219 protein-coding genes, 1 tRNA gene and 1 riboswitch (2 of these 221 running past the window's edge) are annotated in these 222,603 nt (G+C 66.9%); of the genes, 104 read left to right on the plus strand and 116 right to left on the minus strand.

Annotated elements, in window-relative coordinates; all coding sequences use genetic code 11:
• The 13 genes from DFR24_RS17790 to DFR24_RS17850 form a co-directional block, all read right to left on the minus strand.
• Positions 1-390: the 5' portion of a queuosine precursor transporter gene (locus DFR24_RS17790; RefSeq protein WP_133882764.1), read on the minus strand. 336 nt of this gene lie to the left of the window's left edge; only the first 390 of its 726 coding nucleotides appear in the window; its start codon is at positions 388-390; its stop codon lies off the left edge, out of view.
• Positions 391-435: 45 nt separating this feature from the next.
• Positions 436-936, minus strand: coding sequence for a TPM domain-containing protein (locus DFR24_RS17795; RefSeq protein WP_133882765.1), 501 nt, complete (start codon positions 934-936; stop codon positions 436-438).
• Between the two features lie 5 nt (positions 937-941).
• Positions 942-1,796, minus strand: coding sequence for a TPM domain-containing protein (locus DFR24_RS17800; RefSeq protein WP_133882766.1), 855 nt, complete (start codon positions 1,794-1,796; stop codon positions 942-944).
• Positions 1,797-1,829: 33 nt separating this feature from the next.
• Positions 1,830-2,420, minus strand: a complete 591-nt coding sequence (locus DFR24_RS17805) for a LemA family protein (RefSeq protein WP_133882767.1) — start codon at positions 2,418-2,420, stop codon at positions 1,830-1,832.
• Positions 2,421-2,572: 152 nt separating this feature from the next.
• Positions 2,573-3,214 (minus strand): NADPH-dependent F420 reductase, encoded by a 642-nt coding sequence (locus DFR24_RS17810; RefSeq protein ID WP_133882768.1) that lies wholly within the window; start codon positions 3,212-3,214, stop codon positions 2,573-2,575.
• Between the two features lie 106 nt (positions 3,215-3,320).
• Positions 3,321-4,505 carry a phosphoglycerate kinase gene (locus tag DFR24_RS17815; protein WP_133882769.1) on the minus strand — a complete coding sequence of 395 codons (1,185 nt, stop codon included), beginning with the start codon at positions 4,503-4,505 and terminating at the stop codon, positions 3,321-3,323.
• A gap of 58 nt (positions 4,506-4,563) precedes the next feature.
• Positions 4,564-6,048, minus strand: a complete 1,485-nt coding sequence (locus DFR24_RS17820) for a TIGR04222 domain-containing membrane protein (RefSeq protein WP_133882770.1) — start codon at positions 6,046-6,048, stop codon at positions 4,564-4,566.
• A 219-nt stretch (positions 6,049-6,267) separates the two neighbouring features.
• Positions 6,268-7,272 (minus strand): type I glyceraldehyde-3-phosphate dehydrogenase, encoded by a 1,005-nt coding sequence (gene gap, locus DFR24_RS17825; RefSeq protein ID WP_133882771.1) that lies wholly within the window; start codon positions 7,270-7,272, stop codon positions 6,268-6,270.
• 76 nt (positions 7,273-7,348) lie between these two features.
• Positions 7,349-9,346: a transketolase gene (gene tkt, locus DFR24_RS17830; RefSeq protein WP_133882772.1), complete on the minus strand. Its 1,998-nt coding sequence runs from the start codon at positions 9,344-9,346 to the stop codon at positions 7,349-7,351.
• A 103-nt stretch (positions 9,347-9,449) separates the two neighbouring features.
• Complete coding sequence (gene rpoZ, locus DFR24_RS17835; protein WP_133882773.1) at positions 9,450-9,713, minus strand: DNA-directed RNA polymerase subunit omega; 264 nt, start codon at positions 9,711-9,713, stop codon at positions 9,450-9,452.
• A gap of 169 nt (positions 9,714-9,882) precedes the next feature.
• Positions 9,883-10,515: a guanylate kinase gene (gene gmk, locus DFR24_RS17840; RefSeq protein WP_133882774.1), complete on the minus strand. Its 633-nt coding sequence runs from the start codon at positions 10,513-10,515 to the stop codon at positions 9,883-9,885.
• A gap of 131 nt (positions 10,516-10,646) precedes the next feature.
• On the minus strand, positions 10,647-11,570 hold the full coding sequence (locus DFR24_RS17845) for a LysR family transcriptional regulator (RefSeq protein WP_162851298.1): 924 nt from the start codon (positions 11,568-11,570) through the stop codon (positions 10,647-10,649).
• A complete protein-coding gene (locus tag DFR24_RS17850) occupies positions 11,567-12,511 on the minus strand; it encodes a LysR family transcriptional regulator (RefSeq protein ID WP_162851299.1) in 945 nt (314 codons plus the stop codon). Before DFR24_RS17850 ends, DFR24_RS17845 begins: the two co-directional genes overlap by 4 nt.
• Positions 12,512-12,619: 108 nt before the next feature.
• Between DFR24_RS17850 and DFR24_RS17855 the strand changes: the two genes are divergently transcribed.
• Entirely contained in the window at positions 12,620-13,156 is a 537-nt protein-coding gene (locus tag DFR24_RS17855; protein WP_133882777.1) for a cytochrome C, read from the plus strand.
• A 150-nt stretch (positions 13,157-13,306) separates the two neighbouring features.
• On the opposite strand, the gene nthA is transcribed toward DFR24_RS17855, so the two are convergent.
• A complete protein-coding gene (gene nthA / locus DFR24_RS17860; protein ID WP_133882778.1) occupies positions 13,307-13,918 on the minus strand; it encodes a nitrile hydratase subunit alpha in 612 nt (203 codons plus the stop codon).
• Positions 13,919-13,965: 47 nt separating this feature from the next.
• The gene (nthB, locus tag DFR24_RS17865; protein ID WP_133882779.1) at positions 13,966-14,583 is read right to left on the minus strand and encodes a nitrile hydratase subunit beta; all 618 of its coding nucleotides are present in this window, start codon (positions 14,581-14,583) and stop codon (positions 13,966-13,968) included.
• Between the two features lie 194 nt (positions 14,584-14,777).
• A riboswitch (cobalamin riboswitch) is annotated at positions 14,778-14,969 on the plus strand.
• An 81-nt stretch (positions 14,970-15,050) separates the two neighbouring features.
• Between nthB and DFR24_RS17870 the strand changes: the two genes are divergently transcribed.
• On the plus strand, positions 15,051-16,994 hold the full coding sequence (locus DFR24_RS17870) for a TonB-dependent receptor plug domain-containing protein (protein WP_162851300.1): 1,944 nt from the start codon (positions 15,051-15,053) through the stop codon (positions 16,992-16,994).
• A complete protein-coding gene (locus tag DFR24_RS17875) occupies positions 16,991-18,172 on the plus strand; it encodes an NHL repeat-containing protein (RefSeq protein ID WP_133882781.1) in 1,182 nt (393 codons plus the stop codon). The genes DFR24_RS17870 and DFR24_RS17875 overlap by 4 nt, the downstream gene beginning before the upstream one ends.
• A gap of 787 nt (positions 18,173-18,959) precedes the next feature.
• On the opposite strand, the gene DFR24_RS17880 is transcribed toward DFR24_RS17875, so the two are convergent.
• Entirely contained in the window at positions 18,960-19,826 is an 867-nt protein-coding gene (locus DFR24_RS17880; protein ID WP_133882782.1) for a YicC/YloC family endoribonuclease, read from the minus strand.
• A gap of 162 nt (positions 19,827-19,988) precedes the next feature.
• Complete coding sequence (locus tag DFR24_RS17885) at positions 19,989-20,510, minus strand: hypothetical protein (RefSeq protein WP_210772378.1); 522 nt, start codon at positions 20,508-20,510, stop codon at positions 19,989-19,991.
• Between the two features lie 149 nt (positions 20,511-20,659).
• On the opposite strand from DFR24_RS17885, the gene DFR24_RS17890 reads away from it, so the two are divergent.
• The 4 genes from DFR24_RS17890 (at position 20,660) to fghA (ending at position 25,065) form a co-directional block, all read left to right on the plus strand.
• Complete coding sequence (locus DFR24_RS17890) at positions 20,660-21,460, plus strand: glutaminyl-peptide cyclotransferase (protein WP_162851301.1); 801 nt, start codon at positions 20,660-20,662, stop codon at positions 21,458-21,460.
• A 102-nt stretch (positions 21,461-21,562) separates the two neighbouring features.
• Positions 21,563-22,750: an acyl-CoA dehydrogenase family protein gene (locus DFR24_RS17895; RefSeq protein WP_133882785.1), complete on the plus strand. Its 1,188-nt coding sequence runs from the start codon at positions 21,563-21,565 to the stop codon at positions 22,748-22,750.
• Positions 22,751-22,871: 121 nt separating this feature from the next.
• A complete protein-coding gene (locus DFR24_RS17900; RefSeq protein WP_133882786.1) occupies positions 22,872-24,149 on the plus strand; it encodes an MFS transporter in 1,278 nt (425 codons plus the stop codon).
• A gap of 73 nt (positions 24,150-24,222) precedes the next feature.
• Complete coding sequence (fghA, locus tag DFR24_RS17905) at positions 24,223-25,065, plus strand: S-formylglutathione hydrolase (protein ID WP_133882787.1); 843 nt, start codon at positions 24,223-24,225, stop codon at positions 25,063-25,065.
• A 63-nt stretch (positions 25,066-25,128) separates the two neighbouring features.
• Here the strand turns inward: fghA and DFR24_RS17910 are convergent, their stop codons facing one another.
• A complete protein-coding gene (locus DFR24_RS17910; RefSeq protein WP_162851302.1) occupies positions 25,129-25,833 on the minus strand; it encodes a DJ-1/PfpI family protein in 705 nt (234 codons plus the stop codon).
• Between the two features lie 139 nt (positions 25,834-25,972).
• Between DFR24_RS17910 and DFR24_RS17915 the strand changes: the two genes are divergently transcribed.
• Positions 25,973-27,013, plus strand: a complete 1,041-nt coding sequence (locus tag DFR24_RS17915; protein ID WP_133882789.1) for a GlxA family transcriptional regulator — start codon at positions 25,973-25,975, stop codon at positions 27,011-27,013.
• Positions 27,014-27,080: 67 nt separating this feature from the next.
• On the opposite strand, the gene DFR24_RS17920 is transcribed toward DFR24_RS17915, so the two are convergent.
• From DFR24_RS17920 to DFR24_RS17930, 3 genes are all read right to left on the minus strand, one after another.
• Positions 27,081-27,494: a RidA family protein gene (locus tag DFR24_RS17920; RefSeq protein WP_133882790.1), complete on the minus strand. Its 414-nt coding sequence runs from the start codon at positions 27,492-27,494 to the stop codon at positions 27,081-27,083.
• Between the two features lie 38 nt (positions 27,495-27,532).
• On the minus strand, positions 27,533-28,279 hold the full coding sequence (locus DFR24_RS17925) for an SDR family oxidoreductase (RefSeq protein ID WP_133882791.1): 747 nt from the start codon (positions 28,277-28,279) through the stop codon (positions 27,533-27,535).
• Positions 28,280-28,585: 306 nt separating this feature from the next.
• The gene (locus DFR24_RS17930) at positions 28,586-30,775 is read right to left on the minus strand and encodes a TonB-dependent receptor family protein (protein WP_133882792.1); all 2,190 of its coding nucleotides are present in this window, start codon (positions 30,773-30,775) and stop codon (positions 28,586-28,588) included.
• A gap of 158 nt (positions 30,776-30,933) precedes the next feature.
• Here DFR24_RS17930 and hemE point away from each other — a divergent pair, with 158 nt between their 5' ends.
• The 4 genes from hemE to DFR24_RS17950 all read left to right on the plus strand — a co-directional run bounded on the left by hemE (position 30,934) and on the right by DFR24_RS17950 (position 35,268).
• A complete protein-coding gene (gene hemE / locus DFR24_RS17935) occupies positions 30,934-32,001 on the plus strand; it encodes a uroporphyrinogen decarboxylase (RefSeq protein WP_133882793.1) in 1,068 nt (355 codons plus the stop codon).
• Positions 32,002-32,021: 20 nt separating this feature from the next.
• Entirely contained in the window at positions 32,022-32,957 is a 936-nt protein-coding gene (locus tag DFR24_RS17940; protein WP_133882794.1) for an acyltransferase, read from the plus strand.
• A gap of 144 nt (positions 32,958-33,101) precedes the next feature.
• Positions 33,102-34,403 carry an MFS transporter gene (locus DFR24_RS17945; RefSeq protein WP_133882795.1) on the plus strand — a complete coding sequence of 434 codons (1,302 nt, stop codon included), beginning with the start codon at positions 33,102-33,104 and terminating at the stop codon, positions 34,401-34,403.
• Between the two features lie 154 nt (positions 34,404-34,557).
• Positions 34,558-35,268 carry an antibiotic biosynthesis monooxygenase family protein gene (locus DFR24_RS17950; protein ID WP_133882796.1) on the plus strand — a complete coding sequence of 237 codons (711 nt, stop codon included), beginning with the start codon at positions 34,558-34,560 and terminating at the stop codon, positions 35,266-35,268.
• A 90-nt stretch (positions 35,269-35,358) separates the two neighbouring features.
• On the opposite strand, the gene DFR24_RS17955 is transcribed toward DFR24_RS17950, so the two are convergent.
• The 4 genes from DFR24_RS17955 to DFR24_RS17970 all read right to left on the minus strand — a co-directional run bounded on the left by DFR24_RS17955 (position 35,359) and on the right by DFR24_RS17970 (position 38,837).
• A complete protein-coding gene (locus tag DFR24_RS17955; RefSeq protein ID WP_133882797.1) occupies positions 35,359-36,216 on the minus strand; it encodes an alpha/beta fold hydrolase in 858 nt (285 codons plus the stop codon).
• A 183-nt stretch (positions 36,217-36,399) separates the two neighbouring features.
• A complete protein-coding gene (locus DFR24_RS17960; RefSeq protein ID WP_133882798.1) occupies positions 36,400-36,825 on the minus strand; it encodes a PaaI family thioesterase in 426 nt (141 codons plus the stop codon).
• Positions 36,816-37,556 (minus strand): sulfite exporter TauE/SafE family protein, encoded by a 741-nt coding sequence (locus tag DFR24_RS17965; protein WP_246051703.1) that lies wholly within the window; start codon positions 37,554-37,556, stop codon positions 36,816-36,818. The genes DFR24_RS17960 and DFR24_RS17965 overlap by 10 nt, the downstream gene beginning before the upstream one ends.
• Positions 37,557-37,652: 96 nt before the next feature.
• Positions 37,653-38,837, minus strand: a complete 1,185-nt coding sequence (locus DFR24_RS17970) for a magnesium transporter (protein ID WP_133882799.1) — start codon at positions 38,835-38,837, stop codon at positions 37,653-37,655.
• Positions 38,838-39,078: 241 nt separating this feature from the next.
• Here DFR24_RS17970 and DFR24_RS17975 point away from each other — a divergent pair, with 241 nt between their 5' ends.
• A complete protein-coding gene (locus DFR24_RS17975) occupies positions 39,079-39,681 on the plus strand; it encodes a glutathione S-transferase family protein (RefSeq protein WP_133882800.1) in 603 nt (200 codons plus the stop codon).
• 67 nt (positions 39,682-39,748) lie between these two features.
• On the opposite strand, the gene DFR24_RS17980 is transcribed toward DFR24_RS17975, so the two are convergent.
• A complete protein-coding gene (locus DFR24_RS17980; RefSeq protein ID WP_133882801.1) occupies positions 39,749-40,174 on the minus strand; it encodes an MAPEG family protein in 426 nt (141 codons plus the stop codon).
• 92 nt (positions 40,175-40,266) lie between these two features.
• Entirely contained in the window at positions 40,267-41,298 is a 1,032-nt protein-coding gene (locus DFR24_RS17985) for an LLM class flavin-dependent oxidoreductase (protein WP_133882802.1), read from the minus strand.
• Positions 41,299-41,484: 186 nt separating this feature from the next.
• Between DFR24_RS17985 and DFR24_RS17990 the strand changes: the two genes are divergently transcribed.
• Positions 41,485-42,084 (plus strand): hypothetical protein, encoded by a 600-nt coding sequence (locus tag DFR24_RS17990; RefSeq protein WP_133882803.1) that lies wholly within the window; start codon positions 41,485-41,487, stop codon positions 42,082-42,084.
• A gap of 35 nt (positions 42,085-42,119) precedes the next feature.
• On the opposite strand, the gene DFR24_RS17995 is transcribed toward DFR24_RS17990, so the two are convergent.
• A complete protein-coding gene (locus DFR24_RS17995; RefSeq protein ID WP_133882804.1) occupies positions 42,120-42,398 on the minus strand; it encodes a hypothetical protein in 279 nt (92 codons plus the stop codon).
• A gap of 99 nt (positions 42,399-42,497) precedes the next feature.
• On the opposite strand from DFR24_RS17995, the gene DFR24_RS18000 reads away from it, so the two are divergent.
• The gene (locus DFR24_RS18000) at positions 42,498-43,244 is read left to right on the plus strand and encodes a DUF2238 domain-containing protein (RefSeq protein WP_133882805.1); all 747 of its coding nucleotides are present in this window, start codon (positions 42,498-42,500) and stop codon (positions 43,242-43,244) included.
• A gap of 89 nt (positions 43,245-43,333) precedes the next feature.
• On the opposite strand, the gene DFR24_RS18005 is transcribed toward DFR24_RS18000, so the two are convergent.
• Positions 43,334-43,900 carry a DUF2058 domain-containing protein gene (locus tag DFR24_RS18005; RefSeq protein ID WP_133882806.1) on the minus strand — a complete coding sequence of 189 codons (567 nt, stop codon included), beginning with the start codon at positions 43,898-43,900 and terminating at the stop codon, positions 43,334-43,336.
• A gap of 150 nt (positions 43,901-44,050) precedes the next feature.
• On the opposite strand from DFR24_RS18005, the gene DFR24_RS24740 reads away from it, so the two are divergent.
• The gene (locus DFR24_RS24740; protein WP_133882807.1) at positions 44,051-44,713 is read left to right on the plus strand and encodes a DUF6491 family protein; all 663 of its coding nucleotides are present in this window, start codon (positions 44,051-44,053) and stop codon (positions 44,711-44,713) included.
• A 35-nt stretch (positions 44,714-44,748) separates the two neighbouring features.
• Positions 44,749-45,585, plus strand: coding sequence for an N-acetylmuramoyl-L-alanine amidase-like domain-containing protein (locus tag DFR24_RS18015; RefSeq protein WP_133882808.1), 837 nt, complete (start codon positions 44,749-44,751; stop codon positions 45,583-45,585).
• Here DFR24_RS18015 and DFR24_RS18020 read toward each other — a convergent pair.
• Together DFR24_RS18020 and msrB are read right to left on the minus strand one after the other, a co-directional pair.
• On the minus strand, positions 45,527-45,931 hold the full coding sequence (locus DFR24_RS18020; protein WP_210772381.1) for a hypothetical protein: 405 nt from the start codon (positions 45,929-45,931) through the stop codon (positions 45,527-45,529). The genes DFR24_RS18015 and DFR24_RS18020 overlap by 59 nt on opposite strands.
• A gap of 246 nt (positions 45,932-46,177) precedes the next feature.
• Entirely contained in the window at positions 46,178-46,609 is a 432-nt protein-coding gene (gene msrB / locus DFR24_RS18025; RefSeq protein WP_133882809.1) for a peptide-methionine (R)-S-oxide reductase MsrB, read from the minus strand.
• A gap of 247 nt (positions 46,610-46,856) precedes the next feature.
• On the opposite strand from msrB, the gene DFR24_RS18030 reads away from it, so the two are divergent.
• Together DFR24_RS18030 and DFR24_RS18035 are read left to right on the plus strand one after the other, a co-directional pair.
• Positions 46,857-48,077, plus strand: a complete 1,221-nt coding sequence (locus tag DFR24_RS18030; protein ID WP_210772382.1) for an MFS transporter — start codon at positions 46,857-46,859, stop codon at positions 48,075-48,077.
• A gap of 115 nt (positions 48,078-48,192) precedes the next feature.
• Entirely contained in the window at positions 48,193-49,005 is an 813-nt protein-coding gene (locus tag DFR24_RS18035; RefSeq protein WP_133882810.1) for a hypothetical protein, read from the plus strand.
• Positions 49,006-49,089: 84 nt separating this feature from the next.
• Here the strand turns inward: DFR24_RS18035 and DFR24_RS18040 are convergent, their stop codons facing one another.
• From DFR24_RS18040 to DFR24_RS18050, 3 genes are all read right to left on the minus strand, one after another.
• Positions 49,090-49,482: a hypothetical protein gene (locus DFR24_RS18040; RefSeq protein WP_133882811.1), complete on the minus strand. Its 393-nt coding sequence runs from the start codon at positions 49,480-49,482 to the stop codon at positions 49,090-49,092.
• 67 nt (positions 49,483-49,549) lie between these two features.
• Positions 49,550-50,446 (minus strand): M12 family metallopeptidase, encoded by an 897-nt coding sequence (locus tag DFR24_RS18045; RefSeq protein WP_162851303.1) that lies wholly within the window; start codon positions 50,444-50,446, stop codon positions 49,550-49,552.
• Between the two features lie 281 nt (positions 50,447-50,727).
• Entirely contained in the window at positions 50,728-51,672 is a 945-nt protein-coding gene (locus DFR24_RS18050; RefSeq protein WP_133882813.1) for a DMT family transporter, read from the minus strand.
• Positions 51,673-51,851: 179 nt separating this feature from the next.
• Between DFR24_RS18050 and DFR24_RS18055 the strand changes: the two genes are divergently transcribed.
• Positions 51,852-52,463, plus strand: a complete 612-nt coding sequence (locus DFR24_RS18055; RefSeq protein WP_133882814.1) for a C40 family peptidase — start codon at positions 51,852-51,854, stop codon at positions 52,461-52,463.
• A gap of 16 nt (positions 52,464-52,479) precedes the next feature.
• Here the strand turns inward: DFR24_RS18055 and DFR24_RS18060 are convergent, their stop codons facing one another.
• Positions 52,480-52,929 (minus strand): HIT family protein, encoded by a 450-nt coding sequence (locus DFR24_RS18060; RefSeq protein ID WP_133882815.1) that lies wholly within the window; start codon positions 52,927-52,929, stop codon positions 52,480-52,482.
• A gap of 131 nt (positions 52,930-53,060) precedes the next feature.
• Here DFR24_RS18060 and DFR24_RS18065 point away from each other — a divergent pair, with 131 nt between their 5' ends.
• Positions 53,061-54,329 (plus strand): YIP1 family protein, encoded by a 1,269-nt coding sequence (locus tag DFR24_RS18065; protein WP_133882816.1) that lies wholly within the window; start codon positions 53,061-53,063, stop codon positions 54,327-54,329.
• A gap of 66 nt (positions 54,330-54,395) precedes the next feature.
• Here DFR24_RS18065 and DFR24_RS18070 read toward each other — a convergent pair whose 3' ends face one another.
• Positions 54,396-55,328: an oxidoreductase gene (locus DFR24_RS18070; RefSeq protein ID WP_133882817.1), complete on the minus strand. Its 933-nt coding sequence runs from the start codon at positions 55,326-55,328 to the stop codon at positions 54,396-54,398.
• A 139-nt stretch (positions 55,329-55,467) separates the two neighbouring features.
• On the opposite strand from DFR24_RS18070, the gene DFR24_RS18075 reads away from it, so the two are divergent.
• Complete coding sequence (locus tag DFR24_RS18075; protein ID WP_133882818.1) at positions 55,468-56,352, plus strand: SMP-30/gluconolactonase/LRE family protein; 885 nt, start codon at positions 55,468-55,470, stop codon at positions 56,350-56,352.
• An 82-nt stretch (positions 56,353-56,434) separates the two neighbouring features.
• Here the strand turns inward: DFR24_RS18075 and DFR24_RS18080 are convergent, their stop codons facing one another.
• The 5 genes from DFR24_RS18080 to DFR24_RS18100 form a co-directional block, all read right to left on the minus strand.
• Positions 56,435-57,361, minus strand: coding sequence for an NTF2 fold immunity protein (locus DFR24_RS18080; protein WP_162851304.1), 927 nt, complete (start codon positions 57,359-57,361; stop codon positions 56,435-56,437).
• Between the two features lie 14 nt (positions 57,362-57,375).
• Positions 57,376-57,963 carry an LON peptidase substrate-binding domain-containing protein gene (locus DFR24_RS18085; protein ID WP_133882820.1) on the minus strand — a complete coding sequence of 196 codons (588 nt, stop codon included), beginning with the start codon at positions 57,961-57,963 and terminating at the stop codon, positions 57,376-57,378.
• Between the two features lie 22 nt (positions 57,964-57,985).
• Positions 57,986-58,666, minus strand: coding sequence for a glutathione S-transferase family protein (locus tag DFR24_RS18090; protein WP_133882821.1), 681 nt, complete (start codon positions 58,664-58,666; stop codon positions 57,986-57,988).
• A gap of 72 nt (positions 58,667-58,738) precedes the next feature.
• Entirely contained in the window at positions 58,739-59,584 is an 846-nt protein-coding gene (locus DFR24_RS18095) for a peroxiredoxin family protein (RefSeq protein WP_133882822.1), read from the minus strand.
• Positions 59,585-59,609: 25 nt separating this feature from the next.
• Positions 59,610-60,191 carry a TetR/AcrR family transcriptional regulator gene (locus tag DFR24_RS18100; protein ID WP_133882823.1) on the minus strand — a complete coding sequence of 194 codons (582 nt, stop codon included), beginning with the start codon at positions 60,189-60,191 and terminating at the stop codon, positions 59,610-59,612.
• Between the two features lie 131 nt (positions 60,192-60,322).
• On the opposite strand from DFR24_RS18100, the gene DFR24_RS18105 reads away from it, so the two are divergent.
• On the plus strand, positions 60,323-61,012 hold the full coding sequence (locus DFR24_RS18105; RefSeq protein ID WP_133882824.1) for a glutathione S-transferase N-terminal domain-containing protein: 690 nt from the start codon (positions 60,323-60,325) through the stop codon (positions 61,010-61,012).
• A 10-nt stretch (positions 61,013-61,022) separates the two neighbouring features.
• Here DFR24_RS18105 and DFR24_RS18110 read toward each other — a convergent pair whose 3' ends face one another.
• Entirely contained in the window at positions 61,023-61,904 is an 882-nt protein-coding gene (locus DFR24_RS18110) for a DMT family transporter (RefSeq protein ID WP_133882825.1), read from the minus strand.
• 152 nt (positions 61,905-62,056) lie between these two features.
• Between DFR24_RS18110 and DFR24_RS18115 the strand changes: the two genes are divergently transcribed.
• Positions 62,057-62,260 carry a DUF4169 family protein gene (locus DFR24_RS18115; RefSeq protein ID WP_133882826.1) on the plus strand — a complete coding sequence of 68 codons (204 nt, stop codon included), beginning with the start codon at positions 62,057-62,059 and terminating at the stop codon, positions 62,258-62,260.
• Positions 62,261-62,295: 35 nt separating this feature from the next.
• Here the strand turns inward: DFR24_RS18115 and DFR24_RS18120 are convergent, their stop codons facing one another.
• Entirely contained in the window at positions 62,296-63,645 is a 1,350-nt protein-coding gene (locus DFR24_RS18120; protein ID WP_133882827.1) for an ABC1 kinase family protein, read from the minus strand.
• Here DFR24_RS18120 and DFR24_RS18125 point away from each other — a divergent pair.
• The gene (locus DFR24_RS18125; protein ID WP_133882828.1) at positions 63,637-64,173 is read left to right on the plus strand and encodes a DUF6918 family protein; all 537 of its coding nucleotides are present in this window, start codon (positions 63,637-63,639) and stop codon (positions 64,171-64,173) included. The two genes, DFR24_RS18120 and DFR24_RS18125, sit on opposite strands and share 9 nt — an antisense overlap.
• Positions 64,174-64,177: 4 nt before the next feature.
• On the opposite strand, the gene DFR24_RS18130 is transcribed toward DFR24_RS18125, so the two are convergent.
• Positions 64,178-65,029 (minus strand): YjbF family lipoprotein, encoded by an 852-nt coding sequence (locus DFR24_RS18130; protein WP_162851305.1) that lies wholly within the window; start codon positions 65,027-65,029, stop codon positions 64,178-64,180.
• On the opposite strand from DFR24_RS18130, the gene DFR24_RS24500 reads away from it, so the two are divergent.
• From DFR24_RS24500 to DFR24_RS18160, 7 genes are all read left to right on the plus strand, one after another.
• On the plus strand, positions 65,028-65,405 hold the full coding sequence (locus DFR24_RS24500) for a hypothetical protein (protein WP_162851306.1): 378 nt from the start codon (positions 65,028-65,030) through the stop codon (positions 65,403-65,405). The genes DFR24_RS18130 and DFR24_RS24500 overlap by 2 nt on opposite strands.
• Before the next feature lie 64 nt (positions 65,406-65,469).
• Entirely contained in the window at positions 65,470-67,632 is a 2,163-nt protein-coding gene (locus DFR24_RS18135) for a YjbH domain-containing protein (protein ID WP_133882830.1), read from the plus strand.
• Between the two features lie 123 nt (positions 67,633-67,755).
• The gene (acnA, locus tag DFR24_RS18140) at positions 67,756-70,413 is read left to right on the plus strand and encodes an aconitate hydratase AcnA (protein WP_133882831.1); all 2,658 of its coding nucleotides are present in this window, start codon (positions 67,756-67,758) and stop codon (positions 70,411-70,413) included.
• A 66-nt stretch (positions 70,414-70,479) separates the two neighbouring features.
• A complete protein-coding gene (locus DFR24_RS25380) occupies positions 70,480-71,085 on the plus strand; it encodes a cold shock and DUF1294 domain-containing protein (RefSeq protein WP_133882832.1) in 606 nt (201 codons plus the stop codon).
• 130 nt (positions 71,086-71,215) lie between these two features.
• Positions 71,216-71,557, plus strand: a complete 342-nt coding sequence (locus tag DFR24_RS18150; protein ID WP_133882833.1) for a zinc ribbon domain-containing protein YjdM — start codon at positions 71,216-71,218, stop codon at positions 71,555-71,557.
• Between the two features lie 130 nt (positions 71,558-71,687).
• Positions 71,688-72,026 carry a hypothetical protein gene (locus tag DFR24_RS18155; RefSeq protein ID WP_133882834.1) on the plus strand — a complete coding sequence of 113 codons (339 nt, stop codon included), beginning with the start codon at positions 71,688-71,690 and terminating at the stop codon, positions 72,024-72,026.
• Between the two features lie 143 nt (positions 72,027-72,169).
• Positions 72,170-72,721, plus strand: coding sequence for a peroxiredoxin (locus DFR24_RS18160; protein WP_162851307.1), 552 nt, complete (start codon positions 72,170-72,172; stop codon positions 72,719-72,721).
• 39 nt (positions 72,722-72,760) lie between these two features.
• On the opposite strand, the gene DFR24_RS18165 is transcribed toward DFR24_RS18160, so the two are convergent.
• The 3 genes from DFR24_RS18165 to DFR24_RS18175 form a co-directional block, all read right to left on the minus strand.
• Entirely contained in the window at positions 72,761-73,390 is a 630-nt protein-coding gene (locus DFR24_RS18165) for a glutathione S-transferase family protein (protein WP_133882835.1), read from the minus strand.
• 130 nt (positions 73,391-73,520) lie between these two features.
• Complete coding sequence (locus DFR24_RS18170) at positions 73,521-74,093, minus strand: hypothetical protein (protein ID WP_210772384.1); 573 nt, start codon at positions 74,091-74,093, stop codon at positions 73,521-73,523.
• 120 nt (positions 74,094-74,213) lie between these two features.
• Positions 74,214-75,515: an acyl-CoA dehydrogenase family protein gene (locus tag DFR24_RS18175; protein ID WP_133882836.1), complete on the minus strand. Its 1,302-nt coding sequence runs from the start codon at positions 75,513-75,515 to the stop codon at positions 74,214-74,216.
• A 224-nt stretch (positions 75,516-75,739) separates the two neighbouring features.
• Here DFR24_RS18175 and DFR24_RS18180 point away from each other — a divergent pair, with 224 nt between their 5' ends.
• The 3 genes from DFR24_RS18180 to DFR24_RS18190 all read left to right on the plus strand — a co-directional run bounded on the left by DFR24_RS18180 (position 75,740) and on the right by DFR24_RS18190 (position 77,491).
• Positions 75,740-76,186, plus strand: a complete 447-nt coding sequence (locus tag DFR24_RS18180; RefSeq protein WP_162851308.1) for a nuclear transport factor 2 family protein — start codon at positions 75,740-75,742, stop codon at positions 76,184-76,186.
• A gap of 39 nt (positions 76,187-76,225) precedes the next feature.
• Entirely contained in the window at positions 76,226-77,113 is an 888-nt protein-coding gene (locus DFR24_RS18185) for a pirin family protein (protein WP_210772385.1), read from the plus strand.
• Between the two features lie 189 nt (positions 77,114-77,302).
• Positions 77,303-77,491, plus strand: coding sequence for a hypothetical protein (locus DFR24_RS18190; protein WP_133882838.1), 189 nt, complete (start codon positions 77,303-77,305; stop codon positions 77,489-77,491).
• Positions 77,492-77,662: 171 nt separating this feature from the next.
• Here the strand turns inward: DFR24_RS18190 and DFR24_RS18195 are convergent, their stop codons facing one another.
• Together DFR24_RS18195 and DFR24_RS18200 are read right to left on the minus strand one after the other, a co-directional pair.
• A complete protein-coding gene (locus DFR24_RS18195) occupies positions 77,663-78,595 on the minus strand; it encodes a hypothetical protein (RefSeq protein ID WP_133882839.1) in 933 nt (310 codons plus the stop codon).
• Positions 78,589-79,971 carry a glycosyltransferase family 2 protein gene (locus tag DFR24_RS18200; protein WP_210772386.1) on the minus strand — a complete coding sequence of 461 codons (1,383 nt, stop codon included), beginning with the start codon at positions 79,969-79,971 and terminating at the stop codon, positions 78,589-78,591. The genes DFR24_RS18195 and DFR24_RS18200 overlap by 7 nt, the downstream gene beginning before the upstream one ends.
• A gap of 248 nt (positions 79,972-80,219) precedes the next feature.
• Here DFR24_RS18200 and DFR24_RS18205 point away from each other — a divergent pair, with 248 nt between their 5' ends.
• Entirely contained in the window at positions 80,220-80,957 is a 738-nt protein-coding gene (locus DFR24_RS18205) for a hypothetical protein (protein WP_133882840.1), read from the plus strand.
• An 84-nt stretch (positions 80,958-81,041) separates the two neighbouring features.
• Here DFR24_RS18205 and DFR24_RS18210 read toward each other — a convergent pair whose 3' ends face one another.
• Both DFR24_RS18210 and DFR24_RS18215 read right to left on the minus strand, forming a co-directional pair.
• Positions 81,042-81,926 (minus strand): haloalkane dehalogenase, encoded by an 885-nt coding sequence (locus DFR24_RS18210; protein WP_210772387.1) that lies wholly within the window; start codon positions 81,924-81,926, stop codon positions 81,042-81,044.
• A 140-nt stretch (positions 81,927-82,066) separates the two neighbouring features.
• On the minus strand, positions 82,067-82,822 hold the full coding sequence (locus DFR24_RS18215) for a GntR family transcriptional regulator (protein ID WP_162851309.1): 756 nt from the start codon (positions 82,820-82,822) through the stop codon (positions 82,067-82,069).
• A 159-nt stretch (positions 82,823-82,981) separates the two neighbouring features.
• Here DFR24_RS18215 and DFR24_RS18220 point away from each other — a divergent pair, with 159 nt between their 5' ends.
• A complete protein-coding gene (locus DFR24_RS18220; RefSeq protein WP_162851310.1) occupies positions 82,982-83,761 on the plus strand; it encodes an SDR family NAD(P)-dependent oxidoreductase in 780 nt (259 codons plus the stop codon).
• A 39-nt stretch (positions 83,762-83,800) separates the two neighbouring features.
• On the opposite strand, the gene DFR24_RS18225 is transcribed toward DFR24_RS18220, so the two are convergent.
• On the minus strand, positions 83,801-84,727 hold the full coding sequence (locus DFR24_RS18225) for a sterol desaturase family protein (protein WP_133882844.1): 927 nt from the start codon (positions 84,725-84,727) through the stop codon (positions 83,801-83,803).
• A 182-nt stretch (positions 84,728-84,909) separates the two neighbouring features.
• Here DFR24_RS18225 and DFR24_RS18230 point away from each other — a divergent pair, with 182 nt between their 5' ends.
• On the plus strand, positions 84,910-85,983 hold the full coding sequence (locus DFR24_RS18230) for an AraC family transcriptional regulator (protein WP_133882845.1): 1,074 nt from the start codon (positions 84,910-84,912) through the stop codon (positions 85,981-85,983).
• 79 nt (positions 85,984-86,062) lie between these two features.
• On the opposite strand, the gene DFR24_RS18235 is transcribed toward DFR24_RS18230, so the two are convergent.
• The 3 genes from DFR24_RS18235 to DFR24_RS18245 form a co-directional block, all read right to left on the minus strand.
• Positions 86,063-86,950: a pirin family protein gene (locus DFR24_RS18235; RefSeq protein ID WP_133882846.1), complete on the minus strand. Its 888-nt coding sequence runs from the start codon at positions 86,948-86,950 to the stop codon at positions 86,063-86,065.
• Between the two features lie 133 nt (positions 86,951-87,083).
• Entirely contained in the window at positions 87,084-87,464 is a 381-nt protein-coding gene (locus DFR24_RS18240; protein WP_133882847.1) for a DoxX family protein, read from the minus strand.
• A gap of 31 nt (positions 87,465-87,495) precedes the next feature.
• On the minus strand, positions 87,496-88,107 hold the full coding sequence (locus tag DFR24_RS18245; RefSeq protein WP_133882848.1) for an FMN-dependent NADH-azoreductase: 612 nt from the start codon (positions 88,105-88,107) through the stop codon (positions 87,496-87,498).
• Between the two features lie 101 nt (positions 88,108-88,208).
• Here DFR24_RS18245 and DFR24_RS18250 point away from each other — a divergent pair, with 101 nt between their 5' ends.
• Positions 88,209-89,159 (plus strand): LysR family transcriptional regulator, encoded by a 951-nt coding sequence (locus tag DFR24_RS18250; RefSeq protein WP_133882849.1) that lies wholly within the window; start codon positions 88,209-88,211, stop codon positions 89,157-89,159.
• Complete coding sequence (locus DFR24_RS18255) at positions 89,156-89,650, plus strand: CinA family protein (protein WP_133882850.1); 495 nt, start codon at positions 89,156-89,158, stop codon at positions 89,648-89,650. Before DFR24_RS18250 ends, DFR24_RS18255 begins: the two co-directional genes overlap by 4 nt.
• 74 nt (positions 89,651-89,724) lie before the next feature.
• Here the strand turns inward: DFR24_RS18255 and purL are convergent, their stop codons facing one another.
• The 3 genes from purL to DFR24_RS18270 form a co-directional block, all read right to left on the minus strand.
• Positions 89,725-93,567: a phosphoribosylformylglycinamidine synthase gene (gene purL / locus DFR24_RS18260; RefSeq protein WP_133882851.1), complete on the minus strand. Its 3,843-nt coding sequence runs from the start codon at positions 93,565-93,567 to the stop codon at positions 89,725-89,727.
• Between the two features lie 170 nt (positions 93,568-93,737).
• Positions 93,738-94,508 carry an MBL fold metallo-hydrolase gene (locus tag DFR24_RS18265; protein WP_210772388.1) on the minus strand — a complete coding sequence of 257 codons (771 nt, stop codon included), beginning with the start codon at positions 94,506-94,508 and terminating at the stop codon, positions 93,738-93,740.
• 18 nt (positions 94,509-94,526) lie between these two features.
• The gene (locus tag DFR24_RS18270; protein WP_133882852.1) at positions 94,527-94,856 is read right to left on the minus strand and encodes a DUF1820 family protein; all 330 of its coding nucleotides are present in this window, start codon (positions 94,854-94,856) and stop codon (positions 94,527-94,529) included.
• A gap of 134 nt (positions 94,857-94,990) precedes the next feature.
• Here DFR24_RS18270 and DFR24_RS18275 point away from each other — a divergent pair, with 134 nt between their 5' ends.
• The 6 genes from DFR24_RS18275 (at position 94,991) to DFR24_RS18300 (ending at position 102,537) form a co-directional block, all read left to right on the plus strand.
• The gene (locus DFR24_RS18275) at positions 94,991-96,022 is read left to right on the plus strand and encodes a GGDEF domain-containing protein (RefSeq protein WP_133882853.1); all 1,032 of its coding nucleotides are present in this window, start codon (positions 94,991-94,993) and stop codon (positions 96,020-96,022) included.
• 9 nt (positions 96,023-96,031) lie between these two features.
• On the plus strand, positions 96,032-96,454 hold the full coding sequence (locus tag DFR24_RS18280) for an HIT domain-containing protein (RefSeq protein ID WP_133882854.1): 423 nt from the start codon (positions 96,032-96,034) through the stop codon (positions 96,452-96,454).
• Positions 96,455-96,545: 91 nt separating this feature from the next.
• Positions 96,546-99,014 (plus strand): hypothetical protein, encoded by a 2,469-nt coding sequence (locus DFR24_RS18285; protein WP_133882855.1) that lies wholly within the window; start codon positions 96,546-96,548, stop codon positions 99,012-99,014.
• A 16-nt stretch (positions 99,015-99,030) separates the two neighbouring features.
• Positions 99,031-100,776 carry a hypothetical protein gene (locus DFR24_RS18290; RefSeq protein WP_133882856.1) on the plus strand — a complete coding sequence of 582 codons (1,746 nt, stop codon included), beginning with the start codon at positions 99,031-99,033 and terminating at the stop codon, positions 100,774-100,776.
• Positions 100,777-100,823: 47 nt separating this feature from the next.
• Positions 100,824-101,636, plus strand: a complete 813-nt coding sequence (locus tag DFR24_RS18295; protein WP_133882857.1) for a hypothetical protein — start codon at positions 100,824-100,826, stop codon at positions 101,634-101,636.
• Positions 101,629-102,537 (plus strand): hypothetical protein, encoded by a 909-nt coding sequence (locus DFR24_RS18300; RefSeq protein WP_133882858.1) that lies wholly within the window; start codon positions 101,629-101,631, stop codon positions 102,535-102,537. The genes DFR24_RS18295 and DFR24_RS18300 overlap by 8 nt, the downstream gene beginning before the upstream one ends.
• Positions 102,538-102,616: 79 nt before the next feature.
• Here DFR24_RS18300 and DFR24_RS18305 read toward each other — a convergent pair whose 3' ends face one another.
• The 4 genes from DFR24_RS18305 to DFR24_RS18315 all read right to left on the minus strand — a co-directional run bounded on the left by DFR24_RS18305 (position 102,617) and on the right by DFR24_RS18315 (position 107,338).
• Positions 102,617-104,464: an AMP-dependent synthetase/ligase gene (locus DFR24_RS18305; RefSeq protein ID WP_133882859.1), complete on the minus strand. Its 1,848-nt coding sequence runs from the start codon at positions 104,462-104,464 to the stop codon at positions 102,617-102,619.
• An 11-nt stretch (positions 104,465-104,475) separates the two neighbouring features.
• Complete coding sequence (locus DFR24_RS18310) at positions 104,476-106,263, minus strand: M61 family metallopeptidase (protein WP_133882860.1); 1,788 nt, start codon at positions 106,261-106,263, stop codon at positions 104,476-104,478.
• Between the two features lie 230 nt (positions 106,264-106,493).
• Complete coding sequence (locus DFR24_RS24505; RefSeq protein WP_162851311.1) at positions 106,494-106,631, minus strand: hypothetical protein; 138 nt, start codon at positions 106,629-106,631, stop codon at positions 106,494-106,496.
• Between the two features lie 143 nt (positions 106,632-106,774).
• The gene (locus tag DFR24_RS18315) at positions 106,775-107,338 is read right to left on the minus strand and encodes a thioredoxin family protein (protein ID WP_133882861.1); all 564 of its coding nucleotides are present in this window, start codon (positions 107,336-107,338) and stop codon (positions 106,775-106,777) included.
• Positions 107,339-107,454: 116 nt separating this feature from the next.
• Between DFR24_RS18315 and DFR24_RS18320 the strand changes: the two genes are divergently transcribed.
• Both DFR24_RS18320 and DFR24_RS18325 read left to right on the plus strand, forming a co-directional pair.
• On the plus strand, positions 107,455-108,345 hold the full coding sequence (locus DFR24_RS18320) for an alpha/beta fold hydrolase (RefSeq protein ID WP_133882862.1): 891 nt from the start codon (positions 107,455-107,457) through the stop codon (positions 108,343-108,345).
• 99 nt (positions 108,346-108,444) lie between these two features.
• On the plus strand, positions 108,445-109,080 hold the full coding sequence (locus DFR24_RS18325) for an outer membrane lipoprotein (RefSeq protein ID WP_133882863.1): 636 nt from the start codon (positions 108,445-108,447) through the stop codon (positions 109,078-109,080).
• 30 nt (positions 109,081-109,110) lie between these two features.
• Here the strand turns inward: DFR24_RS18325 and DFR24_RS18330 are convergent, their stop codons facing one another.
• A complete protein-coding gene (locus DFR24_RS18330) occupies positions 109,111-109,740 on the minus strand; it encodes a hypothetical protein (RefSeq protein WP_133882864.1) in 630 nt (209 codons plus the stop codon).
• A gap of 151 nt (positions 109,741-109,891) precedes the next feature.
• Positions 109,892-109,965: transfer RNA gene (locus DFR24_RS18335), tRNA-Gly, on the minus strand.
• A 78-nt stretch (positions 109,966-110,043) separates the two neighbouring features.
• Here DFR24_RS18335 and DFR24_RS18340 point away from each other — a divergent pair.
• The 12 genes from DFR24_RS18340 (at position 110,044) to DFR24_RS18395 (ending at position 119,865) form a co-directional block, all read left to right on the plus strand.
• On the plus strand, positions 110,044-110,961 hold the full coding sequence (locus DFR24_RS18340) for a LysR family transcriptional regulator (RefSeq protein ID WP_366518946.1): 918 nt from the start codon (positions 110,044-110,046) through the stop codon (positions 110,959-110,961).
• A gap of 108 nt (positions 110,962-111,069) precedes the next feature.
• A complete protein-coding gene (gtdA, locus tag DFR24_RS18345) occupies positions 111,070-112,116 on the plus strand; it encodes a gentisate 1,2-dioxygenase (protein ID WP_133882865.1) in 1,047 nt (348 codons plus the stop codon).
• A gap of 26 nt (positions 112,117-112,142) precedes the next feature.
• Entirely contained in the window at positions 112,143-112,847 is a 705-nt protein-coding gene (locus tag DFR24_RS18350) for a fumarylacetoacetate hydrolase family protein (RefSeq protein WP_246051705.1), read from the plus strand.
• A gap of 109 nt (positions 112,848-112,956) precedes the next feature.
• Positions 112,957-114,219, plus strand: coding sequence for an aromatic ring-hydroxylating dioxygenase subunit alpha (locus DFR24_RS18355; protein WP_133882867.1), 1,263 nt, complete (start codon positions 112,957-112,959; stop codon positions 114,217-114,219).
• 1 nt (position 114,220) lies between these two features.
• The gene (locus tag DFR24_RS18360; RefSeq protein WP_133882868.1) at positions 114,221-114,703 is read left to right on the plus strand and encodes an aromatic-ring-hydroxylating dioxygenase subunit beta; all 483 of its coding nucleotides are present in this window, start codon (positions 114,221-114,223) and stop codon (positions 114,701-114,703) included.
• Positions 114,704-114,705: 2 nt separating this feature from the next.
• Positions 114,706-115,353 carry a maleylacetoacetate isomerase gene (gene maiA, locus DFR24_RS18365; RefSeq protein ID WP_133882869.1) on the plus strand — a complete coding sequence of 216 codons (648 nt, stop codon included), beginning with the start codon at positions 114,706-114,708 and terminating at the stop codon, positions 115,351-115,353.
• A gap of 123 nt (positions 115,354-115,476) precedes the next feature.
• Positions 115,477-115,677 carry a sulfur carrier protein ThiS gene (gene thiS / locus DFR24_RS18370; RefSeq protein ID WP_133882870.1) on the plus strand — a complete coding sequence of 67 codons (201 nt, stop codon included), beginning with the start codon at positions 115,477-115,479 and terminating at the stop codon, positions 115,675-115,677.
• Positions 115,678-115,696: 19 nt separating this feature from the next.
• Entirely contained in the window at positions 115,697-116,488 is a 792-nt protein-coding gene (locus DFR24_RS18375) for a thiazole synthase (RefSeq protein ID WP_133882871.1), read from the plus strand.
• A 99-nt stretch (positions 116,489-116,587) separates the two neighbouring features.
• Complete coding sequence (gene trmB / locus DFR24_RS18380; protein ID WP_133882872.1) at positions 116,588-117,298, plus strand: tRNA (guanosine(46)-N7)-methyltransferase TrmB; 711 nt, start codon at positions 116,588-116,590, stop codon at positions 117,296-117,298.
• A gap of 207 nt (positions 117,299-117,505) precedes the next feature.
• On the plus strand, positions 117,506-118,396 hold the full coding sequence (locus DFR24_RS18385) for a phosphoribulokinase (RefSeq protein WP_133882873.1): 891 nt from the start codon (positions 117,506-117,508) through the stop codon (positions 118,394-118,396).
• Between the two features lie 22 nt (positions 118,397-118,418).
• Entirely contained in the window at positions 118,419-119,447 is a 1,029-nt protein-coding gene (locus tag DFR24_RS18390) for an NADP(H)-dependent aldo-keto reductase (RefSeq protein WP_133882874.1), read from the plus strand.
• A 112-nt stretch (positions 119,448-119,559) separates the two neighbouring features.
• Positions 119,560-119,865 carry a DUF6763 family protein gene (locus tag DFR24_RS18395; protein ID WP_133882875.1) on the plus strand — a complete coding sequence of 102 codons (306 nt, stop codon included), beginning with the start codon at positions 119,560-119,562 and terminating at the stop codon, positions 119,863-119,865.
• A gap of 85 nt (positions 119,866-119,950) precedes the next feature.
• On the opposite strand, the gene DFR24_RS18400 is transcribed toward DFR24_RS18395, so the two are convergent.
• Together DFR24_RS18400 and DFR24_RS18405 are read right to left on the minus strand one after the other, a co-directional pair.
• Positions 119,951-121,315: an AmpG family muropeptide MFS transporter gene (locus DFR24_RS18400; protein ID WP_133882876.1), complete on the minus strand. Its 1,365-nt coding sequence runs from the start codon at positions 121,313-121,315 to the stop codon at positions 119,951-119,953.
• Positions 121,305-122,081: an exodeoxyribonuclease III gene (locus DFR24_RS18405; RefSeq protein ID WP_133882877.1), complete on the minus strand. Its 777-nt coding sequence runs from the start codon at positions 122,079-122,081 to the stop codon at positions 121,305-121,307. Before DFR24_RS18405 ends, DFR24_RS18400 begins: the two co-directional genes overlap by 11 nt.
• Before the next feature lie 242 nt (positions 122,082-122,323).
• Here DFR24_RS18405 and pyrE point away from each other — a divergent pair, with 242 nt between their 5' ends.
• Both pyrE and DFR24_RS18415 read left to right on the plus strand, forming a co-directional pair.
• Positions 122,324-122,971, plus strand: a complete 648-nt coding sequence (pyrE, locus tag DFR24_RS18410; protein ID WP_133882878.1) for an orotate phosphoribosyltransferase — start codon at positions 122,324-122,326, stop codon at positions 122,969-122,971.
• Between the two features lie 33 nt (positions 122,972-123,004).
• Positions 123,005-124,081, plus strand: a complete 1,077-nt coding sequence (locus DFR24_RS18415; protein ID WP_133882879.1) for a hypothetical protein — start codon at positions 123,005-123,007, stop codon at positions 124,079-124,081.
• A gap of 13 nt (positions 124,082-124,094) precedes the next feature.
• Here DFR24_RS18415 and argB read toward each other — a convergent pair whose 3' ends face one another.
• Positions 124,095-124,958: an acetylglutamate kinase gene (gene argB, locus DFR24_RS18420; protein WP_133882880.1), complete on the minus strand. Its 864-nt coding sequence runs from the start codon at positions 124,956-124,958 to the stop codon at positions 124,095-124,097.
• A 386-nt stretch (positions 124,959-125,344) separates the two neighbouring features.
• Here argB and DFR24_RS18425 point away from each other — a divergent pair, with 386 nt between their 5' ends.
• The 4 genes from DFR24_RS18425 to DFR24_RS18440 all read left to right on the plus strand — a co-directional run bounded on the left by DFR24_RS18425 (position 125,345) and on the right by DFR24_RS18440 (position 129,229).
• On the plus strand, positions 125,345-126,829 hold the full coding sequence (locus DFR24_RS18425) for a flavin monoamine oxidase family protein (RefSeq protein ID WP_133882881.1): 1,485 nt from the start codon (positions 125,345-125,347) through the stop codon (positions 126,827-126,829).
• 94 nt (positions 126,830-126,923) lie between these two features.
• Positions 126,924-127,718 carry a glutathione S-transferase family protein gene (locus tag DFR24_RS18430; protein ID WP_133882882.1) on the plus strand — a complete coding sequence of 265 codons (795 nt, stop codon included), beginning with the start codon at positions 126,924-126,926 and terminating at the stop codon, positions 127,716-127,718.
• A 178-nt stretch (positions 127,719-127,896) separates the two neighbouring features.
• A complete protein-coding gene (locus tag DFR24_RS18435) occupies positions 127,897-128,535 on the plus strand; it encodes a glutathione S-transferase family protein (RefSeq protein ID WP_133882883.1) in 639 nt (212 codons plus the stop codon).
• A 10-nt stretch (positions 128,536-128,545) separates the two neighbouring features.
• The gene (locus DFR24_RS18440) at positions 128,546-129,229 is read left to right on the plus strand and encodes an SDR family oxidoreductase (RefSeq protein ID WP_133882884.1); all 684 of its coding nucleotides are present in this window, start codon (positions 128,546-128,548) and stop codon (positions 129,227-129,229) included.
• 66 nt (positions 129,230-129,295) lie between these two features.
• Here the strand turns inward: DFR24_RS18440 and DFR24_RS18445 are convergent, their stop codons facing one another.
• Positions 129,296-131,764, minus strand: a complete 2,469-nt coding sequence (locus DFR24_RS18445) for an ABC transporter permease (RefSeq protein ID WP_133882885.1) — start codon at positions 131,762-131,764, stop codon at positions 129,296-129,298.
• A 57-nt stretch (positions 131,765-131,821) separates the two neighbouring features.
• Positions 131,822-132,502: an ABC transporter ATP-binding protein gene (locus tag DFR24_RS18450; protein ID WP_133882886.1), complete on the minus strand. Its 681-nt coding sequence runs from the start codon at positions 132,500-132,502 to the stop codon at positions 131,822-131,824.
• On the opposite strand from DFR24_RS18450, the gene DFR24_RS18455 reads away from it, so the two are divergent.
• From DFR24_RS18455 to DFR24_RS18480, 6 genes are all read left to right on the plus strand, one after another.
• Positions 132,501-133,136, plus strand: coding sequence for an arylesterase (locus DFR24_RS18455; RefSeq protein ID WP_133882887.1), 636 nt, complete (start codon positions 132,501-132,503; stop codon positions 133,134-133,136). The two genes, DFR24_RS18450 and DFR24_RS18455, sit on opposite strands and share 2 nt — an antisense overlap.
• A 152-nt stretch (positions 133,137-133,288) precedes the next feature.
• Positions 133,289-134,569 (plus strand): NAD(P)/FAD-dependent oxidoreductase, encoded by a 1,281-nt coding sequence (locus DFR24_RS18460; protein WP_133882888.1) that lies wholly within the window; start codon positions 133,289-133,291, stop codon positions 134,567-134,569.
• Between the two features lie 98 nt (positions 134,570-134,667).
• Positions 134,668-135,414 (plus strand): DUF1365 domain-containing protein, encoded by a 747-nt coding sequence (locus DFR24_RS18465; protein ID WP_281280205.1) that lies wholly within the window; start codon positions 134,668-134,670, stop codon positions 135,412-135,414.
• Complete coding sequence (locus tag DFR24_RS18470) at positions 135,414-136,706, plus strand: SAM-dependent methyltransferase (RefSeq protein WP_246051707.1); 1,293 nt, start codon at positions 135,414-135,416, stop codon at positions 136,704-136,706. The genes DFR24_RS18465 and DFR24_RS18470 overlap by 1 nt, the downstream gene beginning before the upstream one ends.
• A gap of 222 nt (positions 136,707-136,928) precedes the next feature.
• Positions 136,929-137,282 (plus strand): DUF1475 family protein, encoded by a 354-nt coding sequence (locus tag DFR24_RS18475; protein WP_133882890.1) that lies wholly within the window; start codon positions 136,929-136,931, stop codon positions 137,280-137,282.
• Positions 137,279-137,806: a DUF2062 domain-containing protein gene (locus tag DFR24_RS18480; protein WP_133882891.1), complete on the plus strand. Its 528-nt coding sequence runs from the start codon at positions 137,279-137,281 to the stop codon at positions 137,804-137,806. Before DFR24_RS18475 ends, DFR24_RS18480 begins: the two co-directional genes overlap by 4 nt.
• On the opposite strand, the gene DFR24_RS18485 is transcribed toward DFR24_RS18480, so the two are convergent.
• Positions 137,789-138,175, minus strand: a complete 387-nt coding sequence (locus DFR24_RS18485; protein ID WP_133882892.1) for a phosphopantetheine adenylyltransferase — start codon at positions 138,173-138,175, stop codon at positions 137,789-137,791. The genes DFR24_RS18480 and DFR24_RS18485 overlap by 18 nt on opposite strands.
• A 47-nt stretch (positions 138,176-138,222) precedes the next feature.
• Positions 138,223-138,537 (minus strand): DUF2834 domain-containing protein, encoded by a 315-nt coding sequence (locus DFR24_RS18490; RefSeq protein ID WP_133882893.1) that lies wholly within the window; start codon positions 138,535-138,537, stop codon positions 138,223-138,225.
• Between the two features lie 111 nt (positions 138,538-138,648).
• Here DFR24_RS18490 and DFR24_RS18495 point away from each other — a divergent pair, with 111 nt between their 5' ends.
• Positions 138,649-139,467 (plus strand): helix-turn-helix domain-containing protein, encoded by an 819-nt coding sequence (locus tag DFR24_RS18495; RefSeq protein WP_133882894.1) that lies wholly within the window; start codon positions 138,649-138,651, stop codon positions 139,465-139,467.
• A 22-nt stretch (positions 139,468-139,489) separates the two neighbouring features.
• On the opposite strand, the gene DFR24_RS18500 is transcribed toward DFR24_RS18495, so the two are convergent.
• Genes DFR24_RS18500 through DFR24_RS18510 form a run of 3 tightly spaced genes read right to left on the minus strand, consistent with a single transcriptional unit; the run spans position 139,490 to position 141,756 of the window.
• On the minus strand, positions 139,490-140,407 hold the full coding sequence (locus tag DFR24_RS18500) for a M14 family zinc carboxypeptidase (protein ID WP_246051708.1): 918 nt from the start codon (positions 140,405-140,407) through the stop codon (positions 139,490-139,492).
• Positions 140,408-140,414: 7 nt separating this feature from the next.
• Positions 140,415-141,068, minus strand: coding sequence for a thiol:disulfide interchange protein DsbA/DsbL (locus DFR24_RS18505; protein WP_246051709.1), 654 nt, complete (start codon positions 141,066-141,068; stop codon positions 140,415-140,417).
• Positions 141,069-141,099: 31 nt separating this feature from the next.
• On the minus strand, positions 141,100-141,756 hold the full coding sequence (locus DFR24_RS18510; RefSeq protein WP_133882896.1) for a c-type cytochrome: 657 nt from the start codon (positions 141,754-141,756) through the stop codon (positions 141,100-141,102).
• Positions 141,757-141,914: 158 nt separating this feature from the next.
• Here DFR24_RS18510 and yihA point away from each other — a divergent pair, with 158 nt between their 5' ends.
• Complete coding sequence (yihA, locus tag DFR24_RS18515; RefSeq protein WP_407075126.1) at positions 141,915-142,526, plus strand: ribosome biogenesis GTP-binding protein YihA/YsxC; 612 nt, start codon at positions 141,915-141,917, stop codon at positions 142,524-142,526.
• Positions 142,527-143,317: 791 nt separating this feature from the next.
• Here yihA and polA read toward each other — a convergent pair.
• The 4 genes from polA to lptM are packed head-to-tail and all read right to left on the minus strand — an operon-like array spanning position 143,318 to position 148,281.
• On the minus strand, positions 143,318-146,068 hold the full coding sequence (gene polA / locus DFR24_RS18520; protein ID WP_133882898.1) for a DNA polymerase I: 2,751 nt from the start codon (positions 146,066-146,068) through the stop codon (positions 143,318-143,320).
• Between the two features lie 22 nt (positions 146,069-146,090).
• A complete protein-coding gene (locus tag DFR24_RS18525) occupies positions 146,091-146,738 on the minus strand; it encodes a LysE family translocator (RefSeq protein ID WP_210772390.1) in 648 nt (215 codons plus the stop codon).
• A gap of 17 nt (positions 146,739-146,755) precedes the next feature.
• On the minus strand, positions 146,756-147,991 hold the full coding sequence (gene lysA / locus DFR24_RS18530) for a diaminopimelate decarboxylase (RefSeq protein ID WP_133883127.1): 1,236 nt from the start codon (positions 147,989-147,991) through the stop codon (positions 146,756-146,758).
• Positions 147,992-148,005: 14 nt separating this feature from the next.
• Positions 148,006-148,281, minus strand: a complete 276-nt coding sequence (gene lptM, locus DFR24_RS18535) for an LPS translocon maturation chaperone LptM (RefSeq protein WP_133882899.1) — start codon at positions 148,279-148,281, stop codon at positions 148,006-148,008.
• Between the two features lie 85 nt (positions 148,282-148,366).
• Here lptM and DFR24_RS18540 point away from each other — a divergent pair, with 85 nt between their 5' ends.
• Entirely contained in the window at positions 148,367-149,044 is a 678-nt protein-coding gene (locus DFR24_RS18540) for an alpha/beta hydrolase (protein ID WP_133882900.1), read from the plus strand.
• Between the two features lie 74 nt (positions 149,045-149,118).
• Here the strand turns inward: DFR24_RS18540 and DFR24_RS18545 are convergent, their stop codons facing one another.
• The gene (locus DFR24_RS18545; protein WP_133882901.1) at positions 149,119-149,820 is read right to left on the minus strand and encodes a GntR family transcriptional regulator; all 702 of its coding nucleotides are present in this window, start codon (positions 149,818-149,820) and stop codon (positions 149,119-149,121) included.
• Positions 149,821-149,939: 119 nt separating this feature from the next.
• Here DFR24_RS18545 and atzF point away from each other — a divergent pair, with 119 nt between their 5' ends.
• The 5 genes from atzF (at position 149,940) to DFR24_RS18570 (ending at position 155,387) form a co-directional block, all read left to right on the plus strand.
• Positions 149,940-151,742, plus strand: a complete 1,803-nt coding sequence (atzF, locus tag DFR24_RS18550) for an allophanate hydrolase (protein WP_133882902.1) — start codon at positions 149,940-149,942, stop codon at positions 151,740-151,742.
• A 136-nt stretch (positions 151,743-151,878) separates the two neighbouring features.
• A complete protein-coding gene (locus tag DFR24_RS18555) occupies positions 151,879-152,544 on the plus strand; it encodes a cysteine hydrolase family protein (RefSeq protein ID WP_133882903.1) in 666 nt (221 codons plus the stop codon).
• A 77-nt stretch (positions 152,545-152,621) separates the two neighbouring features.
• The gene (locus DFR24_RS18560) at positions 152,622-154,232 is read left to right on the plus strand and encodes a regulator (protein ID WP_133882904.1); all 1,611 of its coding nucleotides are present in this window, start codon (positions 152,622-152,624) and stop codon (positions 154,230-154,232) included.
• 46 nt (positions 154,233-154,278) lie between these two features.
• A complete protein-coding gene (gene biuH, locus DFR24_RS18565) occupies positions 154,279-154,962 on the plus strand; it encodes a biuret amidohydrolase (RefSeq protein ID WP_133882905.1) in 684 nt (227 codons plus the stop codon).
• An 80-nt stretch (positions 154,963-155,042) separates the two neighbouring features.
• Positions 155,043-155,387: a cupin domain-containing protein gene (locus DFR24_RS18570; RefSeq protein ID WP_210772391.1), complete on the plus strand. Its 345-nt coding sequence runs from the start codon at positions 155,043-155,045 to the stop codon at positions 155,385-155,387.
• Between the two features lie 78 nt (positions 155,388-155,465).
• On the opposite strand, the gene DFR24_RS18575 is transcribed toward DFR24_RS18570, so the two are convergent.
• The 4 genes from DFR24_RS18575 to rph all read right to left on the minus strand — a co-directional run bounded on the left by DFR24_RS18575 (position 155,466) and on the right by rph (position 158,262).
• Positions 155,466-155,654, minus strand: coding sequence for a CPXCG motif-containing cysteine-rich protein (locus tag DFR24_RS18575; RefSeq protein ID WP_133882906.1), 189 nt, complete (start codon positions 155,652-155,654; stop codon positions 155,466-155,468).
• 14 nt (positions 155,655-155,668) lie between these two features.
• Positions 155,669-156,838: a radical SAM family heme chaperone HemW gene (gene hemW / locus DFR24_RS18580; RefSeq protein WP_133882907.1), complete on the minus strand. Its 1,170-nt coding sequence runs from the start codon at positions 156,836-156,838 to the stop codon at positions 155,669-155,671.
• Between the two features lie 55 nt (positions 156,839-156,893).
• The gene (gene rdgB, locus DFR24_RS18585) at positions 156,894-157,487 is read right to left on the minus strand and encodes an RdgB/HAM1 family non-canonical purine NTP pyrophosphatase (RefSeq protein ID WP_133883129.1); all 594 of its coding nucleotides are present in this window, start codon (positions 157,485-157,487) and stop codon (positions 156,894-156,896) included.
• Between the two features lie 61 nt (positions 157,488-157,548).
• Positions 157,549-158,262: a ribonuclease PH gene (rph, locus tag DFR24_RS18590; protein ID WP_133882908.1), complete on the minus strand. Its 714-nt coding sequence runs from the start codon at positions 158,260-158,262 to the stop codon at positions 157,549-157,551.
• 123 nt (positions 158,263-158,385) lie between these two features.
• Between rph and DFR24_RS18595 the strand changes: the two genes are divergently transcribed.
• From DFR24_RS18595 to DFR24_RS18615, 5 genes are all read left to right on the plus strand, one after another.
• Positions 158,386-158,799, plus strand: coding sequence for a SufE family protein (locus DFR24_RS18595; RefSeq protein WP_133882909.1), 414 nt, complete (start codon positions 158,386-158,388; stop codon positions 158,797-158,799).
• 182 nt (positions 158,800-158,981) lie between these two features.
• Positions 158,982-159,944 carry an SPFH domain-containing protein gene (locus DFR24_RS18600; protein WP_133882910.1) on the plus strand — a complete coding sequence of 321 codons (963 nt, stop codon included), beginning with the start codon at positions 158,982-158,984 and terminating at the stop codon, positions 159,942-159,944.
• 1 nt (position 159,945) lies between these two features.
• Positions 159,946-160,386: an NfeD family protein gene (locus tag DFR24_RS18605; RefSeq protein ID WP_133882911.1), complete on the plus strand. Its 441-nt coding sequence runs from the start codon at positions 159,946-159,948 to the stop codon at positions 160,384-160,386.
• Complete coding sequence (gene trhA, locus DFR24_RS18610) at positions 160,376-161,104, plus strand: PAQR family membrane homeostasis protein TrhA (RefSeq protein ID WP_246051713.1); 729 nt, start codon at positions 160,376-160,378, stop codon at positions 161,102-161,104. Before DFR24_RS18605 ends, trhA begins: the two co-directional genes overlap by 11 nt.
• 19 nt (positions 161,105-161,123) lie before the next feature.
• Complete coding sequence (locus tag DFR24_RS18615; RefSeq protein WP_133882913.1) at positions 161,124-161,999, plus strand: PPK2 family polyphosphate kinase; 876 nt, start codon at positions 161,124-161,126, stop codon at positions 161,997-161,999.
• Positions 162,000-162,081: 82 nt separating this feature from the next.
• Here the strand turns inward: DFR24_RS18615 and DFR24_RS18620 are convergent, their stop codons facing one another.
• From DFR24_RS18620 to hslV, 5 genes are all read right to left on the minus strand, one after another.
• Complete coding sequence (locus DFR24_RS18620) at positions 162,082-162,834, minus strand: esterase/lipase family protein (protein WP_133883130.1); 753 nt, start codon at positions 162,832-162,834, stop codon at positions 162,082-162,084.
• 5 nt (positions 162,835-162,839) lie between these two features.
• The gene (locus tag DFR24_RS18625; protein WP_133882914.1) at positions 162,840-163,496 is read right to left on the minus strand and encodes a protein-methionine-sulfoxide reductase heme-binding subunit MsrQ; all 657 of its coding nucleotides are present in this window, start codon (positions 163,494-163,496) and stop codon (positions 162,840-162,842) included.
• Positions 163,496-164,494 carry a protein-methionine-sulfoxide reductase catalytic subunit MsrP gene (gene msrP, locus DFR24_RS18630; RefSeq protein WP_133882915.1) on the minus strand — a complete coding sequence of 333 codons (999 nt, stop codon included), beginning with the start codon at positions 164,492-164,494 and terminating at the stop codon, positions 163,496-163,498. The genes DFR24_RS18625 and msrP overlap by 1 nt, the downstream gene beginning before the upstream one ends.
• Before the next feature lie 238 nt (positions 164,495-164,732).
• Complete coding sequence (hslU, locus tag DFR24_RS18635) at positions 164,733-166,088, minus strand: ATP-dependent protease ATPase subunit HslU (protein WP_133882916.1); 1,356 nt, start codon at positions 166,086-166,088, stop codon at positions 164,733-164,735.
• Positions 166,089-166,101: 13 nt separating this feature from the next.
• Entirely contained in the window at positions 166,102-166,644 is a 543-nt protein-coding gene (gene hslV / locus DFR24_RS18640) for an ATP-dependent protease subunit HslV (RefSeq protein WP_133882917.1), read from the minus strand.
• A gap of 216 nt (positions 166,645-166,860) precedes the next feature.
• On the opposite strand from hslV, the gene DFR24_RS18645 reads away from it, so the two are divergent.
• From DFR24_RS18645 to DFR24_RS18700, 12 genes are all read left to right on the plus strand, one after another.
• Positions 166,861-168,219 carry an adenylate/guanylate cyclase domain-containing protein gene (locus tag DFR24_RS18645; RefSeq protein ID WP_162851312.1) on the plus strand — a complete coding sequence of 453 codons (1,359 nt, stop codon included), beginning with the start codon at positions 166,861-166,863 and terminating at the stop codon, positions 168,217-168,219.
• A 162-nt stretch (positions 168,220-168,381) separates the two neighbouring features.
• Positions 168,382-169,548 (plus strand): acyl-CoA dehydrogenase family protein, encoded by a 1,167-nt coding sequence (locus tag DFR24_RS18650; RefSeq protein ID WP_133882919.1) that lies wholly within the window; start codon positions 168,382-168,384, stop codon positions 169,546-169,548.
• A gap of 157 nt (positions 169,549-169,705) precedes the next feature.
• Positions 169,706-170,794, plus strand: a complete 1,089-nt coding sequence (locus DFR24_RS18655) for a CaiB/BaiF CoA transferase family protein (RefSeq protein ID WP_133882920.1) — start codon at positions 169,706-169,708, stop codon at positions 170,792-170,794.
• A 109-nt stretch (positions 170,795-170,903) separates the two neighbouring features.
• On the plus strand, positions 170,904-171,803 hold the full coding sequence (locus DFR24_RS18660; RefSeq protein WP_133882921.1) for an alpha/beta hydrolase: 900 nt from the start codon (positions 170,904-170,906) through the stop codon (positions 171,801-171,803).
• 309 nt (positions 171,804-172,112) lie between these two features.
• Complete coding sequence (locus tag DFR24_RS18665) at positions 172,113-172,397, plus strand: c-type cytochrome (RefSeq protein ID WP_133882922.1); 285 nt, start codon at positions 172,113-172,115, stop codon at positions 172,395-172,397.
• A complete protein-coding gene (locus DFR24_RS18670) occupies positions 172,394-173,674 on the plus strand; it encodes an NAD(P)/FAD-dependent oxidoreductase (protein WP_210772393.1) in 1,281 nt (426 codons plus the stop codon). The genes DFR24_RS18665 and DFR24_RS18670 overlap by 4 nt, the downstream gene beginning before the upstream one ends.
• Positions 173,643-174,368, plus strand: a complete 726-nt coding sequence (locus tag DFR24_RS18675) for a MotA/TolQ/ExbB proton channel family protein (protein WP_133882923.1) — start codon at positions 173,643-173,645, stop codon at positions 174,366-174,368. Before DFR24_RS18670 ends, DFR24_RS18675 begins: the two co-directional genes overlap by 32 nt.
• Positions 174,365-174,967: an ABC transporter G family protein gene (locus DFR24_RS18680; RefSeq protein WP_133882924.1), complete on the plus strand. Its 603-nt coding sequence runs from the start codon at positions 174,365-174,367 to the stop codon at positions 174,965-174,967. Before DFR24_RS18675 ends, DFR24_RS18680 begins: the two co-directional genes overlap by 4 nt.
• Entirely contained in the window at positions 174,964-175,485 is a 522-nt protein-coding gene (locus DFR24_RS18685; RefSeq protein ID WP_133882925.1) for a hypothetical protein, read from the plus strand. Before DFR24_RS18680 ends, DFR24_RS18685 begins: the two co-directional genes overlap by 4 nt.
• An 8-nt stretch (positions 175,486-175,493) precedes the next feature.
• Positions 175,494-176,198: a hypothetical protein gene (locus tag DFR24_RS18690; protein WP_133882926.1), complete on the plus strand. Its 705-nt coding sequence runs from the start codon at positions 175,494-175,496 to the stop codon at positions 176,196-176,198.
• A gap of 209 nt (positions 176,199-176,407) precedes the next feature.
• On the plus strand, positions 176,408-177,325 hold the full coding sequence (locus DFR24_RS18695) for a glycosyltransferase family 2 protein (RefSeq protein ID WP_133882927.1): 918 nt from the start codon (positions 176,408-176,410) through the stop codon (positions 177,323-177,325).
• Entirely contained in the window at positions 177,322-178,116 is a 795-nt protein-coding gene (locus tag DFR24_RS18700) for a hypothetical protein (RefSeq protein ID WP_133882928.1), read from the plus strand. The genes DFR24_RS18695 and DFR24_RS18700 overlap by 4 nt, the downstream gene beginning before the upstream one ends.
• On the opposite strand, the gene DFR24_RS18705 is transcribed toward DFR24_RS18700, so the two are convergent.
• The 19 genes from DFR24_RS18705 to DFR24_RS18795 form a co-directional block, all read right to left on the minus strand.
• A complete protein-coding gene (locus DFR24_RS18705; RefSeq protein ID WP_133882929.1) occupies positions 178,107-179,162 on the minus strand; it encodes a glycosyltransferase in 1,056 nt (351 codons plus the stop codon). The genes DFR24_RS18700 and DFR24_RS18705 overlap by 10 nt on opposite strands.
• Positions 179,159-180,430 (minus strand): glycosyltransferase family 4 protein, encoded by a 1,272-nt coding sequence (locus tag DFR24_RS18710; RefSeq protein ID WP_133882930.1) that lies wholly within the window; start codon positions 180,428-180,430, stop codon positions 179,159-179,161. The genes DFR24_RS18705 and DFR24_RS18710 overlap by 4 nt, the downstream gene beginning before the upstream one ends.
• Positions 180,427-181,416, minus strand: a complete 990-nt coding sequence (locus DFR24_RS24510; RefSeq protein ID WP_162851313.1) for a glycosyltransferase — start codon at positions 181,414-181,416, stop codon at positions 180,427-180,429. Before DFR24_RS24510 ends, DFR24_RS18710 begins: the two co-directional genes overlap by 4 nt.
• Complete coding sequence (locus DFR24_RS18720) at positions 181,416-182,444, minus strand: glycosyltransferase family 2 protein (protein ID WP_133882931.1); 1,029 nt, start codon at positions 182,442-182,444, stop codon at positions 181,416-181,418. Before DFR24_RS18720 ends, DFR24_RS24510 begins: the two co-directional genes overlap by 1 nt.
• Before the next feature lie 220 nt (positions 182,445-182,664).
• Positions 182,665-184,041, minus strand: coding sequence for an ATP-binding protein (locus tag DFR24_RS18725; protein WP_133882932.1), 1,377 nt, complete (start codon positions 184,039-184,041; stop codon positions 182,665-182,667).
• On the minus strand, positions 184,038-184,682 hold the full coding sequence (locus DFR24_RS18730; RefSeq protein WP_133882933.1) for a response regulator transcription factor: 645 nt from the start codon (positions 184,680-184,682) through the stop codon (positions 184,038-184,040). Before DFR24_RS18730 ends, DFR24_RS18725 begins: the two co-directional genes overlap by 4 nt.
• 184 nt (positions 184,683-184,866) lie before the next feature.
• A complete protein-coding gene (gene pedF, locus DFR24_RS18735) occupies positions 184,867-185,304 on the minus strand; it encodes a cytochrome c-550 PedF (protein WP_133882934.1) in 438 nt (145 codons plus the stop codon).
• Positions 185,305-185,339: 35 nt separating this feature from the next.
• Complete coding sequence (locus DFR24_RS18740; protein ID WP_133882935.1) at positions 185,340-185,807, minus strand: c-type cytochrome; 468 nt, start codon at positions 185,805-185,807, stop codon at positions 185,340-185,342.
• A complete protein-coding gene (locus tag DFR24_RS18745) occupies positions 185,804-186,442 on the minus strand; it encodes a pentapeptide repeat-containing protein (protein WP_246051715.1) in 639 nt (212 codons plus the stop codon). The genes DFR24_RS18740 and DFR24_RS18745 overlap by 4 nt, the downstream gene beginning before the upstream one ends.
• A gap of 70 nt (positions 186,443-186,512) precedes the next feature.
• On the minus strand, positions 186,513-188,396 hold the full coding sequence (locus DFR24_RS18750; RefSeq protein WP_210772394.1) for a methanol/ethanol family PQQ-dependent dehydrogenase: 1,884 nt from the start codon (positions 188,394-188,396) through the stop codon (positions 186,513-186,515).
• Positions 188,397-188,922: 526 nt separating this feature from the next.
• Complete coding sequence (locus DFR24_RS18755) at positions 188,923-191,190, minus strand: BACON domain-containing protein (RefSeq protein ID WP_133882936.1); 2,268 nt, start codon at positions 191,188-191,190, stop codon at positions 188,923-188,925.
• A gap of 434 nt (positions 191,191-191,624) precedes the next feature.
• Entirely contained in the window at positions 191,625-192,164 is a 540-nt protein-coding gene (locus DFR24_RS18760; RefSeq protein ID WP_133882937.1) for a hypothetical protein, read from the minus strand.
• 143 nt (positions 192,165-192,307) lie between these two features.
• Positions 192,308-194,059, minus strand: coding sequence for a pyrroloquinoline quinone-dependent dehydrogenase (locus tag DFR24_RS18765; RefSeq protein WP_133882938.1), 1,752 nt, complete (start codon positions 194,057-194,059; stop codon positions 192,308-192,310).
• 185 nt (positions 194,060-194,244) lie between these two features.
• Positions 194,245-195,189, minus strand: a complete 945-nt coding sequence (locus DFR24_RS18770; protein WP_133882939.1) for a quinoprotein relay system zinc metallohydrolase 1 — start codon at positions 195,187-195,189, stop codon at positions 194,245-194,247.
• Positions 195,189-196,007: a quinoprotein dehydrogenase-associated SoxYZ-like carrier gene (locus DFR24_RS18775; RefSeq protein ID WP_133882940.1), complete on the minus strand. Its 819-nt coding sequence runs from the start codon at positions 196,005-196,007 to the stop codon at positions 195,189-195,191. The genes DFR24_RS18770 and DFR24_RS18775 overlap by 1 nt, the downstream gene beginning before the upstream one ends.
• A 10-nt stretch (positions 196,008-196,017) precedes the next feature.
• Positions 196,018-196,938, minus strand: coding sequence for a substrate-binding periplasmic protein (locus tag DFR24_RS18780; protein WP_133882941.1), 921 nt, complete (start codon positions 196,936-196,938; stop codon positions 196,018-196,020).
• Positions 196,925-197,347, minus strand: a complete 423-nt coding sequence (pedF, locus tag DFR24_RS18785) for a cytochrome c-550 PedF (RefSeq protein WP_133882942.1) — start codon at positions 197,345-197,347, stop codon at positions 196,925-196,927. Before pedF (DFR24_RS18785) ends, DFR24_RS18780 begins: the two co-directional genes overlap by 14 nt.
• A 70-nt stretch (positions 197,348-197,417) precedes the next feature.
• Positions 197,418-199,211 carry a PQQ-dependent methanol/ethanol family dehydrogenase gene (locus DFR24_RS18790; protein ID WP_133882943.1) on the minus strand — a complete coding sequence of 598 codons (1,794 nt, stop codon included), beginning with the start codon at positions 199,209-199,211 and terminating at the stop codon, positions 197,418-197,420.
• A 457-nt stretch (positions 199,212-199,668) separates the two neighbouring features.
• Entirely contained in the window at positions 199,669-199,965 is a 297-nt protein-coding gene (locus DFR24_RS18795; RefSeq protein ID WP_133882944.1) for a putative quinol monooxygenase, read from the minus strand.
• A gap of 235 nt (positions 199,966-200,200) precedes the next feature.
• Here DFR24_RS18795 and DFR24_RS18800 point away from each other — a divergent pair, with 235 nt between their 5' ends.
• On the plus strand, positions 200,201-201,382 hold the full coding sequence (locus tag DFR24_RS18800; RefSeq protein WP_133882945.1) for a cytochrome D1 domain-containing protein: 1,182 nt from the start codon (positions 200,201-200,203) through the stop codon (positions 201,380-201,382).
• 90 nt (positions 201,383-201,472) lie between these two features.
• Here DFR24_RS18800 and pqqB read toward each other — a convergent pair whose 3' ends face one another.
• Complete coding sequence (gene pqqB / locus DFR24_RS18805) at positions 201,473-202,399, minus strand: pyrroloquinoline quinone biosynthesis protein PqqB (protein ID WP_133883135.1); 927 nt, start codon at positions 202,397-202,399, stop codon at positions 201,473-201,475.
• Positions 202,400-202,592: 193 nt separating this feature from the next.
• Here pqqB and DFR24_RS18810 point away from each other — a divergent pair, with 193 nt between their 5' ends.
• The gene (locus DFR24_RS18810) at positions 202,593-203,738 is read left to right on the plus strand and encodes an MFS transporter (RefSeq protein WP_133882946.1); all 1,146 of its coding nucleotides are present in this window, start codon (positions 202,593-202,595) and stop codon (positions 203,736-203,738) included.
• Positions 203,739-203,808: 70 nt separating this feature from the next.
• On the opposite strand, the gene DFR24_RS18815 is transcribed toward DFR24_RS18810, so the two are convergent.
• Positions 203,809-206,115: a TonB-dependent receptor gene (locus DFR24_RS18815; RefSeq protein ID WP_133882947.1), complete on the minus strand. Its 2,307-nt coding sequence runs from the start codon at positions 206,113-206,115 to the stop codon at positions 203,809-203,811.
• Positions 206,116-206,455: 340 nt separating this feature from the next.
• On the opposite strand from DFR24_RS18815, the gene DFR24_RS18820 reads away from it, so the two are divergent.
• Complete coding sequence (locus tag DFR24_RS18820) at positions 206,456-206,803, plus strand: HU family DNA-binding protein (protein ID WP_133882948.1); 348 nt, start codon at positions 206,456-206,458, stop codon at positions 206,801-206,803.
• A 239-nt stretch (positions 206,804-207,042) separates the two neighbouring features.
• Positions 207,043-207,891: an HpcH/HpaI aldolase/citrate lyase family protein gene (locus DFR24_RS18825; protein ID WP_133883136.1), complete on the plus strand. Its 849-nt coding sequence runs from the start codon at positions 207,043-207,045 to the stop codon at positions 207,889-207,891.
• 48 nt (positions 207,892-207,939) lie between these two features.
• On the opposite strand, the gene DFR24_RS18830 is transcribed toward DFR24_RS18825, so the two are convergent.
• The 4 genes from DFR24_RS18830 to icmF all read right to left on the minus strand — a co-directional run bounded on the left by DFR24_RS18830 (position 207,940) and on the right by icmF (position 215,118).
• Positions 207,940-208,668: a response regulator transcription factor gene (locus DFR24_RS18830; RefSeq protein WP_133882949.1), complete on the minus strand. Its 729-nt coding sequence runs from the start codon at positions 208,666-208,668 to the stop codon at positions 207,940-207,942.
• Between the two features lie 36 nt (positions 208,669-208,704).
• Positions 208,705-210,918, minus strand: a complete 2,214-nt coding sequence (locus DFR24_RS18835; protein ID WP_133882950.1) for a response regulator — start codon at positions 210,916-210,918, stop codon at positions 208,705-208,707.
• 187 nt (positions 210,919-211,105) lie between these two features.
• Positions 211,106-211,417: a hypothetical protein gene (locus DFR24_RS18840; protein ID WP_133882951.1), complete on the minus strand. Its 312-nt coding sequence runs from the start codon at positions 211,415-211,417 to the stop codon at positions 211,106-211,108.
• Between the two features lie 434 nt (positions 211,418-211,851).
• Positions 211,852-215,118 (minus strand): fused isobutyryl-CoA mutase/GTPase IcmF, encoded by a 3,267-nt coding sequence (gene icmF, locus DFR24_RS18845; protein ID WP_133882952.1) that lies wholly within the window; start codon positions 215,116-215,118, stop codon positions 211,852-211,854.
• A 216-nt stretch (positions 215,119-215,334) separates the two neighbouring features.
• Between icmF and DFR24_RS18850 the strand changes: the two genes are divergently transcribed.
• Positions 215,335-216,381, plus strand: coding sequence for an AraC family transcriptional regulator (locus DFR24_RS18850; RefSeq protein ID WP_133882953.1), 1,047 nt, complete (start codon positions 215,335-215,337; stop codon positions 216,379-216,381).
• A 90-nt stretch (positions 216,382-216,471) separates the two neighbouring features.
• Here the strand turns inward: DFR24_RS18850 and DFR24_RS18855 are convergent, their stop codons facing one another.
• Entirely contained in the window at positions 216,472-217,989 is a 1,518-nt protein-coding gene (locus DFR24_RS18855; protein ID WP_133882954.1) for an acetyl-CoA acetyltransferase, read from the minus strand.
• Between the two features lie 166 nt (positions 217,990-218,155).
• Complete coding sequence (locus DFR24_RS18860; RefSeq protein ID WP_133882955.1) at positions 218,156-218,545, minus strand: hypothetical protein; 390 nt, start codon at positions 218,543-218,545, stop codon at positions 218,156-218,158.
• A 99-nt stretch (positions 218,546-218,644) separates the two neighbouring features.
• Here DFR24_RS18860 and DFR24_RS18865 point away from each other — a divergent pair, with 99 nt between their 5' ends.
• Together DFR24_RS18865 and DFR24_RS18870 are read left to right on the plus strand one after the other, a co-directional pair.
• Positions 218,645-219,637 carry a GlxA family transcriptional regulator gene (locus DFR24_RS18865; RefSeq protein WP_133882956.1) on the plus strand — a complete coding sequence of 331 codons (993 nt, stop codon included), beginning with the start codon at positions 218,645-218,647 and terminating at the stop codon, positions 219,635-219,637.
• Positions 219,638-219,673: 36 nt separating this feature from the next.
• The gene (locus DFR24_RS18870) at positions 219,674-221,152 is read left to right on the plus strand and encodes a flavin-containing monooxygenase (RefSeq protein ID WP_133882957.1); all 1,479 of its coding nucleotides are present in this window, start codon (positions 219,674-219,676) and stop codon (positions 221,150-221,152) included.
• 69 nt (positions 221,153-221,221) lie between these two features.
• Here DFR24_RS18870 and DFR24_RS18875 read toward each other — a convergent pair whose 3' ends face one another.
• Positions 221,222-222,603 carry the 3' portion of a DUF3336 domain-containing protein gene (locus DFR24_RS18875; RefSeq protein ID WP_133882958.1) on the minus strand. Its footprint extends 94 nt past the window's final position, so only the last 1,382 of its 1,476 coding nucleotides appear in the window; its start codon lies off the right edge, out of view; its stop codon occupies positions 221,222-221,224.

Here is a 222,603-nt window from a genome sequence, read left to right on the forward strand (position 1 = left end):
GTCGCCGACCGCGTAGGCCAGCATGCTCGCGGCCACGATCCGCCAGGTGTTGCCGAAGATCACCTCGAGCGCCGGCTGCAGCGTGGCGTTCCAGGGCTCTGCGGGACTCGGCGTGATGTTGACGACGATGTAGGCCATCAGCGTGGCGAACAGCATCGCGGCAAAGCCGGCCCAGATGGCGCGCCGGGCGCGCGCGTAGCCATACACCTCGGTCAGCACGTCCCCGAAGATGTAGCCGATCGGGAAGAACAGGTTGCCGGCGCCGAAGCTGAATTCGCCGAACCACGGCAGGTGCACTTCGCAGACCTTGCCCGGTCCGATCAGGTTGGAACACAGCAGTACCGTGACGAGACCGGCGACGAAGAAGTCGTAATAGCGGAATCGCTGCATGGCACTCGCCTTTGGGAAGTGCCCAAGTATGCCGTTGCCGCCCGCTCAGAGCAGCGCCGGCGCGTCCGGCAGTTCGTTCCCGGCGTCGGCGACACGAGGCTCCGGCGGGTAGCGTCCGAGGACGTCGGCGACCGCCCGGATGCCCGCCACCGCGCCGTCGCGAAAGTGGGATCTGCGGAAGTGCGCTTCCATCGCATGGCAGCAGGCTTCCCATTCCGACGGCGGCACGCGGCTGTTGCCGACGCCGCGGTCGGCCACGATCTCGACATCGCGATCGGCCAGCAGCACGTAGATCAGCACGCCGTTGTTGTGGGCGGTGTCCCACACGCGCAGTTTCGAGAAAGCCTCGATCGCGCACTCGCGCGGGCTCATGCCGGCCGACAGCTCCGCGAACGACAAGGCGGTGTCGACGGCGAAGCGGATCTCGCCCGTATGCCGCGACTCGCACTCGCGGATCGCGCTCTCGATCTGTTGCATCACCAGGCCCGGAAACGCGCGGCGGCGCGCCAGGCTGCCGGTGGTGAGATGCCGCCACCATCGCTTCATCGACGTCACCATCGTCCGGACGCGCCGCCGCCGCTGAACCCGCCACCGCCCCCGGAAAATCCGCCACCGGATGAGAATCCGCCGCCGGATCTGCCGCTGTAGCCCCCGATCGACGAGCCGCCCCGTCCGTCGATGACCAGTACCACGACGAACAGGATCGCCATCGCGACCAGGCCCACCATCCAGCCGAACAGCAGGCCGCCGACGAGCAAGGCCCCCGCCGCCGCGACGCAGGCGCCCAGCAGCCGGCCCAGGAACGTCCGCAGCAGCTGGCCGATCACCAGCAGGCCGAAGAAGAGCCCCGAGCCCAGGCTGGTTCCGTCCTGCGACGTGCGCTGATCGTGCGCCCGCGGTGCGGGCAGCGGCTCGCCGCGGATCAGTCCCAGGATCTGGTCGACGCCGGTCGCGATGCCACCGGAGAAATCCTGCTGGCGAAACGCGGGCGCGATCGTCTCCTCGATGATGCGCCTGGCCAGCGCATCCGGAATCGCGCCTTCCAGACCCTTGCCGACCTCGATGCGCATCGTGCGATCGTTCATCGCGATCAGCAGCAGCACGCCGTCGTCGACCTTCGCGCGACCCAGCTTCCAGGTGTCGACGACGCGGATCGCGTACTGCTCGATCGTCTCGGGCTGCGTCGTGGGGACGATCAGCACCGCCACCTGGCTGCCTTTTTCCTGCTCGAACGCCTGCAGCCGTGACGACAATTGCGCGGAAGCGGACGTGTCGAGAAGGCCCGTCAGGTCCGTGACCGCAGCGCGAAGCTCGGGCACGGCGACGTCGGCCGACGACACCGCCGCGAAGCACAGCGCGAACAAGCCCAGCGCGATGCGGCCGATCGTCGCTGATATCCCCGTCATCCGATCGCGCCCATGCAGCGAAGCGCCGTCGCGCTAGCTGCCGAAATCCACCGTCGGCGGCGCGCTGATCGCCTTCTCGTTCTCGACGGTGAAGTTGGGTTTCACTTCATGTCCGAACATCTTCGCCGTCAGATTGGTCGGGAACGAGCGCACCGTGACGTTGTAGGCCTGGATCGACTCGATGAAGCGGTTGCGCGCAACGGTGATGCGGTTCTCCGTGCCTTCGAGCTGCGCCTGCAGGTCGCGAAACAAGGTGTCGGACCGCAACTGCGGATAGTTTTCGGTAACCACGAGCAGGCGCGACAGCGCCGACGACAACTCGCCCTGGGCTTCGCCGAATTTCTTCATCGCCGCCGCATCGTTGACCATCTCCGGCGAGACGTTGATCGAGCCGACTTTCGATCGCGCCTCGGTCACGCCGATCAGGATGTCCTTCTCCTGCTGCGCGAATCCCTTCACCGTGTTGACCAGGTTGGGCACCAGATCGGCGCGGCGCTGGTACTGGTTGAGCACTTCGGCCCACGCGGACTTGGTGGCCTCGTCCTTGGCCTGCAGGTCGTTGTAACCGCAGCCGCTGAGCAGGACCACGAACAGGGAGACGACGAGGAGGTGCAAGGATTTCATCGACAGGCTCCAGCGAATGAGACGAGTGCAATCGATTGTGAGGCCTGCGGCGATCGAAGCAAGCTCCGCATCACCCCGTATCCCGGGTGAAACCCGGGATCCTGCTCCGTCGATCAGGAGTAGCCCCGGGTTTCACCCGGCCCACGGGGGCGTCACTCGCGCAGCAGCTTGAACGCGTGACGGGTCTTCTGTTCCCGCAACGCGGGAATGCACCACAGCATGCACAGCGGCTCGATCGCGCGCGCCGCCTCGACCATGCCCATGTCCGCGGCTTCCCACCCGAACTGCACGAGCAGCGTGCTGACGGTCTTCTTCGCCTCGGCGTCGTTGCCGCAGATGAACATCGTCGGCGGGGCACCGGCCAGTTGCGGGTTGACCATCATTCCCTGCCCGACCGAGTTGAACGCCTTCACGAAGCGCACGACGGAGAACTCCTTCTGCAGGCGCTCCATCAGTGAATCCTCGAGCGACGTGAAGAAGCGCAGCACGCCGTTGACCGGCGGCTGGTCGGAGATCGGATTGCAGGCATCGATGACGATCTTGCCGACGAGGCTGGTGGTGCCGGCCAGGCGCAGCGCACGCGCCGCCACCGAACCCTTCACGGCCAGCACGACGACGTCGCCGAAGTTCGCCGCGTCGGAAAAGCTGCCGGCGCTGCTGCGCGCGTTGGCCTTGAGCCAGTCGCGCAGCTTGCCCGGGTCGCGTGTGCCGATCAGCACGTCGTGGCCGTGCTTCAGAAAACCGGCCGCGAGCGTCCTCGCGACTTCGCCGGAACCCAGCACTCCGATTCTCATGTGCACCCCCTAAAAGGAAAGGGGAGCCGAGGCTCGCCTTTCACCATACCGTAGCCCGGGTGCAACCCGGGGTTTTCGTTCGACGTCGCGGGAGAAGCCCCGGGCTTCAGCCCTTTGCGCGTGCGACGAGCGCCGCGACGGCCGGCAGCTCCTTGCCTTCGAGGAATTCGAGGAACGCGCCGCCCGCCGTGGAGATGTAGCCCACGTCCTTCTCGATGCCGAATTTCGCGATCGCGGCCACGGTGTCGCCGCCGCCGGCGATCGACATCGCGCTGGATTTCGCGATCGCTTCGGACAGCAGCTTCGTGCCGTTGGCGAACGCCTCGAACTCGAACACGCCGAGCGGACCGTTCCAGACGATCGTACCGGCTTTCTCCATCGCGGCCGCCAGCGTCTTGGCGGTCTGCGGACCGACGTCGAGGATCAGATCGTCCGACGCCACGTCCTTGGCGTCCTTCACGGTCGCCGTCGCGGTCGCGGAGAATTCCTTCGCGGTGACGACGTCGGTCGGGATCGGCACCGAGGCGCCGCGCTTGGCCATCTTGTCGATGATGCGCCTGGCCTCGTTGACCAGATCCGGCTCGGCCAGCGACTTGCCGATCGGCAGGCCCATCGCGAGCAGGAAGGTGTTGGCGATGCCACCGCCGACGACGAGCTGGTCGACCTTGTCGGCCAGCGAATCCAGGATCGTCAGCTTGGTCGAGACCTTCGAGCCGCCGACGATGGCGACCAGCGGCCGCGCCGGCGCGTGCAGGGCCTTGCCCAGCGCCTCGAGTTCTGCGGCGACCAGCGGGCCCGCGCAGGCCACCGGCGCCTTCAGCGCCAGCGCATGCGTCGTCGCCTCGGCGCGATGCGAGGTTCCGAACGCATCGTTGGCGTAGACGTCGCAGAGCTTCGCCATCTTGGTCGCGAGCTCGTCGCTGTTCTTCTTCTCGCCCTTGTTGCAGCGGCAGTTCTCGAGCAGCACGACCTGGCCGGGCTTCACCGTGAAACCGCCGTCGACCCAGTTCTGGATCAGCTCGACGTTCTGGCCGAGCAGCTCGCTCATGCGCGCGGCGATCGGCGCCAGCGAGTCGGCAGGCTTGAGTTCGCCCTCGGTGGGGCGCCCCAGGTGCGAGGTCACCATCACCGCGGCGCCCTTCTTCAGCGCGAGCTGGATGCCCGGGATCGAGGCGCGGATGCGCGTGTCGTCGGTGACCTTGCCGGCATCGTCCTGCGGCACGTTGAGGTCGGCGCGGATGAAGACGCGCTTGTTCGAAAGATCGAGATCGGCGAGGCGAAGGAAATTCATGAGGGAAGGTCGGTCATCGGCAGCGGGAGACAGACCCGCATTTTGGCACCGGATCGCCTCAGTCGCCGCCTCCACCGCCGCCGCAGCCCCCGCACCCGCTGCTGCCGCCGCTATCGCCCCCGCTGTCACCGCCGCTGCTGTCGCTACCGCTGCTGCCGCTGTCCGAATACGAGCCGCCGCCGGAATCCGTGCTGCCGCTGTCGCGCTGCGGGAGGCGCGCCTCGTGATACGCGGCGTAGGCGGTGCCGGCCATCGCGGCAGTTCCGAGCAGGGCCACCGCGATCGCCATGTCCTGCGTCCGCGGCGCACGTGCCGCCGAGGCATGCAGCAGGCGGGTCTCGCGCACGACCTTGTCGCCGGCGCGCGTGACGCGCCATCCCTTGCGCAGGTAGTAGACGCCGACGAACAGGATCACGATCGACATCAATACGAGAAATCCGACCGGCCGGTCGCGGGCCAGGCCCACGCCGATCTTGGCCACGCCGAGCGCGAATACGATGAACGACGGCAGCGCCGCACGACGGGCCTGGCTGCGCATCGCCTCGTCGTCGAGCATCAGGCCGCGCCTGATCAGGTTCTGCCGCAGCGGGCTCAGCACGCCTTCCACGGTGCGCGCCGCGCGCTCGGGATCGGGTGTCGTGCGCAGGTGCTGCGCGATCGCGTCCAGCGGAGCAGGCAGTCCGGGCACCGGATCACTGATCTGCAGGGTGCGGCTCGACGGCTCCCACTGCGCCGCGCCGCGGGCCATCAGCACCGCGATCGCGGCATCCATGACGCGGCGTGGGCCGCCGGCGAGATAGGCGACGTCGTACGGCGAGAGCGACGCGGCATTCGTGCCGTGGGCATCACCGGGGCTTCGGCTCAGCCATCGGCCGCCGAAGAGTGCGACGCCGAACAGGAACGCATAGAGCTTCAGGAACGCAGGACCGTTCCAGTCGAGCGGCTCGGCCGACAGCGCGAAGGCGTCCGGCATTCCGGCGAGCAGCACGAGCACTCCGATCAGCGATGCCGCGGCCGCCATCCGCAGCGGCGACAGATGCGGACGGCGCAGCACGATCACCCGCTCGGTATCGACGGCGCGGAACCTCGGCGCCGCATCGAACCGGCGGACCGTACCCGGCCAGAACGCCTCCGGCGGCGGACCGAAACATTGCTGGTAGCTGGCCATCGTCTGCGCGTACTGCTCGCGGAACATCCGGTCCTGGCTCGTGTTGCGACCGCCGGGCTCGTGATGCAGCGGCGTGCCCAGGACCTGCGGGCAGAAGCGTTCCCAGTAGTCGCGCGTGTACTGCAGGTGCAGGTGCCAGACCTCGTCGACTTCCGCGCTCGGCGACACCGGGTGACCGCTGCAGGCGGCCAGAAAGCAGAAGCGGCGGTATTCCTCGACGGCGCGCTCGGCGTAGTCACGCGTCCAGCGAAATTTGCGGACCAGGATCGAGGCGAGATCGAGCTGCCCCTGCTCACTGCCGAGGTGATCCTGGATGCGCGCCCAGCAGCGGGCGTGGGCTTCGCAGACGTCGGGGGAAAGGGAGGCGACGTGCATGGCAGATCTCCGGCGGGCTGCGTCGATTCTGCCGAGGTCGCGCCGTGGCCGCTCGGGCGATCCGTGAACTGCGTCATGCCTCCATCGCCCGGGGCGGTCGTTCGAACACGGAGCGAAACCCCGGGTTTCACCCGGGCTACGCGGGGCGATGTCCGATGGGGCCCGCGCCAACGAAAAACCCCTCCGCGAAGGGAGGGGCTTTTCGACGCTAGGCGGCGATTACTTCGCCGCGATCACGCGCACCATTTCCAGGCACTTGTTGGAGTAACCCCACTCGTTGTCGTACCAGGCCACGAGCTTCACGAACGTGGAGTCGAGCTGGATGCCGGCGTCGGCATCGAAGATCGAGGTGCGCGCATCACCGCGGAAATCGGTGGCGACGACCTTGTCCTCGGTGTAGCCGAGCACGCCCTTGAGCGCGCCTTCGGACTGCGCCTTCATCTCCGCGCAGATCTCCTTGTACGTGGCCGGCTTCTCGAGGTCGGCGGTGAGATCCACCACCGAGACGTCCGAGGTCGGCACGCGGAACGACATGCCGGTGAGCTTCTTGTTGAGCTCGGGGATCACGACACCGACGGCCTTGGCCGCACCGGTCGACGACGGGATGATGTTCTCGAGGATGCCGCGACCGCCGCGCCAGTCCTTGTTGCTCGGACCATCGACCGTCTTCTGCGTCGCCGTCGTGGCGTGCACCGTCGTCATCAGGCCGCGCTTGATGCCCCACTTGTCGTGCAGCACCTTGGCCAGCGGCGCCAGGCAGTTGGTCGTGCACGAGGCGTTGGAGACGATGGCCTGTCCGGCGTAGGACTTGTGGTTCACGCCGTAGACGAACATCGGGGTGTCGTCCTTCGAAGGCGCCGACAGCAGGACCTTCTTGGCGCCCGCGGCGAGATGCTTCTCGGCGGTGGCCTTGTCGAGGAACAGGCCGGTCGATTCGATGACGATGTCGGCGCCGACGTCCGCCCACTTCAGGTTCGCCGGATCGCGCTCCTGCGTCAGGCGGATCTTCTTGCCGTTGACGATCAGCGTATTGCCGTCGACCGACACTTCGCCCTTGAAGCGGCCGTGCACGGAGTCGTAGCTCAGCATGTAGACCAGGTAATCCGGCTCGAGCAGATCATTGATACCGACGATCTCGATGTCGGAACCGAAGTTCTGCACGGCAGCGCGCAACACGTTGCGCCCGATGCGGCCGAAACCATTGATGCCAACCTTGACTGCCATTTATCGATCCTCGTGACGGACTACGGTCCTGTGACGGGACGCATCGTGCGTCCCCGGTATGAATTGATGCGCGGCTTCAGGCGAGCAGCTTCTCGACGTTGGCCACCACGCCTTCGACCGTCAGGCCGAAGTGCTTGAACAGCGCCGGCGCCGGTGCCGATTCGCCGAAGGTGTCGACGCCCATCGCGATGCCGGCGTCGCCGACGAAGCCGCGCCAGTACATCGTGATGCCGGCTTCCACCGAGACGCGCGCCTTGATCGCCGCCGGCAGCACCGACTCGCGATACGCGGCGTCCTGCTTCAGGAAGCGTTCGGCGCAGGGGATCGACACGACGCGCACGGCCTTGCCGGCGGCGTTGAGCTTCTTGGCGGCGTCGACCGCGAGGCTGACTTCCGAACCGGTCGCGATGAGGATGGCCTGCGGCGACGACGCCGGCTCGAGCAGCACGTAGCCACCCTTCAGCGCATCGACGGCGTGGTTGGCGGCACGCGGCTGCGGCGGCAGGTTCTGGCGCGACAGCGCGAACGCCGACGGGCCGTTGCGGCGCTCGATCGCGGCGCGCCAAGCGATCGCTGTCTCGAAGGCGTCCGCCGGGCGCCAGGTCTCCATGTTCGGAATCAGGCGCAGGCTGGAGACGTGCTCTACCGCCTGGTGCGTCGGGCCGTCTTCGCCCAGCCCGATCGAGTCGTGCGTGAACACGAAGATCGTGCCGATCTTCATCAGCGCGGCCATGCGCAGCGCGTTGCGCGCGTAGTCCGAGAACACCAGGAACGTGCCGCCGTACGGAATGATGCCGCCGTGCAGCACCATGCCGTTCATCGCGGCCGACATGCCGAACTCGCGCACGCCGTAGAAGAAATAATTGCCGGTCGGGTTGCCCGCGCGCGAAGGCGTGGCGCCCTTCCACAACGTGCAGTTCGACTCGGAAAGATCCGCCGATCCGCCGATCAGTTCCGGCAGCTTGGGCGCGATGGCCTCGAGCGCGTTCTGCGAGGACTTGCGCGTGGCCACCGGCTTGTCGCCGGCGGCGAGCTGCGCGATCGCCGCGTCGACGTTCTGCGCCCAGTCGGCCGGCAGTTCGCCCGCGATGCGACGCTTGAGTTCAGCGCCTTCCACCGGGAACGCGGCGACGTAGCGGTCCAGCAACTGCTTCCATGCCGTGCTGCGCTCGGAACCCTTCGACGAGGCGTCCCAACCGGCGCGGATCTCGGCTGGAATCTCGAACGGCGCGTGCGGCCAGTTGAGCTGCGTGCGTGCCAGCGCGATCTCGGCATCGCCCAGCGGCGAGCCATGGCTGGATTCCTTGCCCTGCTTGTTCGGCGAGCCGAAGCCGATCACCGTCTTGCAGCAGATCAGCGTGGGCTTGCTGACCGAACGTGAGGCGGTTTCCAGCGCGATCTTGATCTCGTGCGGATCGTGGCCGTTGACGTTGCGCACCACTTCCCAGCCATAGGCCTCGAAGCGCGCGGGCGTGTCGTCGTGGAACCAGTCGTGCACCTCGCCGTCGATCGAGATGTTGTTGTCGTCGTACAGCACCGTGAGCTTGCCCAGGCCCAGCACGCCGGCCAGCGAGCAGGCCTCGTGCGAGATGCCTTCCATCAGGCAGCCGTCGCCGACGAAGACGAAGGTGCGGTGGTCGACCACGTTGTAGCCGTCGCGGTTGAAGCGCGCCGCGAGGACGCGCTCGGCGATGGCCATGCCCACCGCGTTGGCCAGGCCTTGGCCCAGCGGGCCGGTGGTGGTCTCGACGCCGGCGGTGACGAAGTTCTCCGGATGTCCCGGGGTCTTCGACTTGAGCTGGCGGAAGTTCTTCAGCTCCTCGATCGGCAGGTCGTAGCCGGTCAGATGGAGCAGTGCGTACAGCAGCATCGAACCGTGGCCGTTCGAGACGACGAAGCGGTCGCGGTTGAACCACTTGGGGTCTTTCGGATCGTGCTGGAGGAAGTCGTTCCACAGCACTTCGGCGATATCCGCCATGCCCATCGGCATGCCCGGATGCCCGGAGTTCGCCTTCTGAACTCCATCCATGGCGAGGGCGCGGATGGCGTTGGCGAGGTCGAGGCGGGTCGTCATCTTCAGGTCGGCAGGCGTCTACAACATGAGGGGGCCGGCCGCTCGCACTCGCGATGGGCGGGCGCAGAAAACGCAGAAGCCCGGATTTTCCGGGCTTCTGGTGTTACAGATCGTAGCTGGGGTCCAGCGGCTCGAGATCCACCTTCGGCTGCTGGATGGCGGGCAGATCCTGCTCGGCCAGCACTTCCTTGCCGACGAAGCCGTCCGCGATCTCGCGCAGCGACAGAACGGTGGACTTGTGGTTGCCCCAGGGCAGCTTGGCGTCCGCACCGCGAGCCAGCTGGCGTGCGCGCTTGGCGGCCACCAGGGTCAGCTCGAACTGGTTCGGGATCTTTTCCAGGCAATCTTCAACGGTCACACGCGCCATGAGTTGCTCGCATCTGCCAACAAAAAAGGGCGCGAAGTGTAGCCGACCGGGGGGTCCCGAAGCCAGCAGGACGTGGACCGGGGCTGGCCGTCCCGCCCCGGTAGCCCGGGTGAAACCCGGGGTTGCGCCCGGTTTGCGAGGGGAACCCCGGGTTTCACCCGGGCTACGGTCAGACCAGCAGCGCGTCGATCAGCCCGGCGTGACGGCTGGCCTGGCTCCCGCGAGCCAGCCTGGGCGCCAGGAACAGGGCGGTGAGCTCTTCGAGCGCCCGCTCGAAATCCTCGTTCACGATCAGGAAGTCGTACTCGGCGTAGTGCGACATCTCGGCCTTGGCCGCCGCCATCCGCTTCTGGATGGTGGCGTCGTCGTCCTGCCCGCGCCCGCGCAGCCGGCGCTCCAGCTCTTCCGACGATGGCGGCAGAATGAAGACCGATCGCGCCTCGGGAAGCAGTTTTCGCACCTGTTGCGCGCCCTGCCAGTCGATGTCGAGCATCAGGTCCACGCCGCGCGCCAGCAGTTCCTCGGTCTTGTCGCGACCGGTGCCGTAGCGGCGGCCGAAGACGTGGGCGTGCTCGAGCAGTTCGGCACGCCCGATCATGTCCAGGAAGCGGGCCTCGTCGACGAAGTGGTAGTGCACCCCGTCCTCCTCGCCCGGCCGCGGCGCGCGCGTGGTGTACGAAACCGAGATCGCGGCCTCCTGCCCCCGCTCCGACAGCCGCGCCAGCACCGCGCGCGTCAGGCTGGTCTTGCCACCGCCCGAGGGCGCCGAAACGATGAAGAGGTTGCCGCGGGGGGGATTCATGCGCGGCAGTTTAGGCAAGCCCGGGGGTCTCGGCATTCCCTCTCGAAAGTCCGCCACTCGGTCGGGTCGTAGCCCGGACGAAGTCCGGGGCTGCGCTCGGTTTGCGACGGGAACCCCGGACTTCGTCCGGGCTACGGTTTCGAACGACGCGGCCGCCGCGCCGGCTCGAACTTTTCCAGCAGGAACTCGACGAACGCACGCAGCTTGGGCATGCCGTAGCGGTTGGGCAGGTAGACCGCGTACAGCGCCGCGTCGACGACCGGGTGCCAGCCCGGCAGCAGGCGCACCAGCCGGCCTTCGCGAAAATCATCGTGAACCAGGTGCCGCGACAGCAGCGCAATGCCGAGGCCCCCGAGCGCCAAGGTGCGCAGCGGCTCGGCGTGGTTGATACGGATGCTGCCGCGGATCGGCACTTCCACGCGCACACCGTCCTTCTCGAACACCGACGCGGCCATCAGCCCGGGCGGCGTGAACTGCAGGCAGTCGTGCTCCAGCAGATCCATCGGTTCCTTCGGCGCGCCGCGCCGCTCGATGTACGACGGCGCCGCGCAGGCCGCGATGCGCATGTCGGCGAGCTTGCGGGCGACGACATTGGGCTGCGGCGCATCGGTGACCCGCAATGCGAGGTCGAAGCCTTCCTCGGCCAGATCCACGAACCGGTTCGAGGCCGTGACATCGAGCTCGATCAGCGGATAGCGGCGGCGAAACTCCGGCAGCCACGGCACGACCAGTCCCGCGATCAGCCCCGGCGGTGCGCTGACGCGCAGGCGCCCGCGCGGCGCGGATTGCATCTCCATCACGGTCTGCCGTGCGTGCTCGACCTCCTCGATCACGCGCTGGCAATGACGCAGGTACGCTGCGCCGGCCTCGGTGAGCTTCAGGCTGCGCGTACCGCGCTCGAGCAGACGCGCGCCCAGTTCGCGCTCGAGCTGCGAGACATGCTTGCTGGTCACCGAGGTGTTCACATCCATCGCACGCGCCGCGGCGGCGAAGCTGCCGGCCTCGACCACGCGCGCGAACGTCACCATCTGGCCGATCAGGTGCTCGCGCTTCACGCCGCGGTCTCCGTGCCATGCAGGCGCAGCGCGCGATCCCAGTACGCCTCTTCTTCGCCGAAGCGCTCCACCAGGAACTCGACGAACAATCGCACCTTGCGCGAATCGCGCCGGTGCGTCGGCCATACGGCGAAGACCGACGCGCCGCGATAGCTGTCCCATTCGCGGAATAGCTGCACCAGGCGCCCGTGCCCGACGTCGCCACCGACCATGTAGCTCGGCAGCTGCGCGATGCCCAGGCCATGCACGGCCATCTTGTGCAACGGCTCCATCACGTTGGAACGAAACGCCCCGCTCACCTTGGTCCGCACCGTGCGGCCCGCGCTACCGTGGAAGGTCCAGGTGGTCGGATCGTCCTCCAGCGAAAACAGCAGGCACTCGTGGCCCGCGAGCTGCTCGGGATGCACCGGCACACCGTGCTTGCGCAGGTACTCGGGCGCCGCGACCACGCAGATGCGCAGCGGCGCCAGCGCACGCGACAGCAGATCGGGCGAAGGCTGGCGCGTGACGCGCAGCGCCATGTCGTAGCCCTCTTCGGAAAAATCGATGACGCGGTTGCTCAGGTCGAACTCGAGCTCGAGCTGCGGATGACGGCGCCGGAATTCCGCGAGCGCGGGCGCGATGTGCATCGCCACCATCGACGGCGGCGCGCTGACCCGCAGCGAGCCGCGCAGCTCGGTCTCGACCTGGGCGATGGACTGCTCGGCGGCTTCGAGTTCGACGATCAGGCGCGCGCAGTGCTCGTAGAACGCCTCGCCCGCCTCGGTGAGCGACAGCTTGCGTGTGCTGCGGTTGAGCAGCCGCGCGCCGAGGCTCTTCTCGAGCTTGGCCACGTGCTTGCTCGCCACCGACGTCGTGACGCCCAGCCGCTTGGCCGCCGCCGCGAAGCTATTGGCTTCGACGACGCGCGCGAAGGTCACCATGTGAACGGGATCGTCCAAGAAGCTGCGCGCTCGTTGCCGGAACGGAAGCAATCTTATTCCTTTGCCTGCGCTGTTCTCACGCGGCCCCGGACCTAGAGTGAATCCATCGTCACTCGGGGGTTCACCATGAAACTGCATCGCGCTCTTGCCATCACCTTGCTCGCCGTCGCGCCGGCGTCCTGCGGTCTCGCCTACGGCGCGGGCAGCGCCAAGAACATCCAGGCCGCGCCGGTCGTCGCCGGCAGCATCCCTGTCGCAAAAGCCGAGGTGGATCGCGGCCGCTACCTGGTCCGCATCGGCGGCTGCAACGATTGCCACACGGCGGGCTATGCCGCCAAGGCCGGCCACGTGCCGGAGCAGGAATGGCTGCTCGGCGACAGCACCGCCCACGAAGGGCCCTGGGGCACGAGCTTCCCGACCAACCTGCGCCTGACGATGCTGCGCTACAACGATCAGGACTGGCTCAAGCACGCACGCTCGTTCGCGGCGCGCCCGCCGATGCCCTGGTTCACGATGCACGAGATGACCGACCAGGACCTGCTCGCCATCCTGCGCTTCGTGCAGTGGCTCGGTCCGAAGGGCGAGCCGGCGCCGCCGGCGCTGCCGCCGGGCGAAAGCTGGATCGGGCCGGTGGTGCGCTATTCGGTGTCGAACGCGCCTTGAGCGATTCGGGAAACGTTCTTCGTCCGCCGGCAGGAGACATCCCGGGTTTCACCCGGGCTACGGGGCCGGAGACGTAGTCCGGGTGAAGTCCGGGATTCCCCTCGAATACGCAACGCAACCCCGGACTTCGTCCGGGCTACGGTTCTACGGTCAGGCGGTGGCTGGTACCTGCGGCAGCGCAACGCCGATCAGCACGTTCTTCGAGATCAGCGACGCGAGCTTTTCTTCGCTCCAGCCCTCGGTACCGGCCGGTCGCACCGGCAGCACCAGGAAGCGCGTCTCGGCCGTGGTGTCGACGACGCGAATCTCGACCGACTCCGGAAGATCCAGCCCCATCTCGCGCAACAGGCTGCGCGATTCGCGCACGACGCGCGAGCGGTACTCGAAGCTCTTGTACCAGTCGGGCGGCAGACCCAGGATCGGCCACGCCGTGCACGAGCACAGCGTGCAGACGATGACGTGATGCAAAGTCGGCGTGTCCACCAGCGCCGCCATGTATTCACCCTGGGGGCCGTGATAGCCCAGTTCCGCGCAGGCCGACGTGGCGTCCTTGAGCAGGCGCTCGCGGAACGCCGGATCGGTCCAGGCCTTGGCGACGACGTGCGCGCCGTTCTGCGGCTTCCAGTCGTTCTCCGCGACATGCGCGAAGTTCTCGATGTAGTCCTTGGGAATCAGGTTCTTCTCGTCCAGCGCGGCGCGCAACGCCTTGGCGCGCGCGGCCCTGGATGCCAGCGGGACCTGCGGTTCGTGGTGATCACTCATGACTGTCTCCGGAATAAGGTTCGGGATGGCGCGGGTCGGGTCGGGGCTCAGACCTTTTCCAGGTAGCTTTCCCAGAGATCGACGACGACGGTGGAATTCTCGGCCGCGTCGCTCCACAAATCCTTGGCGTCGAACTTCACGTGATACGTCGGCTCGTGCTTGGCCTCGATGCCGTGACCCGCCGCGCTCGCGTACGGGAATCGCGGCGCCTGGTGCAGCACCACGCCGCGCTTGCCGCGCACGTACTTGGGCATGCGGCTGTGGCCACGGAAATGATCCTTGCGCACCTGCACGGTCTCGCCCGGCGCGAACGAGATCGATGGCTCGCGAGCCGGTTCGCCCGGCGTGACCGGTCGCGCCAGCGGGAAGCGTCCGCCCGCACGCCGCTCCAGCTCCTCGTGCGTGACGTATCCCTTCTCGACGAACAGCGCGGCCACACCGGTGACGATGCGCTCGTAATACGTGGAGGTCAGATAGTGACGCGGCTCCATGCGCTCGATGGCGTGGCGCAACTCGTCGATCGTGAAGGCATTGAGGTCGGCCGCCCCGACGAAGATCAGCGCATAGCCGATCGGCTCCCAGTCTTCGTGGAATACCGGCTCGTTGGATTCGAGCTCCACCGCGCCGAAGCCGTTGACACCACCCAGATCATGTACGCCGTCCATCGCCTCTCTCCTGTGCCTGCGCGGACGGGAAGGTCGCCGCGCAACGGGCCGGTTCCGAACACCGTCACCCTTCCCCAAGCCTAAACACCCGGAGTGCGGATGCCATGCGGGTGATCCCCTACAGGGGAGGTCTCTGCGCGCCTGCGTTCTGTTCAACGTCGCCAGCGCACGCTCCCCCGCCGCGATCGAACGAGCCTACAATCGCGAACGTAGGTGTCCTTCGGCGATCCGCCGGGGGATGAAACGGGAAGCCGGTGCAATTCCGGCGCTGCCCCCGCAACGGTAACTGGTGTGGTTTCGCACACGGCCACTGTCGATCCAATCGACGGGAAGGCGCGAAACCCGATGCCAGGAGTCCGGAGACCGGCCTGCAAAGGAGTTGTGTGCCGTGGTCGCGGAGGGCGAACCAGCGGGTGGCCAAAGCCACGCCGACCACGGTTGTCCGTCGATTTTCACAGGGATCTTCCGTGCCGGTTCACGTCTCGCGGCGTTCCGCGACCCTCCTCGGCTTCGTGTTCGCCGGCGCGGTCGCGTCGCCCGCCCTCGTGCGCGGCGAGGACACGGCGCCCGTGCAACAGCAGGAACCGGTTCTCGACACGATCGTCGTCGAAGGCGTTCGCGCCAAGGTCGAGGGCGCCGGCGTTGTGCTCACGGTGCCGGTCGATCCGCTCGAGGCCACCGACCTCGCCGATCTGCTGTCCACACTGCCCGGTGTGCAGGTCCGATCCTCCGGCGGCCTGGGCAGCTACAGCGAGGCCAGCCTGCGCGGCAGCAGCGGGCGACAGGTGCGGATCCTGCTCGACGGGCTCCCGCTGGATGTCGGCGGCGGAGAAGCGACATCGCTGTCGCTGGTCAATCCGCTGCTGCTCGAGGAAGTGAAGGTCTACCAGGGACGCGTGCCGGTGAGCCTGGGCAGCGGCCTGGCCGGCAGCATCGATCTGCGCACGCGCCGCCAGCTCGCCGAACCGCTGGTGGGCACGCTGGGACTCGGCACGCTGGGCGAGCGGCAGGCGAGCGCGGGCGCGCAGTTGAGCGAGGACGTGCAACTGCTCGGCGGCTACCAGCATGCCGACAACGACTTTCGCTACGCGAATGCCTTCAAGCCTTTCGATCCGGACGATCCGGAACGCAAGGACAAGGAGAAACGTCGCAACGCCGGCACCGAGCAGACCTACGGCCTGTTGCGGTATCACGGCCCGCTGGTGTTCACGCTGCACGGCGTCGACGACGAACAGGAACTGCCGACGCGCCTGAACCGCGACACCACCCGCACCGAACTGCGCACGCGCTCGCTCGGCGCCTCGGTGACGACTCCCGCGGAATCCGCGTGGCAGGCGTCGCTGAGCCATCGCTATACCGCCGAGCGCTACCGCGATCCGGACAGCGAACTGGGCCTCGGTGGCGCGCAGGACACGCGCCAGCAATCGCGCGCCACGCGATTGGCCGTCGGCCACGACGTGGGTCCGGCGTTCGATCAGCTCCGGATCGAGCACCAGGAATTCCGCACGCGTGACGCCATCGGCGATACATCCGGACCTTCGGCACGACGCCTGTCGATCGGCAACGGCATCGAGACCGGATGGGGCTCGCTGTGGCGCTTCGACGCGAGCCTCAACGCGGCGTGGTCGAATGACGAATCCCAGACGCAGGAAGACAAGTACTGGCAGGTGGAACCCGCGCTGGGCCTGACCCGTGCCGTCGGCGTCTGCATCGCCGCCGCCAACGTCGGCCATCGCAAGCGCCTGCCGACCTTCTTCGAACGCTACGGCGACCGCGGCCTGTTCAGAGGCAATCCGACGCTGGATCCGGAACGCTCCGCCTACGCCGACGCCGGCGCCCGCTGTGCGATGGAGAGCTGGGTGCGGCACGCGCAGCTCACGGTGTTCGGCCAGGACCTGCGCGACGCCATCAGCCCCACGTTCACGGCACAGGGCGTCGGCCGTTCGATCAATACCGACAAGGCCGAGATCTTCGGCGTCGAGATGGCGGTGGGCGGCGGCGCAGAGGCCTGGTCCTGGGACCTCTCGGGCACCTGGCAACACACCGAAGATCGAAGCGACACCCGGGCGACGCGCGGCAACGCGCTACCCGGCCGTTTCGAGAACCAGCTCAATGCGCGCCTCGAACGCCGTCTCGCGGGACTGACGTTCTTCTATGCCTTCCGCTTCGAGTCGGGCCAGTACTACGACAGCGCCCAGCTGCTTCGGGCCGACGTCATGCGCCGTCACGACGTCGGCGTGCGCGGCGCCCTCCGCCGTCTGGGCTGGAGCCTGCAGTGGCTCAACGTCGGCGACGACAACTTCGAACAGTTCAACGGCTTTCCGACACCGGGCGAACGCGTCCGGTTTTCTCTCACGTGGCCGGAGACGCGCCGGCCCGCATCGATCCCTGACTCAAGGAGCACTCCATGAAAAAACTGATCCCACTGGCCATCCTCGCCCTGACGCTGTCCGCTTGCGGCGGCGGCGGTAATGGCGGCGGCGATTCCGGACCGCTGAGCGCCGACGTGGCCGTCATCGCTGCGCGCGCACCGGACTACTCGTCCGGCGCGATTTCGCTGGTGAACACGGATGCTCCCTACGCGGGGCAGAACAATCTCAACGCATCGACGTCCGACATCTCGGTTCGCAGCGGCGGCGACCACTACTTCCGCCTCGAGAAGTTCGACACCAACCAGATCTCGCGCTACGAGGCCGCGACGCCCGGCGCCGCGACGTGGACCTACTCCACGCAGGACGCAACCGACACCGGCGACAGCAATCCCTACGATCTGATCATCGCCAGTCCGACCAAGGCCTATCTGCTGCGCTACGGCTCCGCGAAGATGTGGATCGTCAATCCGTCCGCGACGACCGAAGCCGCCTTCAAGACCGGCGAGATCGACCTGTCGGGCTATGACACGTTCGACGGCATTCCTGAAATGGCGGGCGGCATCATCCGCGGCGGCCGCCTGTACGTGGTGATGCAGCGTCTCGAGAACTTCAGCGCCACCAAGACCGGCTATGTCGCCGTGTTCGACGTGGCCACCGACGCCGAGATCACGACCGGCGCCGCCGGCGCCGCGCTCAAGGGCGTGGAATTGACGGTTCGCAACCCCGCCAATATCGCAGCCACGCCGGACGGCGACCTGCTGGTGTTCGCCACCGGCGCCTACAACTCCACGACCTTCGCGCCGCTCTACGACGGCGGCATCGAGCGCATCGACAGCACCACGTTCGCCAAGACGCTGATCCTGGACGACGGCACGCCCGCGGCGCATCCCTATGGCCAGATCACCAATATGGCGATCGTCGACAACGGCCGCGGCTACTTCATCGGCAGCACCGGTTTTGCGGGCAACCAGACGGTGTACCGCTTCAACCCGGGCGCCGCCTCGACGCCGGTCGCCGTCACCGGTCTCACGGCCGGCCTGTACGGCGCGCTTGCCGTCTCGCCCAGCGGACAGCTCTTCGTCGGCCTCGACAACAGCGCGGCACCGGGCGTGGCCATCGCCGGCTTCTCGGGCGGCACGGAGACGATCATCACGCCCCGTGTCGACACGGTGCTGACGCCGATCAACATCGACTTCGTCGTCGTCGACGCGCAGTAAGCGGGACACAGAAAACGGAAAAGCCCGCGAGCGACCCGGCTCGCGGGTCCTGTCCGTCGCCCGAGACCGCCCAACGCCCGCTCATCCCGAATCGCGCCACCGCAGCCTCATCGCGGTGGCGCTATTCGTGGGTCGCATCGCCCTCGCCGGCGAATGCAGGCGAGCCACCGCTGCACATCGTCGTCATCGAACGGCCCGCTACCATGCGAGTCGACGGGGTCAGAATCGACGGACGATCAGTGACGCGTCTTCTTTTCCATTCCTGTTGTCGTTCGTCTCGGCCGTCATGCTCGGCGCGGCAGCGCGCGCCGACGGCGCAGTGTCATCCGTGGCGATCGATGTTCCGCCTGATTTTCTGCTGCGGACGGGCCGGCGCAACGGAAGCGTGCCGCTACCGAACCAAGTACAGACGTCCGGCTATTTCGATCAAGCGGCGCGAACGGATAAATCTTGCCCCCGATCGCCTCGCTGCGCTATATGCGTTACTCGTCGCTCACACGGTGTTCGACACGTCCTTGAGCGTCCTCTCGGGTGCATCGGAGGCGGATGCACCGGGATAGAAATCACCGCGAATCGAATGCAGACCGAGATTCCTTGCGAGATTCCGTCAGAACGGGAAGCTCTAAAAAGCGAGATCGTGAAATCCGTCGAAGCGCTTCGGCCTGAGGAGAGACATTGAGGCGACTGCGAGCGGCCGTGCGGGTCAGGCGGCGGGGGCCCAACACCGAAATGTCCGTTAAAGCGGCTTTTGACATTGCCCAATACGCCACGAGACCGCCGTGATGCCCTACTCTATATTCTGAACCTGCTCCCTCATCTGCTCGATCGTCACCTTCATCTCCACCGAGCAGCGTGTCAGCTCCGCGTCCTGCGATTTCGATGACAGCGTGTTGGCTTCGCGGTTGAGTTCCTGCATCAGGAAGTCGAGACGCCGGCCCACGGCCTCGTCGCGCTTGAACGAGCCGCGCACTTCGACCAGGTGCGAGAGCAGGCGTGACATCTCTTCCTCGACGTCGAGACGCTGCAGCGCGATGACCATTTCCTGCTCGAGCCTTGCGGGATCGAGTTCGACGTTGAGCTCACGGGCACGGGCACGCAGACGCTCGATGCCCTGGCCACGCACTTCGGCGTAACGGGCCCGCACGATCGCCACGAGCTGCTCGATGGCGTCGCAACGCTCGACCAGGAAGGTCTCCAGCCGGCCGCCTTCACGGGCGCGACTCTCGTTGAACTCGCGCACGCACTGGTCGAACAGCTTGCGGGCGGCTTCGAGCAGGACCGAGAAGTCCGCCGACTGCTCGCGCAGCACGCCGGGGAACGACAGCAGACGCAGCGGATCGGCGCCCTGCAGCGGGCCCCATTCCTTGGCAACCGCCTCGAGCGCCTGTCGCAGGTCGCGCACGCGGTCCAGGTCCGGCTCGATCTGGCTGCCGCTGGCGGACTCGCGCGAGTAGCGCAGCGCCGCCTCGATCTTGCCGCGGGCGATGCGGGCGGCGGCAAGCTGGCGCAGCTCGCCGTCGAGCGCACGGAAATCCTCCGGCGCCTTGATGCTGAAATCGAAATACCGATGGTTGACCGAGCGCAGTTCCCAGCTCAGGCGGCCCCAGGGGCCCTGCGTCTCGACGCGGGCATAGCCCGTCATGCTGCGAATCATGTGATCTCTGTCTGGACTATCGAATCGAAGGTTGGCGCAGCATGGCGCCTCCCGCCATCAAGCAACAGAAAGGGCGGCACGAGGCCGCCCTTTTGACTGCTGACACGCCGGGCGATGGCCCGACGGGACCGGCGTACCCTGCCGGTCCTCGCATCAGGCCGCTCAGGTCGAGCTGGAGCCCGACTCGGACGAGGCCGGTGCCGGATCCGCCGCGGGCGTCATGGCTTCGGCAACCGCAGCCGGAAGCGGCAGCGAGTCGACGACCTTCTTCGCCGCAGCCTTGGCACGCTTCACCAGGCTCTTGGCGGTGGTCGCCACCTGGGTCTGCGCCTTGGCCACCGACTTCTTGGCCTTGGCGACGGACTTCTTGGCGGAGGTCTTGGCCTTCGACTGGGCGGCGCCGACCGACTTCTTCGCCTTGGCAACCGAACTCTTGGCAGACTTCTTCGCCTTGGCGACGGAGCCCTTTGCGGACTTCTTCACCTTGGCTACGGATTTCTTCGCCTTGCTCACGGTCTTCTTGACCGCGGCCTTGGCCTTGGCCTTCACCGCACGAGCCGGCTTCTTCGCTGCAACCTTCTTCCCCGACTTCTTCGCTGCGGACTTCTTCGCCGCAGGCTTCTTGGCAGCGACCTTCTTGGTCGCAGCCTTCTTGCCTGCTTTCTTTTTCGCTTTGGATTTCACCGCCATTTCCCTAGCCTCCACTGAAAATGCCACACCTGCCCCATAGAAATTTCGTCGAAGAAAACATGCTCTTCGCGCTTCTGGACTTTAGGCGCTTACGTATAAAAGTCAATCAGCGTCACGCGATGTTTCGCGCGTTGCAGGTCGCCATGCTCAGCGTCGCGTGCACGTCGTGGACGTCCGCGCACGCGCAGAATCCCGCTGCACCTGAGCCGTGCGAGCGTCAGTGGCAACTGCTCGCCACGCACACGCACGATCCTCAGCATTTCACGCAAGGCCTGGTGATCTTCGAAGGACGGATGTTCGAGAGCGTGGGGCAGTACGGGCGTTCCGGCGTGCACGAGGTGAACCTTGCCGACGGCCGCGTGCTCCGATCGCAGGCCCTGCCCGCCAACGTTTTTGGCGAGGGCCTCGCGAAGATCGGCGACCGGCTGGTCCAGTTGAGCTGGCGCGAGAACACGGCGTACTTCTACGACCTGTCGCTCCAGCCCAAGGGGACGCTGCCCTATCCCGGCGAAGGCTGGGGCCTGACCACCCTCGCCACGCCGGCGGGCGAGCGCCTGATCCTCAGCGACGGTTCGCCCTGGCTGCGCGTGCTGCACCCGACGACCCTCGCCGAAGAACGGCGCGTGAGGGTCCAGGTCCGCGGGCAGCCGCTGAAACTGCTGAACGAACTCGAGAACGTCCGCGGAGAAGTGCTGGCCAACATCTGGCACTCGGACGAAGTGGCAGTGATCGATCCTTCGAGCGGCGCCGTCACCGGCTGGTTCGACTTCCACGCGCTGCGTCAGCGGCTCACGTGGCCACCGCCGCTGCATCCCACGGAGACCGACCTCAACGGCCTGGCCTGGGACGAGCGCCGCTCGCGCCTGCTGGTCACCGGCAAGTACTGGCCGCAGTTGTTCGAGGTGCAGATCGGCGGCTGCGTGGCGCCGTCCGCTCCCCAGTAATAGATCGTTCCGTTCGACCCGAAGGACGCCCGGTCACTGCAACGTCGTGGGCGATGTTTGCCGCTATATTCGACTCCTGCGTTCATAGCCGAGGCCCACGTAATGATTCTTTCCCACGAGCACAAGGAGCTGTACCGGACCGTCAAGAAGTTCGTGCAGGACGAAATCAATCCGCACGTCGCGGAATGGGAGCGCGACGGCATCTGGCCCGCGCACAAAGTGCTCAAGAAGATGGGCGGGCTGGGCCTGCTGGGCATCAACAAGCCGGAAAGCGTCGGCGGTCAGGGCCTCGACTACAGCTTCCAGATGATCCTGGCGCAGGCCCTGGGCAATTGCCTGTGCGGCGGCGTGCCGATGGGCATCGGGGTGGTCACCGACATGGCGACGCCCGCGCTGGCCCGCTTCGGCTCGCCGGCGCTGCAGGCCGAATACCTCGCCCCCGTCGTCGCCGGCGACATGTGCTGCTCGATCGCGGTGTCGGAGGCCGGCGCCGGGTCCGACGTGGCCAGCATCAAGACCAGCGCGCGCAAGGAAGGCGGCGACTACGTCATCAACGGCTCGAAGATGTGGATCACCAACGGCACGCAGTCCGACTGGGCCTGCATGCTGGTGAACACCGGCGAGGGCAAGGTCCACGCCAACAAGAGCCTGATCGTGGTGCCGCTGGACGCCAAGGGCATCGATCGCAAGACCAAGCTCGACAAGCTGGGCATGCGCTGCTCCGACACCGCGATGATCTTCCTCGACGAGGTGCGCGTCCCGCAGCGCAACCTGATCGGCAAGGAAGGCATGGGCTTCACCTACCAGATGATCCAGTTCCAGGAAGAGCGCCTGTTCGGCGCCGCCAACAGCATCGACGGGCTGTTCAACATCATCGACGAGACCGTGGAGTACACGCGCCAGCGCCAGGCCTTCGGCCAGAGCGTGCTCGACAACCAGTCGGTGCATTTCCGGCTGGCCGAACTTCGCGCCGAGGTGGAGTGCCTGCGCGCCCTGACCTACCAGGCCTGCGAGGAATACGTGGCCGGCCGTGACGCGACGATGCTGGCGTCCATCGCCAAGCTCAAGGCCGGGCGCGTGGCGCGCGAGGTCACCGACGGCTGCCTGCAGTACTGGGGCGGCCAGGGCTACATGTGGGAGACCAACGTCGCCCGCGCCTATCGCGACACGCGGCTGGTGTCGATCGGCGGCGGCGCGGACGAGATCATGCTCGGCATCATCTGCAAGCTGATGGGCACGCTGCCGAGCAAGCGCAAGCACGAGGCGAACAAGGCGGCGCGCGAGGCCTGATTCGAGACACGCTGCAACAACCGTAGCCCGGACGAAGTCCGGGATCTCGCCCTCCCATTGAGCGCAACCCCGGACTTCGTCCGGGTTACGGGGACGGGCACCGCTCTAAAATCGACGTCCCATGCTGGGTCTCGTCGCCTCCGCCTTCTCGGTCTTCCTCGCCGCCGCGCTGCTGCTCGCCGGCCAGATGCTGCTGTCCACGAACCTGAGCCTGCGCATGTCGGCCGAAGGGTTCGCCGCGAGCACGATCAGCCTGGTGATGCTGCACAACTCGTTCGGCTTCATGCTCGGATCGGTGTTCGGCCCGCGCCTGATCCGCCGCGTCGGCCACATCCGCGCGTTCTCGGCCTTCGCGGCCGTGCTGTGTTGCGCGACGCTCGGTCAGGGCTCGGAAGTGAATCCCTACCTGTGGGCGGTGCTGCGGGCCGCGCAGGGTTTTTCGAGCGCGCTGCTGATGGTCGTGCTCGAGAGCTGGATCAATGCCCATGCGCGGCCGGAGACGCGCAGCCGCTTCCTGGGCCTGTATATGGTCAATTACTACGTGGCCGGCGCGATCGGGCAATGGATGGTGGCGCTCAACGAGCCCACCGATTTTCGCGCGTTCAGCCTGGCCGCCGGGCTGGCCGTGGCCTCGATGATCCCGCTGTGCCTGACGCGCCAGCCGGCGCCGGCCACGCATACCGCCGAGCGACTGCCGGTTCGTGCCCTGTTCGCGGCTTCGCATATCAGCGTGTTCGGCGCGCTGATGTCCGGTTTCACGATGGCGTCGTTCTACCAGCTGTCGCCGATCTACGTGCAGCACCTGTTCAACGACACGCATACGACGGCGACGTATCTGGCCTGCGCGGTGCTTGGGATGATGCTGTTCCAGGTGCCGGTGGGGCGCATGTCCGACCATTTCGACCGGCGTCGCGTGATCATCGGGCTGGCTGTGGCGATCAGCGTGAGCGCTGCGCTGGTGGCCCTGCTCGGGCGCTACTCCACGCCGCTGCTGTACCTCTTCACGATGCTGTTCACCGGCACGGCCGCCTGCCTGTACCCAGCCTGCCTGGCGCGCCTGAACGATCGCACCGGCGGCCGCCAGCACGTGGCGTCCAACGCGAGCCTGCTGCTGTGCCACGGCATCGGGCAGTGCATCGGCCCCTTGAGCACGTCGTCGCTGATCGCGCTGATCGGTCCGTCCGGGCTGTACGTGGGCATCGCCGCCGCGATGCTCGTCTACGCCATCTATGCGGCCTGGCGCGTGCGCGAGTTCGACACCGAGGTGGTCGACCAGAAACCCTTCGTCGTCGTGACGGCGGAGAGCACGCCCACGATCACCCAACCCGATCCGCCGCAGCCGGAATCCTCGCCCACGGCAGCCTCGACACCACCTGCGGATCGCCCGCCGGGTTCCTGAACTTGTTGGCGCGGCCTGACGCCGTTACTTTCGCGCCTTTCGCGGACCCCGCGACCCTTGGAGCGATTCGACGATGAGCCTCACCTTGCGCAGCGAGAACGCCTGCTTCGGCGGCCGCATGAGCTTCCACGCCCATGCTTCCCGCGAAACCGGCACCGAGATGCGCTTCGCGGTCTTCACGCCCTCGCAAGCGGGCCCCAACCGGAAGGTGCCCGCGCTGTACTACCTGGCCGGCCTGACCTGCACCGAGGAGACGTTCGTCATCAAGGCCGGCGCGCAGCGCCTGGCGGCCGAACTCGGCCTGATGCTGGTGGCCTGCGACACCAGCCCGCGCGGACTGAATCTGCCGGGCGACTCGGACGCGTGGGACTTCGGCGTCGGCGCCGGCTTCTATCTCGACGCCACGCAGGCGCCGTGGGCGACGAACTACCGCATGGGCAGCTACGTGAACCTCGAACTGCCGGCGCTGATCGAGGCGAACTTTCCGGCCGCCACCGATCGTCGCGGCATCTTCGGCCACTCGATGGGCGGCCACGGGGCGCTGGTGACAGCGCTGCGCAACCCCGATCGCTGGCGCTCGGTCTCGGCGTTCGCACCGATCAGCAACCCGGTGGCGGTGCCCTGGGGCGAGAAAGCCTTCGGCAATTACCTGGGCACGGATCGGACCTCGTGGGAGGCTTACGACGCCAGCGTGCTGATGCGGGCCAAGGCGCATCCCTGCGAGGTGCTCGTCGATCAGGGACTGGCCGATCAGTTCCTCGAAAAACAGCTTCAGCCAGAAGCGCTCGAAGCCGCCGCCAAGGCCTCGGGCCAGAAACTGAAGCTGCGCCGCCACGAGGGATACGACCACTCGTACTGGTTCATCCAGAGCTTCGTTGCGGATCATCTGCGGCATCACGCGGCGTTGCTGGGCTGAGGCTGCTTCCAGTTCGGGCGCTCCGTCTCCCCGCGACAGCAGGGAGAGGGAACAAGGCCAGACTCAGGCCGGAACCGCCGCATCACGCTTCGACTGCGCCAGCCGCTGCGCCGCCTGATCCACCACCGACTCGGAGAACTCGGCGGCCATGAACTGGCGCGCCGTCGACAAGGTCGCCGCGTCCGCGAGTTCGGGGCGCCCCGTACCGTGGGGAGGCTCCGGCGCGTACTCGACGATCAACTCGATCAGGCGCCCCGATGCTTCGCCGCCCCACTTGCCCACCATGTGGAGGGCGAAATCCATTCCCGCCGTGACGCCGCCGCCGGTGGCGCGGTTGCGATCGATCACGACGCGGTCGTCCGCCGGCGTCGCGCCGAACTTCGCCAGCCACTCGCGCGGGTACCAGTGGCATGCCGAGCGGTAGCCCTTCAACAGGCCAGCGGCGCCCAGCAGCAGGGACCCGGTGCACACACTGGTCACCCAGCTCGCGTTCTGGCCCAGGCGGGCGATCGCGTCGAGCAGCGCCCGGTCGGACAGGGCGTCGAGCGTGGGCTTGGCGCCGCCCGGAACGAACACCACGTCCGGATTCGGCGAGGCGTCGGCGTAGGAGTGCGATGCGTTGAAGGACAGGCCCGTGTCCGTGTCGACCGGGCCCCTCTCGGCGGCGATGAATTCGAACTGCACGCCGGGAACGAACTGCCAGATCGTGATCGGGTTGATCAGATCGGCCGAGGTGAACTTCGGGTAGAGAAAGCAGGCGATTTTCATGGAGGTCTCCTGGGTGGGGACTGAAGTCTGGAGAGCCGGCAACGGGGCGGATGGACGAAGTTCCGTCGATTCAGGACGCCTGCCACCCGTCTGGTTTCGGCTTCTGTAGGCTGGACCGATCGTTTTTCCAGGACCCGCCATGACGCACCGCCCACCGTTGACGATCGGCTTCTTCATCACGCCCGCGTTCACGTTGCTGGATCTGAGCGGCGCGCTGGAACCGTTCCATCTCGCCAACTGGCTGGGCGGCGAGCGCTACCGGATTCGCGTGCTCTCGACGTCCGGCGGCCTGGTGAAAAGCTCCGAAGGCGTCACGGTCGGCACCGAGCCCATGGAGATCGACGGGCTCGACACCTTGTTCGTGATCGGCGGTGAGGGCACGGTGCTGCGCGCCGTGGAGCCCGAGCACACCGCCATCGTCCGCGCCGCCTACGACAGCGGTATCCGGCGCGTTGCGAGCGTGTGCGTGGGCGCATTCATTCTCGCCGCATCCGGCGTGCTGGACGGGCGGCGCGCGACCACGCACTGGATGTATGCGCCCGAACTGCAGCGGCGTCATCCGCAGGTGCAGGTCGACGGCGATCGCATCTTCACGCACGACGATCGTATCTGGACGTCCGCCGGCATCACCGCCGGCATCGATCTGGCGCTGAGCCTGATCGAGGAAGACCTCGGCAAGACCGCGGCGCGGACGGTGGCGCGCCAGCTCGTCGTCTATCACCGCCGCGCAGGCGGCCAGATGCAGTTCTCCTCGCTGCTGAGGCTCGATCCCGACTCCGACCGCATGCGTCGCGTGCTGTCGTTCATGCGCGAGAACCTCGAACACTCGCTGCCGCTCGAACGGCTTGCCGACATCGCCAACCTGAGCGTGCGGCAGTTCGGGCGCTCGTTCTTCAAGGCCATCGGCACGACGCCGGCCAAGCTGGTCGAGCGGCTGCGCGTCGAGGCGGCGAAACCGCGGATCGAGGAAGGGCGCGAATCGCTCGATGCGATCGCGCGTTCCGTCGGATTCGCCGACACGGATCGCATGCGGCACGCCTTCCTGCGCGTGCTCGGACAGACGCCGCGCGCGCTGCGCAAGGAAGGGTCGGGCGGGAAGCGCGATGGCCCCCAGGTTCCGCGGTCGACGTCCGCTGCCCGCGAAGGCGATCAGGCGCGCTCGGAGTCGCGCTTGAATTGAACGCGTAGCCCGGGTGAAACCCGGGGCTTTTCTCGCTATCGGAGTGGAATCCCGAGTTTCACCCGGGCTACGTCTTCAACGCCGCCACACTGCGGATCTCGACCTTCAGCTCCGGCAACGCGAGCGCCTGGATGCCGATGATCGTCCACGTCGGAAACGGTTCCTGGAAATAGCGTTCCTTGGCGGGCATGAACGCAGCCAGGTGCTTCTCGAGATCGACGTGATAGCTGACGACCTCGACCAGGTCCGCCATCGTCAGGCCTTCGAGCCGCAGCAGTTCCTGCGCGCGTTGCAACGCCAGCTCGGACTGTTCCGCGACGGATTCCGGAACGCTGCCATCGGGCCGAAAACCGACGACGCCGGCGATGAAGAGCAGACCCCCGGCGCGCACCGCCGGCGAGTAGCCATATTTCTCGAACGCCGCGTGATCGGACTTCCACAGGGGATTGTCCTGCGGGATCTGGACGACGACTTTGGACATGGGTGACCTCCGGTTGTGAACGTCAGAGCGGCATCCGCTCAGAGCTGCGAGATCCCGCCGTCGACCACCAGTTCAGCGCCGACGACGTAGCGGGATTCGTCGCTGGCCAGGAACAGCGCCGCGGCGGCGATCTCCTCGGGCTCTCCCATGCGGCCGATCGGAACCAGCGTGGCGGCCCCGGCCTGCTGCTGCTTGACCTCGTCGGGACCCAGCCCCATCCGGGCCATGATCGGCGTGCGGATGAAGCCGGGCGACACGGCGTTGACGCGGATGCGGCGAGGCAGGAGTTCCTGCGACCACGTCCGCGCCAGCGAACGCACGGCAGCCTTCGACGCGGCCGTGAGCGACAGCCCGATCCTCCCGGTCTGGTTGAGGAAGCTGGTGTTCAGAACCACCGAGCTGCCTTCGCGCAGCAGCGGCGAGATCGCCTGCATCGAAAAGAACAGGCCCTTCACGTTGCTGTCCATCAGCTCGTCGTACAGCGCCTCGTCCGTCGTCTCGAGCGGTGAGGGCAAGGCGCGGCCTGCGTTCCCGAAGAAGATGTCGAGCGCGCCGAAGCGCGCCTTCACGAGCCGGCTCATCTCCTTCATGTCGGCCGCAGAACGAACCTCGGCCTCGATGATCAACGCGTCCGGACCGAGCGCCGTCCTGACCTCATCGAATCTGGATGTGTCGCGCCCCGTCACCGCGACCTTGGCGCCTTCCCGCACAAACAGGCTTGCGGTCGCAAGGCCGATGCCGCTGGTTCCGCCCGTGATCAATGCCGTCTTGCCTGCCAGTCTCATCGTGTCCTCGGATCGTGATTCGATGCGAGGCAGTCTGCGTCTGCGGTCTGCGCAGGAAGGGACAAAACGACGGCGAAAAGCGTCGTCTGCGCGTCGGCGGATGGGTGATGCGTTTTGGAGAGAGGGCGAAGCGGAGGTCGACGCTCAGCTGAAAAACCGTCCGATCAAATTGCCGGGATGCGGGGTCGACGTCGGAAACAGTGCTCGATGATTCGCGCTGTTCGCGGTCCTGGAAAAAAGCCGGCCCCTCACCTCGGCCGTCTCCCCATGCAAACCGCGCATGGGGAGAGGTGGCAAGACGGACCTTCAGTAGTTCCAGTCCAGACGAATGCCGGCCAGGAAACTGCGCTCCGGCCCTGGCTCGTAGAAGCGGCTGTTGCCGTCATTGACGATCACCGAGCCGACGTATTCCTCGTCGAACAGGTTGTCCACGCGCACGAAGGTGCGCAGACGGCCCCAAGGCCGTGCGAAGACGTAGCCGCCGTCGAGTCCGACCAGCGCATACGACGGCGCCGACGCCACGTTCGTGTCGTTGACCGGCACCGAGTCGATGTAGCGCGCATCCACACCCGCATGCCAGCCGGTGCGCGCGCCCCAGACGATGGATCCGGTGACGGCGGATTCCGGCACGCCCGGGATGTCGTTGCCGCGCTCGACCGGCGCGTTCGGCGTCGCGCAGGGCGCGGCCAGGCAGGTCAGGTAGGTCTCGCGCACGCTGGCGTCGAGCAGCGTCCAGGCGGCGGCGAGCGTCCAGTTCTCGATGGGCTTGCTCTCGATGCCCAGCTCTATGCCCTGGCGGCGCGTACGGCCGGCGTTCTGGAACGTCGAGCGGCCGTTGATGTTGGTGGCCACGACGATCTCGTCGCGCGTCAGCGTGCGGAACACCGCGAGATTCACGCGCAGCGTGTGCCCCATGCGCCACTTCGCACCGAGCTCGGCGTTGTTCGTTCGTGCGGGGTCCAGGTCGAAGTTCAGGCCCGACTCGCCGTCCGGCCGGTACGCGAGTTCCGCGAACGTCGGCGTCTCGAAGCCGCGCGCCCATGCGCCGTAGAGATGCAGGTCCGGCCGGGCGCGATACAGCAGGCCGGCGGCCGGCGTGGTCTTGGAGTAGTGGGTCTTGCCGCTGTCGTCGCCGTTGGTGCCGACGATGAACTTGTCGTCCGAGTCGAAGCTGATCCGGCTGTGGCGCACGCCGGTCATCAGCGACCAGCGCTCGGCCAGCTCGACCGTGGCCTGCGCGTACTGGTCGAAGTTGTCGATGTCGTTGACTTCATCGCGCTTGGCCGCGCCCTTCACGCCGAGTTCCTGCGTGTCGCCGGTGCCGGTGAAGTTCAGGAAGCCGCGACGGTCCTGCGACAGCAGGTCGTAGTTCATGCCGGCGACCAGGGTCAGCGGGCGCGGACCGAGCAGGCCGCGCCAGGACCAGCGCAGGTCGGTGCCGCCGTAGTCCGAATCCAGATCCACGACGCCGCCCGAGTTCAGCGGATTGCCCTGCGTGGCGGCGGGCAGCGCCAGGAACTGCTCGACCTTGCGGCTACCACCGTAGGCCAGCAGCCGCACGGTATGCGCGCCGAGCGCGTGCTCGTAGATCGCCCCCAGCTGCGTCTGCTCGGCGCTCTTGCGCGTGTTGAACTGCTCGGCCACCGAGGTCGCCTGCTCCGGATCGTCCCGGAACTGGTCGCGCGTCAGGCCCAGCGGATCCTGCGTGTCCGGCGAATCGAAGTAATTGCCGACCAGCGTGAGCTTGCCGTTGGTGCCGATGGCGAAGTTGACCTTGCCGTTGAGCGACTCGCGTTCGGCCTCGCTGTGGTCGCGATAGCCGTCGGTCTCGAAATGCGTGTAGTCGAACGTGTAGTCCGCCCCGCCGCTGCGACCGCTGGCGCCCGCGTTGGCGCGCCAGGTGCCGAAGCTGCCGGCCGCGAAGCCGCCGCTGATGCGCGAGGGTTCGGCGCCGTCGGCCGTGAACATCTGGATCACGCCGCCGGAGGAATTGCCGTACAGCGTCGAGAACGGCCCACGCAGCACTTCGACGCGATCGGCCGTCGCGAGGTTGAAGTGCGAGACCTGTCCCTGGCCATCCGGCTGCGTCGCCGGGATGCCGTCGAGGTACAGGCGCAGACCACGGATGCCGAACGAGGCGCGCGAGCCGAAGCCGCGGATCGAGATCTGGGTGTCCTGCGCGTAGTTCTGGCGATCACGCGCCAGCAGCCCCGGCACGCCGGCCAGGCCCTCCGACAGGTTCACGCCCAGCGTGTCCTCGCTGAAGGACTCGCCGCCGATGACGTCGATCGACGCCGGCACTTCGAAGGCGGGTCGGGCCACGCGCGTGGCCGTCACGGTGACGGTGTCGGTCGGACCGACCGGCTGGAGAGCCTCCGTTGCAGCCTCCGGGGCCTGCGCCCAGGCCGCCGGCAGGAACAGGATCACGCCGCCTGCCGCGAGCCAACGATCCACCCGAACGCCGTCCCTGCGGACGCGCTGCCAGTCCTTATGCATCTCCTCACTCCCGAATTCGAATATTTGGACCGGCGATACACCGGGCCATGGGCCCTGGAGATCCGCAACAAAGGTCTGTTCCTTGCGATGGCCACGCGAAGCGGCGCCCGCGCTCGCTAAACTGACGCCTGAACGAGCTCCCGTCCATACGGAAAATCATGAAAACGCTGCGTAATGATCGATTCCTGCGTGCACTGCGCCGCGAACCTGTGGACCGCACGCCGGTCTGGATGATGCGGCAGGCCGGGCGCTATCTGCCCGAATATCGCGCGAGCCGCGCCAAGGCGGGCGACTTCATGTCGCTGTGCCGCAATCCGGAGCTGTGCTGCGAGGTGACCTTGCAGCCGCTGGACCGCTACCCGCTGGATACCGCGATCCTGTTCTCCGACATCCTGACCATCCCGGACGCGATGGGGCTGGGCCTGCGCTTCGTCGAAGGCGAAGGCCCCCTGTTCGACCGGCCGATCCGCACCCTCGATGCGATCCGCCGGCTCGCGGCGCCCGATCCCGAAGGCGAGCTGCGCTACGTGATGGACGCCGTGCGCACGATCCGCGGCGCGCTGGGCGACCGCATGCCGCTGATCGGTTTCGCTGGCAGCCCCTGGACCTTGGCCACCTACATGGTCGAGGGCCGCGGCGGCCACGACTTCGCCGTCATCAAGAAGATGATGTTCGACGAGGCCGAGGCCTTCGACGGCCTGCTGTCGACCTTGGTGGAGTCGGTCTCGACGTATCTGGCCGCGCAACATGCCGCCGGCGCCGACGCGCTGATGATCTTCGACACCTGGGGTGGCGTGCTGACGCCCGAGAGCTACCAGCGCTTCTCGCTGAACCCGATGAAGCGCATCGTCGAGCGGCTGGCCAAGACCGCGCCCGGCGTGCCGGTGATCCTGTTCACGAAGAACGGCGGCCAGCACCTGGAGAAGATGGCCGACACCGGCTGCGCGGCACTGGGCGTGGACTGGACGACGTCGCTGGCCGATGCGCGCCGGCGCGTCGGCGGTCGCGTGGCGCTGCAGGGCAACCTCGACCCGATCACGCTCTTCGCCAAGCCCGAGCGCATCCGCGAGGAAACCGCCCGCGTACTGGCCGACTACGGTCATGGACCGGGACACATCTTCAATCTGGGACACGGCATCCTGCCGCAGACCTCGCCGGATCATGCCGGCGCGATGATCGAGGCCCTGCACCAGTTGTCGCCCGCCTATCACCAACGGAAAGACTGAACCACGCAAATTCGCGGCAAATGATTTCCGTACTGCTCCCTGCATGGCTGGTAGGCGCGCTGACATTCGCAACCATGTCGGTCGTGCTGCTGTTCTGGGGCGGTATGGTGCTGATGCCGCTGGTGCTGCTGAGGGCGTTGCTGCCGTTCGGATTCGTCCAGAACGCACTCTCTCCGCTGATCGTCGAGGTCGCCAGCCAGTGGGTCGCCTCGAACCAGCTCGTCTATCGCGTCATGCACGCGCCGGCCTGGCATCTGGACTACCGCGCCCAGCTCGACCCACAGAAGAGCTACCTGCTGATCTGCAACCACCAGTCCTGGGCCGACATCCAGATCCTGTTCGACCTGTTCTACGGCCGCACGCATTTCCCGCGCTTCTTCCTGAAGAAGGAACTGATCTGGATTCCCATCGTCGGCCTTGCCTGCTGGGCGCTGGACATGCCGTTCATGAAGCGTCATTCGAAGGAGGCCATCGCGGCCAACCCGGCGCTGCGCGGCGAAGATCTTCGAACGACGCAGCGCTTCTGCGAGAAGTACCGGCGGCGCCCGATCACGGTCGTGAATTTCCTCGAGGGCACGCGCTTCTCGGAATCCAAGCGCGCATCCAGCGCCTCGCCTTACCGTCATCTGCTCAAGCCCAAATCGGCGGGGCTGTCGTTCACGCTCAATGCGATGGGCGAGCAGTTTGCCGGCATCATCGACGTGACGCTGGCCTACCAGCCGGCGACCAAGGGCCTGGTGTGGAGCTGGCTGTGCGGCGAGCAGAGCCACATGGCCATTCATGTCGACACGCTGCCGATTCCGCCGGAGCTGATCCACGGTGATTACGAGGGCGACGAGGAATTCCGCGCGCGCTTCCAGACCTGGATCAACGGCATCTGGTCGCGCAAGGATGCGCGGCTGGAGCGGATGCTCAGTAGCGCGGGCCGGGCCGAGGCGACGCCGCGCTTGACCTGACCGTAGCCCGGACGAAGTCCGGGGTCATGGCGCATCCGGGAGAGGCCATCCCGGACTTCGTCCGGGCTATGCGGCAAGCCCTCCTTCAGTCGCGCAACCCGTATCTGTCATCCTTTCGCCAGAACGAACAGGGAGACGGGCAGCATGCTGGGCTTCACGCGCTATCAATGGACAGTGCTGTTCGCGGCGTGGCTCGGCTGGGGCTTCGACATCTTCGACGGCCTGCTCTTCAACTACGTCGCACCCAACTGTGTTCCCACCTTGCTGAACCTGCCGCTGGGTTCGCCCGAGGCCAAGCAGGCCACCTTGTACTGGACCGGCGTGATGTCGTCCGTGCTGCTGCTCGGATGGGCCGCGGGCGGCGTGATCTTCGGCTGGATCTGTGATCGCATCGGGCGCACGAAGACACTGCTGCTGACGATGCTGCTGTACGCGCTGGGCACGGCGGCCTGCGCCTTCGTCACCGACATCTGGATGCTGCTGGCCTTCCGCATCGTCGCGGCGCTGGGCATCGGCGGCGAATGGGCGGCAGGTGCGGCGATGGTGGCCGAGACGGTGCCCGAGGAGAAACGGGTCGAGGCCGGTGCGCTGCTCTATACGGCCGCGCCGTTCGGACTGTTCCTGGCCACGTTCGTGGATCACCAGGTGGCCGGCGTCTGGTTCAAGGCGCAGCCCGAGGAATCCTGGCGCTACGTCTTCCTGTTCGGCCTGGTGCCGGCGGGTGTCGCGTTCATCGTGCGGCTGTTCGTCAAGGAACCCGAGCGCTGGGCCAAGCAGGCCGAGACCGCGGCCAAGCCGCGCCTGTCCGAACTGTTCACGCCACAGATGATGGCGTACACGCGCTCCGGCTTCCTGATGGCGCTGATCGCGCTGATCACCTGGTGGAGCAGCAACGCGTTCATCCCGGTCGTCGCCTCGGGCCTTGCGAGAGCCAACGCCGAAGCGCTGGGCCTGGCCGGTCCGGCCACGCTGGCGATGGTGCAGGACTGGAAGATGCTCGCCACGCTGTGCTTCAACTTCGGCGGCCTGATCGGCACCCTGCTGACGATCCCGGCGAGCAAGTACCTCGGGCGCCGCAAGATGTTCGCGATCTACTGGATCGCCTCGGCCGTCTCGATGTTCCTGACCTTCGGCATCGACTGGCCGGGCCAGATCCGGCTGTACTTCTATTTCCTGGTGGGCTTGTCGGTGTTCGGCGTTTTCGGCAGCTTCACGTACTACCTGCCCGAACTCTTCCCGACGCGGCTGCGCGGAACCGGAGCGGGCTTCTGCTACAACGTCGGCCGCGTGTTCGCAGCCATCGGCCCGTTCATGGTCGGATATGTCGCCACGCAGGGCACCAACTCCGCGGTCAGCGTGCTCTTCTACGTGGGCTTCGTGCCCATCATCGGCCTGCTGATGATGCCGTGGGTCATCGAGACGCGAGGGCGCGCGCTGCAGGACTGACGTTGCACTCCGAGCAGACGCGCCTCACCCCCGGCCCCTCTCCCTGTGGGAGAGGGGAGCACAGCCGCCGCGGCATGCGGCGTCGCCATACATGCGGCGCCCGCGTGGCGCGACCTAGAATCGGGACGGCACTCCCGCAATCGAGGTTCACGTCGTGTCCGATCCGCAATCCGCGCGCAGCCCATTCACCGTGATGGAGGCAGGGTTCCGGATCATCCCCGGCAAGGAAGGGGCGTTCTTCGAACGCCAGGGCGCGACGGTTCCGGTGGCGATGCAGCAGCCGGGCTTCGTGGCCGTCTACGGCGGACCGATCCACGCATCCACCTGGCTCTACTTCGGCGTGCGCTTCGCCAGCGCTGCCGACATGGAGGCCTGGCAACACCACGAATACCACCGCGAAGTGCAGCGGATGGCCTACGAGAACTGGTGGACGGCGGTCTACATCCGCAAGTGGCAGCGCATCGACGACAGCACGCCGGCATCCGACCGCTACATGTGCGAGACGCGCGTCCAGCGCGCCGCGCCGCTCGACGCAACGCAACTGGCCGCGCTGCACGCGAGCCTCGGCGCCGTGCAGGAATTCGGTGCGCGCCGGTTCGAGACCTTAACCGGCGACCATGAACCGCATCCCTGGCACCTCGTCGGGCCGCTGGAGATCGCGCCCTCCGACGGCACCGTGCTGTACTCGCTGATCACGCACTGGCCGTCGGTGGCGCACGCGCGAAGGTGGATGGATTCCGCCGCCTACGCCGGGCTCGCGGAGTTTGGGCGGCTCGACAGCGAAGTCTTCGCAGCCATGCCCGAACCGGGCCAGCGCCACGGGCTGCGCGAGGATCGCCTGCAGCGGCAGTGGATGCTGACGTAGCCCGGACGAAGTCCGGGAGCGTTTTCATGCACCCGGGGATTCGTTCCGCTTGATGGCGGAATCCCGGACTTCGTCCGGGCTACGCGTGGTTCACGCCGCGCGGCCCAACTCCACCGGCGCGCTGTGCGCGATGAACCCGGCGATGCGCGCGACCGTCGCGCTGTCGGTGAGCACACGCCAATGACCCAGGCCGTGCGTCTGGATCAGGCGCACGTCCGGCACGTGACTGACGAAGCGCTGTGCGTGGTGGAAATCGACGAACGCATCGTCGCGATCGTGCACCACGAGCACCGGGATCTCGACGCGAGCCGCCAGGCTCGCAACGTCGAGCACCTCCGGGGCAAGGCCGGTGTGATCCTCCATCGCACGCAGCACGCGTTGCGTCGCACGCGGACCCAGGCCGGCCATCTCGGCGGCGCTGCGCACGACCGCCTCGAAACTCGAAGGCCCGGAGATCAGCACGGCGCGTTCCACCGGCAGGTCCTGCGCCAGCGCGTAGGCGGTAGCGCCGGCCCCCATCGAGTGGCCGATGACGGTCTCGAGCTGTCCGGCCTCTGCCGTGATCTCGGCGGCGACGTCGATCAGCGATTCCGCGAACAAACCCGGATGCGCCACATGACCGGGCGAGCCGCCGTGACCCGGCGCATCGAGCGCGATCAGCGTGCGGCCGCTACGCACCACGGCTTCGGCGATGTAGCGAAACTGGGTCGCCCGTCCTTCCCAGCCATGCAGGGCCAGCACGATCGGGCCGCGATCGCCCCAGCGCAGGCCCGACAGCCCGGAGCGGAACGTCACGCGCTGTGCGACCTCGGCGGCCGGACGCTCCCAGTCGCGGATCGACAGCCGCCGCGGGTGAATCAGGCGATCGACGACCGGCGCCGCGACGAGCCCCGGCGCGATCTCGCCCAGGACCCGGGTGGCGGTGCGAAAGAGCGTGTGCGAATCCATGCTGATCTCCGGTGGAAAAACGTCGCTTGAGCGACGCGATCAGTCTGGACTTGCGGGCGCGATTGATAAGCCGGGGCCAGGGAATTCGATTGCTTCCAAAATGGAAGCAAAGGCGTAGCCCGGACGAAGTCCGGGGTCGCGCACCTATGCGGGCCAAACCCCGGACTTCGTCCGGGCTACGGCTTATTTCGGCGTCGGCAGCGCATAGCTGCCGGTGGCATGCGCAACCAGCGCCGGATCGTCGCCGCAGCGCAGCTTGACCTCCATCACGGCGATCTTGCGGCCGAGCTTGAGCAGCGTGGCCTCGGCGTGCACGTCGGCCGCCAGGCCCTTGTTGACGAAGTTGAGATTCAGGTTCGACGTCACCGCCATCAGCTGCGGACCGGTGTGCGACAGCACCAGCGCGTACATCGCCAGATCCGCGGTCGTGAACAGGGCCGGTCCGGAGATGACGTTGCCCGGCCGCAGCATCCAGTTGCGGAACGGCATGTGCGCACGCAGATAGCCGTGCTGCAGCTCGTCGATGGCGAAGAACGGCGTGTCCGCCTTGAAGCCCGCCGTGATCAGCCGGATCACCTCGGGCGCCTGCATCACCAGTTTCAGATCCATCCGAATCCCCGTGCCGCGTCGAAGAGCAGCTTGATCGAGAGTATGCCGAGGATGGCCTTGAACAGGCCGGCGAAGCGCTCCTCGCTGATCCGCCCGTTGAGGTGCTTGCCGGTCCATGTGCCGGCGACGACGGCCACACACAGCGGCACCAGCAGAGCCGGACGCGCCAGCGCGCTGTAGCCGACGAAGCCGTACGCGATCACGCGCATGCCATGTCCGATCACCTGGGTGAAGGCCAGCGTGGCGATGGTGGTCTCCTTTCTCCACTCCGGCCGCAGGAACAGCCGCCCGACGAAGAGCCCGGTGGCGCCCACGAACATGCCGATGCTGCCGTTGAGCAGGCCGGCCAGGACGAACGAGGGCCGCGGCGGCAGCGGAGCAGCGCCGTCGCGCGTGGGCACCAGCGACGCCAGGATCAGGCCCGCGAGGATCAATCGCACGACATCGGAATTCACATCCTCGGCGAATGGCGCGAGCAGGAACGTCGCCGGGACGAGCGCCAGCGCGAACCACGCGGCGCCGTGCCATTCCACGTGCCGGACGTAGGCGATCGTGCGCGAGCTGTTGGAGACGAATTGCACTGCCGCGAACAGCGGCACGGCTTCCACCGGCGTCAGGCCCAGCGCGAAGAACACGCCGATCAGGATCGTTCCACCGCCCATGCCGGCCAGACCCGACAGTGCGGAAGTGAGAAAGGCGAAGACGGTGAGCGTCAGGGCGAGTGGGTCCACCGGCGGATTATCGCCGGAGCGCGCCGTCCTCCGTAGCCCGGACGAAGTCCGGGCCTCTTGCTCGCCGACGAGGCGAAACCCCGGACCGCGTCCGGGCTACAACACCAAGGTCGTGGCCAGGAACAGCATCAGGCCCATGCCCGCGATGTCCGTTCCCGTCGTCAGGAAAATGCTCGACGCCGTCGCCGGGTCGGCGCCGAAGCGGCGCAGCGTGATCGGCACCAGCACGCCGAACATGCCGGACATCATGCAGCTGCCGACCATGGCCAGGACGATCACCAGGCCCAGCAGCATCGCGTCCGCGTTGCCGCCGCGACTCGCGGTCCACCACATCGCCAGACCGGCGACGACGCCGGTGAACAGCCCGTTCATCGCACCCAGCATGACCTCCTTGCGCACCAGTCCCGCCACCGGGAATTTCTCGATGTCGCCAAGCGTGATGCCGCGCAGCGTGATCGCCAGCGCCTGGCAGCCGGTATTGCCGCTCTGGCCGGCGAGGATCGGCAGGAACGCGGCCAGCGCGACGATCTGCGAGATCGTGCCTTCGAACATGCTCACGACGAAGCCGGCCAGGAAGGCCGTCAGCAGGTTCACCTGGAGCCAGGGATGCCGCATCCGGAAAGCGCTCCAGAAGGTCGTCGCGAGCCGCTCCTCCTTGTCGACACCGACCATCTGACCCGACTGTGCGCTGATTTCCATGGCCTGGCGTTCGAACAGGCGCCAGCCGCGGATGACGCCGACGACGTGCTGCTCGCTGTCCACGACCGGGTAGACCGGATAGTGACGATGCAGCGCCGCCTTGATCGCGTCCGTCACTTCCATGTCGACCGGGATCGCGAACGGATCCGGCAGCATCACCTCGGCCAGCGTCTCTTCCGGCTCGGCGAGCAACAGATCGCGAAAGACGATCATGCCGATCAGCCGGTCGTCGACGCCGGTGACGTACAGGTAGGTGATCTGCTGCGGCGTCGCATGCGCGCGCAGGAACGCGACGGCGTCGGCCACCGTGGTCGCCGCCGGCAGCAACGCCAGCGCGGGCTCCATCATTTCGTGGACGGTACCTTCGACTTCCTCCGCCATCTCTTCCGCCGCCTGGCGGCGCAGTTCGGGCGGCAGGTGCGTCTGGATGCGATCGGCCAGATCCTGCGGCAGATCCGCCAGCACCTCGCCGACGCGTTCGGGTGTCTCGCGGCTCAACAACTGCGCGGCATCGAGTGGAACACGGCCGCGAACGGCGCGTACCAGCCGCGCAAGATCGGCCTGATCGGATGACTCACTCATCTGGAATTCCGGTGGGGCATACGAAGACAACCCCGATCATGTTCGCCAAGGGTCGAAGGTGACAAGCGATATCGGCCGCGCATTCGCGCCGGCGCTGCGTGCCGCCGTGCTGCGACCAGGGCGCTCGACGCCGGGTTTGCCGGCCTGCAGCGACCAGAAAGAGTCCGACGGCTTCTCGTGCGGCGACTCGCACGGAACGCGGGCGTCGAGGCACACTTTGTTCCGACGACGGGGGATCGCCATGAAACTGTTCGCGATGACGGGTTCCGGGAACTGCTGGAAGGCCGCGACGTTGATGGAGCAGCTCGGCATCGCGTTCGAGTGGATCGAAGTCGACGTGGTCGGCGGCGCCACCCGCACGCCGGCGTTTCTCGCACGCAATCCGAACGGCAAAGTCCCGCTGCTGGAAATCCGGCCGGGGCAGTACCTCGCGGAATCCAACGCGATGCTGTGCTACCTCGCGGAAGGATCGCCGCTGCTTCCGAAGGAGCGCTACGCGCGTGCCAAGGTGCTCGAGTGGATGTTCTTCGAGCAGTACTCGCACGAGCCGTACATCGCCACCGTGCGCTACTGGGTGAAGTTCCTCGGCAAGCGCGACGAATGGAAGGAGAAGATCGCAACAGCGATGGAGCGCGGCCACGCCGCATTCGGCGTCATGGAACGCCAGCTGCAGCATCAGCCGTTTCTTGCCGGCGACGCCTACTCCGTCGCGGACATCGCGCTGTTCGCCTACACGCACGTCGCCGACGAAGGTGGCTACGAGCTGACGAAGTATCCGGGCGTGCGCGACTGGCTGGCACGCGTCGCCGCGCGGCCCGGGTTCAGGGCCATGCGCGAAGGCTGAGCGGAATCCCGGACTTCGTCCGGGCTACGACGGCCCTGGTAGCCCGGACGAAGTCCGGGACCCAACGTCAGAACACTCGCATTGCCGCCCGGGCCGTCAACGCGAACAGCACCAGCGACGACAGCGCGAACAAAGCGAAGCGCGGCAGGATCTGGTTGACCAGCGCCTGCCAGAGACTGTGCACCACGCGCAGGCCGACATAGGTCCAGGCCAGCGCCAGGCTCACCTGCGAGGTATCGCCGAGCACCGCCAGGCTGATCGCGACCGCGTAGAAGAGCTGCGGCTGCTCCAGCAGATGGTTGTAGTTGTCGGCCTTCCACCGGACCTGCGGCGGCAATGTCGCCATCTGTTCGCCGCGCGGCGCATTGCCGTCGAGCACCATCTTCGAAGCCTTGATCGCCGGAATGCGCGTGACATACATCCACGCCCACATCACGGCGCCCCAGATCACCAGGGCGATCACGGGCGCAAGCAGCGGGAACTGGGGATTCATGGCGGGCTCCGGGCCGGGAAGGTGCCGCATTCTGCGCCGCGAAGTGGCGGCGGATCGAGGGCCGGGACCCCGCCCCGGACGCCGCGCGCGAACTAGTGCAACTGGAACGCCGGCATCACGTGCTGACTGAACAGTTCCACCGAGTGCGTCACCTGCTCCACCGTCAGATCGCCGAACGCGAACCACGACACCAGGTAGCTCATCGTCGTGCGCTCGGCCTCGGCGAGCACGAAGCGCAACACGGTCTCCGGCGAGCCGGCGATGCCGTTCCCCACCGCCTCGACCTCGTCCCAGGTCTCCGGGTACAGCGCGGCGATCGGCGGAAAGGCGATGCGCACCGAGGTGCCGCTGTCACGCCACAGCCGGTCGAAGCTGTCGACCCACTTCGCATACGCGCGTCGCGCCAGGGCCTTGGCCTCGGCGTCGGTATCGGCCACGACGACGTGGCGACTGACGCCAATCAGCGGCAGGCGCTCGATCGGCTTGCCCAGCTTCGCCCATTCCGCACGGTAACGCTCGGCGATGTGACGCGCGCCCTCATCGAGCGCCAGCGTGACGATGTTGACGTCGTTGGCCGCGGCCCAGGCCGTGGTGTCGGGCGACAGCACGCCGTACCAGAGCTCCGGATGCGGCTGCTGCAGCGGCTTGAGCGTGATCGGCACCTGATCGAACTGATAGTGCCGGCCCTGGTACGTGAGGCGGTCCTCGCGGAAACCCTTCATCAGGATCTCGAAGGCCTCCACGTACATCTCCTGCGCCTTGGACAGATCCACGCCGAACAGCTTGAGCTCGTGCGGCGACACGCCGCGCCCGACCCCCAGCATGAGCCGGCCATTGCTCATGTGATCGAGCATGCAGATCTCTTCGAGCAGCCGCAGCGGGTGATACATCGGCAGCATGTAAACCAGCGGCCCGATGCGCATGCGCCGAGTCCGTTGCGCGACGGCCGACAGCAACACGCTCGGCGACGGCGCGTAACCCAGCGGCGTGCCGTGATGCTCGGCCACGTGATAGCCGTGGATGCCACAGCGGTCGTACACCTCGGCCAGGCGCAGACGCGCCTCGAGGTGCTCGCCCAGCGGCAGGCCACTGGCATCCACGTGGTCGAAGGCCCCGAATTTCATCGCGCGCTTCTCCCTTCATTCCGTCATCGATCGGGAGCGAGCATGCGCCACCGCGTACCTGCCGCGGATCCGGCTGGAACCGGATTGACGGCGGCACGGCGGCGTGACGCGTGCCGCACATGAACGCCACGAACCGACCGGCCGCGGCTAGACTTGCGAAAGGCCTTGATGGGAGAGGGTGAAGGCATGAAACGACGGGTGATCCTGATCGCGTGTGCGATGGCGCTGAGTTCCTGCGCCCAGATCACGGTGAATCATTACCTGCCCTCCGGCGCGGGCGAGTTGCGCAACCGCTCGCTGTGCACCCTGGGTCTGCGCGACGAACTCGAGGTTCCGCTGGGGCCCAGCATCAAGGTGCGGGTCTGGGGCGGGGATCCGGATACCACGTCGCTCTCGGCACGCGTGCAGTTCCTGGTGCCCGAAGGCCAGACGATGCGCCTGACGTCCAACCGCTTCCTGCTCTTCACCAAGGCGGCGGCGGAACCTGCCGAGCTCTTCACGACCGGCATCACGACGGCCTGCCCCGCCGGTGTCGCGTCCTGTCGCACACGGCTGGCGCCTACCGACTGGCTCGAGGGCGGCCTGATGCCGGCCGCCAATGTGCTGGTGGCGCCCGAGCCCAAGACCTACCGGATGGACGTGGCCGTCCCGGTCCCGCCGGGCGAGACGTACACCCTCAAGCTGCCCGATGTGGAACTGACCGGCCGCGTCGTGCCGGGCCCGACGGTGCGCTTCGACAAGACCGCTGCCACGGCCGCCACCAATCTGGGCGTCTGCCAGGGCTGAGGACACGGACCCGATCGCGGGTCCGGTCCATCCCGTCAGCGCGCGGTTTCCTTGTTGCGCTGCTCGGCGTCGGTCATCAGGCGCTCGTACTCCGCACCGGCGACACTCAGGCAGTCCTGCTTCGCGGCTGCCGGCAACGATTGGCACTCCCGCTCCGCAGCTGCCCGCGCAGCCGCCACCTTGCGCTCCTGAGCACGCAGGCCCGGGTCGGGCATCGGCTCGGGTGACGAGCGATCGCAGGCCGACACCAGCCAGGCCGCCGCGACGAGCCATCCAAGGCCGGCGATCGAGGCAAGACGAGGGGATGGCGCCATGAGCAACTCCTGGAAATAGCGGGAGAAGGTCGCGGGAACAAGTTGCGTGCCCGGGTCGCCGATCCAGATGCCTCCGGCGCCGCCGCGCGTTATCGTGGAATGGCCCGACTCGCCGGAAAACCCGCCTTGAACTACCCGCATCTGCGCTATCTCGCGATTCTCGGGGTCGTCTTCGGCGTCTTCTGGCTGGCCCTGGCGATCCATCCGTCCGATCGCCACGACTGGGCGCTGGAGAACGCGCTGGTGCTGGCCTTCGTCATCGGCCTGGCCGCGGGTTATCGGCAGTTCACGTTCTCGCGAATTTCCTACACGCTGATCTTCGCGTTCCTGTGTCTGCACACGATCGGCGCGCACTACACCTATGCCGAAGTGCCTTACGACGCCGCGTGGAAGGCGCTCACCGGCTCGACGTTCAACGAGATGATGGGCTGGGAGCGCAATCACTTCGACCGTCTCGTGCACTTCAGTTACGGCCTGCTGTTCGCCTATCCGCTGCGCGAGGTGTTTCTGCGCGTCGCGCAGGCGCGCGGCTTCTGGGGCTACTTCCTGCCGCTGGATTTCACGCTGGCGACGTCGGCCCTGTTCGAGCTGTTCGAATGGGCGGCCGCCACGATCTTCGGGGGCGATCTGGGCGTGGCCTACCTGGGCACGCAGGGCGACGTCTGGGACGCGCACAAGGACATGCTGCTGGCCGGCATCGGCGCGACGGTGGCGATGACGATCACGGCGCTGATCAACTCACGCCTGCAGCGCGACTTCGCCCGCGAGTGGAGCGACAGCTTGCGCGTGAAGCAGGCGCAGCCACTGGGCGAGGACGAGATCGAGCGGATGCTCAATCAGCCTTAGTCATCGTAGCCCGGACGAAGTCCGGGAATGCCGCTCGCCGGTGAAGGGAAATCCCGGACTTCGTCCGGGCTACGGTCCGGCGGTTCGCGTCACCACATCAGGTCGTCGGGAATCTTGTGATCGCGGTACGGATCGTCTTCGTCGGCCGGCGCTGATGCGCTCGACTCCGGAGCCGCCGTCACCTTGAGCCCGGCGTGCGGATCGCGCTCGACGATCTTCGCGGCGATGTCGGCCGGCACGATCTCGTAGCGGCCGTCGCAGCGCACGATCACCAGCGTCCCGGCGATCAGCTTTTCGCGCATCGGACGGTCCACCGGCAGACGGCGAACGCGCTTGTTGTCGACGAAATTGTAGAGCTCGTCGCTCTCGGTGATCTTGGGCACGCGGTGCTGCTCGATGAGCTGCTTGACCTGGGCGCGGCGCGCCTTCTGGTCCTGCTTGTCCTGCAGCTTGCGATTGAGCTCGGCATCGCGCGCGGCCTTCTCGGCGGCCGCCTTCTGCTGCGCGATGACCCTCGGATCGGGCCCGGTCGGCGCCTTCTTGGTCTGCTCGCGGCGCTGATGGCGCTGCTCGCGGGTGAGCTGCTGTTGCTGCTGCGCCTTCTTCGGATCGAGCAGGCCGGCCTGCAGAAGCTGGTCGCGAAGGGAGAGACTCATGGCGGGGGGACGGGTGTTGGCCGGGCGGGTGCCCATGCTCCGCACTCGCGTCCGACCGCGCAAGCCCGGTCGGCAGGTGCGGAACATGCGACACCGCGAGACAATGACGAGGTCGCTGCACGCGACGACCGTCCTCCTGGAGCTTTGACGATGACCCGATTCCGTCCGACCCGCCGGCACAGCCTGGCCCTGGCGCTGGCTTTGACCGTGCTCGCCGCGGCGCCGCCCGCGAGTGCCGATGCCGATTCGCGACTGCGGGTGTTCGGTTACACGCGCATGGCACCGGTCGACACGGTGCCCGACAGCATCATCGACGACTGGAAGTATCTGGACGACCGCAACGCGATGGTGTTCCGCGGCGGTCAGGCCTACCTCCTCGTGCTGACCAGCGCCTGCCCCGCGCTGCAGTCCGCCGGCGTCATCGGATTCAACGCGGCGCTCAGCGGGCTGGTGGCGACCAAGACGCTGATGGTCGGCAGCGGCAGTTCCGCGTCGCAGTGCGGTGTCGATCAGATCGTGCAGCTGCAGCGCTCCGGCGTGTTCCCGGTTCCTGCTCCGACTCCGCCGCCGCGTGCCCCTGCGCGTGCGCCGGCCCCGGCGAAGCCGCGCGCGGCGGCTCCTGCGCCAGCACCGGCTCCGGCTCCGGCTCCCGCTCCCGCTGAAGAAGCAGCACCGGTACCCACGCCGCCTCCGCCGCCGGCACCCGCCGCGCCTGCCGCGGAAGAACCGGAGGTCAAGTCCACGACGCCGCCGCCGTCGCGCCCTCGCATCGATCCGCCGATCGCCACACCTCCGGGCGCAACGCCGCTGTAACGGGCACGCGGGTCCGCACGTCGGCGGAGCAGGCGATGCGATTCGGGCAACGCCTCGCGACCGGCTGGCTGCTGGCGACCGGCGCCGCCTTTTCGTCGGGCGCGCAGGCGTCGACGCCCGTCGGTGATCGCGTTGCATTCGCTGCCGCGCAACTCGCCGGGGAGCGCATTCCCTACGTCACCGGCAATCTCGGCGGACCGCACGGACCCGAGGAGGCCGGCCTGCCCGCCGTCGGACTGGACTGCATGACCTTCGTCGAGGCGGCGCTGATGCGCGCCCAGCAGATCCATTCCGCCGACCTGCAGCAGCGCTGGCTGCAGCAGACGCGCTACGACGGCAACGCGCCGTCCTACTGCACGCGGGCGCACTACCTGAGCGACTGGGCGAGCCGCAATGCGAAGCAGGGATGGATCGTCGACGTCACGCGGGACATCGCAACGGCGGGCGCAGCGCCGCTGCAGCAGCACCGCTGGAAGCGCACGTGGATGAGTACGCACGGCCTCGATCCCGCCGGGTGCACCGATGCGGGCGATGCGCCCGAACCCGCGGCCTACATCGCTCCGGCCGACTACGAGCGCATCGAAGCGCAGGTGGAACCGGGCGACATCCTGACGTTCGTTGCGCGCGATGCAGGCCTGGACAGCGTGCACGTCGCCATCGCACAACCGGGAGGAGGCCTGGCGATGGCGTCCTCGATTTCCGGTGGCACCGTGCTCAAGCGGAGCTGGGTCGGCTACGCACGCGAGCGCAAGAAATTCCTCGGACTGCGTGTGTTCCGCGTGCGCGAGCTGCCGCCCGATGCGGGCGGCAACCTCAGCGCTCGTCCTTTGCCGTCGGCGCCGGCTGGTGCGGGCGCAGCGCACGCGCCATGAAACCCAGTCCGAACGCGAGCATGCCCAGGATCAGCAGCGTGTCCCACAGGCTGGTGCGCACGAAGTAGATGCTCAGGTTCATCAGGATGCCGGCCACGACGATGGCCAGTCCCGTGAGGGTGAGCAGCCAGCCGACGAACGCACGGCCACCGAATGCGAGCAGGCCCACGCCGAACAGGAATGGCAGCAGCGACAGTCCGAACGCGTTGTAGCCGAACAGGTACCAGCCGCCGGTGGTCACCTGCACGCGCTGCGTCAGCAGATAGAAGCCCACGGCGGCGAGCACGAACCCGATCACGAATTCGCCGAGCCCGCCGGGCGTGCCGCCTACGTTCTTCACTTCCATCTTTGGGTCCCCGGGGAGTGTCTAAGTTCTGTGCGGATGGGCGGCGCGCTTAGCAGGATTTTCACCGCAAAGGCGCAAAGGGAAAAGAAAGGACGCAAAGGAGAACGGGGTGGGCCACGCCCAGCCGGCAAACGGCGCCACCGTTGCGGGTCGCCATTTCAATTTTGTTTTGTTTTTCTCTGCGTCCTTTATCTTTTCCTTTGCGACCTTTGCGATAAACGCTTTTATCGAACCCAGCAGATCGAACTACTCCCGCAGTGCCGGCAAAGCTTCGCCCTCGGGCACGAACGTCAGCGCCTCGCCGTTGTTGCAGTAGCGCAGCCCGGTCGGTCGCGGTCCGTCTTCGAACACGTGCCCCTGGTGTCCGCCGCAGCGCGCGCAGTGGTACTCGGTGCGCGGGTAGCCGATGTGGTGGTCGGTCTTGGTCTCCAGGCGTCCGGGAATCGGATCCCAGAAGCTCGGCCAGCCGGTGCCGCTTTCGAACTTGGTGCCGGATTCGAACAGCGGCAGGAAACAGCCCGCGCAGACGAAGGTCCCGGCGCGCTTCTCGCGGTTGAACGGATGGGTGCCGCAGACTTCGGTGCCTTCCGAGCGCAGCACGCGGAACTGCGCGGGCGTGAGCAGCTTGCGCCACTCCTCGTTGGTCTTGTCGAGTCGCGTGAAGGTCGGCGTCGTCATCTTCGGGATCTCCGTTTGCCATGCCCCGGGGGCGTGGAAGGGAAGCAAGCGTAGCGGTGCATCCCGCAAGCTGCCACGCTTTGCGCATCCCGTGAGTGACTCGGTTTCAATTTCGAAGACTGGATCCGTGAAGAAAATCTCCAACGCAGAGGCGCAAAGGACGCAAAGTGAAACTGTTTCGCTGTCTCGTCTTTGCGATCTTGGCGCCTTTGCGTTGAACGCTTTTCGAACTTAAGACGCCAACCGCATGACTTCGCATACCCAATCGTCCCGCGCCGCGTGGGTACTGATGCTTTGCGCCGCCGGCATCCTGTTCATCACCACCGGTGCGCGCCAGACGCTCGGCCTGTTCGTGATGCCGCTCAAGGACAGCACCGGGATGTCGATCGCCTCGATCAGCTTCGCGCTGGCGATCGGGCAGTTCGTCTGGGGCGCGGTGCAGCCGGTATTCGGCGCCATCGCCGACAGCCACGGCTCGCGGCCGGTGATCGCCGGCGGCCTCGTGCTGCTGGCCGCCGGCATGGCGCTGGCCTCGCTGGCGGACACGCAGTGGATGCTGATGCTGTCGCTGGGCGTGATCTCCGCAGCCGGCGCCGGCGCGGCGGGCTTCTCGATCCTGATCGGCGCGACCAGCGCCAACCTGCCGCCGGAACGCCGTTCGTTCGCGGCCGGGTTCATCAACGCGGGTTCCTCGCTCGGACAATTCGCGTACGCACCGATCACCCAGGCGCTGATCTCGGCATTCGGCTGGGCCTCGGCGATGCTGGCGCTGGCGCTCAGTGCACTGGCGGGCTTGCCGCTGATCAGCAAGCTCGGCAAGGGCGTGGCCTCCGCGGCCACCGATCACGCCTCTTCGATGGGCCTGCGCGCGCAGCTTCGGCATGCGCTGCGCGACCGCAGCTACCTGCTGATCCATGCGAGCTACTTCACCTGCGGCGTGCACATCGCCTTCCTGGTGACGCACCTGCCGGGCGAGGTCGCGCTGTGCGGATTGCCGGCCGGCGTGTCGGCCACCGCCATCGCGCTGATCGGCCTGTTCAACGTGGCCGGCAGTCTCGGTGCGGGCTGGCTGGGTTCGCGCGTGCGCATGCGCAGCATCCTGTTCTGGATGTACGCGGGCCGCGCGATCGCCATCGCGATCTACCTGGTGTCACCACGCACGCCGCTGACGTTCTACGTCTTCGCCGCGGCGCTGGGCGTGAGCTGGCTGGCGACGACACCGCCGACCGCGGGCCTCGTCGGCAAGCTGTTCGGCACGCGCTACCTCGCCACGCTGTTCGGCCTGACCCTGCTGTCGCACCAGACCGGCGCGTTCTTCGGCGCCTGGCTGGGCGGCGTCACCATTTCGCGCTTCGGCGACTACGGCTGGATGTGGATCGCCGACATGGTGCTGGCGGCCTTTGCAGCCCTGCTGTGCCTGCCCATCCGCGAGGCTCGGGTGCTGCGGCCGGCCGCCGCCGCGGCCTGATGGCTCGGAGTTTGCAGCCGGAACCCTGCGGCATCGGGGAGCAACGCGGCTCCTGAAGGTCGGTCCGGGAATCGGGCTCGCCCCGGCGCTGCGCGAATTCGCTCCGGAGCCCCGCATGAATGCATCCCGTCACCGTCTCTCGCTGATTGCCGTCGCCGTCCTGACTCTCGGCGCGCCGGTCGTCGACGCCCGCGCCAGTTCGCTCGCCGCGCTGCTGGATCAGGTCCCCGCGCCGCCACTCGACGTCGGTACCGCGATGAGCTGGATCGAAGGCGGCAAGGTCGTCTCCCCGCAATACACCCAGCTCAAGCAATCCATCGACGCGGAGCGCGCGGCCATCGCCGCGCTCAATGGCGGCACGGCGCCCGCCCCGGGCGTCGCACCAGCTTCGACCGCCGGAGAGCCGGCCGAGGTGCAGACTGCACTGAAGGCGTACAGCGACTACCTCGAAGCCAATTCCGGCAAGCAGGATCCGGCGTCGGCCGTCGGCAAGCGCGCGCGCTGGCTGCACGCGGCGATGCGCGACAGCCTCACCGCCCTGCTCAAGGCCGTGAAGCCCTGCCCGTTTCCCTGTTCGGACCCGGCGGCCGTGACGCAGAACCAGCCGCTCGAGCCCAAGCGCAACGAACTGGCGCAGCAGGACCTGCGGCAATGGAACACGCTGTTTCTCGACTGGCAGGCCAAGCGCCGCGCGATCGTTGCCGATGGGCAGGCGCGGATCGCCGCGACCGGTGACGGCGCCAAGGCCACGACACCAGCCGGCCGCGCCGGCCTTGCGAGCTATCGCGCCGCGATGCTGCGCGAAGTCGAGGTCACGCTGTCGGTCACGGAACTCGCGCTCAAGCGCGTCAACGCCATCGAGACCGGCGATGTCGATGCGGTCAGCGGATCGACGTACGTTCCCAAGGGCGCGGCGAAGAAATCGTAGGCGGGTTCGGGGAAACGCTGCGCAGGCCTCTGCGTTCGTCCCGAGGGGCTCACCACGCTTTCTGGTGGTGAGGTGTACGGCCCGTCAAAGATTCTTCAGCAACAGTTCCCGGATCACGCCGTCGCTGTGCATGCCGTCGGTACGCAGCGCGTAGGCGCAGGTCATTTCGAGCACGCCGTCCGCGAACGTCAGGCTCATGCCGGACTTGTCGACGACGTTCTTCAGACGAACCAGACGAATGCCGTCCCTGACGGCCTCCTTGCCCATCTCGTCCATGCAGATCATGCGCAACGCCATGTTGAGGCGATGACAGGACAGGTTGTCCAGGTAGTTCAGCGCTTCCCCGTCGTTTCCGAAACTGTCCCAGTCCACTTCGTAGGGAATCGGCTTGCCGCATATCTCCTGTATCTCGAGGACACGCGCCGGAAGCGTCGTGTCCTGAAGCTCCTTGATCTTGCGTCGTTCGTTCAGGCCCATCGGTGTTGCTCCTTGCGTGATGTCGGAGAGTCGGTCGGACGACCGCGTCGCTCAGCGGATCAGTGACTCACTGCGCCCCTGCCGGATAGAAGTGCTTGAGCGTTGCGATGTCACCCGGCATGAGCCCGTCGAGTCCGCCCATCCGCTGTGATGGCAAAGGCTTCTTCGTCTTCTTGTCGATGGCCACCAGCGTCGGCTTGCTCTCGTCTTTCCCCGTCTGATTGGGAAAGTAGTGCATGGTCGAACCCAAGTCGTAACCGCCAAACGGAGAGCACTGCGTGAACGGGCCGCAGGCCGTAGGGACCGGATCGGTCTTCAACGGAATCCGGATCCGGTAATCGCAGTACCGCTTGATGTTGTTCCAGATCACCGTGACATAGGTGTTGCGGTCATCTCTTTGATGTTCGTGGCCCAGGCCAGCGGCGTGACCCATCTCGTGGAGGATCACGCCCTTCGCTGTCGCGGCACCGAATCTCGACAGTCTTATCGCCAATGGAACGTTCACGTTCAGATCCTGCTTGCCATTCGGTGAGTCCCTGCCAGTGCGGCTCTTGTTGATGTCGCTGGTCTTCGTGAAGACCACGAGACTCGCGTCCTGATCCGTGGCCGGCCTCCAAGTGACGTGCCCTTTCAGGACCGTGTTCCACTCCGCGATCGCACTCAGCACGATCTCCTGGTCCGGGTCAGGAGGTACCACTTCGAATTCGTTGAGGGCGACGAGGGTCTGCCCCTTCGGATCAACGCGAGCGTCCGCACCTTTCCAGCCGAATCGTTTGAGCTGGAATTTCTGGATCGCGTCCCGTGTTTTCTGGCCGGCGACTCCGTCGACTTTCAACAGCGGTGAGGGACCGGCCTGCGCAGCGGGAACCTTGTTGAGCAGCTTCTGGATGGTGCGCACGTCGCCATCCAGGTTCCCGGTGGCGGTCGCATTCCCGCGCGAACCGACCCAGGAGGAAATCGACACGGCTGCGTTTGCAGGCCGGAACCCCGTTCCCCACTCGAAGGGGATGATCCCCTTGGGCCATACACGGCTCTTGTCGCTGACGAAGTTGCCCACCCGACATCCTCCGCATCAAGCCTGCAAAGCAGGATATCGAGGATCGGATTTCGCGACTGTCTACTGAGTCACACTCGCGGGACCGTTGTTTTTGCCGCGCGCAGGCGAGGAGTTATTGGGACGCTGCCGCCCCTTTCGTCGTCCGCACGCACTCCGGGCGACAAGAAAATCCCGGACCTCGGGTGACCTCAGGGCGTGATCGCCGGCAGGCGTCGCGTCGACAGCAAGTAGATGCCGACCAGCACCAGCCCGGTGCCGACCCCCTGCATCGCGGTCAGCGGCTCGCCCAGGATCCACCAGGCCAGGAACAGCGTGGAGATCGGCCCGATCATGCCGGCCTGCGCGGCATTGCCGGCGCCCGCACGCGCCACGCCGAACATCGTCAGGAACACCGGCAGCGCGGTGCACAGCGAGGCGTTGATCGCCGACAGGGTCCACACCTCGGCACTCTGCCGGATCAGCGACAGCGGCTCGCGCAGCAGCAGGTACTGCCCGATGCTCAGGATCGACGACATGCTCATCGCCAGCGCCACCAGCCGCAGCGTGCCCACGCGCTGGATCAGCTCGCCCGAGTACAGCAGGTAGATCGCGTACAGCACGGCGGCGGCGAGCACGAAGCCGGCCCCGAGCACGACGTTGGCGCCGCCCAGCGAGACGTCGTGCGAGAACACCAGCACGATGCCGGCGTAGGCGAATCCCATCGACAGCCATTGCCTCCCGGTGACGCCGCGCTTGAACACGAAGACGCCCAGCAGCAGCACGAAACTCGGCGTCAGGAACAGGATCAGGCGCTCGAGCCCGGCGGTGATGTATTGCAGGCCGATGAAGTCGAGCATGCTCGAGCCGTAGTACCCGATCACGCCCAGCATCCCCACGCGCATCAGGTCGCGTCGCGACAGCCGCGGCGAGCGCGCACTGGTCCACAGCGCCACCAGCAGGAACACCGGCGTGGCCAGCAGCATGCGCAGCGCGAGCAGGGTCACCGCGTCGATGCCTTCGCGGTAGAGCAGCTTGGCGACGACGGCCTTGGCCGAGAAGAAGATCGCGCCGGCCGAGGCCAGGAGGATGCCGCTGAGGTAGTGCTCGTGCGGCGGATGGGTCGGCGCCGGGGCCGAGGCGGGAGCAGAAGACATGGCCGAATTATCGGGCACACGCGCACGACCCGTGTCAGCCCTCAGATCGCGACCGACCAGCGCGGCAACGAACACGGTCGAACGGCAGGGCAAAACCTTCAGTTCCGCGGATCGCGGCCGACGGTCATTCCACGGCTCAACGACGGCAGGGCGCGGACCAACATGCGTCCCACAAAGCGATGACCGACGCCAACGACGCCGGATCGAACCAGGGGACCACCGTCATGAGGACTTTCCATTCCATCCGCCGAGGAATGCTGGGGGTCCTGCTGTTGACCGGTACCGCCTTCACCCCCGCCCAGGCCATGTTGCAGGGCCCCGACCTGCGGTTGTCCGAACGCCTCGCGCTGTCCCCGCAGCAGGACGTCGCCGCCGCGCCGTCGGCCGCGAGCCTCTCTCTGAAGTTCTCCGACGACATCGGCAACAGCCTGATCCGCGAAGTGGTGCTGGTCAGCGGCGAAGCCCTGGTCGGCACCGACTACGTCTACGGCGCCGACAGCGAGGATGCCGTCGACTGCTCGTCGCTGGTCCAGCGCATGTACCGCAGCGTCGGCATCGAAATGCCGCGCACGACGCGCGAAATGATTCACCTCGGCAGCAAGGTGGACACGCGGGACCTCGTCGCCGGCGACCTGCTGTTCTATCGCTGGGGCCGCAGCGGCCTGCACGTCGCGGTGTACCTGCCGGGCGGTCGCATCCTGCACGCGTCGAGCCAGCAGGGCGAAGTCGTTGTCAGCCGGCTGAACTCGGCCTGGCAGCGCCGCATGGTCGGCGCACGCCGGGTGATCTGAGGGTCCACGGGACTTCTCAGTCCCGCAGCGCCTCGGCGATGGCGCGCGAATCTTCCTCGATGCGACGCCGCACGTCCGGCCGCTCGCGCGGCGGACCCGCCAGCGTTGCCAGATGCCAGATCATGCGGGCGACCGTCGCATAGCGATCACCGCGATAGCGCGGGATCACATGAATGTGGACGTGCGGCACGCTCTGGCTCGCGTCCTTTCCGTCGTTGACCAGAAAATGCTGGGCCGCACTTCCCAGTGCGCGACGTTGCGCACGACCGATGCGCACCGCGGTCTCCCACAGATGCGCATGGCCCGGCGCATCGAGCTCCTCCAGCGTGGCGACCGACTGCCTGGGCACCACCAGCACGTGTCCCCGCGCGATCGGATGGATGTCCATGAACGCGACGCACATCGCGTCCTGGTAGACGAAGCTCGCCGGAATCTGACCGGCGATGAGGCGATCGAAGAGAGTCATGTACGAATCCTGCCACGCACGACATGATCCAGTTCACGTCCGGGGCGTCGACGTGCGCAGTGCCGACACATCGACGCCTTAGACTCTCCGACGTGCCATCTGGCGCCCCTTGAACCACCACGGACACTCCCATGGCCAACCTCCTCGATCGCGCCCGGAACATCCTGCTCACGCCCAAGACCGAGTGGCCGCTGATCGCCAGCGAGACCGACACCGTCAGCGGCCTGTACACGCGCTACATCCTGATTCTCGCCGCGCTGCCGGTGATCGCGAGCTTCGTGAAGATGAGCCTGATCGGCACCGGCGTGCCGATCTTCGGCGTCAGCATTCGCGTCGGCATCGGCCTGGGGCTGGTGCAGGCCGTCGTCACCTACGGGCTGTCGCTGCTGTCGGTCTATGTGCTGGCCCTGATCATCGATGCGCTCGCACCGACCTTCGGCGGACAGAAGAATCCGGTGCAGGCGCTCAAGACCGCGGCCTATGCCAACACGGCGGGATGGGTCGCCGGCATCGCCGTCGTGGTGCCCTGGGTCGGCGGACTGATCGCGCTGGCCGGCTCGATCTACGCCGCCTACCTGCTCTATCTGGGTTTGCCGCACACGATGCGCACGCCGACGGACAAGGCGGGCGGCTACACGGCGGTCGTGTTCCTGATCGCCTTCGTGCTGGGCATCGTGATCGCCTCCATCGCCGGCGCCATCGGCGGCGCGGCGAGCATGGGCGCGCTTTCGCACGGCAGCGGCGTGGAGATCAGCACCGACAACGGCACGGTCACCATCGACGAGGGCTCGCTCGGGAAGTTCGAGCAGATGGCCAAGAACATGGAGGCCGCCGGCCAGAAGATGGAAGACGCCGCCAAGACCGGCGACACGAGCGCGCAACAGGCCGCACTCGGCGAAGCCCTGGGCACGATGCTGGGCGGCACCGACGGCAAGACGGTGGAGGCCCTCAAGCCCGAGCAGATCAAGCCCTTCGTGCCCGACGAACTCGGCGGCCTGCCGCGCACGAGCTACAACGTGGAGCGCAACACGGTGATGGGTCTGCAGATCGCCAACGGCAAGGGCAGCTATCGCGATGCCGCGGGCGAGCGTTCACTCGATCTGGAGATCACCGACACCGGCGGCATGAAGGGCCTGGCGCTGTTCGCCGGCTGGGCGCTGGTGCAGACGGAAAAGGAGTCGGACCAGGGCTACGAACGCGTCTACGACGACGGCGGCATGCGCGCGCACGAGCAGTGGGACACGTCCAGCCGCAGCGGCACGTTCGACCTGATCGTGGCGGATCGATTCCTGGTGAAACTGCAGGGGCGCGGCGTCGAGATGGACGACATCAAGAAGGCCGCGAAGTCGCTCGATCTGTCCGACCTCGCCGCGTTGAAGAACGAGGGCACCAAACCGTAACCGTAGCCCGGGCGAAGCCCGGGGTTGCGCTCGATATGCGAGGGGGAACCCCGGGTTTCACCCGGGCTACAGGTATTTCACGCTGGTGAGTTTCTCGGAGACCGTCCAGAGCTGCGCCGCGGTCTGCACATCGCGCGCGGCCTTGCGGCAACCGACCTTCACCGGGTATCCGCCGATCTGCTGGAAGCCGCCCGGCCCGTAGTAGTCCCCGGTGCCGACGTCCGGTGCGGTGGCCGCGTAGAGCGTCGGTAGCGCGCCCATCGCAGCACTCTGGCCGAACAGGCTGTTGCCGATCTTCATCAGCGCGCTGCCGAACGACGATTTCGCCTGTTGCGGACCGACGAACTGCAGGTTCGTCGACGAATATCCCGGGTGCGCCGCGGCCACGACCACATTCGCGGCGCTGGCCTGCAACCGGCGCACCAGCTCGAACGTGAACAGCAGGTTCGCCAGCTTGCTCTTCCCGTAGGCGTCCCACTTGTTGTAGCGGGCGCGCTCGAAATTGGGATCCTCCAGATTCATGCCGCGCGTCCAGCGATGCGCGAGGCTCGCCAGATTCACGATGCGGGAATCCTTCGTCGCCACCAACTTCTCCAGCAGCAAGCCGGTCAGCGCGAAGTGACCGAAGTGGTTGGTGCCGATCTGCATCTCGAAGCCGTCCGCAGTCTTCTGGAACGGCACGGCCATCACGCCGGCGTTGTTGATCAGCAGATCCAGCCGCGAATGGCGGGACGCGAATTCGCTCGCGAAGCGCCGTACCGATGCGAGATCCGCGAGGTCCAGCGCCATCAGCTCGGCATCCGCATTCGGCCGGCGGCGCTTCACCTGCGCCAGTGCGTCGGCGGCCTTCGCCGGATTGCGGCAGGCCATGACGACCTTCGCACCCGCGCCGGCCAGAGCCACTGCCGTCTCCAGCCCCAGCCCGCTGCTGGCGCCGGTCACGACCGCGACGCGGCCCACCTGCGAGGGGATCTGCCGCGTATCCCAGTTCGTCGCCATCGTCTGAATCTCCTCGCTCGTGGTGCGGGCTCGCCCGCATGGCAGCCCTGCCGATATTCCGGCCGAATGCGAGCGGACACGATAGCGCCGCAGCGACAGGTCGCACGGCGCAGGCGCACATCCATCACCGGGGAATGACATGTCCATCGACGTGGTCGCGGAAGGATTCAGCTATCTCGAATGCCCGCGCTGGCATGAAGGCCGTCTCTGGCTCTCGGATTTCTACCAGCACCAAGTGGTGGCGATCGCGAGCGATGGGACGCGCGAGGTGATGGCGCGCGTGCCGCAGCAGCCGTCGGGCCTCGGCTTCCTGCCCGACGGGCGCGCGCTGATCGTCTCCATGCGCGACCGCAAGGTCCTGCGCCGCGAGCACTCGGGCGAACTCGTGCTGCACGCCGACCTGATGCATCTCGCGCCCTGGCATCTCAACGACATGATCGTTGATGCGAAGGGCCGGGCCTACGTCGGCAACTTCGGCTGGGATCTGATGAGCGGCGCCCCGGCGCAAACGACCTGCCTGATCCGCGTCGATCCGGATGGCCGCGCGAGCGTCGCCGCGGACGACCTGATGTTCCCCAACGGCACCGGCATCACCGCCGACGGCAGGACGATGATCATCTCGGAATCCTTCGCCGGCCGGCTCACCGCGTTCGACATCGCGGCCGACGGCACGCTGTCGGGCCGCCGCGTCTGGGCACGCCTGGGCGACGTGCCGACCGAATTCCACGGCGACATCCCGGACACCGTCTCGGTGCCGGACGGCCTGTGCCTGGACGCCGAGGGCGCGGTCTGGGTGGCCGACGCGATCCGCCACTGCGTCGTGCGCGTGGCCGAGGGTGGCCGCGAACTGGATCGCGTGTCGACCGGCGACATGGGCGTCTACGCCTGCATGCTCGGTGGCACCGACGGCTGCACGCTGTACATGTGCGCCGCGCCCTCGTTCGTGGAGAGCGAACGCAAGGACACGCAGGATGCCAAGGTGCTGTCGACGCGCGTGAAGGTGCCTCACGCCGGCCTGCCCTGAGCAGCCTGCAGCGTAGCCCGGACGAAGTCCGGGGTTGCGCTCCGTATGCGAGGGGAATCCCGGACTTCGTCCGGGCTACGGGCTATTTCCCGTTCGTGAGGACCGTCGTCCCCTTCGCCACGCGCACGACCTGCCCGGTCTGGTGCTCGACGACGAGGATCAGACCCTCGCCCAGCTTCCGATCCAGCCCCTGCCCCAGCACGATCCAGCGATCCCGGCGACGGAACGCGCGATACGGGGCTTCGCGATCCACCTCTTCCTGCCCGTAGGCATCGGCCCACACCTGCCTGGCCAGCGCGATCGCGTCGCGCCCTTTCAGGATCTGAACTTTCGGCTCGAGATCGGCGCGCGTCTCGGTCGCCGGAATCGCATCGAGATAGGTCGCGACCCAGGGCTCCCATTCGCTCTCCGCGATGGGAGCCGGCTTGGTGCGATCGACCATGTCCTCGGCCTTCTTCAGATGCAGGTCGTACGGCGGCGGATAACTCTTCGGCATCGGAACGGCGCGATCGCCGAGCAACCCGTTCAGCGTTTCGCGCACGCGCTTGGCGACGTCGATCGGCGTCGGCGGATTCGCCGGCCGCGTGTAGAGGATGTTCTGCTTGCCGTCCATGACGACGAGCCAGGGCGTGCGCGTGACGACATATTCTTTGGCCACCGCGTCGCCCTTCAGCAGCAGCGGAAAGCTCAGGCCGCGATCGCGCATCGTCTGCACCGGATCGCCGTCCTCCTTGATGTTGATGGTCCACACGTTGACGCCACGATCGCGGTAGTCGACCCAGATGTCCTGCACGTAGGGCTGCAGCGCACGGCTGAACGGGCACCACGACGGCCAGAACATCAGCACCGTCGGACGTCCCTTGGCATCGGCTGGATAGTTGACGACTTTGCCTTCGGGCGTCTTCAGCGACCACGCCGGTGCGACACGGATCGGGCCCGGCTCATCGGCGGCGCGGGCGCCCATCGCGCTCAGGGCCAGCCACAGCACGAGCACGCAGCGCAGAACCATTCCCGGAGTTGTCCTCATCGGGCCGGCAACTTCAGCACCGCGTCCTGCACCTGCTCGAGCAAGGTCCAGGCATTGCGCTCCTGGAGCAGGTGCAGTTTCTGGTCGCGCGACAACGGCAGGATCTCGGCGAGCCGGTAGGCCACCCATTCGGCGTCGTCGAGTCGCGCCGGCTGCTCGAAATGCTGCGCACCGATCTTGGCGATGATCTCGCCGACCATCGCGCTGAGCATGCTCAGCGAGGGCGGCAGCTTCTTGACCTCCCGCTCCTCTTCCACGATCACTTCCGCGCGGATCAGGCCGTCGGGCTGCACGTGCTGGTCGAGGACGCGGAACACGCGCTCGCCGCGCGTGACCAGGCTGAACAGCCCCGCGGCGGGAACATCCCATTCGACGATGCGCGCGGTGCAGCCCAGCGGTGCGGCGACGGCAGGCTCGCCGACCTCGGCACCGTTCAGGATCTGGCAGACGCCGAACACCGCGTCATCCCGGATGCAGGCCTTGGTCATGTCCACGTATCGCACCTCGAAGATGCGCAGCGGCAGGCGACCGCCCGGGAAGAGCACGGTGTTCAGCGGGAAGATCGGGATCTCGAGCGTCTGCATCACGACGCCGAGTGTCGCGCGATCAGTCCTTCTTGTCTCCCGTCACCAGGATCGACTGGGCCATCTTCTTGGTGTCGTCGGCGCCGCCGCCGCTGAGCACGAGCGGCTCGGGGACGACGATGCCGCGCTTGACGGCCGGGCGCTCGGCAATGGCCTTGAGCCAGCGCTGCACGCCGGGCAGGCCTTCGACCTCGACACCCGCCCACTCATGCAGCGAGACCCAGGACCAGTTGGCGATGTCGGCGATCGAGTAGTCGCCCGCCAGATACTCGTTGTCCTTGAGCCGGCTCTCGAGCACCGTGTACAGGCGGCGCGTCTCGGTCTGGTAGCGGTTGATCGCGAACGGGATCTTCTCGGGCGCGTAGCGGTAGAAGACATTCGCCTGGCCCTGCATCGGGCCGATGCCGCCCATCTGGAACATCAGCCACTGGATCACCTGCGAGCGGCCCTTCACGTCGGAGGGCATCAGCTTCCCGAACTTCTCGGCCAGGTAGATCATGATCGCGCCCGATTCGAACACGGCGAAGCCGTCATCGACGATCGCCGGAATGCGGCCGTTCGGATTGATCTTCAGGAATTCCGGCGTCTTCTGGTCCTGCTTGGACAGCGAGATCGCGTGCAGCTTGTACGGCACGCCCATTTCCTCGAGCGTGATGGAAGCCTTCCAGCCATTGGGCGTGGCCGAGGTGTACAGATCGATCATGGTTCTCTCCGGTTGTCGTTATTCGTTGCAGAAAATGGAGGCGCCGCGAAGAGCGCCCGGTTCAATAGGGTTCTATGCGGCCGCCACGGGCTGGCGATCGAGCACGGCCAGGAACTCCGACGGCTCGGGGCGCACGCGATAGTTCTCGCTCAGGTCGCAATAGATCAGGCGCCCGCCCGCCGCGGTGATGAACACCGTCGGACGCGGAACATCCGAGTCGTAGCCGAGTACCTGCATGCCGGCGGGCAGGCCGTTCTTCTCGAGCACGCCGAGCGTCGCGGCGGCCGCGTTGTCGACGTCGGTCATGAAGCGCATCGGCGCATCGACCTTGGATGCCAGCGCGGCCGTGTGCGACTGCGGCTGCGGGCTGATGAGGATCACCTCGACACCGCGCGCGGCGAGTTCGCGGTACTGCGCGGCCACTTCCTTGATCTGCGCCACGCACAGCGGGCACCAGTTGCCGCGGTAGAACATCCACAGCGCCGGCTTCGCGGTGAGTTGCGTGCTGCTGATGCGCTTGCCGTCTTCCGTCAGTTCGAACGCCGGCAGCATCACACCCGTGCTCAGCACGACTTTCTCGGCAGGCGCGAAGCGCGAGTACCAGAAAATGTAGAGCAGGCTACCGGCGATGCCGACACCGGCCGCGACGAGCGCCGGTGCGGACAGCAGCGCACTGCCCAGGTAGATCGCAATGCCCGTGCCGATCACGCCCGCGACCAGGATCAGGGGCATGTTGGCGGACGTCCGCGCGATCGGCAGCGTGTAGGCACGCACGAAGAACAGGACCGGCCCGGCGCAGGCGATGGCCGTGCCGAGCCACGGCGAAGCGAGCCCGGCGTGCGCGATCTGCACCCCGGAGAACACCAGGCCCACCACGCCCATCGTGATGAAGGCCGAGACATAGATCGATTTGAGCATCGTGATTTCTCCCGTTCGTGCCGATTCAGTCGAGCGCGCGCAGCGCCACGCGCACGATGTCGTCCAGCGCTGCCTTGCCGGGCTTCCACTTGGCCGCGACGTTGATGCCCGACAGCGTGTTCACCAGGAAGCGGGCCGTCGCGCGCGGCTTCTCCTGCGACGTCACGCTTCCGTTCTTCTGCCCGTTGGCGACGGCGTTGGCGAGCGCGCCTTCGAGCGAGTCGAGCACCTCGCGCGCCGCCTTGCGGATCTCGGGGTCCTGCGCGCCGATCTCGCACAGGCAGTTGTTCACGAAGCAGCCGCGCTGGCCTTCCTCGCTCAGTGCGTGCTGAACCACGTTGCGGAACGTCTGCTCGATCTGGGCGCGACCCGGATCGGGTCGGCGCAGCGGCTCGATCAGCGCCGCCATCGGCGATTCGTCGTATCGCTTCAAGGCGGCGAGCAGCAGGTCGCGCTTGTTGCCAAAGGTTTCGTAGAAGCTGCTCTTGCTCAGATCGGTGGCGTCGAGCAGGTCATTGAGCGAGGCCGCTCCATAGCCTCGCCGCCAGAACAGGTGCATCGCCCCATCCAGCGCTTCCTGCTCGTCGAATGCCCGCGTCCTTGCCATCGCATTTCATTCCGGACTGATCGGTCCAGAATCTTCCTGCGTCGGCGGCATGTCAACCAAGGGCGAATCCCCTGGGCGCTTCCGCCGCCGCGGTCCCTTAGGCTTGGCCCCTGCACTTACCGGGACGCGACATGATCGATCTGCATTACTGGCCCACGCCGAACGGCTGGAAGATCTCGATCATGCTCGAGGAATGCGGCCTGCCGTACCGGATGATCCCGGTGAACATCGCGCGAGGCGAGCAGTTCGAACCGGCGTTCCTCGCCATCAGTCCCAACAACCGCATGCCGGCGATCGTCGATCACGCGCCCGTGGGCGGCGGCGAGGCGCTGAGCGTCTTCGAGAGCGGCGCGATCCTGATCTATCTCGCCGACAAGGCGGGCCGATTCCTGTCGAAGGAAGCGCGGCAGCGCACGCAGACGCTCGAATGGCTGATGTGGCAGATGGGCGGGCTGGGCCCGATGCTCGGGCAGAACGGACACTTTCTGCTGTATGCGCCGGAGAAAGTGCCGTATGCGATGGAGCGCTATGCGCGCGAGGCGCGACGGCTGTACGGCGTGCTCGACACCCGGCTCGGCGTGACCGGCGCCTTCATCGCCGGCGGATACTCGATCGCCGACATGGCCTGCTTTCCGTGGATCCGCACGCACAAGGCGCAGGGCATCGCGCTGGCGGATTTTCCGAACCTGCAGCGCTGGTACGAGACGATGAAGTCGCGCGACGCCGTGCGGCGAGGCGTGGACCTGGGCAAGGATCTGCAGGTCAGGAGCTTCGACGCACAGGCGCACCGCAACCTGTTCGGGAATCAGCCCGAAAGCTGAGGCGTCGACGTCAGGCCCGCTGTCCCAGCCACACGCCGATCGCCGCCAGACCAAATCCCACGCCGTCGAACAGCGTGAACGTCGCCCCGAGGAACACGGCCGTCAGCACCGCCGTCACCGGCGGCACCAGGAAGAACACGCTCGCGACGCGTCCCGCCGCGCCCCGTTGCAACAACCACAGGTACAGCAGGAGCCCGGCGCAGGAGTTCACGAGAATCACCCAGGCGATGCCCCCGACGGAGCGCGGCGACAGGTGCAGGTCGAAACCTTCGAGCAGCCACGCGGCAGGCAGCACCACCGCCGCTGCGGCGACGACCTGCGCAATCAGCGCCACCCGCGAATCGAGCTCTCCGGCGTGGCGCTTCTGGTACAGCGTCCCCAGGCTCAGCGACAGCAGCGCGAGCATCACGAACAGATAGCCCAGCCGCGTCGCGGGCGCGCGCAGATCCGGCACCACCACCAGCAGCACGCCGGCCAGACCCAGCAACAGGCCGAGCATCGCGCCGCGGTTCATGCGCTCGCCCAGCAGCAGGCGTGCACCGAGCGCGGTCGTCAGCGGCATCAGCCCCGCGATCAGTCCCGCCGCCGCGGGCGGCACGCCGGCACGAAGGCCGGCGTAAGTGAATCCGAAGAATCCGGATTGCAGCAGCACACCGCCGATCGCGGCGTGCATCAGCGCAGCGGGTCTCGCACGCGGCAGGTGCAGGAACGCCACCCACAAGCCGATGATCGCGGCGGTGCCGACAAAGCGCAGGACGGCCAGCGTGAATGCGCCCGAGCCGTGCAGCGCAAACGCCGCCGCGACATAGCCGGTACTCCAGAGCAGCACGAAGCCCAGGCCCCCGAAGAAATCGGCGGACGACGCGGCGGCAACGGGACGGGAGGCAGTCATCGGACTCGACGAGCGTGAACGGCGCGCAGTGTACGAGGCTTGCCGCCGGATCCGGTCGGCCGTAGCCGCCGTAGCCCGGACGAAGTCCGGGAGCTTCTTCTCGATCCCGAACCGGGACCCCGGACTACGTCCGGGCTACGATGCTTTCCGCCATGGCCCAGATCATCAACCTCAACAAGGCGCGCAAGAAGAAGGCGCGCGAAGCCGCTTCCGCGCAAGCCGACGTGAATCGCGTGAAGTTCGGCCGCACCAAGGAGCAGAAGGCGCTCGAGGCCGCGCAGGCCGAGGAAGCGCAGCGCAAACTCGATCAGTTGCGACGTGAGCCGGGCGAGCCTGCCGGTCCGGTCGAGGACTGAGCGGCGGATCCGAAGGGCGCGCGTACGGACCTTCGTTACAGCACGTCCATCAGCAACGGCCGCGCGTTGAGTTCGGCGCGCAAGGTCGCCAGCATGATGAAGACGCCGGACAGGCGGCGGTGCAGGAACACGATTTCCCGCGGCGGCACGCGGAAGTATTTCGAGAACGCGTTCTTTGCGGCGAGCTGGCCCGCGCGCATCGGCAGATCGCTCTCGTACCACTTGTACTCGCCGCGCTCGTTGAGCAGATGCGCGGGCACGCGGCCCGGGTCGTCGCCGGCAAACGGTTCGGTGATCATCTCGCACATGTCGCAGAACGCTTCGAGCACGTTGCGCGGAAAATCGGCACTCATCAGGCCGATGCCGCAGCCGCCCTTGATGATCTGCTCGCGATCCCGCTGCACGCCGCCGCGCACGATGCTCGCGTAGTTGTCGACGAAGCCGCGGCCGAACACGCGCGTGGCGCCGAAATCGAGCAGCACGATGCGATCGTTGCCGTCCTCTTCCGGACGGATGCGGTAATTGCCGAAGTGCGGATCGGTCTGGACCATGTTCCAGCGGAACAGCTCGGATACGAACACGTCGACGAAAGCCTTTCCCAGCGCGCTGCGACGCTCCAGCGACAGCGCCTGCACCTTCGCATCCTTGACGTGATACCCGTGCTCGTAGGTGGTCGTCAGCACCTGGTCGCTGCTGTATTCGGTGAGCACGCGAGGCACGACGAAGCGCGGATCGTCGGCCAGCTTGCGTGCGAACGTCTCGGTGAAGTTGCGCTCGGCCGCGTAATCCACTTCGCGGTGCAGCATCTCGCGCAGCTCGGCGAAGATCGGATTGAGGTCCAGGCCCTTGGGCGCCATGCGCGTCATCGCGATCAGGCGCGAGAGCGTCTTGATGTCGCTCTCGATGGCATCGGCCACGCCCGGATACTGGATCTTCACGACCAGCTCGAGACCGTCACGCTTGCGACGCGCCCGATGCGCCTGGCCCAGCGAAGCCGCGGCCAGCGGATGCTCGTCGACGTCGAGTTCCGCCAGGCGCGCACGGCCCAGCGCACGCTCGAGCACCGGCCCGACGACCTTCCAGTGCACCGCCGGCGTGTCGTCCTGGAGCTGCGACAGCACCGTCACCGCTTCCTCGGGCAGGAAATACTGGCCGTAGAGCGAGAGCATCTGCCCCGCCTTCATGACGCTGCCTTTCAGCTGCCCCAGCTCGTCCCGAAGGATTTCCGCCTGGCGCTTGTAGAAATCGCGATCCGACTGCGTGCGCGAGATCTCGCCACGGAACAGGTTGGCGATCGAATGCGCGACGATCTTGGTACCGGCGCCGAAGCCGAGCTTGGTCAGCGCGATGTTGCGCTCGAGCGAACCCGTCTTCAGGTGCGCCATGCCCGGCTTGCTGCCATCCTTTTTGTCTCGATCCACTCGCTGACCTTCCCCATGAAAACCCTGGCGCAGACGCTGCTGGCCGACGACGATCGCCGCGATGCGCTGATCGCGAACTGCGTGGCGCTGATCGAGCAGCAGGTCGCCGCCCGCGGACCGATCCGGCGCCTGGCGCTGTCGGCCGGTATCGGCCTGCTCAACGCGGTCAAGCCCGGCGCGCTTCAACGCGCCGTGAGCGCGCTGTTGCCTGATTTCGCCGACGCGCTCGACCCCTTGTACCGGCAGTTCCAGCAGTCGCAATCGACAGATTTTAGCCGGTTCATCGACGAGCACTCGGCCGTCGCCACGCATGCGCTGATCGGAGTGACCGACCGCAGGATGCAAGCGAGCGGCAATGCAGCCGTGAGGGCGGCCTATGCCCGTCTGCGCAGCACCGCGGAGAACGAGGTTCGCGCAGCACTGCCCGGGTTGGGCCGGATCCTGGACCAGCGCCTGAAGTCCGATGCGCTGGGTCCGCGTCGACGCGGCTGAACGATCAGGCCGGGCGCTTGAGGATTTCCAGCAGCAAGGGCGGCTGGTCGGGTGTCAGGTGCTGGACGCTGCGCCAGGCCATGCGCGTCCGGGGGTCCAGCCACCACTGGTTGACCGCCTTCCAGCGCCACTCCGGGACGTCGATCTCTTCGCGATAGCGGATCGTGTCGATGGCTTCGCCCAGGATCTCGATCCGCTCTTCGCCATCCGCGGCGAACAGGGACGACATTTTTACGGCAGGCGCCTGGCCCGGTTCGATGCGGACGATGCGTTCCAGCGACGTCGCAGAAAGAGCGGCCCGGGCCGGGTCGGTGAGATCCCACAGATCCTCGCCGCGAAAGCTCGTTCCGGCGAAATCGCTGTGCAGGCCCGTGGTCCGGACGACCCGTCCCCGCAAAGTGACGATGTGCACCCGATTGCCGGATATCCAGACCAGCTCCTCTCCGAGCACGTCCGCCAGCACCAGAATTCCGCGGGGACCCTCCAGGCCTCCCCGGCCGAGGCCAAGCTGTGCATAGGGAAGGGCGGTGACCTCATCGCGGGTGCGCGGATATCCCTTGCCCTTGCCTTTCCCGACCAGGGCCAGGGTGTCCGACATGAGGCCCACCGACCCCATGTTGGTGCAGCCGGCGAGCGCGAAACCCGTTCCGGCGAGCAGGATGTGCCGACGAAGCGTATCGGGCAGCGGGTGCCGGTCGGCTCCGGCCGGGACACCCCCCGGGCGCCTCCCGGCGATGCGGCATATCCCGCCAGGATCGGGCCCGACATTTGCTGCTGAACCCCTTATCGGGTTTCGCAGATCGCGATCTGGTTTATCATCGGCCTTCATCGGTAAAGCGTACACGGAGAATGTCATGACCTGCCGTCGCGTCCTCGCATTCGCCCTTGCCCTCGCGTGGGGAGGGGCTGCCTTCGCCGCCCAAGGCGACATGAGACAGCCGAATCCGGGCGCTGTCGGCCGCGACTTGCCGCCGAACCCAGGTACCGGCCGCAGCTTCCAGGTGAATCCCGCCGCTACCGACTCCGAAACCCTGAATACGATTCGGGTGGGTTCGACGGCAAGATCGAAGCGCATCGCGAGCGTTGCCGGTACCGACACGCCGTGGATCGCGCCCTGGATCGTGGGAGCTGGCGCCATCGCCGGCACCGCCATCGCGCTCTACAACAACGGCGACGGCGGCAACAACTCCACGTCGACTTCCACCAGCACCGCGACGGCGACCGCACCCTAAATAGTATTCGCAGGAAACAGATCGGCCGGCTTTTTGCCGGCCGATCTGTTTCCACGGCTCGCTCATGCGCCCTACCGCCCACCGTCGCAACATCCGTACGGCGCGGGCCGCGGCGCTGGTCGCCTCCCTGGTGACGCCGTACGCCAGCGCGGCCGAGTACGCCGACTGGTCGAGCAACGATTTCGGCGGGATCGGCCTGATACAGACGCCGACCGCACGCTTCGCACCGGATGGCGAATTTCGCGTCGGCGTCTCCACCGCCGACCCGTACAACCAGATCCTGTTCGGGATGCAGCTGCTGCCCTGGCTGGAGGCGGGCTTTCGTTACGCCGAGGTGAAGAACCGGCTGTACGGTCCGGAATCGTTCAGCGGTGACCAGTCGTACAAGGATCGCAGCATCGATCTGAAGCTGCGGCTGCGCGAAGAAAGCCCGATGCTTCCCGCGTTCGCCTTCGGCGTCCTCGACATCGGCGGAACGGGCCTGTTCGCCAGCGAATACCTGGTGGCCAGCAAGCAGGTCGCGGGACTCGACTGGACGCTGGGCCTGGCCTGGGGCCGCATGGGTGCACGCGGCGGCATCCGCAATCCGTTCGCCGTTGCGTCCGACAAGTTCGAGGATCGTCCGGCGACCGAGGCGCGCGGCGACGTCGGCCTCGAGCGCATGTTTGGCGGGCACGACGTCGGCCTGTTCGGCGGCGTGCAGTGGCAGACCCCTTTGCCGCACCTGAGCCTCAAGCTCGAGTACGACGGCAACGACTACAAGTCCGAGGCGCTCGACAACAATCTCGACGCCGACAGTCCGGTCAACGTCGCGCTGAATTACCGGCTCGGCCGCAACGCCGATGTCAGCGCAGGGCTGGAGCGCGGCAATACGTTCATGGCGCGCTTCGTCATGTACACGAACTTCCACCGCGACCGCGGGCCCGACAAGGTCCTGGATCCACCTTCCACTCCGCTGATCACGCTGCAGCCCGAGCAGGAGGCAGCGCTCGCTCCCTCGACGGCGGTCGATGCCGACTTCTTCGAGCGGGTGAAACGGGAACTCGCGCGCCAGAAGATCCAGCTGGTGGCGATGGATTCGCACGATCTGCTGGCCGACATCCAGGTGTGGTTCACGCAGGACCTGAGCGACGACGAGCCGCGCGTGATCGGCCGCATCGGCCAGACGCTGGCGATGATGGCGCCGCCGCAGTACTACACGTTCACGCTCTCGCATCTGGTGGCGGGCGCAGAGAGCTATCGCGTCCGCCTTCAGCGCGATGCCATCGACGCCGCCATCGATTTCGACGCGCGGCCCGCCACGCTTCGGCACAACTGGCAGCGGATGCCGACGCGCACGCAGGTCCCCGCCGACGTGGCGTTCAAGGCGCCCAGCCCGTACCCGAGCTTCGACTGGTACACCGGGCCGGCGCTGCGCCAGCACATCGGCGGACCCGATGACTTCTACTTCGGCCAGCTCTGGTGGCGCCTGGGCGGCAGGCTGGCGCTGTCACCCCGCTGGTCGCTCTCGGGCCAGGTGGGCGCCGACATCTACAACAACTTCGACGGCCTGAAGCAGACCTCTGACAGCCGCCTGCCGAAGGTTCGCAGCGACATCGTCCGTTACCTGAAGGAGGGCGAGAACAATCTCGTCCGGCTGGAGACCAACTATGTCTGGTCGCCGCGTCCTTCCTGGTATGCGCGACTTTCGGGTGGCATCTTCGAGGAGATGTACGGCGGCATCGCCGGCGAAGTGCTCTACCGCCGGCCCGAAGCACGGTGGGCCGTGGGACTGGACGTGAACCGCGTCCGGCAGCGCGATTTCGACCAGCGCTTCAGCTTCCGGGACTACGAGGTCACCACCGGCCACCTGACGGGCTACTTCCAGTTGCCGTTCTATGGCATGTCCGCACAGCTCAGCGCCGGCCGCTATCTGGCGGGCGACAAGGGCGGAACCCTGGAGCTGTCGCGCCGCTTCGCCAGCGGCGTCAGCGCCGGCTTGTTCGCCACCAAGACGGACGTGTCCTCGGAAGACTTCGGCGAAGGCAGTTTCGACAAGGGCTTTTTCGTGATCGTGCCGTTCGACCTGTTCTTCGCCCGGTCCTCCAGCAACCGCACCGTGCCGCTCGTGTTCCGGCCGCTGACGCGCGACGGCGGACAGCGTGTCCGCGACGGCGTGGGCCTGTTCGGCCTGACCGAATCCGGCCGCCTCGATCCGGACGCCGACTGGTCGAACGCCCTGCGCTGACCGCAAAAGCGGCGCGCGGACGGAAAACCCGGGGTCGGTCGCCGCTATAATTGCCGCCCCGCGCAACGCGGCGCGGCCCCCAATTTGGTTTTTCAGCCAGCCCCGCTCCCAGGAGTTCCAGCCATGTCGGACAGCTTCAAGTCCAAAGCCAGCCTCAAGGTCGGTTCCAAGACCTATTCGTACTTCAACCTCAAGGCGCTCGAGCCGAAGTACAACATCTCGCGCCTTCCCTACTCGATCAAGGTGTTGCTGGAGAACGTCCTGCGTCACGAGGACGGCCTGAACACCACCAAGGCGGACATCGAAGCGCTGGCCGGTGCGGACTTCAAGAACCTGCCCGCCAAGGACATCAACTTCACGCCGGCGCGCGTGATCCTGCAGGACTTCACCGGCGTGCCCTGCGTGGTCGACCTCGCGGCGATGCGCGACGCCATCAAGAAGCTCGGCGGCGACGCGTCCAAGGTCAACCCGCTGTGCCCGGTGGAACTGGTCATCGACCACTCGGTGATGATCGACCACTACGGCTCCAAGGACGCCCTGGATCTCAACGCCAAGGTCGAGTTCCAGCGCAACCAGGAGCGCTACACCTTCCTGCGCTGGGGCCAGGAAGCACTGAAGAACTTCAAGGCCGTGCCGCCCGATACCGGCATCGTCCACCAGGTCAACATCGAGTACCTGGCGCGCGTCGTCTTCGAGAAGGACGGCCTGCTGTATCCGGACAGCTGCTTTGGCACCGACAGCCACACGACGATGGTCAACGGCATCGGCGTGCTGGGCTGGGGCGTCGGCGGCATCGAGGCCGAGGCCGCGATGCTCGGCCAGCCGTCTTCGATGCTGATTCCCGAAGTCATCGGCGTGCGCGTCACCGGCAAGCTGGCCGAAGGCGCCACCGCCACCGACCTCGTGCTGACCGCCACCGAGATGCTGCGCAAGCGCGGCGTCGTCGAGAAGTTCGTCGAATTCTTCGGCCCCGGCCTCGCCAACCTGTCCGCGTCGGATCGCAACACGATCGCCAACATGGGCCCGGAATACGGCGCCACCTGCGGCATCTTCCCGATCGACAGCGAAACGCTGAACTACATGCGCCTCACGGGCCGCACCGACGAGCAGATCGCCGTCGTCGAGGCCTACGCCAAGGCGCAGGGCATGTGGTGGACGCCGGACGCGCCGGAAGCCGAGTACACCGACGTGCTGTCGCTGGACCTGGGCAGCATCAAGCCCAGCCTCGCCGGCCCGAAGCGCCCGCAGGACCGCGTGCTGCTGTCCGACGTGAAGGCCAACTTCCGCAAGGCCTTCGAGTCCGAGCAGAAGGCGCGTCCGTCGAAGGGCCCCGCCACCGTCACCGACAACGGCCAGACCTTCGAGCTCAAGGACGGCGCGGTGATGATCGCGGCGATCACGTCCTGCACGAACACGTCCAACCCGAGCGTACTGATCGGCGCCGGCCTGCTCGCTCGCAAGGCGCGCGCGCTGGGCCTGAAGTCCAAGCCCTGGGTGAAGACTTCGCTGGCGCCGGGATCGCTCGCCGTCACCGCGTACCTGAAGAAGGCCGGACTGATCGAGGACCTCGAGCATCTGGGCTTCTACGTCACCGCCTACGGCTGCACGACCTGCATCGGCAACTCCGGCCCACTCAACGAGCCGCTGGGCAAGGCCATTGGCGACAACACGCTGAGCGTCAGCGCCGTGCTGTCGGGCAACCGCAATTTCGAGGGCCGCGTCCACCAGGACGTGCGCATGAACTACCTCGCCTCGCCGCCGCTGGTCGTCGCCTACGCGATCGCCGGCAACACCGACATCGACCTCACCACCGAGCCGCTGGGGCAGGGCAAGGACGGCAAGGACGTGTTCCTCAAGGACGTCTGGCCGACCAACAAGGAAATCTCCGACGCCGTCACCGCTTCGGTCACCGCCGACCTGTTCCAGGCCAGCTACGCCGACGTGCTCAAGGGCGATGCGCGCTGGCAGTCGATCAAGGTCACGAAGTCGGAAACCTACCCCTGGGATTCCAAGTCCACGTACATCGCCAACCCGCCGTACTTCGAAGGCATGACGATGACGCCGCCGGGCATCCAGCAGATCAAGGGCGCGCGTGCGCTCGCAGTGCTGGGCGACTCGATCACGACCGACCACATCAGCCCTGCCGGCGACATCAAGAAGGACGGCCCTGCCGGCAAGTACCTGATGGAGCACGGTGTCGCGCGCGCGGACTTCAACAGCTTCGGCTCACGCCGCGGCAACCACGAGATCATGATGCGCGGCACGTTCGCCAACACGCGCATCAAGAACGCGATGACGCCGGGTGTCGAAGGTGGCGTGTCGAAGCACTTCAACGGCGCAGCCGGTCCGGTCGAGCCGATCTACGACGTGGCGATGAAGTACGTCGCCGCCGGCATTCCGCAGATCGTGCTCGCGGGCAAGGAATACGGCACCGGTTCGTCGCGTGACTGGGCGGCCAAGGGCACGATCCTGCTCGGCGTGAAGGCCGTGATCAGCGAGAGCTTCGAGCGCATCCACCGCGCCAACCTGGTCGGCATGGGCGTGCTGCCGCTGAACTTCGTCGACGGCCAGAGCGCGGCTTCGCTGGGTCTGGATGGCACCGAGGTGTTCGACTTCGACGGCCTCACCGATGGCGCCAGGGAAGTCTCGGTGACGGCGAAGAAGGCGGATGGCAAGGCCGTGAGCTTCAAGGCCAAGGTGCGCATCAACACGCCGGTGGAGTGGAGCTACTACAAGCACGGCGGCGTACTGCAGTACATGCTGCGACAGATGGCGGCCTAAGGTCGGAACGTGATGTGAGAGGGCCGCAACGCGGCCCTCTCACCTTGAGCGGCCACGCGGCCCTTCATGCGCTATCAGGGCACCGTCGCGGAGTGGAATGCCGCAAAGGGGTTCGGGTTCATCACCCGGAAGGGCGACGGCGAACGCGTGTTCGTCCACGTCAGCGCGTGTCCCCGATCCCGGGCTCCGCAGCTCGGTACGGTCTGGAACTTCGAGATCGCCCGCGACAACCGCGGCCGTCCGCATGCGGTTCGCCTCGAGCCCAAACATGCGGTCGCACGGGAGGCGAGAATCACCACCGGTCCTCTGGGCACGAAGTGGCGCTGCATGGTCAGCGGTTTCTTCTTCGCGTCGGTCGCGGCGGCCTGCGCGACCGGGACATCATCCTGGTTCGTACTCGTCGCCTATCTCGGCTTGAGCATGATCAGCTTCTTCGCGTACGGCTGGGACAAGATGCTGGCCACGCGCAAGAAATGGCGGACCGCCGAGAACACCCTGCACGTTCTCGATCTGATCGGCGGCTGGCCAGGCGGATATGTCGGTCAAAGCCATTTCCGCCACAAGTGGCAGAAGGGTTCATTCGTCGCCACGTTCTGGATCACGGTGGCCATCAACGTTTCCGCCTTCGGCTGGTCACTCCACTCCGGCGCAGCACTGCTGGACATTCTCTAGCCCGCACCCCGGCCGAAGTCCGGCCTGGTCGTCTCGAAGCCGGACCGGACGAACCCTGCAGCCCAGCGCTTCCTGCAACGACATCCAGTCCCGGGCGCACATCCCGGATCGACCAAGGAATTTGAACGTAATGACACCCCTGCCTCCCTGCCCGAAGTGCGCCTCCGAATTCACCTACGAGGACGGCAATCTCCACATCTGTCCCGAATGCAGCCACGAGTGGACGCCACAGGCGCAGGCCGACAGCCCGCTCCTCTCACGCGTCGTGAAGGACGCGTACGGCAACGTGCTCGCCGACGGCGATACCGTCACCGTCATCAAGGATCTGAAGGTCAAGGGTTCGTCCTCGGTGGTCAAGGTTGGGACGCGCGTGAAGAACATCCGGCTCGCCGACGGCGATCACGACATCGATTGCAAGGTCGACGGCTTCGGCGCCATGGGCCTGAAGTCGGAGTTCGTCAAGAAGGCCTGAGGGGCGCGGTCGCCGGGATTCGCGCGCACCCACGCCTGGAGAGCTTCTGAGTCCCGCGACGCGGTCGCGCGTCGCGGGACTCTGGCCCTGCCGCGACCGTCACACGGAAGTCGCGGCGGGCGGCGCCTTAGTGACGATCGCGATGCTTGCGATGACCCTTGTGCTTGCCGTTGTCGTGGTGATGATCGTGGTGATGATCGTGGTCATCACCGCGATCACGACGCCGGTCGCCATCGTCGTCGTGATCGGACCCGATGGCCGCGCCGGCCGCGCCGCCCAGGGCACCGCCGATGACGGCGCCTTGGGTACCTCCCATGTGCGAGCCGACACCCGCGCCCGCACCGCCGCCGATCGCGCCGCCCAGGACGGCACCGTTATCCGCGGCGAACGCAGCGGCTGGCAACGAGATCGCCAAAGCGAATATGAATTTGCGCATGTTGTTCCCCCTCTCACCGTCACGGAGTCGTGACGCGGTTGTGATGCGTACTACAGCACCGGGGAATGAAGGCGCACTGAACCGCTGGCCATCAGCCTGCCGCACGTTCGAATCCATCGCGCGCAGGGGCGCGTATCGTTCACGAACCCATCGATCCGACGTCATCCGCCAAACCCATGACCATGCTCCGACTTCGCAACACCCTCGCCGGCCTGCTGCTGGCCGTCACCCTGCCGGTTCTGGCCGCTCTCGAAGTCGGCGCCACCGCCCCCGAGTTCACCGCGCAGGCGACGCTGGGCGGGAAGGAGTTCCAGTTCTCGCTCGCCGAAGCACTGAAGAAGGGACCGGTCGTCCTGTATTTCTACCCTGCGGCGTTCACGAAGGGCTGCACGATCGAGGCGCACAAATTTGCGGAAGCGACCGAACAGTTCAACGCGCTCGGCGCGACGGTGATCGGCGTGTCGAAGGACGATATCGAGACCCTGCACAAGTTCTCGATCAGCGAATGCCGCAGCAAGTTCGCGGTGGCCGCGGATCCCGGACTGAAGATCGCGAAGTCCTACGACGCGAAGGTTCCGGTCCTCGCCTACGCCGATCGCACGTCGTTCGTCATCGTGCCAGGTGGAAAGATCCAGTACGTGTACTCGGCGATGAATCCCGACATGCACGTCGCCAACACGCTTGCTGCGGTGCAGGCCTGGAAGGCGGCGCACGGCACCCGGCCCTGATCCCGCAGTAACCGATGGTTTGATTCCCCCGCGCGATCGCTACTTCCTGGGCGGCGGCTGCGCGAGTGCATCGTCGATGTCCCGCGCGCGCACGGCGGCGGGCCGATCCTTGAGTCCGTTCCAGTACGTCTCGAACGCAGGTCGCTTGTCGATGCTGCCGAACTGCAAGCCCCATCCGATCTGCGATCCCACGTAGACGTCGGCTGCGCTGAAACGATCCTCGACCAGATAGCGTTTGCCGGTGACGGCTCCCTCCAGCGCATTCATCGCGTCGCCGAACGAACCATAGCCCGCCATCCGCTGACGATCCTCCGGGACTTCGAATCCCAGGCTGCGATTCGTCACCGCCTGCTCGAGCGGGCCTGAGGCGAAGAACAGCCAGCGGAAGTACGGCCCCCAGGCCTGCGTGCTCACGGGCGCAAGGCCGGCCGCGGGAAAAGCGGTGGCCAGGTAAGCGCAGATCGCCGCGCATTCGGTGACGACCGTGTCACCGTGAACGATCGTCGGCACCTTGCCCATCGGGTTGATCGTGCGGTACGAGGGCGCCTTCATCTCCGGACCGAACGCGAGCAGCGTGGTCTGGTAAGGCGCTCCGGTTTCCTCGAGCATCCAGCGCACGATACGTCCGCGCGACGACGGGTGGGTATAGAAGCGAAGCGCGTCGGCCATGGGATTTCCTCCGTGTGTCGAGGGTGGCAGTTTCGCAGGCTTCCTGCGCCAGAGAAGACGCGCGATCGCGGACACGAAAAAGGCGGGCTCTCGCCCGCCTCTTTCTTACATCACGAGCCCTGATCGTTGCTCAGCGATGATTGCGACCACGATCCCTGTCGTTGTTGCGACGATCGTTCTGATGGCGCCAGCTGTTGTCGCGATTGTCCCGGCGACCGTCGTGCCGATCGTGACGGTCGTTGTCGCGACGGTCCCAGTGCACCGGCCGCTCATAGCGGCGGTTGTCGTGGCGGTGGTCATGCCGGTCGTAACGATCACGGCGATTGTCGCGACGATCGTAGCGATGGTCGTGGCCATTCCACGTGTCGTAGTGATTGACCACCACGCGCTGCGGCGGGTTGTAGTAGTGACGATGGTCGTAGCCGCGGTCCCAGCGATTGTCGTGACCACGGTAGTCGCGATAGTCGTTGCGGCTGCGACCGCGATTGCGGTCGTTGTCGTCGACGGCGATGTAGGCACCGGCGCCAGCACCGATCACGGCGCCCATCACCGCGCCGTCCTGGCCGCCCATGCCATTGCCCACGACCGCGCCGACGACACCACCCAGCACACTGCCCAGCGCCGCGTCGCCGCGATCGCTCGCGAAAGTCGGTGCCGCCACACTGGCCAACAAGGCACCCGTCAGCATCAGTATCTTTTTCATGTCAGCACCTCTCGATTGATTTGGTCCCAGGGTTCCAAATCTACGGAGCTGCGTTGAACCGGATCTGAACCGAATTCATATCGCGACGCACCATTTCCGTTCAGCTTTCTCCGTTCAGGTTCAACGCCATAGATAGTCGGGGCTGCCGGGGCGCAAATGTGAGAACTCGTTCTCGGCTTCTTCCCTCGACAGCACGTCGCCGCTGCCCCCGGTGCGTGCAGGATCCGTCGCCGCGTGCTTGGCCACTTCCATGCGACCGATCTGGTTGCGATGCACTTCATCGGGCCCGTCGGCGAGTCGCAGCAGGCGCGCCGTCGCGTAGGCCGCGGTCAGGAAATGGTCGTTGCTGGTGCCGCCACCGCCGAAGGCCTGCATCGCCCAGTCGACGATGCGGCAGGCGGTGAGCGGCGCCGCGACCTTGATCATCGCGATCTCCGCACGCGCGGCCTTGTTGCCGGCCTTGTCCATCATCGCGGCCGCCTTGAGCGTCAGCAGGCGCGTCTGCTCGATCGCGATGCGCGCTTCGGCGATCCGCTCCAGCGTCACCGTCTGCTGCGCCAGCGTGCGGCCGAACGCAGTGCGGAATTCCGCACGCCGGCACATGCGCTCGAGCACGCGCTCGCACATGCCGATCAGTCGCATGCAGTGATGGATGCGTCCCGGCCCGAGGCGCCCCTGCGCGATCTCGAAGCCGCGGCCTTCGCCGAGCAGCACATTGGTCACCGGCACACGCACGTTCTCGAACACCACTTCCGACGCGCGATCCGGCACCCCGTAGAAACCGAACACCGGAAGCGGACGCAGCACGCGCACTCCGGGCGTTTCGAGCGGCACCAGGATCATCGATTGCTGCCGATGCCGCTCCGGCGAATCGGGATCCGTCTTGCCCATGAAGATGAGGATCTTGCAGCGTGGATCGGTCGCCCCGGTGGTGTACCACTTGCGTCCGTTGATCACGTAGTCGCTGCCTTCGCGACGGACCACGCTGCCGATGTTGGTGGCGTCGGACGACGCGACTTCCGGCTCCGTCATTGCGAACGACGAGCGGATCTTTCCGTCGAGCAAGGGACGCAGCCACTGCTCCTGCTGCGTCGGCGTCCCGTACTTGGCCAGAACTTCCATGTTGCCGACGTCCGGCGCGCTGCAGTTGAAGACTTCCGGCGCCATCAGCGACCGTCCGGTGATCTCGCACAAGGTCGCGTAGTCCAGATTGTTCAGCCCGCTCTCGTGCGTGAAGAACAGGTTCCACAGGCCGGCCTTGCGCGCGATGGGCTTGAGCTCTTCGACCACGGCCTGCACACCCCAGGGACCGGCGATCTCGGACTCGCGGTAGAAGCGCCGCTCGTTCGGATAGATGTGCTCCGCCATGAAATCTTCGAGACGGCGCTGGAGTTCTACGACGCGGGGGCTGGGCTCGAACATGTTCGGTGCTCTCGGCTGAACGAAGGGGGAGAGGCGCGTGCGAAAGTGTCGCGACTCGGACACGCCATCCTACGGCTGCCGCTGCCATTCAAGAACTGATCGTTGTGCATCCATCACCATGAGCCGATTTCATGGTGAAGATTCCGCGACGAGCGGCACTCGGCATCGCCACGATCAACGACCATACTCGCGGCACCGCCCGTCAACTTCCGGAGCATGCAAGCATGGCCGACGACGCCCGCTGGACCGCTCGCAGCGAACACGAGCGCCTGCTGCTCGACGTGGTTCGCCGCTACGAACACACCTACAACACCGACGTCGAGAAACTGGTGCTCGACGTGTATGCGCACGACGTCGATCTCTACATGACCGGCGGCGAGATCCACGGCAAGGACCCATTCATGGCGGTGGAGAAGGCGATCCTCGCGGCGGCACCCAAGCGGCGCATGCGCGTCGACAGGGCGCACGTCTGCGGCGAACAGACCGTGGTCATCGAAGCCGTGATCCTCGACGATGCACGGCCCGATTTCTTCTCGCCGTTCTGCGCCATCTTCACGATCCGCGATGGCAGGATCGTCGAGGACCACAGCTATCTCGACCCCTCGCAGTGGCCCGGCATCGCTGCTGCTGCGCCGTTCGCGAGCCCCGGCGGCCTCGGCGCGCCGCGCTGATCCTTACGCCTGTCAACCCTAATTCACGACCCCATCGACATGAGCCAGGCCGTCCCGCAACGCATCGAGTCCAGCACCACCACCCTCGGCGAGGGCATGCGCATCCGCCGCGCGATCCCGACGCGCGAACGCCGCATGGTCGGGCCCTGGTGCTTCCTGGATCATTTCGGTCCGGTCGACGTCTCGCAGGGAAACGGCATGCGCGTCGGTCCGCATCCGCACATCGGCCTGCAGACCGTCACCTGGCTATACGAGGGCGAGATCTTTCATCGCGACAGCCTCGGCAGCCAGCAGCCGATCGTGCCCGGGCAGTTGAACCTGATGACCAGCGGTCGCGGCATCTCGCATTCCGAGGAATCACCGCAGCCGCGTCCCGCGGGAATGCACGGCCTGCAGTTCTGGATCGCGCTGCCCGACGAGGCACGTCACATTGCGCCCGCGTTCGATCACTACCCGAGCCTGCCGCGCGTACAGCACGGCGGGCTGTGCTGCACCGTGCTCGTCGGCCAGGCGCTGGGCGTCACATCCCCCGCCCGCATGCACTGGCCGATCATGGGGCTGGACATCGAGATCGCCGGCGCCGTCGACACGCAGCTACCGCTCGATACCGCGTTCGAGCACGCGGCCCTGGTCACGCAGGGCAGCGTCGAGATCGACGGCGAGATCATGGAGCCCGGCACCCTGCTGTATCTGGGCGATTCGCGCGCGCACTGCCGCCTGCGCACGCAGGGCGCGGCGCGGCTCGCGCTCATCGGCGGAAAGGCGTTCGAGCAGCCGGTGCTGATGTGGTGGAACTTCGTTGCACGCAACAAGGCCGAGCTGACGGCGGCATGTCGCGAGTGGAACGAAGGACACGAGAAGTTCGGCGCCGTGACCGGTTACGACGGCGCGTCGCTCGTCGCGCCGATGCCGCCCTGGGACGCCTGATCGCGGCGAAAGCTTGAGCTTCGCCGGCACACTCCCAGAACAAGCTCCGGATCCCGGCCTGGAGAGGCTGCCGATGCTGGAACGGGATGCGCACGCGCTGCTGGACGCAGCATCGCGGGTCAAGGTCATCGAGGCCTACGGCATGACGTCGGAGCGTGACGCCGACGCAACGACACAGCGGACCACCTGGTGAAACTGCGCCTGATGCGCTTCGTCGACGAGGGCCGCGCGCAGCTGTGGCTGACCAATCCCGGCCGCTACTGGGCGTTCAACGGCGGCTACATGGCGTTCCTGAAGGAAGAGCCCTACCGTGCTGCCAGCGCCTCGGGCGGCAAGGGCCGCAATCCGGAACTCGAACAGCTGCGCTGTATCTTCTGACGCTGCGCATGCGCACGTTCTGGTAGAGCTTCGGAATCTCGATCGCGAGTTTTCTCTTGTCGCTCCTGTCGATCTACTTCGCGGTTCGGTGTGGCGGAGCGTTGCTGGCACGGTGACAGCAGACGTCATCGAGCAGCCCGGACGAAGTCCGGAGGCTTCTTCTTCCACACATCACCAGGATCCGATGAAGCTCAGCGTGGCGGCGCAGTAGCGGTAGCCGTCGTCGGCGGCATCGCCCGCCAACCCGCCCGTGTTCGAGCACTGGGCTTGCGCCTCGAGGCCATAGTGGTCCGTGAACCAGCCCCGCAGGCCGATTTCGGCGCCGTAGAGGTTCTCGCTGCCGTTGCCGTCGATGCGCTGCCGGCCGCCGCTGGCCCGCAGCGCGAGCTGCCAGCGCTGATCTGCCAGAGGTACCACGTAGCGCAGCCACAGTTCCGCCTCCTCGAGTCGCCGCGGGCTGAAGTACCCCACGCCGGGCGCGTCGGCATCCACGCGCTTTGCTCGCAGCTGCGCGCCGAAACCCGCCCAGGCCTCCGACGCGTAATCCAGCCGGAAAACGCGCCCGAGCCGCTCGTTCCCGTCGTCGAACGACTGGCCGAAGGCGGACACGATCAGCGTCAGCAGCCCCCAGAACCGGTAGTCGCCCGACAGCCCATAGGTGTCCACGTGGTTCTCGTCGCGCACCGCGCGCACCGTGTCCACCAGTTCGCGGTCCGCGAACGCCTCGAAATACCACGTCGCATCCGGCTTCCAGATCGCGCTCACGCCGCCGAGTACCGGCGACCAGTCGGACCCGATCAGCGGATTCAATCGCAGCTTGACGCGCGTGCGTTCGGTGGTTGGCGCCTCGAAATCCAGGCGCAGCGCCTTGAACGATTCGCTGCCGTCGTCCGACTCGAGGTGGCGCCAGCCGAGCCAGGCCGCGCCGCTGCTGTCGGCGGCGACCTGTGGTAGTGCGCGCTGGTAGCCCGCGTAGAACCACTGCTGCGACTGGTGGTCGGTGTCGTCGCTCGCGTGCGCCTCACCGAGCACGCGGTAGTCGTACGCGCCGGCGGTAGCGGGAAGGCAGAGCACCGCGAGCGCCGACAGGCGCCCGATCACCACGACTTGCGCCGGTTGAACAGCTCCGATGCGTAACCGACCAGGCTCGCCGGCGACAGGATCAGCTGATAGAGCAGCGTGAAGAAGACCACGCCGAGTAGGTTGCGTCGCACGCGCAGTCCGTAGCGCCGGAATATGGCGCGTTGCTTGAGGAACATCAGGGCATTGACGAAGGCGGCGAGTGGGATGAGCAGGAGCGTGAGCACGCCGACGATCAGGTAGGACTGGAACACCAGCGCCGCTATCACGCCCGGAACAAACACGAACAGGTACGCGAGGTCCAGGAACGGGAACGCGAGATTGAGATAGACGAACGGCAGGTTCATGCGCGGGTTGGCGAGGATGCGCGGATACCGCTTGAACGCTTCGATAACGCCGCGCGACCAGCGCTTGCGCTGGCGGTAGTAGGCGCCGTACGTCTCGGGCACGTTGGTGAACACGAAGGCGTTCTCGGCGTAGCCGACCCGATAGCCATCCTCCAGCATCGCCCATGTCAGGACAATATCCTCGCCGACCGTCTCCTGCCATCCGCCCTGCGCCAGCAGCGCTTCCTTGCGGTAGATCGAGAATGCACCCTGAGCCACGAGCGTACCCTGGAACAGCGACTGGATGCGCTTGACCACCGCGATGCCGAGGAAATAGTCCCATTCCTGGAGCCGCGTGATGAAGTTCACGCGCGAGTTGCGGACCAGCACGGTGCCGGCCGTCGCGGCCGTGTTCGGCGGGCTCTGGAGCTGGTTGACCACAAGGTTCGCCAGCGCATCACGAAACAGCGTGGTGTCCGCGTCGACGGTCAGCACCAGGTCGTGCGCGGCCCGCGCCAGGCCGGCATTCAGGGCGCGGGCCTTGCCGCCGTTCTGCGGCATTCCGATCAGCTCGACGGCGAAGTGTTCCGGGTAGTCCCGAGCCTCGACATAGCGCTGAACGCGCGCGCGGGTGGCGTCCGTCGAGCCGTCGTCGATGACGAGAATGTGTACCGCGCTGTCGTATTTCTGGCGCGCCAGCGAGGCGAGCGTGTCCTCGATGCAGGCTTCCTCGTTGTACGCCGCGACCAGCACGGTTATCGGCGGGAGCACCGCCACCGCGGCGAACACCGGGCGTCGATCCAGCAGCAGGCCAGCCAGCAGGAAGGAGTTGGCAAGCCCCGGCAGCAGGGCCACGCCCGTCACCAGGACCCAGGCCAGCGGCCGGCCCATGATTGCCGCGATACCCGCGATCCACGGCAACGCGATCCAGACGCTCAGGGAGAACCAGGCGAAACCGAAAACGAGCGCGAGGACCAGCTTCCACCGGACCGGCACATAAATCGCCCGGTCGCGGGTGGAGCGGCGGGTGGCGGACGCCGGAGCGGCTCCGACGGCATCGATCAGACTGGTCAAGGAAGCGGGGTTCCGGGGTTGCGGGGCGCGCGTACCGGGCAATTACCGTACCGCTCGCCCGGAGACGGTTTTCCGACACGCATGGCCTCCTGTCCCGGACGTCCGGTGGTAATCGGCGAGGCCGCCATCCCCGGTTCGGCAACCGTCCGCGGGTGCCTGCAGGACGCTCGCGAAGGCCCCCGGCGGACGGCGACGCCCACGTGGCACGGTTCGCGCTGCGACAATCGCCTACGAAACGGGAGATTCCGATGCGTTGTTCCCTGCAGACCTTGATGCTGCTCGCGGGCCTCGTGTCCGGGCCTTGCGCCGCGGCCACGCCTCTGACCGAGCTGTACAAGAGCACACCCGCGCCCCCGAAGGATCCGGCGACGGCGCTGGCCTGGGTCAAGGACGGGAAGGTCGTGGCGCCCGAGATCGTGACGCTCGAATCCAATCTGCAGGCCGCACAGGCGACGGCGTTGGCCGAGGCCACCAAAGCCGCTGCCGGCGCCCCAGCGGCGACGCCGGATACGGCCGCCGTCAGCACGGCCGCGGCCGGCTATCGCGCCTACGTCGCTGCCAACGAAGGAGCGAATGCGCCAGAGGCGGTCCTGGGCGGCCGCGTGAAATGGCTGGCCAGCCGATTCAGCGGACTGAAGAAGCGCGTCGCCGGCACCGACCGCGCGACCGAAGTGCGTGAGCAGGAGCTGGCAGCGTATCGCTCGCTGTTCGCCGACTGGCAGACACAGCGCACGCCGATCGTCAGCAAGGCGCAGGCGGAGCTCGCCGCCGCCGGCGAACCGACCGCGATTGCTTCACCGGAGAGCCGCGCCGCGGTGCAGCGCTACCGGGCCGCGATGATCAACGAGGTGGAAGTGTTGCTCGGCCTGACGCGCTTCTCGGTCGAACGTGCAGCGGGACTCGAATCGGCTGACGCGTCGACGGTCGAGAGCGGCAACACCTTGTGGGACCTGATGACGGACACGCGCAAGCGGCCGCGATCGTGAGTGCCCCGTAGCCCGGACGCAGTCCGGGGTTGTCGCTGATCGATGAAGCGGAATCCCGGACTGCGTCCGGGCTACGGGGCGTGCTCAATGCACGACGCGGGCGATCCACTCCGCGATGCCGCGCCCGATGACGTCCGGCGCGTCCTCCTGCAGGTAGTGCAGGCCCGGGCCGATGTCGACGCTCTCCAGCATCGGCAAGGTTTCGCGGTAGCGCGCGGCATCCGCCGGCGTCACCAGGATGCCCGGCGTGCCCCAGAACAGCAGCTTCGGCACCTTCGAGCCACGCAGCCAGTCCATGTACGCCTGCGCAGCGGCGACCACGTCCGCGGGCTGCCCTTCGATGGGCAGGTCGCGCGGAAAGCTCAGCATCGGCTTGCGCGAGGCACGCTCGCCGAACGGCGCGCGGTAGTGCGCCATCTCGGCTTCGGTCAGGCCGCGCGCGACGGCGCCCGGCAAGACCTTTTCGATGAACACGTTCTGGTCGAGCACCAGTTCCTCGCCCGCACCGGGCGTGCGGAAGGCCTGGAACAAGGGACGAATGCCTTCGGGCCAGTCGTTCCAGGATTTCACCGGCGAGATGAATTCCATCATCGCGATGCCCTTCACGCGTTCGGCATGGCGGCGCGCCCAGTTCAGTCCGAGCGCCGAACCCCAGTCGTGGATGACCAGCGTCACATCACCGAGTCCCATCTTCTCGATGAAGGCGTCGACGTAGCGCACCTGATCCTCGAAGCGATACGCCAGATCCGGCTTGTCCGACTTGCCGAAGCCGACGAGGTCCGGCGCGATGCAGCGCGAATTCGCGGCGACGTGCGGAATGATGTTGCGCCACAGATACGAGGACGTCGGATTGCCGTGCAGGAACAGCACCGGCGATGCGTCCTTCGGGCCCGACTCGATGTAATGCATCTTCGAGCCGAGCACGTCGACGTAGTGGGGCGGGAAATCGTAGCGATCGCTGAGAGGCATGCGGGGCTCCATTGCGGACATCGGGAGGTGTGCCCGGCTGGGACCGCAGTCGGGCAATTTGCGATGCCGACGTTTTACTGGGTTTCTTCGGCGCCGAGCAGTAGGGCAATCGCCTGTCGCCGCGCGGAACGGGACCCCGGCTATTCCGCCGCGAACGCGTCGTCCGGCAGGTTCTTCACCTGCAGGCGGCTGCGCCGAAGATGACTGACGACGATGCGATAGGCCTCGCGGCTGTTGCCGGTGCGCATCGCGTCGTACAGCACGCGGTAATCGGCGAACTGGCGCTCGCGATCGGCCGTCGAAAGATAGGGGTAGACCTGCATGCGCAGGATCTGCGTGGGCACCGCAGGGTGGATGCGGGCAAGTTCACGATTGCCCGCAACGTCGAAGATCGCCTCGTAGAACGCGTTGCGATCGATCGACAGCAGCACGCGATCGCCGATCGGTCCGTGCTCGCTGAGCTTCTCGTACGCCGCTTTCAGACGGGCACGGTTCTCCGGCTTCTTCATGTGCATGGCCGCCAGCCGCGCCGCCAGGCCCACGACCGCCTGCAGCGCCTGCAGCATGTCGACGACCTCGCGGCGCGTCATCAGGCGGATGTAGGCGCCCCGATGCCGGCTCAACTCGACGATGCCCTCCGCCGACAGGCGCTTGAGCGCCTCGCGCACCGGGCCGCGACTGACCCGGTGATCACGCGTCATGTCCGCCTCGATCAGCCGCTGTCCCGGCACGAAGCGCCCCAGCAGGATGCCGTGCTTGACCGCGTCCACGACCTGGTCCGGTGAACTCGGGCCATGGCTTTCCGTCTCCGCGGGAATCTCCATCTCGGGCTCAGCCGCGCGCACGAGCGGCGCGGCCTTGCGTTTGGCAGCGCGGCTGGTCGCAGTGGCATTCATCAGCGGCTTCTCCCTTGTCCCGACGTCCCCGACCATCCCCGGCGACCGCCCCGGGTCCCGTTGTTCGTCAGGCAATATTGTCCTACGCTCCGCCGACTTTCCATCCCGGATGGCACCTCATGGGCTTTCGGGAAACAACCAGAATCTGGAGGCGGGACCATGGGTCGAGTGTCAGGCAAGGTGGTGCTGGTGACCGGCGCAGGCGATGGAATCGGCAAGGCTACGGCCAAGCTGTTCGCCAAGGAAGGCGCGAAGGTCTTCTGCGTGTCGCGCACGGCGTCGAAGCTCGAGACGGTGGTCAAGGACATCAAGGGCGCTGGCGGCGACGCGGCGTTCTTCGCCGCGGACCTGTCCAAGTTCGAGGGTGCCGAGGGCGCTTTCAAGGCGGCGATCGCCGCCTACGGCCGTATCGACATCCTGGTCAACGCCGCGGGCGTCGGCTACAGCTGGGAAGAGAAGAGCCCTGGCTCGATGGCCGAGACGGCCACCTGCGAGCCGGAGAAGTGGCGCGAGGTGATGGGCATCAACCTCGACTCGCTGTTCTACGTCTGCCGCCTCGTGGTGCCGCAGATGCAGAAGCAGCAGAGCGGCGCGATCGTCAACGTGGCCTCGATCTACGGAATGATCGGCGTGCCCAACGCGCATGCGTACACGGCATCCAAGGGCGCGATCATCAACTACACGCGCTCGCTGGCCGTCACCTACATCAAGGACAACATCCGTTCGAACTGCCTGTGCCCGGGCTTCATCGACACCGGCATGGTCGCGTCGGTGACACCGCTGTTCAAGGATCCGGCGATCGGCAAGCAGATTTCGCCGTCCGCGCGTCCGGGTACCGCCGAGGAGATGGCGTACTCCTGCCTGTTCCTCGGCTGTGACGAGTCCAGCTATTGCAACGGCACGATCCTGGTGGCCGACGGCGGCAGCATCTCGCAGTAGTCGTTCACGTAGCCCGGACGAAGTCCGGGAAGCCGTCACTCAGCTAAGCAGCGCATCCCGCTCTTTCGCTCCGCGAAATTCAACGTCCGGGCTACGGTTCGGGCGCTGCCATTCCGGCGGCGCCCACAGGTGCTTGAGGCGCATCGCCAGCGGACCGCGCGTGAACACGTCGCGCCACATGTCGGCGAACTCGTGGAAATTGAGCACCAGGAAGTTCGCGCTGTGCGGCTGGCGCGTGGCGATGCCGTACTCGACCTTCTCCTGCTCTTCCTCGTACGTGCCGAACCAGCGATCGAACAGGATCAGCACGCCGCCGTAGTTCTTGTCGATGTACTGCGCGTTGCGGCCGTGATGCACGCGATGGTTCGACGGCGTGTCGAACACATACTCGATCCAGCGCGGCAGCTTGCCCACGCTCTCCGTGTGCACGAAGTACTGGTAGCAGAGGTCCACCGCGTACAGGAAGAACACCACCGGAGGCGGCACGCCCAGGAAGATCAGCGGGCAGAAGAACAGCCACCAGCCGGTGATCGAGTACAGCAGGCTCTGGCGCATCGCCGTCGTGAAGTTCATGCGCTCGCTGCTGTGGTGCACGACGTGCGCCGACCAGAACCAGCGCACGCGGTGGCTGGTGCGGTGGAACCAGTAGTAGCAGAACTCCACGCCGATGAAGATCGGCAGCACGGTCCACGCATTCACCGGCACGTCGAACAGCCGGTGCTGGTAGATCCACAGCGTCGCCACGCCGGTGATCAGCAGGTGCGCGCCCAGTTCGAACACCTGGTAGCTGCCGCCAAGCGACAGGTTGGCCAGGATGTCGCGCCACTCGAACTGCGCGCGCTTGCCGCGGCCGCGCATGACCTGCCACTCGATGGCGAACGCGATCAGGAAGACCGGCGACATGCCGATCAGCAGCACCTGCTTCCAGTCCACGTCCGGACCCAGCATCTGCACCAGGGTTTCCATTGCGCGCTCCTCGTCGTTCTTCGATGGCGCATGGTCGCGTCGCGGGCCGCGTCGGGGCTTGACCCTGGCCGCCTTGTTTTTGACATTTCTCGCCATCATCTGAGGGCGCCGTCGCCTGCACCCCGAGACCGGGTCATCGGGCATCCTGATGCAACGGCAGCGAACGGGGGGTGGGGATCGGCATGAGGGGAAGGCGGACACAGGCGACAGGCGATGCATCGGCGCCGCAGCCGCGTGCGGTCCGCGCCAACGCGGCACGCGGTGTCGTTCCCGCCAGCTATGTCCGCCTGCTCTACGAATATCTCGAAAACCGGAACATCGACGCGGTGAAGCTGCTCGGAGAAACGGCGCCCGAACCGACCGGGCCCGCGCCGGGCCGCTACCCGGTGGAGCGATGGCGCCGTCACCTGGAAAAAGCTGCCGCGCACCTGCAGGACGACGATCTGGGCCTGCACCTCGGCCGCACCGTGACGCCGCGACATTTCGGTGTCATGGGCTACGTGCTGCTGGCCTGCGGCACGCTCGGCGCGGCGCTCACGCGGCTGCACCGGTACCAGCGGCTGGTCTACGACGTCAGCCCGATGCGCTTCGAGACGCACGGCAATTCGGTGACGCTCGAATGGGGAACGGAGAACGGACGGCCGGGCCGTCTCGTCGATGAGACGGCGATCACGGCGCTGGTGCAGTTCGCGCGCGATGTCACCGGCGCCGTCGACACGACCATCGACGAGGTCCACTTCGTCAACGAACCGCCGGCCAACCCGGCGTCCTACCGCCGCTATTTCGGCGGCCAGGTGCGGTGGGAGCAGGACGCCACGCGCGTGAGCCTGCCGCTATCGCTGCTCGCGCGTCCGCTGCGCCAGCCCGACGCGGCGCTGCTGGGCCTGCTCGAACAGCAGGCCGAAACGCTGCTCGCCGATCTGCCCGAAGCCGGCGATCTCGAACAGGCGGTACGTCGCGCGGTCGGCTCGACGGTTCGCGAAGGCGAGGTCACGCTCGAGCGCATCGCCAGCGCGCTGCACCTGTCGCCGCGCACGCTGCATCGCCGGCTCGATGCGCTCGAACTGGGCTTTCGCGAACTGCGCGACGACACCCGGCGGCGCCTGGCGGAGCAGCATCTCGCGGATCCCGGAATGGGCATCGCCGAGGTCGCGCTACTGCTCGGTTACTCCGAACAGAGCGCGTTCACCCGCGCGTTCAAGCGATGGACGGGATCGACGCCGCGCGCGTTCCGTCAGGAACAACACACGACGTAGCCCGGACGAAGTCCGGGAACGCCGCGCTTTACGGAGCGGGAACCCGGACTTCGTCCGGGCTACGGTTCAGCTGGACACCTCAGGCCGCGACCTTCGCGAAATCGCCGCGCTGATAATCCTGGATCGCCTGCTCGATCTCTTCACGCGTGTTCATCACGAACGGTCCGTACTGCACGATCGGCTCGTTCAACGGCCGCCCGGCGACGAGGATGACGCGCGTCTCCTCCGCACCGGCCGCGATCACCATGCGATCACCGGCCGACAGCACGCCGGCTGCCTGTCGCGGCAGCGCGCGTGCGGAGTCGCCGTCGCCGATGATGGCCGCGCCCTCGTAGCTGTACACGAAGGCCGTGTGGCCCGTCGGCAGCGCGTGTTCGAAGCGCGCGCCGGCCGGCAGGTGCAGATCGAGATACAGCGGATCGGTGCTCAGCGGACGTTCCGCCGAATTGATCGGCCCACTCGTGCTCGTCTCGCCCGCCTTCACCGTGCCCGCGATCACCTTCACGTGGCCGCCGCCCGGCAGCGCGACCACCGGAATCTCGCCGGCCGGGATGTCGCGATACCACGCCGCCTTCATCTTTTCCTTCGCCGGCAGGTTGAGCCAGAGCTGGAACCCGCGCATTCGGCCGCTCTCCTGCAACGGCATCTCGGAATGGATCACGCCGCGCCCGGCCGTCATCCACTGCACGCCGCCCGGTCCGAGATCACCGACGTTGCCGAGGTGATCCTTGTGCTGCATGCGGCCGTCGAGCATGTACGTGACGGTCTCGAACCCGCGATGCGGATGCGGCGGGAACCCGGCGATGTAGTCGTCCGCGTTGTCGGTGCCGAACTCGTCGAGCATCAGGAACGGATCGAGGTAGAGCCCGCGCTGGCTGCCGATGCTGCGGCGCAGCTTCACGCCGGCGCCGTCGGACGTCTCCACGGAGCGGATGACCTGGGCGAGGGTTCGCGTGTTCGTGTTCATGGTGTTCTCCACGTTGGGGTCGAGTTCCCGGATTGCGAGAGCCGTTGCCCGGGTGCAACCCGGGGCTTTCACTCTGACAAGCCTTCTCCAAATCGGACCGCAAAAACTTCCCGGGTTGCACCCGGGCTACGAATCAGGCGCGTCGATCCAGGCTGTACGCACCGGCACCCTGGGCCACCAGCAGCAGGAAGCCGCCGGCGATCGAGACGTTCTTCAGGAACATCGTCATCTGGATCGCGTCGTCCGGCTTGAAGTGGAACAGCGCGGCCGAGACCAGGCTGAAGCCGGCCAGCAGGAAGGCGAAGAGCCGCGTCTTCCAGCCGACGATGATCGCCAGCGCGCCGAGCACTTCGAGCGCGATCACGATGGGCAGCAGCGCACCGGGCACGCCTTGCGAGGCCATGTAGCCCGCCGTCCCTTCATAGGCGCCGATCTTCTGCAGACCGGCGAGCAGGAACAGCGAGGCAAGCAGGACGCGGCCAACGGGTGCGGCGAGGATCTGGATCTGGTTCATGGAAAATCTCCTGGGTGGATGAGGGTGAGGGTTACGCGGCGAGCCGCGCGATGGAATCGTTGGCCTGCTCGATCGCACGCGCCTTGAGGTCGGCGCTGATCGCCAGGCCCTCGGCGTACACGAACTCCACGTCTTCGATGCCGATGAAGCGCAGGAAGTCGCGGACGTAGCTCGTCTGCGTGTCCAGCGGCGTACCGGCCAACAAGCCGCCGCGCGCTGCCAGCACGTACACCTTCTTGCCGGTGATCAGGCCGACCGGGCCATCGGCGGTGTAGCGGAACGTCACGCCGGCGCGGGCCACGTGATCGAAATAGGCCTTGAGCTGTGAAGGCACGCCGAAGTTGTAGAGCGGCAGGCCGAGGACGATCACGTCGGCCGCGCGCAGCTCGTCGATCAGCGTGTCGGAGTAGTCGACCACGGCCTGCTGCTCGGGCGTACGGGCTTCCGGCGCGGCCAGGAAGGCGCCGAAGCGGCGCGCATCGAGATGCGGCACCGGGTCGCCGGCCACGTCGCGGGTGACGACGCGCACGTCGCCATGGCTCGCCCGGAAGCTGTTCACGAAGCGCTCGGACAGCAGGCTGGACTGACCCTTGCCGGAATAGAGGCTGGCATTGATCTGCAGGAGGTTGAGCGGCTTGTTCATGTGGTTTCTTCCGTCGTGGTGAGGGTGTGCGCCCATTAAATGGTTTCCAGATTGGATAAAAAAGAACATTATTTAGGCCATACCTATCTATTGATTAGATGATGAGCACGCCCCGGATCAGCATCGAGCAGTGGCGGGCCCTCACCGGCGTCGTCGAGGCCGGCGGCTACGCGCAGGCCGCCGAGGCCCTGAACAAGAGCCAATCGGCCATCACCTATGCCGTGCAGAAGATCGAATCGCAGCTCGGCGTGAAGGCCTTCGAGGTGCAGGGCCGCAAGGCCGTGCTGACGCCCACGGGCACGCTGCTGTATCGCCGTGCGCGCGCCCTGCTCGACGAGGCCGCGAGCCTGGAGCGGGCGGCCGGTTCCCTGTCCGCCGGATGGGAAGCGCAGATCCGCCTTGCGGTGGAGATCCTCTTTCCGACCCAGCTGCTGCTGACCACGCTCGACCAGTTCGGCGAGGAGAGCCCGCACACGCGCATCGAGCTGATCGAGTCGGTGCTCGGCGGCACCGCCGAGTGCCTGCTCAAGGGCGAGGCCGACATCGCCATCGCGCCGCAGGTCCCGACTGGTTTTCTCGGCGAACCGCTGATGCAGAGCCGTCTGCGCCTGGTCGCGGCGCCGGGCCATCCGTTGCACAAGCTCGGCCGGCCCGTCGGCCAGAGCGACCTGCGTGCGCACCGCCACATCGTCGTGCGCGATTCCGGCAGCCAGCGTGCCGCCACGCCGCTGAGCCTGGAGGCGAAGCAACGCTGGACCGTGAGCCACATGGCCACCTCGATCTCGGCGGTGCGCGCCGGCTACGGATTCGCCTGGCTTCCCGAGGACAAGATCCGCGACGAGATCCTGTCGGGCGCCATCGCGCCGCTCGACCTGGGCGTCGCGCAGGATCGCGTGGCCACGCTGTACCTGATCTATGCCGATCGCGACTACGCGGGACCGGGAATCCTGCGGCTGGTCGAGCTGCTGCGCGAGAATGTGGCAAAAGCCTGCGCTGCACGCGGCGCATCGGCAACCGCCTCCTCCCCGATCACTCCAGAGAGTTCCAGATGAACGACATCTTCGAAATGGGCAAGCGCGCCGGCGAGCTGCTCAAGGCACGCGGCGAGAAAATCGTCATCGCCGAGACCTCCGCCGGCGGCCTCGTCAGCGCCAGCCTGCTCGCCGTTCCCGGCGCGTCGGCGTACTACGTCGGCGGCGCCATCACGTACTCGTTCGACTCGATCAAGTCGCTCGTGCAGCTGGACATGAAGGAGCTGCGCAAGCAGGGCGTGCGTTCCAGTTCCGAGCCCTACGCGGAGATCCTGTGCCGCGCGATGCTGGCCAAGCACGAGGGCGTGACCTGGGGCCTCTCGGAAACCGGCGCCGCGGGTCCGCCGAATCCGTATGGCGATCCTTCGGGCCACACCTGCATGGCGATCACCGGGCCGGTGAATCTCGTGCGCACGCTGCGCACCGGCAACGAGGATCGCGTCGAGAACATGTGGGCGTTCGCGAAGGCGACGTTGGCGTTGCTCGTCGAGGCCCTGGAAACCGCACCGTAGGGTGCGCTCCGCGCACGAACGCGCGCCCCCGGATGCATGCGAAGACGTGCGCGGAGCGCACCCTACGCCGGCGTCTAGGCCATCCAGCTCCGCGCGTTCTCGAACATCCGGAACCACGGCGTGCGCTGCGCGGCGCCGCCGGAGGCGGCATCCGGCCACCAGGACCCGGTGACGCCGTGGATCGTGCGCTCGGGATGCGGCATCAGGATCGTCACGCGACCGTCCTCGTTGCAGATCGACGTCAGGCCCGACGGCGAGCCGTTCGGATTCGCCGGATAGCGCGCCGCGACTTCGCCCTGGTTGTCGATGAAGCGCATCGCGACCTGGCCGTTGTCCTTCAGCGCGGCCAGATTCGCATCGGTGCGGAATTCCGCGCGACCTTCGCCGTGCGCCACCGCGATGGGCATGCGCGAACCGGCCATGCCGGCGAACAGGATCGACTTCGAATCGAGCACTTCGACCATCGTCCAGCGCGCCTCGAACTGCTCGGAGCGGTTGCGGCGGAACATCGGCCAGCGCGACGCACCGGGCACCAGCTCCTGCAGCGCCGCGAACATCTGGCAGCCGTTGCAGACGCCGAGCGCGAACTTCGACGTGTCCGCGAGGAAGGTCTGGAACTCGTCGCGACCGCGCGGGTTGAACAGGATGGTCTTGGCCCAGCCCTGCCCGGCGCCGAGCACGTCGCCGTACGAGAAGCCGCCGCAGGCGACCAGCCCCTGGAACGTGGACAGCGACACGCGGCCTTCGAGGATGTCGGACATGTGCACGTCCACCGCCTCGAATCCTGCGGCGTGGAAGGCGTAGGCCATCTCGTACTGGCCGTTGACGCCCTGCTCGCGCAGCACCGCCACGCGCGGACGACGCGTCACGGCCGGCACCGCGAGCGGCTGCGGATCGAAACTCAATGACACGCTCAAACCGGTATCGCTGAAGCGGCCCGTCGACTCGAATTCCTCGTCGACGCAATCCGGGTTGTCGCGCAGGCGCGCCATGCGATAGCTGGTCTCGAACCAGGCCTTGAACAAGGTGCTGCGCGCCTCGTCCAGCAACGGGGCTTTCTTCTTGCCGGGCAGCCCTTCGATGACGATGCGATCGTCGTCGCTCGGCGCGCCCACGCGCAGCGCGTTCAGACCCAGGGCCTGCGCGTCGTCGAGCAGCCGCTGCGTATCGCCGGCGCGCACCTGCAGCACCAGGCCCAACTCCTCGGCAAACCAGCCCGCCGCATCGAGGCCGGCCGCACGCAGGCCGCAATGACCGGCGAACGCCATCTCGCACAGCGTCGCCAGCAAGCCGCCGTCGGAACGGTCGTGGCAGGCAAGCACGCGGCCTTCGCCGTTCCAGCGCTGCACGAGTTCGAACGCGGCCTTGAGCTTCGCCGGATCGTCGAGATCCGGCGGCGTCTCGCCGAGCTGCGAGTACACCTGCGTCAGGATCGATCCGCCGAGGCGGTTCTTGCCGGCGCCGAGGTCGATCAGCACGAGGGCTGTCTCGCCCGCGTCCAGACGCAGCTGCGGCGTCAGCGACGCGCGCACGTCGAGCACCGGCGCGAATGCAGTGACGATCAGCGACAGCGGCGCGATCTGCGTGTGCGCGCCCTCGGCGTCGCTCCACACCGACTTCATCGACAGCGAGTCCTTGCCCACCGGGATCGCGATGCCCAGCGCAGGGCACAGTTCGGCGCCGACCGCGCGCACGGTGTCGAACAGCCGCGCGTCCTCGTCACCCTGGCCGCAGGCGGCCATCCAGTTGGCCGACAGGCGCACGTCGGACAGGCTGCCGATGCGCGCCGACAGGATGTTCGTGATCGCTTCGCCGACGGCCATGCGGCCCGACGCGGGCGCATCGAGCAGCGCGAGCACCGGGCGTTCGCCCATGCTCATCGCCTCGCCGGTGGTGGATTCGAAACCGCTCGCCGTGACGGCGCAGTCGGCCACCGGCACCTGCCAGGGCCCGACCATCTGGTCGCGCACCGTCAGGCCACCGACGGTGCGATCACCGATCGTGATCAAAAACTGCTTGGAGGCGACCGACGGATGCTGCAGCACGCGGCGCGCGGCGTCCTCGAAGTTCTCGGGCATCGCGAACGGCACCGCAGCGGCGGCGGCGCGCTGCGTGTCGCGGCGCATGCGCGGCGGCTTGCCGAGCAGCACCGGCATCGGCATGTCCACCGGGCAGCTGCCGTCAGCGTCCTCGACGATGAGCTGGCGCTCCGCGGTGGCGGTGCCGACCACGGCCATCGGGCAGCGTTCGCGCGCGCAGAAACCCTGCAGCACGGCGACGCCCTCGGGACGCACCGCCAGGACGTAACGCTCCTGCGATTCGTTGCACCAGATTTCCATCGGTGACAGCGCGGGATCGGCGCTGAGCACGCTGCGCAGGCGGAAGTGGCCGCCGCGATCGTCCGCGTGCACCAGTTCCGGCAAGGCATTGGAGATGCCACCGGCACCGACGTCGTGCACCGACAGGATCGGGTTCTTGTCGCCCAGCGCCCAGCAGGCATCGACGACTTCCTGGCAACGGCGCTCCAGCTCCGGGTTGGCGCGCTGCACCGACGCGTAGTCGAGCGCCTCGCTCGATGCGCCGGTGGCCATCGAGCTGGCGGCGCCGCCGCCCAGGCCGATCAGCATCGCCGGGCCGCCGAGCACGATCAGCTGCGCGCCGTCGACGACCTTCATCTTGTCGACGTGCTGGCGGCGGATGTTGCCGTAGCCGCCGGCGATCATGATCGGCTTATGGAAGCCGCGATTGCGGCCGTCGGCGGCGATGGCCTCGAAGCTGCGGAAGTAGCCGGCGAGGTTGGGACGTCCGAATTCGTTGTTGTACGCGGCGGCGCCGATGGGCGCCTCCAGCATGATGTTCAGCGCGCTGGCCATGCGCGGCGGGCGCGGCAGATCGCTCTCCCAGGGCTGCGCAAAACCCGGGATGCGCAGGTTGGCCACCGTGAAGCCGCAGAGGCCTGCCTTGGGCTTGCCGCCGCGGCCGGTCGCCGCCTCGTCGCGGATCTCGCCACCGGCGCCGGTGGCGGCGCCCGGATGCGGCGAGATGCCGGTGGGATGGTTGTGCGTCTCCACCTTCATCAGGATGTCGACCGCCTCGTCGTGCGTGCGCCAGACGTGGTCGCTCTCGGCGAACCAGCGCATCGCGTCGTGGCCTTCGATCACCGCCGCGTTGTCGTGGTACGCGCTCAGCACGCCCTGCGGCGAGGCCTTGGTCGACTCCTTGATCATCTGGAACAGCGACAGCGGCTGCGCCGCGCCGTCCACCGTGAATTCGGCGTTGAAGATCTTGTGGCGGCAGTGCTCGGAATTGACCTGCGCGAACATCATCAGCTCGGCGTCGCTCGGGTCCTGCTTGGACGCCAGCGCGTGCTGCACGAGGTAATCGATCTCCTCGCCCGACAGCGCGAGGCCCCAGTCGCGGTTGGCCACCACCAGCGCCTCGCGGCCACCGGCCAGGACCGGGACCCGCCGCAACGGACGAACCGCCTGCGTGTCGAACACGTGCGCCAGCTGCGCGGCATCGGTCAGCACCGATTCCATCATCGGGTCGTGCAGGTCGGCGTAGGCCTCGGGCGGCAAGGTCTCGACGCCCTGAGGCACGACGACGCGCGCCAGCTCCACGCGATGGACGGCCTCCAGGCCGCAGACGCGCGCGATGTCGGTGGCCTTGCTACTCCACGGCGACACCGTTCCCAGGCGCGGCACGACGAACAGCCGGCCAGCGCCGTCCGGTAGCGCGGCCGGGCCATCGCCCAGCAGGCGCCGCAGCGCGGCCGGGTCGGCATCGCCCTGGACGAGGAAGAAATCCTGCACCAGCAGGCCCGTAAGGCCGGGCGCCTTGGGCGCCAGACGCTCGAGCAGACGTGCGATGCGGAACGCGGAAAGTCGCGCGGCCGAGGGAACGACGTGGACGGTCATGGCGACGCGTGAGGTGGGCGACGCGGGAGGGAGCGCAATTTTACCGGGAAGGGTCGGGCGCGAGGGCATCGACCGGAATAAAAGTTCGCGCCGCGCCCCCCTAGCCCGGGTGAAACCCGGGGCTGCGCTCCGTATGCGAGGGGAACCCCGGGCTCAGCCCGGGCTAGGGGTCACGCCACTTCCCGCCACCCCGAGCTGCGATCCTGCTCCGCGCACACGCACCAGGCCGGATCCTCGTCCAGGGCCTCGCAGATGGCGGCGCGCGCCAGTTCCGGCGTGTTGTTCTTCTCCGAGAGGTGGGTCAGCACCAGCGTGCGCAGGCGCGAGCGGTCCATTCCCCGCAGCAGGCCGGCCGCCTGCGCGTTGGACAGATGCCCCCAGTCGCCACCCACCCGCCGCTTCAGGCTCTCCGGGTACGGGCCGGCCGCCAGCATCGCCACGTCGTGGTTGCATTCCAGCAGCAGCGCCTCGCAGGCATCCAGGCTGCGCGCGACGTGCGGCGTGATGCGGCCCAGGTCCGAGACGATGCCCAGGCGCCGGCCGCCGTAGGCAAACGCGAACTGGCAGGGCTCGCGCGCATCGTGAGGCACCGGGAACGGCTGGACCTGGATCTCGCCGAGCGCGAAGGCGTCGTGCGGCGACACCCGGAACAGCGTGCAGCCGTCCCAGTCGCTGCGGGCGGCCGCGGTGCCGTGGGTCAGGTAGACGGGAATGCCGTAGGCCCGCGCGAGCCGCGCGACGCCGCCGATGTGGTCGGTGTGTTCGTGCGTGACCAGGATGGCGTTCAGGCTGGCCGGATCGAACCCGATGCTCTTGGCGCGCGCATCGATCTCGCGCACCGGGAAACCGCAGTCCACCAGCAGACGGGTCGAGCCGCCCTCCACCACCGTGGCGTTGCCGCGGCTTCCGCTGCCGAGCAGGGCGAAGCGGAACAGGCTCACCGGTCGATCGTGTCCCTTTCAGTTCTTGGTGTCGGTTCCGCCCATCATCATCGGGAACGACAGCACCTTGTCGCTGCCGGTGCTGATGCGCGCCGGGCCGGCCTTGGCCACTTCATCGATGCGGATCACGGAATGCAGCGGGATGTAGAAGCGCTCCACGCCTTCGAACTCGGTCTTGAGCTTCTCTTCCGAGGTGTCCACGACCACCATCGACTTCTCGCCGAACACCAGCTTTTCGACTTCCACGAAGCCCGGCATGCCGCCGTGGCTCACGCCCCTGGCATAGATCTCGTACACCTTCCCGTGGTTGTGGAAGCTGACGCGGTACAGGTGCGGTTTGCTGGGCATGGGGTGGAGGGTGCTCCGGGTTTCGCGACGGTCGGCAATTATCGAAGCCCGCCGGTACCGCAAGCAAACCGGTTGAACGGCATCGATGCCAGCGGCTCGCCGGACGGCTGCGATCCGCAGGCTAAACTGGCCCCATGGAGCCTCCGATCCAGATCGAATCCGAAGGACGCAAGGACTCATCGCGCCCGTCGGCCGTCGAAGAAATGGGCCTGTCGCCGCAGCGCGGCGACGAAGGTCTCGAACGGTTGATGCAGTTGCTCGCCCGCATCGGCGGCACGTCGATGGCGGCGCTATGGGTCGTCGACAGGGAGCGCTCGTTCTTCGCCGCAGCGCACGGCTTCGCGACGCGCGACGTGCCGCGCCTGTCCGCTCTGGGCGAGCAGGCGCTCCGACAGGACGACATCCTGGTGGTGCCCGATGCCGCCCAGGATCCGCGCTTCGCGTCGGACCCGATGGTCACCGGGACACCGCGCGTGCGCTTCTTCGCGAGCATCGCGGTGCGCGGGCGTGACCGCGAGCGCATCGGGGTCTTGTGCCTGATGGATGCGGAGCCGCGCACGCGCGAAGACCTTGCCCGCGCCGCACTGCAGGACCTGCGCGCCATCGTCGAGGACCGCCTGCGACTGCGCTCGGACGCGCTGCACGATCCGCAGACGGGGACGCTCATTCGTCGCCATTTCGATGAACTGGGCGACCGCGAATGGCGCAGGGCGATGCGCGCGCTGGTTCCGATCAGCGTGATCGTGGCCGAACTCGATCACCTGCACGGGTTCACGGGCCGCGAGGGCGCGGCGGCGCTGGATCGCGGCCTGCGTGCAGCCGCCCTGGCGATCCAGTATTCGCTGCACCGGCCCGGCGATTGCGTGGGCCGCTTCGACGACACCCGCTTCGCGATGCTGCTGCCCGGCACCGGCCAGACCGGGGCGGTCGAGACGGCGGAACGCGTGCGCAGTGCCGTCGAAGCGCTGTATTTCCCGCTCGACGATGCCGGCGGCAAGCTGCTGACCCTGAGCGCCGGCGTCTGCACGGTGCGCAGCGATTCGCTTTCACGCACCGATCCGATGTCCAGCATCGAACTCGCGACCACCGCGCTTCGCCGTTCCCAGGCCGCGGGCGGCAATCGCTGGACGCTCGCCGGCTCCGCCGCCGATCCCGTGCTGTCCTGAACCCCGACAATGGATTTCGAACTGCATCCGCGCCTGGCCGCCGACACGTTCGTGCTCGGACAGTGGCCGCTGTGCACGCTGCTGCTGATGAACGACGCGCAATACCCCTGGTGCATCCTGGTGCCGCGCCGCGCCGGCCTGCGCGAGATCCACGACCTGCCCGACGCCGACCAGCAGCAGTTGCTGCGTGAATCCTCGGCACTGGGACGCGCACTGATGCAGGCCTTCGGCGGGTTCAAGCTCAACGTCGCGGCACTGGGCAACGTGGTAGCGCAGCTGCACGTGCATCACATCGTGCGCTTCGACGGCGATCCGGCCTGGCCGGCGCCGGTCTGGGGCAAGCACCCGGCGCGTCCTTACACCGACGCCGAACGTCGAACATTCGTCGAGCGCCTGGCGGCGCATGTGACCGACGCGCAACTCGCGCTCTGATCCACCGGCCCTCGCCTGCCTGTGGGCGCAGGTCTAGACTGCCTCACACCAACCGCGCCGTCCGAAGCGCGGTGATTTACGGGGAGGCCCCATGTTCCGCAGAACACTTGCGATCGGCACGCTCGTCATCGGCGTGCCCGCGCTCCTCAGCTTCCTCGTCAACGCCCAGCCGCCACCCGAGGGCATCCCGGCCGACGTCGAACAGCCGTCCGCCAAGTCTCCCGCGCCGCTGACCGCCGACGGCGCCTACTCCACCGAGCATTACTGGCCCGAAGCCGGCAAGTATCCGGTGCCCGACGAGCCCTACTCGCTCACGCTGCGCTCGGTGTCCCTCGAAGACCTGGCCGCCCGCAACATCCTGCCGCTGGGCATCTACAAGGGCACGCCGGAACTCAACGCGCGTCGCGACTGGTTCAACGCACATTTCTACGACACGCTCGCCGCGAAGAAGGTGTGGTCCGACGGCGCGCAGCACTACACCAGCGAGTGGCAGGCGCCGGTGACCTGGAAATACGCCGGCATCCCGCAGGCCGCGCCTCCGCCCTGTGACAAGCCGCAGCCCACCGGCTACGACGCCGAGTCCTGCCGCTACGTGAACTCGCTGTTCAAGGACGTGGCCGACAAGGACAAGCAGAAGCAGTACCGCGAACAGGCGCGCCGCGGCCGCGACGTCTGGTTCAAGGGCACGTTCGGCAACCAGGACGAGATCTACCTGCACTTCGCGCGCACCACGCCCAACGGCATCAAGGACATCTGGTACCCGTGGCTGGACACGCGCGAGCGCGCCACGCGCTTCACCAAGTACGGCCTGATCAACGATCCCGATTGCAGCGCCGGCGACGAGTCCACGTTCTGGTGGGACCGCTGTCCGGACCCGCATTCGAGCGGCGTGCTCGGCTATCGCAAGTACTACGCGGATCCGACCAAGGATACGGCCGGCAAGGTCGTGTTCGATCCCAAGACCGCGCCGTACCGCGACGACGAACTGCAGAAGAACCTGCGCTTCGTCGTGGGACATCCTTGCGTGCAGTGCCACGTGGGCTTCGATCCCACGCATCCGCCGAAGGATCCGAACGAGCCGGAGTGGGACAACCTCTCCGCGACGATCGGCAACCAGCACATCAAGCAGCCCGAGATGTTCTTCCAGGGCACGCCCAAGGACGCGCTGGCGCGCATCGCGCTCGAGGCAGGACGTCACGGCACCATCGACACCAGCCTGGTCGCCAACGACTTCCAGAACAATCCGGGCACGCAGAACAACATCATGGACTTCCATAACCGGATCGTCCGCGAGCAGTTGATGAAGGACCCGGTCACCGGCGAGCTGAAGAAGGGCCTGACGCAGAACGTACTCAAGGGCGGTGAAGACAGCGTCGGCGATCACCTCGCGCTGATCCGCGTCTACGTCAACATCGGCATGTGCACCGAGGAATGCTGGACGCCGAACTTCCCGACGCCGGGCAGCTTGTTCGGCGAGTCGTCGCACCAGCGCCCGTTCCGCATCACGCAGTGCGCCAAGGACTGCGACGCCTGGAACTACGCCGACGCCAAGATGCCGGACCTCGCGGCCTTCCTCGTCACCGGCGGGCCGACCTACCTGCTCAAGGCCAACGACGTCGATGCCTCGCCCGGCGGGCGCTACATCGACCTGGGCAAGGTGCCGACCGGCCGCAAGATCTTCGCGCGCGAGTGCGCGACCTGCCACAGCTCGAAGGTCGCCCCCGCCGCCACGCGCGCCGACAAGGCGGCACTGGAACGCTTCTACGAAGGTCACGTCTTCGGCGCCGAGGAGTACTGGCAGTACGAGTTCGCCGAGAGCGAGCGAAACTCCGAGGAGTTCAAGGCGCGGCATCTGGCCAACGGGCGGCCCAAGCAGTTCGCCGAGAAAGGCATCTACGGCCAGGACTGGCTCGGCAACGACGAGCCCACCGCGTTCAACATCGTCGGCACCAACAGCTGCCGCGCGCTGCACGACAACCACAACGCCGGCCACATCTGGGAAGAGTTCTCGTCGGAGGACTACAAGATGCGTCCGTCGCCGGGCAGCGTGCCGGTCACGATCGCACGCATGGTCCCGGGCCTGGGCGGCGTGAAGATCGGTGAGCGCAAGATCGAGGGCGGCCCCGGCTACCTGCGCAACATCTCGCTGCTGTCGCTGTGGGCGCACGCGCCGTTCCTGCACAACAACGCGATCGGCGAGCTGACGTATCTGGCGGACAACAAGACCATCGACTACACCGTGAAGGGCCGCATCGCGCAGTTCGAGAACGCCTTCGACGAACTGATGCGATCGGACAACCAGACCGTCACCGGTCATCGCCCGGAAAAGATCACGCGCGTGTCGCAGGACTTCAAGCTCGCTGCGCGCGAGGACGGCCAGGGCTTCATCAAGCTGCCGGTGTCCAAGGGCACGCCGCTGGGTTATTTCACGAGCCTGAATCCGCATCGCCCGCTGACGATGAAGTGCGACGATCTGGTGGAGAACAAGGGACATCAGTTCGGCGTGTCGCTGTCGGCCGAGGACAAGCTCGCTCTGCGGGAATTCCTGAAACTGATGTGAGCCGCGCGTCCGCAACGTGAAACGCCTTGCGGCCGTCGTCGTCGTCCTGCTGCTCGCGCTGGCCGGCGCGGGCGCGTGGCTGTGGTTCAGCGCCGAAGGTTCCACAGCGCCCGACATCAGCGACCTGACGAAGCACTCCGGCTCCGCGCTGGGCCCGGTTTCCGCCAAGGCCATTCCGCAGGACGACCTGCCGCCGGCCGGCACGCGCAGCCTGTTCGACCATGTCCTGGCGCAGAACGACGGCCTGCCATTCCCGTTCGAGAAGCTCGTCGGCGTGATCCAGCGACAGGCGCCTGAAGGCAGCCAGCCGCTGGCCGTGATGATTCCGCTGGGCCGCTCGCTGCTCAAGGCGAGCGCCGACTTCCACAAGCCGCGTGTCGTGTTCGCTGCCGATTACCACGCGGACAACAGCGACGCGAACCTGGGCCTGGCACCGCGCGGCCAGTTGTTCCTCGGCTTCACCGAGGCGGCCAACGAGATCGAAGTCGTCAGCTACAACGAACTGGCCGGGCGTTTCGAATTCCAGCTCGTGCAGAACTACTGCGAAGGCTGCGTGCCGCGCATCGTCTACGCGCGCCGCGCCATCTGCCAGACCTGCCACCAGGGCGGTTCGCCGATCTTCTCGGTGCGGCCGTGGCAGGAGACCAACGGCCAGCCCGAGATCGCCAATCGCATCGTCGCCGCACGCGGCGCCGATCCCTACCTCGCCGTGCAACCGGCACAGCCGCTGTCCTCGCCCGAGCGCATCGACGAACTCACCGACGTCGGCAACTTCATCAACGCAACGCAGCGCTCCTGGCTCGACGGCTGCGGCGCGGAAGGCGTGGAGTGCCGGCGCCTGATGCTGCGACTGGCGCTGCGTTTCCTCGACGATCCGGCTGCGTTCGATCCCGGGCAGCCGGATGCGACGCGCCTGCGCGAACTGCAGGCGCAGGCCTGGCCCGCAGGTGGCATCCCGGTGCCGAACAACGACCTGAACAATCGCGACCCGCTGAACGAGAAGCTCGCGTGGCGCGACCGCATCGGCCAGATGTTTTCGAAGAAGACCGGTGCGGCGGCGAAGAACAACGAGGATCTCGATGCGTTCGAAAAGCTGCCCAAGCTGCCGGCGAATCTCGATCCGCTGACGTCGCGCACGCCCAAGCAGGTGTTGAGCGCGCAGGATCTCGATGGCGTGTTCGGCCTGGCGCAATTCTTCACCGCTTCCGATCGTCGCACCTTGCTCGCGGCAGGCGGCTTCGTCTGGACCGCGACGCTCGACGCCGTGGACCGGCTGCCCGCGGAAGTGTTCGCAGCGCAACCGTTCTCGCGCGTGAAGACGCTGCAGGCGCTGATGGCGCCGGGCGTGATCCTCGACGTGCGCAAGGATGCGAAGGCGCGCGTGCAGCCCGGCTACTGCTGCCTCGCGACCACCGAGATGTCGCCGCCGGTCGCCATCGGCGTTCCACCGCTGCAGATCAGCGACGGCTCGGTGCTGCATCACTTCGAACAGCATTGCTTCGCCTGCCATCGCGGCAATCCGGCGAAGCGTCTGAACTTCATGGGCGGCGCCAGCGAGGCCGAGGTGCTGGAGTCGATCAAGGCGACCGCCGCGATTCGCGACGCGCTGGACTGGGATCGCTATCGCAACACCGACAAGGCGAACAAGCTGATGCCGCCGGCGGATTCGGTGCAGCGCGCGGCAGTCGAAGCCGAGCTGGCGCAGAATTCGAAGCTGCTGGAACAGATGCGCGAAGTGGTGCCGGGCATGTTCGACTTCTGATGGCGACAGAACGTTTCAACGCAGAGGCGCAAAGGACGCAGAGAAAAATGAAAAGCGCACGACGGCCCGACCTGGTTTCCTTCGCGTCCTTTGCGCCTCTGCGCTGGATGCTGTTCGTCGTCGCCTGCACCGCGGCCATCGGCAACGCCAGGGCCGAGCCGGCGTTCGCGCGCCTCTACAAGCAGCAGTACGGCTATCCGCCCTCCTGCAACGCCTGCCACAAGGACGGCGGCGGCACACCGCGCAACGACTACGGTGACCAGTTCAAGAAAGCCGGCGAGAACCTTGCTGCCTTCGACAAGATCGCCGCGCTGGACGGCGATGGTGACGGCTTCTCCAACAGCGAGGAGGCGAGCGCAAAATCCAATCCCGGCTCGAAGAACTCGACGCCGCAGGCCAAGGGCGACTGGCTCGACACCGCGAGCCTGATCCCGCGCGAGGTGCAGGCCCTGTTCCCCGGCGTGCGCGCGTACCTTCCGAAGGATGCGCTGCTCACCGACGCCGACATCGCACGCGCCAAGGCGCTGGGCGCAGAGCTCGGCAAACAGGACGAGAACACCATCTACATCCCGCTGCAGGATCAGCGGCCGGCCGGCACCGCGCTGATCTTCCCGGCCGAGTTCAACAAGAAGGCGTTCTTCCTGCTGCTCGCCACCGATCGACAGCTCAAGGTGATCGCCGTGCAGCCGCTGAACACCGCGCATGTGCCCGATGCGGCGAAGAGCGCCGTGTACGCGAGTTTCAAAGGCGTGTCGCTCGACCAGTTGCCGGTGGCCAAGGGCAGCGGGATCGACGCCGCGATCACCACGGCGGTGAAAAAGGCCGGCACCTTGATGTTCGTGAGGTTGAAGAATGCGTAGCGCGATAGCGGGCGCGCTGGTCGCGCTGTGGATCGGGTTGGCGCTGCCCGCGGCGGCACAACAAGGTCCCGCCGCCGGGGAACTTCACAGCGATGCCGACGCCCACGGCGCGACAGCGCCCGCCGGATTGAGCGACGCGAACGCGTCGCTCGAATCCGGCGAGTTGGCGCCCTCTTCCGATTCCGCGAACGCGGGATCGGAAGAGGGCGACCAACAGAATTTCGACTTCTTCAGCGATGCGCCGGTGCAGAGCGCCGAGGTGATCGAACTGCCGCCGGAGAAATCACGCTGGCTGACGATCGGCGGGCCGATCGCGCTGCTGGCGCTGTTCTTCGGGATGCTGGTGCAGATCTGGTGGCTGGTGCCGTTCGATTCGCACAGCATCGATCTGAACCTGCGCAACCTGCCGCCCGCGGCCAAGCGCGGCATCGCGATGGCGGTCGGCATGTTCGGTGTGGCCTTCTGCTTCGGCGCTGCCGAGATCTGGTACCAGCTGCGGATCCACGGATCAGCTGAGGCTTACTTCGCGCAGATGTCGCTGGGCAAGCTGATCGCGTTCACGCACGCGCACCTGTTCGGGTTCACGACGAGCTTCTTCATCGTCGGCATTCCGTTCTCGCTGCAGTTCAACCAGATCAAGACCTACCAGTGGGTGTTCCCGGCCGGTCTGGCCGCGTCACTGACCGACGTGATGTCGTGGTGGGGCATCAAGTTCGTGTCGCCGAACTTCGAGTGGGTCTCGATGTTCTGCGGGATCATCTTCTCGTCGACGTATCTGTGGATGCTGGTCGGCCTGCTGCGCGTGCTGCTGTTTCCGGACGTGATCTGGGCGTCGGACAAGGACCGGGCGGAACGGATCGCGGCGCGCAAGGCGCTGAAGCATCGCGAAGGGGATTACTGAACGTAGCCCGGACGAAGTCCGGGGGCTTTTCGCGTTCGATCGAGCGGGATCCCGGACTTCGTCCGGACTACGGGTTGAATTACAACCCTGCGTTGTTCGAGCAATCGGTCGCCGGTACGGCGTAGTGGCCCGCGTAGAGCCGCTCGACGTCTTCGGCATGCGCCCGTGCGATCTCGCAGCGGCGCAGCTTCTGCGTCGACGTCATCTGGCCGTTGTTCGGCGTCCAGTGCTCGAAGATCAGCGCGACCTTGACGATCCAGTGATTGCGCGGCGCGTTCTGCAGCACTTCCTGGCAGCGCTGCAGCAGCACGCTTTCGATGGCGTCGCGCGCGGCGGACGAGTAGTCGCCATCGTTGATTCCGATCTCGGCGCGCAGCATCGCCAGCGGGCCGGGCTGCGGCACGATCAGCGCGGTGAGGAACGGACGCGCCTCGCCGACCACCATCACCTGCTCGACCAGCGGCAGCTCGCGCAGCCGGCTCTCGATATCGGCGGGCGAGGCCTTCTCGCCGGTCGCCGTGACGACCAGTTCCTTGAACCGGCCGACCAGATAGATGCGGTCGGTATCGAGCCGGCTGACTTTATCGCCGGTGCGTAGCCAACCCGAGGGATCGAGCACCTGCTGCGTGCCGGGCTCGTCCTTCCAGTAGCCGAGCATCACGGACGGGCCGCGCACGCACAGCTCACCGTTGGCCTCGATACGCGTCTCGACGCCCTGAAGCGGCGCACCGACGCTGGCCGGATCGAGGTCATCGACGCGATTCACGCTGACCACCGGACCCGCCTCGGTCAGGCCATAGCCCTGCAGCAGCGGAATGCCCAGCGCACTGAACACGCGTCCGATCTGCGGCGACAGCGCCGCGCTACCGGAGATCGCCAGGCGTACGCGTCCGCCGAGGCGCGCACGCAGGGCGTCACCTGCACGACGCGCCAGCACCGTCGGCAGCAACCGCGCCTTGATGCGGCTGGCGTCCTTGCGGCTCGCCGCCCAACCGGCCTCGACCGCAATGCGGAACAAGGTGCGGCGCGTCGCCGAACCCATTTCGAGTTCGTGCATGACCACGCCGTGGATGCGTTCGAACAGGCGCGGAGGTCCGATCAGCACGGTGGGACGCTGCGAGGCCAGATCCTCGGCACCGGATCCGGCGCCGCGACCGAAGACCAGGCTGGCGCCGGCGACGACGCCAGCGTAGATCCAGGCCACGCGCCCGAACAGGTGTGCGAGCGGCAGGTTCGAGAACAGCAGGTCGTCGGTGCGGTACTGCACCGCGTCCTGCACGGCGAACGCGTTGGCGATCAGCGCGTCGTGCGACAGCATCACGCCCTTGGGCCGGCCGGTCGCGCCGGAGGTGTAGACGATGGTCGCCAGACTCTCGCCGCTCGCCGGGTTGTCCGGCAGCGCGGTACCGCGGCGCAGGAACGGAGCGAGCGGTCGCACGCGGCGATCGGCGTGTTCCGATTTGTCACGCAACGAGACGACCATCTGCAGGTCCGGCAGCTTCGCGCGGCCGGCGACCACGTTCCACACCTCGAGGTCGCGTGCGACCAGGATGCGGGCACCGCTGTCTTCGAGCAGCGCCGCGGTGCCCGCGGCGGTCTCGTCGGCGAACAGGCCCACGGTCACCAGGCCCAGGCTGTGCGCCGCCCAGTCGAGCGCGAGCCAGTCGGCGCCATTGGGAATCTGCAGCGCGATGCGATCACCGGCCTTGAAGCCCGCTTCGCGTAGACCCGATGCAAAGCCCTGCGCGGATGCCGCAAGCTCGGCCCAGCTCAGGCTGCGCCAGCTTTGCGTCTGCGAATCGAAGCGTCGGCAGGCCTCCGCGTTCGGCGTCGCGCGCAGGCGCTCCCCGTAGAGATCGGCGAGCGTGCGCATCGAGGCGCGGTCGAGTGCCTGCGGAACAGCTTGGAGAAGACTGGCGGTGGTCATCAAGAAAGGGTTCAGACGCCGATCCAGCGCTTGCGTCGTTCGGCAGCTTCGCTGCCGGCATCGGCGAGCGTGAAGGTCCAGGTGTCGAGCGGCGCCGCCCGAGGGACGAGCGTGGTGCTGAACAGTTCGTCACCCCGGAAATAGTGGACCGGCACGGCGACGCCTGGCGTCAGCGCCTCGAGCCGGCGGCTCCATTGCGGGCCGGTCAGGCGCAGGCCATCGAGCGCGATCAACTGGTCGCCCGCCGAAAGACCCGCCGCCAGCCCGGGGCTGTCGTCGAGCACGGCCGAGATCGTGGTATCGCCCGGCCGCATGCGCAGGCCGACCCAGGGCACCGTGCCCTTCGCGTGCGTGCGGCCGCCGTCGTCGATGGCCGATGTGCAGGCGCGCAGTTCCGCCTTGACTCCGAAATCGGCAAGGAGCGCTTCCAGCGGCAGTTCCTCGGTGGAGCGCAGCAACTGGTCGAACAGCGGCCGCAGATCGAGCCCCGATACTTCCGACGCAACCTTCTCCAGCCCGCCCTCGGGCACGCCGCGATCTTCACGTCCGTAGCGCGTCCACAAGGTCCGCATCACGTCGTCGAGCGTCGCCGCGGAATCGCGCCGCAGGCGCAGATCCACGCACAGCGCCGCCAGCGCACCTTTGACGTAGTAGTTCGTGCTGGCGTTGAGGCTGTTCTCGTCCGGCTGGTAGTACTTGATCCAGGTCTCGAAGCTCGCGTCGGCCAGCGTGTGGCGGCTGCGCGCGGGCGAACGCTGCAGGCGCGTGGCCTGCTCGGCGAGCGCATCCAGGTAGGTCGGTGCGTCGATGACGCCGGCGCGCAACACGAACAGGTCGTCGTAGTAGGACGTGACGCCTTCGTAGTGCCAGAGGTCGCGCGTGTAGGCCTCGCGCGCCAGATCGGACTGCTGGAACGACAGCGCGGTGATGCGCTTGACGTTCCACAGATGGAAATACTCGTGGCTGCACAGGCCCAGGAATCCACGGTATTCCTTGCTCTGCGCGGGTTGTCCCGGCCGCGGGAAATCGGCCCGCGACGAGATCAGCGCCGTGCTGGCGCGGTGTTCGAGCCCGCCGTATCCCGCAGCGACCACGTTGGTCAGGAACAGGTAGCGATCCAGCGCCGGTTCATCACCGAACATCGTGCGCTGGATCGTGCAGATCTTCGACAGGTCCGCGGTGACGCGCGCGAAGTCGGCTTCGATACGGCCCGAGATCACCAGCGTGTGCGGCACACCGCCCGCCTGGAATTCGAAGCTGCGGAACGTGCCCAGTTCGAACGGATGATCGATCAGCGCCTCGTAGTCGTCGGCCGCGTACAGACCGAATCCCCGATCATCCACTTCGACCGCCGGCATCGCGGTCGCCACTTTCCAGTCACGGAACGCGGCGCCGCGCGGCGGCTCGATCACCACCTCGAAACGGCCTTCGCGGAATCCGTCCGGGCAATAGAAGAGCGAACTGCCGTTGAAGAAGCCGCGTCGTGTGTCGAGAAAGGCCTTGCGCACGGATTCGTCGAAGGCGTTGACCGTGTACTCCAGCCGCAGCGCTCCGGTGCCGGCCGGCACCGTGAACGTGGACTTGTCGAGGCGCTCGATGGCCACGCTCTGGCCGTCGCGCCAGGCCTGAACATCGAAGACGTGCTTGGCGAGGTCGCGCACGAGGTAGCTCCCGCGAATCCAGGCGGGAAGCCGGAACGTCAGGACGTGGGTCGCGGTGCCGGGAAGATCGCAACGGACGACGTAGCGATGCGTCGCAGGATCCGGCAGCGAAACGGTGTAACGAGGGTCGGCGCTCACAAGGCAGTCAGTCTAAGCCGGCCGCCCCGACTTTTCTATTGCACTGCACCATTTACGGCGTCGATCCGCATCGGCTGCCCGCTCGTTGCCTGGCCCGGCTGCCAGCGCCGATCGCGTCCGCGACCGCTGCCGAGTCCGGTTCGTGCGGGAGGGCGGCCCCGGGGAAGACTGACAACCCGGGTCAGATTGCGACGAAGTCGGAGCACACTTTGCGTCATCCGACGTGCCGATCAGGGCACAAGAACCTCGCCGACAGCGAGCGTCTTGTCCGGCGCAGCGGACTCGAAGGAGGCCGGATTCTCGGGCACCAGGGTCATGATGGCGCCCAGAAGCAGAAGCGTGATCAATGCTGCTCGCAGGAGTTGCATGGGAGGAAGCTCGACGGGCATTACCGGGCGGGGAGGAAAGCAAGACGTGCCCTCGGAGTGCGAGGACCGTGCCACCCGCCCCCAGAGCCGCGAGAACCTCGATCAAGCGGTCCGCGTTGCCGCGGAATGGAATGGCTTGGCCGTCAGCGCGGCGCGGACCACTTGATGTTGCAGCCCATGCTGGGCTTCTGGTCGTCGAGCGGCGCAGCACCCGCCCGCAACGCGTCCAGAGCGGCACGCAGATCCGCGCCGGTCAGCGGCCGCCCGTTGCCCGGGGTCGAATCGTCGAGACGCCCGCGGTAGACCAGCTTCGACTCCGCGTCGAACAGGAAGAAGTCCGGCGTGCAGGCAGCGTCGTAGGCGCGGGCCACCGACTGCGTGGCGTCGTACAGGTAGGGAAAGGGATAACCCTGCTCGCGGGCGACCTCGGTCATGCGTTCCGGCGCATCGGCCGGGTACGCGCGCACGTCGTTCGACGAGATCGCCACGACGCCGACACCTCGCGACTGGGCCGCCTGGGCCACGCGAACCAGCTCGGCGTTGACGTGCAGAACGTACGGACAGTGATTGCAGATGAACATCACCAGGGTCCCCGTGCGCCCACGTACGTCCGCCAACGCCAGGGTGGAACCCGAGACGACGTCGGGCAGGCCGAAATCGGGTGCGACGGTGCCGAGCGGCAGCATGGTGGACGGGGTCAAGGACATGGACGGACGTTTCCGGAGAAGGCGGTGACATGGAATGGACAGGCGCCAGAGCGCAGAACATTCTTGCACTCCACGTGCGCCCGGAACGTCCCGGCGCCTTCAACGCACAATGAGCGATGAAACCCGACGATTGGCGCCGACGCGGGCATTGGTTCGATCACCGCGGCCATGCGATTTTCTACATCGACGAGCAGCGGGGCCCCGGTCCCACGCTGGTGCTGATCCATGGCTTTCCCACCTCGAGCTGGGATTTCGCCGACATCTGGCCGCTGATCGCACCGCGCTTCGGCCGCATCATCGCCGCCGACATGATCGGTTTCGGCTTCTCCGCGAAGCCGCCGGACTACGACTACGATCTCGTCGATCAGGCCGCGCTGCACGAAAACCTGCTCGTGCGGCTCGGTGTGAAGGAAGCCCATTTGCTGGTTCACGACTACGGCGTGAGCGTGGCGCAGGAACTGCTCGCGCGGCATCTCGAACGCAAGGAGCCGCGCCAGCTCGAATTGCGTTCGGTCACGTTCCTCAACGGCGGCCTGTTTCCCGAAACCCACCGCGCGCGCCTGGTTCAGAAGCTCCTGCTGGGCCGCTTCGGCCCGCTGATCTCGAAGCTCAACAACGAGCAACGCTTCAACCGCAGCGTGGCCGCGGTCTTCGGACCGGACACGCAGCCTTCGCCAGAACACGCGCGCGGGTTCTGGCGGCTGGCGATGCAGAACAACGGACATCGCATCGCACACCGCCTGATCCGTTACATCCTCGACCGCCGCCGCAACCGCGAGCGCTGGGTGAACGCGCTGCAGGAGACCCCCGTACCGCTGCGCGTCATCAATGGACCGCTGGACCCGGTATCGGGGGCGCACATGGTCGCCCGCTACCGGGAGCTGGTCCCCAATCCGGACACCGTGAGCCTGCCCGGCATCGGCCATTACCCCCAGGTCGAGGCGCCGGCTGCCGTCGCGCAACCCTTCCTGGCCTTTGTCGAGCGTGTGGACGCCCGGGCAAAATGACTCAGCAGGGGTTCAGTCGATGCCCCCAGAATCCGCTCACAGATGCTTTGCCCGCGACGCTCTCGCGACGCGTTCACCGTTCCATAAGGGAGTAACACCATGTTTCGCACATCGTTGATTGCCGCAAGCTTTGCGTTCGCGCTGGCTTTGACTGGCTGCGCGCCGCCGTCCGAAGACCCGGCAGCCGAAGAAGCGGCAGCCGCTCAGGAAGCCGCCGACCTCGCCGTCGAGAAGGCCGCTGAAGAAGAGAAGGCCGCCAAGGAAGCCGCAGAGGCGAAAACAGCTGCGCTGGAAGCCGCGCGTCAGGTCGCCGACGAGCGTGCTGCTGCTGCGGCCAAGAAGCCGCGTCCGCGTCCGACCGAGCAAGCCGCTGCGCCGACGCCGGCTCCTGCGCCGGTCATCTGCAACGAGTGCGGCACGGTGTCATCGGTCGAGGCGGTCAAGGAAAAGGGCTCGGGTAGCGGCGCTGGCGCCGTGCTCGGTGCCATCGCCGGCGGCGTCATCGGTCACCAGTTCGGCGGCGGTCGCGGCAAGGACGTCGCCACGGCCGGCGGCGCGGTGCTGGGTGGTGTTGCGGGTCACCAGGCCGAGAAAAGCATCCGGGCCTCGACCTATTACCGCATCGGCGTGAACATGGAGAACGGCAGCTACCAGACCGTCAATGTTCCGGATCCGGCCGGCATCACCGCGGGCACCAAGGTGCGTGTGGTCGGCGGCAACATCCAGCTGCGCTGATCATCGCCCGGCACGCCGGACCCGACGGGTTCAGCGTGCCTTCGGTGGCTTGATTCCACGCCGGTCCCGGCGCTGTCCGGGACCGGCGTTTTCGTTGAGCAGCGTCTGCAGCCGCTGCAGGCCGTCACGCAGTCCCAAGGACGGCCGCCTCGCGGGCGCTTCGATCTTCAGGCGTGATACGCGCAATTGCGGCAGACGTTTGGTCTTCGCCTTGGGCGCCTTGCGATGCTTGCCTCCGGCGACCAGTCCCACGCCCAGTCCCATCAGGCGCTCCCAACGCGTGCCGTCGACCGGATCATCGATGGCCACACGCGCGGCCTGACGAAGCCGCTCCCATCGCGTCTGCGGCTTGCGCACCTCGCGCGCCGCACGGACCACGGCTGCGGTCCGCTCGATGGGATCACGCACACCGCGGATCATCGGACCGACGATCGACAGGCGCAGTCGCGACGATGGAGCCGGCGGCGGCGTAGCCTTCTTGCCGCTCAGCAAGCGGACCAGTCGACGCGGCGACAGCAGCGCGGGCGGTTTCACCGCAACGGGCTGAGGCGCGAGGCGACGCAGCAAGGGCACCCGTGCCACCAGACGCATCGGCAGAACCCGCGCGGCGCCGGGCCGTGCACCCGCATCCTGATTGCGCCCCGATTTCGCCTTGAACATTCGCGCCTTCGACGGTCGGCCCCTTCGACGCGGAAGAGGAAAACTGGAGCGGGTGATGGGAATCGACCGATCCGCCAACGTCGGATCGGCGTGAGCGCAGCGAACTTCCCACGCTCGCGGGTGAGATTCCCGAAACCACGCTTGCGGAAATTGGAGCGGGTGATGGGAATCGAACCCACGCTATCAGCTTGGGAAGCTGAAGTTCTACCATTGAACTACACCCGCACGGGTGCAAGGGTACCCTCCCGCGCCACGCGGGTGAAGGCCGCGACGCGGCATTTCTCGCCGCGGCACACTGCGCAGGTGACGGATCTCGACGACATCGACCTCAACCTGCTGCGGATCTTCCACCAGCTCATGATCGAGCGGCGGGTGTCCGCCGTCGCCGAATCCCTGGGCATGTCGCAGCCCGCCGTCAGCGGTGCGCTCAAGCGCCTGCGCGAGGTGCTCAAGGACGACCTGTTCCTGCGTACCGCGCGCGGCATGCAGCCCACGCCGCTGGCCGAGCAGCTCGCCGAACCGGTGGCGTCGGCGATCGACACCTTGCGCAACGCCATCGCGCGTCCCGGACCGTTCGATCCGATGACGGCGCGGCGCAATTTCATGCTCAGCCTCACCGACATCGGCGAGATCTACTTCCTGCCGCCGCTGCTGGCGCGGCTCGACGAGCGCGCTCCCGGCATCGACCTGAGCACCGCGCGCAACAGCATCCGCGACCTCAAGGACGAGATGGAGAGCGGGCGCGTGGACGCCGCGATCGGGCTGCTGCCGCAACTGCAGGGCCGCTTCTTCCGCCAGCGCCTGTTCCGCCAGCCGTACGTGCTGGCGATGCGCCGCGGCCATCCGCTCGCGCGGAAGAAGAAAATCACGACGACGGACTTCAGCGCCGCGGAACACGTCGTCGTGCTGGCGTCGGGGACCGGCCACGGCGAGGTGGATCGCACGCTGGAACGAAAGCGCATCGCACGGCGCGTGCGTCTCACCGTTCCGCACTTCGTCGGCGTCGGCCACATCCTGGAGGCCAGCGACCTGGTGGCGACGCTGCCCGAACGCATGGCCCAGCGCATCGCCAAGCCGTTCGGGCTGCACTATCTGCCGCACCCGGTGAAGCTGCCGGAGGCTTCGATCGACCTGTTCTGGCACGCGCGCATGCAGCGTGATCCGGGACACCAGTGGTTTCGCCGGCAGATCGTCGAGCTGTTCACGGACCGTCGCGAATGACACCGACCTTTATCCGATTTACCGAATTCACTTATCCGCGTTATCGCGTTCCCCGATTGCGCGTCGGCGCGTAAGGTGTCCGGGTCCGCTCCACCGCCGCGACACGCCATGCCAGCCGACGCCTCCGATCATCCCCAAGCCGAAGCGCGCCGCGCGTTCTACCGGCGCATCGATCCGGCCAACCTGACACCGCTGTGGGAAGTGCTCAGCGCGCTGGTCCCGCAGACGCCGCGCACGGCGGCGCAGCCGGCGCTCTGGCGCTACACGGACGTGCGCCCGGAGCTGATGGAAGCCGGCCGCCTGATCACCGCTCACGAGGCCGAGCGCCGCGTGCTGATCCTGGAGAACCCCGGCCTGCGCGGCCAGTCGCGCATCACGCAGAGCCTGTACGCGGGCCTGCAGCTGATCCTGCCGGGCGAAGTCGCCCCCGCACACCGCCACACGCAGTCCGCGCTGCGCCTGGTGCTGGACGGCGAAGGCGCCTACACCGCGGTCGACGGCGAACGCACGACGATGCGGCGCGGCGACTTCATCATCACGCCGGCCTGGACCTTCCACGATCACGGCAACGAGGGCGACCAGCCGGTGATCTGGCTCGATGGACTCGACATTCCGATCGTCGATTTCCTCGGCGCCGGATTCCAGGAGAAGGGCGGCGCCGACGTCCAGGCCGTCACGCGTGCAGAGGGCGACGCGCTGGCGCGTTACGCCAGCAACATGGTGCCGATGGATTTCCATCCGCGGCCGTCGGACCCGACGCGCGTTTTCGTCTATCCGTATGCGCAGACGCAACGTGCGCTCGACGGCATCGCCGCCAGCCCGATCGATCCGCACCACGGCTGGAAACTTCGCTACGTGAACCCGGCCACCGGCGCCTCGCCGATGCCGACGATCGGCGCGTTCGCGCAGAAGTTGCCGGCCGGCTTCGAGACGCGCGCGCTCAGGAGCACGGACTCGACGATCCACGTGTGCCTCGAAGGCGACGGTATGGCGCGCGTTGGTGAACAGGAATTTCGTTTCTCGCAGAACGACGTGTTCGTCGTGCCGTCATGGCATCCGCTGCACCTGCAGGCGCAGCGCGACTGCCTGCTGTTCAGTTATTCCGATCGACCCGTGCAGCAGGCGCTGGGCCTGTGGCGCGAACACAAAGACTGATTCCCCTCGACTGTCCGGAGACCTTCGTGTCCGACCCGAAGTACGCCGTTGCCCTTGCACCCGTCCACTCGCTGGCCATCGCCGGTTCGGGCGAACGCTTTCCCGTGAACCGCATCTTCTGCGTGGGCCGCAACTACGCGGCGCATGCCCGCGAGATGGGCCAGGACGAGCGCGAGCCGCCGTTCTTCTTCATGAAGCCGGCGAACGCGGCGGTGGACGCCAGCGCCGCGGTCACGATTCCGTATCCCTCGATGACGTCGAATTTTCATCACGAGGTCGAGCTGGTCGTCGCCATCGGCACGGGCGGAGCGAACGTTTCGATGGAGCACGCCGAAAGTCTCGTGTTCGGTTACGCGGTGGGCCTGGACATGACGCGCCGCGACCTGCAGTTCGCGGCCCGCGACAAGGGCCGCCCGTGGGAATTCGGAAAGTCCTTCGATGCATCGGCGCCCATCGGCGCGATCACGCCGATCGCAAAGTCGGGTGCGCTCAAGGGCGGCGCCATTTCGCTGGCCGTCAACCAGGTATCGAAGCAGTCGTCCGATCTGAGCCTGATGATCTGGAGCGTCGCCGAGAGCATCGCCTATCTGTCGAAGTACGAGGCGCTGCAGCCGGGCGACGTGATCATGACCGGCACGCCGGAGGGCGTAGGCGCCGTGAAGGCGGGCGACGTGATGCACGCGCGGATCGCCGGGCTGGAAGAGATCACGGTGAGGGTCGCGGGCGGCTGAACGAACACGCTCCCTCTCCCCGCTGCTGCGGGGGAGAGGGAGCAAAGCAGTCGCGGGAGCGCGCGCGAAGCGAAGGCAAGCGCCCCGAGAACACACGGAGGCAGAACACATGAACGACGCAGGCATTGCACTGCAACCCGAGTCGATCTGGAAGAGCGAAGGCACCCATCAGGTTCCGTTCGCCGCCTACACCGACGCCGAGATCTACCAGCAGGAACTGCGCAAGCTGTTTTACGCGAACCACTGGTGCTACCTGGGCCTGGAAGTCGAGATCCCGAACGTCGGCGACTTCCGGCGCACCGTCGTCGGCGAACGCTCGGTGATCATGGTGCGCAACAAGGACGGCGGCGTCAGCGCCTTCGAGAACGTGTGCGCGCATCGCGGTGCACAGTTCTGCCGCGAGCGCGGCGGCAACGCGAAGGGCTTCCACTGCCCGTACCACCACTGGAACTATGACCTCGAGGGCAACCTGCGCGGCCTTCCGTTCCGCCAGGGCATCCGCCAGGAAGAACAGCTCCACGGCGGCATGCCGGAAGATTTCTCGCTGAAGGACAACGGCCTGACCAAACTCAGGGTCGCCACGCGCGGCGGCGTCGTGTTCGGGTCGTTCGATCACGACATCGAATCGTTCGAGGACTTCCTCGGCCCCACCGTGCTGTCGTACTTCGACCGCATCTTCAATGGACGCAAGCTGACCCTGCTCGGCTACAACCGCCAGCGGATTCCGGGCAACTGGAAGCTGATGCAGGAGAACATCAAGGATCCGTATCACCCGGGCCTGCTGCACACCTGGTTCGTGAATTTCGGACTTTGGCGTGCGGACAACAAGACGCGGCTGCTGATGGATGCGCACAAGCGTCATGCGGTGATGGTGGGCGTGCGCAGCGTCGCCAAGCCGACGGCGGACGTCACCAAGGGCGTGGCGAGCTACAAGGAGAGCATGCAGCTGCACGACATGCGCCAGCTCGACATCGTCCCGGAGCCCTGGTGGAACGGGCCGACGGTGACGATGCTCACGCTGTTCCCGAGCCTGATCATCCAGCAGCAGGTGAACTCGCTGTCGACACGCCACATCCAGCCGCGCGGCGCCGGCGTGTTCGATTTCGTCTGGACGCATTTCGGCTTCGAGGACGACACCGCGGAGATGACGGAACGACGGCTGATCCAGGCCAATTTGTTCGGGCCCTCGGGCTACGTGTCGGCGGACGACGGCGAGGTCATCGAGTTCTCGCAGATGGGTTTCGACGAGAAGCCCTGGCACCGCGCGGTCATCGAGATGGGCGGACGCGACACGAACGAAGCGGAGACGGTGGCTTCCGAGACGCTGATCCGCGGGATGTACGCGTACTGGCGCAAGGTCATGGGGATCTGACATGGCGAACATCACGCCGTCCGACTTCCTGGACCTGGCCGCGCTGTACGCCGAGTACGCGGCCGCGGTCGATGCCGGCGACTGGGAGCGCTGGGTCGATCTGTTCGCCGACGACTGCCGCTACATCGTCCAGCCACGCGAGAACCACGAGCGCAATCTTCCGCTGGCGACGCTGCGGCTGATCAGCAAGGGCATGCTCAAGGATCGCGCCTACGGCATCCGCGAAACGCTGTTCCACGATCCCTACTACCAGCGCCACGTCGTCGGCATCCCGCGCGTGCTGTCGATCGACGCGAGCGGCACGATCACGGCCGAGACGAACTACACGGTGTTCCGCACCAAGCTCGGCGAGCTGTCGACGGTGTTCAACGTCGGCCGCTATCTCGACACCGTCGTGCGTACGCCGGACGGCCTGCGGTTCGCGTCCCGGCACTGCATCTACGACAGCGAAATGATTCCGAACGCGATCATCCACCCGATCTGACCATGCGCCTGCACCAGTTCTTCATGAGCTCGGCCTCGTACCGCGTCCGCATCGCGCTCAACATCAAGGGCCAGCCGTACGAGAGCCTGCCGGTGAACCTGCGCAGCGCCGAGCAGCTCGCGCCGGAATTCTCGGCGCTCAATCCCGCGCAACTCGTCCCGGTGCTGGAGCACGAGGGAGAGTCGCTGTCGCAGTCACTCGCCATCATCGAGTACCTCGACGAGCGCTTCCCGAATCCGCCGCTGCTGCCCCGGACTTCCGCCGCCGATCGCGCGTACGTGCGCCAGCTCGCGCTGACGATTGCCTGCGACATCCATCCGCTGAACAACCTGCGCGTGCTGAAATACCTGCGCGATCCATTCGGCCAGGGCGACGCGGCCCGGGATGCGTGGGCACGCCACTGGATCGAGCTGGGCTTCGCCGCGATCGAGGCCCGGCTGGCGGCTTCGCCCCGGCGTGGCCGGTTCTGTTTCGGCGACAGCCCGACCTTGGCCGACGTCTGCCTCATGCCGCAGATCGCCAACGCGCTGCGCGTGAAGACCGACCTTTCGCCGTATCCGGCGATCCGCGCCATCGAGCAGAACTGCGCGGCGCTGGAGCCTTTCCGGCGGGCGCATCCGATGGCGCAGCCCGAGGCTAACCCTCCGTAGCCCGGGGCTCCCCTCGCATACGGAGCGCAACCCCGGGCTTCGCCCGGGCTACGGGGCTGCGCTTTGGGCGATGTGGCTTCGCGGATTAGACTGCGCGCCCAACCGCCCGTACGCGACCCTTCCATGCAACTGCTCGTCAACGGTGCAGCGCTCGATCTGCCCGACGGCGCCAGCGTCTCGACGTTGATCGAGCGCATGCAGCTCGCCGGCAAGCGCCTCGCGGTCGAGATCAATGGCGAGATCGTCACGCGTTCGGCGCATGCCGACACGCAGCTGCGCGAGGCCGATCGCGTCGAAATCGTGCAGGCCATCGGCGGCGGCTAGCACTACACAGGATCAGGACATGTCGACACCGAAGACCGATGCGCTCGTTATCGCGGGCAAGGCCTATGACTCCCGCCTGCTCGTGGGAACGGGCAAGTACAAGGACATGGAACAGACGCGCGCGGCCATCGAGGCCAGCGGCGCGCAGATCGTGACCGTCGCGATCCGTCGCACGAACATCGGCCAGAACGCCGGCGAGCCCAACCTGCTCGACGTCATCCCGCCGAGTCGCTACACGATCCTGCCGAACACCGCCGGCTGCTACACGGCCGAGGACGCGGTGCGCACCTGCCGCCTGGCGCGCGAACTGCTCGATGGCCACAAGCTGGTGAAGCTCGAAGTGCTCGGCGATGCCAAGACGCTGTATCCCGATGTCACCGCGACGCTCGAGGCCGCAAAGACGCTGGTGAAGGATGGCTTCGACGTCATGGTCTATTGCACCGACGATCCGATCCTGTGCAAGCGGCTCGAGGAGATCGGTTGCGTGTCGGTGATGCCGCTGGCCGCACCCATCGGCTCGGGGCTGGGTATCCAGAACCGCTACAACATCCTGACGATCGTCGAGAACGCCAAGGTGCCGATCATCGTCGACGCCGGCGTCGGCACGGCGAGCGACGCGGCCATCGCGATGGAACTGGGCTGCGACGGCGTGCTGATGAACACCGCGATCGCCGAGGCGAAGAATCCCGTGCTGATGGCCAGCGCCATGCGGCACGCGATCATCGGCGGACGCGAGGCCTTTCGCGCCGGCCGCATGCCGCGACGCCGATTCGCATCGGCGTCTTCGCCGGTGGACGGACTGGTCGGCTGACGACACCGTCGCCCGGGCGAAACCCGGGAGATTTTCGTTCGCCCCGGGAAGACATCCCGGGTTTCACCCGGGCTACGACATCGCCTGCTCCTTGCACCCATGACCCACCCGCCTCCACCCGATCTCGCTCCGCATCTGCGCCGCATCCGCAGCTTCGTGCGCCGCGAAGGACGCATGACCGACGGCCAGAAGGAAGCGCTGGAGCGACTCTCGCTGCGCTACTCGCTGGACCCGCTCGAAGGTCCGATCGATTTCGCCGCCGCATTCGGACGTACCGCATCGCTGAGCTTCGAGATCGGCTTCGGCGCTGGTGATGCGCTGCTGGCGCGTGCCGAAGCCAGGCCGGACTGGAACCATGTGGGCGTCGAAGTGCATCGTCCGGGCGTTGGCCGCGCGCTGATCCTGGCGGAGCAGCGAAACCTTTCGAACCTGCGCGTCATGACGCGCGACGCCGTGGACATCCTGCGCACGCAGGTGGCCGTCGGCGTGCTCGATGAGGTCGTCATCGAATTTCCGGACCCGTGGCACAAGACCCGCCACAACAAGCGGCGTCTGGTGCAGCCTGAGTTCGCGCAGTTGCTGGCGGAACGCATCAGGCCGGGCGGGCAATTGCTGCTCGCCACCGATTGGGCGCCGTACGCGCATCAGATGCGCGAAGTGCTCGATGCCGAACCTGCCTTCGAGAACCTTTCGACCGACGGCGGCTTCGTTCCACGAGCAGCCCTGCGGCCGCTGACGCGTTTCGAGGCACGCGGCACGCGGCTGGGGCACGACGTCTTCGATCTGGCCTATCGGCGGCGTCCGGGCTGATCGCGGTCCCTGATCGAGACAGGCCTCACGCAACGATTCTCCTGAGGATGATCTGCGCAGGGCCTGTCCCCACCCTGCAGGAGGGGCATCGCCCCCGATTGCCAGCCCCGAGCGTGAGCAGAGTTCCCTAACACCCCGACTGGCACCCATCGACGCGCTTCCTGCGGGCGTGGTAAATGACGTGTCCGCGTCTTCAGAAGTCAGCCCTTGTCCGCCCGCCATCCCATTCTCGGTATCACGGGTTCGTCCGGTGCCGGCACCAGTTCGGCGGTGCGGGTATTCGAGCACCTCTTCGAAGCGCTCGGCCTCAAGGCCACGATGATCGAGGGCGACGCGTTCCACGCCGTCGACCGCGACGGCAACAAGAAGGCGATCGAACGCGCGCGCATCCGTGGTGAGAACTTCTCGCTGTTCGGGCCGGCCGGCAATCATCTCGACCGCCTGCAGGGGCTGCTGCGCGAGTACGGCGAAAAGGGAACCGGGACGACGCGCCACTACCTGCACTCGGACGAAGAAGCCAGCGAGTGGAACCAGCCGGTCGGCACCTTCACGCCCTGGGCGCCCATCCCTCCGGATACCGACGTGCTGTTCTACGAAGGGCTGCACGGCGGATATGTCGGTGAGGACGCCGACATCGCCAGCCACATGGATCTGCTGATCGGCGTGGTCCCGGTGATCAACCTCGAATGGATCCAGAAGCTGCAGCGGGATACCGCGGTGCGCGGACATCAGCCCGAGGCGGTCACGGAGACGATCCTGCGCCGCATGCCCGATTACGTCACGCACATCGTCCCGCAGTTCTCGCGCACGGATGTGAACTTCCAGCGCGTGCCGCTGGTCGACACTTCGAATCCGTTCACGGTACGCCAGATCCCGTCGGCCGAAGAGAGCCTGATCGTCATCCACTTCAACGAGAAGACGCGCCTGCGAGCGAGCCTCGACGGACTTTCACGCGCCATCAAGGGCGCCTTCAAGTCCAACGAGCAGACCCTCGTCGTGCCGGGCACCGCGATGGCGCGCAGCATGGAGCTGATCCTCGCGCCCGCCATCGAAACGCTTTCCCACAATCATCGCCGCCTGCTGGCCCAGGCGAGCTGAATCCCGGACGCATCTCACGCACATGGAATACCGAAAGCTCAGCCACACCGAACTCAATGTCAGCCTGATCTGCCTGGGCACGATGACCTGGGGCGAACAGAACACCGAAGTCCAGGCGCACGAGCAGATGGATTACGCGCTGGCGCAGGGCATCAATTTCTTCGATGTGGCCGAGATGTATCCGGTGCCGCCCAAGCCCGACACGCAGGGCCGTACCGAGCAATACATCGGGACGTGGTTCAAGAAGACCGGCAAGCGCAAGGACATCGTGCTGGCGACCAAGGTCACGGGTCCAGGCTTCGCGTATCTGCGCGGCGGCAGCAAGCTCGACCGCAAGTCGGTGCTGTCCGCCTGCGACGACAATCTCAAGCGCCTGCAGACCGACTACATCGATCTGTACCAGGTGCACTGGCCGCAGCGGCCGACCAATTATTTCGGCAAGCTCGGCTACGAGCACACCAACACGCCCGCCGTGCCGATCGAGGAGACGCTCGGCGCGCTCGATGAACTGGTCAAGCAGGGCAAGGTGCGTCACGTCGGCGTGTCCAACGAAACGCCCTGGGGCCTGCATCAGTACCTGAGCGCTTCGCGCGAGAAGAAGCTGACGCGCATCGCCTCGATCCAGAATCCCTACAGCCTGCTCAACCGCAGTTTCGAGATCGGCCTCGCTGAATTCGCGCATCGCGAGAACATCGCGCTGCTCGCGTATTCGCCGATGGCGTTCGGCGTGCTCAGCGGCAAGTATCTCGACGGCAAGCGGCCGGCCGATGGTCGCGTGACGCTGTTCGCACGGTTCTCGCGCTACAGCAATCCGCAGGCCGATGGCGCAGCGGCGGAGTACGTGGCGCTGGCGAAGAAGAACAGTCTGGATCCCGCGCAGATGGCGCTCGCGTTCGTGAATTCGCGACCGTTCTTGACCAGCACGATCATCGGCGCCACGACGATGGAACAGCTGCGCAGCAACATCGCGTCCGAGAAAATCCGGCTATCGGCGGACGTGCTCGCCGAGATCGAGAAGATCCATCAGCGCTTCACGATTCCCTGCCCCTGAAGACGTCCCGCACGGTCTGACCGGCGGCCTTGAAGGCCACGGACGAGGGGCGTAGAACAAAGCCATCGTCACGGAGAATTTTTCACTGCTCGCAACAGTGAGGAGGCAGGCCATGGCTGAATGGTTGCGCGAGATGTCGGTCGGCGAGTGGTACGAAGCCGGCGCTCATCCGTTCGAGATCATCGGCGTGGATGCACGCGCCGGCGTCGTGCTCGTCCAGCATTTCGACGGCTCTCTCGAGGAGTTCGACTTCGACTCCTGGCTCGAACTCAGTGCAAGACCCTGCGCCGCACCTGAAGACCTGTCGGGGGCCTTCGATCTCGAAAGGGACGACGTCTACGACGACGAGCGTCCGCACAACGGACACGCCGCGAATCCGCTGGACGATCTGAACGCGCGGCTGCTCGACGACTACTGAGGCTCGCTCGGCGCCGCCCGCGCAGCCCGGGTGAAACCCGGGATTGCCCCCGCAGATCGAACGGCGACCCCGGGTTTCACCCGGGCTACGACGGCGCGCGGCTCAACCGTCTATCCAGCCAGATGATCAGCAACAGCGCCGGAATCCCCAGCGCCGACGTGTAGAAGAAAAAGCCCGGCCAGCCCAAGGCCTCCGACACATAACCCGATGCCCCGCCCAGCAGCTTTCCGGGCAGCGTGAACAACGACGAGAACAGCGCGTACTGCGTGGCGGTGTACGCGGTATTCGTCAGGCCCGACAGGTAGGCGATGAAGGCCGAGCCGGCGAATCCGGACGCGAGGTTGTCGCCGCTGATCACCAGCGCAAGACCGGTGACGTCGGGCGAGCCGTGCACAGCCAGCGCGGCGAAACCCAGGTTCGAGAGGATCACCAGCACGCCTCCGATCATCAGCGAGCGCGACGAGCCGAAGCGCGCCACCGACAGGCCGCCCAGGAAGGCACCGACGATCGACAGGATCACGCCGTAGAACTTGGCGATCACGGCGACCTGCTTGAGCGTGTAGCCGAGCGACAGGTAGAACGGGTTGGCCATCGATCCCATCGTGATGTCGGTCAACCGGAACAGGCCGACGAAGCACAGGATGCCCAGCCCCAGCTGCAAGCCGTTGCGCTGGAAGAAATCCATGAACGGGCAGACCACCGCGCCGACGAACCACGCGCCGGCGTTGCGCAGCCGCTCGGGCCAGTGCCCCTTGCGCTCGATCCATGCGAGCACGCGCGCCTCCGCCTGCGGCGTTCCGCGCACGCGCGCTTCGGGCTCGGGCACCATCACGGTGGTCAGCACACCGACCAGCGCCAGGCCCGCCATCGCCAGATACGCCACGCGCCAGCCGTACTCGGCGGCGAGGTACAGGCAGCCCGCGCCAGCGACGATCAGCGCGATGCGATAGCCGAGCTGGTAGGCCGCGGCCATCGCGCCCTGGCGCTCGACTTCGGTGGCCTCGATGCGCCAGGCGTCGATGGCGATGTCCTGCGTCGCCGAGGAGAACGCCACCAGCAGCGCGCACCAGACCATCGTGGCGAGCTGCGTCGAAGGATCGTGCACGGCCAGCCCCGCCAGGCCCGTGGCCATGCCCAGCTGCGCCACCAGCATCCACGAGCGGCGACGGCCGAGCAGGCCGTGCAGCAGCGGCAGCCGCAGACGGTCCACCACCGGCGCCCAGAAGAACTTGATCGAATACGTGATGCCGACCCAGGACAGCAGGCCGATCGTGCCGCGCTGGATACCCGCCTGCGCCAGCCACGCGGAGAGCGTGGAGAACACCAGCAGGAACGGCAGGCCGGCGGAGAAGCCGAGAAACAGCATCGCCGCGACGCGCGGGTGCGCGTAGATCGACAGCGCGCCGCCCCAGCCCGGCGCCTCGCCAGGCCCGGTGCGCTCAGCCGGCATAGTCGACGATCAGCGGCGCGTGGTCGGAGAAGCGCGATTCCTTCCAGACCTTGGCCGCCTTGATCTTCTTGGCCATGCCCGGCGTCGTGAGCTGGTAGTCGATGCGCCAGCCCACGTTCTTGTTCCAGGCATCGCCGCGATTCGACCACCAAGTGTACAGCTCGCCCTCGCCCTCGGGTTCGAGCTTGCGATGCGCATCGGTCCAGCCCTGCTCGCCGAGGACACGCGTCATCCAGGCGCGCTCATGCGGCAGGAAGCCCGAGTTCTTCTGGTTGGATTTCCAGTTCTTCAGGTCGCGCTCGGTGTGCGCGATGTTCCAGTCGGCACAGACCACGTAGTCGCGTCCGTTCTTTGCCCACGACTGGAGTACCGCCAGGAAGAACTCCAGGAAGCGGTCCTTCGAGGCCTGCCGCTCCGGGCCGGCTGAACCGGACGGCAGGTACAGCGAGACCACGGACAGGTTGCCGAAACGGAATTCCAGGTAGCGCCCCTCGTCGTCGAACTCGGGCACGCCCAGCGAATCGAGCACGGCGTCCGGTTCCTGCTTCGAATAGATCGCGACGCCCGCGTAGCCCTTCTTCTTGGCGCTGTTGAAGCGCGCCGTCCAGCCTTTGGGAAAGAAATCCGGCAGCTTCTCGATGTCGGCGAGCTGCGCCTTGGTCTCCTGGATGCAGAGGACGTCGGCCTTCTGCTTGGGCAGCCACTCGAAGAGCCCCTTGGAGGCGGCGGAGCGGATGCCGTTGGTGTTGAGCGTGATGATGCGCATGGGTCGGTCGGAAAGATCTCGCGGAATGCAGGACAAATTCACCGCAAAGGAGAAAAGAGAGAACGCAAAGTTTTGTTGGAGTGTTCCTCTGCGACCTTTCTTTTCCCTTTGCGCCTTTGCGGTGAAAGCTTCCGGCAACGGCGGGCGGGCGAAGAAGCGGGGCACCCCACCGAAACCCTCGTTCCGGCTGGTCCGCGCCCGGGGCATGTTCCACAATCCCGGCACCAAAAGCGACCACGCCCATGCACTCCCATCAACGCGATTTCATCGAGCTGGCCCTGGCCCACGAGGTCCTGCGATTCGGCAGCTTCACGCTCAAGTCCGGCCGGGTCAGCCCCTACTTCTTCAATCTCGGACGGATCAGCTCGGGCGCCGCGATGCTACGGCTGTCGCGCGCGTATGCGGCCGCCCTTCAGGCCAGCGGCCTTTCGTTCGACATGCTGTTCGGGCCGGCCTACAAGGGCATTCCGCTGGTCGCCACCGTGGCCTGTGCGATGGCGGATGCCGCGACCGGGCGCGACCTGCCTTACGCGTACAACCGCAAGGAAGCCAAGGACCATGGCGAGGGCGGCCTGCTGGTCGGCGCCGAGCCGCGTGGCAGGGTCGTGATCGTGGACGACGTGCTGACGGCCGGCACGGCCCTTCGCGAGGCCATCGGCCTGCTGCGGAATGCAGGCGCGAACCCGGTCGCGGCGCTGGTCGCCCTCGATCGCCAGGAAGTCGGCCCCTCCGGCCGTTCCGCGGTCGCCGATCTCGAACACGAGAGCGGCGTGCGCGTGATTCCGCTGGTTACCGTGCGTGACGTCATGGCGTACCTGGAAACCGACCCTGCCCGCTCCGGCACGCTCGCGGACATGCGCGACTACCAGTCGCGCTACGGCGTACACTGATTTCCGTTACGGCCGCGTGACCAACGGAAGCACATGACAGCAGATCGCACGGCATTCGCAGGCGTGTGGCTGCTGCTGGCGGTCGCCGTCCTGACGCCGCTGGATGCTCAGGCGCAGGCCAAGCGACTGGTCTGCTGGACGGACGACATGGGGCGCAAGGCCTGTGGCGATTCGCTGCCTCCCAAATACGCCGACAAGCCGCGCAACATCATCGATCCCTCCGGTCGCACGGTGAAAGTCGTGCCCGGTGCGCCGACGCCCGAACAGCGCGTCGCGATGGAAGCCAAGGCACGACAGGATGCGGTGGCCCAACGCGCGGCGGAGCAGCAGTCGGCCTATGACCGCGCCTTGCTCGCCACCTACGCCACGCCGCAAGAACTCGCCTCGTTGCGCGACGATCGCCTGGCCAGCATCGACACCAGCATCGAACTGTCGGAAGCGTCGGTGCGGCGCGACATGGTTTCCGTTGCCGAGCTTCGCGCACGGCTTCCGGCTGCCACCTCGAAGGAAAAACCGGAGCCGCGACTGCTCAAGCAGGTCACCGAATTCGAGGAATCCCTGGCCGACACGCAGCATTCGCTGGCAGCGCTGCGCAAGAACCGTGAGACGCTCTGCAACAACTTCACGCGCGACATCCGACGGTTCCAGGAACTCAAGAACGGAGCAGTGACGTTCACCAGCCCGTGTCCTGTCGCCGGCAGCCTGTCGTCGGATGCCGCGGCCGCCACCGACATCACCGGCGTGCGGGCGTTCTTCGATCACCACGCGGAACTGGAAAACGATTTCGACCCGGCCTTCCTCGACAACTACGCCGAGAACGCCGTCATCAGGATCCCGAGGCTCGACGCGAGCGGCAAGCCGGTGATCGAGGAGCGCAAGATCGCGGACTACCGCGCGGAGCTGATCAAGGCCTTGCCGGCGGCCAAGCAGAAGCTCGAGACGCACCAGTATTCGGACATCAGAATCGAGCCGGGAAAAGACGGCCGCGCCACCGTCAGCGGCAAGCGCACGTCGACGCTGTCGAAGACCAGCGAGCCCTTCTACGTGGTCGTGAGGTCATCCGGCTCCGGCTGGAAGATCGTCGAAGCCGGATCGCAGCCGGCGCCCTGAGCGGGCGCGTGTTTCAGCCGCGGATCAGCGTGCCGACGCCGGCATCCGTGAACAGCTCCAGCAGCACCGCGTGGTCCACGCGACCGTCGATGATCACCGCGTTGCGCACCCCGCTGTTCACCGCGTCGAGCGCGTAGCGCACCTTGGGCACCATGCCGCCGGAGATCGTGCCGTCGGCGATCAGCGCTTCCACCTCATTGACCGAAAGGCCGGTGAGCACCTTGCCCGCCTTGTCCAGCACGCCGGCGATGTTGGTCAGGAACATGACCTTCTCGGCCTGCAGCACCGAGGCCAGCTTGCCGGCCGCGACGTCGGCATTGATGTTGAACGCCTCGCCTTTCTCGCCCACGCCGATCGGCGCGATCACCGGGATGAACCCGCCGGTTTCGAGATGCGTGACCACGCGCGGATCGATCTTCTCGATCTCGCCGACCTGCCCGATGTCCTCGCCCTTCACCGTGAGCTTGCGCGCCCGGATCATCGAGCCGTCCTTGCCGGTGAGGCCCACGGCACGGCCGCCCTGCTGGTTGATCGCGGCCACCACGGCCTTGTTGACGAGGCCGCCGAGCATCATCTCGACGACGTCCATCGTCTCGTCGTCGGTGACGCGCATGCCTTCGACGAAGCGCGATTCCTTGCCCAGCTTCTCCAGGTGCGCGCCGATCTGCGGGCCGCCGCCGTGCACGACGACCGGGTTCATGCCGACCAGCTTCATCAGCACGATGTCGCGCGCGAACGACGCGATCATCGTGTCGTCCTTCATCGCGTTGCCGCCGTACTTGACCACGATCGTCTTGCCCGCGAAGCGGCGGATATAGGGCAGCGCTTCGGTCAGGACGTGGGCGATGTCGTGGGCGTTGGCGAGATCGAGCGGCATGGGAAGAGTCGTATCGAGGGCAGCGGTGCGAATTGTAGGGATTCGGGGATGCGCGCGTCCGGGTTGGGGCCGTAAAAAAACGTTTTCACCGCAAAGGCGCAAAGGGAAAAGAAAGGGCGCAAAGGAAATCTGTAGAACCTGCGTTCACAGCCTGCTCCCCTACGCCGCTTCACCGCATGGGAGGGCACGGGTGAGGATCGTCCGCATACGGTAAATGGGTAGCGGCGCTTCCCTCTTCATTTCTTTGCGACCTTTCTTTTCCCTTTGCGCCTTTGCGGTGAAAGCCTTTCCCTTTCGGGCAGCGGTCCCCGAATGAACGGCCCCTTTCTCCCACCGCCCAGCCCCTTCGCTTACCCTCCATAGAACCGTCTCAAGCTCGCCGCCACATGGATGCTCCCGACCTGACGCGCCGCCGCGTCCTTGCCGGTCTGCCGGCCTCGCTCGCCGCCGGGGCCGTGCTCGCACGACCGCCGCGGTCGCTGGAGGAGCCGAAACCCGTCGACGTGGTCATCGTCGGCGCTGGCATCGCCGGCCTCGTCGCGGCCCGGTTGCTGGTCAAGGCCGGCAAGTCGGTGATGGTCTGCGAGGCGCGCGACCGCGTCGGCGGCCGTACCTGGAGCCACGAGATCGCGCCCGGCGCCTACGCCGAACTCGGCGCCGCCTGGGTGGGCCCGACGCAGGATCGCGTGCTGGCGCTGATCCAGGAACTGGGGCTGACGCTGTTCGACCAGTACACCGACGGTGAATCGGTCTACGTGTCGCGCGGGGATCGCAAGACCTTCCGCGAGAAGCCCCCGTTCGGCGCCGCGCCGCCCGATCCGCTGCTGCTGCCCGACCTCGCCATCGTCTCGACCTGGATCGATCGCATCGCCAAGGAGATTCCGGTCGGCGCGCCGTGGAAGGCCGAGGACGCGCAGGCGCTGGACCGGCAAACAGCGGAGACCTGGCTGCGCGGGCGCACGCTCAACCTGCTCGGCGAAACCGCGAAGAATTTCTCGGCGGCGTTCGAGGCCCTGTTCGGCGCCGAATCCCGCGAGATGTCGGCGCTGTTCATGCTGCACTACGTCGCCTGCGCCGGAACCGAAGGCGTGCCTGGCACGTTCGAGCGCCTGCTCAACACGCGCGCCGGTGCGCAGGAACGCAAGATCGTCGAGGGCTCGCAATCCATCTGCACGCGCATCGCGGCCGAACTGGGACCCGAGCGTGTGCGGCTCTCCACGCCGATCCGGCTGATCGCGCAGAACGGCGAAGGGGCGAACGTCATCGGCAACGCCTTCGTCGTACGCGGCAAGCGCGTCATCGTCGCCGTGCCGCCGCCGCTGGCCGGTCGCATCACCTACGAACCCGCGCTGCCGGTCGAGCGCGACCAGTACACGCAGCGCCTGGGCATGGGCTGGCTGATCAAGTGCGAAGCGGTCTACGACACGCCGTTCTGGCGCGCACAAGGTCTCAACGGCTCGGCCGTGATCAACGACGGCCCGGCGCGTAGCATCTTCGACGTGTCGCCGCCGGACGGCAGTCGCGGAGCCTTGCTCGGTTTCGTCGGCGGCGACGCGGCGCGCGAATTCTCCGGGGCGCCCGAGTCGCTGAAGCGCGCCGTGATCGAGAATTTCGTGTCCTGCTTCGGCGAAAAAGCGCGCGAGGTGCGCGAGTGGCACGTGGCCGACTGGGGCCGCGAGGAATGGACGCGGGGTTGTCCGACAGCGATCGCACCGCCGGGCCTGCTGACGGCCTACGGCCCGGCGCTCACGGCGCCGGTGGACCGCATCCACTGGGCCGGCACCGAGACCGGCGGCTACTGGACCGGCTACATGGATGGCGCGGTGCGTTCGGCGGAGCGCACGGTGCGGGAGATCCTCGCGGCGTCCTGACAGCGCGGACGATCGCGCCGATCGGATGGGAGGTCGCCTATCCGTGCCGGTGCACTCGCGTCATCATCCACGGCCGCCCCTCGCCGATCCCGCAATGTCCGAACTCCGCATCTTTTCCTATCTCCCGAATCCGCGGATCTGGAAGGCCACGATCGCCGCGCGCCTGTGCGGCGTGAAGGTCGAGGTCCGCGGCGCACCCGCGAACGAACTCGCCGACTGGTTGTGGGACTTTGACGCGCACCCGATGACCGACCAGGACAAGGCTGCGGCGGCGGATCTCGCGCACGGCGCGAAGACCGGCTTCACGACGCAGTTGTTCAAGACCGAGGAATTCCTCGAGGCCCATCCGTTCGGCACCGTGCCGGCGGCGTTCAGCCCCGATGGCCGGGTCGGCATCTATGAATCCAACAGCATCATGCGCACGGTGGCGCGCCTGGGCGCCGACAACGCGCCGCTGTACGGCGACGACGCGTACAGCGCATCGCGCATCGACAGCTACCTCGACGCCAGCCTCGTGTTCGCCCGCGACGCGCAGTTCTACATCCTCGCGCTGCGCGCCGGCTCGCTGCCGCGCGACATCTACATCCGCGCCAAGCAGGCGTTCGAATCGTGGATGAGCGGAACCGAGCGCGCGCTGATGACCACCGGCGACTACATCGTCGCGGACGGGCTGAGCCTTGCCGACATCTGCTTCGTAGCCGAATTCGCGCTGTTCCACAACGAGCGCCTGCACACCGACCTGCTGCTGGCCAACGAGTTCGAGCCCATCCTCAACGCGGCTGTCGCGGAAACCTGGCCGCGAGCGCTGGATCATTTCCAGCGTCTGTGCCGACACCGTGCGTTCGCGCCGGATGTCGAGCCATTCCTGAAGCTGCTGCCCAACAAGTAGCCCGGGTGACACCCGGGGATCCTCCCCGCAAACCGGCAAAAACCCCGGCTCTTTCGCTTCGCGAAATTCAACACCCGGGCTACGGGATGGGGCGGCCACCCGTCTTGCCACCGGGCATCGATCGGAGAAGTATCCGGAGCAGCGCGGCACCCGATCGCGCCTCGATGGAGAAGATCGCATGAAGCTCTACAACTGGCAGTTCGCGCCCAATTGCCGACGGGTCCGCATGTTCGTCATCGAGAAAGGCCTGAACCTTCCGGCGATCGAGGAAGTCATCGGCAGCGGACTGCGGCTGCTGCCGCAATACATCGAGAAATGGCCGCACGCGGTGGTGCCGATGCTCGAACTCGACGATGGCACGCGCATCGCCGAAGCCGCCGCGATCTGCCGCTACTTCGAGGACGAGCATCCGGAGCCGCGCCTGATGGGACGCACCAGCGTGGAGAAAGGCGTCATCGAGATGTGGGAGCGCCGCGGCTACGACGAACTGCTCGTCGGCACCGGCGAGGTCTTCCGCAACTCGCATCCCGAATTCGTCGACCGTGGACTCGCCGGCACCAAGGATCCCGTGCCGCAGATTCCGGGACTCATCGAACGCGGCAAGGGCCGGGTCCGTCGCCACTACGCCAAGCTCGAAGACCAGCTGCGCGACAACCGTTACGTCGCCGGCAAGGCCTTCTCGTTCGCCGACATCACGACGCTGTGCGCGATGGACTTCGCCATCGCCGTGGACATGCCCATTCCGAAAACCTCGCCAGCCACGCAGCGCTGGTACGAGGAAATCAGTTCGCGCCCCAGCGCCAAGCAGAGTCTTTGAGAATCCTCGAATGAACCCGACCTCGCTCGCGGGAAAGCGCATCCTGCTCACGCAGGCTCAGGATTTCATGGGCCCCACGCTGGTGCCCCTGCTCACCGAAATGGGCGCCACCGTGATCACCGACGATCGCGTGCTGACCGATCCCGGACTGCCGGCCGAGCTGGTGCGCAGCGCCGGTCACGTGGACGTGCTGATCGCACACTTGGGCGTGCCTGCGGCAACGTCCACCGCGCAAGAAGGGACCGAGGAGGAATGGCGCATCGCGTTTGCCGCGATGGTCGACCCGTTGCCGCGTCTGGCGCGTGCCGTGCTGCCGCAGATGATCGCGCGACGCGCCGGCAAGATCCTGCTGATGGGCAGCGCCTCGGCACTGCGCGGCATGAAGCGCGCCTCGATCTACAGCGCGGCACGCGGCGCGCAGCTCGCGTGGGCGCAAGCCGTCGGCGTGGAGATGGCGCCGCACAACGTCCAGGTCAACGCCATCGCGCAGAACCTCGTCGACAATCCCACGTACTTCCCGGCCGAAGTGCAGGCGCATCCGAAGTTCAAGGAGCGCATCAAGTGGGAGATGCCGCTCGGGCGTCTGGTGTCGGCACAGGAAGACGCGCATTTCGCCGCCTATCTATGCAGCGAGGCGGCGAACTGTTTCGTCGGGCAGGTGTTCCCGGTGTGTGGAGGCTGGGTTCCGCGCTGACCGTAGCCCGGACGAAGTCCGGGGTTGCGCTTGGATTGACGGGTACGGCCCCGGACTTCGTCCGGGCTACGTTGTTGCAGCCAGCACCCGCGTCGGCGACGTCCGCATCGTGCGCCGCAACGACAACCATCCGAGCAGGCTCACCAGTCCGGCGCCCCCCAGGGCTCCGGCCGCCCACAACGGCAGGCTGAAGACGTACGGCAACTCGAAGACGAAGCGCGCGAGCGCCCAGCCGATCGCCTGCGCCGATGCCGCCGCGACCAGGCCGGCGATCAGCCCCAGCGCGCCGTACTCGGCAAGCAGTCCGAGGCTCAACGTGCGATCGCTCGCGCCCAGGGTCCTGAGCAGCGCGGTTTCGCGCACGCGCTCGGCGCGCGTGCCTTCGATCGCAGCGAGCAGTACCGCGAGGCCCGCGGCGAGCGTGAACAGGAAGATGAATTCCACGGCGCGCACGACGCGATCCAGGATGCTGCGGACCTGCGCCATCGCGGCGTCGAGATCCAGCGCGGTGACGTTCGGGAACTGCGTGATCAGCTCGCGCAGCAGCGGCCGCTTTTCCGGTGGCAGGTGGAAGCTGGTGAGCCACTGCGCCTCGCTGCCGTCGATCAGACCCGGCGGCACGACGAGAAAGAAGTTGGGACGGAAACTGTCCCAGCTCACCTTGCGCACGTTGTAGATCTTCAGCTCGACCTCGCGATCGGCGATCTGCAGCTTGAGCGTGTCGCCGATCTTCAGCTTCAGGCGCTCGACGGCGTAATCGTCCACCGACAGCCAAGGCTCGTTGCGCGTCGACGGATCCCACCACTGGCCTTCGACGAGCTGGTTGTCGTCACCGAAACGATCGGTCCACGAGATGTTGAACTCGCGATTGATCCAGCGGCGCGTCTCCTCGTCGTCGAAGCTGTCGGCCGTCACCGGCTCGCCGCGCAGCTCGGTCATGCGCGCGCGCGTCATCGGCCACAGGCGCAGGTCGGGATATCCGTGCTGCGCGAAGAAGGCCTTCATCGGCTCGACCTGCGGCGTCTGGATGTTGATCAGGAACTGGTTGGGCGCATCGTCGGGAAGACGTTTCTCCCAGGCACTCAGCAGGTCTCCGCGCACGATGCCGACCAGCAGCAGCGCCAACAACGACAGGCCCAGCGCCACCGCCTGCGCCACGCTCGCCATGCGGCGTCGCGCGATGTTCGCCAGGCCAAAGCGCAGCGCCGTTCCTCCGCGGCTGCGCAGGCCGGCCAGCAGGCGAACCAGCACGAAGGCCATCGTGCCCAACACCAGGGCCGCGACGGCCGCGCCGACGATGACGTAGCCCGCGAGCTTGATGTCGCCGGCGTGCCAGGCCACGAGCGCGGCCGAGGCCAGCGCCGCGACGATGCCGGCGATGCGACTGCCGGTGCGATCGTCCGCGCGCTGCAGCACGCGGATCGGCGGCGTGCTGCGCGCCGCCAGGAAACTCGGCGCCGCGAAGCCGAACACCAGCAGCAACGCGAGGCCCAGGCTCCACAGCGCGGCCAACGGCCGCGGGTCCGGCAAGGGGTTGCGCATCATGCCGGTGGCCGCCGCGGCGACGACGCCCTGCGCGGCGAAACCGATCAGCAGTCCGACGGTGCCGGCGCCGAGCGCGAGCAGCAGCAGGCGCGACAGCGCGCGGCGTGCGACCTGCCGCGACGTCGCGCCGAGCGCCTTGAGGATCGCCGCCTCGTCGCGCAGCCGCTGGCCGTGCTGATGCGCCGACGCACCGATGGCCGCACCTGCCAGCAGCATCGCCGACAGCACGGCGATATCGAGGAACTGGCGCGCACGCGCCAGCGAGTTGCCGATCTCGCGGCGTCCGTCCTGCGGCGTCTGCAGGCGCACGCCCTCCGGCAGTTCGAGCTCGCGCAGCGCTTCGATGCGATCGGGCGCACCGGCGAACATCTCGGTGTACTGCACACGCGACCCGGCCGTGACCAGCCCGGTCTCGGCGAGCTGGTCGACCGAGATCATCAGCCGCGGCGCGAGGTCCGAGAATCCACCGCCGCGATCCGGCTCGTACGCCAGGATGCGGCTGACCTTCACGCTCGACTTGCCGATCTGGATCGGCGTGCCGATCGACAGCTGCAGGTCCTGCCACAGCCGCAGGTCCACCCAGGCTTCGCCCAGGCCAGGGCCGCGCGGCTCCGCACGTTCCTCACCGAATGGCTCTCCGGCGCTGCGCAAGGCGCCGCGCAGCGGGTAGTTCGCATCGACCGCCTTGACCGCGGCCAGCGACGAGTTGTCGCCGACGAAGGCCACGCTCGGAAACTGCACGAGGTGCGCGCGACGCAATTCCAGCTTGCCGATGGCCTGCTCGAGTTTCTCCGGCAACGGATCGCGCGACCGGATCGCCGCATCGGCGCCGAAGGCTTCGCCGGACTGGTCTTCGAGCGCACGCGATACGCGATCACTGAACAGGCCCACGGCGCTGCTCGCGGCCACCGCGATGACGACCGAGGCGGCGAGGATCAGCAGTTCGGGTGTGCGCAGCCAGCGGCGCAGCAGGGCCTGGATCGAGGTCATCGGGCGGATCGTGTCGGTGGCGGCAGAGGTCGGGACGCAGTGCGGGACAGACGGGGCTCAGCCATCCAGCCGGCCGTCGCGAAGCGTGAGCTTGCGACCGCAGCGTTGCGCCAGCCCCTCGTCGTGCGTGACCAGCACCAGCGTCGTACCGCGCGAGCGATTCAGCGAGAACAGCAGGTCGATGATCTCGGCGCCGGTGGTGCTGTCGAGGTTGCCGGTGGGTTCGTCGGCGAACAGGATCGACGGGCCGGCCGCGAACGCGCGTGCGATGGCCACGCGCTGCTGCTCGCCGCCGGAGAGCTGATGCGGCAGGTGCGTGGCGCGCGCCGTCAGGCCGACCTGTTCGAGGGCTTCGCGTGCACGCTGTGCGGCGTCCGCATGACCGGCAAGGTCCGCTCCCAGGCGCGCGTTCTCCAGCGCCGTGAAGCCGGCCAGCAGCTGGAACGACTGGAACACGAACCCGACACGCCCGGCCCGCAGGCGCGCGCGGCCGTCCTCGTCGAGCGGACCCAGGTCCGCGCCGGCGAGTTCGATGCGGCCTCGCGTCGGGCGATCCAGCCCCGCCAGCAAGGACAGCAACGTGGTCTTGCCGGAGCCGCTGCGGCCGACGATGGCAACCGATTCCCCTTGTGCGATCTGGAGTTCGACCCCATCCAGGATCTTCAGATGCTTTTCGCCGCTGCTAATCTCGTGCGCGACCTCGTGGGCGCGAACGGCCCACTGCTCGATGCCTGCCATGTCCTTCCGATTCGTCCTGATGCTGTGGTGCCTGCTGGGCCTGCTTCCCGCAACGGCCGGCGCCGCGACGGTGGCGACGCCGCCGACGGCACCGGTGATGCTGGTGCTGGGCGACAGTATTTCCGCTGGCTACGGCCTCGATGCCGGCCAGGGCTGGGTCTTTTTATTGGACCAGAAGCTGAAGTCTCAAGGCTTGGCGTACAAGGTCGTGAATGCGTCGGTCAGCGGCGAGACCACGGCCGGGGGCCTGGCGCGCCTGCCGGGCCTGCTGACGCGCCACAAGCCGAAGATCGTGCTGGTGGAACTGGGCGGCAACGACGGCCTGCGCGCGCTGCCCGTCAAGGCGCTACGCAGCAATCTCGAGCAGATGGTGGATCTGTCGCGCAAGGCCGGCGCCACGCCGGTGATGTTCGAGATGCGGATTCCCGAGAACTACGGCCCGGCATACACCCAGGCCTTCGTCCGCACGTTCACCGGCGTGTCGGAGGAACGCAAGGTGCCGATGGTGCCGTTCCTGCTGATGCGCTTCGCGTCCGATCCCAAGTTCTTCCAGGACGACGGGATTCATCCGTCCGCCGCCGCGCAGCCGCAGATTCTCGACGCGGCCTGGCCGACGCTCCAGCCGCTGTTGTAGCCCGGGTGAAACCCGGGATGCCGCCTCGATGCGGACGGCGCCCCGGGTTTCACCCGGGCTACGGTTCGGCGCGAGATCACCCTATTCTGGGTGCCGGGCATCCGTCCGGCCGGCCGTGACGTAATCGGCCTCGTCCCCACGCGTTGGATCCCATGCAAATCGCCGTCATCGGCGCCGGCATCTCCGGCCTCATCGCCGCCTGGCGACTTTCGCAACGCCACGACGTCACCTTGTTCGAGCAGGACGCGCGCGTCGGCGGCCACACCAACACGATCGAGGTGCCGCTGCCCGGTGGCGGAACGCAGGCCGTGGATACCGGGTGGATCGTCTACAACGGCGTGAACTACCCCAACCTCACCGCGCTGTTCGGCGAGCTGGGCGTGAAGACGCGACCCACGAGCATGTCCTTCGGTGTGTCGCTGGGCGGCGGCCGCTACGAATACATGGGCAGCGACGCGATCTGGACGGTGTTCGCGCAGCCTTCGAACCTGTTCCGCTGGTCGCACATCCGGATGCTGCTCGACATCCTGAAGCTCAACGCGATGTGCAACGCACTACTCAAGTCGGGCGAGCTGCCAGAAGGTTCACTCGGCGAGTTCCTGGCGAAGTCCGGGCTGTCGAAAGAACTGGCCAGCCGCTACCTGCTGCCGATGGCCGGGCTGATCTGGAGCTGCTCGCCGCGCAAGGCCATGGAGTACCCGGCCGCCGACTTCATGCGCTTCTTCGATTCGCATTCGCTGTTCACCGCCACCCAGCAGCCGGTGTGGCGCACGGTGATCGGCGGCTCGCACCAGTACCTGAAGCCGCTGATGGCGGGTTTCCGCGGCCGCACGCGACTGGGCACGCCGGTGGAATCGATCCACCGCGACGGCGACGGCGTACGCCTGCGCACGGCGGGCGGCGCCGAAGAGCGCTTCGACAGCGTGATCTGCGCCACGCACTCCGACCAGGCGCTGGCGCTGCTGGCCGATGCCGACGCGGTCGAACGCAGCGTGCTCGGCGGCATCCCGTACAACAGCAGCCGCTGCGTGCTGCACACCGACGAGAGCTTCCTGCCCAAGCGCCGCGCCGCCTGGGCCTCGTGGAACTACCTCAACGACGTCGACGAGGTGCACGACCGTCCGATCTCGGGCAGCTACTGGATGAACAAGCTGCAGGGCATCGCGGGTCCGGTGAACTACATCGTCACGCTCAACCCGGTGCGCGAGATCCCGCGCGACCGCGTCCTGTACGACACGCTCTACCATCATCCGCACTACGGCCCGGATAGCGTCATGACCCACGAGCGGCTGCGCGAGATCCAGAACCGCCGCGGCGTCTGGTTCGCCGGCGCGTGGACGCAGTACGGCTTCCACGAGGACGGGCTGAAGTCCGGGCTGCGCGTGGTGCGCAGCATCGATCCGCAATGCCTGCCGGGCTGGGCGGTGTTGTGAAGCCGGGAGCTGGGAATCGGGAATCGCGAATCGGGAAAGACGGGAGCGATTCCTGCCCGCCGGCCTCTCGCGATCCGCTTCCATCGAGCCCCGCCGTCCTGTACGTCGCCCGCGTGTCGCACCGTCGTCGCGTCGCACCGTTCTACCGGTTCGTCTACCGGGTGTTCTATTTCCTGTTCGACATCGATCGCATCGACGAAGCGGCACGAAGCACCCGCCTGCTGTCGCGCAACCGTTTCAACCTGCTGTCCTTCCACGATCGCGACCACGGCGACGGCAGCCCGGGTGGGCTTCGCGCCTGGGCCGAAGGCCTGCTGACAGCCCGCGGCATCGACCTCGCCGGCGGGCGCATCCGCCTGCTGTGCATGCCGCGCCTGCTGGGCTTCGCGTTCAACCCGATCAGCCTGTGGTACTGCCAGCACGCCGACGGCAGCCTGCGGGCGGTCATCGCCGAGGTGCGCAACACCTTCGGCGAGAAGCATTGCTACGTGCTGGCATCCGGCGGCTCGCCGCTGACGTATGAAGAGGCGTGGGACAAGGAAAAGTGCTTCCACGTCTCGCCGTTCTTCGATCTCGTCGGGCAGTACCGGTTCGTCCTGAGCGAACCCGGTGAGCGCCTGCGAGTGGCCATCCACGAGGCCCGCGAGGGTCAGCCGATCCTCAATGCGACCTTGGCGGCCGAGCGGCGGACAACGAGCGACGGTGCCATCCTTGGACAGGTGCTGCGCATGCCCTTCATGACCTTGAAGGTCGTCGCCGGCATTCACTGGGAAGCCTTGAAAATCTGGTTGCGCGGGGCGCGGTTCCACGGCAAGCCGGAACCGCCGCGACACGGAGCGAGCTGATGAGCGAGAACGGTAACGAGGATCGACGCGACGGCGACGAGTTCGGCCGCGTCATGGGCCGCGACGGCTTCTCGCCGGACCTGCCGGGCGTGCTGTCGTCGAAGGGCGATCTGCGCGGCCTGTCGTGGAGCCTGCGCCTGATGATCTACATGCTCAGCGGCATGCAGAAGGGCTCGCTGGACGTGTACCTGCCCAATGGTTCGACGCGCCATTTCGAAGGCCCGCAGCCGGGACCGCACGGCGTCTGGCGGATCAAGAGCAGCGAGCGCCTGATGCGTCACGTGCTCGCCTCGGGCGAAGTCGGCATCGGCGATTCGTATCTCGACGACTCCTGGGATTCGCCGGACCTGACGCGCCTGCTGATGACGCTGTATCTCAACGAGCCCTACTACAAGGGGCCGTTCGAGAAGAACTGGCTGGGCAAGCTGTACGGCTACTGGCAGCACCGCCGCAAGGCCAACACCAAGCGCACCGCGCGTCGCAACATCGAGCACCACTACGACCTCGGCAACGAGTTCTACAAGATGTGGCTCGACGAGACGATGGCGTATTCGAGCGCGATGTACATCGAGCCGACGCAGACCTTGCAGGACGCGCAGGTCAACAAGTTCAAGCTGATGTTCGAGCGCCTGGCGCTCAAGCCGGAGCACACCGTGCTCGAGATCGGATCGGGCTGGGGTGGCTTCGCGATCTTTGCTGCGAAGCACGCGGGCTGCCGCGTCCACTCGATCACGCTGTCGCAGGAACAACTGGTCGAAGCACGCCTGCGCGCCGAGCGTGCGGGCGTGTCCGACAAGGTCACGTTCGAGTTGCGCGACTATCGCGACATCCAGGGCCAGTTCGATCGCGTGGTCTCGATCGAGATGTACGAGGCGGTCGGAGAGGAATGGTGGCCGACGTACTTCTCGGCGATATCGCGTGCGCTCAAGCCCGGCGGTCTGGCCGCGATCCAGGGCATCACGATCGATCCCGCGATCTTCGACCACTACCGGGGCAAACGCGATTTCATCCAGAAATACATCTTCCCGGGCGGCATGCTGTGCCCGCCGAACCGCTTCGAGGAACTGTCGCGTGACGCGGGCCTGAAGCCGGTCGATCCGTTGTTCTACGCGATCGACTACGCCGATACGCTGGCGCAGTGGCATCGCAACGTGCTGGCCGTGCGCGATCCGATCGTCGAGCAGTTCGACGAACGCTTCCTGCGCATGTGGCGCTACTACCTCAGCTACTGCGAGTGCGGCTTTCGCGTCGGCAGCATCGACCTGATGCAGATCACGCTGCAGAAGCCTTGAGAGCTTGGTCGCCGTAGCCCGGACGAAGTCCGGGACACCCCGTCGAATCGATGAATCCCGGACTTCGTCCGGGCTACGGTTGAGCACCATCGCCGCTTCGAAGCTACCGCCCTCGCCGTTGCGGAATCCCGGCTCGCATTCGCCGGCGTCCGGCCATCCGATCGCCTGCGTATCATCGAAACCTCTCCCGTCCACCGCACCCACCGCCTGGAAACGCACACGATGAAAGCCGGACTCACGCTGTTCTCGCTCGCCGCACTGGCCGCCCTGATCGGCGTGTCGATCTGGGCCACCGGTCACATCGCGATCATGGCGTCGATTCGCGACGTCATGGAGCAACCCGGAGCCGGCAACAATCCTTGGCTCATCGCGACGTTGTTCGACGCCTATTTCGGTTTCCTGTGGTTCTGGCTGTGGGTCGCCTACAAGGAGACGTCGTGGCTGGCGCGCGGACTGTGGCTGCTGGTGATCCTGCTGCTCGGCAACATGGCGATGGCGGCATACATGCTGATCCAGATCGCGAAGCTGCGATCCGGCGCGACGGTGCAGGACCTGCTGCTGCGTCGCGCCGCATGAGCGGGCCCGCGCCGACACCCGTGACGCAGCAGAGTTGGTGGCGACGCCGCGTGCTCGCGCCGCTGATGGCGCAGCTGCGCCAGGGCACGTCGCCGAAGATGATCGCGGTCACCGTGGCGGCCGGCTGCGTGCTCAGCCTGTTCCCGATCCTGGGCAGCACGACGATTCTCTGCGGCATCGTCGCGGCGGCGTTCGGACTCAACCAGCCGCTGATCCAGACGGTGAACTACCTGCTGTACCCGGCGCAGATCGCGCTGCTTTTCCCGCTCTATCGGGCCGGCGAGTGGCTGTTCCAGCAGCCGCCGGTGCCCTTGTTCTCGCTGACCGAACTCACCGCGCGCTTCTGGAACAGCCCTGGCCAGTTCTTCATCGATTACGGGCTGGTCGCGGTCTACGGCATCGTGGCCTGGGCGCTGATCGCGCTGCCGACGTTCGCGCTGCTGGTCGTGCTGCTGCACGCGCCGATCCGCACGCTCGCCGCGCGCATGCGGCGCGCCGAGCCCGCGTCAGCCGTGCACGAATAGACGCAGCAGCAGCGCCACGCCGAGCATCGCGCTGAGCACCACGTCGATGCGCACGATCCGCCGGATCGACGGAACCGCAACGCCGTCCTTCGCCAGCGCAACGAAGGACAGCATGCTGAACAGCGCCACGCCGCCGGCACCGACGCGCCATGCCGGCAGGAACGCAGCCGCGAGAAACGCGACGCCGAGGATCCCGAACAGCACGGCGCGGTGACGCAGCAACAGCAAGGTCACCGCATCGTGCGCGTTCACGCCATACAGCCCGTGCAGGCGTTGCGCCGACAGCACGCCGACGGCCGGAAGCAGGTGCACGACCCCTGACGACGCGAGCGCGAATGCCAGGAACAGCTCTGTCGGATGGGCATTCATCGGCGGGCTCCGCGTTGGCTTCGGGATTGGCGTGAAAGAGCCGGATCTCAGGCGTAGATCGTCCGCGACTCGCGCGCCGACAGCGCTCCCACCAGCAGGTACAGCAGCGGTCCGAACGATCCGAACGTCAGCGTCAGCAGCAGGTAGGGCCACACGGTCCGGCCGGTGCGACGCGCGTCGACCCCCATCCAGACCATCGCCAGCAGGCAGACGATCACCAGGTCCGCCAGCACCTGCCAGCCGGCGCTGGAGGGGAAGTGGAAGGAAAGAATTCCCCAGTAGCCGTGTTGGATCAGGGCCAGGGTCGTCAGCCCGCCGAAGCCCAGCAGGATGGCGATCAGCAACAGGATTCTTGGATTCATGGCGTCGCTCCGCTCGTCGTGGAAGTAGCGGCAGGCTCGTCCTCGCCGGGTCACGCCGCAATTACGCCAGACGTAATGGAAACACCGGCGGGGCGTGTTCACAATCGATCCATGAGCACACAGACCGATTCCGCGACGGGGCCCGAGCCATTCGGCCGATTGCTGCGTGACTGCCGCCGCGGACGGCGGCTCTCGCAACTCGATCTGGCCCTGAACGCCGAAGTCTCGCAGCGTCACCTGAGCTTCCTGGAATCCGGCCGCGCCAAGCCCAGCCGCGAGATGGTGGTGCAGCTCGCCGAGGCACTCGACCTGCCGCTGGAAACGCGCAACCGACTGCTCGCCGCGGCGGGATTCGCCGGACTCTACCCGCGGCGACGGCTCGATGCCGAAGCGATGGCCCCGGTGCGCATGGCGCTCGAGCGCATGCTCGCCGTGCACGAACCCTTTCCCGCCATGGTCGTGGATCGTGCGTGGAATCTGGTGATGTACAACCGCGGCCTTCCGAAGTTGTTCGAGGTGCTCGGCGGCATGGAAGCGATGGCGGCCCGTGTCGGCGGCTCGAACATGCTGCGCGTCACCTTGCACCCGGAAGGGCTGCGGCCCTACATCGCGAATTTCGACGAGATCGCGGCGCATCTGCTGACGCGCAGCGCGCACGAGGCGCTGGAATTTCCAGCGCTGGACGAGATCCTGAAGGAAGTGCTGCGTTATCCGGGATTGCCGAGCCGCGGGCGCAATGTCGACTGGAGTACGCCGATGCTGCCGGTGTTGCCGACGCGGCTGTCGGTGGGCGGCGTCGAGCTGAGCCTGATCACGACCTTGACCAGCTTCGGCACGCCGCAGGACATCACGACGGACGAACTGCGGATTGAGAACCTGTTTCCGGCGGATGCGGCGAGCGAAGCCTTGTTGAGGAAGCTGCTGGCGTAACGCGCCCCGTGCTGTCGGGCGACTAGCGCTGCACCCAGTGCGAGTCGCCCAGTCGCTGATACAGCGGCGGCTCCCCACGCGGAAGATTCCGCTCCAGCCATCCCAGCATGTCCGCCCAGATGCGCTGCGACTGCGCGTTGGTGGGCATGTCCGTGGCGTTGGGCAGCTCGAGCGTGATCGTCGGTACGCGCAGGACCATGCCGGCGTAGTTGCCCAGCGAACCCGGGTAGACCCCCAGCGGCTGCAGCCTCAGGTATCCGAAGCGCTGCGGCGGGTCGAGCGGGCCGTCGTAATCGAGCACGCCCCAGGGCGCGTGGATGGACACGATCGCGTCCGGCCGGAACTCGCCGATCTGGTCCATCAGCCAGCGCGTCTCGAATTCCGACGCCGCGGCCGAACCGGGGAAGCGCCGCGGGTCGTAGCGGGTGACCTTGCGCCAGCGATCCAGCGCCTTGGCGTCCCAGTCGGGCGTGGCGAAGTTGCGATTGAGGTCGACGCCGCGCCCGTTGGTCCGGGTGGATGCGGGCAACAGCAGGCCGTCCGGGTTCGAGGAGGGGATGACGCGCCAGTGGAACGGCTGCAGCCGCTCGGTCTGCAGCTTCTTCATCCACTGGAAGGCGATCGCCACCGACGTCAGCTCGTCGCCGTGGATGCCGCCGATCAGCAGCACGCGGAACGGCGTACGTCGGCTGCTGCCGGGCACGAAATCGCGATACATCATCGGCATGCCGTTGTACGTGGCACCCTCGCCGATGATCAGGCCGGCGTCGAGACAGCCCTGGACGCCCACATCCTTGAGCCGCTCGCCGATGCGTTCGCAGGCGCGCTCGACCGAGGCCAGCGGCGCCTGCGGCGCAGCCGCGCCCGCCGCTGCAGCAACAAAAATGAAAAGCCCGGCCAGGAGCCGGGCATTCAGCAGTCTCGATGAAAGTCGGGTCACGCGAAGATCAGTTCTTGCGCTCCGAACGCACCTTTTCGACGAGGAAGTCGATCACCTTCAGCATGTCGGCGAACGTCCCGCCTGCCATCTGGGCCGTCACCTGGTACTTGCCGCCCACGACCACCGTCGGGACGCTGAAGATCATGTAGTCCTTGGCCAGCGTGTCCGCGCGGCGCACGCGGCTGTCGACGGCGAAGCCGGTGAATGTGCTCTTGAAGACGTCCGGAAGCACGCCGACCTGCGAGTTGAAGAAATTACCGATCGAATCCGGCGTCATCAGCGGCAGGTGCTGCTCGTGGATGGCATCGAACAGGGGCTTGTGGATCTTCTCCGTGACGCCGAGCGCTTCAGCCGTGTAGTAGGCCTTCTGGTGCACGACGCCTTCGGGGCGGCCCAAGCTGGAGGGGATACGGATGAAATCCACATCCGCCGGCTTCTTCTTCACCCAGGCCGCGATATCGGGGTCGAAGTGGAAGCAGTGCTGGCAGCCGTACCAGAAGAACTCCTCGACAGTGATCCGCTTCGGGTCGACCGGCTTGGCGACCGTCTTGACCTCCTTGAACTGCTTGCCTTCTTCGTACTGCGCGCCTTTTTCCTGGGCCGTGCAGGCGAAGCTCAACAGAGACAGTGCGGCGACGAGCGCCCGCAGCGAACCGCGCATGGAGAGTTCCTGTGACGAGTGGGGGACAGCGTTACTGGAGACCGTTGACGTACGACGCCAGGGCTGCGATTTCCGCATCCGTCAGCTTGCCGGCGACTTCAGCCATGATCAGACCATTGGCGCCCGCTTTGCGTTCCCCTTTCCGGTACGCGTTGAGCTGCGCGGCCGTGTAGTCGGCGTGCTGGCCGCCGATGCGCGGGTAGGACGCCGCCGGGTTGCCCGAGCCCTTGGGGCCATGGCAGGACGAGCAGGCCGGGATGCCGCGCTCGGCATTGCCCGCCCGGTACAGCTTCTCGGCGACCGGAATCGCATCCTTGCTGGCCACGCCCGGCGACATTTCCTGCGCGGCGAAGAACACCGCGAGGTCCTGCATGTCCTGGTCGGACAGCGCGGCCACCTGGCCGGCCATGATCGGGTTGTTGCGCGACCCGTCCTTGAAATGCTTGAGCTGCGCGTAGAGGTAAGGCGCGCCCTGCCCGGCCAGCTTGGGCCAGGCCGGCATGGCGCTCTTGCCTCCCGGACCATGGCAGGCAGCGCACACCGCGGCCTTGGTTTCCCCGGCCTTGGCGTCGCCCTTGGTGAAGGCGCTGGCGGCAGGAGCCGCATCGGCGGCGAAAACAGAGGCGGAAAGCCCAAAAGCACAGGCCCCAACCAGACCACGAATCAGGCCACGAACGACGATCGACATGTTAATGCTGGCTCCCGAAGACGATGTGCAGGCGCGCCGGGCTGGCAGGGGTTGCGCGCAAGCGTTTATGGTGGCGCGGATTTTACACGGCGCACAGTCCCTTGCTGAACCCCACGGCCACTCCCCGGCCCAATCCCTTCGCGCACGCCCAGTTCGTGATGTCCTGCGCCAGCCTCGACCAGTGTCCGACCGACGCCCTGTCGGAGCTGGCGTTCGCTGGCCGTTCCAATTCGGGCAAATCCAGCGCGCTCAACGCGATATGCAACCAGAAGGCCCTCGCCCGCGTCAGCAAGACGCCGGGACGGACGCAGCTGATCAACCTGTTCGAGCTGCCTGGCCAGGCCGGGCCGGCCGGCCGCATGGTCGATCTCCCCGGCTATGGCTACGCGCAGGTCCCGGAGAAGATCCGGAAGGACTGGGCGCGCATGGTGGGTCGATTCGTCGAGCAGCGGCCCAATCTGCAGGGCATCGTCCTGATCATGGATTGCCGTCACCCGCTGACCGATTTCGATCAGCAGATGCTCGCCTGGATCCAGCTCGGCGAGCGCCGCTGTCACGTGCTGCTGACCAAATCCGACAAGCTGGGCTTCGGGGCGGGCAAGACCGCCTTGCTGACGGTGCAAAAGAAGATCCGCGAGATGGGAATCGAGGTCCAGTCGCAGCTTTTCTCGTCTCACTCCGGCCAAGGCGTTGAAGAGGCCCGCGATGCGCTGGCAAGGCTCCTCGCACTGCCGGACCCCGCGGCGCCCCCGAGTCCGGCGGCCGGGTAATTTCGGCGCCAGAAATAGAAAAGGCCCGGCGGATCGGGGAAATCCGTCGGGCCAGCTTGCTCCGGCTGGGGAAGCCGGACCCGCTCAGGGAGTAGAAGCGGGAAGTGAGGAAGGGAGGTCCGTCACTCAAGGTTATAGACGGCGCCTTTTCCGGAAAGTTCGCGGCGATCTGAAAAAGTTTTCGGGAATTTTTCTCGCCGGCCCCTTTCGAAAAAATAACCTCGGAATTTTGTCCCACAAATAGAAAAGGCCCGGCGGATCGGGGAATCCGTCGGGCCAGCGCTGCTCCGGCTGGGGAAGCCGGACCCGCTCAGGGAGTAGAAGCGGGGAGTGAGGAAGGGAGGTCCGTCACTCGAAGGTATAGAGGGCGGTTACTTCGGAAAGTTCGCGGAAACGCGAAAAAACTTTCAGCGATTTTTTTCGTTCGCCCATCGCGGAAGATGATTCCGGAATTTCGGGCGCCAAAAATAGAAAAGGCCCGACGGATCGGGGAAATCCGTCGGGCCAGCTTGCTCCGGCCGGGGAAGCCGGACCCGCTCAGGGAGTAGAAGCGGGGAGTGAAGGAAGGGAGGTCCGTCACTCATGGATATAGAGCGACGCGCGCCGGGAAAGTTTCCAAAAATTTCCCCAAAGCACCGAATTCATTTTGATACGGCGCCAAGCCACTGAGTTGTGGGAATTTATTCCCGCAATTTTTTCTTCGATTGCCACTCATCACGTGATGAGCGCTGGCTCAGGTCTTCGGATAATCGATATTGCCGCTGAAATCGGCCTTTTCCAGCTTCGCGAGCTCAGCTGATCGCATGCCCGGTCGCGGTATGCGCTTCGTCCCAATTCGTTCCAATTCCGTAATCCGCGACCAGCGGCACCGACAACGTGTGGATGCTCACCATGCGACCTGCAATCTCCGAGGCCAGCGCCGCAATACGATCCGACGGACCTTCGAATACGAGTTCGTCGTGCACCTGCATGATCATGCGCACGTCGGGTGCATGGCCTTCGAGCCAGCGCTGCACGTCGATCATCGCGAGCTTGATCAGATCGGCCGCGGTTCCCTGCAGTGGCGCGTTGATCGCGGTGCGCTCCGCGTACTGACGCATCGCCTGATTCTTGGACTGGATGTTGGGCAGATAAAGGCGTCGGCCGAACAGTGTCTCGACATAGCCGCGCTCATGCGCCGCGTGACGCGTGCCATCCATGAAACGCTTCACGCCGGGATAACGCCCGAAGAACCGATCGATCGTGTCCTGCGCCTCGCCGCGTGCGATGCCGAGATTGCGCGCAAGACCGAACGCGGAAATGCCGTAGATCAATCCGAAGTTCACCGCCTTGGCCGCACGACGTTGCTCGCCAGTGACCTGATCGAGCGCAACGCCCCAGACTTCGGCTGCCGTCGCCTGGTGAATGTCGAGTCCGCTGCGAAACGCGGCGACGAGGCGCTCGTCCGCAGAAAAATGCGCCATCAATCGCAACTCGATCTGCGAGTAGTCGATGGACAGCAGGGACTGGCCGTCCTCCGGAATGAACGCCTGGCGGATGCGACGTCCCTCTGCCGTGCGTACCGGGATGTTCTGCAGATTCGGATCCTGCGACGACAGGCGGCCTGTCGCAGCGACGGCCTGGTGATAACTGGTGTGGATGCGACGCGTCAGCGGATTCACCGCGTTGGGCAACTGCTCCGCGTACGTCGAACGCAGCTTCTGCATGCCGCGCCAGTCGAGGATCTTGCGCGGCAGCGGATGTTCTTCGGCCAGCACTTCGAGCACGTCCTCGGCCGTGGACGGATCGCCCTTCGGCGTCTTGCTGACCACGCGCAGGCCGAGCCGCGTGAACAGGATCTCCTGCAACTGCTTGGGCGATCCGAGATTGAACTCTCCGCCGGCGACTTCGAAAGCCTCCGCACGGATCTGATCCATGCGCGCCGCCAGTTCGACGCTGATGCGGTTGAGCAGCGGCACATCTACACGCACGCCCGTCTGCTCCATGCGCGCCAGCACCGGCACCAGCGGCATCTCGATGGTTTCGAACACGCGCTGCAACTCGGGGATCTCGACCAGCCGCGGATGCAGCGCGCGATGCAGACGCAACGTGATGTCGGCGTCTTCGGCGGAGTAGTCCGCGGCCTTGTCGAGCGCCACCTGGTTGAAGGTGATCTGGTTCTTGCCCTTGCCGGCGACGTCCTCGAACTTGATCGTCTTGTGACCGAGATATTTCTCGGACAGCGTGTCCATGTCGTGGCGATTGCCGGCTGCATCGAGCACGTAGCTCTCGAGCATCGTGTCGTAGGCCACACCGCGCACGACGATGCCGTGGCGCGCGAGCACATTGAGGTCGTACTTGATGTGCTGGCCGACTTTCGGCTTCGCGTCGTCTTCGAGCACGGCTTTCAGGCGCGCGCGCACGACCTCGAGCGAAAGCTGTTCCGGCGCACCCAGATAATTGTGCGCAACCGGCACGTACCATCCCTTGCCTTCTTCGATCGCGAACGCGAATCCGACGAGCCCCGCCTGATTCGCATCGAGCGCGTCGGTCTCGGTATCCAGGCAGATCAGGTCGGCGCGTTCCAGCGCCTGGGCCATGGCCTCGAGCGCGGCTTCATCGACGACGAGTTCTGCCGCCGTGGCCGCTGCACGCGGCGCATCGGGCGCAGGGGATGGCGGAGCGGCGGTCGTCGCAGCAGGCCCGCCCGCGTTTGATGTGGTGCCCGGATCAGCGGCGCGCCGCAGCATGCCGAGCCGCGCGTAGAACGCCTCGAGCTGCACTTCGTCCGGCTCGCGCGGCACGAGATCCTCGGGTGTGAGCCCGAGTTCCAGCGCAGTGCGGATCGTCGCCAGATCCTTGGCCAGCGGGATGCGGTCGAGATTCGCGCGGATGTTCTCGCCGAGCTTGCCCTTGATCGTCGGCGCCGCCGCGAGCACGCCGTCGAGCGAGCCGTGCTCCGTGATCAGCTTGGCCGCCGTCTTCTCGCCGACGCCGGGAACGCCCGGAATGTTGTCCGAGGTATCGCCCATCAGCGCGAGAAAATCGACGATGCGTTCCGGCAGCACGCCGAACTTCTCGACGACGCCCGCGGGATCCATGCGGCGATTCTTCATCGTGTCGAGCAGATGCACCTGCGACGTCACGAGCTGCGCCATGTCCTTGTCGCCGGTGACGATCAGCACGTCCTGCCCTGCCGCCGCCGCTCGCACCGCCAGCGTTCCGATCACGTCGTCGGCTTCGACGCCGGCGACCTGCAGCACGCGCATCCCCAGCGCCTCGCACAACTCGACCACCAGCGGGAACTGCAGCACGAGGTCCTCGGGCGTGGCGCCGCGCGTGGCCTTGTACTCGGGATAGATGTCCTCGCGAAACGTACGCCCCGGAGGATCGAACACCATCGCCAGACTCTTGGGCTGATAGTCCTTGATCAGGCGCCGCAGCATGTTGTTCATGCCGAACACGGCACCGGTCGGCGTCCCGTCCGGCGCCGTCAGCGGCGGCAGCGCGTGGAAGGCACGAAACAGCCAGTTGCTGCCATCGACGAGGATCAGGGGATGCATGGCGCCGGGTTCTCTCTATCGATCAGGAAGACAACAGGAAATTCTTCGTCAGCAGGAACACGCCCACTGCGAGCATCACGCCCGCTGCGACGCGGTTCATCCACCGCGCCACGCCGGTTCCGAGCAGGATGCGCGCCCGCGCCGCGGCCGCCGCGTACAAGAGCTTCACGCCACCCACCGACAGTGCGGCGACGGTCGCGATGACCAAGACGTCCATCGTAGTGACCAGCCCCAGGTTCATGAAGGCCGGCAGGAAGCCCAGGTAGAACAGCACCGCTTTCTGGTCACCGAGCGTGATCAGCAGTCCGGTCGCAAAGCTGGACCGCATCGACGGCGCGCCATCCGCATCCTCGTCATCGCCGTCGCTGCTGCGCGGCGCAGACCGCCACAGCCGCACGCCGAGCCAGATCAGGTACAGGCCGCCCAGATAGCGGATGGCCTCCATCGCGCCGCCCATCGCATCGACCAACAGCGACAGTCCGAAGATCGCGAGCAGGATGTAGATCAGATCACCGGCGACGACGCCGGCCGACACCGCGGCGCCGTGACGAAAGCCGAAGGCCGCCGATTGCGCGGTCACCGCCATCACGCTGGCACTGGGCAGTGCCGACAGCACGATCATCGAGGCGGTCAGCGCCAGGATGCTGGCAGGGCCGAGGCTGAGGTCCACCTCGGCGCTCCGCCCGCCTAGCTTTCCAGCAGGCGCTCGCCGCGCACCAGATCGTCGAACGTCTCGCGTGCACGCACCAGCACCGCGCGATCGCCGTCGACCATGACCTCGGCCGCGCGGCCGCGCGTGTTGTAGTTGCTCGCCATGACGAAACCGTAGGCGCCGGCAGTGCGCACCGCCAGCAGATCGCCCTCGGCGATGGCGAGCTCGCGATCCTTGCCCAGCCAGTCGCCGGTCTCGCACACGGGGCCGACGACATCGTAGTTCTGGACGCTCGCCGTCCTGTTCTCACGCAGCGGCACGATGTCCATCCAGGCCTGGTACAGCGACGGCCGCAGCAGGTCGTTCATTGCCGCGTCGACGACCGCGAAGTGCTTGGCTTCGCCGCGCTTGATCAGCTCCACGCGCATCAGCAGCACGCCGGCGTTGCCCGCGATGGCGCGGCCCGGCTCGGTCATGATCTTGAACCGGCGCCCCGCCAGCTTGGGCAGGAAGGCTTTCGCCCAGTCGGCCGGCTCGGTCGGGATCTCGTCCCGATAGCGCACGCCCAGCCCGCCACCGACGTCGAGATGATCGAACTCGATTCCCTTCGCGGCCAGCCGGTCCACCAGCGTCAGCACGCGATCCAGCGCGTCCAGATAGGGTGATACGTCCAGCAGCTGCGAGCCGATATGGCTGGCGATCCCGCTGATGTGGATGCCCTTCATCGACTGCGCTTCGACGTACAGCCGCTCCGCCGTCACGAGGTCCACGCCGAACTTGTTCTGCTTGAGTCCGGTGGAGATATAGGGATGCGTCTTGGCATCGACGTCCGGGTTCACGCGCAGCGCGATCGACGCGCGCGTCCCCGCGGCCTGCGCGAGCTGGTCGAGGCGGCGCAGTTCGGATTCGGACTCGACGTTGAACGTGCCGACGCGCTGCTCGAGCGCGAAGCGCAGCTCGTCGGCGGTCTTGCCCACGCCGGAGAACACGACTTTCGAAGGATCGCCGCCGGCCGCGAGCACGCGGCGCAGCTCCCCTCCCGAGACGATGTCGAAGCCGCTGCCGAGCTTGGCGAGCACGCCGAGCACCGCGAGATTCGAGTTGGCCTTCACCGCGAAGCAGACCTGGTGCGGCACCGAGGCCAGCGCCTCGTCGAACGCGCGGTAGTGCCGTTCGAGCGTGGCGCGCGAGTACACGTAACAAGGCGTACCGAACCGCTGTGCGATATCGGAGAGCGCAACGTCTTCGGCGTACAGCGCGCCGTCGCGCATGTGGAAGTGATCGGTCACGGGGTCGTCGTCGGCGAGGAGGGGGCGGTGTCCGCAGGCGGCGTCGCCGCAGGCTTGGCTTCTTCCTCTTTCTTCTTGTCCGCTTCCGGCGTCTTGTCATCTGCCGACGGCGCAGCCGTCACCGGCGGCACCACCTGCGGGGTCGGCGTCGCCGGCGCGGCCGGGGCCGGCTCCGCGTTCTTGTCAGGGCGATACAGATCACCGGACTGACCACAGGCGGCCAGACACAGCGCAAGCGGAAACAGCAGGAGCGTGACGAGGGGAATTCGCATCAGGGCGCGGGTCGTTCCCGCGACGGCGGGAATCCATTAACGTGCCGCGCATTCTACCGTTCGAAGAAAGACCCCACCCATCGACATGAAACTCCAGGAATCCGCCGACGCCGTCATCGTGCAACCCGACGGCCCGGTGCGCGCGAGCGTGATCTGGTTGCACGGGCTGGGCGCGGACGGCCACGACTTCGTTCCCATCGTGCGCGAACTGGGCCTCGCAGCCGACGCCGGCATCCGCTTCATCTTCCCGCACGCAACGGTGCGCCCGGTGACGCTCAACGGCGGCATGCCGATGCGCGCCTGGTACGACATCGTCTCGCTCGATCGCAAGGGCAAGATGGACGACAAGGGCATCCTGGACTCGGTTGCGCGCGTGCGCGGACTGATCGAGGCCGAACGCAAGGCCGGCGTCGAGCCGGGTCGCATCGTGATTGCCGGCTTCTCGCAGGGCGGCGCCATCGCCATGCACGCGGCGCTGCGTTACCCGGACCGTCTCGCCGGCCTGCTCGCGCTGTCGACCTATCTGCCGTCGGCCGAGTCGCTGGCGCGCGACGCCAACGCCGCAAACCGCGACATCCCGATCCTGATGGTCCACGGCCAGTACGACCCGGTCCTGAACCTGGAGATCGGCGAGTGGAGCCGCGATCAGCTCAAGGCGATGGGGCAGACCGTCGAGTGGCTCACGTACCCGATGGCGCACGAGGTCTGCATGGAAGAGATCGAGCGGATCGGGGCCTGGTTGAAGGACGTGCTCGCGGACTGACCGTAGCCCGGACGAAGTCCGGGGTTGCGGCTCCGGGGAAGGTGGGAACCCCGGACTTCGTCCGGGCTACGGGTTTAGACCCGCTGGGCGCGTCGGACCCTGGATCTCGCGCGTGACAACTGCTCCAGCGTGATCGCCCGGGCCGCCTGCTGGCTGCGCCGGATGTGCTGCGTCATCGCCTGCTGCGCGGCCACCACGTCGCGCTTGATCAGGTGCTGGCAGATCGCGTGGTGCTCCTTGTACGTCAGGTCCACGCGCATGTCGTTGGTGAAATCCAGACGCCGGATGATGTGGATCGTCTGGTTGACGCGCTGCAGATAGTCCGCGAGCACGAGGTTGCCGCTGCCTTCGGCGAGCGCGATGTGGAACGTCTCGTCCCGCGCCGACATCGTCTCCACGTCGACGTCTTCCGTCGGCTGGTAGATCGGGTCCCACTGGCGCGCCAGTTCCTTGAGTTCGCGCTCCGGCATGTGCGTGCAGGCCAGTTCGATCGCACACATCTCCAGCGCGATGCGCACCTGGTAGTGCTCGTCGATCTCCGCGATGTCGATCTCGCGGATGAAGCAGCCCTGCTTGGGCCGCACCGTCAGATAGCCCTCGAGCTGCAGCCGCTGGAGCGCCTCGCGGACGGGGGTGCGGCTGACGCCGAAGCGCTCGGCCAGTTCGGTCTCGGTGACGCGGGAGCCCGGGTAGAGCTCGAAGCTCATGATCAGCGTCTTGAGCTGCTGATAGACCTCCTGCGCCGACCCCGCCCTGATCGGGTTGGCGGCGTTCATCGCGCGCACCGGCGAAACAAGGAAACGCACCGGAAAAGGCTCATCGGTCGATTGTATGCAAGCCTCGGCATTCATGTTGCATACAAGAATGAGTGCAGCCAAAACCGAGAGTCGTGCCCATGAATGCCGGCCCCAACGCGACGTCCACCATCGATCTGTCTCCCGCTGCCCTGCAGGCCGCCTATCGCAACGGGACGCTGACGCCGCGCGCGCTGCTCGGCCAGCTCCAGCAGCAGGCGCGTGACCTCAACGAGCGCTTCCGGATCTACATCGAACTGCTGTCCGACGAGCAGCTCGAACCGTTCCTGCACGCGCTGGAAGCGCGCGATCCGGCCTCGCTGCCGCTGTACGGCGTCCCGTTTGCCATCAAGGACAACCTCGATCTCGCCGGCGTGCCCACGACGGCCGCCTGCCCCGCTTACGCCTACACGCCGACGGTGTCGGCCACCGTCGTTGCGCGCCTGCTCGAACTCGGCGCGATCCCCACCGGCAAGACCAACCTCGATCAGTTCGCCACCGGTCTGAATGGCCTGCGCTCGCCGTACGGCGAATGCCCCAACGCGTTCCTGCCCGAGTATCCGAGCGGAGGTTCGAGTTCGGGCTCGGCACTAGCGGTGGCCTTGGGTGTGGCGAGCTTCGCGCTGGGCACCGACACCGCCGGCTCGGGCCGGGTGCCGGCCGCGCTGAACGGCCTGGTCGGATGCAAGCCGACACGCGGCATCGTGTCCACGCAGGGCGTCGTGCCCTGCTGCCCGTCGCTCGACTGCGTGAGCCTGTTCACGCGCACGCCAGCCGAAGCGGCATCGCTGCTGGCGCTGCTCGCACGCTTCGATGAGAAGCAGGCCTGGAGTCGCCGCAATCCGATGGGGAACGCCGCTCCGGCGCGCGGTCGCCTCTCCGGATTTCGATTCGGCGTGCCACGGCAAGCGGATCTGGTGTGGTGCGGATGCGACGAAGGCCCTGCCCTGTTCGCCGCCGCCCGGGCGCGTCTCGAAGCGCTCGGGGGTGAGGCCTTCGAGCTGGAATTCCAGCCTTTTCTCGATGCCGCGAAGATGCTGTACGAACCGGCTGGCGCAGCGGAGCGCTACGCCTCCTTCGGTCATCTGCTCGAGGACGCCTCGGTGTTGCCGGTGATCCGCGAGGTCGTCGCCCCCGGCAACCGGGCCAGCGCCGTGGAGCGCGTACACGCGGCGCAGCGCTTGCGAGAACTTCAGCACCAGTGCGACCGCGAGCTCGCGGCTATCGACTTCGTGCTCACGCCGACGATTCCCCGCGCGTTCACGCGCGAGCAGCTTCGAGCCGATCCGATCCGGCGCAACAGCGAGCTCGGGACGTACACCAATTTCATGAACCTGCTCGACTACGCGGCCGTTGCCGTGCCCGCCGGGCAGCAGCGCAGTGGCCTGCCCTGGGGCGTGACGCTGTTCGGGCGCGCCGGCACGGATCAGTACCTGCTTGCGATGGCCGGGCACTTCGTCGCGGGCAGCGTTGCTCCCGATGCGACGCTGAAGCGTGCGTTGATTCCGGGCGATCGCATCCGCGTCGTCGTCTGTGGCGCGCATCTGCAGGGCCTCGCGCTCAATCACCAGCTCCGCGATCGCGGCGCGCGTCTCGTGCGCGCCACGCAGACCGCGCCCGGCCATCGCCTCTACGCGCTCCCGGGTGGACCACCGTTTCGACCCGCGCTGGTGCGCGACGCCAGCGGTCGGTGCATCGACGTCGAAGTCTGGGAGATGCCCGCCAGCGAACTCGCCTCCTTCCTCGACGGAATAGGTGCTCCGCTGGGTCTGGGCAAGGTCGAACTCGCCGACGGAAGCGTCGAGAACGCCTTCATCTGCGAGCAGGGCGCGCTCGGTTCGGCCCGAGATATCACGGACTTCGGCGGCTGGCGCGCGTACCTGGCCGCGCCGCCGGCGGCCTAGCAGCGCACCCGGAAAAGCCGCTTCGCGGCATCCGCAAAACCGCCCCTTCCGTTCTTGCATGCAACGAAGCACGCTGGCATGGATACTGCGTTGAGAGGGGCAAGCACTGCGACGGCGCAAGCCACACGGGGATCGCGTGACGCACCTGATTCGAGCCGAGCCTTACGACCTGCCATTCGACCCGGCCAGCACCGCGCTGCTGATCATCGACATGCAGCGCGACTTCATCGAGCCGGGCGGTTTCGGCGCGATGCTCGGCAACGACGTGTCGCTGCTGCGGCGCGCCATCGATCCGATCCACGCGCTGCTCTCCGCGTTCCGCAAGGCCGGACTGCTGGTCCTGCACACGCGTGAAGGCCATCGACCCGACCTGAGCGACGTGCCGCCGAGCAAGCTCGCGCGCGGCAAGGGCGAGACGAAGATCGGCGACATCGGCCCGATGGGCCGCATCCTGATTCGCGGCGAAGCCGGCCACGACATCATCCCCGAGCTCTATCCCAAAGCCGGCGAGCCGGTGATCGACAAGCCCGGCAAGGGCTCGTTCTGCCAGACCGATCTCGAGCTGATCCTGAAGAACCGTGGCGTGCGCACCTTGATCGTGTGCGGCGTCACCACCGAGGTCTGCGTGCACACGACGGTGCGCGAGGCCAACGACCGCGGCTTCGAGTGCCTCGTGCCCTCGGACTGCGCGGCGTCGTACTTCCCGGAATTCCACGAGACCGCGCTGCGAATGATCAAGGCGCAGGGCGGCATCTTCGGCTGGGTCTCGGATTCGGCGCGCGTGATCGCCGCGCTCGGCTGACGCATCGCACAGGTCGTCGCGCGTCCGGGGCGGACGTGCGGCGTTCGCATCGTTTTGGGGAAAGGGAGACAAGCGTCATGAGCACCGCAGCCAGCAGCAGCGCCGGCACTTTCAAACCGTCGATCTGGGTTCCCGGGGACTGGAACGCATTCTTCGGCTTCGGCACCAACATCCTGGTCAATCTGCTGACGCTCACGGCGCTGATGCGCTACGTGCTCAAGCTGCCGGACGACCTCGTGTTCGGCCGCATCCTGCCGGCGACGGGACTGATGCTGTTCCTGTCGACGGTCTACTACGCGTATCTGGCTTACCAGCTCGCGAAGAAGACCGGGCGCACGGATGTGTGCGCGCTGCCATCGGGCATCAGCGTGCCGCACATGTTCGTCGTGGTGTTCGTGATCATGATGCCGATCGCGGCCGCCACCGGCGATCCGATCAAGGGCTGGGAAGCGGGCCTGACGTGGGTGTTCGTGCAGAGCTTCGTGCTGATGATCGGCGGTTTCGTGGCGCCGTGGATCAAGAAGATCACGCCGCGTGCGGCGCTGCTCGGTGCGCTGGCCGGTGTGTCCATCGCGTTCATCTCGATGCGCCCGGCGCTCGAGATGTACATGGATCCGGTGATCGGCATCATCTGCTTCGCGATCCTGCTGTCGAGTTGGTTCGGTGGCGTGCGTTACTTCAAGGGCATCCCGGCCGGCCTCGTCGCCATCGCGGTGGGTTCGCTGATCGCCTGGGGAGGCTTGGCGCTGGGTTTCAACTTCGGCGGCATGAGCCTGGAGAAGCTCGGTTCCTCGTTTGCGAGCTTCGGCTTCTCGGTGCCGCTGCCGGCCTTCGGCCACGTGTTCGGCGGCTTCGAATTCCTCGCCGTCATCCTGGTCACCGCGATCCCGTTCGGCATCTACGACCTGGTCGAGGCGATGGACAACGTCGAGAGCGCGGAAGCCGGCGGCGATCACTTCCCGACGACGCGCGTGCTCACTGCCGACGGCGTCGTCAGCCTGATCGGCTGCTGCCTGGGCAATCCGTTCATCAACGCGGTCTACATCGGCCACCCCGGCTGGAAGGCCATCGGCGGACGCATCGGCTATTCCGCAGCCACCGGCGTGATGGTGCTGATCATGTCCTGGCTCGGCATCCTCGCCGTGATGATGGCGCTGATCCCGGTCGTCGCGATCTCGCCGATCCTGCTCTACATCGGCATGCTGATCGGTGCGCAGGCGTTCCAGGAAACACCGAAGAGCCATGCGCCTGCGGTGATCCTGTCGCTGATCCCGCAAGTGGCAGGCTGGGGCAAGCTGATGATCGACAATGCGCTCGGCGCTGCAGGCACGAACGCCGCTGCGGTCGGCATCGACAAGCTCGCCGGCATGGGCGTGCTCTATCACGGCCTCGAACTGCTCGGCAGCGGCGCGATTCTCACGAGCCTGATCCTCGCGGCAGTCGCGGCCTGCATCATCGATCGCGCATTCGCCAAGGCCGCAGGCTTCGCGGCGACCGGCGCCGTCCTCACGTTCTTCGGCTTCATGCACAGCGAGGCGATCGGCTTCGCGAAGACGCCGATGGTCGCGCTCAGCTATCTCGGCGTCGCCGGGCTGCTGATGGCCTGCGCAAAGTACAACCTCGCGCCCTTGTCCAAGCCCGCCCCGCGCCCGCAGGAAGCGGTGCCCGGTGGCGAAGCCGCCGTCTGATCCGAGTGAGCCCTGTTCCAGCAGCCGAAGCGACCGAGACCGCCGCATGACCGAGCGTCACATCAAGTCCGAGCCCTATCCCTGGCCGTACAACGGCGATCTGCGCCCCGAGAACACAGCGCTGATCATCATCGACATGCAGACCGACTTCTGCGGCGTCGGCGGCTACGTGGACAAGATGGGCTACGACCTGTCGCTGACGCGCGCGCCGATCGGGCCGATCAAATCGGTGCTGAGCGTGTTCCGCAAGCAAGGCTTCCACGTGATCCACACGCGCGAAGGCCATCGCCCGGATCTCGCCGACCTGCCGGCGAACAAGCGCTGGCGTTCCCGTCGCATCGGCGCGGGCATCGGCGACGAGGGCCCCTGCGGTCGCATCCTGGTGCGCGGCGAACCGGGCTGGGAATTGATCGACGAGCTCAAGCCACTGCCCGGCGAGGTCATCATCGACAAGCCGGGCAAGGGCTCGTTCTGCGCCACCGATCTCGAGATGATCCTGCACCTGCGCGGCATCCAGAACCTGATCCTGACCGGCATCACCACCGACGTCTGCGTGCACACGACGATGCGCGAGGCCAACGATCGCGGATTCGAATGCGTGCTGCTCGAAGACTGCTGCGGCGCCACCGATCACAAGAACCATCTCGCCGCGTTGAGCATGATCAAGATGCAGGGCGGCGTGTTCGGCGCGGTGTCGGATTCGGCGTCGCTGCTATCCACGCTGTCCTGAAACGCGTGCCGGCGTTGGTGCCGGCCGGAAGCGGCGGGTTAGGCTGAGCCTCCTGAAAATCCAAGAGTCGACGCCGCGGGATGAATGCGATCGCCATGCAGGGCCTGCTCGACGTGGTCGCCACGACCGCCGAGAAGGACTGGAAGCCGTTTCACACCGGGATCGACTGCCTGCCGATCTACGAGACGCCGGACGGCGGTCCCGCCGCGATGCTGCTGCGCTACCAGCCCGGCGCGCACGCACCGGATCACCTGCACATGGGCTACGAGCACATCCTCGTGCTCTCCGGCAGCCAGACCGACCAGCGCGGTCATCATCCGACGGGCACCTTGCTGATCAACGAACCCGGCAGCGAGCACCACGTGCACAGCGACGAAGGCTGCATCGTGCTGGCGATCTGGGAGCGTCGCGTCAAAGCGATGTGACGTAGCCCGGACGAAGTCCGGGGTTGCGCTCCCTATCCGAGGGGAACCCCGGACTTCGTCCGGGCTACGGTAAGGACGCTATTCATCCTCCGCGCGCGCATCGACTTCGAATCCTTCGCCGTCGTCCGACACTCGCAGGTGCACGACGATCGGCCGGCAACACACCGAACAATCCTCGGTGTAGGTCTGCGAACCGGCGGACAGGTCCAGCTCCAGCACGATGGTCTCCCAGCAGTACGGACAGGTGACTTCGGTTTCTTCGAGCACGCGGCGGTCCTTCCTCAGAGAAACAGTTCGAACAAGCGGTTCTGGTAACGGCGCCCGGCTTCGGTCGGACGAACAGCATCGGTCGCCGGCGGCTCGACCAGGCCCAGGCGCAGCGCCTGGGCCAGCATCGGCGACAGCGCTGAGAACGGCGCACCCGTACGCGATTCGAACTGTTCGGCGATGAACCCGTCGTGCAGTCGCAGCGCGTTCATGCAGAACTCGAACGGCAGTTCGTCTTGTGCAAGCACGCGCCGTTCCTGTATGGCCTCTGCGGTTCCGGCGGTTTCCATGTAGGTGCGCGGATGCTTGTGGCGCGCGCGTCGCTCGATCCGCAGATCCTTTCCGGCCGTGCGCTTGGCGTGCGCACCGGCGCCGATGCCGAGGTAGTCACCGAAGCGCCAGTAATTCAGGTTGTGACGGCTCTGCAGGCCGGGCCGCGCGAATGCCGAGGTCTCGTAATGCGCAAAGCCCGCATCGGCGAGCAGCGCGCAGCCCGCGTCGTGCATGTCGGCAGCGGTGTCCGCGTCAGGCACGGCCGGCGGCCGAGCGGCGAACTCCGTGTTCGGCTCCAGGGTCAGGTGATACCAGGAAAGGTGCTCCGGCTGCAGCGCGAGCGCGCCGTGGAGATCCGCCAGGGCCTGTACCTGCGTCTGCTGTGGCAGCGCGAACATCAGGTCGAGATTCAGATTGTCGAAACCGGCGTCACGTGCCATCGCAAACGCACGCCGTGCCTCGTCGCCGGAATGGATGCGCCCGAGCGCTGCCAGATGCGCCGGATCGAAACTCTGCACGCCGATCGACATGCGGTTCACGCCGGCCGCGCGATAACCACGGAAATTCGCGGCATCCGCAGTACCGGGATTGGCTTCGAGCGTGATCTCGATGTCGTTCGCAAATTTCAACCGCGCCGCAACGGCATCCAGGACGCGCCCGATCGCCGCGCCCGAGAACAGGCTCGGCGTGCCTCCACCGAAGAAGATGCTGCGCAGCGGCCGCGACTCACCCGCATCGGAGAGTTCGAATTCAAGGTCCCTGATCAGCGCGTCGACGTACTCGCGCTCCGGAATCACGCCGCGGGCGGCATGTGAGTTGAAGTCGCAATACGGGCACTTGCGCGCGCACCACGGCAGATGCACGTAGAGCGAAAGCGGCACGCTTTCGAGCGGAAGGTCGGTGTTGCTCATGGAATGGCGCCGCGAACTGCCCTTCTTTCTCGCGATGCGAAAAAGAAGGAGCCGATCAGGCTCCGGCGAGCTGACGCAGCAGTTGCTGCATCGCCAGACCGCGATGGCTGATGCGGTTCTTGCGGTCGGGCGCGAGTTCCGCGGCACTGCAGCGCAGGTCCGGGATGAAGAACAGCGGGTCGTAGCCGAAGCCCTGTCCACCGCGCGGTGCGCGCAGGATCGTGCCGCGCCAGCGCCCTTCGGCGATCAGCGGAATCGGATCGTTCGGCGAACGCAGCAGCACGACGACGCTGACGAACTGCGCGCCACGCGCGTCGTCGTCGATGCGGTCCATCTCCGCCAGCAGCTTGTCGTTGTTGACCGCGTCCGAGGCCGGCTCGCCGGCGTAGCGCGCCGAGCGCACGCCGGGTGCGCCGTCGAGCGCGTCCACGCAGAGACCCGAGTCGTCGGCGATGGCCGGAAGGCCGGAAGCGGCGGCCGCGTGGCGCGCCTTGATCAGTGCATTCTCGACGAACGTGAGCCCGGTCTCGGCCGGTTCCTTGGGCGAGAATTCGCTGACTCTTCGCACGCGCAGTGCCAGCGGTTGCAGAAGGTCTTCCAGCTCGCGGGCCTTCTTCAGATTGCGACTGGCGATGACGATCTCTTCCATGTCGCGATTGTACGCCCCGAGCGCGGCGAACAAGCCGCGTGATCCTTCGTGATGAGCGGTCTTATCCCGCGAGCGCGGCACGCTGCGCCTCGATCAACTGCGCGATGCCGCCTTGCGCCAGGTCGAGCAGACGATCCAGCTCCTCGCGGCGGAAGGCGTGACCTTCGGCCGTGCCCTGCACTTCGATGAAGTGCCCGGCGTCGTTCATGACCACGTTCATGTCGCACTCGCAGTCCGAGTCCTCGACGTAGTCCAGGTCCAGCACCGGCTGCCCGCGGTGAATGCCGACGCTGATCGCGGCGACCTGCCCGTGGACCGGGTTGCCCTTGATCAGGCCCTTCTTCTTCATCGCCGCGACGGCATCCACCAGCGCGACGTAGCTGCCGGTGATGGCCGCGGTACGCGTGCCGCCATCGGCCTGCAGGACGTCGCAATCCAGCGTGATCGTGCAGCAGGACAGCGCGCTCAGGTCCACCACGGCGCGCAGCGATCGACCGATCAGCCGCTGGATCTCCTGCGTGCGACCGGACTGCTTGCCCTGGGCCGCCTCGCGGCGCCCGCGCGTGTGCGTGGCGCGCGGCAGCATCCCGTATTCGGCGGTGACCCAGCCGCTGTCCTTCTTCCAGGCCGGACCGCGCTCCTCGACGCTGGCGGTGCACAACACCTGCGTGTCGCCGAAGGCCACGAGGACGGAACCCTCCGCATGGCGCGTGTACTTGCGCTGGATCGAGACGGGACGGAGCTGGTCGGCATTGCGGCCGGAGGGTCGGGACACGGGCGAATCTCGAATAGCAGATCGCGAATTGTAGTCCCCATGAGCACGCGGCGGGCCGAACGTGGCGCGGCGCGAATACTGCTGCGAATGGAGCCGCCTCCCAGCGCCGCACTAGAATCGCGTATGGACATCGATGAACTCGCCGACACCTTCGAGCTGCTCGGCGACTGGGAAGAACGCTACCGCTACCTGATCGAGCTCGGCCGCAAGCTGGAGCCGATGCCCGAGAGCGAGCACGACGAGGCGCACAAGGTGCGCGGCTGCATGAGCCAGGTCTGGCTGGCCCACACGCGCCAGGACGGCCCGCCGGTCCGGCTCGAATTCCGCGGCGATTCCGATGCGCACATCGTCAAGGGCCTGATCGCCCTGCTGCTGGGCCTGACCTCCGGCCGTACGCCGAAGGAAATCCTCGATCTGGACCTGGCCGCGGCATTCACCCGCCTGGGGCTGGAGCAGCACATCAGCATGAACCGGCGCAACGGGTTCTATTCGATGGTGGAGCGGATCAAGGGAATGGCCAAGGCGGAGCTGGCGTAACCCGCAGCCCGGGCGAAGCCCGGGGTTCCCCTCGCATACGGGGCGCAATCCCGGGCTTCGCCCGGGCTAAGGTTGCGCCTGCGCACCGCGTCTCACTGCTACCCTGCTTCGAGGGCCGCCGCGGTGATGGCATCCGCGGTGCCCGTGCCATACTTTTCAAGCCATTCAACCGGGGGGCTGTCATGGGCGCCGTCGCCATTATTTTCCTGATTTTTGCTGCGATCACGCTGTGGAAGCTGGTCGTCACCGTGCCACAGGGCAAGGAGTACACGATCGAGCGTTTCGGCAAGTACGTGGCCACCTACCAGCCCGGCCTGCATTTCATGGTGCCGTACATGTACCGCATCGGGCGCAAGCTCTCGATGATGGAACAGGTGCTGGACGTGCCGAGCCAGGAAGTCATCACCAAGGACAACGCCATGGTCGGCGTGGACGGCGTGGTGTTCTTCCAGATCCTCGATGCACCGAAAGCCGCCTACGAGGTGCAGCAGCTCGAGCTGGCGATGATGCAGCTCACGATGACCAACCTGCGCACCGTGATGGGTTCGATGGACCTCGACGAGTTGCTCAGCCAGCGCGACCACATCAACACCAAGCTGCTGAGCGTCGTCGACGCCGCGACCACGCCCTGGGGCGTCAAGGTGACGCGCGTCGAGATCAAGGACATCCGCCCGCCGCAGGATCTGGTCGACTCGATGGCCCGCCAGATGAAGGCGGAGCGCGACAAGCGCGCCAACATCCTCGAGGCCGAGGGTTTCCGCCAGGCCGCGATCCTGAAGGCCGAGGGCGAGCGCCAGTCGCAGATCCTCGCCGCCGAAGGCCAGAAGCAGGAACAGATCCTGTACGCGGAAGGCCGTCGCGAAGCCGCATTCCGTGACGCCGAAGCCCGTGAGCGCGAGGCCGAGGCCGAAGCCAAGGCGACGATGATGGTGTCGCAGGCCATCGCCAAGGGCGACGTGCAGGCGCTGAACTACTTCGTGGCCACCAAGTACATCGAGTCGCTGACCAAGTTCGCCGCGAGCCCGAACGAGAAGCTCGTGTTCATGCCGCTGGAAGCCGGCAGCGTGATCGGCGCCATCGGCGGCATCGCCGAGCTGGCGAAGAACGCCGGCATCGGCGGCGCGCCCAAGTCGCCGGCCGCCTGAGATGGAACTCGACGCGCTGCAGTACTGGCACTGGTTCGTCGCGGGCCTGGCGCTGCTGATCGTCGAGATGTTCCTGCCCACAGGCTTCGTGCTGATGTGGATGGGCGTCTCGGCGATCATCGTCGGCGCCATCGCCTGGGCGGCGCCGACGAGCTGGCCGGTGGAGTGCGTGCTGTTCGGCGTGCTCTCCATCGTCTGCTTCTTCGCGTACCGCAAGCTGTGGCCGCAGAAAGTGGTGGTCGAACAGCCTTCGCTGAATCGCCGCGGCCATTCCTACGTGGGCCGCACGTTCACGTTGAGCGACCCCGTCGTCAACAGCATCGGCACGCTGCGCGTCGATGATTCGCAATGGCGCATCAGCGGGCCGGACATGCCGGCCGGCAGCCAGGTGCGCGTGGTGCAGGCGGACGGCGCCACGCTCAGGGTCGAGCGTGCCGGGTAAGGCACGGCACAAGGCCGCGCTGCGACAACCGCTGCCGCGGGTCCACGTTCCGCAGCAGCTCGAACAGGCCCGCGACAACCTCTACAGCTTCGGCGAAGAACTCGCCCACGCCATCACGCATGGCCTGGGCGTGGTTCTGGCGATCATCGGCCTGGTCGTGCTGGTGGTGCGCTCCGCGTTGTACGGCAACGTCTGGCACGTGGTCGCCTCCAGCGTCTTCGGCGCCACGCTGGTGATGATGTACGCCGCCTCGACGCTCTATCACAGCATTCCGCTGCCGCGCGCACGCCACGTGCTGCGCGTCATCGATCATTCGCTGATCTTCCTGCTGATCGCCGGCACCTACACGCCGTTCACGCTGGTGACCTTGCACGGTCCCTGGGGCTGGAGCCTGTTCGGCTTCACCTGGGGCCTGGCCGTGATTGGCGTGGGCCTGAAGATCTTCACCACCGGCCGCTACGAGAAAGTCTCGCTCGCGGTGTACCTGCTGATGGGCTGGTGCGCGGTGGTCGCGATCAAGCCGCTGTTCGACCGGCTGGAGCCGGGCGGCCTGATCCTGCTCGCGGCGGGCGGCATCACGTACAGCGGCGGCGTGGCCTTCTACACCTGGCAACGCCTGCGCTACCACCACGCGATCTGGCACCTGTTCGTGCTCGGCGGCAGCCTGCTGCACTGGTTCACGGTGTACTACTACGTCGTGCCCGGTCCGCCGGGATAGCGATCAAAGGAGTCCGATCATGCTCAAGGCCGTCGCCAGTCCGTATCTCGTGCCGTTCGACGGCTCGTTCAAGCTGTCGAAGTCGCCGAGCGAGCCGCCGCGAAACGTGCCGGAAAAGGCCGAGCTCAAGAGTGATCTCGAGGAATCGGTCAAGGAGCTCGCCGAACTCCAGAAAATGCTTTATGCGCACGATCGCTACTCGGTGCTGCTGGTGTTCCAGGCGATGGACGCGGCCGGCAAGGACTCGACGATCCGCGCGGTACTGTCCGGCGTGGATCCTGCGGGCTGCGAGGTCTACTCGTTCAAGCGTCCTTCCGAAACCGATCTCGATCACGACTTCCTGTGGCGCACGGCGTTGTGCCTGCCGCAACGCGGCCGCATCGGCGTGTTCAACCGCAGCTACTACGAGGAAGTGCTCGTCGTGCGCGTGCATCCGGAATACCTGGACAAGCAGAAACTCCCGGACGAAGTGCCGCTGGAAAAATTGTGGAGCCAGCGCTTCGACTCGATCCGCGATCACGAGAAGCACCTGGCGCGCAACGGCACGGTGATCATCAAGTTCTGGCTCAACGTGTCGCAGGACGAGCAGCGCGACCGGCTGTTGGCGCGCCTCGACGAACCGGAGAAGAACTGGAAGTTCGAGTCCGGCGATCTCGACGAGCGCGCACGCTGGAAGGACTACATGAAGGCATACGAAGAGATGCTCAACGCCACGTCCACCGCGCATGCTCCGTGGTACGCGATTCCCGCGGACAGCAAGTCGTTCATGCGTGCGGCCGTCGCCGACATCGTCGTGCGCACGCTCAAATCCATGGATATCCACTGGCCGGTGCTCGACGCGGCGGAGAAAGCGCGGTTTGCGGAGATGCGCAAGAGGCTCGCGGGCAAGCCCTGAAGAACCGCGTCACGCGTAGCCCGGGTGAAACCCGGGACTGCGTATCCATCCTTCGGTCGAGACGCCCCGGGTTGCACCCGGGCTACGCAGGCGGCGACGTCCGATCGAACTGCTCCTCGCGCAGGAAGTGCAGCGACTGCCGGATCACCTCGTCGCTACGCATCATGAACGTGTGGTTCTCCCACAGCTCGATGATGTCCGTCATGCCGTCGAGTCGCGCGCTGGCGACGCTGACCTTGCCGTCGTCGGGGCCGTCGATCATCGCCGAGTAGACCGGGTTGAACGAGCGCGTGCCCGCGATGATGCCGACCGAGTAGCGCACAGGACCCAGCCGGTTCGGCAGGCTGCCGGCGTCGGTGCCGAGCTGCTTCCCGGCGGGACCATTGACCCACGCGAACGGCGCGAAGCGGCCGAGCCGATCCACCAGTTCGCTGCCGTGATTGGGCGGTCCGAGCATGACGACGCGGCCGAGTTGCGGCAGCGTGTTCGTCGCCAGGTACTGACGCACGACGATCCCGCCCATCGAATGGGTCACGAAGTGGATGCGGGTGGCGCCGGAGGCGACCGCGTCCTGCACCGCCGGCGCCAGATGCGTGGTGGCGAGCACTTCGATCGTCGCCGTGGTCGACGGATAGTCGAGGTTGACGACGACGTAGCCCGCGGCCTTCATCGCGTCGGCGAGTTTCTGCATCGCCTTGGCGGACCGGGCCAGACCGTGCACGACGATCACCGCCTCACCCGCCGCCGGGTCGGCGGGTACGGGGAGCGGATCGTTCGCGCGTGACATGCCCAATGTTGCCAGCACGAGCAGCAGTGCGGCGCTGGACCGCCGCATCGCGTTCAACGCCTGGCCGGTGATGCCGGCGCCGGACCCCACCAGCGCCTGAACGGCATGCGCAGCACCAGCAGCACGATCGCGATGCCCAGGTACACCAGCGGCTCGCGGTGATCGGACTTCACCAGCCACAGGAAATGCACCGCGCCGAGCAGTACGGCGGGATAGATCGCGCGATGGATCTGCTTCCAGCGGCGTTTCAGACGACGCTGCCAGGTCTGGGTCGACGTGATCGCCATCGGCAGCATCAGCAGCCACGCTGCGAAGCCCATCGTGATGTAGGTGCGCTCGATCACTTCCGTGGCCAGCTGCGCCGGCGACCACTCGAGATCGAACGTCAGGTAGATCGCGAAATGCGTGCAGACCCAGGCGTAGGTCCACAACCCGAGCAGTCGTCGCACCTGCACGAACTCGATGCGCCCGAACGCCTCGCGCAACGGCGTCATCGCCAGTGTCAGCAGCAGCAGGCGCAGGCCCCACAGGCCGGTGTAGCGCTCGAGAAATTCCACCGGGTTGGCGCCCAGACCCGCGTGCGTGAGTCGCCACGCGAGTTCGGCGGCCGGCCACAGCGCGAGGCTCCAGAAGGCGATCCGCAACGCGATCAGCACCGGCGTGGCCGGCCGCGCCTGCGGGCGCGAAGCAGGGGCTGCAGCGGCCTTCATCAGTGGAACTTCACCGGATCCATGCCCGCGTAGAGCGAGGCCACTTCCGGATAGCCGTTGTAGAGCAGCGTCTTGTGCTTGAACAACTCGCCGAGCCGTCGTTCGGTGGCCTGGCTCCAGCGCGGATGGCTGACGTCCGGATTCACGTTTGAATAGAAGCCGTACTCGCGGGCCTCGAGTTTCTTCCACGTGGTCGGCGGTTCGTTCTCGACGAAGCGCACGCGCATGATCGACTTGATGCTCTTGTAGCCGTATTTCCACGGCACGATCAGCCGCAGCGGCGCGCCGTTCTGGTTGGGCAGCGCGCGGCCGTACATCCCCACGCTGAGCAAGGTCAGCGGATGCATGGCCTCGTCGATGCGCAGGCCCTCGACATAGGGCAGCTCGAAACCCGCATATCGCGCCAGCGGCATCTGCTCGCGGTCGTGCAGTGTCTCGAAGGCCACGTACCTGGCCTTCGACGTCGGCTTGAAGCGCGCCAGGAAATCGCCGAGCGCAAAGCCCACCCAGGGCACGACCATGCTCCAGGCCTCGACGCAGCGGAAGCGGTAGATGCGTTCCTCGAGCGCGGAAAGCTTGAGGATGTCCTCGATGCCGATCGATCCCGGCGCCTCGCATTCGCCGTCCACCGCAACCGTCCAGGGGCGCGTGCGCAGCGTTCCGGCATTGCGCGCCGGTTCGTCCTTGCTGGTGCCGAACTCGTAATAGTTGTTGTAGGTGCTGCTATCGGAGAACGGCGTGACCACTTCTCCGCCGGCCTGCTCGCTGCGCCTGGCGATCGTCAGCTCGGCGAGCGCTCCGCCGCCCGCCTGGCCGGACTTGGTTACGTCCGCGGCGGGCGATGCCGCGGCCGTCGGCTCGGACTTGCCGCAGCCCGTCAGCAGTGCCACGGCGCTCAGCCCGAGCTGCGCGACGAGACGGCGGCGATCCGCATACACCCGCTCGGAGGTGATCTGGCTGGATCGGATCGGATGCGGCGGCGGGACGCGGATCAGCATGGGAGGCTCCGGAAGTCGCTCCAGATTGACCCAAAATCCGGGCGCGTGTTCATGCCGCGCCGCTTCGGGCACGTCATGCGGACGATCGGGCATGCCGCGGCGGACGTCCCCCTCGTGGCCCGGGAGTTCCTCTCGTCAACGGAGCGGAACCCCGGGCTTCGCCCGGGCTGCGGGTGACGTCCGCCGTAGCCCGGGTGAACCCCGGGAGGCGTCTGCAACGGGAGAACGAACGCCCGGGTTACAGGATGTAGCGGCTCAGGTCCTCGTTGCCGGCCAGCTTCTGCAGCTTGCCGTCGACATAGGCCGCGTCCACCGTCAGCGTCGTGCCCGCCTTGTCCGGCGCGTCGTACGCCAGCTCTTCCATCAGTCGTTCCATCACCGTGTGCAAGCGGCGCGCGCCGATGTTCTCGGTACGCTCGTTGACCTGCCAGGCCATCTCGGCGAGGCGACGGATGCCGTCGGCCGCGAATTCCACGGTGACGCCCTCGGTCTTCATCAGCGCGATGTACTGATCGGTCAGCGAATAGTCCGGCTCGCTGAGGATGCGCACGAAGTCCTCGGTCTTCAGCGCATCGAGCTCGACGCGGATCGGCAGGCGGCCCTGCAGCTCCGGAATCAGGTCGCTGGGCTTGGCCATGTGGAACGCGCCGCTGGCGATGAACAGGATGTGATCGGTCTTCACCGAGCCGTACTTGGTCGTGATCGTGCTGCCCTCGACCAGCGGCAGCAGGTCGCGCTGCACGCCCTCGCGCGAAACGTCCGCGCCGACGAACTCGCCGCGCTTGCACACCTTGTCGAGCTCGTCGATGAAGACGATGCCGTTTTCCTCGACGTTCTTCAGCGCCTCGCTCTTGATGGCTTCTTCGTCGACGAGCTTGGACGCTTCCTCTTCGGTGAGCTCCTTCATCGCGTCGACGATCTTCATCTTCTTGCTGCGCGTCTTGCCCGGGTTCAGGCCGGCGAACATGCCCTGCAGCTGCTGGGTCATCTCCTCCATGCCCGGAGGCCCCATCAGCTGCACGTTGGGAATCGCCTGCGACAGCTTGATCTCGATCTCGGTCTCGTCGAGCTTGCCCTCGCGCAACTGCTTGCGGAACACCTGGCGCGCCGCGCCGTTTTCGGTGGTGCGCTGCGTGCTGGCCTCGCCGAAATCCTTCGGCGGCGGCACCAGCGCGTCGAGCACGCGCTCCTCTGCCGCGGCTTCCGCCTTCGTGCGCTGGCGGGCGATGAACTGCTCGCGCGTCATCTTGACGGCCGCGTCCGCGAGATCACGGATGATCGAGTCCACGTCCTTGCCGACATAGCCGACCTCGGTGAACTTGGTGGCTTCCACTTTCACGAACGGTGCGTTGACCAGCTTGGCGATGCGCCGCGCGATCTCGGTCTTGCCCACGCCGGTGGGCCCGATCATCAGGATGTTCTTCGGATGGATCTCCGAACGCATCTGCCCTTCGACCTGCTGGCGCCGCCAGCGGTTGCGCAGCGCGATGGCCACGGCGCGCTTGGCGGCGGCCTGGCCGATGATGTGCTTGTCCAGCTCCGCCACGATCTCGCGCGGCGTCATGGTGGTTGCGGTGTTGCTCGGATCGCTCATGGGGTTCTCGGGCTCAGAGATCGATGTGCTCGATCGTCAGGCTGTGGTTCGTGTAGATGCAGATGTCGGCGGCCACGTGCAGGGCCTTCTCGACGATCTCGCGCGCCGACAGGTTGGTGTTCTCGACCAGCGCACGCGCCGCGGCGGTGGCGAAGCTGCCACCGGAGCCGATGCCCATGACGCCATGCGGTTCAGGCTCCATGACGTCGCCGTTGCCGGAGATCATCAGCGAGGCGTCCTTGTCGGCCACCAGCAGCAGCGCCTCGAGCCGGCGCAGGTAACGGTCCGTACGCCAGTCCTTGGCCATCTCGACCGCGGCGCGCACCAAGTGCCCGGAATGCTTCTCGAGCTTGCCCTCGAAGCGCTCGAACAACGTGAACGCATCGGCCGTGCCGCCGGCGAAACCGGCCATGACCTTGTCGTTGTAGAGCCGGCGCACCTTGCGCGCATTGCCCTTTACCCGAGTGTTGCCCATCGACACCTGGCCATCGCCGCCGAGCGCGACCTGGTTGCCGCGCCGGACGCTGAGAATGGTGGTGCCATCGAACTGTTGCATGGTGTTCCTCGAAGAATCTGTGCGTCGTAGATGAGGGACCCGCCACAGGATTCAAGCCTGTCCGGGGTGCCAAGAAAGACCGCCGTCCGCCGCACGCGCGGGCGTGGGCGCACGCCTTCCGGACCCGCCCGAGTCACCCACGGCACCCCCCGCGAACTCCATCCGACGCGGCGCCCCGTAGAATCGGCGCGTGTCAGCCGAATAAGCCAGCGTGCCATGACTGCCCCCGAGGAAGCCTTCCTTCCCCCGTTTCTTGGGAACGGTGCGCCCGATCTGTCGCTACGCCGCTTCGGTTTCCTGTTCGCCGACCCCGGCCTCGAACGCCGGTACTACGTGTGGAGCGTCGACCGGAAGATTCCGCTGATCCGGGTCGGCATGATCGCCTCGGCCGCGGGATACGCGGTCTACCTGCTCACCGTGTTCCTGCTCGAACGGGAGAGCTTCGACGGCATCTTTCCCGCGGTGCTGGCCTTCCTGGGCTTTCTGACCGCCATCTTCCTGGGAACCTGCCTCGCCCCGCTGCGGCCGCTGCTGGTGCCGATGACGGTGGTGGCCAACTGCATCTCCGGCCTGCTGCTGGTTCTGCAGATCCATGAGCTCGTCGCCTCGCCCGACCGCTTCGCGCTCGCCGGCACCGCGGTGCTGATCCCGGTGATGTTCGGCTTCTGCGTCTATCAGCTCAGCCCCCTGCTTGCGATCGTGGCGACGGTCCCCTTCATCGTGCTCTCGATGGGTCTGCTGTTCCTCGACTACGTGTCGGGTGACATCTCCATCGCGATGGCAGGCGGCCTGGCGGCGATGCAGCTGATCGCCTGCAACACCGGGGTGTTCGTATCGTCGGTGATCGAGTTCAACAACCGGCGCACGTTCCGTAAGGACCAGATCATCGAACTGCAACGGGTCCAGCTCAGCGAGAGCCGGGACGCGATCCGCCGCTACGTGCCGCCGTCGGTGGCCGACCTGATCATCAAGGGCGAGAAAGCCAGCATCGACACGCCGGTACGGCGTCGCGTCACGATCCTGTTCGCCGACATCGTCGGCTTCACCGAGGTGTCGGACCGCATCGAGCCGGAGGACCTGACGGCCCTGCTGGTGGACTATCTCTCGGGCATGGCCGAGAAAGTGGAGAAGTTCGGCGGCACCCTGAACGAGTTCGCAGGCGACGGCCTGATGGCCTTGTTCGGCGCGCCGAATTACGCCGAGCCGGAGCAGCAGGCGCGCCAGGCGGTCTCCGCCGCCCGCGAGATGCAGGACCTGATGTCTCAGCTCAACGAGCGCTGGCTGCGCGTCGGCATCGGCAGGCCCCTGAAGATGCGGATCGGCATCAATACCGGCACGGTCAGCGTCGGAAGCTACGGCTCCCAGGGACGCATGACGTACACCGCGTTCGGCTTGCAGACCAACATCACGTCGCGCATCGAGCGGGCCGCCGCACCGGGCAGCGTGCTGGTCAGCGATTCGACCTACCAGCTCGCGCGTGACGCGTTCGGATTCGAGCCGGGCGGCGAGGTCGAGTGCAAGGGCGTGCATTACCCCGTGCCGGTGTATTCGCTGGTGGCCCGCCCACCGGCGTAGCCCGGACGAAGTCCGGGAACTCGGCCGACTGGACGTGCGCGTCCCGGACTTCGTCCGGGCTACGGGCCACGGTCCGGCGCGTAAGTGCCCGACCGGGCCGACATCCGCCGGACGCGGGAATAGAATCGGGGTCCTCTCCCCTTTTCGCCCCGACGCTCCCCCATGGATTTCACCTTGTCCGCGGAACTCCTCGACCTGCAGCAGCGCACGCGCCAGTTCATCGCGGACGAAGTGATCCCGCTGGAGAACGATCCGCGCCAGCATGCGCACGGGCCCGAAGAATCCCTGCGCGACGAGCTCGTCGCCCGCGCCCGCAAGGCCGGACTGCTGACGCCCCACGCCTCGGCGCACTACGGGTGTCTCGCGCTGGATCACCGCGCCAAGGCCATCGTCTTCGAGGAGGCCGGCTACTCGCCGCTGGGCCCGATCGCGCTGAACATCCACGCGCCGGACGAGGGCAACATCCACTTGATGGAAGAGGTCTGCACCGACGCCCAGAAGGAGCGCTGGCTGCGACCGATGGTCGAAGGCCGCATCCGCTCCTGCTTCGCGATGACCGAACCGGGCGAAGGCGCCGGCTCCGACCCGACGATGATGCAGACGCGCGCCGTCAAAGACGGCGACGGCTACCGCATCAGCGGCACCAAGTGGCTCATCACCGGCGCGGAAGGCGCCAGCTTCGCGATCATCATGGCCAAGATGGAGGATGGTTCGGCCACGATGTTCCTGTCCGACATGGACCAGCCCGGCATCCGGCTCGAGCGCCTGATGGATTCGCTGGACTCCTGCTTCGTCGGCGGCCACGGCGTGCTGCATTTCGAGAATCTGTACGTGCCGGCGACCGACGTGCTCGGCGAGATCGGCCGTGGCTTTCGCTACGCGCAGGTGCGCCTCGCGCCCGCCCGCCTGACGCACTGCATGCGCTGGCTGGGCCAGGCCCGGCGCGCCCACGATGTCGCGGTCGCCTACGCGCGCAAGCGCCAGGCCTTCGGCAAGCCGCTGGCCGAGCACGAGGGCGTGGGCTTCCAGCTCGCCGACAACGAGATGGACCTGCACAGCGCGCGCCTGAACATCTGGCACACGGCCTGGGTGCTCGACCAGGGCGGCAAGGGCAATCTCGAATCGAGCATGACCAAGGTCATCGTGTCCGAGGCCGTGTGGCGCGTCGTTGATCGCTGCGTGCAGGTCCTCGGCGGCCAGGGCGTCACCGGCGAGACCATCGTCATGCGCATCTTCAAGGACATCCGCGCATTCCGGATCTACGACGGCCCGAGCGAAGTCCATCGCTGGAGCATCGCGCGCAAGCTCGTTTCCGGCGGTACGCACTGAAGCAACCGCTGCAACGCAAAGGCGCCAAGGACGCAAAGATCGTCGATGCCGTGACCACTACGAACCCGCGACCTTTTCATTTTTCCTTCGCGATCTTTGCGCCTCTGCGTTGAATCGCTTTTCTTCTCGTCATTCCAACCACGAACCTGAATTCCCCATGTCGAACATCGAATCCAAGGGCCCGCTCGCCGGCGTCAAGGTGCTGGAGATCGAGAGCATCGGGCCCGGCCCGTTCTGCGCGATGCTGCTCTCGGACCTGGGAGCCAACGTGCTCACCGTGGGCCGCGCCAAGCGCGACGAGAACAGCGAGGTGCCGATCATCACGCGCAGCCGCGCGGGGCGCGTCGACGTCGACCTCAAGACCGAGGCCGGCCGCAACAAGGTGCTGGAACTCGTGGGCAAGGCCGATGCCCTGATCGAAGGCTTCCGGCCCGGGGTCATGGAACGCCTGGGCGTGGGCCCCGAGGCCTGCCACGCGATCAACCCGAAGCTCGTGTTCGGCCGCATGACCGGCTGGGGCCAGGATGGTCCGCTGGGCATGGCCGCGGGTCACGACATCAACTACATCGCACTGTCCGGCGCGCTGCACTCGATGGGCACCAAGTTCACCGGCCCGGTGCCGCCGCTGAACCTCGTCGGTGATTTCGGCGGTGGCGGCATGGTGCTGGCGCTGGGCGTCGTCAGCGCGGTGCTCGAGGCGCGCGCCTCCGGCAAAGGCCAGGTCGTCGATACCGCGATGGTCGAAGGCGCCGGCGCGCTGATGGCGATGATCTTCGGACTGCGCGAATCCAACCGCTGGCCCGCGCACCGCGCCGGCAACTTCCTCGACGGCAGTGCCTGGTACTACCGCTGCTACGAGACCGCGGACGGCCAGTGGATGGCCGTGGGCGCGATCGAACCGCAGTTCCGCAAGCTGTTCCTCGACGGCATCGGCGTGGGCGAGCAGTACGCCGCCATCTGCGCGCGCGGCGACCAGGACGAGGAGGTCCACCGCGAGATCGAGGCGATCTTCCGCGAGCACGACCGCGCGTTCTGGACCCAGCGCTTCGACGGCACCGACGCCTGCGTGTCGCCGGTGCTGGCGATGAACGAGGTCGCAGCACATCCGCACAACATCGCGCGCGGCAGTTTCCAGAAGATCGAGGGCATGACGCAGCCCATGCCCATGCCGCGCTTCAGCCGCACGTCGCTGGCCGCGCCTTCGAGCAAGCCTTCCGCCGAAAAGCTGTCGGCCTGGGGCCTCTGATGTAGCCCGGACGAAGTCCGGGGCTTTTTCTCACAAGTCGAACGCAGGTTTCCCGGACTTCGTCCGGGCTACGGTTTGAGACTCATCCATAACGAGAGAGGAGAACACCATGTCGCAACAGCAACTCGATGCCGTGATCCGTGACGTGCAGGCCTGCTTCGGCGCTTTCGGCCCGGACACCACGCTGGAACAGATGCGTGCCGATTGGGACGCCGTGTCCAGCACGCCCCCTTCGACGCTCGGCGCCAAGCAGACCCCGGTCGACGCCGGCGGCGTGCGCGCCGTCTGGTTCGACGCGCCGGGGGCTGCCCAGGACCGCGTGGTGCTCTATCTGCATGGCGGCGGCTACGTGCTCGGCGGTCCGATCTCGCACGGCTCGATGGCGGCGCAGATCTCCAAGTCGTCGAAGTCGCGCGTGCTGTTCGTCGACTATCGCCTGGCGCCGGAAGCTCCGTTCCCCGCGGCGGTCGAGGATTCCACGGCGGCCTACAAGTGGCTGCTCGCCCAGGGCATCAAGCCGGGCCGCATCGCGATCTCGGGCGACTCGGCCGGTGGCGGGCTGTGCGTGTCCACGCTGCTATCGATCAAGCAGAACAAGCTGCCGATGCCGGCCTGCGCGGCGCCCCTTTCGCCCTGGGTCGACATGGAAGCGCTCGGCGAGACGATGACGAGCAAGGAGTCCGTGGATCCGATCGTCAAGAAGCCGCTGCTGCTGGGCATGGTCAGCATGGTCGTCCCGGCCGGCAAGAGCGTTCGCGATCCGCTGATCGCACCGCTGTACGGCGATCTGTCCGGCCTGCCGCCGCTGCTGATCCAGGTCGGCACGCGCGAGACCCTGCTCGACGACGCACGCCGCCTCGCGGACGCCGCGAAGAAGGCCGGCGTGAAGGTGCAGCTCCACGAGTTCGAAGGCCAGATCCACGTGTTCCAGGTGTTCTGCACGCGGCTCGACGAGGCGGTCGAAGCGCTCGACGAGGTCGGGGCGTTCGTGCAGCAGCACACGAGCTGAGGCGCCGAGGGGCGCTGCTGCAAACGGCCCGCCCCTCTCCCCATCGAGGAAGCCGATGGGGAGAGGGCGCAAAACCCTCGACGTTTCTGCGTGGTTCTCGCTCTCCCCGCGACAGCGGGGAGAGCCATCGGCTCCGGCGAGGACTGACTCGATGTCAGTCCAGTCAGGCCGATGGCGGGTGAGGGGCCGCTTTTTCGAAACCTCTCAACTCGAACTCCCCCGCCCTGTCCCATTTCCGGCACATGGCGCAAACCCTGTGACGCACTCCAGAATCCCCGTGTGCGCCCTGTCCTCTCCGTCGTTCGTCCGATGCACCGCCTCGCCGTGCTGGCGCTGGCGTGCCTGCTGCTCGCGACGCCGACGACCCGCGCGCAGGACTCGCTGAGCCTCTCCTGCGCGGTCTGCCACGGCGCCCGCAACGCGCCCTCCACCGTCCCGAGCTTCTACGGGATGTCCACGGCGCAGATCGAGTCCGCGCTGCGCGACTTCCGTAGCGGTGCGCGCGAAGGCACCGCGATGCCGCGGCTGGCCAAGGCGATGAGCGACGACGAGATCCGCGCGCTGGCCTACGAGTTCGGGGCGCCGGTGCGATGACGCCCCCCGATCGCCGCCGCCGGGCCCTGCTGCTGGCCGGCCTGTCCGTCGCCGGGCTTCCATTGGCGGCCTGGGCGCTCAAGCCGGTACGCGAACGTCCACGCCTGATCATCGTCGGGGGAGGCTTCGGCGGAGCCGCCTGCGCGCGCCAGCTCAGGTACCTGATGCCGGCGGCCGACATCACGCTGGTGGAGCCGCGCGCGCAGTTCTTCACCGGCCCGTCGACCAACGCCGCGCTGGCCTCGGTGTGCGCCGAGGGCGACATCGTGCGCGGCCCGGCCGCGCTCGAGGCCCTGGGCATCCGCTGGATACGCGAAGCCGCCACGGCACTGGATCCGGTGGCGCGGCGGCTGCGCCTGGCCTCGGGCACCGTGCTCGACGCCGACCGCGTGGTGCTGAGCCCGGGCGTGGCGATGCGCTGGGACCGCATTGCCGGCCTCGATGCGACCACCAGCGAGCGCATGCCGCACGCCTGGCTGGGCGACGCGCAGGTCTCGCGGCTGCGCGAGCGCATCGAATCCCTGCGCGACGGCGCGACGATCGCGATCAGCGCTCCCGCCAATCCCTACCGTTGCCCGCCCGGCCCGTACGAGCGCGCCAGCCTGCTCGCCTGGCGCCTGAGCGCGCGCCGGCTCAAGCGCTGCAAGATCCTGCTGCTCGACGCCAAGGACGACTTCACCAAGCGCGCGCTGTTCCAGGTGGGCTGGGACACGCTGTATCCCGGCATGGTCGAGTGGGTGCCGCACGCCAAGGGCGGAGAAGTGCTCGAGGTGGACGCGCGGCGCAACACGCTGCGCCTGCAGAACGGCTCGCGCCTGCGCGTGGATCTCGCCAGCGTCGTGCCGCCGCAGCGCGCGGCCGACATCGCGGTGGCCGGCGACCTGGTCGACGAATCCGGCTGGTGCCCGGTGAATCCGGCGAGTTTCGAATCCACGCGCCACGCCGGCATCCACGTCATCGGCGACGCCTGCATCGCGCAGCCGATGCCCAAGTCCGCCTTCAGCGCCAACAGCCAGGCCAAGCTGGTGGCGCTGGCCATCGCGGCCCAGTTCGCGGGCGGCCCGGCGCCGGTCCCGCGGCTGGTCAACACCTGTTACAGCCTGCTCGCGCCCGACTACGGAATCTCGGTAGGGGGTTTGTACGGCGTTGTGTCCGATCGCCTGAGCACATTGAATGACGGAATGAGTCCGCTGGGAGCCGCGCGCGAACTGCGTGCGCGGGAAGCGGCGTACGCACACGAATGGTATGAACAGATCACGCGCGACACTTTCGGCTGAGCTCCTGGGAGAGGTCGAGGGATCCAGTTTTCTCTACTGGTTCGTCCTCAGCGCCGCCTGCGTCTTCGGCGTCCACATGTCGTGGACGCTGGGCCTGCTCCAGCAGGTGCTGATCGCCGACACCACGCAGATCTCCGCGAGCATCGTGCTGATCTACTTCGGCTGCATGGCCTATGGCGGCTGGCGCGCCTACCAGCTCTCGAGCGCCCACTGCGGCCTCGACCGGATGCGCGCGCACTTCCGAAGCAGCGGCGAGCTGCCGTCCGCGTCCGGCCGCCTCGAGGAGTGGTCGCACGAGTACTGCTCGGGACTGCTGGAGGCGGCAGCGGACCGCGCCGCGCTGCGCGAAGTGCTGGAGGAACGGGCACGCGGCGCGCATGAGGCCGGCTGGTTCCTGTCCAGCATGATCCTCAAGCTCGGGCTGCTCGGCACCATCGTCGGGTTCGTCTTCATGCTCGGCGCGATCGATGCGATCAAGACGCTGACCACCGCCGACCTGCCGCAGATGCTCGGCAAGATGGGCGCCGGCATGGCGATCTCGCTGTACACGACGCTGGTGGGACTGGTGGCCAACATGGCGCTGGGCCTGCAGAACCTGATGCTGGACCGCTCTGCCGAACGCCTGGTCTCCGGCACGATGCAGTTCGCCGAGCGCGAGATGCTGCCGGCGCTCGCTGGGAACGTCGCGCCGTGAAGCGTGGAGCCGGGCGCACGCACTACGACCAGGATCCGTTCACGGACCTCCTGTTCAACGCGCTGCTCGGCTTCACGATGCTGTTCATGATCGCCATCACGTCGATCAACCCGCCGGCGAAGAAGCAGGGCGACATCCCGGCCAAGGCCGAGATGATCGTGACCACGACCTGGGCCGACGGCCTGAAGGACGACGTCGACACCTGGATCGAGGCGCCGGACGGCGAGATCGTCTGGTATCGCAATCCGGATGGCGGCCTGATGCACCTGGACCGCGACGATCGCGGCGCCGAGAACGACACGCTGCTGGTCGACGGAAAACCCATCGTCAACCCGCTGAATCAGGAAGTGGTGACCGTGCGCGGCGTGCTGCCTGGCGAGTACATCGTCAACGTGCAGCGCTACCACGCCTCCGACGGCAATGTGCTGCCGGTGGAAGTGAACGTGGTCAAGGTCAACCCGGTCCTGAAAGTCGTCTACTACGGCACGGTCGATCTGCCCTCCCAGGGCGCGGAGCGCACCGTGGTCCGCTTCACCGTCGGCCCCGACGGGGCCGTGTCCGGCATCAACACCCTGCAAAAGAACTTGGTCCAGCAATGACGATCGGATTGGAACTGGTACTGCTGTGCGCGCTCTACGTCGGCGTCGCGCTGATGGTGATCTACCTGGTGATCGGCTCGCGCCTGCCGCTGATGCTGCGTGCGGGGCTCGTCCTGCTGGTCAGCATCAGCTTCTTCGCGAGCTGGCTGCTGTGGCGCGACGTCGCGGGCTGGCCCGCGCGCGCCGAGCTGCCGGACAACTTCCTGTTCCACGCCGCCACCGTCGTCGAGCCGGACCCCGAGAAGTCGCAACTCGGCTCGATCTATGTGTGGGCCACCGAGCTCACCGACGAAGGCCCGGTCGGCATGCCGCGCGCCTACCGCGTGAATTACCTGAAGTCGACACACTCGCAGTTGCAGGAGGCCGAGGCGCGCATGCGCAACGGTATTCCGCAGGTGGGCAAGCGCAAGCGCGGCGCGGAAGGCAACCTCGCGATCGCCGGCGTCATGAAACGCCAGGAGGACGACCAGCAGTTCGACCTGGGCAATCTGCCCAGCCCCGCGCTGCCGGAAAAGTGAGGTCTTCCATGCGCGCGTCCCTTCTTCCCGTGCTGATGCTCGCCCTGTCGCTCGGTGCCTGCGGCGGCAAGCCGTCGTCCGACTACTTTCCGCTCGAACCGGGACTGGAATGGCAGTACGTCATTCACGAGAAGAACCCGGTCACCGACACGCTCACGCAGCTCGGGATGCGCAATCTCAAGACGGTGCGGCAGGAAGGCGAGCGATACGCGCGCCGGCTGGGCAGCGACGGCAACGAGTACTGGCTCAGCGCGAGCGACACCGCCATCCAGCGCGTCGGCCATCGCAGCGCGATCGATTTTTCGCCGCGCATGGACGAGCAGCCGCGCACGGTCATGCAGCTGCCGCCCACCTTGGGCCAGTGGTGGGAAGTCGACAGCCGGCCGTACATCCTCGAACGCGTCGAACCGTTTCGCGAGCGCTTCTCGCAGGACGAGTCCAAGCGCATCAACCTGCACATGAAGGTCGCCGCGCTCGACGACGTCGTCGAGGTTCCCGCCGGCCGCTTCGAGCGCTGCCTGCGACTCGAGGGAACCGGGCTGCTCAACGTGCTGGCCGACGCCCGCATCGGCGCCTCGGAAGTGCCGGTGACCCACACCGAGTGGTACGCGCCCGGCGTGGGACTGGTGAAGCTGGTGCGCAACGAAGCTCTGGCCACCGAGTCGATCGTCGGCGGCGAGATCACGATGGAACTGCTCGGCTTCGAACGCTGAGGATTTGAAGGCCGGCGGCATCGCCGGCCAGTCGCATAGCGAGGCTGCGTTCCGCAAGACGACGCCTCACCGGCTGGCAATTCGCAAAAATTGCATTTTGAAACCTGGCTGTAAGGTGTGGGTTTTTCGTGATTTTTTCGTTGGCATGCTGGTTGCCAACTTGTAGGTGGAGCGGCCGACCGGTCGCTGTAACTGCAAGGACGAGGGCCATGCCCGAACGACGCGCCTTCACGTTGTCGGTGGTGATGATCTGTCGCGACGAGGAAGATCGCATCGAGCGTGCCCTGCAATCCGTGCAGGGCTGGGCCGACGAGATCATCGTGCTCGACAGCGGCAGCCGCGACGCGACCGTCGAGATCGCGCGCCGCTACACGGCCAAGGTCTGGGTCACAGACTGGCCCGGCTACGGCCCGCAGCGCAACCGCGCGATCGGCAAGGCCAGCGGCGACTGGATCCTGAGCCTCGACGCGGACGAACGCGTCACGCCCGAACTGCGCGACGAGATCGACGCCTGCCTCTCGAATCCCGATCTCGAATACAACGTGCTGAAGATGCCGTGGCGCACCTACTTCTGCGGTGCGCCGCTGCGCTTCGGCCGCTTCAGCACGCCGCAGACGCGGATGTTCCGTCGTGAAGGGGCGTCCTACCGGAATCTGCAGGTCCACGAGTCGCTGGAGATGCCGGACAAGCGCGTGGGCGTGCTGAAGTCCTCGCTGGAACATCACAGCTGGCGCGACTATCACCACGCGCAGGAAAAGCATCTGCTGTACGCCTGCCTGCTCGCCGAGCAGAAGTACGCCGAAGGCCAGCGCAGCAGCCTGCTCTACGCCTCGAGCCGCCTCGTCTTCGACTTCCTGGTTCAGTACATCGGCCGCCTGTGCGTGCTCGATGGCTGGCGCGGCTTCCTGATCTCCGTGATCCTCGCCCAGTACGCGTTCCACAAGTACGCCGCACTGGCGATGCGGCAGAACGGCGCGCCGGCGATGCGCCCGCGCGTGTTCGCCGCGCCGCGTGCGGCCGTCGCGCAGCGCCGGCAGGTCCGGCCAGCCTGGAAGAAAGGGGCGCGTACGCGACTGCCCGTTCCCCACGCCGCCTCGCTGCTGGCGGCGCGGACCACACCGCCATGAACCCTTCGTCGACGCTGTCCGTGCGCAGCATCGGGTGGCTGCTGGCCGTGCTCGTGCTGTACGGCATCGGGCTGACACTGATCGAATTGCCGCTCGATCTCGAGCACTTCCGCGCGGTCTTCTCCGAGCGAGGTCCGTTCGAGCGGCTGTCGCCGCCGTTCTGGTTGCTGCTCGCGCTGACGATGTTCCTCGCAGCGTGGCGTCTGCCGCGGTCCTCCGCGTTGAAGATGGCGACCGTGGCCTTCGTGCCGGTGTTGTTCGCGATGCGCGAGGCGGACTGGCACTACAAGCTCGCTGGCGAGAACGTGCTGAAGCTCAAGTTCTATGCGCACGGCGTGGCGCCGCAGCACGTGAAGATCGTCGCCGGCATCGTCGTCGTGCTGGGCCTTGCCGTGTTGCTGCGCTCGCTCTACCTCGGTTATCGCCACCTGCGCACGCCGGGTGCGTTCTCGCAGACCTGGACCTGGAGCCTGCTGATCGGTGTGGCCACGCTGATCGGCACCAAGGTGCTGGATCGCTCGATCAACCTCGTCAGCGAATGGTTCGGCATCGTCTGGAGCGAAAGCACCGGGCACCTGATCGGCGCCTACGAGGAAGGATTCGAATGTGCGCTGCCGCTGATCTTCATGGTCGCGCTGGTGCAGTACCTGTTGATGCAGCAGCGGCTCAACGTAGCCCGGGTGCAACCCGGGATGTCTTTCGCCGGGCAAGCGGAATCCCGCTTTTTCGCTTCGCGAAATTCAACGCCCAAGCTACGCGTGGCCGTCGCATCGGAACGACGTCAGCGATAACGCTGGCGCAGCCGATCGTAGAACGACAGGTACGCGTTCACCGTCGACGACTCGTCGTGCCGCGTGCGCTGCGTTTCGCGCCCGCGACCGGCGAGCTGCTCGCGCAGCGCCGCTGATTCGATGACGCGGCGCAGCACATCGGCCATGCCCTGCACGTCGCCGATGTCGCACAGCAGTCCGTTGTCGCCGTCCACGATCAGCTCGCGGCCGCCGTCCGTGCGCGTCGAGATCACCGGCAGACCCTGGCTCCAGGCCTCCAGCATCACGTTGCCGTGCGCCTCTTCGCGCGAAGGGCAGATGAAGACATCCGCGAGCTGCAGCGCGGCGACCGGCTGGTCGACCCAGCCGGGAAAGTGCACGCGGTCCGGCGCGTCGGTGGCGAGCGCTTCGAGTTCCTTCCGCTGCGGCCCGCGACCCATCAGCAGCAGGTGCAGCGGCCGCCCGCCCCGCGTGGCGCCCAGCGACGAGAACGCCGGCAGCAGATCCTGATAGCCCTTCTTGTCGATGAATCGTCCCATCGAGACGATCAGCAGCGCGTCGTCGGGAATACCGAGCTGCGCACGCGTGAACGGCGGCGGCGTACCCGGCGCCAACACCGGGATGAAGTTGCGGATGTACTCGACGCGATCGGCCGGGAAGCCCTGCTGCACCATCCAGTCGCGCAGGCTGTGCGTGACGGTGACCCAGCCATGAGCGTGACGGAAATAGCGCGGGTGGTAGTAGCCGCCCAGCCGCGAAACGTGCACGCAGCCGCGCGGGGCCCGCGTCAGCCAGGTGGCGCGCGACATCCAGCTCTGCACGACGCTGCATTCGTGCTCACGCACGAGACGGCGGATGCCGAACACCGAAACCAGGTCGATGTAGTTGGCCATCGACAACTCGTGCAGCCCCTGCAGTCCCGCCAGCGCGTCGACCAGCGCGGAGCGGCGACGCACCGCGGCCACGGACACATGGCCGGCGCGGTTGAGTCCCTGCACCTGGCGCACGAACGTCATCTCCGCACCGCCCATGCGCGGACTGGCGATCACCTGCAGGCTGCGGATCATCGGATCGGCTTGGCGACGGGCGCCGTCGTCGGCAAGGGGGACGATGCCGCGTCGCTGCGGGCGCGCGCGCCGCGCAGCAGGCTCTTCAAGCGCTGCAGATGCGAGGCGTACGAGAAGCGCCCGTCCACCGTCGCGCAGGCGGCGGCGCTGAACGCCGCATAGCGACTCGCGTCGCCGACGATCTGCATCACCGCATCGGCCAGCGCCTCGGGATCGGGCAGTCCGGGCTCGGCAATGCTGCCGCGCTCGGGACGGTAGACCAGCGGATACACGTCGTTGCGGTCGCCCCCCAGCGCGTCGAACGCGGTCAGCGCCAACGTCGGCGTGACGCACAGACCGTCGACGCCATGCTCGATCACTTCGGACAAGCCATCGACGCGCGTGGCCACCACCGGGATGCCGCGACTCAGTGCCTCAGCGCAGGAGATGCCATAGGGCTCGCGCAACGCCGGATGCAGCATCAGGTCGATGTCGCCGAACCAGTCGTCCATCGAGGCGACCCAGCCAGCGAAGCGCACGCGCGAGCCGAGGCCCAGGTACTCTGCTTGTGCCTGCATCGCTTGCAGATCCGGACCTTCGCCAGCGACCCACAGCTCCGCGTCGATGCCGCGATCCACCAGCGCACGCAGCGCGTGGACCGCGAGCACCCCGCCCTTGAATGCACGCAGACGCGCGGCGAATCCGAGTCGCACCGGGCGATCGGCCTTCAGCGTGCGCGGCACTGCCGCATCCAGCCGATGCGAAAGCGCCGGCGTGCACACCTGGATGTCGCCCTGCACCTTCCAGCGCTGGCGCAGCATCTGTCGTGATGCTTCCGAGTTCGCCAGGTACAGATCGTAGGCCGTCGCGAACTCGGGATCCGGCCGCGGCACCTGTGTGAACCAGGCCGAGCCGCGCTCCCAGTACACCGCCGCGGCGCCCAGGCTGTGCGCCAGCCGCGCGGGATCGGCGTCGCCGACCTGGTTCCAGTTGATGACGCGATTGACGCGCCACTTCGTGGCCGCCGAACGCCGATGGCCGCGACGCAGTGCCGGCGGCGACGAGGGCAGCGGCAGTCCGTACCAGCGACGAACCTCGCGTGCCGGCGCGCTCAGGCAGGACAGCGCGTCGAGCATTCCGGGCGCGGCACCGCGCAGGTTCTCGATCAGGAAATTCTCGACCTCCGCATCCGCCTGCGTCGCGGCGAGAAAGCCGACAAGACTTTTCTCCATGCCGCCCCAGGCGCCGTTGCGCAGGTAGGCCTGGTGCAGGACGCGCAGCGCCGTCACGCGGGCGCACCGCGGCTCGGGCCACCGCCGAGCATCAGGCGCAGCTGGTGCAGACGGCCACGCGCCGAATGCACGCGGTACTGGCGCGCGAACCGACGGTCCATCGGCAACGCGAAGAGAGACGCGAGTTGTTGGGCCGCCACGTAGATCCCGATCTTCGCGGGCATCAGCAGCTTCGACCGCAGCCACAGCACCGGACGCGACCAGGCACCGCGCATCGCGCGCCGGTACTCGTCGCCGCGACCGGCGTTGAAGCCGCGCTGGCAGAGTTTGTCGAGGCTCAGGTTCTCCGGCGCCAGCACGTGTTCGACGCAGGGACCGGGCAGGTAGATCACCCGATGCCCCTGCGCCTTGAGCCGCAACGTGAGTTCGGTTTCTCCGCCCATGGCATAGGTGCCGGCCGCGGGACCCAGATCGGCGCGGAACGGCTGCGCACGCAGCAGGTCCGTGCGCACGGCGAAGTTGGGCCCGAACGGCGTACGCGGATACGGCCCCTCGCCCTGCGTTGGCTGGAACTCGGCGAAGCACTGCGCACGAAAGGGGAATCGATCGCTGCGGATCCAGTCCGCGCAATCGGCGGGAAAGCGAGGTGCGATGCGTCCGCCGAAGATCGCGTCGTCCGGCCAGCGATCGGTGCCCTGCTTCCACTGGCGCAGCCAGTCGGACGCGACACACACGTCGTCGTCGGACAGCACCGTGATGCGTCCGCGCAGGCCGGGCAGCGCGGTGTTGCGTGCGCGGTTCTGGCCCGACTCGGGCACATGCAGGCTGCGCAGCGGCAGGCGCGAACACCACTCGAGCAGCAGCTCCGAAGTGCGATCGGTGCTGCCGTTGTCGACGATCACCAATTCCCAGCGAATGCCGTCCGTGTCCATCGCCGCCATCGAACCCAGCGTGCGTTCCAGCGAGTCCGCGCGCGAACGGGTCGCGATCAGGACCGAGAGATCCAGGCCAGGCGGCTCGTCGCCTCGTCTGGCGTTGAACATCAGCCCGCCTGCTCCCGCACCAGCAGGCTCGCCACCGCGATACGCCAGGCGCCGGCCGACGCCGGTCGCATCTGCAGCAGCTTGAAGGCATGCCGGCGCGCGCTGCGACCACGGCGGGCGCCGATCGCGGTGACGGCGGCGCGGCGCAGGTAGTCGAGATGCATCGTCGGCGCCCATACGCGCAGCGCCTCGCCGTGCTCGTGCATCAAGGCATCGAATCCGTCGGCCGAATCCTGCAGGAAGACCTTCTTGCGGTTCGACAGCAGTTCCGCGTCGCGACCGGGCCGATCCAGCGCGCGCACATTGGTGACCAGTCGCTCGCCGGCATCCTGGTGATACAGCCGCAGCACATCCGGAAACATGCGGGAGCGAAAGCGCAGCGCGAAGTCGAGGTGGTACTTCGTCATCTGCATGCGGCTGTCGGGATAGCGCACGACCTCGAAACATTCGCGCCGCACGCAGCGGATCATGTCGCGCGCCTGGTGCGCGGTCTGCTCGAGAAACTGCAGGTAGCCCTCGTAGCCCCACTCGGTCATCCGCGGCACGACCGGCGGGGTCGTGTCGCCGTCGTCCAGCCGGCAGCGAAACCATAGCGCGTGCAGCGTCTCCGGCGCTCGCTCGACCGCCTCGGCCATGCGCGCGAGCGCGCCGGGCAGCAGTTCATCGTCGCTGTCCAGGAACACGACCCAGGGCGCCACCGCGCGATCCACACCGAGGTTGCGCGCAGGGCTGACACCGCGGTTGACGTCGCACTCGATCAGCTTGAATCGCGGATCCGACGACAGGAACCGGGTGCAGCGTGCCTTCGAATCATCGACCGACGCATCGTCGACAATGACCACTTCGTAGCTCGCGAAATCCTGGATGCCGATGCTGTCGAGACAGCGCTCGATCGTGTCTCCCCGATTGAACATGGGGACGACGATGCTGAACAGCGGCGAGGCGGCGTTGGCGAAGCGCTCGAGCCGCGCCCGCACGTTCGCGGCGAGGTCCGTCGCCGCCGGCTGCTGGGTGGCCAGACGGTTCACGCGGGATCACCGAACAAGGCCGACGGGATGGAAAGGCTCATTTCGGAGAATCTGGCGGCGGTCGATGAGCAAAACCGACACATGGCCCGTGCCAAGACGCGCAACTGCCGGAGGCGACGCACAAACGTCGATGCCTCCCGCTCCCGCTCGCTTACCTGGGCTTTGCGAATCGCAAGCTGCACGGCGGCAGTTTTGCAATTTGCCGCGCGCACCGCGGCGCTCAGGCGATCGGAAACTCCGCCTCGATCACGGTGCCGGCGCCGGCCTTCGAGACAACCGTGAAGGTCCCGGACAGCGCTTCGGCGCGCTCGCGCATTCCCGCCAGTCCGTAGCCGCGATACGAGCCTTGCGCGTCGAAGCCGCAGCCATCGTCGCCCACCCGCAATTTCACGGCCGCGCCTTCGAGCATCACGCGAACGCCGATGGTCTTCGCCCGCGCATGCCGCGCCGCGTTCGACAGGCTCTCCTGGACGATGCGGTACAGGTGCACCGCGCGATCTCCAGGCATGCGGTCGCAACCCGGATCGAGCTCCGCGCCCAGCGCGATGTCCGGATGATCTTCGCGCCAGCGGTCGAGCAGACCGTCCAGCGCACCGACCAGGCCCAGGCTCTCGATCGACGGCGGACGCAGCCGTCCCACCAGACGCCGGCTGATGCGATGGATCTCCGCGACCGAAGCGCGCAACTGCTGCAGGCGCACCTCGCGCTGCACCTGCTCCTCGGGCGCCATGCGCGCGACGCGGATGGTTTCCATCTCGATGGCGGTGACGTGCTGGCCGATCTCGTCATGCAGCTCGCGCGCGACCATGCGCCGCTCGTCCTCCTGCAGGTCGAGGTTTCGCAGATGCAGCGAGCGCACCTGTTCACGGCCCCGCGCGATGCGGTCCTCGAGTTCACCGAGCTTCTCGGACAGCAGCCGGACCTCGGGCGGCCCGGAGCGCGGAAGCTCGGTGGCGCGCTGGCCGCGACCGATCTGGTCCATCGCCCGTACCAGGCGCTCCAGCGGCCGCAGCGCGAACGAGATCGTCAGGAACACGCAGAGATTCACCGCGAACGCGAGCGCCCCGATCACCAGCAGCAGGCTGCGCACGTCGACCCAGGCTTCGCGCAGTTCGTCGCGCGGATCCGCCTCGAGGTGGACGCGCATCGTCTTCTCGGTCAGCGGAATCTCGCGCAAGACCGGCGGCTCGCTGAACTCGGCGCCCTGCACGAACCAGCCGGGCACGCCCAGCGGCGCCTCGGGAAACGCGCAGCGATCGCGGGGTGCGCTGCGAGTGTCGAGCGACACGCAGAGGTGGCGCGCGCCGGTGAAGCCGGCCACCCATTTCGCGAGCACGCGCTCGACTTCGATGTCGTCGAGATCGCGGATCAGCGACAGCGTGAGATCCAGGCTCGCCGTGGCGCTGCGCAGGCTGGTGTCGACTTCGCGCGACACGGCGACGCGGGCGTTGCCGACCGCCACGAGCGCTGCGCCCGCGAGCGCTGCCGTCAGCAGCAGGCCGATCGCCAGAGACAGGCGCCAGCGCAATTCCAGGCGCGCCGGCCGGGCCGCGCGAGCGGACGTCCCGTTCGCGAGCGCCTTGCCCGGCGGGCTCATATCGGCGTGACGATCCCCGCGGCCAGCGCCACGCGCGCCATCTCGGCGCGGTTTTCGATCTGCAGCTTGTTGCGGATGGCGGTGCCGTAATTGGCCACCGTCTTCGTGCTCAGGTGCAGCGAGCGCGCGATGGCCTCCACCGGCTGGCCTTCGGCGAGCTGGCGGAAGATCTCGAACTCGCGCTCGGACAGGCGCTCGAGACCTTGCGTGCCGCGCGCGCGCGGACGGCTGCGCGTCAGCGACGGATCGACGAACGTCGAGCCCGATGCGACCGCAGTGACGGCCTCGACCAGCATCTCGGGATTGGAGCGCTTGCACAGGTAACCGGCAGCGCCGAGTCCGATGGCGCGTTCCACCATCGCCGGCTCGTCGTGCATGCTCACCACCAGCACGCGCGCATCGCGCTGCCGGCAGCGCATGCGGCGCAGGATCTCCAGGCCACCGGCGCCCGGCAGCGAAAGATCGAGCACGGTGACGTCGACGCCGCCGCGCAGAAACCGGCGGTATCCGGCCACGGCCGTCGAGGCCTCTGCCACCACCTGCAGGTGGCGCGTGCAATGCAGCAGGTACTTGTACCCGGCGCGCACCAGCGCGTGGTCGTCGATCAGCAGGATGCGGGTGATGGCAGGTGCAGGAGACATGGGGTCACGCGCTCGCGTGGAGGCTCGTCGTCCGGCAAAGGATAGACCAGCGGGCGCGGGCGCCACAGGCTTGCGGACCCCTAGCGTCCCCACGGATCCGGCCCCCGTAGCCCGGGTGAAACCCGGGATTGCGTTCCGTGTTCGAGGGGAACCCCGGGTTTCACCCGGGCTACGACTGCCGGCCTCACTGCTCGGCATGCACCGTTTCGAGCCAGGTCCGGATCGCCCAGATCGCTTCCTCGGAGAAGATCGATCCGAACGCCGGCATGTAGGTCACGCCGTTGCGGATCGCGCCGTTGCGGACCTTCTGCGCGAAGTATTCGTCGCCTTCCTTGCCCACCGGCAGGTAGCGCAGATCCGGCGCGATCCCGCCGGAGACGGCGCCGAGCCCGTGGCAGCGGGCACAGTTCTGGTTGAACGCCGACGCGCCGATCTTGGTGGCGGCCGCATCGCCGCGGTACGGGTTCTCCGACAGCGGGCCGTCCAGCTTCTTCAACGCGTGCGTATCGACCGCCTGCGGTGCGGTATCACCGTGCGCGTGGACGGTGAAGGTCGCGGATGCGGCGCACAGGGCGAGCAAGGTCGCCAGCAGCGGGGTCTTGATGCGCAAGGAAGTCGCCATTGGGAAAGGATCCACGGAAGAAGGGGCTTGGCGGCTCACGGCCGCTGCGATTCGATGAAGGTCTTGATCGACCAGAGCTGCTCGCTGCTCAGCACGCCCCGCCACGGCGGCATGTGCACGGTGCCGACGACGATCTTTCCGCCGAGCACCGACTTGGCGAAGTACTGGTCGACATCGGCCAGGCAATGCGTGCGGAGCGCCTCGTCCTCGATGCGCCGGCAGAAGCCGTCGAGGCGGCGCAGATCGGGCGCGGGCGAACGATTGCCGACCGCGTCGGCGCCGTGGCAGACGGCGCAGCTCTGGTTGAAGATCGCGTGGCCGGCTTCCACGACTTCAGCCTTGCCGCGATACGGATTGGTCTTGCCGGCATAGCCGTCCAGCGACGGCAGCGCCGAGGTGTCGACGGTCGGCGGCACCGGGACCGGTCCGCCGCTCCACGCTGCGAGCGGGAAGAGTGCGAGCAGCAGCGCACCTGCGAGATGACGGCAGCGATGCGTGCTCATTTCCAGTTGTCCGGGCAGCCCGTGCAGCCGTCGAAATTGCTGTTCGGGAAGATGGCGAAACGCAGCAGCGTTCCTTCGAGATTCGCGTCCTTGAGATTGACGGTGTCGAACTTGGCTTCCTGCAGATTGGCGTTGGTCAGGCGCGCGCCGTTGAACATCGCGTAGCTCGCGCGGATCGATTCGAGATTCGCGGCCGTGAGGTCCGCGCCGCTGAAGTCGGTACGCATGATCTTGGCGAACAGCAGGTTCGCGCCGACCATCCTGGCGCCCCGGAACGTCGCCGCCGGTGCGTTGGCCAGCGACAGGTTCGCTCCCGTCAGGTCGGCGCCGTCGAGGTTGGCGCCCGCGAGGTTGGCGCCGCTCAGATCGACGCGTTGCAGTTGCGCGCCCGCGAGATTCGCGCCGCGCAGGTTCTGCCCCGCGAGCGCCGCGTGGCGAAGGTCGACGCCGGCGCACTGCGCCAGCGGCCAGATGCCGCAGCCGTGGATCACGTGCGGCTCGAACGGCCCGCGCGGCGCGGCGTGGACTTCATCGGTGAGCGTGCCGGCGGTGTCGGCGTCGATCGCCCATGCGGTTCCCATCGACAACAGGAACGCGATCAGCGCGCGATGCAGCACGTTGCCTGAAGCAGGCATTCGGGATTCTCCGGTGGAGAGACGACGGCGCGACGGGAACATCGCGCCGCCATCTGTTCTGCCTGCGGGATCAGCGCTGCGCGACAGCCGCCTTGGGCAGCTTGAACACCCAGAACGATCCGCCCTGCGTGACCTTCTTGGTCATGTCGGCCATGTCGCCGCCCCACAGCGGCACGGCGCCGCCGTAACCCGAGGCGATGCCCACGTACTGCTCGCCGTCCATCTCCCAGGTGATCGGGCTCGACACCACGCCCGAGCCGGTCTGGAACTGCCAGAGCTGCTTGCCGGTCTTGTCGTCGAAGGCCTTCACGTAGCCGTCCGATGTGCCGGTGAACACCAGGCCGCCGGCGGTGGTCAGCGTGCCGGCCCACAGCGGCATCTCTTCCTTGTGCTGCCAGACGATCTTGCCGGTCTGCGGGTCGATGGCGCGCAGCACGCCGACGTGATCGTCGAACAGGCGCTTGATGCGGAAGCCCTGGCCCAGGTACGCGGCGCCGGCCTTGTACGTGATGTTCTCGGACCAGTAATCCATCGCCCAGTGATTGGCCGGGATGTAGAACAGGCCGGTGCTCGGGCTGTAGCTCATCGGCATCCAGTTGGTGCCGCCGAGGAACGGCGGCGAGACGAAGATCGTGTCGCCCTTGTCCGCGCCTTCGGGTGGCTTCGGCGGATGCTGGCCCTCGACGATGTTCGGACGGCCCGTTTCCAGGTTCCAGCTCTTGGCCCAGGTGATGCCGTCGACGAACGGCCACGCGTGGATCAGCGACGTCGGCTTGTTGATCTTCTTCTCGGGCTTGGCGAGACGCTCGCGGTCGGTCACGAAGAAGAAGCCGTTGCGATCGGCGTGCGCGGAGGCCTTCACTTCCTTGCCGGTCTTGGCGTCCTTGTATTCGAACAACAGCACCGAGTTGTTGCCGGAGAAATCCCAGGAATCGTTCGGCGTGTGCTGGAAGAAGCCCTTCGGCTCACCGTTGGACGGATCGATATAGACCTGGCCCGAGGTGTAGAGACTGTCCCAGTTGCGTGGATCGTCACCTTCCTTGGTGCGCTTCCAGGTGTTCCACGGCGCCGGGTTGCCGGTGCCGATGACGATGGTGTTGGTGTCGACGTCGAACGTCGCGGTCTGCCACGGCGCGCCGCCACCCTGGTTCCAGGCTTCCACGAGCTTGCCGTCCTTGTCGCGCGGCCACGACGGCGCCTTCGGATCGCCCGTAGGCGTGCTGTCCTTGCCATTGGCGCGGCCCATGTGGCCTTCCACCATCGGACGCGCCCACAGCTCCTTGCCGGTGTCCGGATCGCGGCCGTACAGCCAGCCGACGACGCCGAACTCATCGCCCGACGAACCGTGCACGAGCACGATCTTGCCGGTCTTCTTGTCCTTCACGATGAACGGCGCGCCAGTCATCGTGTAGCCGACCTTGTGATCGCCGAACTTCTCGTTCCAGATCACCTTGCCGGTCTTGCGATCGAGCGCAACGACGGCGCCGTCGAGCGTGCCGAAGAACACCTTGTCGCCGTAGATCGCCGGACCGCGATTGACCACGTCGCAGCACGGACGGATGTCGTCCGGCAGGCGATGGTTGTATTCCCACAGCCGCTTGCCGGTACGCGCGTCGACGGCGAAGAAGCGCGAATACGAGCCGGTCACGTAGACGATGCCGTCGTACACCAGCGCCTGCGATTCCTGCCCGCGCTGCTTCTCGCCGCCGAAGGAGAAGCTCCACGCCGGCAGCAGCCCCGCGACGTTGTCGGCGTTGATCGTCTTCAGCGGGCTGTTGCGCTGCGCCTTCAGGCCCAGGCCGTAGGACAGCACGTCCTGCGGGGTCTTGTCGTCGTTGGCGATGTCGTCCCAGGTCACGCCGGCGGCTTGGGCGTGGCCGGATAAACCGGTGGCGGCGACCAGCGTGGCCGCGACAGCGGCCGGCGCGAGACGCATGAAGGGTGTGCGACGCATGGGTGTTTCTCCTCGAATGATGGCCCGGCCGTCTTTCGCGTGATGGCCTGTCTTGTTGTTCCCCGTGACGTGGCGGTGGGAAGCGACGAGACGATCGTTCGAAAGGAACGCGCCCGACCTGCTGATCACCGCGGCGCGCAGGCTGTCATCGCATCAGCAGGCACTCAATGAAAAAACAGCGTTTCCAGCAAACGGAGGGAGTATTTCCTGCACGCTCGCCGAGGCGTCGTCGGATCGAATCGAAAAGTGTCCCAACTTCGGGACGTAAAGCTCCGTTCTGCGACGCGATCGAATCCGCTATTCGGGCAGGCCGAACGCGATCACCGCGTCGCCCCGTGGATATTCCAGGTCGCGCCGCCATCGGCAGCGACCGCAAAAGGAGGCCGAGCTCGAATTATTTTCAGAATAATTCGAGCCCGGCCCTTTTAATCCACGACAAGGGCTTTCACCGCCTCTCAACCTGAGCGTCGCGTCTTGGCGCAACACGAAGCGATGGCGAATCTCAAAGTAGTCGCATCAGCGGGATTTATGGCACCGGAACAATGACCAGTCTGCTGAACCCCTGCACAAACGCACTGCGCTCGTCTGTCGATACTTCGACAGGCAGTGCGTAGAGATAGAACAGATCGCCTGGAATGCCCATATTCGGCGAATCCGGCAGGGCGATTCGCGTGATTTCCGGGTAGAGACCGTCTTGCACAGCGCCGTTGCCGTCCACGATGAGAAGGTTCTGACCCAGATCGGGGTCATCTTCATAAGTGTGGAAAGCGTAAATGCGGCCGGATTGGGCACCGAAGGCCGCATACACGCCGGTATTGCTGACATCGCCGATCAGACTCAGATCAGCCGCATATATCGAGCCGCCTTGGAGCAGGCGGCTACCGTCGCGATTGCTATTCATCAGTGCGATCCGACGGTCGAAGCTGTCGGCCCTTGGCAGCTCCTTGCTGATGTCGTCGTAACGATTCAGCGAGTAACCGGAAGTATAGAGACTGCCGCCGTCCGCACTGCTGAAGACCCGCGCGCGGTCGTCGGTCACCGGAGTGGAGAAGGTCCTCAAGGGACCACTCGGCAGGGTGTACCGGCGAGTCGAGTAAAAGCCGCTGCTGTAACGCGACGTCGTGGTCAAGACGACCATGCCGTCGAGGGCGATACCCATGCGGAAGTACTCTTCCGACGGATACTCCGGCAGCAAGGACTCGCTGCGCGGCGTCAGGCTGAACTGGGGCGCGTCGAGCGCTGCTTCCTGCAACACGGATGCTGTCAGCACATAGAGCTTCTTGCCGTCATAGCTCAACGCTCCGTCGAGAAGCGCGTTGACCGGAATGGCAGGTAGCGACTGCCATTGCATGCCGTCGTACCGATAGCGCTCCAGCTGCGAGTTGCCGACATTGACCACGTACAACGTCTCGCGCTCCTGGTCGAAGATCAGGCGGCCGGGATGGCCGCTGACCTCGAACGCGGCATAGGGACGTACCTGCGGCGCGCGTACCAGCAGTTCCGGAGTGCTGAGATTGACACCGCTGAGATTGCTGATCGAAAGGCGATAGCGTCCAGGCGTCGCTGGCTGACACACCACGCGAGCCAGCGTATCTCTGAGGATCTCGATCGCGGTGGCTGCTACGCCGCCGCAACTCACCTGGGCGGCAGTCAATCGGGTGAAACCGCTACCCCGCAGCAGCACCTTGCTGGGGCTGCCGGTGATGGCGACGTAGGGTGCAAGCTGCGTCGCTCGTGGCAGCGCCAATTGCAATGAAACGGGCAGCACCACGTTGGCGTTCTGCACCTCGACATTACTGTAGGTGAACGTGACCTGTGCCTGATGAGTGCCATTCGACAGCTGGGCAAGCTGAGCGGCATCGATCTGCAGCTGAATGTCCTTTGGCGGCGACGTAGTGCCAGTCGACACCGACGCGCTCAGCCACGGCTGATCGATGCCGCTGATCCGCCACGAGACGGCACGGCTGGAACTCAAACCTTGCAGTTCATCACTGACCCGCAGTGGTAGCTGCAGGGCGGCGGCGGCGCTGTCCGCGCCGATGGTGGTATCGATGGCGTCTCTGCTCAGAGTGAGCCGCGGAGCGCGAACCGTGACCGCCACCGTCAGCTGCTGGGTTTCTCCCGTAGGGGGATTGCGGACCGTGATATGGGCCACGTGCTCGCCGCGCGACAATCCGCCCGTGTTGAGCGTGAACGGAACGGCTGTCGGTTCCGTGCCTGCGGTTTGACTCAAAACCAGCCACCCTTGATCGGAAGATGCCGTCCAGTTCAACTGCGAAGCGCTGATCCAGAACTGATGCTGGCCCTCCGGTGCTGGCGATGCGTTGCTGCTCTCCACCGCCTCGAAGCCGAAGCTGGTCGGCACGGCCGCCAGATCGGAGACCTTGAGACTGATCGGGACATCAACGGTCTTGATCTGTGTCGCGGAATAAATATCGCCGCTGCCATTCGTGCGGCCGGTCGCAAAACGCAACGACGTCGTATAGGTGCCGGTGGGCAGATTGATCGTGAGTACGGAAAGCAGGAAGTCAGCGCTGTTGGCAGTGGTGTTGCCGGCATCCGAAACAGAGAGCCAGCCCGCTTGGGCAACACCGGGCGCATACCCGGCGACCACACCGTCGCCGACGAATCGCACATGTACGGTTTTCGGCTCCACAAAACCGTTAACGCCGATTTGCTGAAAGACGATCTGCTGCTGCGGCTCGATGCTGATCGAGGTCTCTGCGCCGCCGCTACTGCCCCCACCACCGCCGCCGCAGCCTGCCAGCCAGAGCGCGGACAGAATTCCGAACATTCGACGCATCTCTCGACTCCCCCATGCGTGACTCCTCCGGTAAACCTTAGCGTAACGTTGATGTCCGGAGCATCACTCCCGGGTGCATGCCCGTTCCATAGACCTGCAGAAGCGGGTCATTACACTGCCGTGTTGTTTGCTGCTGCATACCCGCCTGAAGGAGATGCTGACCGTCATCCGATGGCCGTCACAGGGATCAGGAGGCTTCATGCGCGCGTTCTCGCGTGAGCAGCCATCCCCGGGCAAAGACATCGGCCGTAAGCTGGCTGCGGAACGACGAGGGTCTGGCGGCTGCGGCGGTTCAGACACCCGGGTGACCTGGTGCATCGGTCACCGGGTCGAAGCCGTCGCAGAGCTATGAGGGCCAGGCTCGAATGATTTCGCGGATGGGCTGGAGGAGCTTCGCGGGATATTCAGCCGCGATCCGACGGACTTCAGAACCCGCGTGCGTAAAGCCCGACCGGACGGATGCTGGCGAGAATGCGATTGCAGTCGCGGAACGACAGGCTGCTTTCGTCGCAGGTCTCCATCACGGCCTCGGTGATCATGTTGAATTCCTCTTCCGTGAGTTCGAGGCGTTCCACCTTTTCCACCGTGCTCTTCTGCACGTCCAGCGGCATGCCGAGCATCGTGTCGAGCAACAGCTGGTCGAGGTCCGCGCGCTGCTCCGGCGTCTGGAAGCGCAACAGCTTCTGCCGCAATGGATACGAGAGCCGCATGTTGTCGGTCATCATCCCGACCCACTCGCGGGCGCCTTCGATACCGCCGAGACGCTGCAGCAACTCCGGCGTGATCGGAGAGGTCCGGCGCTTTCCGAAGATCTCGATGGTGGGCGCGTCATCGGTCTCGCTGCCGGTCGATGGCGACGCGGGCGTCGCAGCCGCATCCGCATCCGCGGCAAACGCGGATGGCAGGGAAGCCGCCAGCAACAGCGCGGCGGACAGGACGACGGTGCTCGACCGGGACAGGCGCATGACGATTTCTCCGGGGCTCGGAAGGGGGAATCGACCGGCGTCGTTGCCGAGTCAAAGTCCGGAATTCGTGCCGCGTTGCGCGAAGCCGTGCGTCGAAATCTACGTCAATTCACCGCGCGTGGCCGCATCGGCCGCGCCGCCCGCTACTCCGGTAGCCCGAACGCGATCACCGCGTCGCCCTGTGGATACCCCCAGATCGCGCTGCCGCCGGCCGCGACCGCGACCACCGGCTTGCCGCCGGCCTCGTAGGCGATCGGCGGCGCGTTGACGCCGGCGCCGCACTGGAACTGCCACAGGCGCTTGCCGTCCTTCGCATCAAACGCCGAGAGATGTCCGTCGCCTTCGCCGGTGAACACCACGCCGCTGGCGAGTGCGAGCACGCCTCCGATCAGCGGCTGCGGCGTCTTCACGGTCCACGCAAGCTTGCCCTGCTTCGAAAGATCGATCGCTGCGAGCACGCCCCAGCGCGGCTCGTCGATCGGCTCCAGCGTGAAGTAGGGCTGTGCCGGCTTGCCGCCCTCTGCAGGAATCTCGCCGAGCGAGTAGCGCATCGGCATGTGCATCGCCGCGACGAACGCGAGCTTGCGCTGTGCATCGAGCGCCACCGGCGACCAGTTGGCGCCACCGGCGCCGCCCGGCGTGATTCGCACGCCTTCCTTCGTCGCACGCGCGAACAGATTGTCCTGCGGCACGAAGGCTTCGGACTTCCACAGCAGCGTGCCATCGCGACGATCGTGCACGTAGAACCAGCCGAGCTTCGAGGCGTGTCCGACCGCGGGAACGAGCTTGCCCTTCACTTCGGCGTCGAACAGCACCGGTGCCGACGCCAGGTCGTAGCCCCACAGGTCGTGCGGCACCTGCTGCCAGTGCCACACGTACTTGCCGGTGCGCACGTCGAGCGCGACCAGCGAGGAGGTGTAGAGGTTGTCGCCGGGCCGCCCGCTGTCGTTCATCTGCGGACTCGGGTTGCCGACACCGAAGAACAGGCGCCCGGTCTGCGCGTCGATCGCCGCGACGTTCCAGACCGAACCGCCGCCATACTTCCAGGCGTCGGCGCGTTCACGTGCGAGCTTCTTCTCGGCCTTGATGTCGCGATTCAGCGGCACGCCGTCCGGCGTCCTGGCGAGGTACTCGCCTTCCCAGCCGCCGTCCTCGGGCGATTTCACGGTGTCGAAGCGCCAGCGTCGCTCGCCGCTGGCGACGTCGTACGCCGCGAGGAATCCGATGCCGCCGTAATTTCCGGGCAGGCCGATCACGGCGCCGAGCGGTGTGCCCGGTCGCGGCGAATCCAGGTGCAGGCCGTAGCCGACACCGGTGACGCCGACGATCACCTTGTCCTCGAACACCATCGGCGCGGCCGCGATGCCGACGCCCGAACTGCCGGTGACGTTGGCCTTGGCATTGCCGTCACCGGCCGCGAGGCTCGCCTTGCTCTCGGTGTTGTCGAGCTGCGGCGCGACCTCGATGTCCCAGATGACCTTGCCGCTCTTCGCGTCCAGCGCAACGAGACGCGCATCGACGGTGCCGACGAACACGCGTCCGCCCGACACCGCGACGCCGCGGTTGGCGGGCCCGCAGCAGATCTTCTCGACGCGCTTCTTGTGCTGGTAGCGCCACAGCTCGCGCCCGGTCGCGGCGTCGAGCGCCGCGACGTGCGAGAACGGCAGGCTGACGTACATCACGCCGTCGACGACGATGGGCGTGGCCTGGAACGTGCCGACGACGCCGCTCTGCCAGATCCACTTGGGCACGAGCTTGCCGACGTTGCCGGGTTCGACGGCGGTGATCGGCGACAGGCGCTGGTTGCCGGTGTCCAGACCATGCAGCGGCCATTCGCTGGCGGCATGCGCGAGCATCGGGAACAGGCAGGCGAGCAGCGGGATCCATCGCTTCATCGGGACTCTCCGGTCACAGCATTTCGACACGAGAAGCTGACTTCCCCGTAGCCCGGACGAAGTCCGGGATGTCGTTCTCCCCACACGATCTTGTTCGGCTTCGACGGCCATCCCGGACTTCGTCCGGGCTACGGGCGCGATCTTAAGCGTCCGCATGCACGCGATCGCTCGCAGAGGGTTCTCCCTCAGTGCGGCGCCTTCTTCAGCGTCTCGAGTTCCATCGCCGGATACAGGTGCACCACCGAACGCTGGAATTCCTCCTGCAGCACGGCGAGCTTCGCGAACTCCGCCGGCACCTGGATCTGCATGGCCTCGGTCGGATCAAGGCCCTGGCGCGCGGCGCCCTGCAGCGCGGTGCGCAACCAGCGCAGATACGCGCGCGTCTGCGCGATGGCGGTCTTGTCCTTCACCACCGGACCATGTCCTGGCACCAGCACCGCGAAGTCGATCTTCTCGAGCTGGTCCAGCGCGGAGAGCCACTGGCCGATATCGGCGTTGGGCGTGGTCGGCGCACGCTGGAAGAACACCAGGTCGCCGGCGAACAAGGTGCGCGTCTTCTCGTCGTAGACGGCGAGGTCCGCGCCGGTGTGCCCCGCCAGCGCGAGCAGGCGCAGCGCACGACCGCCGATGACGATCGGGCCGGGTTTCGCATCATGCGCCGGCGCCACGGCTTCGGTGCCTTCCATCCAGCCACCGACCATGCGGTAGAGATTGGCGGCCAGGTCATCGCCGCCGGTCTGGATCGCGGCACGCGTGGCCGGCAGAGCCGACAGCGTGTCGGATGCGAACGCCTGGTCGCCGAGGAAATGATCCGGATGCGCATGCGTGACGAAGACCTGCGCGATGCCCTTGCCGGTCTGCTTCTCGATCGCCGCGCGCATCTGCTCGCCGTAGCGTCGCGACGGGCCGGTGTCGATGACGACGGCGCCCGCACTCGTCTCGAGATAACCGGTGTTGACGATATTGCCGCCGTTCTCGCGCGTGAAGTGCTCCATGCGGCCTTCGAACAGATGCACGCCCTCCGCGATCTCTTTCGCCTTCAAGCCGTAGTCGAACGTCGCCGCGGCGAGCGCGGCGCCGGCGATACCCAGGCCGCAGCACGCGGCGACGATCGGGCGCCACACGCGCATCACGGTCCGACCCGCGCCTGGATCAGGTTGCCCTGGATGTCGCGTCCTTCGATGCGCACCGGGCCGCGATGCTTCAGCTCGAAGCTGAGCACCGGGTTCTCCGACAGCGGCTCGTAGGTCTTGATCAGCGCCAGCTCCTGTCCCTTGGCATCGAGCACGCGCAGCGACTCGATGTGGAACACCGGGATGCCGGCCGCAAGGCCCGTGTCCATCGGATGCATCACGCGCAGCTTGAGGCGGCTGCGATCTTCGCCGCGCGCCCACAGACCGCCGCTGACCTGGTTGAGCTGGTCGCGCCACATGCCCTCGCCCGTGCCGTGGCTGGGTGCGGTGCAACCGCCGCCGGCCGCACTGAGCCAAGCGCCGCCGACGTGCCAGACACCGTCCTTGGTGCGCGCCGCGGCACGCACCGGCGTCGACTGCTCGACCTTGAAGCGGAACGAGATGAACGGATCGGCGCGCGTGGGCCGATACGACAGGATCAGCGGGATGGGATTCAGGTCCGCGATCAGGCGCAGTTCCTCGACACCCGTGAGCGTGTCGTCGACGCGAACCTCGACGGGCACCGCCAGCGCGTCCTCGGCCGTCGGCGGCACGGTCACCTGCACGCGCTCGTCGAATTCGACCGGTCCGCCGTCGAGATGGCGCGCGACCATCGCGTCCCAGGCCGGCGAGCGCAGCGGATCCGTCGTCTTGACCGAGTCCGGAAGCTTCGCGGCCAGCGCGATCGACGGCGCGATCAGCAGCAGTGCAACGAGGGCGCAACGAGCGCCCGCAACCCGATGCGCGAGCACGCCCTGAGCGTCGTGCCTCGGCATCGGCGCGGTGTCAGTCAGACGCGCGCGGAGCAGCAGCAGCGCCCGCCGAATCCGCAGGCGCGACGTAGTCGATGCCGTGCGCGGCGAAGATCGCAGCCAGCTTGCCCTCGGTCCGCAGTTCGTCGAGCGCCTTGGCCAGCGCATCGCGCAAGGTCTTCGAGTCGGTGTTCTTCACGGCCAGGCCCACATCCCAGGTCGTGCGGAACATGCCGACGAGCTGCTGTTCCTTGAACGCAAGATCACCGACATCCGCGGTCTTCATCAGGCCCTGCAGCTCGCCGCGCGGCGCCATCACCGCATCGACTTCGCCCGCCTTGAATGCCTGCACCGCTTCGCTGAGCGTGGACTTGCGCACGGCCGAGGTGCGCAGGCGGCCGTTGAAGGCGCCGCTCATGTAGTAGTCGCTGATGCTGTCGATCTCGACGCCGACCTTGTGGCCGGTGAGCGCCATCGGGCTCTCGAAGGCCTCGAGCTTGTCCGGGTGATAGACCACCGAGACGACTTCACGGAAGTACGCGCCGAAGAAGTCCGCCTTGTCTTCCTTGGCAGCGAACTGGCGGTCGGCCGGCACATGGAGCATCACGTCGGCAACGCCGCCGCCCATGTAGTGCCCCTTCCAGACGTTGTTGCGCAGATCGTCGCCCATGTTCTCGTCGGCGACGAACAGGCGCGGCTGGAACGACACGCCGAGCTTCTCGGCGAGCGCGCGGCCCAGGTCCACATCGACGCCGGCCGGCTTGTTGCCCGCGCCCTTGTACGACCAGGGCGGGAAGGCGTCGTACATCGCCACTTCGAGCACGCCCTTGGCGCGCACCGCGGACAGCGGGTCGGTGCCCTCGTCGGCGGCCGAAGCCGCCTGCGCACCGATCAGCGCGGCGATCGCGAAGACGACGCGACCGAACCCGCGCCGCACCGACTCACTCGTCGACATGGACCGAGTCGAGATAGCTGCGAATGGCCCAGATGGCCTCTTCGCTGAAGATCGGGCCGAACGGCGGCATGTAGGTCACGCCATTGCGGATCACGCCCTTGCGGATCTTCTCGGAGAAATATTCGTCGCCTTCCTTGCCGGCGGGGAGCATGCGCAGATCCGGCGCGATGCCGCCGGAGACGGCGCCCAGGCCGTGGCAGCGTGCGCAGTTCTGGTTGTACGCGGAAGAACCGACATCCGAAGCCGCCTTGGCCGCTTTCTTGTCGGCGCGGTACGGGTTCTCGGTCTGCTCCCCATCGAGCTTCTTGAGCTTGCTGACGTCCACCGCCTGCGGCGTGACGTCACCGTGGGAGTGGGCCAGCGGCGCGGCGAGCAACGCCGCCACCGCGAGGAATCGGAACTTGGTCATGTTTCGTTTCAGGAGGTGGAAAAAAGAAGGGGCGGCGGACCGCCCCTCCTGTGTACGCGACGAAGCTGTACTAATTCTTAGCAACGGCGGGCGCGGCCGACTTGTGCAGCTTGAAGACCCACATCATGCCGCCCTGGCTGATGTCCTTGATCTTCTTGGCCACGTCTCCACCCCACAGCGGCACCGCTCCGCCCCAGCCCGACGCGATGGCGATGAACTGCTCGCCGTCCTGTTCCCAGGTGGCCGGCTGGCCGACCACGCCCGAACCGGTCTGGAACTTCCACAGCACTTCGCCCGTCTTGGCGTTGAAGGCTTTGAAGTAGCCGTCCGGCGTGCCCATGAACACGAGGTTGCCGGCGGTGGTCATCACGCCACCCCAGACCGGCGAGTCGTTCTTGTATTCCCAGACGATCTTGCCGGTGGCCGGATCGATGGCGCGCAGCGCGCCGATGTAGTCGTCGTACAGCGGCTTGATGTTGAAGCCGGCACCCAGATACGCCGCACCCTTCTTGTAGGTGATCGGCTCGTTCCAGATGTCCATGCCCCACTCGTTGGCCGGCACGTAGAAGTAGCCGGTCTGCGCGCTGTAGGCCATCGGCATCCAGTTCTTGCCGCCGAGGAACGACGGCGCCGAGAACACCGACTCGCCCTTCTCGGCCGCGGACGGATCACCCGGGCGATTGTTCTTCGACTCGATTGGACGACCGGTCTTCAGGTCCACGCCGCTGGCCCAGGTCTGCTTGGTGACGAACGGGGAGGCGTTCAGCAGCTTTCCGTTGGTGCGATCCAGCACGTAGAAGAAGCCGTTGCGGTCGGCCTTGGCGCCGGCCTTCACGACCTTGCCCGAGCTGTCCTTCATGTCGAACGGAATGAACTCGTTCACACCGTCGAAATCCCAGTGGTCGTTCGGCGTGCTCTGGTAGCTCCACTTGATGACGCCCTTGTCGGCGTCGATGCCGAGCGTCGACGTCGAGTAGAGGTTGTCGCCCGGACGAAGGTGGGCGTTCCACGGCGCCGGGTTGCCAGTGCCGCAATAGACGAGGTTCACGTCCGCGCCGTAGGTGCAGCCCAGCCAGGTGGCGGCGCCGCCGAACTTCCACATGTCGCCGGGCCAGCTCGCATTGAGCTTGCCGGTGATGCCGTTGTCCTTGCCGTTGAGCGTGCCCATGTGGCCTTCGACGGTCGGACGCGACCACACGAGCTTGCCGGTCTTGGCGTCACGCGCATCGACGCGGCCGACGATGCCGAACTCGCCACCGGACACGCCGGTGATGACCTTGCCCTTCACGATCAGCGGAGCCGCCGTGTACGAGTAGCCGGCCTTGTAGTCGCCCAGCGTCTCGTTCCAGACGACCTTGCCGGTGTCCATGTTCAGCGCCACGAGGTGCGCGTCGAGCGTGCCGAAGATCACCAGGTTGTCGTACAGCGCGGCGCCGCGGTTGACCACATCGCAGCACGGCATGATGCCGTCCGGCAGGCGGTGCTCGTAGGCCCACAGGCGCTTGCCGGTCTTGACGTCGAGCGCCCACAGGCGCGAGTACGAACCGGTGATGAACATCTTGCCGTTGTAGACCAGCGCCTGCGTTTCCTGGCCGCGCTGCTTCTCGCCGCCGAACGAGAACGTCCACGCCGGCACGAGGTCGCCGATGTTGTCGGCGTTGATCGTCGTCAGCGGGCTGAAGCGCTGGCCGCTCTGGCCCAGGCCCACCGTCAGCACGTCGTTGGTCGACGTGGCGTCGTTGGAAATCATCGCGTCCGTGACGCCCGCTGCGGAGGCCGTTCCCGCCAAGAGCAGCATGGCGCAGCCAGCGATCAGGGCCGGGAGATGTCGTGACGACGTCTTCCCGCGTGTGGACTGGTTCATCGGTTTGCTCCTCCGAAATTTTTATAAGGTTGCTGTCCGGCGTGGCCCGAATCAGCGGCCCGCGACGCCGGACGTTAGCACCGTTCGGGATTTCTTCCCGACGCTCGCGAGGATGCGAGAGTACGCCCCATCGCGCTGCACAAAACACTGTCCTGACGGGTAGCCCGATGGGGGGGCTATCGGGGATCCGCGAGAGTGGTGCCTGCCCGCTCGCAGCCGGCGTGGCCGTTCAGGAAACCTGCGAAAAGAGGGGTTTTTGCCACACCGGCTGCTGTTTCCCGCGGCGCCCGGCCAGCGGCCGTTCCTCCGTCAGCAGGATGGCCCTGCCCTTGTACGGTCAGGGACCCACCGTCAGGTGCTGCCCGCTCCCGGAAACAAAAACGCCGCCTCGCGGGATGCCCCGGGGCGGCGTTGTGCGTTCACGCCGGGAGATCCCCGGCCACGCGAGGCGCGTGGATCAGCGCAACGTCGTGTAACGGCGAACGTCGGGGGCGCCGGCCAGCAGGTCGCGGGCCTTGCCCAGTGCCGCAACCAGATGCGGCTGCGTCATGTGCAGGTCGAGCGCAGCGCCGCTCTCCCACTCCTCGACGAACGTGAAGTCCGCGGAATCCGCATTGTTCTGCAGCAGCTCGTAGCGCTTGCAGCCGGCTTCCTTGAGCGTGGGCTCGATCAGGGCCAGCAGGACCGCCTTCATCTCTTCGATCTTGTCGGGCTTGGACGTCAGTCGTGCAACGACGCGGACAGCAGTGCTCATGGTGGCTCCAGTGGGTCGCAGGGGACGTTGACCGTAACATGGGGTCGACGCACAGAGCTGGCAGGAGCCCCGATCCGGGCACGGGACTTTTTCCCGAACCCCCGTCGCTACGCTGCCGCGGAATCTGTTTTCCGCGGCGATGTTCGCGGTCCGGAGATCACGGCGAAGCCCGCTGCGCGTCGCTGAACTTGCGCGACGCGGGATAATCCAAGACGCACAGCATGCCGGAGGAAGGATGAAACCCAGTTTCGTGAAGCTCGCTCTCGTGACGGTCGCCGTATCGATGAGCGCGTGCAACAAGCCCGATTCGCCGCCCGCGACGGATCCCGCAACCGCACCGGCGGCACCCGCATCGGCAGCGGCCGCGACGGGCGCATCGCTGCCCAAGGGCGGACCTGCGGGCCTCGCCTACGTAAGCAACCAGGAAGGCGAGATCTCGGTCATCGACCTCGCGACGCTGGAGACCGTCGGCGGCATTCCGCCCGGAGCCTCGAGCCCGCGCGGCATCGGCATCAGCGAGGACGGCCGCTACCTGATCACCGCCAATCGCGAAGAGGGCAACGTCTCGGTCATCGAACGCGAGACCGGCAAGCTCGTACGGCAGGTGCCGATCGGCGAGAACCCCGAGTTCGTGCGCGTGCGCGGCGCCTACGCCTTCGTGTCCTTCGAGCCGGAATCCGAGGGCGGTCCGCCGCCGGCACCGGGTTCGCCGGAGGCGCTCGCGCTGGAGAAGAAGCGCGCCGAGGCCAAGGAGAAGGATGACGACGACGAGCGCGCGCAGATCGCCGTCGTCGACATCGAGCAGGGCACGGTCATCCGAAAGATCATGGGCGGCATGGAGACCGAGGGCATCGAGTTCTCGGCCGACGGCAAGAACATCCTGATCACCAACGAGGCCGACGACACGATCACGGTTCACGAGATCGAGACCGGCAAGCTGATCAAGACCATCGACACCAAGACCCACGGCCCGCGTCCGCGCGGGATCAAGATGGCGCCGGATGGAAAGTCGTACGTCGCCACGCTCGAGCACGGCAACAAGCTGCTCGTGCTCGACGAGAAGTTCGACCCGGTCAAGACCGTTCCCACCGGCAACGTGCCCTACGGCGTCGCGTTCGATCGCAAGGGCGAGCGGCTGTTCGTCGCGCTGGCGCACGGCAAGGCGCTGCAGGTGTTCGACGCCAAGACGCTCGTGCCGATCAAGGAAGTGCCCACCGGCACGCGCTGCTGGCACTTCACGTTCACGCCGGACGACAAGCAGATCCTCGTCGCCTGCGGCCGCTCGAACGAAGTGGTCGTCATCGACGCAACGACGCTGACCGAGGTCAAGCGCATCGAGGACAAGAAGCTGCCCTGGGGCATCGTCACCTGGCCCAAGTCGGTAGGCAGTTTGGACGTGCCGTCAGCGACGCCCTGACCACCCCGTAGCCCGGACGAAGTCCGGGTTGCCACTCGGTCTTAGAGGAAAGCCCCGGACTTCGTCCGGGCTACGACGGTTTGTCGCAACTCAGTCCAGCGCGATCTCCAACCCGTCATACCCGACGATCCACCCCGCCGCCTCGACCTCCGCCCGCTCCGGCGAATCGGCCAGCAGCACCGGGTTGGAATTGTTGATGTGCACGAGCACGCGCCGCTTCACGCCCAGGTCGGCGAACGAGGCCAGCGTGCCCTGCGGGCCGCTCAGGCTCATGTGGCCCATGCGTGCGCCGGTCTTGCTTCCCAGCCCCGCGCGCAGCATCTCGTCGTCGCGGTAGAGCGTGCCGTCGAAGAACACCAGTTCGGCGCCGCGCAGGCGCGCGGCCAGCGATTCGTTCATCGCGGCGCAGCCGGGGATGTAGAACAGCGTCGAGCGGCCATCGCGGATGACGGCCCCGACGGTGTCCTCGCCCTGCACGATCGGCGGTGCGCTGCCATCGGCCTGCTCCAGATACAGCGGCACCTTGCCCGGCACCGGGAACAGTTCCACCGTCAGGCCGCTGTCCGCGCCGTCCGCGTGGCGCAGCGTCACCGGCTGGCCCACGGCGATGACGTCGCGCTTCACGACGTCCGCCGCCAGCACGTTGAAGATGGAATTCGACGCGAGCACGTCGTGCACCTTGCGTGTGGCATACACGGTGAAGGGCTGGCGCTCGCGCAAGGTCAGCAGACCGGCGATCGCATCGACGTCCCCGCCGGTGAGCACGACACCGGAGATCGGCGTCGAACGCAGGCCGTGCCTGGGCTGCAATGCCGCGTTGCTCTCGATCTGCTGGCGCAGGTCGGGCGAGGCATTGAGGAGAAACCAGTGCGCGCCGTCGGCGCTCACTGCCAGGGACGCCTGCGTGCGCGCCGGCGCGGCCGGGTCGCCGCTGCGTGCACGGTTGCAGGCGGCGGCGTTCGAGTTCCACTGCGGGAAGGCGCCGCCGGCGGCGGCACCGAGGATCAGCGCTTTCATGCGGGGCATGTAGCACGCGGGCTCGGGCCGCAGCAATCGCGTCAACGATCGGCGTAGCGTCGTAGCCCGGACGAAGTCCGGGATTCCCCTCGCATACCGAGCGCAACCCCGGACTTCGTCCGGGCTACGGTACGGGTGTCAGGAAATTCACCGACCACGCAGAATCGTCCGCACCTCGCCCTCCCGGATCACGATGAAGAAGTCCGCCCTGCTGCCGATCACGCTGATCGTCTTCATCGACGTGCTCGGCTTCACGGTCGTGATCCCGCTACTGCCGTTCTACGCGCAGTCGCTCGGCGCGAGTCCGGCCGCGGTCGGTGCGCTGATCGCGACCTACGCGGTGTTCGCCTTGTTCACCGGGCCGCTGCTGGGCCGCGCGTCGGATCGCTTCGGGCGCAAGCCGGTGCTGCTGTTCTCGCAGGCCGGTTCGCTGCTCGGCTTCGTGATGCTGGCGATCGCGCCTTCGCTGACGTGGCTGTTCATCGGCCGTGCACTCGACGGCCTGAGCGCGGGCAACCTGCTGGCCGCGCGGGCGTACATCTCGGACGTGACGCCGCCGAAGGATCGTTCCGCGGCATTCGGGCTGATCGCCGCGGCGTTCGGCTTCGGATACCTGGTCGGCCCCGCAGGATCTTCGCTGCTGTCCGTGTTCGGCCCGCACACTCCTCTATGGACCGCCGCCGCGCTCGCGGCGACCAGCATCGTCGTGACGATGCTGATGCTGCCATCGACGCGGCCCACCGCCACGGCTGCGCCGCCGATCCGCACGGCCGAGCTGATCGCGACACCGGGCGTCGCGCCACGGCTGGCCCAGTGGTTCGCGTTTCTCGCCGCGTTCGGGATGTTCACGTCGGGCTTCGCGTTGTTCAGCGAGCGTCGCTTCACGTGGAACGGCGCTCCGTTCGGCGCCGTCGAGGTCGGCTTTGCGCTGGCCTGGCTCGGTGCGCTGGGGCTGGTCGTGCAGCTGCTGGTGCTGCGCCGGCTGGTGGATCGCTGCGGCGAGGCGCAGGTCGTGCGGATCGGCTTTGCCGTCGCCGCCGCCGGCTACGCGGTGCTGGCGGTGGCGCAGGATCTGCCGCTGCTGGTGATCGCATTGAGCCTGAGCGGCATCGCCACCAGCCTGTTGCGCCCGGCCCTGCTCGGACTGATCTCCAACGCCGTGCCCGCGACGCGACAGGGCATGGTGTTCGGCGTCACGCAGTCATTGCAGGCGATCACGCTGATCGTGTCGCCGCTGGCGGCCGGGGCCCTGATCCACGTCGGCTGGCTGACGAGCTGGGCGCTGGGCTGCTCGGCCATCCTGATCGCCGGAATGTTCGCAGGGCCGAAGCATCCGTAGCCCGGACGAAGTCCGGGGTTGCGCTCCGTATTCGAGGGGAACCCCGGACTTCGTCCGGGCTACGGGATGATTAGAACCTCATCCTCACGCCCGCCTCGAACATCTGCGGCGCGCCGGCGCCGACGAAGCGTCGCGCGTCCTCGAACTCGTCTCCCAGCACCTCGTCGCCCTCGCCGTACACGCCGAAGGTCTCGAAGTCGCGGTCGAACAGGTTCTCCACCGTCGCGAACAGCCACAGCTGCGGCAGCAGCTTCACGCTCGCGTCGGCATTGACGATGACGAAGCCGTCGACCTTCTCGGAATCCACGTTGGCCTCGTCGCCGCGGTAACGGCTGTTGCCACGTCCCACCGCTTCCAGGCCGAAGTCGAAGCGCTCGTTGCTCCAGCCCAGCGTGGCACGACCCTGCAACCGCGGAATCAGCGGAATGCGATCGCCCTTGCTGACCTGGCGCGTGGAGGCGTCCGGCACATCCTCGTCGTCCTCGTCGCGCAGCGGATGATTCGGCGAATTCACGAGGAAGTTCTCGCGGAACTCCGCCGTCAGCGCCGTGAGCTGCAGGCCGGCCGTGAAGCCGCCGCCGATGCGCCAGTCGACGCCCAGCTCGACGCCCTGACGCAGCGTCTTGCCGACGTTGTCGAAGTAGCCGGTGTTGGTCAGGTTGCCGTCGGTGATGAACAGGATGTCGTCCTTGCTGACCGCGCGGAACACCGCGACCGAGCCGGACCAGTTCTCGCCGCGGTGACGCAGGCCGAGTTCGGCCGTGCGGGTGACGACCTCGTCGAGCGGCGGATCGTCGACGAAACCGTTGGGCAGGCGGCAGGGATCGTCCGGGTTGGCGCAGGTGAGTTCGACCGGCGTGGGCGCGCGCGTGGACTGCGAGGCCGAGCCGAACACGGTCCAGCGCGGCACCAGCACGAAGCTCGCGCCGAGCATCGGGTTGAAGCGGCTGAAGCGGTGCTTGCCGGAGAGATCCCCGTCGGGAATCTGGTCGCGCAACTCGATCGTCGTCTGGTTCCAGCGGCCGGCGGCAACCACTTCCAGCCGGTCGGTGGCGCGCCAGGTATCCATCAGGTAGACGCCGACGCTGTCGTTGTCGGCGTGCACGTCCACCACCGACTCGCCCACGTAGATGCCGCTGCCGACGGTGCCGCGCGAATCGGTCAGGCGGCCCAGTTCGGTGTCCGAGTCGAACTTGATGGCGCCGAAATCCGCGCTGGCGCCGGCCACGACGCGATGCGCGCCGAAAGGCTTCTCGATCTGAGCGGACAGGCCGTAGGTCTCCTGCCGGGTGTAGCTGCGATTCTGGGTGGCCGAGTCGTTGTCGTCGTCGGCGATCACCGGGTTGCCGTCCAGGTCCTCGACGACTTCCTCGTCGTCGTCCTCTTCCTCGCACAGGAACGGCACGTTGCCCGGCTGCTCGCAGGCCTCGAATTCGGTGCCGTCACCGTTGAAGGTGCGCGTGCGGTTGCGACGGTAGTAGGTGCCGGCCGAGACGGTGACGTCGCCGTCCATCTTGCGGCTGCCGTGCAGATTGACGAGCGCGAGCCGCGGGCGGGTCTCGTCCGGGTACGTGAACACCGCGTCACGACCTTCCTCGTCGAGCAGCTCCAGCGGCGCGGCGCCGTTTCCGCGCAGGCGGTTGTCGGCGCTGTTCACGCTCAGGTCGAGCTGCGTGGCGCTGTCCGGCAGCCAGGTGCCGCGGGCGAACAGTCGCGAGGCACGGCTGTTGGAATGGTCGCGCCAGCCGTCTTCCCTGAACGTCTCGCCCGACACGTACAGCGCGAGATCCTTCGACGCCACGCCGTATTCGGCGCTCAGGCTGCGACGACCGAACTCGCCGCCGCTCATCACGACGCCCAGACCCGGCGCCTCGAAGCCCGTCTTGGTCGTCAGCGCGAGCGCGCCAGCCAGCGTGTTGCGGCCGAAGACCGGATTCGAGCCGGGCACCAGATCCGCGCGTGACAGCGCGATCAGCGGGATCAGGTCGAAATTCACGGTGTCGCCGAAGGCTTCGTTGACCCGCACACCATCCTGGTAGACGGCCAGACCCTGCGGCAGACCGAGCAGCGGCGAGATCGAATAGCCGCGATAGAACAGGTCCGGCTGGAACGGATTGCCGGTCGCATCGGTGCTGAACACGCTGCCCAGATCCTGCAGTGCATCGCCGATCGCACGATGTCCGGCACGCGTCATGTCGTCCGAATCCAGCGACTGCGCGTTGCCGATAGCGCGTTGTGCATCGCCGTGCGCAGGGCCGATCGGCGCGTCGGCGAAAACCTCGATCGTGTCGACTTTCTCGGCTTTTACAGGCTCCGCGACGATCAGCGCGAGCAGGATGAGTGCCGGCAGTGATGCCGTCCTCAGGTGCGATTTCATGTTCTCCCCTTCCGGTCTGGTGCCGGCTTGCGCGCCAATGCGCAACTCCGATCAATGGGCGTCGCAACGGCCGCCGCGACGCCGGCGATTAGGGAATGCGGCGTTCTGCGACGCAATGCTTGTGCGGCGCTTCGGGACTTTTTCCCGAGCGCCTCTTTCACGTCGACTGCTCGCGAACCCAAGCCGGAACAGATTGCAACCTTCGTAACGCAAAAAAAGCCTGAAAATAGGCGTTGGCGTGAGCGCAGACATGGACTACATTCCGCCTGCCCGCGAAATATCGCGCCGGGCACCGCACCGAACCCCGCGGAACTCCCGTTCAACTACTGGAAATCAAAGAATGGCCAAGAGCAAGAAGACGACCGCTGCACCCAAGCCCATCAAGGATGCACTGAGCAAGTCGGGCCTCGTCGCCCACCTCGCCGAAACCGCCGAAGTTGCTGCCAAGGACGTGCGCGCCGTGCTCGCCGCCCTCGAAGGCGCCGTCGCCGGTTCGATCAGCAAGAAGGGCGCTGGCTCCTTCGTGCTGCCCGGCCTGCTGAAGATCACCTCGGTGAGCGTGCCTGCCAAGCCGAAGCGCAAGGGCATCAACCCGTTCACGAAGGAAGAACAGTGGTTCGCCGCCAAGCCGGCAACCGTCAAGGTCAAGGTGCGTCCGCTGAAGAAGCTGAAGGACGCGGCACTCTGATCTGCCGCCGGGGGAACGAGGGGTTCCGCGACTCGCTTCCCTGGCGTCGATAGTTTCCGACGGATTCCGCAGGCAATCTGCCTGCGGAATCCGCTCGATGAATGTGAAGAATGAAGTGGCACCCCGAGCGGATGCGTGGCCCCAGGGCCCCGTCCTGACTCCCGCAAGCGGCTCCTGCGCCTGGTCGCGGACACGCCTGCCCGACCGACCTCGTCCCGCTTTTCAAGGAGTTTCCCGTGATGCGTTCGATCCTGTTCGTCCCTGCGGACAGCGAGAAGAAGCTGGCCAAGGCCGCCGGCTGTGGCGCCGATGCGCTGGTGCTGGATCTCGAAGACGCCGTACTGCCTGAACGCAAGCCACAGGCTCGCGAAATGATGCAGCAGTACCTGGGCTCGCTGACCGACCGCAGCCGCATGTGGGTGCGCGTCAACGACATGACATCCGGCGAGATCCTGCGCGATCTCGCCAAGGTGGTGCCGGCACGTCCCGCCGGCATCCTGTTTCCCAAGGTCAAAGGCCCCGAGGACGTCGCGATCCTCGGCCACTACCTCGACGCGCTCGAAGCCGAGCACGGCCTCACGCAGGGCCAGATCCGCGTCTGCGCGATCATCACCGAGACGCCGGAGGCGATGCTGCGCATGGGCGAGATCGCCAAGCAGGCGCACCCTCGCATCAGCCACGTCGCCTGGGGCGGCGAGGACCTGAGCTCGGCGATGGGCGCCGGCGATCCGCGCACGCCGGAAGGTGCGTGGCGCCCGATGTACGAGTACGCCCGCAACCAGTGCCTGCTCGTCGGCCACGCGATGGGCGTGGAGGTGCTCGACACCGTCTACGTGAACTTCAAGGATCCCGAGGGCCTGAAGAAGGCCTGCCTGCAGTCGCGCTACGACGGCTTCACCGGTCGCATCGCGATCCACCCCGACCAGGTCGCTGGCATCAACGAGGCGTTCACGCCCACCGACGCCGAGCGCGCGACGGCGCAGAAGATCATCGATGCGTTCAAGTCGGGCGCGGGCGCGGTGCAGATCGACGGCAAGATGTACGACATTCCGCACCTGAAGGCAGCGCGCAGACTGCTCGCGAGCTGACGCTTCGCGGCGGGGCGGCCTCGCGCACGGCGCCAAACATCGCCGTGCCTACGCCGCTCCCCGTTCCGGCTTCACTTCCAGCCGGTATCCATAGCCGTACACGACCTTGATCAGCGCCTGCTGCTCGTCCTGAAGCGCCGCGCGCAGCCGGCTCATCGCGTTGGTCAGCGAGGCGTCGGACACGATGCGGCCCGGCCACACCGTCTCGATCAGCTTCTCCTTGGTCAGCACCTCGCCGGGATGCCGCAGGAAGACCATCAGCAGCTCGAGCGGCTTGCGCGCCAGTTCCACGCGCTCGCCGTTGACCCGCAATTCCAGCGAACGCTCATCGAACACGTGTTGGGCGACGGTCCAGCGGAACGGCCCTTCCGCGGCCGCGGCGGGTACAGGGGCCGTCAATGGCGCCGCCATCGCCTTGAGCCTGCGCAGCTGCGTGCGCACACAAGCCAGCAGTTCGCGCGGCTGGCAGGGCTTGGCCAGGTAGTCGTCAGCGCCGAGCTCCAGGCCGACGACGCGATCGGAACTGTCGTCCTGGCTCGTGAGCATGATCACCGGCACGTTCGAGAAGTTGCGGACCCAGGACAGCAGGGCCAGCCCGTCCTCGTCCGGCATCAGCAGGTCGGTGATCACGATGTCGGGAAGGCCCGAAGCCGACGCCGCACGGAATGACGCGACGCTGGGGAAGGTGCGGACGTCGAAGCCGACGTCGCGAAGGTAACCGCCCAGGTATTCGCGAAGGGCAGAATCGTCGTCGACGAGATGGATCGTAGGCCGCATGACGCAAGTCTACCGGGGCTCGTCGGTCATCGAACTTCAGCCGTTCAGGCCGCGAAGCAGGTCGAGCGCCCCGTCGTAGTCGAGGAACGCGATCTTCTGGCCGAGCGCCTCCAGTGACTCGCGTCCGGCCGGAGGCGTCGCCGCCCGCAAGGCCTCGAACGTGTCCCAGGCAGCGTCCTCGTCGTCCACCAGTTCCTGCTCCAGCCGTCGCACCAGCGCCTCCCGCTGCGGCGTTCCGGCCGACGCGGGTTCCTGCGACGCCGTCTGGAGCAGATCGGCAAGGCGTGCGCGCGCTTCGCGCATCGCGGCCTCGAGCGCATCGAGTCCGGTCGCATCGAGTCCGGTCGCGTCGAGCCGGCGCGAGGAGGCCAGCGCCAGCTCCGCGTCGCCCGCCAGGCGCGCCACCCGCAGCGCACCGACCTGCGCGGCGAATCCCTTGAGCCGATGGGCCGCCATGGTCGCGTCGGCGTCGCGGCCGGCCTCGACCAGGGATCGCAGATGGCTGACCGGGTCGTCGTCGTGCAGGAAACGACTCGCAAGCCGCCCGTACAGGCCCGGCGAGCGGGCCACGCCGGCCCGCGCATGCTCGAAATCGTGATCGGCCGGCGCGGCCACGACCGGCGCCGGCGGACGGGCGACCAGGGAATCGCCACGCCCGGTCACGCGCGCAAGCGCCGCGAACATCTCATCGACGTCGATCGGCTTGCCCACGAAGTCGTCCATGCCCGCCATCAGGCAGCGCTCGCGGTCAGGCGACATCACGTTCGCCGTCAGCGCGACGATCGGCACGCGTGTGCCGCGCTCGGCGGCGCGGATCGTCTGCGCGGCCTCGATGCCGTCCATCCCGGGCATGCGCATGTCCATGAAGACGGCGTCGAAGCGTTCCCGCGCCACCGCCTCGATCGACTCCGGGCCCGAGCGGGCCAGCACCACGTCCACCCCCGCCGATTGCAGCAGGTCGCGTGCGACTTCGAGGTTCGCCTCGTGGTCGTCGACGACCAGCACGCGCAAGCCCGAAAGATCGACCTGCTCCGCGGTCCGCTGCGGCGCCGGCAGGTCGTCCTCGCGCGCCACGTCGAGCGTGACCTCGAAACCGAAGGTGCTGCCCTGTCCGGCGACGCTCTCGACGCGCAGGTCGCCGCCCATCAGCGCGACCAGGCGCTTGGAGATCGACAGGCCCAGGCCGGTGCCGCCGTACTTGCGCGTCGTGGAGGCGTCGGCCTGCGTGAACGGCGCGAACAATTTGGCCGCCTGTTCCGGCGACAAGCCGATCCCGGTGTCCTGCACCGAGAACGCCAGGGTCACCGCGCCGGGCCGCGGTTCCTCGACAGGCGCGATCCTCACGACCACCGAACCCTGCTCGGTGAACTTCACCGCATTGCCGCCCAGATTCAGCAGCACCTGCCCGAGCCGCAGCGCATCGCCGACCAGCGCCGGCGGCACGCGCCCATCCACGTCGAGCCTCAGGGACAGCCCCTTCTCCTGCGCGCGCAGGCCCAGGACGCTCTCGAGATTGTCGATCACCTGCGACAGCGCGAACGGTCCGGGATCGAGTTCCAGCCGGCCGGCCTCGACTTTCGACAGGTCGAGCACATCGTTGATCAGCTCGAGCAGCGCGCGTGCGGAGGTTTCGATCTTCGCGAAATAGTCCCGCGGCTTCGGCGCCGCTCCGGTACGCAGACCGAGGTAGGCGAACGAAAGGATCGCGTTCATCGGCGTGCGAATTTCGTGGCTCATGTTGGCTAAAAACGCCGACTTCGCCTGGTTCGCGGCGTCGGCCGACTCCCGCGCCGCCGCCAGCTCGGCCTGCAGCTGCTTGACGTCGTCGATGATGAAGGTGGCCAGGTTGGTGACGTGCGTGCCGTCGGACTCGACGCGCGTGAACGAGTCGACGCGGACCCAGTAGTAGCCGCCCGACTCACGCAGCAGCCGCAGCTCGCGGATGCCGTGTCCCGGCGGCGGCGGCGTGCCCATGACGCGCTGGCGCGTGATGACGAGATCGTCCGGGTGCATAATCTGGTAGTAGCGCCGGTAGTCGGCCTCGAGCTCCGCGCGCTTCACCACGAGGTCCTGCGGGAAACGGTCGCCGATCGAGAGGTAGCGGTGGACCGGCACGCCGCCAGGCTTGTGGTGGATCTCCATCACCACGGCAGGGATGGCGTTCAGCAAGCCGTTGAGCCGCGCGACGTCGGCCTCGAGCTGCTCGATGCGGCGCGCCTCGCGCGTCGAATCGGATGAATCCTGGGTCATGCGAAAGCCTCCCCTTCCGGCCCTGCTGCGCTCATGCGGTACGACCCGGCATCCTGGCGCACGCCGTCATGGGCTCGCGGCGAGCCTGCCATGGATCGGACCCGCGACGCTGTCCGGGAACAAGACGTCCCACGCCGGTTTCGGCGCGGGACGGTCGCTTGCGGCAGGGAGGGACGTCGCAGGATCCTCACTCCGGCAGCGTGACGGCCAGGATCGTGGCGGACTTGGCAGTGGCGGCGGCTTCCGTTCCGTTCCAGGCGTCGCCATTCATCTTCATTCCGTTGACCGTGAAGCCGTTCATCTTCATGCCGTTGAGCGTGAAGCCGTTCATCTTCATGCCATTGAGGGAGAAGCCGTTGAGGGAGAAACCGTTCAGCGAAAAACCATTGAGCGAAAAGCCGTTGAGCGTGAAGCCATTGGCCTGTTCGGCGGCGTGGACCGAACCGGAAAGGGTGGCGGCGGCGAGCGTGGCGGCGGTGATGAGCTTGCGGAAGGACATTGGGATTCTCCAGTGATCGGGTTTGGGGTTTTTGATGGGCCGGTTTCGTCCCGGCCACGGAACACACTTTGCCCGGAGCCTTCCTCGACTTCGTCTCGTTGTTCCAACGAGATTCCAACCAATTTCCAACCGCTGCCGGAACTGACTTTCCCCTCGTAGAAGCCGGCTTCCTGGCGACCCTTGCGGACCGCAAAAATACGGCTAGCGCAAAGGCGCAGAGGGAAAGGAAAGGACGCAAAGGAAGCAAAAACCTATTTGCTCGAGCCCAGGATCCCTTTGCGTCCTTTCTTGTTTTTCCTTTGCTCGTTTGCGTTAGCCTTTTTTGCCTGCGCCAGCGGCGGCAAGCGTCGCGAGCAGCTCGCTCTTGCACGCGCCGCCCATGAAAAAGCCCGGCATCGCAGGGCGATGCCGGGCCTGTCCGCATCCGACCCGGCTTACATGTTGCGGCGATACCGTCCGCCCACTTCGAACAGCGTCTGCGTGATCTGACCCAGCGAGCAGCAGCGCACCGCGTCCATCAGCACCTCGAACGTGTTGCCGTTCTCGATGACGGTCTGGCGCAGGCGCTGCAGCACCTGCTTGCCCTCGGCCGCGTTCGACTCCTGGAAGCTCTTCAGGCGCGTGAGCTGGTTCTGCTTTTCGTCGTCGGTCGAACGCTGCAACTCGACCATCTCCAGCGCCGGATCGCCGTTCGGATTGCGGAACGTATTGACGCCGATCAGCGGCAGCGAGCCGTCGTGCTTCTTGTGCTCGTACAGCATCGACTCTTCCTGGATCTTGCCGCGCTGGTAGCCGGTCTCCATCGCACCGAGCACGCCGCCGCGGCCGGCGATGGCCTCGAACTCGCGCAGCACCGCCTCTTCGACCAGATCGGTCAGCTCGTCGACGATGAAGCTGCCCTGCAGCGAGTTCTCGTTCTTGGCCAGACCAAATTCGCGGTTGATGATCAGCTGGATCGCCATCGCACGACGCACGCTCTCTTCGGTCGGCGTCGTGATCGCCTCGTCGTAGGCGTTGGTGTGCAGCGAGTTGCAGTTGTCGTTGATCGCGATCAGCGCCTGCAGCGTGGTACGGATGTCGTTGAAGTTCATCTCCTGCGCGTGCAGCGAACGGCCCGAGGTCTGCACGTGGTACTTGAGCTTCTGCGAACGCTCGTTGGCGCCGTAGCGATTCTTCATCGCCACCGCCCAGATGCGGCGAGCGACGCGGCCGATCACCGTGTACTCGGGGTCCATGCCGTTGGAGAAGAAGAACGACAGGTTGGGCGCGAAGTCGTCGATGTGCATGCCGCGCGCCAGGTACGACTCCACGTACGTGAAGCCGTTCGAGAGCGTGAACGCGAGCTGCGAGATCGGATTCGCCCCGGCCTCGGCGATGTGGTACCCGGAGATCGACACCGAGTAGAAGTTCTGCACCTTGTTCTTGACGAAGTATTCCTGGATGTCGCCCATCATCTTGAGCGCGAACTCGGTCGAGAAGATGCAGGTGTTCTGGCCCTGGTCTTCCTTGAGGATGTCCGCCTGCACCGTGCCGCGCACGTTGGACAGCGTCCAGGCCTTGATCTTGGCGAGCTCCTCGGCGTTCGGCTCACGGCTCTCCTTCGCCTTGAACTTGTCCACCTGCTGCTCGAGCGCGGTGTTCATGAACATGGCCAGGATCATCGGCGCGGGTCCGTTGATCGTCATCGACACCGACGTGGTCGGCGCACACAGATCGAAGCCGCCGTAGAGCACCTTCATGTCGTCGAGCGAGCAGATCGACACGCCGGAGTTGCCGATCTTGCCGTAGATGTCCGGACGCAGATCCGGGTCCCAGCCGTACAGCGTCACCGAGTCGAACGCGGTCGACAGGCGATGCGCCGGCATGCCTTCGGACACGCGCTTGAAGCGGCGGTTGGTGCGGAAGGCGTCACCCTCACCGGCGAACATGCGCGTCGGATCCTCGCCCTCGCGCTTGAACGGGAACACGCCGGCCGTGTACGGGAAAGAACCCGGCACGTTCTCCTTCATCAGGAAGCGCAGCGTCTCGCCCTCGTCCTCGTAGCGCGGCAGCGAGACCTTGCGGATCTTCGTACCCGACAGCGAGTCGCTGGTCTGCTTCGTGCGGATTTCCTTGTCGCGTACCTTGCTGACGAACTCGTCCGCCGAGTACGCCGCCTGCATCGCCGGCCATTCCTTCAGCAGCTTGCGCGCCGCCGGCATCAGCTCGCCGTCCTTGGCCGAGATCATCTCGTCGAAGCCGGCCACCGGCTTGCCGGCGCGCTCCATGAGTTCCTTGACCGTCTGCAGCGACTGGCGCTCGCGCGCCACGCGCGCCTGCGCCGCCACTTCCTTGTGATAGCCGCGCACGTTGTCGGCGATGTCGGCGAGATAGCGCGCGCGCTCCGGCGGCACGATCGCGCGGCCACCGCTGCTGCTCTTGACCTTGACCACCGGCAGCTTGCCGGGGGCCGGCTTCAGGCCCTTCTCGGCGAGGCGCGGCAGGATCGCCTGGTACAGCGAGGTCACGCCGTCATCGTTGAAGCGCGCCGCCATCGTGCCGTACACCGGCATCGTGTCCGGCGACTTCATGAACAGCTCGCGGTTGCGCTGGTACTGCTTGCGCACGTCACGCAGCGCGTCCTCGGCGCCCTTGCGGTCGAACTTGTTGATGGCCACGAAGTCGGCGAAGTCGAGCATGTCGATCTTCTCGAGCTGCGAGGCGGCGCCGAATTCCGGCGTCATCACGTACAGCGACAGATCCACGAACGGCACGATCGCCGCGTCGCCCTGGCCGATGCCCGAGGTCTCGACAATGACGAGGTCGAAGCCGGACAGCTTGCAGGCCGCGATCACTTCCGGAAGCGCTGCCGAGATCTCCATGCCGGTGTCGCGCGTGGCGAGCGAACGCATGTAGATGTTGTCGGACTCGATCGCGTTCATGCGGATGCGGTCGCCCAGCAGCGCGCCGCCGGTGCGCTTGCGCGAAGGATCGATCGAGATCACGGCGACCTTGACCTTGTCTTCCTGGTCCAGGCGCAGGCGCAGGATCAGTTCGTCGGTCAGCGAGGACTTGCCGGCGCCGCCGGTGCCGGTGATGCCGAGCACCGGAATCTTCAGGCCCTTGGCCTGCTCGATCAGCTCGGCCTTGAGCTTGTCGCCGTAGGTGCCGCCTTCGAGCGCGGTGATGATGCGCGCGAGTTCGCGACGATCGCCCGACTTCAGGATCTGCGCGACCTTCTCGGACTTGGGCGCCGCAGCCGTCAGGTCCGCGTCGCTGGACGAGAGCAGGTCGTTGATCATGCCCTGCAGGCCCATCGTCGCGCCGTCCTCGGGCGAGTAGATACGCGTCACGCCATAGGCCATCAGCTCGCGGATTTCCGCCGGCACGATGACGCCACCACCACCGCCGAAGACCTTGATGTTCTCGCCGCCGTTCTGGCGCAGCAGGTCGACGATGTACTTGAAGAATTCGATGTGCCCGCCCTGGTACGACGTGATGCAGATGCCGTGGGCGTCTTCCTGCAGCGCGGCGTTGACGATCTCGCCGGCCGAGCGGTTGTGCCCGAGGTGGATCACCTCGGCGCCGGAGCCCTGGATGATGCGGCGCATGATGTTGATCGACGCGTCATGCCCGTCGAACAGGCTGGTGGCCGTCACGAAACGCACCTTGTGGGCGGTCTTGTAGGGCGTCAGCTTCGCGGGGATCGAGAGGTCGTTCATGGCCGGGTCCGGGGTTGTTGCAGGGGACCCGCAATCTACTGCCCGAGGCAGGCCGAGGCGATGCCGGATTCTCGCGGTGGGCGTGACAGAATTCGACATGCTCAGAATGCTTCACGCGAACCGTAGCCCGGACGAAGCCGGGGATTCCCGCCGGAAAGGGGGAACCGCCCCGGACTTCGTCCGGGCTACGGGCGTATCTGGACCGTTCCTGGCTCGATGAGCGACGCCACCGAATCCAAGGACAGCGTCTCGATCTGGTTCGTCCGGGCCGCGCTGTCGGGCCTGGCGCCCCGGGGCGTCGACCGCGCGCCGCTGCTCAAGGCCGCCGGCATCCCGGAATCGCTGCTCGCCTCCGACCACTCCCGCGTCGCGGCCGAACGCTTCGGCGCGCTGTGGCTGGGGATCGCGGCGGCGCTGGACGACGAGCTGTTCGGGCTCGACCGGCGGCGCATGAAGGTGGGCAGCTTCGCGATGCTGTCGCGTGCCTGCGCCCAGGCCGGCGACCTGCGCGGCGCGCTGCGGCTCGCCGTGCAGTTCTTCAACGTCACGATGGACGACGCCCGCGTGAGCCTGGTCGAGGACGGCAACGACGCCGCGCTCGAAGTCGAGGAACTGCAGCCCGGCCAGCGCCCCGCGCCGTTCACGGTGTTCGCGCACGAGACCCTGATGATCATGCTGCACGGCCTGATGTGCTGGCTGGTCGGGCGGCGCATCACGCTGGATCGCGCGAGCTTCGCGTACCCGCGGCCGGCGTGGTGGGTGGAGTACCACTCGATGTACGCCAACGACCTGCGCTTCGACACCGAGCGCAGCGCGCTGGCGTTCGATGCGCGCGTGCTCGCCGCGAACGTCGTGGTGCCCGACGAATCCGCGGTGCGCGAGTTCCTGCGCGAGGCGCCGCACAACTTCATCGTGAAGTTCAAGGACCGCAACAGCTGGAGTGCGCACGTGCGGCGCCGGCTGCGCACCTGCGCACCGGCGGACTGGCCGGACCTCGCGCAGATCGCCGAGGAACTGGGCGTGGGCCTGTCGACGCTGCATCGCAAGCTCGACCAGGAAGGCGTGATCTTCCGCGACATCAAGGACAGCCTGCGACGCGACCTTGCGATCGACCGGCTGACGCACTCGACGGTGAGCGTGGCGCAGATCGCGGGCGAACTCGGCTTTGCCGAACCCAGCGCGTTTCATCGCGCGTTCAAGCAGTGGACCGGCGTCAGGCCGGGCGATTACCGGCAGCGCTCGGCGGCGGACGCGGCGGAGTGACGACACAAACGCCGCGACCGTAGCCCGGACGAAGTCCGGGATTGCACCCGCTAGCGAGCTGCCTTCCCGGACTTCGTCCGGGCTACGAGGTTACGCCGCTTCCCAGCGCAGCCGCTTCGAGTCCAGCCGGCTCACCGTCCCGCTCTTGCCCACCGGTTGCGAATCCAGATCCGTCAGCACGGCGAGCGTCGCCGTATCGCTTGCCGGCACACGCGCCATCAGGCGCTCACCCTCGGGCGTGCGCGCAATGACGCAGCCGTACTCGGGCTTGCCGTCGCGCTGGTAGATCACCGTGAACGTCTCGATCTGCGCCGGTCCCGCGTAATCGAACACGAATGCCGGCACCGGGCCGCGACGAGCATCGGCCTGCGCCTGCACCTTGTACTCCTCCGGCAGCGTCGCCTGCGCCGTCGCGTCGCCCGCACCCGGCGCCATCACCAGCGCGTGATGCTTGGTGACGAACTCGCCTTGCCCGTACAGCAGGCCCACCGAACCCGGCGACTCACGCAGCGTGCGCACGATCGCGCAGGCCGCGTGCGTCATGTAGTCGTTGAGCGGAGCGCCGAAGAAGCTCAGGCCGCCCGTCACGCTCAGCGGCGCCGAGGCCGGCAGCTTCAAGGTGCGACGCGCCATCTTCGGCACGCAGGGGAAGCAGCTGTAGAGCTCCATCGCGGCGAAGCGCGTCGCATCGCCGCCGGCGATTTCGACGCAGCGTTCGAGCACCGCGTTCTGCGCATGCGACTGCCAGAACTGGTCGCGCTCCAGATAGTCACGCGGCTCGTTGGCGGCGGCGCCGCCGAGGACGCGCACCCAGCGCGACTCGGGAATGCCCAGTGCACGCGCGTTCGCGATGCTCGTCAGCAACACCGCGCCGCCCTGGTTCACCAGCGGATTGGCGACCATATGCTTGGTGTACGGCCAGGCGATGAGCCGGTTCTTCTCGCCCGGCGTGGTGATCGCCTCGGGCGTGTACGGCTCCTGCAGCCACGAGGCCGGGTTCTTCGCCGCAGCGCGCGACAGCGCGGCCCAGGTCTCTCCCGATTCCTGCAGCGCCTCGCGTTGCGTCTGGCCCCAGTGCGCGCTGCTCGCGTTCTCGTACAGCGGATAGACGTTGGTGGGAATGCAGACGCCGTGATCGACGGCGACCGGCGCGGAGAACTCGCGGCCCGTGAGGATCACGGCTTTCTTGTCGCGCTGTTCCCAGGACAGGTTCAGGTTCGCCCTGATCGCGCCGGCGACGGTGTACTGCGCCTCGGCGCCGACGACCGCGGCCACCGTGGCCTCACCGCGCTGGATGCGCAGCGCCGCCTCGTGCAGGTAGCGCACCGGAGATTCGCCGCCGACATCGCCGTAGCGCGAATGGCGCGGGCTCACGCCGAGTTCGCGTGCCACGAGGCCGGGCGCGTCGATGTACGGCCACGAGTACTCGCAGATCACGTCGAGCGAATCGAGTTGCGCGAGCAGCGCGGCGCTCGCGTCGTCCTGAGCGGCGCGCAGCGCCTCGACCATCAAGGCCAGCGGCTCGCGACCTTCGGCCGGATTGCGCGTGCGATCGACGATCTCGCCGACACCGACGATGACCGGGATGCGATCGGGGGGCAGGCTCATGCGGGACGTCCTTCGGAAAGAAATGAAACGAAGAGGACGTGAAGTGTGCCGCGCGCAGGCCGTAAGTGCGCTTACCCGGATTCGACGGCCCCGTAGCCCGGACGAAGTCCGGGGTTCCCCCATCCGGAGCGACAGCCCCGGACTTCGTCCGGGCTACGGGATACGTCTAGGCTTTCGAAGACTGCTGGTAGAGCACCACCAGCACCACCAGCAGCCCCGCGATCATCCCGGTCTGCGCCCAATACGCCGTCGTCGGCGCACCCGGAATCATCGCCGCGAGATGCGAGGAGGCGTTCACCGCCGACAGGCCCACCACCGTTCCGGCCAGCGCCACCAGCGCGCCCGGCACCGCGGCGCGATGGCGTGCGGCCGTGAAGAACAGCACCGCGTACGTGAAGGCGCAGAACGAAATGATCATGTCCTGGTAGTGGTTCGACGGCACGTTCCAGTAGATGAACAGCAGCGGCACCTTGAAACCGGCGAAATGCGCCGCGCTCATCGCGCAGAAATAGGCGACGCAGGCGTAAAGGCCGATCTGAAGCAGTTTGCCGCTCATGGGTTCTCCCGGACGTGGTGATCGTTGACCGCCAGACTAGTGGCGCGCCATCCTCGGTCCCATAGGCAAAACCGACAGCGAGCGGGTTGATTCCGACACATGCCCAGACACGCGCCCTCCCCCGCCGTCATCGGCATCCTCGACTACCCGGGCGCGCAGGGCGCCGCGATCCACGGGCTTGCCGACCTGTTCGAGACCGCGGCACGGCTGGACCTCGCACGGGGTGCGAAGTCGCGGCGCATCGAGGTGCAGCATCTGTCGCGCAAGGACTGCCGCCGTTCGCCGACCGCGCCGCTGGCCGCGGTGATCCTGCCGCCCTGCCTCACCGGCATTCCCACGCCGCGTGACGCGGCGCCGTTCGCGCGCTGGCTGGTGGAGCAACACCGCCGCGGCACGCGCCTGTCCTCGGTGTGTGCCGGCGCCTTCGTGCTCGCGCAGACCGGCCTGCTCGACGAGCGCCCGGCGACGACGCACTGGGCGCTGGCCGAAGCCTTCGCGCAGCGCTTCCCGGACGTGCAGCTCGACATCGCCAAGCTGCTGATCGACGACGGCGACCTGCTCACCGCCGGCGGTGTCATGGCCTGGATCGATCTCGGGTTGCGCCTGATCGAACAGCTGACGACGCCGGCCGTGATGATCGCGACGGCGCGCATGTTCCTGGTCGACCCGGCCGGCCGCGAACAGCGCCATTACTCCGACCCGGCGCCGCGCCTCGCCCACGGCGATGCGTCGATCCTGCGCGTGCAGCACTGGATCAAGGCCCGTCACGGCGAGAAGCTGACGATGTCCGCGATGTGCGAACAGGCGCGCCTGGGCGAGCGCACGTTCCTGCGCCGCTTCCAGTCCGCCACCGGCCAGACGCCGACGGCCTACGTGCAGCAACTGCGCGTGTCGCGCGCGCGCGAACTGCTTGAATCCTCGCCGCAGGCGATCGACGAGGTGGCGTGGACGGTGGGTTACGAGGACCCGAGCGCGTTCCGGAAAATCTTCCAGCGCATCGTCGGCCTGTCGCCTGGCGAATACCGGCGGCGCTTCGTGCCGAAGATCGCGGCGCAACGGCCAATTTCGCGTGTATCCGGCGGAGTAGGCTAGCCGCACGAGCAACAGGCCCTGGAGATTTCCCCGCCCATGTCGACCGAACACGTCGATGTCCTGATCGTCGGCGCCGGCATCTCCGGGATCGGCGCCGCGTATCACCTGCAGACGCAGTGCCCGACCAAGCGCTACGCGATTCTCGAAGGGCGCGAGTCGATGGGCGGCACCTGGGACCTGTTCCGCTATCCGGGCATCCGCTCGGACTCCGACATGTTCACGCTCGGCTTCTCGTTCCATCCCTGGAAGGAAGCCAAGGCGATCGCCGATGGCCCCGCGATCCTGCGTTACCTGAAACGGACTGCGCAGACCTACGGCATCGATCGGCACATCCGCTACCAGCACAAGGTGCTGCGCGCGTCGTGGTCATCGGAAGACGCGCAGTGGACGGTGGACGTCGAGCGCGGTCCGCAGAAGGACGCCGTGCGCTACACCTGCAACTTCTTCTTCCTGTGCAGCGGCTACTACCGCTACGACCAGGGCTACACGCCCGCCTTCCCGGGGCAGGAGCAGTTCAAGGGGCAGATGATCCACCCGCAGCAATGGCCCGAACATCTCGACTACAGCGGCAAGCGCGTGGTCATCATCGGCAGCGGCGCCACCGCCGTGACGCTGGTTCCGGCGATGAGCGACAAGGCCGCGCACGTCACGATGCTGCAGCGCTCGCCGAGCTACGTGCTGTCGCTGCCGGCCGAAGATCCGATCGCCAACGGCCTGCGCAAGCTGCTTCCCGAGAAAGCGGCGCACAGCGTGTCGCGCTGGAAGAACGTGATGCTCAGCATGGCGCTCTACCAGGTCTGCAAACGCTACCCGGCGTTCTCCCGGAAGATGCTGCGCAATGGCACGCTCGCGCAGCTGCCCAAGGGCTTCGACGTGGATACGCACTTCAACCCGCGCTACAACCCCTGGGAACAGCGCATGTGCCTGGTGCCGAACAACGACCTGTTCAGGGCCATCCGCAAGAATCGCGCATCGGTCGTCACCGACCAGATCGAATGCTTCGAAGCCGATGGCATCCGCCTGAAGTCGGGACAGAAGCTGGAAGCCGACATCATCGTCAGCGCGACCGGCCTCGAACTGCTGGCCAACGGCGGCGTGTCGTTGAACGTCGACGGCAAGGCGATCCATCCATCCGACTGCTTCAGCTACAAGGGCGTGATGCTCAGCGGCGTGCCGAACATGGCCGCGTGCATCGGCTACACCAACGCCTCGTGGACGCTGCGTGCCGACCTGGTCGCACGCTGGGTGGCGCGCCTGCTCAACCACATGGATCGTCGCGGCGCGCAGCAGGCGACGCCGCGGGTGAAGGACGGCTCGATGGCCGAACTGCCGCTGCTGGATCTGACGTCCGGCTACGTGCAGCGCGCCGCGGCGATGTTCCCGAAGCAGGGCTCGAAGCAGCCGTGGAATTTCAAGCAGAACTACGTGCTGGAACGTTTGAGTCTGGGGAGCGGATCGATGGACGATGGCGCGATGGAATATTCGTCGCCCGCGAAGATGAAGAAGGCGGCGTAACGTAGCCCGGACGAAGTCCGGGGTCCCCTCGCTTACAGGACGCAATCCCGGACTTCGTCCGGGCTACGGTCAGGATCGATCGACACGCCCCAGGATCCCATCCAGCGTCCGACTGATCTGCGACGAGATGCGGATCATCTCGATGCGCGGCCAGGTCTGGCGCTCGCCTTCGAGCATCAGTTCGCCGATTTCCTGGTGCGTGTACGGCGACACCAGGCGCAGCGGCGAGAACAGGCGGCGACGCGGCGTGATGTTGATGTCGCCGACGTAGTCCTGCGACAGGATGTCGTGCGCGACCTTGTGCACGACGCCGACCGATGACGCCGGCACGTACTTGCCGATCAGCGGATCCGCGGCCTTGAGCAGGCTGCGCGCCGTGCCCTTCATCAGGTCCACGATCGGCTTGAGTCCATAGCCCTGCGTCTTGTGATCGCGGAACGTCAGCAGCAGGACCGGATTCACGTAGCTGACGATGTAATGGTTGGTCCCGTACAGGCGCGCGAGCTGCTTGGCCGGCAGGTCGGCCGCGAACACGCCGTCGATCCATCGCGATCTCAGGAACGGCACCGTCTGGCCGTTCTGGTCGCGCGCCAGCAGCTGCACCGGCTCGAATAGTCCGGGCACCGCGCACGACGCGCGCACGGCGGAGCGGATCAGCACGTGCGGCGACGTCACGGCGTTGAGCAGGCGCGGCGTCTGGTGGCGCTCGCAGGGACTCACCGAAATGCTGATGTTGCGACCGCTGCGCTCGAAGGCCTCGCGGAACGTCAGGTCCGGAATCAGGCGATCGAACGTGCGCTCGAAGGAATCGGTGCCGAAGATCCGGCGCAACCCGGTGAGCTGCTCCAGCCGGTTCGGGCTCCAGGCTTCGCCGAAGTACAGGTTCTCCGGCTTGAAGAAGCCGTCGAGCTCCGCGTCCGTGCGGGTGCCGAGCACCGCGGCCACGATGGCGCCCGCGCTCGAACCGGAAATGACGTTGGGCAGCACGCCCTGCTCGAACAGGCTCTTGGCCACACCGAAGTGGAAGAACATCAGCATGCCGCCGCTGCTCATCATCAGCGCGGTGCGGCCGTAGCAGTGACTGGCGCGACGGAACAGATCCAGCTTCGTCGCGAGCGGGATCGCCACGTCGTCCACGCCTTCCAGGTGCGTCAGCGTGTCGGCGACGGCCGCGACGTAGTCGGTGATGAGCTGCTTGGTGCCGAACTGCGCCTTGTTGTGCAGGATCGGCTTGCCCATGCCGCCGAGATTGCCGTGCACGCCTTCCTCGATCTCGAACAGCAGGCCGCGGCTGTCGCCCTGCTGCAGCAGCCCGCGCAGGCGGTCCAGCTTCTCGCCGATCATCGCGTGGTCGTACAGCCCGCTGCGTCGGCGCTGCTTCCAGCGTTCGCGGCCGGTGACGGCGTCGAAGGCCTGCGCGGCGTCGACCCATTGCGCGTAGGTCGTGGCCT

The organism is Panacagrimonas perspica (assembly GCF_004364935.1).
GTDB classification, from domain to species: Bacteria; Pseudomonadota; Gammaproteobacteria; order Nevskiales; family Nevskiaceae; genus Panacagrimonas; species Panacagrimonas perspica.

What these genes read in the sequence shown, in the direction of transcription:
- DFR24_RS17795 (WP_133882765.1), bottom strand. Translation starts at nt 936, where the DNA reads ATGAAGCGATGGTGGCGGCATCTCACCACCGGCAGCCTGGCGCGCCGC.
- DFR24_RS17800 (WP_133882766.1), bottom strand. Translation starts at nt 1,796, where the DNA reads ATGACGGGGATATCAGCGACGATCGGCCGCATCGCGCTGGGCTTGTTC.
- DFR24_RS17805 (WP_133882767.1), bottom strand. Translation starts at nt 2,420, where the DNA reads ATGAAATCCTTGCACCTCCTCGTCGTCTCCCTGTTCGTGGTCCTGCTC.
- DFR24_RS17810 (WP_133882768.1), bottom strand. Translation starts at nt 3,214, where the DNA reads ATGAGAATCGGAGTGCTGGGTTCCGGCGAAGTCGCGAGGACGCTCGCG.
- DFR24_RS17815 (WP_133882769.1), bottom strand. Translation starts at nt 4,505, where the DNA reads ATGAATTTCCTTCGCCTCGCCGATCTCGATCTTTCGAACAAGCGCGTC.
- DFR24_RS17820 (WP_133882770.1), bottom strand. Translation starts at nt 6,048, where the DNA reads ATGCACGTCGCCTCCCTTTCCCCCGACGTCTGCGAAGCCCACGCCCGC.
- gap (WP_133882771.1), bottom strand. Translation starts at nt 7,272, where the DNA reads ATGGCAGTCAAGGTTGGCATCAATGGTTTCGGCCGCATCGGGCGCAAC.
- tkt (WP_133882772.1), bottom strand. Translation starts at nt 9,346, where the DNA reads ATGACGACCCGCCTCGACCTCGCCAACGCCATCCGCGCCCTCGCCATG.
- rpoZ (WP_133882773.1), bottom strand. Translation starts at nt 9,713, where the DNA reads ATGGCGCGTGTGACCGTTGAAGATTGCCTGGAAAAGATCCCGAACCAG.
- gmk (WP_133882774.1), bottom strand. Translation starts at nt 10,515, where the DNA reads ATGAATCCCCCCCGCGGCAACCTCTTCATCGTTTCGGCGCCCTCGGGC.
- DFR24_RS17855 (WP_133882777.1), top strand. Translation starts at nt 12,620, where the DNA reads ATGAAACTGCATCGCGCTCTTGCCATCACCTTGCTCGCCGTCGCGCCG.
- nthA (WP_133882778.1), bottom strand. Translation starts at nt 13,918, where the DNA reads ATGAGTGATCACCACGAACCGCAGGTCCCGCTGGCATCCAGGGCCGCG.
- nthB (WP_133882779.1), bottom strand. Translation starts at nt 14,583, where the DNA reads ATGGACGGCGTACATGATCTGGGTGGTGTCAACGGCTTCGGCGCGGTG.
- DFR24_RS17875 (WP_133882781.1), top strand. Translation starts at nt 16,991, where the DNA reads ATGAAAAAACTGATCCCACTGGCCATCCTCGCCCTGACGCTGTCCGCT.
- DFR24_RS17880 (WP_133882782.1), bottom strand. Translation starts at nt 19,826, where the DNA reads ATGATTCGCAGCATGACGGGCTATGCCCGCGTCGAGACGCAGGGCCCC.
- DFR24_RS17890 (WP_162851301.1), top strand. Translation starts at nt 20,660, where the DNA reads ATGCTCAGCGTCGCGTGCACGTCGTGGACGTCCGCGCACGCGCAGAAT.
- DFR24_RS17895 (WP_133882785.1), top strand. Translation starts at nt 21,563, where the DNA reads ATGATTCTTTCCCACGAGCACAAGGAGCTGTACCGGACCGTCAAGAAG.
- DFR24_RS17900 (WP_133882786.1), top strand. Translation starts at nt 22,872, where the DNA reads ATGCTGGGTCTCGTCGCCTCCGCCTTCTCGGTCTTCCTCGCCGCCGCG.
- fghA (WP_133882787.1), top strand. Translation starts at nt 24,223, where the DNA reads ATGAGCCTCACCTTGCGCAGCGAGAACGCCTGCTTCGGCGGCCGCATG.
- DFR24_RS17910 (WP_162851302.1), bottom strand. Translation starts at nt 25,833, where the DNA reads ATGAAAATCGCCTGCTTTCTCTACCCGAAGTTCACCTCGGCCGATCTG.
- DFR24_RS17915 (WP_133882789.1), top strand. Translation starts at nt 25,973, where the DNA reads ATGACGCACCGCCCACCGTTGACGATCGGCTTCTTCATCACGCCCGCG.
- DFR24_RS17920 (WP_133882790.1), bottom strand. Translation starts at nt 27,494, where the DNA reads ATGTCCAAAGTCGTCGTCCAGATCCCGCAGGACAATCCCCTGTGGAAG.
- DFR24_RS17925 (WP_133882791.1), bottom strand. Translation starts at nt 28,279, where the DNA reads ATGAGACTGGCAGGCAAGACGGCATTGATCACGGGCGGAACCAGCGGC.
- DFR24_RS17930 (WP_133882792.1), bottom strand. Translation starts at nt 30,775, where the DNA reads ATGCATAAGGACTGGCAGCGCGTCCGCAGGGACGGCGTTCGGGTGGAT.
- hemE (WP_133882793.1), top strand. Translation starts at nt 30,934, where the DNA reads ATGAAAACGCTGCGTAATGATCGATTCCTGCGTGCACTGCGCCGCGAA.
- DFR24_RS17940 (WP_133882794.1), top strand. Translation starts at nt 32,022, where the DNA reads ATGATTTCCGTACTGCTCCCTGCATGGCTGGTAGGCGCGCTGACATTC.
- DFR24_RS17945 (WP_133882795.1), top strand. Translation starts at nt 33,102, where the DNA reads ATGCTGGGCTTCACGCGCTATCAATGGACAGTGCTGTTCGCGGCGTGG.
- DFR24_RS17955 (WP_133882797.1), bottom strand. Translation starts at nt 36,216, where the DNA reads ATGGATTCGCACACGCTCTTTCGCACCGCCACCCGGGTCCTGGGCGAG.
- DFR24_RS17960 (WP_133882798.1), bottom strand. Translation starts at nt 36,825, where the DNA reads ATGGATCTGAAACTGGTGATGCAGGCGCCCGAGGTGATCCGGCTGATC.
- DFR24_RS17970 (WP_133882799.1), bottom strand. Translation starts at nt 38,837, where the DNA reads ATGAGTGAGTCATCCGATCAGGCCGATCTTGCGCGGCTGGTACGCGCC.
- DFR24_RS17975 (WP_133882800.1), top strand. Translation starts at nt 39,079, where the DNA reads ATGAAACTGTTCGCGATGACGGGTTCCGGGAACTGCTGGAAGGCCGCG.
- DFR24_RS17980 (WP_133882801.1), bottom strand. Translation starts at nt 40,174, where the DNA reads ATGAATCCCCAGTTCCCGCTGCTTGCGCCCGTGATCGCCCTGGTGATC.
- DFR24_RS17985 (WP_133882802.1), bottom strand. Translation starts at nt 41,298, where the DNA reads ATGAAATTCGGGGCCTTCGACCACGTGGATGCCAGTGGCCTGCCGCTG.
- DFR24_RS17990 (WP_133882803.1), top strand. Translation starts at nt 41,485, where the DNA reads ATGAAACGACGGGTGATCCTGATCGCGTGTGCGATGGCGCTGAGTTCC.
- DFR24_RS17995 (WP_133882804.1), bottom strand. Translation starts at nt 42,398, where the DNA reads ATGGCGCCATCCCCTCGTCTTGCCTCGATCGCCGGCCTTGGATGGCTC.
- DFR24_RS18000 (WP_133882805.1), top strand. Translation starts at nt 42,498, where the DNA reads ATGGCCCGACTCGCCGGAAAACCCGCCTTGAACTACCCGCATCTGCGC.
- DFR24_RS18005 (WP_133882806.1), bottom strand. Translation starts at nt 43,900, where the DNA reads ATGAGTCTCTCCCTTCGCGACCAGCTTCTGCAGGCCGGCCTGCTCGAT.
- DFR24_RS24740 (WP_133882807.1), top strand. Translation starts at nt 44,051, where the DNA reads ATGACCCGATTCCGTCCGACCCGCCGGCACAGCCTGGCCCTGGCGCTG.
- DFR24_RS18015 (WP_133882808.1), top strand. Translation starts at nt 44,749, where the DNA reads ATGCGATTCGGGCAACGCCTCGCGACCGGCTGGCTGCTGGCGACCGGC.
- DFR24_RS18020 (WP_210772381.1), bottom strand. Translation starts at nt 45,931, where the DNA reads ATGGAAGTGAAGAACGTAGGCGGCACGCCCGGCGGGCTCGGCGAATTC.
- msrB (WP_133882809.1), bottom strand. Translation starts at nt 46,609, where the DNA reads ATGACGACGCCGACCTTCACGCGACTCGACAAGACCAACGAGGAGTGG.
- DFR24_RS18030 (WP_210772382.1), top strand. Translation starts at nt 46,857, where the DNA reads ATGACTTCGCATACCCAATCGTCCCGCGCCGCGTGGGTACTGATGCTT.
- DFR24_RS18035 (WP_133882810.1), top strand. Translation starts at nt 48,193, where the DNA reads ATGAATGCATCCCGTCACCGTCTCTCGCTGATTGCCGTCGCCGTCCTG.
- DFR24_RS18040 (WP_133882811.1), bottom strand. Translation starts at nt 49,482, where the DNA reads ATGGGCCTGAACGAACGACGCAAGATCAAGGAGCTTCAGGACACGACG.
- DFR24_RS18050 (WP_133882813.1), bottom strand. Translation starts at nt 51,672, where the DNA reads ATGTCTTCTGCTCCCGCCTCGGCCCCGGCGCCGACCCATCCGCCGCAC.
- DFR24_RS18055 (WP_133882814.1), top strand. Translation starts at nt 51,852, where the DNA reads ATGACCGACGCCAACGACGCCGGATCGAACCAGGGGACCACCGTCATG.
- DFR24_RS18060 (WP_133882815.1), bottom strand. Translation starts at nt 52,929, where the DNA reads ATGACTCTCTTCGATCGCCTCATCGCCGGTCAGATTCCGGCGAGCTTC.
- DFR24_RS18065 (WP_133882816.1), top strand. Translation starts at nt 53,061, where the DNA reads ATGGCCAACCTCCTCGATCGCGCCCGGAACATCCTGCTCACGCCCAAG.
- DFR24_RS18070 (WP_133882817.1), bottom strand. Translation starts at nt 55,328, where the DNA reads ATGGCGACGAACTGGGATACGCGGCAGATCCCCTCGCAGGTGGGCCGC.
- DFR24_RS18075 (WP_133882818.1), top strand. Translation starts at nt 55,468, where the DNA reads ATGTCCATCGACGTGGTCGCGGAAGGATTCAGCTATCTCGAATGCCCG.
- DFR24_RS18080 (WP_162851304.1), bottom strand. Translation starts at nt 57,361, where the DNA reads ATGGTTCTGCGCTGCGTGCTCGTGCTGTGGCTGGCCCTGAGCGCGATG.
- DFR24_RS18085 (WP_133882820.1), bottom strand. Translation starts at nt 57,963, where the DNA reads ATGCAGACGCTCGAGATCCCGATCTTCCCGCTGAACACCGTGCTCTTC.
- DFR24_RS18090 (WP_133882821.1), bottom strand. Translation starts at nt 58,666, where the DNA reads ATGATCGATCTGTACACCTCGGCCACGCCCAATGGCTGGAAGGCTTCC.
- DFR24_RS18095 (WP_133882822.1), bottom strand. Translation starts at nt 59,584, where the DNA reads ATGCTCAAATCGATCTATGTCTCGGCCTTCATCACGATGGGCGTGGTG.
- DFR24_RS18100 (WP_133882823.1), bottom strand. Translation starts at nt 60,191, where the DNA reads ATGGCAAGGACGCGGGCATTCGACGAGCAGGAAGCGCTGGATGGGGCG.
- DFR24_RS18105 (WP_133882824.1), top strand. Translation starts at nt 60,323, where the DNA reads ATGATCGATCTGCATTACTGGCCCACGCCGAACGGCTGGAAGATCTCG.
- DFR24_RS18110 (WP_133882825.1), bottom strand. Translation starts at nt 61,904, where the DNA reads ATGACTGCCTCCCGTCCCGTTGCCGCCGCGTCGTCCGCCGATTTCTTC.
- DFR24_RS18115 (WP_133882826.1), top strand. Translation starts at nt 62,057, where the DNA reads ATGGCCCAGATCATCAACCTCAACAAGGCGCGCAAGAAGAAGGCGCGC.
- DFR24_RS18120 (WP_133882827.1), bottom strand. Translation starts at nt 63,645, where the DNA reads ATGGCGCACCTGAAGACGGGTTCGCTCGAGCGCAACATCGCGCTGACC.
- DFR24_RS24500 (WP_162851306.1), top strand. Translation starts at nt 65,028, where the DNA reads ATGACCTGCCGTCGCGTCCTCGCATTCGCCCTTGCCCTCGCGTGGGGA.
- DFR24_RS18130 (WP_162851305.1), bottom strand. Translation starts at nt 65,029, where the DNA reads ATGACATTCTCCGTGTACGCTTTACCGATGAAGGCCGATGATAAACCA.
- DFR24_RS18135 (WP_133882830.1), top strand. Translation starts at nt 65,470, where the DNA reads ATGCGCCCTACCGCCCACCGTCGCAACATCCGTACGGCGCGGGCCGCG.
- acnA (WP_133882831.1), top strand. Translation starts at nt 67,756, where the DNA reads ATGTCGGACAGCTTCAAGTCCAAAGCCAGCCTCAAGGTCGGTTCCAAG.
- DFR24_RS25380 (WP_133882832.1), top strand. Translation starts at nt 70,480, where the DNA reads ATGCGCTATCAGGGCACCGTCGCGGAGTGGAATGCCGCAAAGGGGTTC.
- DFR24_RS18150 (WP_133882833.1), top strand. Translation starts at nt 71,216, where the DNA reads ATGACACCCCTGCCTCCCTGCCCGAAGTGCGCCTCCGAATTCACCTAC.
- DFR24_RS18160 (WP_162851307.1), top strand. Translation starts at nt 72,170, where the DNA reads ATGACCATGCTCCGACTTCGCAACACCCTCGCCGGCCTGCTGCTGGCC.
- DFR24_RS18165 (WP_133882835.1), bottom strand. Translation starts at nt 73,390, where the DNA reads ATGGCCGACGCGCTTCGCTTCTATACCCACCCGTCGTCGCGCGGACGT.
- DFR24_RS18170 (WP_210772384.1), bottom strand. Translation starts at nt 74,093, where the DNA reads ATGAAAAAGATACTGATGCTGACGGGTGCCTTGTTGGCCAGTGTGGCG.
- DFR24_RS18175 (WP_133882836.1), bottom strand. Translation starts at nt 75,515, where the DNA reads ATGTTCGAGCCCAGCCCCCGCGTCGTAGAACTCCAGCGCCGTCTCGAA.
- DFR24_RS18180 (WP_162851308.1), top strand. Translation starts at nt 75,740, where the DNA reads ATGGCCGACGACGCCCGCTGGACCGCTCGCAGCGAACACGAGCGCCTG.
- DFR24_RS18185 (WP_210772385.1), top strand. Translation starts at nt 76,226, where the DNA reads ATGAGCCAGGCCGTCCCGCAACGCATCGAGTCCAGCACCACCACCCTC.
- DFR24_RS18205 (WP_133882840.1), top strand. Translation starts at nt 80,220, where the DNA reads ATGCGTTGTTCCCTGCAGACCTTGATGCTGCTCGCGGGCCTCGTGTCC.
- DFR24_RS18210 (WP_210772387.1), bottom strand. Translation starts at nt 81,926, where the DNA reads ATGCCTCTCAGCGATCGCTACGATTTCCCGCCCCACTACGTCGACGTG.
- DFR24_RS18215 (WP_162851309.1), bottom strand. Translation starts at nt 82,822, where the DNA reads ATGAATGCCACTGCGACCAGCCGCGCTGCCAAACGCAAGGCCGCGCCG.
- DFR24_RS18220 (WP_162851310.1), top strand. Translation starts at nt 82,982, where the DNA reads ATGGGTCGAGTGTCAGGCAAGGTGGTGCTGGTGACCGGCGCAGGCGAT.
- DFR24_RS18225 (WP_133882844.1), bottom strand. Translation starts at nt 84,727, where the DNA reads ATGGAAACCCTGGTGCAGATGCTGGGTCCGGACGTGGACTGGAAGCAG.
- DFR24_RS18230 (WP_133882845.1), top strand. Translation starts at nt 84,910, where the DNA reads ATGAGGGGAAGGCGGACACAGGCGACAGGCGATGCATCGGCGCCGCAG.
- DFR24_RS18235 (WP_133882846.1), bottom strand. Translation starts at nt 86,950, where the DNA reads ATGAACACGAACACGCGAACCCTCGCCCAGGTCATCCGCTCCGTGGAG.
- DFR24_RS18240 (WP_133882847.1), bottom strand. Translation starts at nt 87,464, where the DNA reads ATGAACCAGATCCAGATCCTCGCCGCACCCGTTGGCCGCGTCCTGCTT.
- DFR24_RS18245 (WP_133882848.1), bottom strand. Translation starts at nt 88,107, where the DNA reads ATGAACAAGCCGCTCAACCTCCTGCAGATCAATGCCAGCCTCTATTCC.
- DFR24_RS18250 (WP_133882849.1), top strand. Translation starts at nt 88,209, where the DNA reads ATGAGCACGCCCCGGATCAGCATCGAGCAGTGGCGGGCCCTCACCGGC.
- DFR24_RS18255 (WP_133882850.1), top strand. Translation starts at nt 89,156, where the DNA reads ATGAACGACATCTTCGAAATGGGCAAGCGCGCCGGCGAGCTGCTCAAG.
- purL (WP_133882851.1), bottom strand. Translation starts at nt 93,567, where the DNA reads ATGACCGTCCACGTCGTTCCCTCGGCCGCGCGACTTTCCGCGTTCCGC.
- DFR24_RS18270 (WP_133882852.1), bottom strand. Translation starts at nt 94,856, where the DNA reads ATGCCCAGCAAACCGCACCTGTACCGCGTCAGCTTCCACAACCACGGG.
- DFR24_RS18275 (WP_133882853.1), top strand. Translation starts at nt 94,991, where the DNA reads ATGGAGCCTCCGATCCAGATCGAATCCGAAGGACGCAAGGACTCATCG.
- DFR24_RS18280 (WP_133882854.1), top strand. Translation starts at nt 96,032, where the DNA reads ATGGATTTCGAACTGCATCCGCGCCTGGCCGCCGACACGTTCGTGCTC.
- DFR24_RS18285 (WP_133882855.1), top strand. Translation starts at nt 96,546, where the DNA reads ATGTTCCGCAGAACACTTGCGATCGGCACGCTCGTCATCGGCGTGCCC.
- DFR24_RS18295 (WP_133882857.1), top strand. Translation starts at nt 100,824, where the DNA reads ATGAAAAGCGCACGACGGCCCGACCTGGTTTCCTTCGCGTCCTTTGCG.
- DFR24_RS18300 (WP_133882858.1), top strand. Translation starts at nt 101,629, where the DNA reads ATGCGTAGCGCGATAGCGGGCGCGCTGGTCGCGCTGTGGATCGGGTTG.
- DFR24_RS18305 (WP_133882859.1), bottom strand. Translation starts at nt 104,464, where the DNA reads ATGACCACCGCCAGTCTTCTCCAAGCTGTTCCGCAGGCACTCGACCGC.
- DFR24_RS24505 (WP_162851311.1), bottom strand. Translation starts at nt 106,631, where the DNA reads ATGCAACTCCTGCGAGCAGCATTGATCACGCTTCTGCTTCTGGGCGCC.
- DFR24_RS18315 (WP_133882861.1), bottom strand. Translation starts at nt 107,338, where the DNA reads ATGTCCTTGACCCCGTCCACCATGCTGCCGCTCGGCACCGTCGCACCC.
- DFR24_RS18320 (WP_133882862.1), top strand. Translation starts at nt 107,455, where the DNA reads ATGAAACCCGACGATTGGCGCCGACGCGGGCATTGGTTCGATCACCGC.
- DFR24_RS18325 (WP_133882863.1), top strand. Translation starts at nt 108,445, where the DNA reads ATGTTTCGCACATCGTTGATTGCCGCAAGCTTTGCGTTCGCGCTGGCT.
- DFR24_RS18330 (WP_133882864.1), bottom strand. Translation starts at nt 109,740, where the DNA reads ATGTTCAAGGCGAAATCGGGGCGCAATCAGGATGCGGGTGCACGGCCC.
- gtdA (WP_133882865.1), top strand. Translation starts at nt 111,070, where the DNA reads ATGCCAGCCGACGCCTCCGATCATCCCCAAGCCGAAGCGCGCCGCGCG.
- DFR24_RS18355 (WP_133882867.1), top strand. Translation starts at nt 112,957, where the DNA reads ATGAACGACGCAGGCATTGCACTGCAACCCGAGTCGATCTGGAAGAGC.
- DFR24_RS18360 (WP_133882868.1), top strand. Translation starts at nt 114,221, where the DNA reads ATGGCGAACATCACGCCGTCCGACTTCCTGGACCTGGCCGCGCTGTAC.
- maiA (WP_133882869.1), top strand. Translation starts at nt 114,706, where the DNA reads ATGCGCCTGCACCAGTTCTTCATGAGCTCGGCCTCGTACCGCGTCCGC.
- thiS (WP_133882870.1), top strand. Translation starts at nt 115,477, where the DNA reads ATGCAACTGCTCGTCAACGGTGCAGCGCTCGATCTGCCCGACGGCGCC.
- DFR24_RS18375 (WP_133882871.1), top strand. Translation starts at nt 115,697, where the DNA reads ATGTCGACACCGAAGACCGATGCGCTCGTTATCGCGGGCAAGGCCTAT.
- trmB (WP_133882872.1), top strand. Translation starts at nt 116,588, where the DNA reads ATGACCCACCCGCCTCCACCCGATCTCGCTCCGCATCTGCGCCGCATC.
- DFR24_RS18390 (WP_133882874.1), top strand. Translation starts at nt 118,419, where the DNA reads ATGGAATACCGAAAGCTCAGCCACACCGAACTCAATGTCAGCCTGATC.
- DFR24_RS18395 (WP_133882875.1), top strand. Translation starts at nt 119,560, where the DNA reads ATGGCTGAATGGTTGCGCGAGATGTCGGTCGGCGAGTGGTACGAAGCC.
- DFR24_RS18400 (WP_133882876.1), bottom strand. Translation starts at nt 121,315, where the DNA reads ATGCCGGCTGAGCGCACCGGGCCTGGCGAGGCGCCGGGCTGGGGCGGC.
- DFR24_RS18405 (WP_133882877.1), bottom strand. Translation starts at nt 122,081, where the DNA reads ATGCGCATCATCACGCTCAACACCAACGGCATCCGCTCCGCCGCCTCC.
- pyrE (WP_133882878.1), top strand. Translation starts at nt 122,324, where the DNA reads ATGCACTCCCATCAACGCGATTTCATCGAGCTGGCCCTGGCCCACGAG.
- DFR24_RS18415 (WP_133882879.1), top strand. Translation starts at nt 123,005, where the DNA reads ATGACAGCAGATCGCACGGCATTCGCAGGCGTGTGGCTGCTGCTGGCG.
- argB (WP_133882880.1), bottom strand. Translation starts at nt 124,958, where the DNA reads ATGCCGCTCGATCTCGCCAACGCCCACGACATCGCCCACGTCCTGACC.
- DFR24_RS18425 (WP_133882881.1), top strand. Translation starts at nt 125,345, where the DNA reads ATGGATGCTCCCGACCTGACGCGCCGCCGCGTCCTTGCCGGTCTGCCG.
- DFR24_RS18430 (WP_133882882.1), top strand. Translation starts at nt 126,924, where the DNA reads ATGTCCGAACTCCGCATCTTTTCCTATCTCCCGAATCCGCGGATCTGG.
- DFR24_RS18435 (WP_133882883.1), top strand. Translation starts at nt 127,897, where the DNA reads ATGAAGCTCTACAACTGGCAGTTCGCGCCCAATTGCCGACGGGTCCGC.
- DFR24_RS18440 (WP_133882884.1), top strand. Translation starts at nt 128,546, where the DNA reads ATGAACCCGACCTCGCTCGCGGGAAAGCGCATCCTGCTCACGCAGGCT.
- DFR24_RS18445 (WP_133882885.1), bottom strand. Translation starts at nt 131,764, where the DNA reads ATGACCTCGATCCAGGCCCTGCTGCGCCGCTGGCTGCGCACACCCGAA.
- DFR24_RS18455 (WP_133882887.1), top strand. Translation starts at nt 132,501, where the DNA reads ATGTCCTTCCGATTCGTCCTGATGCTGTGGTGCCTGCTGGGCCTGCTT.
- DFR24_RS18450 (WP_133882886.1), bottom strand. Translation starts at nt 132,502, where the DNA reads ATGGCAGGCATCGAGCAGTGGGCCGTTCGCGCCCACGAGGTCGCGCAC.
- DFR24_RS18460 (WP_133882888.1), top strand. Translation starts at nt 133,289, where the DNA reads ATGCAAATCGCCGTCATCGGCGCCGGCATCTCCGGCCTCATCGCCGCC.
- DFR24_RS18470 (WP_246051707.1), top strand. Translation starts at nt 135,414, where the DNA reads ATGAGCGAGAACGGTAACGAGGATCGACGCGACGGCGACGAGTTCGGC.
- DFR24_RS18475 (WP_133882890.1), top strand. Translation starts at nt 136,929, where the DNA reads ATGAAAGCCGGACTCACGCTGTTCTCGCTCGCCGCACTGGCCGCCCTG.
- DFR24_RS18480 (WP_133882891.1), top strand. Translation starts at nt 137,279, where the DNA reads ATGAGCGGGCCCGCGCCGACACCCGTGACGCAGCAGAGTTGGTGGCGA.
- DFR24_RS18485 (WP_133882892.1), bottom strand. Translation starts at nt 138,175, where the DNA reads ATGAATGCCCATCCGACAGAGCTGTTCCTGGCATTCGCGCTCGCGTCG.
- DFR24_RS18490 (WP_133882893.1), bottom strand. Translation starts at nt 138,537, where the DNA reads ATGAATCCAAGAATCCTGTTGCTGATCGCCATCCTGCTGGGCTTCGGC.
- DFR24_RS18495 (WP_133882894.1), top strand. Translation starts at nt 138,649, where the DNA reads ATGAGCACACAGACCGATTCCGCGACGGGGCCCGAGCCATTCGGCCGA.
- DFR24_RS18505 (WP_246051709.1), bottom strand. Translation starts at nt 141,068, where the DNA reads ATGCGCGGTTCGCTGCGGGCGCTCGTCGCCGCACTGTCTCTGTTGAGC.
- DFR24_RS18510 (WP_133882896.1), bottom strand. Translation starts at nt 141,756, where the DNA reads ATGTCGATCGTCGTTCGTGGCCTGATTCGTGGTCTGGTTGGGGCCTGT.
- yihA (WP_407075126.1), top strand. Translation starts at nt 141,915, where the DNA reads ATGTCCTGCGCCAGCCTCGACCAGTGTCCGACCGACGCCCTGTCGGAG.
- polA (WP_133882898.1), bottom strand. Translation starts at nt 146,068, where the DNA reads ATGCATCCCCTGATCCTCGTCGATGGCAGCAACTGGCTGTTTCGTGCC.
- lysA (WP_133883127.1), bottom strand. Translation starts at nt 147,991, where the DNA reads ATGCGCGACGGCGCGCTGTACGCCGAAGACGTTGCGCTCTCCGATATC.
- lptM (WP_133882899.1), bottom strand. Translation starts at nt 148,281, where the DNA reads ATGCGAATTCCCCTCGTCACGCTCCTGCTGTTTCCGCTTGCGCTGTGT.
- DFR24_RS18540 (WP_133882900.1), top strand. Translation starts at nt 148,367, where the DNA reads ATGAAACTCCAGGAATCCGCCGACGCCGTCATCGTGCAACCCGACGGC.
- DFR24_RS18545 (WP_133882901.1), bottom strand. Translation starts at nt 149,820, where the DNA reads ATGAACGCCGCCAACCCGATCAGGGCGGGGTCGGCGCAGGAGGTCTAT.
- atzF (WP_133882902.1), top strand. Translation starts at nt 149,940, where the DNA reads ATGAATGCCGGCCCCAACGCGACGTCCACCATCGATCTGTCTCCCGCT.
- DFR24_RS18560 (WP_133882904.1), top strand. Translation starts at nt 152,622, where the DNA reads ATGAGCACCGCAGCCAGCAGCAGCGCCGGCACTTTCAAACCGTCGATC.
- biuH (WP_133882905.1), top strand. Translation starts at nt 154,279, where the DNA reads ATGACCGAGCGTCACATCAAGTCCGAGCCCTATCCCTGGCCGTACAAC.
- DFR24_RS18570 (WP_210772391.1), top strand. Translation starts at nt 155,043, where the DNA reads ATGAATGCGATCGCCATGCAGGGCCTGCTCGACGTGGTCGCCACGACC.
- hemW (WP_133882907.1), bottom strand. Translation starts at nt 156,838, where the DNA reads ATGAGCAACACCGACCTTCCGCTCGAAAGCGTGCCGCTTTCGCTCTAC.
- rdgB (WP_133883129.1), bottom strand. Translation starts at nt 157,487, where the DNA reads ATGGAAGAGATCGTCATCGCCAGTCGCAATCTGAAGAAGGCCCGCGAG.
- DFR24_RS18595 (WP_133882909.1), top strand. Translation starts at nt 158,386, where the DNA reads ATGGACATCGATGAACTCGCCGACACCTTCGAGCTGCTCGGCGACTGG.
- DFR24_RS18600 (WP_133882910.1), top strand. Translation starts at nt 158,982, where the DNA reads ATGGGCGCCGTCGCCATTATTTTCCTGATTTTTGCTGCGATCACGCTG.
- DFR24_RS18605 (WP_133882911.1), top strand. Translation starts at nt 159,946, where the DNA reads ATGGAACTCGACGCGCTGCAGTACTGGCACTGGTTCGTCGCGGGCCTG.
- DFR24_RS18615 (WP_133882913.1), top strand. Translation starts at nt 161,124, where the DNA reads ATGCTCAAGGCCGTCGCCAGTCCGTATCTCGTGCCGTTCGACGGCTCG.
- DFR24_RS18620 (WP_133883130.1), bottom strand. Translation starts at nt 162,834, where the DNA reads ATGCGGCGGTCCAGCGCCGCACTGCTGCTCGTGCTGGCAACATTGGGC.
- DFR24_RS18625 (WP_133882914.1), bottom strand. Translation starts at nt 163,496, where the DNA reads ATGAAGGCCGCTGCAGCCCCTGCTTCGCGCCCGCAGGCGCGGCCGGCC.
- msrP (WP_133882915.1), bottom strand. Translation starts at nt 164,494, where the DNA reads ATGCTGATCCGCGTCCCGCCGCCGCATCCGATCCGATCCAGCCAGATC.
- hslU (WP_133882916.1), bottom strand. Translation starts at nt 166,088, where the DNA reads ATGAGCGATCCGAGCAACACCGCAACCACCATGACGCCGCGCGAGATC.
- hslV (WP_133882917.1), bottom strand. Translation starts at nt 166,644, where the DNA reads ATGCAACAGTTCGATGGCACCACCATTCTCAGCGTCCGGCGCGGCAAC.
- DFR24_RS18645 (WP_162851312.1), top strand. Translation starts at nt 166,861, where the DNA reads ATGACTGCCCCCGAGGAAGCCTTCCTTCCCCCGTTTCTTGGGAACGGT.
- DFR24_RS18650 (WP_133882919.1), top strand. Translation starts at nt 168,382, where the DNA reads ATGGATTTCACCTTGTCCGCGGAACTCCTCGACCTGCAGCAGCGCACG.
- DFR24_RS18655 (WP_133882920.1), top strand. Translation starts at nt 169,706, where the DNA reads ATGTCGAACATCGAATCCAAGGGCCCGCTCGCCGGCGTCAAGGTGCTG.
- DFR24_RS18660 (WP_133882921.1), top strand. Translation starts at nt 170,904, where the DNA reads ATGTCGCAACAGCAACTCGATGCCGTGATCCGTGACGTGCAGGCCTGC.
- DFR24_RS18665 (WP_133882922.1), top strand. Translation starts at nt 172,113, where the DNA reads ATGCACCGCCTCGCCGTGCTGGCGCTGGCGTGCCTGCTGCTCGCGACG.
- DFR24_RS18670 (WP_210772393.1), top strand. Translation starts at nt 172,394, where the DNA reads ATGACGCCCCCCGATCGCCGCCGCCGGGCCCTGCTGCTGGCCGGCCTG.
- DFR24_RS18675 (WP_133882923.1), top strand. Translation starts at nt 173,643, where the DNA reads ATGAACAGATCACGCGCGACACTTTCGGCTGAGCTCCTGGGAGAGGTC.
- DFR24_RS18685 (WP_133882925.1), top strand. Translation starts at nt 174,964, where the DNA reads ATGACGATCGGATTGGAACTGGTACTGCTGTGCGCGCTCTACGTCGGC.
- DFR24_RS18690 (WP_133882926.1), top strand. Translation starts at nt 175,494, where the DNA reads ATGCGCGCGTCCCTTCTTCCCGTGCTGATGCTCGCCCTGTCGCTCGGT.
- DFR24_RS18695 (WP_133882927.1), top strand. Translation starts at nt 176,408, where the DNA reads ATGCCCGAACGACGCGCCTTCACGTTGTCGGTGGTGATGATCTGTCGC.
- DFR24_RS18700 (WP_133882928.1), top strand. Translation starts at nt 177,322, where the DNA reads ATGAACCCTTCGTCGACGCTGTCCGTGCGCAGCATCGGGTGGCTGCTG.
- DFR24_RS18705 (WP_133882929.1), bottom strand. Translation starts at nt 179,162, where the DNA reads ATGATCCGCAGCCTGCAGGTGATCGCCAGTCCGCGCATGGGCGGTGCG.
- DFR24_RS24510 (WP_162851313.1), bottom strand. Translation starts at nt 181,416, where the DNA reads ATGTTCAACGCCAGACGAGGCGACGAGCCGCCTGGCCTGGATCTCTCG.
- DFR24_RS18725 (WP_133882932.1), bottom strand. Translation starts at nt 184,041, where the DNA reads ATGAGCCCGCCGGGCAAGGCGCTCGCGAACGGGACGTCCGCTCGCGCG.
- DFR24_RS18730 (WP_133882933.1), bottom strand. Translation starts at nt 184,682, where the DNA reads ATGTCTCCTGCACCTGCCATCACCCGCATCCTGCTGATCGACGACCAC.
- pedF (WP_133882934.1), bottom strand. Translation starts at nt 185,304, where the DNA reads ATGGCGACTTCCTTGCGCATCAAGACCCCGCTGCTGGCGACCTTGCTC.
- DFR24_RS18740 (WP_133882935.1), bottom strand. Translation starts at nt 185,807, where the DNA reads ATGAGCACGCATCGCTGCCGTCATCTCGCAGGTGCGCTGCTGCTCGCA.
- DFR24_RS18745 (WP_246051715.1), bottom strand. Translation starts at nt 186,442, where the DNA reads ATGCCTGCTTCAGGCAACGTGCTGCATCGCGCGCTGATCGCGTTCCTG.
- DFR24_RS18750 (WP_210772394.1), bottom strand. Translation starts at nt 188,396, where the DNA reads ATGCGTCGCACACCCTTCATGCGTCTCGCGCCGGCCGCTGTCGCGGCC.
- DFR24_RS18755 (WP_133882936.1), bottom strand. Translation starts at nt 191,190, where the DNA reads ATGTTCGGAATTCTGTCCGCGCTCTGGCTGGCAGGCTGCGGCGGCGGT.
- DFR24_RS18760 (WP_133882937.1), bottom strand. Translation starts at nt 192,164, where the DNA reads ATGCGCCTGTCCCGGTCGAGCACCGTCGTCCTGTCCGCCGCGCTGTTG.
- DFR24_RS18765 (WP_133882938.1), bottom strand. Translation starts at nt 194,059, where the DNA reads ATGAAGCGATGGATCCCGCTGCTCGCCTGCCTGTTCCCGATGCTCGCG.
- DFR24_RS18770 (WP_133882939.1), bottom strand. Translation starts at nt 195,189, where the DNA reads ATGCGCGTGTGGCGCCCGATCGTCGCCGCGTGCTGCGGCCTGGGTATC.
- DFR24_RS18775 (WP_133882940.1), bottom strand. Translation starts at nt 196,007, where the DNA reads ATGCCGAGGCACGACGCTCAGGGCGTGCTCGCGCATCGGGTTGCGGGC.
- DFR24_RS18780 (WP_133882941.1), bottom strand. Translation starts at nt 196,938, where the DNA reads ATGTCGACGAGTGAGTCGGTGCGGCGCGGGTTCGGTCGCGTCGTCTTC.
- pedF (WP_133882942.1), bottom strand. Translation starts at nt 197,347, where the DNA reads ATGACCAAGTTCCGATTCCTCGCGGTGGCGGCGTTGCTCGCCGCGCCG.
- DFR24_RS18790 (WP_133882943.1), bottom strand. Translation starts at nt 199,211, where the DNA reads ATGAACCAGTCCACACGCGGGAAGACGTCGTCACGACATCTCCCGGCC.
- DFR24_RS18795 (WP_133882944.1), bottom strand. Translation starts at nt 199,965, where the DNA reads ATGAGCACTGCTGTCCGCGTCGTTGCACGACTGACGTCCAAGCCCGAC.
- DFR24_RS18800 (WP_133882945.1), top strand. Translation starts at nt 200,201, where the DNA reads ATGAAACCCAGTTTCGTGAAGCTCGCTCTCGTGACGGTCGCCGTATCG.
- pqqB (WP_133883135.1), bottom strand. Translation starts at nt 202,399, where the DNA reads ATGAAAGCGCTGATCCTCGGTGCCGCCGCCGGCGGCGCCTTCCCGCAG.
- DFR24_RS18810 (WP_133882946.1), top strand. Translation starts at nt 202,593, where the DNA reads ATGAAGAAGTCCGCCCTGCTGCCGATCACGCTGATCGTCTTCATCGAC.
- DFR24_RS18815 (WP_133882947.1), bottom strand. Translation starts at nt 206,115, where the DNA reads ATGAAATCGCACCTGAGGACGGCATCACTGCCGGCACTCATCCTGCTC.
- DFR24_RS18820 (WP_133882948.1), top strand. Translation starts at nt 206,456, where the DNA reads ATGGCCAAGAGCAAGAAGACGACCGCTGCACCCAAGCCCATCAAGGAT.
- DFR24_RS18825 (WP_133883136.1), top strand. Translation starts at nt 207,043, where the DNA reads ATGCGTTCGATCCTGTTCGTCCCTGCGGACAGCGAGAAGAAGCTGGCC.
- DFR24_RS18830 (WP_133882949.1), bottom strand. Translation starts at nt 208,668, where the DNA reads ATGCGGCCTACGATCCATCTCGTCGACGACGATTCTGCCCTTCGCGAA.
- DFR24_RS18835 (WP_133882950.1), bottom strand. Translation starts at nt 210,918, where the DNA reads ATGACCCAGGATTCATCCGATTCGACGCGCGAGGCGCGCCGCATCGAG.
- DFR24_RS18840 (WP_133882951.1), bottom strand. Translation starts at nt 211,417, where the DNA reads ATGTCCTTCCGCAAGCTCATCACCGCCGCCACGCTCGCCGCCGCCACC.
- icmF (WP_133882952.1), bottom strand. Translation starts at nt 215,118, where the DNA reads ATGAACGACCTCTCGATCCCCGCGAAGCTGACGCCCTACAAGACCGCC.
- DFR24_RS18850 (WP_133882953.1), top strand. Translation starts at nt 215,335, where the DNA reads ATGAGCGACGCCACCGAATCCAAGGACAGCGTCTCGATCTGGTTCGTC.
- DFR24_RS18855 (WP_133882954.1), bottom strand. Translation starts at nt 217,989, where the DNA reads ATGAGCCTGCCCCCCGATCGCATCCCGGTCATCGTCGGTGTCGGCGAG.
- DFR24_RS18860 (WP_133882955.1), bottom strand. Translation starts at nt 218,545, where the DNA reads ATGAGCGGCAAACTGCTTCAGATCGGCCTTTACGCCTGCGTCGCCTAT.
- DFR24_RS18865 (WP_133882956.1), top strand. Translation starts at nt 218,645, where the DNA reads ATGCCCAGACACGCGCCCTCCCCCGCCGTCATCGGCATCCTCGACTAC.
- DFR24_RS18870 (WP_133882957.1), top strand. Translation starts at nt 219,674, where the DNA reads ATGTCGACCGAACACGTCGATGTCCTGATCGTCGGCGCCGGCATCTCC.